At 65.3% G+C, this 222,989-nt stretch carries 219 protein-coding genes, 3 tRNA genes and 1 riboswitch (2 of these 223 running past the window's edge); of the genes, 108 read left to right on the top strand and 114 right to left on the bottom strand.

The window, feature by feature from the left end; all coding sequences use genetic code 11:
- The 3 genes from lspA to J7S20_RS12240 all read right to left on the bottom strand — a co-directional run.
- Positions 1 to 448: the 5' portion of a signal peptidase II gene (gene lspA, locus J7S20_RS12250; protein WP_284054507.1), read on the bottom strand. Its footprint begins 71 nt before the window's first position; the window shows 448 of its 519 coding nt (coding positions 1-448); it begins with the start codon at positions 446 to 448; its stop codon lies beyond the left edge, outside the window.
- Positions 445 to 3,402, bottom strand: a complete 2,958-nt coding sequence (gene ileS / locus J7S20_RS12245; protein ID WP_284054506.1) for an isoleucine--tRNA ligase — start codon at positions 3,400 to 3,402, stop codon at positions 445 to 447. Before ileS ends, lspA begins: the two co-directional genes overlap by 4 nt.
- Positions 3,403 to 3,580: 178 nt before the next feature.
- Positions 3,581 to 4,510: a bifunctional riboflavin kinase/FAD synthetase gene (locus J7S20_RS12240; RefSeq protein WP_284054505.1), complete on the bottom strand. Its 930-nt coding sequence runs from the start codon at positions 4,508 to 4,510 to the stop codon at positions 3,581 to 3,583.
- Between the two features lie 75 nt (positions 4,511 to 4,585).
- Between J7S20_RS12240 and J7S20_RS12235 the strand changes: the two genes are divergently transcribed.
- Positions 4,586 to 5,803, top strand: coding sequence for an NAD(P)/FAD-dependent oxidoreductase (locus tag J7S20_RS12235; RefSeq protein ID WP_284054504.1), 1,218 nt, complete (start codon positions 4,586 to 4,588; stop codon positions 5,801 to 5,803).
- Between the two features lie 16 nt (positions 5,804 to 5,819).
- Here the strand turns inward: J7S20_RS12235 and J7S20_RS12230 are convergent, their stop codons facing one another.
- Both J7S20_RS12230 and thyA read right to left on the bottom strand, forming a co-directional pair.
- The gene (locus J7S20_RS12230) at positions 5,820 to 6,296 is read right to left on the bottom strand and encodes a dihydrofolate reductase (RefSeq protein WP_284054503.1); all 477 of its coding nucleotides are present in this window, start codon (positions 6,294 to 6,296) and stop codon (positions 5,820 to 5,822) included.
- 9 nt (positions 6,297 to 6,305) lie between these two features.
- Complete coding sequence (gene thyA / locus J7S20_RS12225) at positions 6,306 to 7,235, bottom strand: thymidylate synthase (protein WP_284054502.1); 930 nt, start codon at positions 7,233 to 7,235, stop codon at positions 6,306 to 6,308.
- 85 nt (positions 7,236 to 7,320) lie between these two features.
- On the opposite strand from thyA, the gene J7S20_RS12220 reads away from it, so the two are divergent.
- Entirely contained in the window at positions 7,321 to 7,773 is a 453-nt protein-coding gene (locus tag J7S20_RS12220; protein WP_284054501.1) for a JAB domain-containing protein, read from the top strand.
- A gap of 21 nt (positions 7,774 to 7,794) precedes the next feature.
- On the opposite strand, the gene J7S20_RS12215 is transcribed toward J7S20_RS12220, so the two are convergent.
- From J7S20_RS12215 to J7S20_RS12200, 4 genes are all read right to left on the bottom strand, one after another.
- Complete coding sequence (locus J7S20_RS12215) at positions 7,795 to 8,529, bottom strand: class I SAM-dependent methyltransferase (protein ID WP_284054601.1); 735 nt, start codon at positions 8,527 to 8,529, stop codon at positions 7,795 to 7,797.
- A gap of 35 nt (positions 8,530 to 8,564) precedes the next feature.
- The gene (gene prfB / locus J7S20_RS12210; RefSeq protein WP_284054500.1) at positions 8,565 to 9,692 is read right to left on the bottom strand and encodes a peptide chain release factor 2; all 1,128 of its coding nucleotides are present in this window, start codon (positions 9,690 to 9,692) and stop codon (positions 8,565 to 8,567) included.
- A gap of 82 nt (positions 9,693 to 9,774) precedes the next feature.
- Positions 9,775 to 12,297 carry a penicillin-binding protein 1A gene (locus tag J7S20_RS12205; RefSeq protein WP_284054499.1) on the bottom strand — a complete coding sequence of 841 codons (2,523 nt, stop codon included), beginning with the start codon at positions 12,295 to 12,297 and terminating at the stop codon, positions 9,775 to 9,777.
- Positions 12,298 to 12,516: 219 nt separating this feature from the next.
- Positions 12,517 to 13,767 carry an N-acetylmuramoyl-L-alanine amidase gene (locus J7S20_RS12200; RefSeq protein ID WP_284054498.1) on the bottom strand — a complete coding sequence of 417 codons (1,251 nt, stop codon included), beginning with the start codon at positions 13,765 to 13,767 and terminating at the stop codon, positions 12,517 to 12,519.
- A 482-nt stretch (positions 13,768 to 14,249) separates the two neighbouring features.
- Between J7S20_RS12200 and J7S20_RS12195 the strand changes: the two genes are divergently transcribed.
- The 5 genes from J7S20_RS12195 (at position 14,250) to J7S20_RS12175 (ending at position 20,957) form a co-directional block, all read left to right on the top strand.
- Positions 14,250 to 16,880 (top strand): Rne/Rng family ribonuclease, encoded by a 2,631-nt coding sequence (locus J7S20_RS12195; RefSeq protein WP_284054497.1) that lies wholly within the window; start codon positions 14,250 to 14,252, stop codon positions 16,878 to 16,880.
- Between the two features lie 153 nt (positions 16,881 to 17,033).
- Positions 17,034 to 18,392: a M48 family metalloprotease gene (locus J7S20_RS12190; RefSeq protein ID WP_284054496.1), complete on the top strand. Its 1,359-nt coding sequence runs from the start codon at positions 17,034 to 17,036 to the stop codon at positions 18,390 to 18,392.
- A complete protein-coding gene (locus J7S20_RS12185) occupies positions 18,389 to 19,135 on the top strand; it encodes a DsbA family protein (protein WP_284054495.1) in 747 nt (248 codons plus the stop codon). Before J7S20_RS12190 ends, J7S20_RS12185 begins: the two co-directional genes overlap by 4 nt.
- Positions 19,136 to 19,198: 63 nt before the next feature.
- Positions 19,199 to 20,140 carry an ABC transporter ATP-binding protein gene (locus tag J7S20_RS12180; RefSeq protein ID WP_284054494.1) on the top strand — a complete coding sequence of 314 codons (942 nt, stop codon included), beginning with the start codon at positions 19,199 to 19,201 and terminating at the stop codon, positions 20,138 to 20,140.
- Between the two features lie 55 nt (positions 20,141 to 20,195).
- Positions 20,196 to 20,957 carry an ABC transporter permease gene (locus tag J7S20_RS12175; RefSeq protein ID WP_284054493.1) on the top strand — a complete coding sequence of 254 codons (762 nt, stop codon included), beginning with the start codon at positions 20,196 to 20,198 and terminating at the stop codon, positions 20,955 to 20,957.
- Here J7S20_RS12175 and J7S20_RS12170 read toward each other — a convergent pair.
- From J7S20_RS12170 to J7S20_RS12150, 5 genes are all read right to left on the bottom strand, one after another.
- Complete coding sequence (locus J7S20_RS12170; RefSeq protein WP_284054492.1) at positions 20,929 to 21,681, bottom strand: CPBP family intramembrane glutamic endopeptidase; 753 nt, start codon at positions 21,679 to 21,681, stop codon at positions 20,929 to 20,931. The genes J7S20_RS12175 and J7S20_RS12170 overlap by 29 nt on opposite strands.
- Positions 21,682 to 21,702: 21 nt before the next feature.
- A complete protein-coding gene (gene glpX / locus J7S20_RS12165) occupies positions 21,703 to 22,680 on the bottom strand; it encodes a class II fructose-bisphosphatase (protein WP_284054491.1) in 978 nt (325 codons plus the stop codon).
- Between the two features lie 108 nt (positions 22,681 to 22,788).
- Entirely contained in the window at positions 22,789 to 24,081 is a 1,293-nt protein-coding gene (locus tag J7S20_RS12160) for a homoserine dehydrogenase (protein ID WP_284054490.1), read from the bottom strand.
- Positions 24,082 to 24,231: 150 nt separating this feature from the next.
- Positions 24,232 to 25,185: an isopenicillin N synthase family dioxygenase gene (locus tag J7S20_RS12155; RefSeq protein WP_284054489.1), complete on the bottom strand. Its 954-nt coding sequence runs from the start codon at positions 25,183 to 25,185 to the stop codon at positions 24,232 to 24,234.
- Positions 25,186 to 25,253: 68 nt separating this feature from the next.
- Positions 25,254 to 25,763, bottom strand: a complete 510-nt coding sequence (locus J7S20_RS12150) for a hypothetical protein (RefSeq protein ID WP_284054488.1) — start codon at positions 25,761 to 25,763, stop codon at positions 25,254 to 25,256.
- 110 nt (positions 25,764 to 25,873) lie between these two features.
- Here J7S20_RS12150 and J7S20_RS12145 point away from each other — a divergent pair, with 110 nt between their 5' ends.
- The 3 genes from J7S20_RS12145 (at position 25,874) to J7S20_RS12135 (ending at position 28,033) form a co-directional block, all read left to right on the top strand.
- Positions 25,874 to 27,100 carry a multidrug effflux MFS transporter gene (locus J7S20_RS12145; RefSeq protein ID WP_284054487.1) on the top strand — a complete coding sequence of 409 codons (1,227 nt, stop codon included), beginning with the start codon at positions 25,874 to 25,876 and terminating at the stop codon, positions 27,098 to 27,100.
- 98 nt (positions 27,101 to 27,198) lie between these two features.
- Positions 27,199 to 27,540, top strand: a complete 342-nt coding sequence (locus J7S20_RS12140; RefSeq protein WP_284054486.1) for a DNA primase — start codon at positions 27,199 to 27,201, stop codon at positions 27,538 to 27,540.
- 175 nt (positions 27,541 to 27,715) lie between these two features.
- Positions 27,716 to 28,033 carry an MliC family protein gene (locus J7S20_RS12135; protein WP_284054485.1) on the top strand — a complete coding sequence of 106 codons (318 nt, stop codon included), beginning with the start codon at positions 27,716 to 27,718 and terminating at the stop codon, positions 28,031 to 28,033.
- Here the strand turns inward: J7S20_RS12135 and J7S20_RS12130 are convergent, their stop codons facing one another.
- Both J7S20_RS12130 and J7S20_RS12125 read right to left on the bottom strand, forming a co-directional pair.
- Positions 28,034 to 28,255: a hypothetical protein gene (locus J7S20_RS12130; protein WP_284054484.1), complete on the bottom strand. Its 222-nt coding sequence runs from the start codon at positions 28,253 to 28,255 to the stop codon at positions 28,034 to 28,036.
- A gap of 129 nt (positions 28,256 to 28,384) precedes the next feature.
- A complete protein-coding gene (locus tag J7S20_RS12125) occupies positions 28,385 to 28,795 on the bottom strand; it encodes a glycine zipper 2TM domain-containing protein (RefSeq protein ID WP_284054483.1) in 411 nt (136 codons plus the stop codon).
- 111 nt (positions 28,796 to 28,906) lie between these two features.
- Between J7S20_RS12125 and J7S20_RS12120 the strand changes: the two genes are divergently transcribed.
- On the top strand, positions 28,907 to 29,311 hold the full coding sequence (locus tag J7S20_RS12120) for an acyl-CoA thioesterase (protein ID WP_284054482.1): 405 nt from the start codon (positions 28,907 to 28,909) through the stop codon (positions 29,309 to 29,311).
- Positions 29,312 to 29,314: 3 nt separating this feature from the next.
- On the opposite strand, the gene ppc is transcribed toward J7S20_RS12120, so the two are convergent.
- Both ppc and J7S20_RS12110 read right to left on the bottom strand, forming a co-directional pair.
- Complete coding sequence (gene ppc, locus J7S20_RS12115) at positions 29,315 to 31,990, bottom strand: phosphoenolpyruvate carboxylase (RefSeq protein WP_284054481.1); 2,676 nt, start codon at positions 31,988 to 31,990, stop codon at positions 29,315 to 29,317.
- A 71-nt stretch (positions 31,991 to 32,061) separates the two neighbouring features.
- A complete protein-coding gene (locus tag J7S20_RS12110) occupies positions 32,062 to 32,454 on the bottom strand; it encodes a septal ring lytic transglycosylase RlpA family protein (protein ID WP_284054480.1) in 393 nt (130 codons plus the stop codon).
- A gap of 179 nt (positions 32,455 to 32,633) precedes the next feature.
- On the opposite strand from J7S20_RS12110, the gene J7S20_RS12105 reads away from it, so the two are divergent.
- Positions 32,634 to 33,779 carry a GNAT family N-acetyltransferase gene (locus J7S20_RS12105; protein WP_284054600.1) on the top strand — a complete coding sequence of 382 codons (1,146 nt, stop codon included), beginning with the start codon at positions 32,634 to 32,636 and terminating at the stop codon, positions 33,777 to 33,779.
- On the opposite strand, the gene J7S20_RS12100 is transcribed toward J7S20_RS12105, so the two are convergent.
- From J7S20_RS12100 to J7S20_RS12090, 3 genes are all read right to left on the bottom strand, one after another.
- Positions 33,776 to 35,341, bottom strand: coding sequence for a hypothetical protein (locus J7S20_RS12100; protein ID WP_284054479.1), 1,566 nt, complete (start codon positions 35,339 to 35,341; stop codon positions 33,776 to 33,778). The genes J7S20_RS12105 and J7S20_RS12100 overlap by 4 nt on opposite strands.
- Before the next feature lie 96 nt (positions 35,342 to 35,437).
- Complete coding sequence (locus J7S20_RS12095) at positions 35,438 to 35,638, bottom strand: phosphatase PAP2 family protein (protein WP_284054478.1); 201 nt, start codon at positions 35,636 to 35,638, stop codon at positions 35,438 to 35,440.
- 14 nt (positions 35,639 to 35,652) lie between these two features.
- Positions 35,653 to 37,467 carry a hypothetical protein gene (locus tag J7S20_RS12090; RefSeq protein ID WP_284054477.1) on the bottom strand — a complete coding sequence of 605 codons (1,815 nt, stop codon included), beginning with the start codon at positions 37,465 to 37,467 and terminating at the stop codon, positions 35,653 to 35,655.
- A 132-nt stretch (positions 37,468 to 37,599) separates the two neighbouring features.
- Between J7S20_RS12090 and J7S20_RS12085 the strand changes: the two genes are divergently transcribed.
- Positions 37,600 to 38,793, top strand: a complete 1,194-nt coding sequence (locus tag J7S20_RS12085; protein WP_284054476.1) for a glycosyltransferase family 2 protein — start codon at positions 37,600 to 37,602, stop codon at positions 38,791 to 38,793.
- A 4-nt stretch (positions 38,794 to 38,797) separates the two neighbouring features.
- On the opposite strand, the gene J7S20_RS12080 is transcribed toward J7S20_RS12085, so the two are convergent.
- The 5 genes from J7S20_RS12080 to J7S20_RS12060 are packed head-to-tail and all read right to left on the bottom strand — an operon-like array spanning position 38,798 to position 44,237.
- On the bottom strand, positions 38,798 to 40,015 hold the full coding sequence (locus J7S20_RS12080) for an argininosuccinate synthase (RefSeq protein WP_284054475.1): 1,218 nt from the start codon (positions 40,013 to 40,015) through the stop codon (positions 38,798 to 38,800).
- A gap of 39 nt (positions 40,016 to 40,054) precedes the next feature.
- The gene (locus tag J7S20_RS12075; RefSeq protein ID WP_284054474.1) at positions 40,055 to 41,392 is read right to left on the bottom strand and encodes an MATE family efflux transporter; all 1,338 of its coding nucleotides are present in this window, start codon (positions 41,390 to 41,392) and stop codon (positions 40,055 to 40,057) included.
- Positions 41,393 to 41,423: 31 nt separating this feature from the next.
- Entirely contained in the window at positions 41,424 to 42,695 is a 1,272-nt protein-coding gene (locus J7S20_RS12070) for a cyclopropane-fatty-acyl-phospholipid synthase family protein (RefSeq protein WP_284054473.1), read from the bottom strand.
- 49 nt (positions 42,696 to 42,744) lie between these two features.
- Positions 42,745 to 43,506 carry a molybdopterin-dependent oxidoreductase gene (locus J7S20_RS12065; RefSeq protein WP_284054472.1) on the bottom strand — a complete coding sequence of 254 codons (762 nt, stop codon included), beginning with the start codon at positions 43,504 to 43,506 and terminating at the stop codon, positions 42,745 to 42,747.
- Positions 43,503 to 44,237 (bottom strand): cytochrome b/b6 domain-containing protein, encoded by a 735-nt coding sequence (locus J7S20_RS12060; protein ID WP_284054471.1) that lies wholly within the window; start codon positions 44,235 to 44,237, stop codon positions 43,503 to 43,505. The genes J7S20_RS12065 and J7S20_RS12060 overlap by 4 nt, the downstream gene beginning before the upstream one ends.
- Before the next feature lie 88 nt (positions 44,238 to 44,325).
- Between J7S20_RS12060 and J7S20_RS12055 the strand changes: the two genes are divergently transcribed.
- Both J7S20_RS12055 and J7S20_RS12050 read left to right on the top strand, forming a co-directional pair.
- Positions 44,326 to 44,931, top strand: a complete 606-nt coding sequence (locus tag J7S20_RS12055) for a flavin reductase family protein (RefSeq protein WP_284054470.1) — start codon at positions 44,326 to 44,328, stop codon at positions 44,929 to 44,931.
- A gap of 7 nt (positions 44,932 to 44,938) precedes the next feature.
- Positions 44,939 to 46,201 (top strand): DUF2254 family protein, encoded by a 1,263-nt coding sequence (locus tag J7S20_RS12050; RefSeq protein ID WP_284054469.1) that lies wholly within the window; start codon positions 44,939 to 44,941, stop codon positions 46,199 to 46,201.
- On the opposite strand, the gene J7S20_RS12045 is transcribed toward J7S20_RS12050, so the two are convergent.
- Positions 46,192 to 46,947: a sulfite exporter TauE/SafE family protein gene (locus J7S20_RS12045; RefSeq protein ID WP_284054468.1), complete on the bottom strand. Its 756-nt coding sequence runs from the start codon at positions 46,945 to 46,947 to the stop codon at positions 46,192 to 46,194. The two genes, J7S20_RS12050 and J7S20_RS12045, sit on opposite strands and share 10 nt — an antisense overlap.
- Positions 46,948 to 47,057: 110 nt before the next feature.
- On the opposite strand from J7S20_RS12045, the gene J7S20_RS12040 reads away from it, so the two are divergent.
- The gene (locus J7S20_RS12040) at positions 47,058 to 47,465 is read left to right on the top strand and encodes a PAS domain-containing protein (protein ID WP_284054467.1); all 408 of its coding nucleotides are present in this window, start codon (positions 47,058 to 47,060) and stop codon (positions 47,463 to 47,465) included.
- A gap of 9 nt (positions 47,466 to 47,474) precedes the next feature.
- Here J7S20_RS12040 and rlmN read toward each other — a convergent pair whose 3' ends face one another.
- From rlmN to J7S20_RS12025, 3 genes are all read right to left on the bottom strand, one after another.
- Positions 47,475 to 48,659: a dual-specificity RNA methyltransferase RlmN gene (gene rlmN, locus J7S20_RS12035; protein ID WP_488578132.1), complete on the bottom strand. Its 1,185-nt coding sequence runs from the start codon at positions 48,657 to 48,659 to the stop codon at positions 47,475 to 47,477.
- 88 nt (positions 48,660 to 48,747) lie between these two features.
- Positions 48,748 to 49,248, bottom strand: coding sequence for a hypothetical protein (locus J7S20_RS12030; protein ID WP_284054465.1), 501 nt, complete (start codon positions 49,246 to 49,248; stop codon positions 48,748 to 48,750).
- Positions 49,245 to 49,889 (bottom strand): histidine phosphatase family protein, encoded by a 645-nt coding sequence (locus J7S20_RS12025; RefSeq protein WP_284054464.1) that lies wholly within the window; start codon positions 49,887 to 49,889, stop codon positions 49,245 to 49,247. Before J7S20_RS12025 ends, J7S20_RS12030 begins: the two co-directional genes overlap by 4 nt.
- A gap of 139 nt (positions 49,890 to 50,028) precedes the next feature.
- On the opposite strand from J7S20_RS12025, the gene J7S20_RS12020 reads away from it, so the two are divergent.
- From J7S20_RS12020 to J7S20_RS12010, 3 genes are all read left to right on the top strand, one after another.
- The gene (locus tag J7S20_RS12020) at positions 50,029 to 50,682 is read left to right on the top strand and encodes an outer membrane protein (protein ID WP_284054463.1); all 654 of its coding nucleotides are present in this window, start codon (positions 50,029 to 50,031) and stop codon (positions 50,680 to 50,682) included.
- 157 nt (positions 50,683 to 50,839) lie between these two features.
- Positions 50,840 to 51,949, top strand: a complete 1,110-nt coding sequence (dnaN, locus tag J7S20_RS12015; RefSeq protein ID WP_284054462.1) for a DNA polymerase III subunit beta — start codon at positions 50,840 to 50,842, stop codon at positions 51,947 to 51,949.
- A 70-nt stretch (positions 51,950 to 52,019) separates the two neighbouring features.
- Entirely contained in the window at positions 52,020 to 52,802 is a 783-nt protein-coding gene (locus tag J7S20_RS12010; RefSeq protein WP_284054461.1) for a Coq4 family protein, read from the top strand.
- A 262-nt stretch (positions 52,803 to 53,064) separates the two neighbouring features.
- Here the strand turns inward: J7S20_RS12010 and J7S20_RS12005 are convergent, their stop codons facing one another.
- On the bottom strand, positions 53,065 to 53,409 hold the full coding sequence (locus J7S20_RS12005) for a hypothetical protein (RefSeq protein WP_284054460.1): 345 nt from the start codon (positions 53,407 to 53,409) through the stop codon (positions 53,065 to 53,067).
- A 33-nt stretch (positions 53,410 to 53,442) separates the two neighbouring features.
- Between J7S20_RS12005 and recF the strand changes: the two genes are divergently transcribed.
- Both recF and J7S20_RS11995 read left to right on the top strand, forming a co-directional pair.
- Complete coding sequence (gene recF / locus J7S20_RS12000; RefSeq protein ID WP_284054459.1) at positions 53,443 to 54,510, top strand: DNA replication/repair protein RecF; 1,068 nt, start codon at positions 53,443 to 53,445, stop codon at positions 54,508 to 54,510.
- Between the two features lie 323 nt (positions 54,511 to 54,833).
- On the top strand, positions 54,834 to 56,159 hold the full coding sequence (locus J7S20_RS11995) for a DEAD/DEAH box helicase (RefSeq protein ID WP_284054458.1): 1,326 nt from the start codon (positions 54,834 to 54,836) through the stop codon (positions 56,157 to 56,159).
- Between the two features lie 60 nt (positions 56,160 to 56,219).
- On the opposite strand, the gene J7S20_RS11990 is transcribed toward J7S20_RS11995, so the two are convergent.
- Complete coding sequence (locus J7S20_RS11990) at positions 56,220 to 56,588, bottom strand: cupin domain-containing protein (protein WP_284054457.1); 369 nt, start codon at positions 56,586 to 56,588, stop codon at positions 56,220 to 56,222.
- A 101-nt stretch (positions 56,589 to 56,689) separates the two neighbouring features.
- Here J7S20_RS11990 and gyrB point away from each other — a divergent pair, with 101 nt between their 5' ends.
- On the top strand, positions 56,690 to 59,167 hold the full coding sequence (gene gyrB / locus J7S20_RS11985; protein ID WP_284054456.1) for a DNA topoisomerase (ATP-hydrolyzing) subunit B: 2,478 nt from the start codon (positions 56,690 to 56,692) through the stop codon (positions 59,165 to 59,167).
- A gap of 93 nt (positions 59,168 to 59,260) precedes the next feature.
- On the opposite strand, the gene J7S20_RS11980 is transcribed toward gyrB, so the two are convergent.
- On the bottom strand, positions 59,261 to 60,133 hold the full coding sequence (locus J7S20_RS11980) for an aldo/keto reductase (RefSeq protein WP_284054455.1): 873 nt from the start codon (positions 60,131 to 60,133) through the stop codon (positions 59,261 to 59,263).
- A gap of 68 nt (positions 60,134 to 60,201) precedes the next feature.
- Positions 60,202 to 60,615: a (R)-mandelonitrile lyase gene (locus tag J7S20_RS11975; protein ID WP_284054454.1), complete on the bottom strand. Its 414-nt coding sequence runs from the start codon at positions 60,613 to 60,615 to the stop codon at positions 60,202 to 60,204.
- Between the two features lie 183 nt (positions 60,616 to 60,798).
- Here J7S20_RS11975 and J7S20_RS11970 point away from each other — a divergent pair, with 183 nt between their 5' ends.
- A complete protein-coding gene (locus J7S20_RS11970; protein WP_284054453.1) occupies positions 60,799 to 61,695 on the top strand; it encodes a LysR family transcriptional regulator in 897 nt (298 codons plus the stop codon).
- 67 nt (positions 61,696 to 61,762) lie between these two features.
- Here the strand turns inward: J7S20_RS11970 and J7S20_RS11965 are convergent.
- Positions 61,763 to 61,850, bottom strand: a tRNA-Leu gene (locus J7S20_RS11965).
- A 128-nt stretch (positions 61,851 to 61,978) separates the two neighbouring features.
- On the opposite strand from J7S20_RS11965, the gene J7S20_RS11960 reads away from it, so the two are divergent.
- The 7 genes from J7S20_RS11960 (at position 61,979) to J7S20_RS11930 (ending at position 71,850) form a co-directional block, all read left to right on the top strand.
- Entirely contained in the window at positions 61,979 to 62,905 is a 927-nt protein-coding gene (locus J7S20_RS11960) for a complex I NDUFA9 subunit family protein (RefSeq protein WP_284054452.1), read from the top strand.
- A 60-nt stretch (positions 62,906 to 62,965) separates the two neighbouring features.
- Positions 62,966 to 63,778, top strand: a complete 813-nt coding sequence (locus J7S20_RS11955; RefSeq protein WP_284054451.1) for an undecaprenyl-diphosphate phosphatase — start codon at positions 62,966 to 62,968, stop codon at positions 63,776 to 63,778.
- A gap of 165 nt (positions 63,779 to 63,943) precedes the next feature.
- Complete coding sequence (locus J7S20_RS11950) at positions 63,944 to 65,383, top strand: NAD(P)-dependent oxidoreductase (RefSeq protein WP_284054450.1); 1,440 nt, start codon at positions 63,944 to 63,946, stop codon at positions 65,381 to 65,383.
- The gene (locus tag J7S20_RS11945) at positions 65,380 to 65,979 is read left to right on the top strand and encodes a DUF2059 domain-containing protein (RefSeq protein ID WP_284054449.1); all 600 of its coding nucleotides are present in this window, start codon (positions 65,380 to 65,382) and stop codon (positions 65,977 to 65,979) included. The genes J7S20_RS11950 and J7S20_RS11945 overlap by 4 nt, the downstream gene beginning before the upstream one ends.
- Positions 65,976 to 70,490 carry a glutamate synthase large subunit gene (gene gltB / locus J7S20_RS11940; protein WP_284054448.1) on the top strand — a complete coding sequence of 1,505 codons (4,515 nt, stop codon included), beginning with the start codon at positions 65,976 to 65,978 and terminating at the stop codon, positions 70,488 to 70,490. Before J7S20_RS11945 ends, gltB begins: the two co-directional genes overlap by 4 nt.
- A gap of 45 nt (positions 70,491 to 70,535) precedes the next feature.
- Positions 70,536 to 71,204 carry a glutathione S-transferase family protein gene (locus J7S20_RS11935; protein WP_284054447.1) on the top strand — a complete coding sequence of 223 codons (669 nt, stop codon included), beginning with the start codon at positions 70,536 to 70,538 and terminating at the stop codon, positions 71,202 to 71,204.
- A 19-nt stretch (positions 71,205 to 71,223) separates the two neighbouring features.
- A complete protein-coding gene (locus tag J7S20_RS11930) occupies positions 71,224 to 71,850 on the top strand; it encodes a YbhB/YbcL family Raf kinase inhibitor-like protein (protein WP_284054446.1) in 627 nt (208 codons plus the stop codon).
- Here the strand turns inward: J7S20_RS11930 and J7S20_RS11925 are convergent.
- From J7S20_RS11925 to J7S20_RS11910, 4 genes are all read right to left on the bottom strand, one after another.
- Positions 71,840 to 72,697: an SDR family oxidoreductase gene (locus J7S20_RS11925; RefSeq protein WP_284054445.1), complete on the bottom strand. Its 858-nt coding sequence runs from the start codon at positions 72,695 to 72,697 to the stop codon at positions 71,840 to 71,842. The two genes, J7S20_RS11930 and J7S20_RS11925, sit on opposite strands and share 11 nt — an antisense overlap.
- Positions 72,698 to 73,247: 550 nt before the next feature.
- Positions 73,248 to 74,273 (bottom strand): GGDEF domain-containing protein, encoded by a 1,026-nt coding sequence (locus tag J7S20_RS11920; RefSeq protein ID WP_284054444.1) that lies wholly within the window; start codon positions 74,271 to 74,273, stop codon positions 73,248 to 73,250.
- Between the two features lie 162 nt (positions 74,274 to 74,435).
- Positions 74,436 to 75,002 (bottom strand): peroxiredoxin, encoded by a 567-nt coding sequence (locus J7S20_RS11915; protein WP_430980940.1) that lies wholly within the window; start codon positions 75,000 to 75,002, stop codon positions 74,436 to 74,438.
- A 16-nt stretch (positions 75,003 to 75,018) separates the two neighbouring features.
- Entirely contained in the window at positions 75,019 to 76,059 is a 1,041-nt protein-coding gene (locus J7S20_RS11910) for a phospholipase A (RefSeq protein ID WP_284054443.1), read from the bottom strand.
- 130 nt (positions 76,060 to 76,189) lie between these two features.
- Here J7S20_RS11910 and hisN point away from each other — a divergent pair, with 130 nt between their 5' ends.
- Entirely contained in the window at positions 76,190 to 76,972 is a 783-nt protein-coding gene (gene hisN, locus J7S20_RS11905; protein WP_284054442.1) for a histidinol-phosphatase, read from the top strand.
- 4 nt (positions 76,973 to 76,976) lie between these two features.
- Here hisN and J7S20_RS11900 read toward each other — a convergent pair whose 3' ends face one another.
- Together J7S20_RS11900 and J7S20_RS11895 are read right to left on the bottom strand one after the other, a co-directional pair.
- Entirely contained in the window at positions 76,977 to 77,288 is a 312-nt protein-coding gene (locus tag J7S20_RS11900) for an HNH endonuclease (RefSeq protein ID WP_284054598.1), read from the bottom strand.
- 23 nt (positions 77,289 to 77,311) lie between these two features.
- Positions 77,312 to 78,364: a mannose-1-phosphate guanylyltransferase/mannose-6-phosphate isomerase gene (locus J7S20_RS11895; protein WP_284054441.1), complete on the bottom strand. Its 1,053-nt coding sequence runs from the start codon at positions 78,362 to 78,364 to the stop codon at positions 77,312 to 77,314.
- 158 nt (positions 78,365 to 78,522) lie between these two features.
- On the opposite strand from J7S20_RS11895, the gene J7S20_RS11890 reads away from it, so the two are divergent.
- The 6 genes from J7S20_RS11890 to J7S20_RS11865 all read left to right on the top strand — a co-directional run bounded on the left by J7S20_RS11890 (position 78,523) and on the right by J7S20_RS11865 (position 87,324).
- Entirely contained in the window at positions 78,523 to 79,911 is a 1,389-nt protein-coding gene (locus J7S20_RS11890; RefSeq protein WP_284054440.1) for a TIGR03013 family XrtA/PEP-CTERM system glycosyltransferase, read from the top strand.
- 8 nt (positions 79,912 to 79,919) lie between these two features.
- Positions 79,920 to 81,965, top strand: coding sequence for an XrtA/PEP-CTERM system histidine kinase PrsK (gene prsK / locus J7S20_RS11885; RefSeq protein ID WP_284054439.1), 2,046 nt, complete (start codon positions 79,920 to 79,922; stop codon positions 81,963 to 81,965).
- Entirely contained in the window at positions 81,962 to 83,314 is a 1,353-nt protein-coding gene (gene prsR / locus J7S20_RS11880) for a PEP-CTERM-box response regulator transcription factor (RefSeq protein ID WP_284054438.1), read from the top strand. The genes prsK and prsR overlap by 4 nt, the downstream gene beginning before the upstream one ends.
- Before the next feature lie 40 nt (positions 83,315 to 83,354).
- Positions 83,355 to 85,355, top strand: a complete 2,001-nt coding sequence (locus J7S20_RS11875) for a tetratricopeptide repeat protein (RefSeq protein ID WP_284054437.1) — start codon at positions 83,355 to 83,357, stop codon at positions 85,353 to 85,355.
- Positions 85,356 to 85,389: 34 nt separating this feature from the next.
- Positions 85,390 to 86,202, top strand: a complete 813-nt coding sequence (locus J7S20_RS11870; protein WP_284054436.1) for an ATP-binding protein — start codon at positions 85,390 to 85,392, stop codon at positions 86,200 to 86,202.
- A 108-nt stretch (positions 86,203 to 86,310) separates the two neighbouring features.
- Positions 86,311 to 87,324, top strand: a complete 1,014-nt coding sequence (locus tag J7S20_RS11865) for a sensor histidine kinase (RefSeq protein WP_284054435.1) — start codon at positions 86,311 to 86,313, stop codon at positions 87,322 to 87,324.
- A 4-nt stretch (positions 87,325 to 87,328) separates the two neighbouring features.
- Here J7S20_RS11865 and J7S20_RS11860 read toward each other — a convergent pair whose 3' ends face one another.
- Complete coding sequence (locus J7S20_RS11860; protein WP_284054434.1) at positions 87,329 to 89,113, bottom strand: ABC-F family ATP-binding cassette domain-containing protein; 1,785 nt, start codon at positions 89,111 to 89,113, stop codon at positions 87,329 to 87,331.
- Between the two features lie 100 nt (positions 89,114 to 89,213).
- Between J7S20_RS11860 and J7S20_RS11855 the strand changes: the two genes are divergently transcribed.
- The 3 genes from J7S20_RS11855 to J7S20_RS11845 all read left to right on the top strand — a co-directional run bounded on the left by J7S20_RS11855 (position 89,214) and on the right by J7S20_RS11845 (position 91,647).
- Positions 89,214 to 89,528, top strand: coding sequence for a hypothetical protein (locus tag J7S20_RS11855; protein ID WP_430980939.1), 315 nt, complete (start codon positions 89,214 to 89,216; stop codon positions 89,526 to 89,528).
- A gap of 34 nt (positions 89,529 to 89,562) precedes the next feature.
- Positions 89,563 to 90,243: a response regulator transcription factor gene (locus tag J7S20_RS11850; protein ID WP_284054432.1), complete on the top strand. Its 681-nt coding sequence runs from the start codon at positions 89,563 to 89,565 to the stop codon at positions 90,241 to 90,243.
- 99 nt (positions 90,244 to 90,342) lie between these two features.
- Positions 90,343 to 91,647: a sensor histidine kinase gene (locus J7S20_RS11845; RefSeq protein WP_430980945.1), complete on the top strand. Its 1,305-nt coding sequence runs from the start codon at positions 90,343 to 90,345 to the stop codon at positions 91,645 to 91,647.
- A 3-nt stretch (positions 91,648 to 91,650) separates the two neighbouring features.
- Here the strand turns inward: J7S20_RS11845 and J7S20_RS11840 are convergent, their stop codons facing one another.
- Complete coding sequence (locus J7S20_RS11840; RefSeq protein ID WP_284054430.1) at positions 91,651 to 92,649, bottom strand: LLM class flavin-dependent oxidoreductase; 999 nt, start codon at positions 92,647 to 92,649, stop codon at positions 91,651 to 91,653.
- A 40-nt stretch (positions 92,650 to 92,689) separates the two neighbouring features.
- Positions 92,690 to 95,083: a S8 family peptidase gene (locus tag J7S20_RS11835; RefSeq protein ID WP_284054429.1), complete on the bottom strand. Its 2,394-nt coding sequence runs from the start codon at positions 95,081 to 95,083 to the stop codon at positions 92,690 to 92,692.
- Positions 95,084 to 95,162: 79 nt separating this feature from the next.
- Here J7S20_RS11835 and J7S20_RS11830 point away from each other — a divergent pair, with 79 nt between their 5' ends.
- A complete protein-coding gene (locus tag J7S20_RS11830) occupies positions 95,163 to 95,843 on the top strand; it encodes a pyrimidine 5'-nucleotidase (RefSeq protein ID WP_284054428.1) in 681 nt (226 codons plus the stop codon).
- The gene (gene dapD / locus J7S20_RS11825; protein ID WP_284054427.1) at positions 95,828 to 96,655 is read left to right on the top strand and encodes a 2,3,4,5-tetrahydropyridine-2,6-dicarboxylate N-succinyltransferase; all 828 of its coding nucleotides are present in this window, start codon (positions 95,828 to 95,830) and stop codon (positions 96,653 to 96,655) included. The genes J7S20_RS11830 and dapD overlap by 16 nt, the downstream gene beginning before the upstream one ends.
- A 21-nt stretch (positions 96,656 to 96,676) precedes the next feature.
- Here the strand turns inward: dapD and J7S20_RS11820 are convergent, their stop codons facing one another.
- Both J7S20_RS11820 and J7S20_RS11815 read right to left on the bottom strand, forming a co-directional pair.
- On the bottom strand, positions 96,677 to 97,000 hold the full coding sequence (locus J7S20_RS11820) for a PilZ domain-containing protein (protein ID WP_284054426.1): 324 nt from the start codon (positions 96,998 to 97,000) through the stop codon (positions 96,677 to 96,679).
- A 66-nt stretch (positions 97,001 to 97,066) separates the two neighbouring features.
- A complete protein-coding gene (locus tag J7S20_RS11815; RefSeq protein WP_284054425.1) occupies positions 97,067 to 98,002 on the bottom strand; it encodes a ribose-phosphate pyrophosphokinase in 936 nt (311 codons plus the stop codon).
- A 103-nt stretch (positions 98,003 to 98,105) separates the two neighbouring features.
- Between J7S20_RS11815 and gltX the strand changes: the two genes are divergently transcribed.
- The 9 genes from gltX to J7S20_RS11770 all read left to right on the top strand — a co-directional run bounded on the left by gltX (position 98,106) and on the right by J7S20_RS11770 (position 106,021).
- Positions 98,106 to 99,431: a glutamate--tRNA ligase gene (gltX, locus tag J7S20_RS11810; protein WP_284054424.1), complete on the top strand. Its 1,326-nt coding sequence runs from the start codon at positions 98,106 to 98,108 to the stop codon at positions 99,429 to 99,431.
- A 125-nt stretch (positions 99,432 to 99,556) separates the two neighbouring features.
- The gene (locus tag J7S20_RS11805) at positions 99,557 to 100,243 is read left to right on the top strand and encodes an energy transducer TonB (protein WP_284054423.1); all 687 of its coding nucleotides are present in this window, start codon (positions 99,557 to 99,559) and stop codon (positions 100,241 to 100,243) included.
- Between the two features lie 102 nt (positions 100,244 to 100,345).
- Positions 100,346 to 101,848, top strand: coding sequence for a S10 family peptidase (locus J7S20_RS11800; protein WP_284054422.1), 1,503 nt, complete (start codon positions 100,346 to 100,348; stop codon positions 101,846 to 101,848).
- Between the two features lie 57 nt (positions 101,849 to 101,905).
- Positions 101,906 to 102,256 (top strand): hypothetical protein, encoded by a 351-nt coding sequence (locus J7S20_RS11795; RefSeq protein ID WP_284054421.1) that lies wholly within the window; start codon positions 101,906 to 101,908, stop codon positions 102,254 to 102,256.
- A gap of 14 nt (positions 102,257 to 102,270) precedes the next feature.
- Positions 102,271 to 103,242 carry a bifunctional diaminohydroxyphosphoribosylaminopyrimidine deaminase/5-amino-6-(5-phosphoribosylamino)uracil reductase RibD gene (ribD, locus tag J7S20_RS11790; RefSeq protein WP_284054597.1) on the top strand — a complete coding sequence of 324 codons (972 nt, stop codon included), beginning with the start codon at positions 102,271 to 102,273 and terminating at the stop codon, positions 103,240 to 103,242.
- Between the two features lie 3 nt (positions 103,243 to 103,245).
- Positions 103,246 to 103,854, top strand: a complete 609-nt coding sequence (locus J7S20_RS11785) for a riboflavin synthase (protein ID WP_284054420.1) — start codon at positions 103,246 to 103,248, stop codon at positions 103,852 to 103,854.
- Between the two features lie 48 nt (positions 103,855 to 103,902).
- The gene (gene ribB / locus J7S20_RS11780; RefSeq protein ID WP_284054419.1) at positions 103,903 to 105,195 is read left to right on the top strand and encodes a 3,4-dihydroxy-2-butanone-4-phosphate synthase; all 1,293 of its coding nucleotides are present in this window, start codon (positions 103,903 to 103,905) and stop codon (positions 105,193 to 105,195) included.
- The gene (gene ribH, locus J7S20_RS11775; protein ID WP_284054418.1) at positions 105,195 to 105,614 is read left to right on the top strand and encodes a 6,7-dimethyl-8-ribityllumazine synthase; all 420 of its coding nucleotides are present in this window, start codon (positions 105,195 to 105,197) and stop codon (positions 105,612 to 105,614) included. Before ribB ends, ribH begins: the two co-directional genes overlap by 1 nt.
- A 53-nt stretch (positions 105,615 to 105,667) precedes the next feature.
- A complete protein-coding gene (locus J7S20_RS11770) occupies positions 105,668 to 106,021 on the top strand; it encodes a YbaN family protein (RefSeq protein ID WP_284054417.1) in 354 nt (117 codons plus the stop codon).
- A gap of 3 nt (positions 106,022 to 106,024) precedes the next feature.
- Here J7S20_RS11770 and J7S20_RS11765 read toward each other — a convergent pair whose 3' ends face one another.
- Positions 106,025 to 107,113 carry an alkene reductase gene (locus tag J7S20_RS11765; protein ID WP_284054416.1) on the bottom strand — a complete coding sequence of 363 codons (1,089 nt, stop codon included), beginning with the start codon at positions 107,111 to 107,113 and terminating at the stop codon, positions 106,025 to 106,027.
- Between the two features lie 59 nt (positions 107,114 to 107,172).
- On the opposite strand from J7S20_RS11765, the gene J7S20_RS11760 reads away from it, so the two are divergent.
- The 6 genes from J7S20_RS11760 (at position 107,173) to J7S20_RS11735 (ending at position 112,429) form a co-directional block, all read left to right on the top strand.
- Positions 107,173 to 108,117, top strand: coding sequence for a DMT family transporter (locus tag J7S20_RS11760; protein ID WP_284054415.1), 945 nt, complete (start codon positions 107,173 to 107,175; stop codon positions 108,115 to 108,117).
- A 15-nt stretch (positions 108,118 to 108,132) separates the two neighbouring features.
- Positions 108,133 to 108,804, top strand: coding sequence for a COQ9 family protein (locus tag J7S20_RS11755; RefSeq protein ID WP_284054414.1), 672 nt, complete (start codon positions 108,133 to 108,135; stop codon positions 108,802 to 108,804).
- Positions 108,805 to 108,877: 73 nt separating this feature from the next.
- On the top strand, positions 108,878 to 109,141 hold the full coding sequence (locus J7S20_RS11750) for a FeoA family protein (protein ID WP_284054413.1): 264 nt from the start codon (positions 108,878 to 108,880) through the stop codon (positions 109,139 to 109,141).
- 27 nt (positions 109,142 to 109,168) lie between these two features.
- Positions 109,169 to 111,031 carry a ferrous iron transporter B gene (gene feoB / locus J7S20_RS11745; RefSeq protein WP_284054412.1) on the top strand — a complete coding sequence of 621 codons (1,863 nt, stop codon included), beginning with the start codon at positions 109,169 to 109,171 and terminating at the stop codon, positions 111,029 to 111,031.
- Positions 111,032 to 111,044: 13 nt separating this feature from the next.
- Complete coding sequence (ssb, locus tag J7S20_RS11740) at positions 111,045 to 111,587, top strand: single-stranded DNA-binding protein (protein ID WP_284054411.1); 543 nt, start codon at positions 111,045 to 111,047, stop codon at positions 111,585 to 111,587.
- Positions 111,588 to 111,649: 62 nt separating this feature from the next.
- Positions 111,650 to 112,429: a DUF1206 domain-containing protein gene (locus J7S20_RS11735; protein ID WP_284054410.1), complete on the top strand. Its 780-nt coding sequence runs from the start codon at positions 111,650 to 111,652 to the stop codon at positions 112,427 to 112,429.
- Positions 112,430 to 112,435: 6 nt separating this feature from the next.
- Here the strand turns inward: J7S20_RS11735 and metW are convergent, their stop codons facing one another.
- Complete coding sequence (gene metW, locus J7S20_RS11730) at positions 112,436 to 113,026, bottom strand: methionine biosynthesis protein MetW (RefSeq protein WP_284054409.1); 591 nt, start codon at positions 113,024 to 113,026, stop codon at positions 112,436 to 112,438.
- Entirely contained in the window at positions 113,023 to 114,156 is a 1,134-nt protein-coding gene (gene metX / locus J7S20_RS11725) for a homoserine O-acetyltransferase MetX (protein WP_284054408.1), read from the bottom strand. The genes metW and metX overlap by 4 nt, the downstream gene beginning before the upstream one ends.
- 185 nt (positions 114,157 to 114,341) lie before the next feature.
- Between metX and hisC the strand changes: the two genes are divergently transcribed.
- Together hisC and J7S20_RS11715 are read left to right on the top strand one after the other, a co-directional pair.
- The gene (gene hisC / locus J7S20_RS11720; RefSeq protein WP_284054407.1) at positions 114,342 to 115,436 is read left to right on the top strand and encodes a histidinol-phosphate transaminase; all 1,095 of its coding nucleotides are present in this window, start codon (positions 114,342 to 114,344) and stop codon (positions 115,434 to 115,436) included.
- The gene (locus J7S20_RS11715) at positions 115,436 to 116,344 is read left to right on the top strand and encodes a prephenate/arogenate dehydrogenase family protein (protein WP_284054406.1); all 909 of its coding nucleotides are present in this window, start codon (positions 115,436 to 115,438) and stop codon (positions 116,342 to 116,344) included. The genes hisC and J7S20_RS11715 overlap by 1 nt, the downstream gene beginning before the upstream one ends.
- 87 nt (positions 116,345 to 116,431) lie before the next feature.
- Here the strand turns inward: J7S20_RS11715 and J7S20_RS11710 are convergent, their stop codons facing one another.
- Genes J7S20_RS11710 through ftsE form a run of 4 tightly spaced genes read right to left on the bottom strand, consistent with a single transcriptional unit; the run spans position 116,432 to position 119,278 of the window.
- Positions 116,432 to 117,151, bottom strand: a complete 720-nt coding sequence (locus tag J7S20_RS11710) for a lysophospholipid acyltransferase family protein (protein ID WP_284054405.1) — start codon at positions 117,149 to 117,151, stop codon at positions 116,432 to 116,434.
- Positions 117,151 to 117,684: a YdcF family protein gene (locus J7S20_RS11705; RefSeq protein ID WP_284054404.1), complete on the bottom strand. Its 534-nt coding sequence runs from the start codon at positions 117,682 to 117,684 to the stop codon at positions 117,151 to 117,153. Before J7S20_RS11705 ends, J7S20_RS11710 begins: the two co-directional genes overlap by 1 nt.
- Positions 117,681 to 118,565: a cell division protein FtsX gene (locus J7S20_RS11700; RefSeq protein WP_284054403.1), complete on the bottom strand. Its 885-nt coding sequence runs from the start codon at positions 118,563 to 118,565 to the stop codon at positions 117,681 to 117,683. Before J7S20_RS11700 ends, J7S20_RS11705 begins: the two co-directional genes overlap by 4 nt.
- On the bottom strand, positions 118,565 to 119,278 hold the full coding sequence (gene ftsE, locus J7S20_RS11695) for a cell division ATP-binding protein FtsE (RefSeq protein ID WP_284054402.1): 714 nt from the start codon (positions 119,276 to 119,278) through the stop codon (positions 118,565 to 118,567). Before ftsE ends, J7S20_RS11700 begins: the two co-directional genes overlap by 1 nt.
- A 165-nt stretch (positions 119,279 to 119,443) precedes the next feature.
- Here ftsE and J7S20_RS11690 point away from each other — a divergent pair, with 165 nt between their 5' ends.
- The gene (locus J7S20_RS11690) at positions 119,444 to 120,277 is read left to right on the top strand and encodes a zinc-ribbon domain-containing protein (RefSeq protein WP_284054401.1); all 834 of its coding nucleotides are present in this window, start codon (positions 119,444 to 119,446) and stop codon (positions 120,275 to 120,277) included.
- A 118-nt stretch (positions 120,278 to 120,395) separates the two neighbouring features.
- Positions 120,396 to 120,482 (top strand) — tRNA-Leu (locus tag J7S20_RS11685).
- Positions 120,483 to 120,502: 20 nt separating this feature from the next.
- Here J7S20_RS11685 and J7S20_RS11680 read toward each other — a convergent pair.
- Positions 120,503 to 121,660 (bottom strand): phospholipase D-like domain-containing protein, encoded by a 1,158-nt coding sequence (locus tag J7S20_RS11680; protein ID WP_284054596.1) that lies wholly within the window; start codon positions 121,658 to 121,660, stop codon positions 120,503 to 120,505.
- 130 nt (positions 121,661 to 121,790) lie between these two features.
- Here J7S20_RS11680 and rpoZ point away from each other — a divergent pair, with 130 nt between their 5' ends.
- The gene (rpoZ, locus tag J7S20_RS11675; protein WP_284054400.1) at positions 121,791 to 122,135 is read left to right on the top strand and encodes a DNA-directed RNA polymerase subunit omega; all 345 of its coding nucleotides are present in this window, start codon (positions 121,791 to 121,793) and stop codon (positions 122,133 to 122,135) included.
- Positions 122,136 to 122,220: 85 nt separating this feature from the next.
- On the opposite strand, the gene J7S20_RS11670 is transcribed toward rpoZ, so the two are convergent.
- The 3 genes from J7S20_RS11670 to J7S20_RS11660 form a co-directional block, all read right to left on the bottom strand.
- Complete coding sequence (locus J7S20_RS11670; RefSeq protein ID WP_284054399.1) at positions 122,221 to 122,709, bottom strand: c-type cytochrome; 489 nt, start codon at positions 122,707 to 122,709, stop codon at positions 122,221 to 122,223.
- Between the two features lie 112 nt (positions 122,710 to 122,821).
- Positions 122,822 to 123,493: an RlmE family RNA methyltransferase gene (locus J7S20_RS11665; protein WP_284054398.1), complete on the bottom strand. Its 672-nt coding sequence runs from the start codon at positions 123,491 to 123,493 to the stop codon at positions 122,822 to 122,824.
- Positions 123,490 to 124,533 carry a Ppx/GppA phosphatase family protein gene (locus J7S20_RS11660; RefSeq protein ID WP_284054397.1) on the bottom strand — a complete coding sequence of 348 codons (1,044 nt, stop codon included), beginning with the start codon at positions 124,531 to 124,533 and terminating at the stop codon, positions 123,490 to 123,492. The genes J7S20_RS11665 and J7S20_RS11660 overlap by 4 nt, the downstream gene beginning before the upstream one ends.
- A gap of 171 nt (positions 124,534 to 124,704) precedes the next feature.
- Here J7S20_RS11660 and J7S20_RS11655 point away from each other — a divergent pair.
- A tRNA-Gln gene (locus J7S20_RS11655) sits at positions 124,705 to 124,778 on the top strand.
- 14 nt (positions 124,779 to 124,792) lie between these two features.
- Here J7S20_RS11655 and J7S20_RS11650 read toward each other — a convergent pair.
- Positions 124,793 to 125,335, bottom strand: a complete 543-nt coding sequence (locus J7S20_RS11650; protein ID WP_347709236.1) for a TlpA family protein disulfide reductase — start codon at positions 125,333 to 125,335, stop codon at positions 124,793 to 124,795.
- A 52-nt stretch (positions 125,336 to 125,387) separates the two neighbouring features.
- Between J7S20_RS11650 and argH the strand changes: the two genes are divergently transcribed.
- From argH to J7S20_RS11625, 5 genes are read left to right on the top strand one after another with little or no spacing between them, the layout of a single operon-like run.
- A complete protein-coding gene (gene argH, locus J7S20_RS11645; protein ID WP_284054595.1) occupies positions 125,388 to 126,764 on the top strand; it encodes an argininosuccinate lyase in 1,377 nt (458 codons plus the stop codon).
- Entirely contained in the window at positions 126,761 to 126,997 is a 237-nt protein-coding gene (locus tag J7S20_RS11640; protein WP_284054395.1) for a hypothetical protein, read from the top strand. The genes argH and J7S20_RS11640 overlap by 4 nt, the downstream gene beginning before the upstream one ends.
- Before the next feature lie 11 nt (positions 126,998 to 127,008).
- Positions 127,009 to 128,265, top strand: a complete 1,257-nt coding sequence (gene lysA / locus J7S20_RS11635; RefSeq protein ID WP_284054394.1) for a diaminopimelate decarboxylase — start codon at positions 127,009 to 127,011, stop codon at positions 128,263 to 128,265.
- Positions 128,266 to 128,270: 5 nt separating this feature from the next.
- A complete protein-coding gene (locus J7S20_RS11630) occupies positions 128,271 to 129,044 on the top strand; it encodes a precorrin-2 dehydrogenase/sirohydrochlorin ferrochelatase family protein (RefSeq protein WP_284054594.1) in 774 nt (257 codons plus the stop codon).
- Entirely contained in the window at positions 129,041 to 129,997 is a 957-nt protein-coding gene (locus J7S20_RS11625) for a CorA family divalent cation transporter (protein ID WP_284054393.1), read from the top strand. The genes J7S20_RS11630 and J7S20_RS11625 overlap by 4 nt, the downstream gene beginning before the upstream one ends.
- On the opposite strand, the gene J7S20_RS11620 is transcribed toward J7S20_RS11625, so the two are convergent.
- Genes J7S20_RS11620 through J7S20_RS11525 form a run of 20 tightly spaced genes read right to left on the bottom strand, consistent with a single transcriptional unit; the run spans position 129,969 to position 147,020 of the window.
- Positions 129,969 to 130,583 (bottom strand): response regulator, encoded by a 615-nt coding sequence (locus tag J7S20_RS11620; protein WP_284054392.1) that lies wholly within the window; start codon positions 130,581 to 130,583, stop codon positions 129,969 to 129,971. The two genes, J7S20_RS11625 and J7S20_RS11620, sit on opposite strands and share 29 nt — an antisense overlap.
- Before the next feature lie 56 nt (positions 130,584 to 130,639).
- Positions 130,640 to 131,185 carry an NADPH-dependent FMN reductase gene (locus J7S20_RS11615; RefSeq protein WP_284054391.1) on the bottom strand — a complete coding sequence of 182 codons (546 nt, stop codon included), beginning with the start codon at positions 131,183 to 131,185 and terminating at the stop codon, positions 130,640 to 130,642.
- A 49-nt stretch (positions 131,186 to 131,234) separates the two neighbouring features.
- Positions 131,235 to 131,633 (bottom strand): flagellar export chaperone FliS, encoded by a 399-nt coding sequence (locus tag J7S20_RS11610; protein WP_284054390.1) that lies wholly within the window; start codon positions 131,631 to 131,633, stop codon positions 131,235 to 131,237.
- A gap of 7 nt (positions 131,634 to 131,640) precedes the next feature.
- A complete protein-coding gene (gene fliD, locus J7S20_RS11605; RefSeq protein WP_284054389.1) occupies positions 131,641 to 133,065 on the bottom strand; it encodes a flagellar filament capping protein FliD in 1,425 nt (474 codons plus the stop codon).
- A 53-nt stretch (positions 133,066 to 133,118) separates the two neighbouring features.
- The gene (locus tag J7S20_RS11600; RefSeq protein ID WP_284054388.1) at positions 133,119 to 134,255 is read right to left on the bottom strand and encodes an EscU/YscU/HrcU family type III secretion system export apparatus switch protein; all 1,137 of its coding nucleotides are present in this window, start codon (positions 134,253 to 134,255) and stop codon (positions 133,119 to 133,121) included.
- Entirely contained in the window at positions 134,255 to 135,025 is a 771-nt protein-coding gene (fliR, locus tag J7S20_RS11595; protein WP_284054387.1) for a flagellar biosynthetic protein FliR, read from the bottom strand. The genes J7S20_RS11600 and fliR overlap by 1 nt, the downstream gene beginning before the upstream one ends.
- A gap of 2 nt (positions 135,026 to 135,027) precedes the next feature.
- Positions 135,028 to 135,297 carry a flagellar biosynthesis protein FliQ gene (gene fliQ, locus J7S20_RS11590; RefSeq protein WP_284054386.1) on the bottom strand — a complete coding sequence of 90 codons (270 nt, stop codon included), beginning with the start codon at positions 135,295 to 135,297 and terminating at the stop codon, positions 135,028 to 135,030.
- Positions 135,298 to 135,302: 5 nt separating this feature from the next.
- Positions 135,303 to 136,118: a flagellar type III secretion system pore protein FliP gene (fliP, locus tag J7S20_RS11585; RefSeq protein WP_284054385.1), complete on the bottom strand. Its 816-nt coding sequence runs from the start codon at positions 136,116 to 136,118 to the stop codon at positions 135,303 to 135,305.
- A gap of 1 nt (position 136,119) precedes the next feature.
- Positions 136,120 to 136,374: a flagellar biosynthetic protein FliO gene (locus J7S20_RS11580; protein WP_284054384.1), complete on the bottom strand. Its 255-nt coding sequence runs from the start codon at positions 136,372 to 136,374 to the stop codon at positions 136,120 to 136,122.
- Complete coding sequence (fliN, locus tag J7S20_RS11575) at positions 136,371 to 136,670, bottom strand: flagellar motor switch protein FliN (RefSeq protein ID WP_284054383.1); 300 nt, start codon at positions 136,668 to 136,670, stop codon at positions 136,371 to 136,373. The genes J7S20_RS11580 and fliN overlap by 4 nt, the downstream gene beginning before the upstream one ends.
- A complete protein-coding gene (locus J7S20_RS11570) occupies positions 136,667 to 137,617 on the bottom strand; it encodes a flagellar motor switch protein FliM (RefSeq protein ID WP_284054382.1) in 951 nt (316 codons plus the stop codon). Before J7S20_RS11570 ends, fliN begins: the two co-directional genes overlap by 4 nt.
- Positions 137,618 to 137,623: 6 nt before the next feature.
- Positions 137,624 to 138,250 carry a flagellar basal body-associated FliL family protein gene (locus J7S20_RS11565; RefSeq protein WP_284054381.1) on the bottom strand — a complete coding sequence of 209 codons (627 nt, stop codon included), beginning with the start codon at positions 138,248 to 138,250 and terminating at the stop codon, positions 137,624 to 137,626.
- Between the two features lie 14 nt (positions 138,251 to 138,264).
- Complete coding sequence (locus J7S20_RS11560) at positions 138,265 to 140,181, bottom strand: flagellar hook-length control protein FliK (protein ID WP_284054380.1); 1,917 nt, start codon at positions 140,179 to 140,181, stop codon at positions 138,265 to 138,267.
- A 33-nt stretch (positions 140,182 to 140,214) separates the two neighbouring features.
- Complete coding sequence (locus tag J7S20_RS11555) at positions 140,215 to 140,643, bottom strand: hypothetical protein (RefSeq protein WP_284054379.1); 429 nt, start codon at positions 140,641 to 140,643, stop codon at positions 140,215 to 140,217.
- Complete coding sequence (locus tag J7S20_RS11550; RefSeq protein ID WP_284054378.1) at positions 140,636 to 141,967, bottom strand: FliI/YscN family ATPase; 1,332 nt, start codon at positions 141,965 to 141,967, stop codon at positions 140,636 to 140,638. The genes J7S20_RS11555 and J7S20_RS11550 overlap by 8 nt, the downstream gene beginning before the upstream one ends.
- Positions 141,961 to 142,710, bottom strand: coding sequence for a FliH/SctL family protein (locus J7S20_RS11545; RefSeq protein WP_284054377.1), 750 nt, complete (start codon positions 142,708 to 142,710; stop codon positions 141,961 to 141,963). Before J7S20_RS11545 ends, J7S20_RS11550 begins: the two co-directional genes overlap by 7 nt.
- Positions 142,703 to 143,710 (bottom strand): flagellar motor switch protein FliG, encoded by a 1,008-nt coding sequence (gene fliG / locus J7S20_RS11540; protein WP_284054376.1) that lies wholly within the window; start codon positions 143,708 to 143,710, stop codon positions 142,703 to 142,705. Before fliG ends, J7S20_RS11545 begins: the two co-directional genes overlap by 8 nt.
- Complete coding sequence (gene fliF, locus J7S20_RS11535) at positions 143,707 to 145,398, bottom strand: flagellar basal-body MS-ring/collar protein FliF (RefSeq protein ID WP_347709235.1); 1,692 nt, start codon at positions 145,396 to 145,398, stop codon at positions 143,707 to 143,709. The genes fliG and fliF overlap by 4 nt, the downstream gene beginning before the upstream one ends.
- A gap of 3 nt (positions 145,399 to 145,401) precedes the next feature.
- Complete coding sequence (gene fliE / locus J7S20_RS11530; protein WP_284054375.1) at positions 145,402 to 145,773, bottom strand: flagellar hook-basal body complex protein FliE; 372 nt, start codon at positions 145,771 to 145,773, stop codon at positions 145,402 to 145,404.
- On the bottom strand, positions 145,770 to 147,020 hold the full coding sequence (locus tag J7S20_RS11525; protein WP_284054374.1) for a sigma-54 interaction domain-containing protein: 1,251 nt from the start codon (positions 147,018 to 147,020) through the stop codon (positions 145,770 to 145,772). The genes fliE and J7S20_RS11525 overlap by 4 nt, the downstream gene beginning before the upstream one ends.
- Before the next feature lie 280 nt (positions 147,021 to 147,300).
- Between J7S20_RS11525 and J7S20_RS11520 the strand changes: the two genes are divergently transcribed.
- Entirely contained in the window at positions 147,301 to 148,299 is a 999-nt protein-coding gene (locus J7S20_RS11520; RefSeq protein WP_284054373.1) for a flagellin N-terminal helical domain-containing protein, read from the top strand.
- 138 nt (positions 148,300 to 148,437) lie between these two features.
- Here J7S20_RS11520 and J7S20_RS11515 read toward each other — a convergent pair whose 3' ends face one another.
- From J7S20_RS11515 to J7S20_RS11475, 9 genes are all read right to left on the bottom strand, one after another.
- Positions 148,438 to 149,823, bottom strand: coding sequence for a M28 family metallopeptidase (locus tag J7S20_RS11515; RefSeq protein ID WP_284054372.1), 1,386 nt, complete (start codon positions 149,821 to 149,823; stop codon positions 148,438 to 148,440).
- 76 nt (positions 149,824 to 149,899) lie between these two features.
- Entirely contained in the window at positions 149,900 to 150,640 is a 741-nt protein-coding gene (locus J7S20_RS11510; RefSeq protein ID WP_430980944.1) for a FliA/WhiG family RNA polymerase sigma factor, read from the bottom strand.
- Between the two features lie 5 nt (positions 150,641 to 150,645).
- Positions 150,646 to 152,721 carry a flagellar biosynthesis protein FlhA gene (flhA, locus tag J7S20_RS11505; protein ID WP_284054370.1) on the bottom strand — a complete coding sequence of 692 codons (2,076 nt, stop codon included), beginning with the start codon at positions 152,719 to 152,721 and terminating at the stop codon, positions 150,646 to 150,648.
- A gap of 3 nt (positions 152,722 to 152,724) precedes the next feature.
- On the bottom strand, positions 152,725 to 153,669 hold the full coding sequence (locus J7S20_RS11500; RefSeq protein WP_284054369.1) for a lytic transglycosylase domain-containing protein: 945 nt from the start codon (positions 153,667 to 153,669) through the stop codon (positions 152,725 to 152,727).
- A gap of 82 nt (positions 153,670 to 153,751) precedes the next feature.
- On the bottom strand, positions 153,752 to 154,063 hold the full coding sequence (locus J7S20_RS11495) for a flagellar protein FlgN (protein WP_284054368.1): 312 nt from the start codon (positions 154,061 to 154,063) through the stop codon (positions 153,752 to 153,754).
- Positions 154,050 to 154,301, bottom strand: coding sequence for a flagellar biosynthesis anti-sigma factor FlgM (gene flgM, locus J7S20_RS11490; protein ID WP_284054367.1), 252 nt, complete (start codon positions 154,299 to 154,301; stop codon positions 154,050 to 154,052). The genes J7S20_RS11495 and flgM overlap by 14 nt, the downstream gene beginning before the upstream one ends.
- Positions 154,302 to 154,405: 104 nt before the next feature.
- Positions 154,406 to 154,948, bottom strand: coding sequence for a flagella basal body P-ring formation protein FlgA (locus J7S20_RS11485; RefSeq protein WP_284054366.1), 543 nt, complete (start codon positions 154,946 to 154,948; stop codon positions 154,406 to 154,408).
- 89 nt (positions 154,949 to 155,037) lie between these two features.
- Complete coding sequence (locus J7S20_RS11480; RefSeq protein WP_284054365.1) at positions 155,038 to 155,571, bottom strand: flagellar motor protein MotB; 534 nt, start codon at positions 155,569 to 155,571, stop codon at positions 155,038 to 155,040.
- Positions 155,568 to 156,236 (bottom strand): motility protein A, encoded by a 669-nt coding sequence (locus J7S20_RS11475; protein WP_284054364.1) that lies wholly within the window; start codon positions 156,234 to 156,236, stop codon positions 155,568 to 155,570. Before J7S20_RS11475 ends, J7S20_RS11480 begins: the two co-directional genes overlap by 4 nt.
- Positions 156,237 to 156,448: 212 nt before the next feature.
- On the opposite strand from J7S20_RS11475, the gene flgB reads away from it, so the two are divergent.
- The 13 genes from flgB (at position 156,449) to J7S20_RS11410 (ending at position 167,024) form a co-directional block, all read left to right on the top strand.
- A complete protein-coding gene (gene flgB, locus J7S20_RS11470) occupies positions 156,449 to 156,805 on the top strand; it encodes a flagellar basal body rod protein FlgB (RefSeq protein WP_284054363.1) in 357 nt (118 codons plus the stop codon).
- 2 nt (positions 156,806 to 156,807) lie between these two features.
- Complete coding sequence (gene flgC, locus J7S20_RS11465; RefSeq protein ID WP_284054362.1) at positions 156,808 to 157,215, top strand: flagellar basal body rod protein FlgC; 408 nt, start codon at positions 156,808 to 156,810, stop codon at positions 157,213 to 157,215.
- Between the two features lie 2 nt (positions 157,216 to 157,217).
- Entirely contained in the window at positions 157,218 to 157,904 is a 687-nt protein-coding gene (locus J7S20_RS11460) for a flagellar hook assembly protein FlgD (RefSeq protein ID WP_284054361.1), read from the top strand.
- A gap of 24 nt (positions 157,905 to 157,928) precedes the next feature.
- Entirely contained in the window at positions 157,929 to 159,191 is a 1,263-nt protein-coding gene (locus J7S20_RS11455) for a flagellar hook protein FlgE (protein ID WP_284054360.1), read from the top strand.
- A gap of 26 nt (positions 159,192 to 159,217) precedes the next feature.
- Positions 159,218 to 159,964, top strand: a complete 747-nt coding sequence (gene flgF / locus J7S20_RS11450; RefSeq protein ID WP_284054359.1) for a flagellar basal-body rod protein FlgF — start codon at positions 159,218 to 159,220, stop codon at positions 159,962 to 159,964.
- Between the two features lie 12 nt (positions 159,965 to 159,976).
- Positions 159,977 to 160,765, top strand: a complete 789-nt coding sequence (flgG, locus tag J7S20_RS11445; RefSeq protein WP_284054358.1) for a flagellar basal-body rod protein FlgG — start codon at positions 159,977 to 159,979, stop codon at positions 160,763 to 160,765.
- 1 nt (position 160,766) lies between these two features.
- On the top strand, positions 160,767 to 161,444 hold the full coding sequence (locus tag J7S20_RS11440; protein WP_284054592.1) for a flagellar basal body L-ring protein FlgH: 678 nt from the start codon (positions 160,767 to 160,769) through the stop codon (positions 161,442 to 161,444).
- A 19-nt stretch (positions 161,445 to 161,463) separates the two neighbouring features.
- Positions 161,464 to 162,558 (top strand): flagellar basal body P-ring protein FlgI, encoded by a 1,095-nt coding sequence (locus tag J7S20_RS11435; protein WP_284054357.1) that lies wholly within the window; start codon positions 161,464 to 161,466, stop codon positions 162,556 to 162,558.
- Positions 162,555 to 162,905: a rod-binding protein gene (locus J7S20_RS11430; RefSeq protein WP_284054356.1), complete on the top strand. Its 351-nt coding sequence runs from the start codon at positions 162,555 to 162,557 to the stop codon at positions 162,903 to 162,905. Before J7S20_RS11435 ends, J7S20_RS11430 begins: the two co-directional genes overlap by 4 nt.
- Complete coding sequence (gene flgK / locus J7S20_RS11425; protein ID WP_284054355.1) at positions 162,902 to 164,245, top strand: flagellar hook-associated protein FlgK; 1,344 nt, start codon at positions 162,902 to 162,904, stop codon at positions 164,243 to 164,245. Before J7S20_RS11430 ends, flgK begins: the two co-directional genes overlap by 4 nt.
- A 4-nt stretch (positions 164,246 to 164,249) precedes the next feature.
- Positions 164,250 to 165,140 carry a flagellar hook-associated protein FlgL gene (gene flgL / locus J7S20_RS11420; RefSeq protein WP_284054354.1) on the top strand — a complete coding sequence of 297 codons (891 nt, stop codon included), beginning with the start codon at positions 164,250 to 164,252 and terminating at the stop codon, positions 165,138 to 165,140.
- A 111-nt stretch (positions 165,141 to 165,251) separates the two neighbouring features.
- Positions 165,252 to 166,115 carry a flagellar motor stator protein MotA gene (motA, locus tag J7S20_RS11415; protein ID WP_284054353.1) on the top strand — a complete coding sequence of 288 codons (864 nt, stop codon included), beginning with the start codon at positions 165,252 to 165,254 and terminating at the stop codon, positions 166,113 to 166,115.
- 3 nt (positions 166,116 to 166,118) lie between these two features.
- Entirely contained in the window at positions 166,119 to 167,024 is a 906-nt protein-coding gene (locus J7S20_RS11410; protein ID WP_284054352.1) for a flagellar motor protein MotB, read from the top strand.
- 10 nt (positions 167,025 to 167,034) lie between these two features.
- Here J7S20_RS11410 and J7S20_RS11405 read toward each other — a convergent pair whose 3' ends face one another.
- The 6 genes from J7S20_RS11405 to J7S20_RS11380 form a co-directional block, all read right to left on the bottom strand.
- Entirely contained in the window at positions 167,035 to 169,749 is a 2,715-nt protein-coding gene (locus J7S20_RS11405) for a TonB-dependent receptor (protein ID WP_284054351.1), read from the bottom strand.
- Positions 169,750 to 169,856: 107 nt separating this feature from the next.
- Positions 169,857 to 170,909, bottom strand: a complete 1,053-nt coding sequence (locus tag J7S20_RS11400) for a CaiB/BaiF CoA transferase family protein (RefSeq protein WP_284054350.1) — start codon at positions 170,907 to 170,909, stop codon at positions 169,857 to 169,859.
- Positions 170,910 to 170,914: 5 nt separating this feature from the next.
- The gene (locus J7S20_RS11395) at positions 170,915 to 171,694 is read right to left on the bottom strand and encodes an SDR family NAD(P)-dependent oxidoreductase (protein WP_284054349.1); all 780 of its coding nucleotides are present in this window, start codon (positions 171,692 to 171,694) and stop codon (positions 170,915 to 170,917) included.
- Between the two features lie 23 nt (positions 171,695 to 171,717).
- Complete coding sequence (locus J7S20_RS11390; RefSeq protein ID WP_284054348.1) at positions 171,718 to 172,926, bottom strand: acyl-CoA dehydrogenase family protein; 1,209 nt, start codon at positions 172,924 to 172,926, stop codon at positions 171,718 to 171,720.
- 11 nt (positions 172,927 to 172,937) lie between these two features.
- Positions 172,938 to 174,026 carry an acyl-CoA dehydrogenase family protein gene (locus J7S20_RS11385; protein ID WP_284054347.1) on the bottom strand — a complete coding sequence of 363 codons (1,089 nt, stop codon included), beginning with the start codon at positions 174,024 to 174,026 and terminating at the stop codon, positions 172,938 to 172,940.
- Positions 174,023 to 175,579 carry an acyl-CoA synthetase gene (locus tag J7S20_RS11380; RefSeq protein ID WP_284054591.1) on the bottom strand — a complete coding sequence of 519 codons (1,557 nt, stop codon included), beginning with the start codon at positions 175,577 to 175,579 and terminating at the stop codon, positions 174,023 to 174,025. The genes J7S20_RS11385 and J7S20_RS11380 overlap by 4 nt, the downstream gene beginning before the upstream one ends.
- 123 nt (positions 175,580 to 175,702) lie before the next feature.
- Between J7S20_RS11380 and J7S20_RS11375 the strand changes: the two genes are divergently transcribed.
- The 3 genes from J7S20_RS11375 to J7S20_RS11365 are packed head-to-tail and all read left to right on the top strand — an operon-like array spanning position 175,703 to position 177,671.
- A complete protein-coding gene (locus tag J7S20_RS11375) occupies positions 175,703 to 176,323 on the top strand; it encodes a TetR/AcrR family transcriptional regulator (RefSeq protein WP_284054346.1) in 621 nt (206 codons plus the stop codon).
- Positions 176,320 to 177,102, top strand: a complete 783-nt coding sequence (locus J7S20_RS11370) for an alpha/beta fold hydrolase (protein ID WP_284054345.1) — start codon at positions 176,320 to 176,322, stop codon at positions 177,100 to 177,102. The genes J7S20_RS11375 and J7S20_RS11370 overlap by 4 nt, the downstream gene beginning before the upstream one ends.
- Entirely contained in the window at positions 177,102 to 177,671 is a 570-nt protein-coding gene (locus tag J7S20_RS11365) for a septal ring lytic transglycosylase RlpA family protein (RefSeq protein WP_284054344.1), read from the top strand. The genes J7S20_RS11370 and J7S20_RS11365 overlap by 1 nt, the downstream gene beginning before the upstream one ends.
- A gap of 7 nt (positions 177,672 to 177,678) precedes the next feature.
- Here J7S20_RS11365 and J7S20_RS11360 read toward each other — a convergent pair whose 3' ends face one another.
- From J7S20_RS11360 to J7S20_RS11345, 4 genes are read right to left on the bottom strand one after another with little or no spacing between them, the layout of a single operon-like run.
- Positions 177,679 to 178,956, bottom strand: coding sequence for a mechanosensitive ion channel family protein (locus J7S20_RS11360; RefSeq protein WP_284054343.1), 1,278 nt, complete (start codon positions 178,954 to 178,956; stop codon positions 177,679 to 177,681).
- Positions 178,953 to 180,191: a cystathionine beta-lyase gene (gene metC, locus J7S20_RS11355; RefSeq protein ID WP_284054342.1), complete on the bottom strand. Its 1,239-nt coding sequence runs from the start codon at positions 180,189 to 180,191 to the stop codon at positions 178,953 to 178,955. Before metC ends, J7S20_RS11360 begins: the two co-directional genes overlap by 4 nt.
- On the bottom strand, positions 180,146 to 180,985 hold the full coding sequence (sseA, locus tag J7S20_RS11350; protein WP_284054341.1) for a 3-mercaptopyruvate sulfurtransferase: 840 nt from the start codon (positions 180,983 to 180,985) through the stop codon (positions 180,146 to 180,148). Before sseA ends, metC begins: the two co-directional genes overlap by 46 nt.
- A 31-nt stretch (positions 180,986 to 181,016) precedes the next feature.
- Positions 181,017 to 182,558: a cryptochrome/photolyase family protein gene (locus J7S20_RS11345; RefSeq protein WP_284054340.1), complete on the bottom strand. Its 1,542-nt coding sequence runs from the start codon at positions 182,556 to 182,558 to the stop codon at positions 181,017 to 181,019.
- Positions 182,559 to 182,597: 39 nt separating this feature from the next.
- On the opposite strand from J7S20_RS11345, the gene queF reads away from it, so the two are divergent.
- The 3 genes from queF to J7S20_RS11330 all read left to right on the top strand — a co-directional run bounded on the left by queF (position 182,598) and on the right by J7S20_RS11330 (position 186,770).
- Positions 182,598 to 183,044: a preQ(1) synthase gene (queF, locus tag J7S20_RS11340; RefSeq protein ID WP_284054339.1), complete on the top strand. Its 447-nt coding sequence runs from the start codon at positions 182,598 to 182,600 to the stop codon at positions 183,042 to 183,044.
- A 134-nt stretch (positions 183,045 to 183,178) separates the two neighbouring features.
- Complete coding sequence (locus tag J7S20_RS11335; protein ID WP_284054338.1) at positions 183,179 to 185,452, top strand: glycosyltransferase family 4 protein; 2,274 nt, start codon at positions 183,179 to 183,181, stop codon at positions 185,450 to 185,452.
- A gap of 37 nt (positions 185,453 to 185,489) precedes the next feature.
- Positions 185,490 to 186,770, top strand: coding sequence for a glycoside hydrolase family 130 protein (locus tag J7S20_RS11330; RefSeq protein WP_284054337.1), 1,281 nt, complete (start codon positions 185,490 to 185,492; stop codon positions 186,768 to 186,770).
- Here the strand turns inward: J7S20_RS11330 and J7S20_RS11325 are convergent.
- Positions 186,757 to 188,727, bottom strand: a complete 1,971-nt coding sequence (locus J7S20_RS11325; protein ID WP_284054336.1) for an OPT family oligopeptide transporter — start codon at positions 188,725 to 188,727, stop codon at positions 186,757 to 186,759. The two genes, J7S20_RS11330 and J7S20_RS11325, sit on opposite strands and share 14 nt — an antisense overlap.
- Before the next feature lie 243 nt (positions 188,728 to 188,970).
- Between J7S20_RS11325 and dinB the strand changes: the two genes are divergently transcribed.
- Positions 188,971 to 190,065 carry a DNA polymerase IV gene (gene dinB, locus J7S20_RS11320; RefSeq protein ID WP_284054335.1) on the top strand — a complete coding sequence of 365 codons (1,095 nt, stop codon included), beginning with the start codon at positions 188,971 to 188,973 and terminating at the stop codon, positions 190,063 to 190,065.
- A gap of 34 nt (positions 190,066 to 190,099) precedes the next feature.
- Here the strand turns inward: dinB and J7S20_RS11315 are convergent, their stop codons facing one another.
- The 4 genes from J7S20_RS11315 to hflK all read right to left on the bottom strand — a co-directional run bounded on the left by J7S20_RS11315 (position 190,100) and on the right by hflK (position 195,375).
- Positions 190,100 to 191,704, bottom strand: coding sequence for a helicase HerA-like domain-containing protein (locus J7S20_RS11315; RefSeq protein ID WP_284054334.1), 1,605 nt, complete (start codon positions 191,702 to 191,704; stop codon positions 190,100 to 190,102).
- Positions 191,705 to 191,793: 89 nt separating this feature from the next.
- Complete coding sequence (locus J7S20_RS11310) at positions 191,794 to 193,317, bottom strand: Do family serine endopeptidase (protein WP_284054333.1); 1,524 nt, start codon at positions 193,315 to 193,317, stop codon at positions 191,794 to 191,796.
- 85 nt (positions 193,318 to 193,402) lie between these two features.
- On the bottom strand, positions 193,403 to 194,266 hold the full coding sequence (hflC, locus tag J7S20_RS11305) for a protease modulator HflC (RefSeq protein ID WP_284054332.1): 864 nt from the start codon (positions 194,264 to 194,266) through the stop codon (positions 193,403 to 193,405).
- Complete coding sequence (gene hflK, locus J7S20_RS11300) at positions 194,263 to 195,375, bottom strand: FtsH protease activity modulator HflK (protein ID WP_430980938.1); 1,113 nt, start codon at positions 195,373 to 195,375, stop codon at positions 194,263 to 194,265. Before hflK ends, hflC begins: the two co-directional genes overlap by 4 nt.
- A gap of 70 nt (positions 195,376 to 195,445) precedes the next feature.
- Between hflK and J7S20_RS11295 the strand changes: the two genes are divergently transcribed.
- Together J7S20_RS11295 and J7S20_RS11290 are read left to right on the top strand one after the other, a co-directional pair.
- Positions 195,446 to 196,411: an Mrp/NBP35 family ATP-binding protein gene (locus J7S20_RS11295; RefSeq protein WP_284054330.1), complete on the top strand. Its 966-nt coding sequence runs from the start codon at positions 195,446 to 195,448 to the stop codon at positions 196,409 to 196,411.
- Between the two features lie 3 nt (positions 196,412 to 196,414).
- Complete coding sequence (locus tag J7S20_RS11290) at positions 196,415 to 196,840, top strand: CoA-binding protein (RefSeq protein WP_284054329.1); 426 nt, start codon at positions 196,415 to 196,417, stop codon at positions 196,838 to 196,840.
- A 15-nt stretch (positions 196,841 to 196,855) separates the two neighbouring features.
- Here J7S20_RS11290 and J7S20_RS11285 read toward each other — a convergent pair whose 3' ends face one another.
- Positions 196,856 to 197,386, bottom strand: coding sequence for a sterol desaturase family protein (locus J7S20_RS11285; protein WP_284054328.1), 531 nt, complete (start codon positions 197,384 to 197,386; stop codon positions 196,856 to 196,858).
- 176 nt (positions 197,387 to 197,562) lie between these two features.
- On the opposite strand from J7S20_RS11285, the gene sucC reads away from it, so the two are divergent.
- The 7 genes from sucC to J7S20_RS11250 all read left to right on the top strand — a co-directional run bounded on the left by sucC (position 197,563) and on the right by J7S20_RS11250 (position 203,966).
- Positions 197,563 to 198,762 (top strand): ADP-forming succinate--CoA ligase subunit beta, encoded by a 1,200-nt coding sequence (gene sucC / locus J7S20_RS11280; RefSeq protein ID WP_284054327.1) that lies wholly within the window; start codon positions 197,563 to 197,565, stop codon positions 198,760 to 198,762.
- 218 nt (positions 198,763 to 198,980) lie between these two features.
- Positions 198,981 to 199,730: an electron transfer flavoprotein subunit beta/FixA family protein gene (locus J7S20_RS11275; RefSeq protein WP_284054326.1), complete on the top strand. Its 750-nt coding sequence runs from the start codon at positions 198,981 to 198,983 to the stop codon at positions 199,728 to 199,730.
- On the top strand, positions 199,727 to 200,656 hold the full coding sequence (locus J7S20_RS11270; protein ID WP_284054325.1) for an electron transfer flavoprotein subunit alpha/FixB family protein: 930 nt from the start codon (positions 199,727 to 199,729) through the stop codon (positions 200,654 to 200,656). The genes J7S20_RS11275 and J7S20_RS11270 overlap by 4 nt, the downstream gene beginning before the upstream one ends.
- A 184-nt stretch (positions 200,657 to 200,840) precedes the next feature.
- On the top strand, positions 200,841 to 202,280 hold the full coding sequence (locus J7S20_RS11265) for a S41 family peptidase (RefSeq protein ID WP_284054324.1): 1,440 nt from the start codon (positions 200,841 to 200,843) through the stop codon (positions 202,278 to 202,280).
- Between the two features lie 87 nt (positions 202,281 to 202,367).
- Positions 202,368 to 202,793 carry a GFA family protein gene (locus J7S20_RS11260; protein WP_284054323.1) on the top strand — a complete coding sequence of 142 codons (426 nt, stop codon included), beginning with the start codon at positions 202,368 to 202,370 and terminating at the stop codon, positions 202,791 to 202,793.
- 3 nt (positions 202,794 to 202,796) lie between these two features.
- On the top strand, positions 202,797 to 203,507 hold the full coding sequence (ung, locus tag J7S20_RS11255; RefSeq protein ID WP_284054322.1) for a uracil-DNA glycosylase: 711 nt from the start codon (positions 202,797 to 202,799) through the stop codon (positions 203,505 to 203,507).
- A 33-nt stretch (positions 203,508 to 203,540) separates the two neighbouring features.
- Positions 203,541 to 203,966, top strand: coding sequence for an ion channel (locus tag J7S20_RS11250; RefSeq protein ID WP_284054321.1), 426 nt, complete (start codon positions 203,541 to 203,543; stop codon positions 203,964 to 203,966).
- A 63-nt stretch (positions 203,967 to 204,029) separates the two neighbouring features.
- Here the strand turns inward: J7S20_RS11250 and J7S20_RS11245 are convergent, their stop codons facing one another.
- Both J7S20_RS11245 and J7S20_RS11240 read right to left on the bottom strand, forming a co-directional pair.
- Positions 204,030 to 204,674, bottom strand: coding sequence for a hypothetical protein (locus tag J7S20_RS11245; RefSeq protein ID WP_284054320.1), 645 nt, complete (start codon positions 204,672 to 204,674; stop codon positions 204,030 to 204,032).
- 68 nt (positions 204,675 to 204,742) lie between these two features.
- Entirely contained in the window at positions 204,743 to 205,249 is a 507-nt protein-coding gene (locus tag J7S20_RS11240; RefSeq protein ID WP_284054319.1) for a DUF3833 family protein, read from the bottom strand.
- 98 nt (positions 205,250 to 205,347) lie between these two features.
- Between J7S20_RS11240 and J7S20_RS11235 the strand changes: the two genes are divergently transcribed.
- From J7S20_RS11235 to J7S20_RS11225, 3 genes are all read left to right on the top strand, one after another.
- Positions 205,348 to 205,596 (top strand): type II toxin-antitoxin system ParD family antitoxin, encoded by a 249-nt coding sequence (locus J7S20_RS11235; protein WP_347709234.1) that lies wholly within the window; start codon positions 205,348 to 205,350, stop codon positions 205,594 to 205,596.
- Positions 205,597 to 205,802: 206 nt separating this feature from the next.
- The gene (locus J7S20_RS11230; protein WP_284054317.1) at positions 205,803 to 206,684 is read left to right on the top strand and encodes an SDH family Clp fold serine proteinase; all 882 of its coding nucleotides are present in this window, start codon (positions 205,803 to 205,805) and stop codon (positions 206,682 to 206,684) included.
- Between the two features lie 8 nt (positions 206,685 to 206,692).
- A complete protein-coding gene (locus J7S20_RS11225) occupies positions 206,693 to 206,878 on the top strand; it encodes a hypothetical protein (protein WP_284054316.1) in 186 nt (61 codons plus the stop codon).
- A 22-nt stretch (positions 206,879 to 206,900) separates the two neighbouring features.
- Here the strand turns inward: J7S20_RS11225 and J7S20_RS11220 are convergent, their stop codons facing one another.
- The 7 genes from J7S20_RS11220 to J7S20_RS11190 all read right to left on the bottom strand — a co-directional run bounded on the left by J7S20_RS11220 (position 206,901) and on the right by J7S20_RS11190 (position 213,535).
- Positions 206,901 to 207,305, bottom strand: coding sequence for a DUF1801 domain-containing protein (locus tag J7S20_RS11220; RefSeq protein WP_284054315.1), 405 nt, complete (start codon positions 207,303 to 207,305; stop codon positions 206,901 to 206,903).
- Between the two features lie 5 nt (positions 207,306 to 207,310).
- A complete protein-coding gene (gene thiC, locus J7S20_RS11215; protein WP_284054314.1) occupies positions 207,311 to 209,215 on the bottom strand; it encodes a phosphomethylpyrimidine synthase ThiC in 1,905 nt (634 codons plus the stop codon).
- A gap of 41 nt (positions 209,216 to 209,256) precedes the next feature.
- Positions 209,257 to 209,369: riboswitch (TPP riboswitch) on the bottom strand.
- Between the two features lie 38 nt (positions 209,370 to 209,407).
- The gene (locus tag J7S20_RS11210) at positions 209,408 to 210,256 is read right to left on the bottom strand and encodes a MipA/OmpV family protein (protein WP_284054313.1); all 849 of its coding nucleotides are present in this window, start codon (positions 210,254 to 210,256) and stop codon (positions 209,408 to 209,410) included.
- Positions 210,257 to 210,329: 73 nt separating this feature from the next.
- Positions 210,330 to 210,734 carry a DUF2141 domain-containing protein gene (locus J7S20_RS11205; protein ID WP_284054590.1) on the bottom strand — a complete coding sequence of 135 codons (405 nt, stop codon included), beginning with the start codon at positions 210,732 to 210,734 and terminating at the stop codon, positions 210,330 to 210,332.
- Positions 210,691 to 211,497: a sterol desaturase family protein gene (locus J7S20_RS11200; protein ID WP_284054312.1), complete on the bottom strand. Its 807-nt coding sequence runs from the start codon at positions 211,495 to 211,497 to the stop codon at positions 210,691 to 210,693. Before J7S20_RS11200 ends, J7S20_RS11205 begins: the two co-directional genes overlap by 44 nt.
- A gap of 107 nt (positions 211,498 to 211,604) precedes the next feature.
- A complete protein-coding gene (locus J7S20_RS11195; protein ID WP_284054311.1) occupies positions 211,605 to 213,101 on the bottom strand; it encodes a DHA2 family efflux MFS transporter permease subunit in 1,497 nt (498 codons plus the stop codon).
- Entirely contained in the window at positions 213,098 to 213,535 is a 438-nt protein-coding gene (locus J7S20_RS11190; protein WP_284054310.1) for a MarR family winged helix-turn-helix transcriptional regulator, read from the bottom strand. Before J7S20_RS11190 ends, J7S20_RS11195 begins: the two co-directional genes overlap by 4 nt.
- 97 nt (positions 213,536 to 213,632) lie before the next feature.
- Between J7S20_RS11190 and J7S20_RS11185 the strand changes: the two genes are divergently transcribed.
- The 5 genes from J7S20_RS11185 (at position 213,633) to J7S20_RS11165 (ending at position 218,732) form a co-directional block, all read left to right on the top strand.
- On the top strand, positions 213,633 to 214,400 hold the full coding sequence (locus tag J7S20_RS11185; RefSeq protein WP_284054309.1) for a hypothetical protein: 768 nt from the start codon (positions 213,633 to 213,635) through the stop codon (positions 214,398 to 214,400).
- A 153-nt stretch (positions 214,401 to 214,553) separates the two neighbouring features.
- The gene (gene crtY, locus J7S20_RS11180; RefSeq protein ID WP_284054308.1) at positions 214,554 to 215,717 is read left to right on the top strand and encodes a lycopene beta-cyclase CrtY; all 1,164 of its coding nucleotides are present in this window, start codon (positions 214,554 to 214,556) and stop codon (positions 215,715 to 215,717) included.
- Positions 215,714 to 217,192 carry a phytoene desaturase gene (locus J7S20_RS11175; RefSeq protein WP_284054307.1) on the top strand — a complete coding sequence of 493 codons (1,479 nt, stop codon included), beginning with the start codon at positions 215,714 to 215,716 and terminating at the stop codon, positions 217,190 to 217,192. Before crtY ends, J7S20_RS11175 begins: the two co-directional genes overlap by 4 nt.
- Positions 217,189 to 217,770, top strand: coding sequence for an LOG family protein (locus J7S20_RS11170; RefSeq protein WP_284054306.1), 582 nt, complete (start codon positions 217,189 to 217,191; stop codon positions 217,768 to 217,770). The genes J7S20_RS11175 and J7S20_RS11170 overlap by 4 nt, the downstream gene beginning before the upstream one ends.
- Positions 217,767 to 218,732 carry a phytoene/squalene synthase family protein gene (locus J7S20_RS11165; RefSeq protein WP_284054305.1) on the top strand — a complete coding sequence of 322 codons (966 nt, stop codon included), beginning with the start codon at positions 217,767 to 217,769 and terminating at the stop codon, positions 218,730 to 218,732. Before J7S20_RS11170 ends, J7S20_RS11165 begins: the two co-directional genes overlap by 4 nt.
- Positions 218,733 to 218,868: 136 nt before the next feature.
- On the opposite strand, the gene J7S20_RS11160 is transcribed toward J7S20_RS11165, so the two are convergent.
- Both J7S20_RS11160 and J7S20_RS11155 read right to left on the bottom strand, forming a co-directional pair.
- Positions 218,869 to 219,801 (bottom strand): PAS domain-containing protein, encoded by a 933-nt coding sequence (locus tag J7S20_RS11160; RefSeq protein WP_284054304.1) that lies wholly within the window; start codon positions 219,799 to 219,801, stop codon positions 218,869 to 218,871.
- Positions 219,802 to 220,044: 243 nt separating this feature from the next.
- Positions 220,045 to 220,281 (bottom strand): hypothetical protein, encoded by a 237-nt coding sequence (locus J7S20_RS11155; RefSeq protein ID WP_284054303.1) that lies wholly within the window; start codon positions 220,279 to 220,281, stop codon positions 220,045 to 220,047.
- A gap of 98 nt (positions 220,282 to 220,379) precedes the next feature.
- Here J7S20_RS11155 and J7S20_RS11150 point away from each other — a divergent pair, with 98 nt between their 5' ends.
- Together J7S20_RS11150 and dcp are read left to right on the top strand one after the other, a co-directional pair.
- Positions 220,380 to 222,197, top strand: coding sequence for an ABCB family ABC transporter ATP-binding protein/permease (locus J7S20_RS11150; protein WP_284054302.1), 1,818 nt, complete (start codon positions 220,380 to 220,382; stop codon positions 222,195 to 222,197).
- Between the two features lie 106 nt (positions 222,198 to 222,303).
- Positions 222,304 to 222,989, top strand: partial view of a peptidyl-dipeptidase Dcp gene (gene dcp, locus J7S20_RS11145; RefSeq protein ID WP_284054301.1) — the 5' end (the start) only. Its footprint extends 1,531 nt past the window's final position; 686 of the gene's 2,217 nt are visible here — the first part of the coding sequence; the start codon lies at positions 222,304 to 222,306; its stop codon lies off the right edge, out of view.

The following is a 222,989-nucleotide window of genomic DNA, read 5'->3' as shown; positions in this document are numbered from 1 at the left end:
AGAGCAGTAATACACCGATGGTAATCGCCGCATCGGCGACATTGAAGACCAGAAAGGGTCGCCAGGCGCCGAAATGCAGATCGGCGTAATCGACCACGAAGCCAAGGCGCACGCGATCGACGATATTGCCGAGCGCACCGCCGAGCACCAGGCCCAGCGCGAACAGGTCGGACCGGTTCTTCTCGCGCGCCATCCAATAGCCCACGCCTGCCGCGATCGCGACGGTCAGCGCGACGAGCGCCCAGCGCATCATATTGGTGTCGGCGCGCAGAAAGCCGAGCGAAACGCCGTAATTCTCGACATAGGCGAGGTTGAAGATCGGCAGCACATGCAGCACCGCGTCGCGATGGTCGATGCCCAGCGGGCCGGTGACGACATATTTCATCACCTGGTCGGCAACAAAGATCAGCAGCGCGACGATGGGACCCAGATAGCGGGGACGCTTCATCGGTTCAGAACCTTTTCGCAACGGCCGCACAATGCGCCGTCTTCGGGAACGTCGGGCAGGCAACGCCAGCAACGCCCGCATTTGTGATTGTCGGTGCGCGTTACCGCAACCTCCCCTTCGCCGTGATGAACGGTCGACGAGATGAAGATCTCCTGCAGATCATCGGCGGGCAGCGGCAGCTCGGGCACGGTGACCTCCGCCTCGTTGCTCGACCGGATGATCTTTTCGCGGCGCAGCGGCTCGATCGCCTCGGTCACGCGCTCGCGAAGCGCCCGGACATCGGACCAGTTGGTCGAGATCGCATCGTCGCCGGGCAGCGGCGGCAATTCGGGCCAGGTCAGGAAATGGACCGAATCGTCCTCGCTCGGGAAGCGCGCCTGCCACACTTCCTCGGCGGTGAAGCAGAGGATCGGGGCAGCGTACCGCACCAGCGCGTGGAACAGCGTGTCGAGCACCGTCCGGTACGCGCGCCGCTTGGGATCGTCGGCGGCGTCGCAATAGAGGCAGTCCTTGCGGATATCGAAGAAAAAGGCCGACAGGTCCTCGTTCATGAACTCGATCAGCGCGCGCGAATAGCGGTGGAACTGATAATTCTCGACCGCGGTACGCAGTTCGACATCGAGCGCGCCGAGCTTGTGGAGGATATAGAGCTCCAGCTCGGGCATATCGTCGACGGCGATCCGCTCTTCATCGCCAAAGCCCTCGAGCGCGCCGAGCATGTAGCGGAAGGTGTTGCGGAGCTTGCGATACGCGTCGCTCGTCCCCTTCAGCACCTCGTCGCCAATGCGGACGTCTTCGAAATAATCGGTGCTGGCGACCCATAGCCGCAGGATATCGGCGCCCGACTGGTCGATGATCTTCAGCGGATCGACGACATTGCCCAGGCTCTTCGACATCTTGCGCCCGTTCCTGTCGAGCGCGAAGCCGTGCGTCAGCACCGCGTCATAGGGCGCGCGCCCGCGCGTGCCCGCCGATTCGAGCAGCGACGACTGGAACCAGCCGCGATGCTGGTCCGACCCTTCGAGATAGAGGTCGGCGCGGACGCCCTCGCCGTAACGCTGTTCGATCACGAAGGCATGCGTGCTGCCCGAATCGAACCACACGTCGAGAATGTCGTTCACCGGCTCATAGTCGGCGAGATCGTACCGATCGCCGAGCAATGCCTGATGGTCGGCGGCAAACCACGCATCGGCGCCGCCCTCGCGGAACGCCTCGAGGATGCGGCCATTCACGCCCTCGTCGCGCAGATAATCGCCCGACTGGCGGTGGACGTAGAGCGGGATCGGCACGCCCCAGGCGCGCTGCCGGCTGATCACCCAGTCGGGGCGGCCCTCGACCATCGAACGGATGCGGTTCTTCGAGCGTTCGGGCACCCAGCGCGTCCGCTCGATCGAATCGAGCGCGGTGTCGCGCAGCGTCGCACCATTATGATTGACGGTGGCGCTCTTCGGCGTGGGGGCGTCCTCGTTGACATGCATGCCGGTCGCTTCGGCAATGTCCTCGCCCACCGCATGGCCTTCGCGCACGCGCTCGGGCAGCGGCTGGTCGAGCGGCGCGTCCATCGGGATGAACCATTGCGGCGTGCAGCGGAAAATGATCTTCGCCTTCGACCGCCAGCTATGCGGATAGCTGTGCAGGAAGTCGTCCGACCCCGATAGTAGCGCCCCCGCCTCGCGCAGGTCGCGGCAGATCGGCCCTTGCTCGAACTTGGCGCCGTTGCCGGACGCGTTGAACTTCGGATTGATGACCGAGCCGTCGCCGCCCAGCCACGCCCAGTCCTCGCGATAGCGCCCGTCGTCGGTGACCGCGAAAACCGGATCGATCCCGTTCGCCTTGCACAGCAGGAAGTCGTCCTCGCCATGGTCGGGCGCCATATGGACAAGCCCCGTACCCGCATCGGTCGTGACGAAATGCGACCCGTCGAGGAACGGCCGCGGCTTGGCGTAAAACTCGCCGCGTGCGTGCATCGGATGGCGAGCTTTCGCCCCGGCGAGGTCGGAGCCTTTAATACCACCAGTTCGCACGAGGTGAAGACCGGTGCGCTTCTCAAACGGCCCAACTAGAGCATCGGCAATGACCATTCGCTGATCTACGCGACCCTCAGGGATCGACATCGATGGTACAATGTCTTCAGCAGCACCGACACCGACCCGATAAATGCCGTAATCAATCTCCGCCCCATACGCCAAAGCCTGGTTGACCGGAATCGTCCACGGCGTCGTCGTCCAGATCACCGCATGGGCGCCGACCAGTTCCGGCGCGTTCGGCGCTTCCACAATCTCGAACGCCACGTCGATCTGGGTCGAGGTGATGTCCTCATATTCGACCTCGGCCTCGGCGAGCGCGGTCTTTTCGACCGGCGACCACATCACCGGCTTCGCGCCGCGATAGAGCTGGCCCCGCTCGGCGAATTTCAGCAGCTCGCCGGCGATGATCGCCTCGCTGTCGAACTTCATCGTAAGGTACGGATCGTCCCAGTCGCCCATGACGCCGAGCCGCTTGAACTGCTCGCGCTGCACATCGACCCACTTGGTCGCATAGGCACGGCATTCGCCGCGGAACTGAACGGGATCGACCTCATCCTTGTTCAGCTTCTTCTTGCGATACTGCTCCTCGACCTTCCATTCGATCGGCAGGCCGTGACAGTCCCAGCCGGGCACATAGGGCGTGTTCTTGCCGAGGAGCGACTGGCTGCGCGTCACAAGATCCTTCAGGATCTTGTTGAGCGCATGGCCCATGTGCAGGTCGCCATTGGCATAGGGCGGGCCGTCGTGGAGGATGAAGCGCTCCGCCTCCGCGCGCTGCTCGCGCAGCTTCTCGTACACGCCGATCCGCGCCCAGCGCTCGAGAATCGCCGGTTCCTTGGCGGCAAGCCCCGCCTTCATCGGAAAATCGGTCTTCGGCAGGAAGACGGTGTCGCGATAATCGCGCTTGGGTGAAGATGCGTCGTTCATGGAATTTGGGCGTTTAGCCGAGGTTGCGCGCCAGGGAAACAGGTGTGTGCGGGCGCGGCGCCTGCGCAAGGGAAAAAGATCAGATTGGTCCGCGCCGAGGCGCTGAGGCGCGGAGATACCGGCCGCGGCTTCGCATCCGGCACCGGCTCTGCGCTTCCGCGCCCCGGCGCGACCCGCCCTATGCCGACCGCAAGATTTCCCGCGCGCGCTGGCAATCCTCGGCCATCTGGCGCTTGAGCGCATCGAGATCGTCGAACTTCGCTTCCTCGCGCAGATATTCGATCAGCTCGACCTCGATTCGCTGGCCATAGAGATCGCCCGAAAAATCGAAGAAATAGGGCTCGAGCAGCTCGACCGGCGGCTCGAAACTGGGACGGATGCCGAGATTGGCCGCGCCGTCCAGCATGCTCCCGTCGGGCAGATGCCCCCGCACGGCATAGATGCCGAATTTCGGGCGCAAATAGGTGCCGAGGCGGATATTGGCGGTCGGATAGCCAAGCTCGCGACCCAGCTTCGCGCCCGGCTCGACCTCACCCTCGATCGCGAACGGCCGGGTGAGCAGTTCCGCCGCATCGCGCGGACGCCCCGCCTTCAGCAGGTCGCGAATGCGGCTCGACGATACGGTGTCGGCACTGTCGGCAACGGGCGAAACGGTCGCCACGCCGAAGCCCATTTCCTCGCCCAGCGCGCGCAATATCTCGACATTGCCGTCGCGCCCCTTGCCGAAGGTGAAATCTTCCCCCGTCACGACGCCCGCCGCGCCGATCAGCTCGGCCAGCCGCTGCCGCGCGAATTCGCGCGCGGGCAGCCCGGCAAGCGCGGCATCGAAATGGAAGACGAGCATCGCATCCGCCCCCGCCGCTCCGAACAGCCGCTGGCGCTGGTCGAGCGTGGTCAGGCGGAACGGCGGCGTATCGGGCCTGAAATACCGCACCGGATGCGGATCGAAGGTCGCGACGATCGCCGGCCGCCCCTCGTCCTTCGCCCAGCGAATCGCACGGCCGACCACCGCCTGGTGGCCGACATGGAATCCATCGAAATTGCCGAGCGCGACGACACCGCCGCGAAGTTCGGGCGGAACCGCCGAGCCGCCATCAAGCCGCTTCATGGATGGGGCCTATAGAGGCCGCGCGCCGCTCTGCCAAACCGGAACCTTTCGGGCATGCTTGCGCGTTTGGGCGCGATGACGATTCCGCTGACCGAACGCCACGATCTGCGCACCGGCAGCCCGGTATGGGGCGGTCATGCCCAGCCGCCGCCATCGGACCCGCTGCCGGACGACATCGTCGATATCGCCATCGTCGGCGCAGGGGTGATGGGCGCGATGCTGGCGGAACGGCTTTCCGAACGCGGGCGGTCGGTTGCGCTGGTCGACCGACGCCCGCCCGCCGCCGGCAGCACCGCCGCTTCGACCGCACTGATACTCTGGGCGATGGATGTCCCGCTGACGCACCTCGCGGCCGAAATCGGTGAACGCGAAGCCGCGCGACGATGGCGCCGGGTGTTCGCCGCGGTCGAACGCCTGCGCGAGAAACTGGCGGCGCTTCCGATCGGCGATACCGGCGAACGGCCCGCGGTCTATCTCGCCGGATCGCTGCTCGACGCCGACCAGTTGCGCGGCGAGGCCGAGCTGCGTCAGAAGCACGGCCTGCCCAGCGCGTGGCTCGCCGCCGAAGCGGTGGGCGAACGGTTCGGCATCGCACCGCGCGCCGCGCTCGTGTCGCGCGGATGCTGCCGCGTCGATCCGGTAAGGTTGACGCTCGCGCTGCTCGACCGCGCGCGGCGGTCTGGCGCCACGGTGACCTGGCCATGCGAGGCGACGGCGATCGATCAGCGGGACGACCATCTCGCCCTTTCCTGCGCAGGCGGTTCCCTGCGCGCGCGGCAGGTGATCCTTGCCAGCGGTTATGAGCGCGCGACCTGGTTCCTGCCGCCCGCTTTCTCGCTGCTGTCGAGCTATGCCGTCGCCACCGCGCCCGGCACCGCCCCGCTATGGCGCGAGGACGCGATGCTGTGGGAGGCAGCCGACCCCTATCTCTATGCGCGCACCGACGACGAAGGCCGCGTCATCGCCGGCGGCTGCGACGAGGATTTTGCTGCCGAAGGGCCGCGCGATGCCGCAATCGGGGCGAAGGGCGGGCAATTGTCCGAAATGCTGGGCGCAGTGCTCGGGCGCGATCCGGTGCCGGTGGAGCACCGCTGGGCGGCGATGTTCGGCAGTTCGCCCGACGGGCTTCCCGCCATCGGCCGCGCGCGCAACCATGACCGGCTGTGGCTGGCGAGCGGCTTTGGCGGGAACGGGGTCAGCTTCGCCGCGCTCGCCGCCGAACTGATCGCGGCGGAGATGGACGGAACGCCCGATCCCGATGCGGCGTGCTTCGATCCCTATCGTTTCGAATGAACTAAGCTGCCCGCCCTCAGCGCCGCTCAAGCGTCACGAAGCTGAACGCCGGGCGGTCGCCCTCGGCCACATGGTCCTCGCGCGCGGTCTCGCGCCAGTCGTCGCGGTGGAAGCCCGGTACCACCGCGTCGCCCGCCGGCTGCGCATGCACCTCGGTCAGCTCGATGCGGTCGGCGCGGTCGCGGTAGAGGGCGAAGATTTCCGCGCCGCCGATGACCGCGATCTCTCCCGCGCCCGCCACGGCAAGCGCCTCGTCCGGGGTATGCGCGACCTCGGCGCCCTCGGCCTGCCAGTCGCGGTCGCGCGTCAGGACGATGTGCCGCCGCCCTTTCAACAGGCGCGGAAAGCTCTCGAACGTCTTGCGCCCCATCACGAGCGGCTTGCCCATCGTCATCGCCTTGAACCGCTTCAGGTCGGCAGGAATGTGCCAGGGCAGGTTGCCATCGCTGCCGATCACGCCGTTATCGGCGCGCGCGAGGAAGAAGATAATCATGCGCCGCGCCTATACCGCGACCGGCGCGGCGATATGCGGGTGCGGGTCGTAATCATGGACCGCGAAATCCTCGATCGTGTAGTCGAAGATGGAGGGCGGGCGGCGCAGCAGTTCGAGCCTCGGCACGCTGCGAGGTTCGCGCCGCAACAGCTCGGTCACGAGATGTTCGTGGTTCAGATAGACATGCGCATCGCCCCCGCTCCACACCAGCTCGCCGGGTTCGAGGTCGCTCTGCTGCGCGAGCATCGCGGTCAGCAGCGCGGCGGAAAAGGCGTTGAACGGAAAGCCCAGGCCAAGGTCGCACGAGCGCTGCCACAACATGCACGACAGCCGCTTGCCCGCGACGTGGAACTGATAGGTCATGTGACAGGGCGGCAGCGCCATGCCGTCGAGCTGCGCCACGTTCCAGCCGGTGAACAGCAGCCGGCGAGAGGTCGGATTGTTGCGCAGTCCGTCGACCAGCGCCGCGATCTGGTTGATGCCGGGGCCGCGCCGGAACAGGCCGTCGCCGACGGGTTCATAGGTGTCCCAGTCGACCCATTGCTTGCCGTAGACGGGGCCGAGATCGCCCCACGCCGCGGCGAAATCGTCATCGTCCAGAATGCGCGACTCGAACGCGTCGCGGTCGACATCCTCGCCGGTTTCGCGGCGATACCGGTCAAGCGGCCAGTCGGTCCAGATATGTACCTTCTGCGCCACCAGCGCGCGAATATTGGTGTCGCCGGTCAGGAACCACAGCATCTCGCGCGCCGCCGTCTTCCACGCCACGCGCTTGGTCGTGAACAGCGGCACCGCGCCGTCCTTAAGCGGAAAGCGCATCGTCGGCCCGAACAGCGAGCGCGTGCCGACACCGGTGCGATCGCGGCGTTCGTCGCCCTGTTCCCAGACCCGGCGCAGCAGATCGAGATATTGATGTTCGAAATGACGCGCGTCGGCCATGCGGTTCCCCTTCGCCGATCGTCTTAACCGCGCTGCGCCCGCGCGAACAGATGCAGCACCAATCGAATCCGAATCGGATGAAACATTGTCCGAAGCGAACACGGTTCTTCGCGGCGGCCGCCCGGGGCAGTGGCATGATGGCGTCATGATGGCGAATGCCGACATAGCCCTGATTCCGCTGGGGAAAGCGGTGGGACCGATGTTCGGGAACCTCGCCGGGGAACGCAGCGAGGTGGCGGCCTTCGCCTATTTCGCGGACGGGCTTCGGCTGGTCGGTGCGCGCTATATCCGCGGCGGACTGGTCGACCGGGCGGAGGTGCCGCTGCGAACGGTCGCAAGCGATGCGCTGGCATTCGGCGCGAACGCGGTCGCCGTCGCGCACAACCATCCCAGCGGCAACGCGCAGCCGAGCCGCGGCGACATCGCCGCGACCCGAATGCTGGCGCGCGTCCTCCACCCGCTCGGGGTACGCGTCGTCGATCACTGGATCGTGACACGGGCGGAGATACGAAGCTTTTCCGCGCTGGGGCTGCTCTAGGACGACCCACGCCGTGCGTCGTCAGGTCGTCGAATGCCCCGTGGCGCCAGCACCCGCTTCCTCGTGCGCAGCAAGCCGGCAAGGGCGGATATCAGCCGGTTTCGGTCGCGGTCCCTTCGCCGTGAACACCGCCATATAGCCGCCCGCCGAAGGCATGTTCTCCATCCGCACGAGCGAATAGCCGACCGCATTGAATTCGCACTTCAGCAGCGCGGGCGGCGTGCCATGATCCTGTGTCGGGCGGTCGGCATCGACCACGATCACCTGCCCATCGGGGCGCAGCGACGGCCGGACGTGCCACAGAAATTCATAGGGCGATTTGATCTCGTGATACATGTGGACCATGAACACGCGGTCGAAACTGTTGTCGGGCAGTTTCGGGTCGGCCGGTTCGCCCAGCCGCACGCTGACATTGTCGAGCCGTTCGCGCGCGACGCGCTGCGCCAGTGCATCGCGCACGGCGGGAACGATATCTTCGGCCAGCACACGGCCTTTCGGCCCGACGCGCTTCGACAGGCGGATCGTGTAATAGCCTTCGCCCGCGCCGATATCGGCGACGGTCATGCCGGGTTTGATGCCCGACTTGTCCATCACGTCGCCGGCCTCGTTCAGCCGGTCGCGCGCCTCTTCGTTCGACCAGCGGCTCGACACGATATTGGCGACGGGACGGTCGGCCTTGGGAAAGGGGCCGGCGCTGTCATGCTGTTCGGGGACGTGCGGTGGGCCGCCATCGCATGCCGCAAGCGCAAGCAGCATCCCGGCGGGGATCAGCAATGCGCCACGGGCAAGTCTCAATCGACGTCCTCCACCTCGACCGTTTCGCCGGTCACCCGCTGCGATAGCGCAGCCGCCATGAACGGGTCCAGATCGCCGTCGAGCACGTCCGAGGGCGATGTCGATGTCATGCCGGTGCGAAGATCTTTCACCAGCTGATAGGGCTGGAGGACATAGGACCGGATCTGGTGGCCCCAGCCGATATCGGTCTTCGTCGCATTCTGCGCGTTCGCCGCGGCCTCGCGCTCGGCGAGTTCGCGTTCGTAAAGACGCGCGCGGAGCTGGTTATAGGCCTCGGCGCGGTTCTTGTGCTGCGAACGCTGGTTCTGGCACTGCACGACGATGCCGGTGGGCAGGTGGGTGATGCGCACCGCCGAATCGGTCGTGTTGATGTGCTGTCCGCCCGCACCCGATGCGCGATAGGTATCGATGCGCAGATCGGCGTCGTTGATCTCGACATCGATATTGTCGTCGATCACCGGATAGACCCAGACGCTCGAAAAGCTCGTATGGCGCCGCGCCGAGCTGTCATAGGGCGAAATACGCACCAGCCGGTGCACGCCGCTTTCGGTCTTGGCATAGCCATAGGCGTTCTCGCCCTTGAGGAGCAGCGTGGCCGACTTGATGCCCGCCTGTTCGCCGGCATGATAGTCGATCAGTTCGACCTTGTAGCCGCGCCGCTCCGCCCAGCGCGTGTACATGCGCTGGAGCATTTCGGCCCAGTCCTGGCTCTCGGTGCCGCCCGCGCCGGCATTGATCTCCATATAGGTATCGTTGCTGTCGGCCTCCCCGGCGAGCAGTGCCTGAATCTTGTCCTTTTCGGCCCGCCTGGCGAGCGCCTCCAGCGCGGCGGTGCCTTCGGCCGCCATCTCGTCATCGCCCTCCGCCTCGGCCATCTCGATCAGCTCGGCGGTGTCCTTCAGCTCGCTTTCGATATCGCGCGTCGCGGTGATCGCGGCATCGAGCCGCTGGCGCTCGCGCATCACCTCCTGCGCCTGTTTCGGGTCATCCCACAGCGACTGGTCCTCGACGCGCGCGTTGAGCTCGTCGAGGCGGCGGAGCGCCTTGTCCCAGTCGAGGAAGCGCCGCAACAGTGCCAGCGCCTCGTTGATCGTATCCGCATGAGCCTGCGCTTCGGCGCGCATGTCGCTTTCTCCAAATCACATTTTCGCGAGCAGGGTCCCCCGCCCGCACAATCGCGCCCGATATGGGGGCGGACGGCTGCTGCTAGTAGATGCCGCCCTCGCGCTGCAAGAAATCGCTGTCACCAGGCGTCTCCGCCTTTGGTTGCGCGGTGCGTTTCACCGGCTGCTTGTTCTGGTCGGTCTGTTCGTCGCTATGCGCGGTGCGGCGCCCCTCGGTCTCGGGCTTGAACGCTTCCCAGATCACCGGCGCCAGCGGATCGCCCGACGGCCAGGTTCCGAACACCGGCTTGCCCGTCCGCCGGTCGATGCGGACCATGCGGATGCCGGCGGGGGCGCGGAACTGCACCTTGGGCAATCCGTCGAGCGCCTTTTCGAGGAACTGCTTCATGATCGGCGCGGCGACGGTGGCGCCTTGCGCGTAATGTCCCATCGGCCGCGGTGTGTCGTAACCGACATAGACGCCGCCGATCATCTGCGGGCTGCCGCCCACGAACCAGGTGTCGGTCGGGCCGGAGGTCGTACCGGTCTTGCCCATGAGCGGCCGGTCGAGGCTGCGCAGCCGCACGCCGGTACCGCGCTTGATGACGCCTTCGGTAATATGGACCATCTGATAGGCGCTCATCGCATCGACGACCTGTTTCGACCGCACCACCGGGCGCGGCATCGCCTTGCCGTCCCAGTCGGGCGCGTTGCAACGATCGCAGGCGCGCCAATGCTCGGGCCAGATCACCTTGCCGTGCCGGTCCTGCACATAGTCGATCAGCGTCGGCTTCAGCTCGCGACCATGGTTCACGAGCATCGAATAGGCGTTGACCATCCGCTCGACCGTCGTCGTGCCGGCACCAAGCGAGTAGGAAAGATAGGGCGGCAGCTTCTTCGAACTCACTCCTAGCCGTTGGATCATGTCGACGACATGATCCATGCCGGTCTGCGCGGCGGCGCGCACCGTCATCAGGTTGCGCGACTGCTCGATGCCCCAGCGCATCGTCCGCGCGCCGCCGGCACGCTCGTTGGCGAAGTTGCGGAAGCATTTGCGGCCCAGCTTCGCGCCCTGTTCGACGCAAAAGGGTGCATCCATGATGATCGTCGCGGGCGTCATGCCCTGTTCCAGCGCGGCGGTATAGACGATCGGCTTGATCGTCGAACCCGGCTGGCGCTCGGCCTGCAAGGCGCGGTTGAACGCCTGGATGCGCGAATCGAACCCGCCCTGCATCGCCATGATCCTGCCCGAACTCGGGTCCTCGACGATCATGCCGCCCGAAATCTTGGGAATGCTTTCCAGCGCCCAGTCGCCGCCATCGGGCGAAACCGCGATCACGTCGCCGGGCTTCAGCGCGTCGAACGCCGCACCGCCCTTGCCGCGCACGGGCATCGTCGCATTGCCGCGCGGCAGATCGCCGGTCTTGCCATTGGCGAAGCCGATATTTGCGGTGCCGTCGGACTTGGAAATGACGATCGCCGCCTGCCAGTCGTCATAGTCGATGCCGATATTGGTGCCGAGCAACGCGCCGCGCCAGTCGCCATCGTCGCCGATATCGGCTTCGCGGATCGGGCCGGTCCAGCCGCGACCGCGCTCGAACCGGACCAGCTCGTCGCGCAGCGCCTGCTGTGCATAGCCCTGCAGCTTCGGGTCGAGCGAGGTACGCACCCACAGCCCGCCGGCATAGACGCTGTGCGGTCCGTCCTTGGCGGTTTCGCCGAATTTGTCGATCAGCTGGCGGCGCACCGCCTCGATGAAATATCCGCCGACGCGGTCGTAGCGCGAAATCCGCCGCCGGATCGTGCCGAGCGGCTGCGCCACCGCCTCGTCATGCTGCGCCTGGGTGATGAAGCCGTTTTTCAGCATCTCGCCCAGCACCCAATTACGCCGCGCCAGCGCACGGTCGGGGCTGCGGTCGGGGTCGTAATTGGCCGGCCCCTTGGGAAGGATCGCCAGATACGCCATCTGCGCGAGCGAAAGCTGTTTCAGGTCCTTGCCGAAATAGGCGCGGCTCGCCGCGGCGACGCCGTAAGCATTGCGACCGAGGAATATCTGGTTGAGGTACAGCTCCATGATCTGCTGCTTGGTCAGCGCATCCTCGATACGCCAGGCGAGGATCGCCTCCTTCGCCTTGCGGACATAGCTGACCTCGTTCGTCAGCAGCAGGTTCTTCGCCACCTGCTGGGTGATCGTCGACGCGCCGACCGGTCGTCCGTGATGCGTCAGGTTGGTCCACATCGCCGATGCGATACCGGGAAGGTCGACACCGTGATGCGAAAAGAAGGTGCGGTCTTCCGCCGCCATATAGGCGCGCACGAGCAGCGGCGGATATTCGTCATAGCTGAGCACGATGCGACGCTCGCGGGCATAGGAATGCACCGGCTCGCCATTGATCGCGCGGACCTGCGTCGGCAGCGGCGGTTCGTACCGCTTGAGCTGATCGACCGAGGGGAGGTCGCGCGCGAGGAAGAACCACAGCGCAAAGGCGCCGATCCCAGCAAGCAGCGCCAGCCAGGCAAGGATACGGAACCACCAGCGGTGGCGAATCTGCTGGAAACCGCCCCGCAATCCACCAATCTCGCGACGCAACCGGAAACTGACGGTCGAGGATTCACTTTCGGACATATCGAGCGGGGTCTACGGCCTGCGCGCGCAAACGGCAATGCCCGGCACAGTGCGAATTTTGGCCTGTGGCGAGAAGCAAGCAGGATGCGATGCCAAGGCACCGGAGCCGACGCGCGACGCGGCCATCGGCCAAAAGGCGCACCGCCCCGGCAGGGGTCACAAGCCGCAACAGGATTTCCCGCGCTTGCCGGTCCGTCTGTCGCTCAAGCGCCGAAACTGTCAGCGAGAGGCGTATTGCTTGGCGAAATGGATCTCGACCGCGTGGCGCACGCTCTCGGCGATCTTTTCGCGGCCGGCGGTCGAATTGAGGAACGCGGCGTCGTGCGGGTTCGAGATATAGCCGGTTTCGAACAGGATCGAGGGCATGTCGGGCGCCTTGAGCACCATCAGCGACGCCATGCGGTGGAAATTGTCCTTCGTCGCGATCAGCGGCTTCGCCTCGCGCCCCAGCAGCCGGGCGAATCCCGATGAGGCGTTCATCGTCTGGCGCTGCGTCAGGTCGATCAGGATCGAGGAAATATCGGCGGGTTCGTCGTCGAGATCGACCCCGGCGATAATGTCGGCCTTGTTCTCGCGCGCGGCGAGCCGGGCGGCTTCCTTGTCCGACGCCACTTCGGACAGCGTATAGGCGGTCGCCCCGGTCGCGTCGGGATTGGCCGCACTGTCGCAGTGAATCGAGATGAACAGATCGGCGCCCAGCTTGCGCGCGATCGCAAAGCGCTGACGCAGGACGAGGAAGCGGTCGTCCTCGCGCGTCAGCGCGACGCGGACGCGGTGCGATTTGAGCAGCTCGTCCTTGATCGCGAGCGCGGTCTTGAGCGTGATATCCTTCTCGCGCAGGCCATCGACGCCGATCGCGCCGGGATCGTGCCCGCCATGCCCCGCATCGATCACGACCAGCGGCCGGCTGGGATCGTCGCCATAGACATGCGGCAATGCCGCCGAACGGTGCACGGCGGGAACGGGCACCGAAACGCTGTATCCGCGGTCGCGACTGGAATGCCCGAAACTGAACGGCGGCAGGAAGCGCAACCTGCCTTGCGCCGCAGCACTCGCGAACCGGGCATCGTCGACGGTGCGCAGCGCCAGGGTGAGCGTATGGCCGTCGCTGCCGAAATCGCCTCGCGTGACGATCGCGGGGCGCGACAGGTCGAACACGACGCGCGCCGAATCCCCGCCATGCGACGCCTGGCGGACATCGGCCACCGGGCCGCCGACAACCGGCTTGCGCCCCGGGTCCGCGCCGCCGACATCGACCGCGATCCGGCGCGGGCTGTCGAGCATGAAGGCGCTGGCATCGCTGACCCGCCCGTCGAAGCGAATGACGATCCGGTCATTGTGCACGCGAATGTCCTGGATCGTCGACGCCCAGCCCGGCGTGCCGGTGAACCAGCCCGCGAGAATTGCCAGAAGAATGCCCACGCGTCCGATATGCCGCGTTGAAAGTGCGCCGGTCCAGCCAAAAAGCATGCTGAAGATTCCGCTTACCCAGTCCATGCACCATGTCTGGCAGCGGTCATTTCAAGGTGCGGTGAAGCGATGCGGTTAATGGCGCGTAAGCCATAATCGGCAAAGCGTTGCCGCCGGGCGGCAGGATGTTGCCGGTTTCGCGACAGTGTTGCCGCGCCGCGGCGCGGGTGCTAGGCAACGGGTACCGGCACCGCGAAATCGCGGAAGTCGCCGGCCAAATTTCCCCGCGCACCGCGAATTCCCGCGTGTGAGCGGTCATTCAGGTTGAAGCTGCATGTGGCAAGTTCCGTTCCGCCCGCACAATAGCGTTCCACAGTTCGGACGCGCGGCGGCGGAAGCGTCGGACCATCGGTCCGCTCGCGCCCCGGCAGCAGCAGCATTTCACGAGTTCAAGACCGCAGGCCGGAGGTTTTTCCGCCCTGCCCTTACTGTTGATCGCGCGCCGCCGGGGACTTTCGGCCGGCGCGCCCGGAGAATCATAAATGACCATGCGTATGTTGATCGACGCACGTCACCGGGAGGAAACCCGCGTGGCTGTCGTCAAGGGAAACCGAATCGAGGAGTTTGATTTCGAGTCCGCCGAGCGAAAGCAGCTCAAGGGCAATATCTATCTGGCGAAAGTAACCCGCGTCGAACCGTCGCTGCAGGCGGCGTTCGTCGATTATGGCGGCAACCGCCACGGCTTCCTCGCCTTCAGCGAAATCCACCCCGACTATTACCAGATCCCCAAGGAAGACCGCGACGCGCTGCTCGCCGAAGAGGCCGAACACGCCGCCGAGGAAGCCGCGCTGCGCGCCGAGGAAGAGGTCGACGAGGACGATGGCGACGGCGCCGTCGAACTGGTCGAACGCTCGCACGACGACGAGAATGAGGGCGACGAAGACGCCGAGGCTTCGGACGATTCGGAAGGCGACGCCAAGCGCGGCCGCGGACGCCGAAAGGGCAAGGGCGACAAGGAAAGCGCGGCCGAGGCGCTGCGCCAGCGCCGTATGTCGCTGCGCAAGCGCTACAAGATCCAGGACGTCATCCGCCGCCGTCAGGTGCTGCTCGTCCAGGTCGTGAAGGAAGAACGCGGCAACAAGGGCGCCGCGCTGACCACCTATCTGTCGCTCGCCGGCCGCTACTGCGTGCTGATGCCCAACACCGCGCATGGCGGCGGGATCAGCCGCAAGATCTCGAACGCGGGCGACCGCAAGCGGCTGAAGGGCATCATGGCGGAGCTGAAGCTGCCGCCGACGATGGGCTGCATCGTCCGCACCGCCGGGCTGCAGCGCACCAAGACCGAGATCAAGCGCGACTTCGATTATCTCGCGCGGCTGTGGGACGGGATTCGCGAACAGACGCTCAAATCGAGCGCACCCGCGCTGGTTTACGGCGACAGCGACCTCATCAAGCGGGCGATCCGCGACATCTACAACCGCGAGATCAGCGAGGTCGTGGTCGAGGGCGAGGAAGGCTATCGCCAGGCCAAGGACTTCATGAAGCTGCTGATGCCGAGCCATGCCCGGCGCGTGAAGCAATATTCGGACGCGGTGCCGCTGTTCCAGCGCCATCATGTCGAGGATCAGCTCGCGGCGATGTACCACCCCGTCGTCCAGCTCAAATCGGGCGGCTATCTGGTCATCAACCCGACCGAGGCGCTGGTGTCGATCGACATCAACTCGGGCCGGTCGACGCGCGAACATAATATCGAGCAGACCGCGACCGCGACCAATCTCGAGGCCGCGCACGAAATCGCGCGTCAGCTTCGCCTGCGCGACATGGCGGGCCTTGTCGTCATCGACTTCATCGACATGGATCACAATTCCAACGTCCGTAAGGTCGAAAAGGCGATGAAGGAGGCGCTCAAGAACGATCGTGCGCGCATCCAGGTCGGCCGCATCTCCGCCTTCGGGCTGATGGAGATGAGCCGCCAGCGACTGCGCACCGGCGTGCTCGAAGCGTCCACCGTCACCTGCCCGCATTGCGAAGGCACCGGGCTCGTCCGCACCGCATCCTCGGCCGGGCTTTCGGCGCTGCGCCTGCTCGACGACGAGGCGGCACGCGGTCGCGGGTCGCTGCTGACGCTGCGCTGCAGCCAGGAAGCCGCTTTCTACGTCCTCAACAAGAAGCGCGCCGACATTGCCGAGATCGAAGAGCGCTATGGCGTGTCGGTCGAGATCATGTCCGATGGCGAGGTCGAGGGCGCGCGGATGTCGGTAGAGGCATCCGGTCCGCCGCCGGCGCACGCTCCGCGCATCGAACCCCCGATCGAGGAGCCCGAAGAGGATTTCATCGAGGAAGACGAGGAAGAGCAGGAAGACACCGAATCGCGCGACGACGACAGCGAAGGCGAAGGCGAAGGCGAAGGCAATGGCCGCCGTCGTCGCCGGCGTCGGCGTGGACGACGCGGTCGCGGTCGCGATGCCGAACAGCGGCAGGACGACGATTCGGACGGCTCCGACTCCGACGAGGAGGAAGACAAGCAAACCGAGCAGCCGTCGGACGACGGCGAACAGGAAAAGCCGAAGCGTCGTCGGCGCGGTCGCCGCGGCGGTCGTCGCAATCGCGGCGATTCGGGCGAGGCGAAGAGCGACGAATCGCAGCAGGATAGCCAGGCAGAAGCCGAAGCGCCTGCCGAGGCTCCGGCCGAGCCCGCCGAAGCGGCGCCGGTAAGCGAACCCGCTCCCGAAGCCGAGGCCAAGCCGAAGCGGACACGCCGTCGGCCCAAGGCGCGCGCCGAAGAGGATAGCGCCAAGGCCGACACGACGCCGGAAAAGCCTGCGGAAGAGGCCGCCGCCGAACCTGCCGAAAAGCCCAAGCCAAAGCGTACCCGCCGCAAAAAGGCCGAAGCGCCCGCCGAGGACGCCCCCGCCAAGGAAGCGGAGTCGGATGGCGCCGAGGAAGCGCCCGCGCCGAAGCCGCGCCGTCGGCGCAAGGCTGCGCCCAAGGCGGAACCGGTCGAGCAGGATCTCGAACCGGCAGCGGAGACCGCGCCTGCGGACAAGGGCGGCGATGGCGCCACGACGGCCGATGCCGGCACGGGCGACAACGCCGCGGGCGAAGGTGACGCCGATGAGGGCGGCGATGCCAGCCCGCGTCGCGGCTGGTGGCAGCGCACCTTCGGCGGCTGATCGGGACATGGCGGACGCGCGACACATCTGTCCGCGCGTCCGCCGACCGGCTTCAGCCGAAGTTCAGCCGGACGCGGCCAGAGATGGGAAGTACCGGCGCAAGACCGGACGGGACGGACCTGACGGAGACGTGACCTGATCGACAAGCCGATCATGAAGCGACTTGCTGCGCTCATCGCGCTGTTCTGCCTGTTCGCGGTCCAGCCCGCCTATGCGCAGACCATTCTGCGCGACACCGAAACCGAAGCGCTGATGAAGGACATGACCCGTCCGATCATCGAGGCGGCGGGTCTGTCGCCAAAGAATGTCCAGATCATCGTGCTTCAGGACCCCAGCATCAACGCGTTCGTCGCGGGCGGGCAAGTGGTGTTCGTGCATTCGGGCCTGATCGACGCCGCCGACAATGCCAACGAGGTTCAGGGCGTCATCGCCCACGAACTCGGCCATATCGCCGGCGGACACGTTCCGCTAGCCGATCGCGGCATGAAGAGCGCAACCGGCGTGTCGATCGCCAGCCTGCTGCTCGGCGTAGCGGCGATCGCGGCCGGCGCGGGCGAAGCGGGCGCGGGCATCCTCGCCGCCGGGCAGCGCGCGGCGCTCGGCAAATATCTCGCATATAGCCGCACGCAGGAATCGTCGGCCGACGCGGCCGGCGCGCGCTACCTCAACACCGCCGGGATCAGCGGCAAGGGGATGCTCGACTTCTTCAAGAAGCTTCAGAATTACGAATATCGCCTCGGCATTCCGCAGGACAACAGCTTCGACCGCAGCCACCCGCTGACCGGCGAACGGATGGCGGCGCTGACGCAGACGCTCCATCAGTCGTCGGCATGGGGCAAGCCGACCCCACCCAAGCTCGAAGAGCGCTTCGAACTCGTTCAGGCCAAGCTGCGCGGCTATGTCAACGACATGAACGACGTGCTGGCGAAATATCCGGTGACCGACAATTCGCTGCCGGCGCATTATGCGCGCGCCTATGCCTATCACCGCGCCGGCTATCCCGACCGCGCGGAAGCGGAGGCGCAGGCGCTCGTCCAGTCGGAACCGAAAAATCCCTATTTCCTCGAACTGCAGGGACAGATCCTGTTCGAGGGCGGCCATCCCGAACAGGCGCTCGCACCGCTGCGCGAGGCGGTGAAATACAGCGATCATGCGCCGCTTATCGAAACGACGCTCGGCCAGGCGCTGGTTTCGACCGACAATCGCGACCATCTCGACGAGGCGAAGACCGTGCTTCGCGACGCGATCACGCGCGACGACGAAAATCCCTTCGCCTGGCTCCAGCTCGGCACCGTCTATGAACGCGAGGGCGACCGCGCGCGCACCGCGCTCGCCTCTGCCGAGCGCGCCAACCTGACCGGCGACCCGGTGCTGGCGCTCGTCAGCGCGAAGACCGCGATGGCCGGCCTCGACAAGGGGTCGCGCGACTGGCTCCGCGCGCAGGACATCATGATGGTATCGCAGACGCAGGTTCAGGAACTGAAAGACAAGGGCAAGCTACCCCGCCGATGATCGAAGCCCTTACGCGCACGCCGCTCCGCCTCGTCCTGCTCATCCTCGTCTCCGCGCTTGCCGGTGCGGCGGCGGTCGTCGCGGTCCAGGCGCTGTTTCCCGCCTCGCTGGGCAGCCGCGCCGAAATCGAGCAGGTCGTCCATGACTATGTCCTCGACAATCCCGAAATCCTGCCCGAGGCGATGGACCGGCTGCGCGACAAGCAGACCGCGCAGGTGATCGACGCCAATCGGCAGGCGATCGTCGATCCGTTCGGCAGCGCATGGCAGGGTGCCAAGAATCCCGACGTCAACGTGGTCGTCTATACCGACTATGCCTGCGTCTATTGCCGCGCGAGCCTGCCCGAGATCGCCGAGCTGGTGAAGAACGACCCCAAGGTGCGCATCGTCTATCGCGAGCTGCCGATCCTGACCGAGGAAAGCCGCACCGCCGCCGAATGGAGCCTCGCCGCCGCCGAACAGGGCAAGTTTCAGAAATTCCACAACACGCTGTTCGCTGCAGAGCGGGTGACGCGCGACGCGATCATGAACGCCGCGCGCACGGCCGGCCTCGACATGGACCGCGCGGCAAAGGTCGCCGGATCGGACCGGGTCGCGCAGCAGATCGACAAGAATCTCCAGCTTGCCGGGCAACTCGGCATGACGGGCACACCGTCCTGGGTGATCGGCGACCGCGTAACGTCGGGTGCGGTTCCCTATGATTCGCTCCAGTCGATGATCGACACCGCGCGCACGAAAAGCTGAACGCCTTCGTTGCCGAATAGGCGACGCGTTCCTACCTGTCGGTTTCGCGAAAAGGGGCACCCCGTGGAACCGATCCTCAGACTTTCCGGCGTCAGCAAGACCTATGACGGCGGCCATCAGGCATTGAAGTCGGTCGACCTCGACATTCGCCGGGGCGAAATCTTCGCGCTGCTCGGCCCGAACGGCGCGGGCAAGACGACGATGATCAGCATCGTATGCGGCATCGTGACGCCCAGCGGCGGGACGATCAGCGTCGATGGGCATGACGCGATCCGCGACTATCGCAAGGCGCGCCGGATGATCGGGCTCGTCCCGCAGGAACTGTCGGTCGACATGTTCGAAACGGTAATCGCCACCGCCCGCTTCAGCCGCCGCCTGTTCGGTCGCGCGCCCGACGAAGCCTATATCGAGCAGCTCCTCAAGGATCTGTCGCTATGGGACAAGCGCAAGTCGAAGATCATGGAGCTTTCGGGCGGCATGAAGCGGCGCGTGCTGATCGCCAAGGCGCTCTCTCACGAACCCGATATCCTGTTCCTCGACGAACCCACCGCCGGCGTCGATGTTTCGCTCCGCCGCGACATGTGGAAACTGATCGGGCGGCTGCGCGAACGCGGCGTTACGATCATCCTGACCACGCACTATATCGAAGAGGCCGAGGAAATGGCCGACCGCGTCGGCGTGATCGCGAAGGGCGAGCTGCTGCTGGTCGAGGAAAAGACCGCGCTGATGGCAAAGCTCGGCAAGCGCGAGATGGATATCCTCCTCGTCGAGCCGCTCAACGCGGTCCCCGACGCGCTGTCCGAATGGAACCTCTCGCTGGAGGACGAAGGCCATCGACTGCGCTACGCGTTCGACGCCACCGCCGAACATACCGGCATACCGTCGCTGCTGAGGAAGCTCGGCGATCTCGGCATTGCCTTCAAGGACCTCGAAACGTCGAAGAGCTCGCTCGAGGATATCTTCGTCGATCTTGTCTCGCACCGTGACGAGGAGCAGGCGGCATGATGAAAATCTATCGCAATCAATCTCCGGTTCGTCTCGAACGGACGGGGGCGTCGATATGAACGGTCACGGCGTCTGGGCGATCTACCGTTTTGAAATGGCGCGTGCGCTGCGTACGCTGTGGCAGTCGGTGGCGACGCCGGTCATCACCACCTCGCTTTATTTCGTCGTCTTCGGCGGCGCGATCGGCAGCCGCATGCAGAATGTCGGCGGCGTCGATTATGGCAGCTTCATCGTGCCCGGCCTCATCATGCTGACGCTCCTCACGCAGAGCATTTCGAACGCTTCGATCGGCATCTACTTCCCCAAATTCACCGGCACGATCTACGAATTGCTGTCGGCGCCGGTATCGGCGATGGAGATGGTGATCGGCTATGTCGGCGCGGCGGCGACCAAGTCGGTGGTGCTGGGTCTCATCATCCTCGCCACCTCGACATTGTTCGTGAACCTGCACATCGAACATCCGCTGGCGATGATCGCGTTCCTGCTGCTGACCGCGCTGACCTTCAGCCTGTTCGGCTTCATCATCGGCGTCTGGGCGCAAGGGTTCGAACAGCTTTCGATCGTCCCCGCGCTGCTCGTCACGCCGCTCACCTTTCTCGGCGGCGCCTTCTATTCGATCGACATGCTGCCGGAGCCGTGGCGCACGGTCAGCCTGTTCAATCCCGTGGTCTATCTGGTCAGCGGGTTCCGCTGGAGCTTCTTCGGCAAGGGTGATGTGTCGGTGGCGTGGAGCCTCGGCTTCATCGCGCTGTTCATGGCGCTGTGCCTCGCGCTGATCTCGTGGATCTTCAAAAGCGGCTATCGGCTGAAGAGCTGACGGGCCTTTTTGGCAGCCCCATCAACAACGGTCGCAGGACGAGCGCATTGAGATCGACGAGCGCGTGGAGCGCCATCGTCATGCCCAGGCTCGCGGTCAGCCAATAGATCGCGGTAAAGATCGCGCCCAGGACCATCGCGCCGAGCATCCCCGTCCAGCGCTGATAGCCATGCGCGAGCGCGAACAGCACCAGCGACAGCGCGAAGCCCGGCAGCGCATCACCGAGCAGGATCGCGCTCAGCAGCGGCAGCAACAGGCGGAAATACAGCTCCTCGGTAATCCCGGCCGTGATCGACAGCAAAAAGGTCCAGCGCAATTCTCCGCGGTGCCGCGGCAGGACCATGCCGACATCGCCCAGCATCCATGGCGCGCGTCCGCGCCGCCGGCGCCACCGTGCCACCAGCACACCGATCAGCGCGCCGCCGATCAGTCCGCCAGCCATCGTCCACAACATCACCGCGTCGCCGCGCCAGCCGCCGGGGACAACCGACAATCGGGCGGAGGCGACGGCGAACGATTGGGGCATGTAGCCGAGCGCCCCCAGTCGGCCGAGAAGCGCAAGCGAAATCAGCGTCGGAGCCGCGAACAGCAGCACCGCCTTCCACACCCAGAAACGGTACATCGCCGCACGGTCGCTGCGGTCGATGCCAAGGCGGATTGCCAGCCGCCCCTTCAGGAACAGCGTATAGGCGGCCAGCGCCAGTACGAGCAGCGCGGTGGCCATCGGTGCCGGAAACGCCGCCCGTCAGCGCGAGTGGCGGTGTTCGCCCTTGACCCAGCGCACGGTGCCAGAGCTGGCGCGCATCACGACGCTTTCGGTCGTCATCACGCCGCCGCGAAGCCGCTTGACGCCTTCGAGCAGCGACCCGTCGGTGACGCCCGTCGCGGCGAAGATGCAATCACCCTTGGCGAGATCTTCGAGGCTGTAGATCTGGTCGAGGTCGTCGATGCCCCATTTGCGCGCGCGCTGCCGCTCGTCCTCGTTGCGGAAGATCAGCCGGCCCTGGAACTGGCCGCCGACGCAGCGCAGCGCCGCCGCCGCGAGCACACCTTCGGGGGCGCCGCCCTGACCCATATAGATGTCGATCGTCGTGTCGGGATCGGTCGTCGCGATCACGCCGGCCACATCGCCATCGGGAATCAGCACGATACCGCAGCCGACCTCGCGCAGTTCGGCGATCAGCTTTTCATGGCGCGGGCGGTCGAGAACGCAGGCGATGATCTCGTTCGGCTCGACGCCCTTTTCCTTCGCCACCGCCTCGACATTCTGGCGCGCGCTCTTGTTGAGGTCGATCACCCCCTTCGAATAGCCGGGGCCGACCGCGATCTTTTCCATGTACACATCGGGCGCGTTGAGCAGGCAACCCTTTTCGGCGATCGCCAGCACCGCGAGCGCATTGGGACCGGCCTTTGCCGTGATCGTGGTGCCTTCGAGCGGGTCGAGCGCGATGTCGATCGACGGCGCATCGCCGTCGGTGATGCCGACCTTTTCACCGATATAAAGCATCGGCGCCTCGTCGCGCTCGCCCTCGCCGATCACCACGGTGCCGTCCATGTGGAGCGAATTGAGCGCCTCGCGCATCGCCTCCACCGCAGCGGCGTCGGCCGCCTTTTCATTGCCGCGCCCGATCAGCGAGGAAGCTGCGATCGCCGCCGCTTCGGTCACGCGGACCATTTCCAGGACGAGGACTCGGTCGAGATTCTTGCTGGCGCTAGACGGCATGGGTCGAACATTCCTCGCTTCTGTTGCTGGCTGGGGCGATACGGGAGCAGACTTCACTTGTCGAGCAATGCCCGGAAATTGCTACGGTTCCGCGAAGCCGACGCGCGATCAGTCGCCCAGGATATGCATCCACATCGGCGCGCCCTTCAGGTTCGACGACGCCGACAATTTTTCAAGCGCCTGCGCGACGCAGCGTTCGGGCCCCTCATGCGTGACGATGGCGACGAGCACGCTGCCGTCGGCCATTGCGCCGCGCTGCATCAGCGCCTCGATCGAAACACCGGCATCGCGCATCGCCGCGGCGATCTCCGCGAGCACGCCGACCTTGTCCGCAACGGTGAGGCGAACATAGGCGCGGCCGCGCCGTTCGCCGGTCGGTGCGGGCGGCTGTTTCGCCAGCACCGTTACGGGCATCGCATAGGGCGGGCCGAATTCGCCGCGCGCGATATCGATCAGATCGGCGACGACCGCGCTGGCGGTGGGACCGTCGCCCGCGCCCGCGCCTTCGAAGAACAGCCGGCCGACGAAATTGCCCTCCGCGACGACGGCATTGGTCGAACCCGATACATGCGCGAGCGGGTGGGCCATGGGCACGAGATAGGGATGGACGCGCTGGAACAACCCTTCGCCGTCTTCCTCTGCGATGCCGACCAGCCGGATGCGATAGCCGAGCGCCGCCGCCTCTGCGATGTCGGCGGCAACGACGTCGCGAATGCCGCCGATCGCGACATCGTCGAACGCGGGCTGCGTACCAAAGGCGATGCTGGACAGGATCGACAGCTTGTGCGCCGCATCGACACCGTCGATGTCGAAACTCGGATCGGCTTCGGCAAAGCCCTTTGCCTGCGCCTCGGCGAGGACCTCGGAGAAATCGCCGCCCTCGCTCTCCATCTTCGACAGGATGAAATTGCAGGTGCCGTTCATCACGCCGTACACGCGGTCGATGGCATTCGCCGCCGCGCCCTCGCGCAGTCCCTTCACCACCGGAATGCCGCCGGCGACCGCGGCTTCGAACTTCAGCGCGACGCCCGCGCTTTCCGCCGCTTGCGCCAGTTCGAACCCGTGATGCGCGATCATCGCCTTGTTGGCGGTCACGAAGCTCTTTTTCGCGTCCAGCGCCGCGCGAGCGAGCGCCAGCGCGGTTCCGTCCGCACCGCCGACCAGTTCAAGCACGACATCGGCATCGGCCTCCACCGCCAGCGCGGTCGGATCGTCGATCCATTTGAAGCGCGACAGGTCGACGTCGCGATCCTTCGACCGGTCGCGCGCCGTAACGGCGACCACCTCGATCGGCCGTCCGGCGCGCCGCGCAATCAGCTCGCCATTGGTATCGAGCAGGCGAATGACACCCGCCCCCACAGTTCCAAGGCCTGCAATCGCTACGCGCAGCGGTTCGGTCATCGCGGTCTCCTCATTTCGTTGCGGCCCGTTCCGCCATGCTGAACTCGTTTCAGCATGCACGGCGCGCCCACAGCAGCAGGCGATGCTCTAGCGGCACGAAGGACCCCGAAACAAGTTCAGGGTGACGAAGAAATGTTGCGGCCGGCCCGGTTATTTCTTGATGAGGCCGATCTCGACGAGCCGCTGATGCAAATATTGTTGCGCCGTGATCGGTTCGGGATAGCGGTTCGGATTTTCCTCGCTGACGCAGCCCGGCAGCGTCTCGATCAGGAAATCTGGCGCGGGATGGAGGAAGAACGGCATCGAATAGCGCGAATGCCCGCGGCGCTCGGCCGGCGGATTGACGACGCGGTGCGTGGTCGAGGGCAGGACATGGTTGGTCAGCCGCTGCAGCATGTCGCCGACATTGACGACCATCGCGCCTTGCGGAGGCTTCACCGGCAGCCAGCGACCGTCCTTGTCGAGCAGTTCGAGCCCCGCTTCCTCGGCGCCGAGCAGCAGCGTGATGAGGTTGATGTCCTCATGCGCGCCGGCGCGGACATTGGGCGCGTCCTCCTCGATCGGCGGATAGTGCAGCAGGCGCATCACCGAATTGCCGTCCTTCACCGCCGGATCGAACCAGTCGGGCTCCAGCCCCAGATGCCGCGCGATCGCGGAGAGCAGCCGGTCGCCCGCAGTATCGAACGCCGCGAACAGCTCGGTAAAGGTCTCGCGAAAGCCCTCGGGCCGGTCGGGCCAGATATTGGCGGGCATGTCGGGCTCGTATTTGTGCCCTTCCGGCAGCTCGCGTCCGACATGCCAGAATTCCTTCAGGTCGACATGTTCGGCGCCCTTGGCGATCTCGGTCTTGAACGGCGTATAGCCGCGCGCGCCGCCGCCACCCTCGACATGATAGCGGCGCTTTTCCTCCTCGGGCAGCGCGAAGAACCGCTCGGTGGTCTTCCAGGCACGGTCGATGAGCGCCTCGTCGATGCCGTGATCGGACACCATCGCGAAGCCGAACCGCTCGAACGATCCGCCGAGCGCTGCGGCAAAGGCTTCGGGATCGTCCTGCTGCTGCTTCATCGAGACGAGCGGGACTTCGGACAACGGTGTATCGAGCATGGTCTTTTCCGGCAAAAGCGTTTCAGATTGCCCTTGCCAATAGTCGCTTCGCCCGCATCCGAACAGGGTCAGTCTTCGATCGTGATGACGCCCGCCGTCCGGTCCTGTCCCGTCGGTGACAGTTCGAGCCGGAAATTGTCGCCATCGTCGGTCTTCCCGCTCAGCCCCGCGCCGCTGTCCTCCAGCGAATAGCCAGCATCGATCAGCTTCGGTTTCAGCCAGTCATGCACGACCTGCGGCGAGGCGGGGCTGTCGAAGCGCACATGCACGCGGTCGGGGCCGTTGCCACCGTCGCCGCTGTTCGCGTCGACGTTGAAGGCGGTAATCTTCGTACCCGGATAGAGTTTCACGCCGTTGAGATCGAAATTGTCCGCGTCGAGCCGGAATTTGGGCAGCTTGATCGATCCCTCGAACCCGGGAAGCTTGAACGATACGCGGCCATTTTCGTCCGCCGTCGCGGTCATGTTGCCGCCCTCTCCCTTGGCCGAAAAGGTGACATTGGTCGCATCGCCGTCCGAAGAGCCGTTGCAGGCCGCAAGCAGCAGCGCGAAGGGGACGACATAAAGCGATTGGCGCATCACCGGCTCCACTTGTGTGTTAATTACACAATACACTAACAAATCGGTGGATTCGGTCAAGCGATGCTTGGGTGACGCGGATAACGTTATCGGCCATGGTGCACCGCATCATGGAACCGCAGGCCCGCACCACGCTCGATCGCTCGCCGATCCGCTTTGCCGAGTTCGTCGCGTTGATCGCGGCGATGATGGCGCTGACGTCGCTCGGCATCGATTCGATGCTCCCTGCGCTGCCCGCGATCGGCGACAGCCTGGGCGTCGCCGATCCCAATCACCGGCAATATGTCATCACCGCGTTCCTGCTCGGCTTTTCAGTCGCGCAGCTCGCGCACGGCCCGCTTGCCGACCGGTTCGGGCGGCGACCGGTGCTGGCCGTGGCGTTGTTCGCCTATGCCGCGACCAATATCGTCGCCGCCTTTTCGGGAAGCTTCGCGCTGCTGTTGCTGGCGCGCGCAACCTCCGGCGCGGCGGTGGCGGCTGCCCGCGTCGTCACGATCGCGCTGGTCCGCGACTGTTTCGCCGGCCGTGCGATGGCGCGGGTGATGAGCCTCGCCTTCATCGTGTTCATGGTCGCGCCCGTGCTTGCCCCCACCTTCGGCCAGACGGTGCTGCTGGTGGGAAGCTGGCGGATCATCTTCGGCGGGATCGCGGCGGTCAGCGCGCTCGTGCTGGTCTGGTTCCTCGCGCGGATGCCCGAAACGCTTGCTTCCGAACACCGCATCCCGCTCGATCCGCGCCGGTTGCTGCGCGGCTATGGCATCGTGCTGCGCGATCGCTATGCCGTCGGCTATACGCTTGCCGCCGCATTGCTGTCGGGCGGACTGTTCGGCTTTATCGGATCGGTACAGCAGATCGTCTTCGACGTGTTTCGCCTGCCCAATCTGCTCGTCCTCATCTTCGCCGCGGTCGCGGGAACGATGGCGCTCGGCAGCTATTTCAACGCGCGCATCGTCATGCGCTTCGGCCAGCGCCTGATCTCGCATCTGGCGCTGTCCGCGCTCATCGCAATCGCCGGAATCCACCTGTTCGTGGCGCTGTCGGGATGGGAGAATATCGTCAGCTTCGCGATCCTTCAGGCGCTGATGATGGCGTGCTTCGGGCTCGCCACCTCCAATTTCTCGTCGATGGCGATGGAGAATATGGGTGAGATCGCCGGCACCGCATCCAGCCTGCAGGGCTTTGTCTCGACGATGGGCGGGGCGGTGATCGGCGCGTGGATCGGCCAGTCGTTCGACGGCACCACCGTGCCGCTCTATTCGGGCTTCTTGATATGCGGGCTGGTCGCCTTTGTGGTAATAATGATCGCCGAACGCGGCCGCATGTTCCAACCGGCCTGATGACGATTCGTCGCGGAAGGCGGGAACGCGAAGTGCGGCTTCGCCGTTCGGAAATGCGGCAGCCAATCGTCGCTGCCGACAGACAAGCGAGGATAGCTATGGGCGGACACAAGGTTCCCGAACGCGGCCCCAATGACGATGGGTATGACGATCGCGGCTATGACGAAAGCCAGCGCGCGGAAATCATCGAGACGACGCGCGGCGGCCGCAACGACGGCGTCGTGCAGACCGACCTCGATCCCGACATCCGCGACGCGGAGGAGGACGAGGAAGACGAAGACATGATCGAGATGACCGACAGCGACCTCGGCGAGGAAGACGAGGATGTCGATCAGGACCGTGCCGACCGCAAGGAAGACGAGGTGCAGGCCGAATTCGACGATGGCAGCATCGGCGAAGACGAACTGACCGACCGCGACGAAAGCGCGATCAATCCCTGACCGGGCGCTCCACCGCCCGCTCTTCGCGGCAGCGCCGGCGACCCTGCTGGCGCTGCTGCTGACCGGCTGCGGCGGTGCGCCCACGCCCGACAATCGGACGCCCGAGGCCGCCGCGACCGACATCGCCGCGACACCGCCGCGCGCCGAGCCCGGCAATTCGGGTGCCGATGGCGACGTGGCCGCAGCTACCAATGTCGCCGAACCGCCGCCTGCCGACAGCGCGCCCGGCAACAATGCCGGCCAGGCCGCGGCCGATATCATCACTGCGCGCTTCACCTGCATCGACGGATCGGCGCTGGTCGTGCGCTATGACAAGGGCGCCGACACCGCGACGGTCGTTCGCGGCGCAAAGCAGGTCGCGACGCTCGACCATCAGCGCTCGGGATCGGGAATCTATTATCGCAGCGGAGAATATGTGCTTCGCGGCAAGGGCGGGGAGATCAGCTTCTCGACGCCCGATCAGCCGCCGCTCCCCTGCACACAGACCGGCTGATCAGCCGATCAGGTTGGCGAGCATCTTCACTTCCTTGTCGTTGATCCGCGCGCCATCGACATCGGTCTGCTTGGCGTGCTCGGCCTTCTTGGCGGCCGGCGGGTGCGACGCCTTGGACGGCGCGAACCCGATCGTTGTCAGCGCAAAGAAGATGACGCCCACGGCCCAGAAGATCGCCGACCAGCGGCTGCGGAAAATCTGTGCGGGACGGCGTGGAAGCATGTCGCACGGTCTAAGCCGCAAAGCTCAACGCCCGGTTTCGCGCCATGGTAAACAAGGCGCGAGTAAATAAAATGGGCGCGACGCGATAATGTCCGGTGCGCCGCGCCCTCCCTTCCGGACCTCCGGCGATCAGCGGCAGACGACCTTGCCGCGATCGATCTCGCGACCGATCAGCCCGCCGGCACCTGCGCCGATGACGGTCGTCAGCAGCGTCGAATCGCCGCGCCCGAGCTGGTTGCCGAGCAGGCCGCCAAGCGCCGCGCCGACGATCAGGCCGGTGGTGCCGTCCGACCGGCGGCAATAATAGCGGCCGTCATATCCACGATAGACGCGCATATCGCGCCGCAAGCGGATCGGGCGATACCCGCTGCGATAATGGCGCTCGGCATAATAGCGTTCGGCATCGTGGGCGCGCTTGCCCCATGCCTTTGCATGCGGCGGCGGGCCATGGCGGTGATGATGGTGATGCTGCGCGGCGGCAGCGGGGATGGCGGGCAGCGACAGCGCAACGGCGGCTGCGCTCAGCATGGCAGTACGCATGGATACTCTCCTTCAACCGTTCCTGCGACTAGAACCGGCGCAGGTAAGGGGCGGTTGCATGAACCCAAAACAACGTTTCGTTCACGCAACTTTCGCGCTATTTTCAGCGACATGAGCCGATTCACCCAGACCATCACCGCCCGCGCCGAAGACATTGACGAGCTGGGCCATGTCAACAACGCGGTATGGGTGGCGTGGATTCAGCAGGTCGCGATCGCGCATTGGGATGCGGTCGCCGCGCCTGAACACAAGGCGCGCTATATCTGGGTCGTGACGCGGCACGAGATCGACTATCGCGGCAATGTTCGCGAGGGCGAAACGGTGACCGCCGAAACCTGGGTCGAGGAACCGCCCAGGGGCGCGCGATTCAACCGCCACATGCGATTCATCGGCGCGGACGGCAAGGTGAAGGTCGAAGCGGTGACGACCTGGGCGATCATCGACCGCGAGGCCGAACGCATCGTCCGTGTCCCGAAAGAGGTCGCGGCGCCGTTCCTTGCGGCAGCGGACGGATAGCCCTCAGCCGCTGTTGCGAAGTGCCGTCGCGATCGCGTTGATCGACAGTAGGATGCCCTCGCCGATGCGCGGATCCTCCTCGCCGCCGCGCAGCCGCTTGAGCAGTTCGATCTGCAACAGGTTGAGCGGCTCGATATAGGGCAGGCGCAGGAGAATCGACGCCTCGAGCTGCGGATGCCGCTCGAGCAGGCGCGTCTGCCGCGTCACCGTCAACAGCCCGTCATGCGTCTGCTGCCAGCCGTCGCGGATGCGGCCGAAGATGTGATCGCGCTTTGCCTCGTCCTCGACCAGCGTCGCATAGCGCGCGGCAATGCCCATGTCGGACTTTGCGAGCACCATCTCCATATTCTCGAGCGTCGCGGCGAACAGCGGCCAGCCTTCGGCCATCTCGCGCAGCAGCCCCTTGTCCTCGAACTGCTGGATCGCCTGGCCGACGCCGTACCAGCCCGGCAGCATCACACGCGCCTGCGCCCACGAAAACACCCAGGGAATCGCGCGCAGATCCTCGATCGCGTCCGATTTCTTGCGGCTGGCGGGGCGCGATCCGATCTTCAGACCAGAGATTTCGCTGATCGGCGTCATCTGGCGGAAGAAGCTGCGAAAACCCTCGGTGTCATAGACCAGCCCGCGATACGCCTTGAACGCGGTGTCGGAGAGCTGGTCCATCGCTCCCGCGAACCGCTCGTAATCCTTCTGCGACAGCTTCACCGGTTCCAGGCTGGCGAGCAGCGTCGCCGACGCCATCACTTCCAGATTGGTCTTGGCGCTTTCCGGCGTGCCGTATTTGGCTGCGATCACCTCGCCCTGCTCGGTAATGCGAATGCGGCCGTTGACGGTGCCCGGCGGCTGCGCGCGGATCGCGGAGAAGGCCGATCCGCCGCCGCGCCCCACCGCGCCGCCGCGACCGTGGAACAGCTGCATCGCGACTCCCGCTTCCTCGAACACCGGCGCCAGCGCGGTCGATCCGCGCGAAAGCTGCCAGGTAGAGGTCAGATAGCCGCCGTCCTTGTTCGAATCGGAATAGCCGATCATCACTTCCTGATAGCCGCGCTCCTTGTTGATCGCGGCGATTTCGGGAAGCGCGAAATAGGCGCGCATCACCTCGGGCGCAGCTTCCAGGTCGGCGACGGTTTCGAACAGCGGTACCGCCATGACATGCGCCTGCGGCGGTTCGCCCGGCACATAGAGCCCCGATTCCTTGAGCAGCAGGTTCACCTCGAGCAGGTCGGAAACCGAACATGCCATCGAGATGATATAGTTGTTGATACAGTTGCGCCCGTATTTCGAATGCGCATCGGCGGCGGCATGCAGGATCGCCAGTTCCTTCGCCGTTTCATCCGAATATTCGGCATAGGGGCTGGTCAGCGGGCGCGGGCTGGCCAGTTCGCGGCGCAGCAGCGCGACGCGCGCATCCTCGTCGAGCGCGGTATAATCATCCTCGACGCCGGCATGTTTCAGCAACTCGGACACGACGCGCTCATGCACCGCGGCATTCTGGCGCATGTCGAGCGTGGCGAGATGGAAGCCGAAGGTCTCGACCGCGCGGATCAGCCGGCCGAGCGCACCGCCCGACGACAGCGACTTGCCGCCCTGTTCGGCCAGCGCGCGGGCGAGCTTGACGAGATCGGCGCGAAATTCGTGCGGATCGGCATAGGCTTCCCCGGTCAGCGGTCCGGGGCGCGGCGGTTTCTTTCCGGCAAGCTTTTCGTGCGTCGCGGACACACGCGCATAGATGCCCGAGATCGCGCGGCGATACGGTTCGTCGACGCGACTTTCGGCCTCGTCGCCGCTCGCCTCGGCAAGGTCGAGCACGGCCTGATCGACATCGGTATGCTGCGTCGAAATCGACAGCTCGGCGCCCAGCGCATGGAGCGCTTCGAGATAATAGCCGAGCACCGTTTCCGCCGCGCGCGCGAGGGCGAAGCGCAGCGAATCGGCGGTGACGAACGGGTTGCCGTCGCGGTCGCCGCCGATCCAGCTTCCCGGGCGCACGAAGCTCGGCACGCGCTCGCCCAGCGCACGGTCCCAGCGTGCATAGAGCGCGGGCAGCGCGGGCAGGAACACGTCGCGCAAATAGCTGAGCGCGGTTTCGACCTCGTCGGCGACATAGAGCTTTTCGCGGCGCAGGACGCGGGTCTGCCACAACAGCGCGATCTGGCGCAGCAGCGCCTCTTCGATCTTGTCGCCGTCGGGCGTCTCCTCGAGCCCCTGATCCTTCATCGCCATCAGCTCGGCGATGCGGTTCTTGTGGTCGATCATGCTCTTGCGGCGAACCTCGGTCGGGTGCGCGGTCAGCACGGGAACGATCAGCCCGTGCGCAAGCAGGTCGAGCACCGCCTTCCGGTCGATCCCGTCGGCGTCGAGCCGCTTGAGCGCGTGCGACACATCGGCATCGGGTTCGGTCGCCACGCCCTGCCGGTCCTCGGCAAGGTTGGCGAGCATGGAAAACAGCATGAAGCCGCGCGTGAAATCGAGCGTCTCGTCCAGCGTCAGCCGGTCGAGTCCGGGATCGATAGCATCGGCGCCGGCAACGCCGCGATAGCGATCGACCGAGGTCGATCGGATATATTCGATGCGTTTGAAAAGATCCTCGCCACCATAGTCGCGGATGACGTCGCCGAGCATGCGTCCAAGGAAGCGGATGTCGGGATTGTTGGTGATCGAGGGATTGCTAGCCATGAAGAGCCTGCTGCACCGCGGCGCACCATCCGTCAACCGCAGCCGCGGTCGGACGCACTAAAGTTACGTTGTCAATCGTCGGACAATAACGTCAACTCGACATCGCCGCGTCCGCGCCGGGTCAGTCCGATTTCGTCCGCGGCGGCGCGCGACAGGTCGATCACACGCCCCGCGGCATAGGGGCCGCGATCGTTGATCGTGACGACTACGCTTTCGCCATTGGCCGGGTTGGTCACGCGGACCCTGCTGCCGAAGGGCAGCGTCCGGTGCGCCGCCGTCAGCGTGTCGGGATCGCATATATCTCCGCTCGCGGTACGCTGCCCGGCGATTTCGGTGCTGAAATAGCTCGCCTCGCCGCCGTCGATTTCGGTCCCGGCCATCGCCGCACCTTCTGCTGGCGCCGCATGGACGACGACGGGCGCGGCGGCACACAGACAAGTTGCCAGAACGAATGCGAACCGCATGGAAAGCCCCTCCCCATTTCGATGCGCGTGACCCTGTCCCGGCCTGGTCGCCAAGTCATTACCGCCGCCCCCGATTCGCGACATAAGGTGCCGTCCCGCCGATGAACCGCGTCTCTGATCCGACATGGACGCTGCGATGGCCTGCGGCACTTTCACCCGGCGAGCACCGATCCTACATGATGCGCGTGACTTCCCATCCGATCACCGCGCGAATCGCCGACGGCGTCTGTTCGATTCCCGCCGCCGACTGGGATGCCTGCGCGCCTGCGGGACACCCTTTCGTCAGCCATGCCTTTCTCTCGATGCTCGAACGATCGGGCTCGGCGGTCGCCGAAACGGGGTGGCAACCGCTGCCGATCGTGGTCGATGGCCCCGACGGCCGCCCGATTGCGATCGCGCCCGCCTATGCCAAGGGGCACAGCCAGGGCGAATATGTCTTCGACCATGGCTGGGCCGATGCGTGGGAACATGCCGGCGGGCGCTATTATCCCAAGCTTCAGGTCGCGGTGCCCTTTACCCCTGTGCCGGGGCCGCGCCTGCTGCTCCGCGACGACGATCACGCCGCCGCGCTGATCGCCGCGATCGAGGCGGTGACCGATCGGCACGGGCTGTCCTCGGCGCACGCGACCTTCGTCGCGCCTGAACAGGTCGCGCAGTTCGAAGCGGCGGGATGGCTGATCCGCCACGGCAACCAGTTCCACTGGACCAATCACGGCTATGGCAGCTTCGACGATTTCCTCGCCGCGCTCGCCAGCCGCAAGCGCAAGGCGATCCGCAAGGAACGCGCACGCGCGGTCGAGGGGCTGACGATCCGCCATCTGAGCGGCGACGACATCGAAGATGCGCATTGGGACGCCTTCTGGGAATTCTATCAGGATACCGGCCACCGCAAATGGGGCCGCCCCTATCTTACGCGCCCCTTCTTCTCGATGCTGGGAGAAGCGATGGGCGACCGGGTGCTGCTGATCCTTGCCGAGCGCGACGGACATCCCATCGCCGGCGCGCTGAACCTGATCGGCGACGACGCGCTCTACGGCCGCTATTGGGGCTGTGTCGAGGATGTGCCATTCCTCCATTTCGAGCTCTGCTATTATCAGGCGATCGACGCCGCCATCGCGCGCGGTCTGGCCCGTGTCGAAGCGGGCGCGCAGGGCGAACACAAGCTCGCGCGCGGCTATGTCCCCGTCACCACCTATTCGGCGCATTATATCCCCGATCCGGGGTTCCGCCGCGCGGTCGCCGATTTCATCGAACGCGAAAAGCTCGCGGTCGAAAACGATCAGGAGTTTTTGGGCGCGATGACGCCTTTCAAGCGCGGTGATTAGCGCTTGGGCTTCGCGTCATGGTCGATGCGCAGCACCATGCTCGTGCCGTCGCGCCAGACGGGCGTCATGCCCTTCAGCAGCGCGGGATCATAAGGCGGCGGCCCGATCAGCCACAGATAATCGAACGCATCGCGCGGAAAGGTGCGCAGCGCCCAGTCGATCGGCCGCCACATCTCGCCATGGCATTTGCGGTAGGTGACGAGTTCGGACGGATCGTGGTTGAACCCGCGCCCGGCGGCATAGCGCACCGTCAGCAGCTGCCCGCCCGCCATCGACCACTGGTCGTTCGAAAAGGCCAGCCGCCGCTCCAGCGCGAGGCCGGGCATGTGCTCGACGCGCGACATCTTCCAATAGTAACGGCACGTCGTCCCGACAAAGCTCAGCAGCCGCGCGCCCTTGGGCACATGGTCGAGCGCCGCCAGCTCGCGGGTATAGCGCTGGTCGTACAGATAAAAGCTCGCGGTCGTGGCACCGATGCGCACCAGGAAGAAGGCGAGCCCCAGCAGCGCGACCACATTCGCGCGGCGGATCGACAGGCCAGGCTTGGGCCGAAGCGCGATCAGCGCGATCCCGAACACGAACGGCGCCAGCCGCATATCGGCATAGGCCGATCCGAACACGATCCGCGGCAGCAGCAGATAAACCGCGAGCAGGAACAGCGCCGACAGCGTCAGGTTGCGCGAATACTGGATGTTGGGATCGCGCAACCCCTTGAACAGGATCAGATAGAACACCGCCAGGCTCGCCAGGTCGAACAGCTGCCACCGGTCGCGCAGCACCATGGTCACCCACAGCATCTTGGCGCGCCAGTTGAACCAGTCGAACGTCTGCCCGGTAACATGGTCGCCCGATCGCCACAGGATCATCAGCGCGGCGGGCGGCGCGAGCACCAGACAATGAACGCCGGCGCGAATCCAGGCGGTGATCCAACCCTTCCAGCCGCCGCCGCGCAGATCGTGCTGGCGGACCAGCTCGCCCGAAAAGGCGAGCACGCCCAGCGTTCCCCAGCCATAGGTGTGCGTCACCCAGATGATCGCCGAAATCGGCACGAACACGATCGCGCGCAGCCGCACCCGGTGCAGCCGGCCCATGCGCAGCCACAGCGCGAAGGCATTGAGCGCCAGCGCCATCGACAGCGCGAAATTGACGAAGCCGAAATGGAAGGGAAAGCTGTACACGATCGGCAGCGCGAACAGCGCGGTGGCGGGAATCCTCCCATGCACCTCGCGCGCGATCCACAGCAGGCCGATCGCGGTCAGCGCGGGGATCGTCATCACGATCAGCTTCACGCCTAGTTCGATGCCGAACAGCTTGCTCATCGGAATGATGAGCAGGTCGAACCCGAGATTGCCGATCAGCTGCCAGTGAAAATTGTACCATTCGTGCAGCCAGGGCGCGGTGTCCCATGATTCCTGCACGCGGTACCGGCCCATATGGCCGGGCAGGTCGACGAGCGGCGGAATGGTCGGCCAGATCAGCGGAACGACCGCGACCAGCGCCATCGCCACGACGAACCACCGTGTCTGCCACCAATGGGCCTGTCGATCGCGCAACCCCTGCATCCGCGATGCTGTAGTGCAGCAGCGTGCGTGCGTACAAGCGCTAGCACATCGCCATCCCCTGCGGTTCGGCGCATTTTTGGTCCAGCGGGAGCTGGCTCAGCCCAGTGCGAGCGCGGGCGCGTGCTCCCTCGCGCCGGAACGCGAGCGATAGAATGCCAGCAATCCCTGGTAACAGGCCAGCGTGACCGACGCGCCGACGATGCCGTCGACCGCATAATGCCAGCCCAGCGCCATCGAGAGCAGCAGGATGAGCGCGGCGGCGATCGCTACCGGCACGAAGATGCGGCGCGTCCGCACAGTACAATGGCTCGTCAGAAAGCTGTTTCTGCCATGTCTGCACGCTTACTCGCTCCAGCGCCTTCGCGGACGCGATAAAAGGCGAGTCCGGTATCGCGCAGTGGCAGCCTCTCTACCCAGCTTGGAACATTACCGCTCAGCAGTAAAGCGGCGAGGCTGTCGGGATAGGCATTGCGCACGTCGAGTTCGAGGAAATCGGTCGGGCAGATCGCGATATAACGGACATGCCAGCGCGCGACCATACGTTCCGCCTGTTTGGGTTGCGACAGGAAGAACTCGTACATCGCGCGGTTGCCCCGATTGTTGCGGTGATAGCCCGCCGCAACCGATGCGTGGTGCGACCCACCGATGATGTATGCGCCCATGTCGATCGGCGCCATCACTACGCCGGCCGGATAGCGGTCGAGTTGGTGCCAGACATCGCCCGATTTGCAGCCCTTGTTGACGAGATAAGTCGCCCGAATTTGCGGAGCAAACGCTTTTGCGGCGATGGCGGGCACCAACAGGTAAACCATACCGCACGACGCCAGCCAACTCGCTATGATCTGCGGCGTCCGCCCGCCGCGACGCGCGGCGAGGATCATCTGCGCCAGCAGCGGCGCGGCGACAGCGCTGCCGATATAGGCGCCGCGCACTTGATCGAACAGAACGAGATCGCTCATCGCGAGAATCGCAATCAGCGGTAATGCGACAATCCGTCGGCAAGGAAAGCGGTACAGGAACCAAATCGCGGCGATGGTCGAAGCCGCCATCATCCCGGCGGAGGGGATAGCGATGCCGAGCAGTTCCTGGTGGAACAGTCCCCGAGCCTCAAGCACATTGTCCATGAAGGCGTGGCGGACAAAAGGATCCATCGGACCGTAGGGGCCCGACAGACAAATGGGGTACAGCCCAACCAACACCAGGGCTGCAACGGCACCGAGCGCACTACCGGCGATAATGCGCGCCCGCCATCCCCTCAACCGCACACCCGCAAAACCAAGCAACAGCCAATAGCCGCCGACGGCCAGCGTGCTGGTGGTCGAAGCCGGGGTGAAAGTGTCGCACCACTGCGTCGTCCACAAAGTCGGCCGGGCAAAAGCGAGCAATAATCCTGTCACCGCGACCAGCATCGCACCGAAGCCGATGGCGCGCGCCTTCTCCTCACTGCCTCGCCACACCCACATGCCGAAGAGAGTCAACATAACAGCGGCGACTTGGGGTGCAGTTTCAAGCCCGATCCCCATACTGAGGGCCACTCCGGCTCCTGCTATCGCACCGCTGGCAAGTGACGACCGCCATGTGAGGGAAAGGACGATGCCTAAGGTGAGCACGATCTGGAGGGCGTGATGGTCGATTCTGCCTGGTAGGAACAGTGAGCCGGCTGGATATGCGATCGCCGCGACGATCAGCGCGACCGTTCCGGCCGCCGCCCCACCCAGCCGCCGGCCGATCCTAGCAGAAAGAAAGAGATAGATACCGAACAGCATACCGGGATAGGAAATCACGGCTAGCAATTCGGCGTGGTGAGTGCCGAGCAACGGCCGCGTCAAAACGATGATACCCGTCGGGACGATGTCGTTGATTCGCGACCAGTGCATAGGCGCACCCAGCGGGGGCGCCAGCCGATATTGCGTCCAGTCGTTGAACCCCTGCCCTGCCAGCCAGTCACGAATCTGTGCTAGCCGCATCATGTCGTCATTGTCCGGCAGGTTCAGAAAGGCCAGTTGAGGCCAGCCCCTGATTGTCCAGATCGTCATCAACAAGGCCGCGATGGCAAGCGCGGCGATGGCATCCCGCCAAAGGTTGCGCGGAACCAGGCCAGAAACGGTAACTTTTTCGTTGCGCATTTGCCCTCGCTCAAAAGGTCACCTGACCGCTAACCAAAAATGGTTAACCATCTTTTTAGGGCCTGTCCGATAGACCAGCTGGACCTACAATTACTTGCAAGGGGTCCCATGTCAGTCGCCCAAGTCCGTCGCATGCCCGAGCCAGGCCCCCGTGACGTTGAAAAAACTGCGGCGAATACGGTCGAATTATCGATCGTCATGCCCTGCCTGAATGAGGCGGAGACACTCGCACTATGCCTGCGCACCGCGCGCGCTTTTCTCGACAACAGCGGTGTTACTGGGGAAATCATCGTCGCCGACAATGGGTCGACTGATGGGTCGCAACAGATTGCGATCGCGTTCGGCGCGCGTATAGTGCATGTTGCAAATCGCGGCTATGGCGCGGCATTAATCGGTGGGATCGCGGCGGCGCGGGGGCGCTATATCGCGATGGGCGATGCTGATGACAGCTATGATTTCGGGGGGTTGATGCCCTTTGTCGAGGCGCTTCGCGATGGAGCAGAACTGGTGATGGGCAATCGCTTCCGGGGCGGTATCGCGCCCGGGGCCATGCCCGCACTGCACCGCTATTTGGGCAATCCGGTTTTGAGCTTTCTGGGCCGTATCTTTTTCGGAGTCGGCGTCGGCGATTTTCACTGCGGGCTGCGTGCATTCCGTCGCGAGGCGGTCGTTTCGCTCGGCTTGGCTTCCCCGGGGATGGAATTCGCCAGCGAGATGGTGGTCAAGGCGGCGTTGGAGAAGCTCGATATTCGCGAGGTACCGACGACGCTCAAGCCTGATGGCCGCAGTCGTCCGCCGCATCTCAGGACGTGGCACGACGGCTGGCGGCATTTACGTTTCCTTTTGATCTACGCGCCGAAATTCCTGCTGCTCTATCCTGGGCTCGCTCTCGCCTTTGCGGGCCTCGTGGGTGTGGCCGGGCTTATCCCAGGGGACGTGACACTCGGAGAAGTGCAATTTGGCGTGCACACAATGATTTTCTTCGGGATGGCGCTGCTGATGGGATCACAGCTCATCGGGCTATCGCTCCTCGCGCGCCGATATGGCACAATCGTTGGGCTATGGCCGGAAAGCGGTCTGATGCGCAGGGTGCGCGACTGGTTCACGGTCGAGCGCGCCTGTATTGGGGGCGGCCTGATGCTCGCTGCGGGTATCGGGGGCGCAATCGCGGCGACGACATTCTGGGCCCACACCGGATTTGGTGACCTGGACCCGCTCGCACTGATGCGACTTACGGTACCGTCGATGTTGCTCGGCTGCATCGGCCTTCAAACGGTGGTTACGGCCTTTTTCATCGGCCTGCTCGATCAAGGCAAGCGGGGTTGACGCCCTACCGGTCGCGGCGTCCCAGCAGGCGCAGCCGCAGCGCGTTGAGCTTGATGAAGCCCGCCGCGTCGCGCTGGTCATACGCGCCCTCGTCGTCCTCGAACGTCACGACCTTTTCGCTGTAGAGCGTGTTCGGCGACTTGCGGCCGATGATGTGGACGCCGCCCTTGTAGAGCTTCATCCGCACCGTGCCGTCGACCTTTTCCTGGCTGTGGTCGATCGCCGCCTGCAGCATCTCGCGCTCGGGCGCGTACCAGAATCCGTTATAGATCAGCTCGGCATAGCGCGGCATCAGCTCGTCCTTCAGGTGCGCCGCACCGCGGTCGAGCGTGATCTGTTCGATCGCGCGGTGTGCGGCGTGATAGATCGTGCCGCCGGGCGTCTCGTACATGCCCCGCGACTTCATGCCGACGAAGCGGTTCTCGACCAGATCGAGCCGGCCGATGCCGTGCTTGCGGCCGAGGTCGTTCAGCGCGGCGAGCAGCGTCGCCGGGCTCATCGCCTTGCCGTTCAGCGCGACGCCGTCGCCCTTTTCGAAATCGATCGTGATGACTTCGGGCTCGTCGGGCGCGTCCTCCGGATTCACCGTGCGCGAGAAGACGTAATCGGGAACTTCCTCCCACGGATCCTCCAGAACCTTGCCCTCGCTGCTGGTGTGGAGGAGGTTCGCATCGGTCGAGAACGGGCTTTCGCCGCGCTTGTCCTTGGGCACCTGAATCTGGTGCTTTTCGGCGAAGTCGATCAGCGCGGTGCGGCTGTTCAGATCCCATTCGCGCCACGGCGCGATGACCTTGATATCGGGGTTGAGCGCATAGGCCGACAGTTCGAAGCGAACCTGGTCGTTGCCCTTGCCTGTCGCGCCGTGCGCGACGGCGTCCGCGCCGACTTCCTCGGCGATCTCGATCAGCCGCTTGGAAATAAGCGGCCGCGCGATCGACGTGCCGAGCAGGTACAGCCCCTCGTACAGCGCGTTGGCGCGCATCATCGGGAAGACGAAGTCGCTGACGAATTCCTCGCGCAGATCGTCGATGAAGATATGTTCGGGCTTCACCCCCGCGGCTTCGGCCTTCCTGCGCGCAGGTTCGAGTTCCTCGCCCTGGCCGAGATCGGCGGTGAAGGTTACGACCTCGCAGCCATATTCGGTCTGCAGCCATTTCAGGATCACGCTCGTGTCGAGGCCACCCGAATAGGCGAGCACAACGCGGTTGATCTTGTCGGCCATCAGCAATCTCCAAACGGCAGGTAGGAACGGTGCCGCGCTCTATGCGCGTCGCGGGCTTTCCGCAATGCTTCGCGTGAGACCCGGCAGATAGGCGCCGAGCGCCAGCGCACGCCAGACATAGCTGGCAAGGAGCGCGATCCACACGCCCGTCGCACCCCATGGCCGCATCAGCAGGTCGGTGCCGATATAGAGCGCGGTCGCCGCCAGCGCGGCGTTGCGCAGCGCACGTCCGCGCGTCGCACCGATGAAGATGCCGTCGAACAGCCAGGCAGGCGCACCGATCAGCGGCACCAGCGCGGTCCACACGAGCAATGCGCCCGCCGCCGCGCGAACCTGTGCGTTATCGGTGATGACGGCGATCAGCGACGGACCCGCCAGCCAGATGCCCAGTGCGAAGCACAGCCCGGCAATCGCGGTGAACTCGCCGGTCAGGCGAAAGGCGCGCAGAAAATCGGGGCGCGAACGCTTGCCGATGGCGATGCCGATGCGCGATTCGGCGGTGAAGGCGAAACCGTCGAGCACGAAGGCGGAGACGCTGACGAACTGCATCAACACATGGTTGGCGGCAAGCGGCACGGTGCCGAGCCGCGCGCCGGCATTGGCGAACCAGGCAAAGGTGGCGAGCAGCGCGATCGTGCGGATCATGATGTCGGCATTGACCGCGAACAGCCGCCGCAGCGCCTCGCGGTCGATCAGCGCGCGACCCTGCGCGCGGATCGCGGAAAGCGCGCCCGGCCCCAGCACCGACAGCGCGATGCCGCTACCGATGACGAGCGCCGACCATTCGGCGATCGCGGTGCCATATCCGACGCCCGCCGCACCCATGCCGAAATGCCAGACGAACGCGATGTCGGCGACGATGTTGATGCAGTTCATCGCGACCTGCAGCACCAGCGCCGCCCGCGTCCGCCCCAGCCCCAGAAACCAGCCGACCAGCGCATAGACCGCCAGCCCCGCCGGCGCCCCGAAGAAGCGCGCTGAAACATAGCCCCTGGCTGCCGCGTCGAGCGCTTCGCCACCCGCCAGCACTGCGAAGGCGGCGGGAATGATCGCGATCTGCAGCGCGAACAGCAGCACCCCGATCAGCGTACCCAGCAACAGCCCGCGCACCAGCATCGCGCGCACTTCCGCCTCGTCGCCTGCGCCCTTGGCCTGCGCGGTCATGCCGGTCATCCCCATGCGCAGGAAGCCGAAGGTCCAGAACACGAAGTTGATGATCGTCGTGCCGAGCGCGACGCCGGCCAGCGCGGCGGCGTCGCCGGTGCGCCCGATCACCACGGTGTCGGCGATGCCGACCAGCGGCACCGTCGCCTGACCGAGCATGATCGGCCATGCCTGATCGAAGATCGAACGGCGGGTGAGGACGAGGTCGCTCATCCGCCGCGCCTAGCCGGATTGGCGGTGGGCGTCAGCCCTCGACCTTGATCGAGGCGTGCGCACCGCTGTCGGGCGACGCAGCGAGCTTGCGTTCGACCTCGAGCATGTAATCGCGCGTGATCGGCAGCGTGTCGCGCGATCGGGCGTACTGGACCTGAAAGTTGACCAGCCCGCCGTGCAGGAAGCTCGTCTCCGACCCTGCCAGATAGTAAAGCCACATGCGGTAGAAGCGCTCGTCATACATCTCGACGATGGCATCCTTCGCCGCGACGGTGCGCTTGTACCATTCGCGCAGCGTATAGGCGTAGTGTTTGCGCAGCACCTCGATATCGGTGACCATCAGCCGGTTGCCCTCGTTCGCGCTGATCATTTCCGACATCGCGGGGATATAGCCGCCGGGGAAGATGTATTTGGCGGTGAAATCGTCGGTCACGCCGGGGCCGCCCATCCGCCCGATCGTATGGACGAGCATCACGCCTTCGGGCGTCAGCAGTTCGTGGCACTTGCGGAAAAAGGTGCGGTATTGCGGCGGACCGACATGTTCGAACATGCCGACCGACACGATCCGGTCGAACTGCCCTTCCAGCTCGCGATAGTCGATCAGCTCGAAACGGACATGGCCATCGACGCCGGCCTGTTCGGCACGCCGCCGCGCGACCTTGACCTGTTCCTCGGACAGCGTGATGCCGCACACGTCGACACCGAATTTCTCGTGCAGATAGAGCGCCATCCCGCCCCAGCCACAGCCGATGTCGAGCACGCGCATCCCGGGTTCGAGCGCCAGCTTGGCGGCGATATGCGCCTTCTTGTCGAGCTGCGCCTGTTCGAGCGTCTCGCCGTCGGGATCGGTCCAGTACGCGCAGCTATATTGCCGGTCGGCGTCGAGGAAGAGGTCGTAGAGCCGATCCGAAAGATCGTAATGGTGCGCGACGTTCTTCTTCGACTGACGCGCCATGTTATATCGGTCGAGCCGGTGGATGATCCCGTTCCACACCCTGCGCGGCAGATTGGGGTCCAGACTGCCGTTATAATCTTCCCAGCGATTGTTCGCCTGGACGAGCATCAGCGCGTCGCGAATATCGCCCTGCTCGACGGTCAGCCGCCCCTCCATATAGGTTTCGGCAGCGCCAAGGCTGGGGTCGCGGACGATCTCGGCGAAAATCTTGCGATCGGCGAATTTCAGCGTGACCGGGGGCAGGTCCGGATCGGGCTTGCCGAAGCTGCGCTTTCGCCCGTTCGGATAGATGATGGTGAGTTCGCCGCGTTTGACGGCACGTTCAAAAAACCGGTCGATCAGAGCCATAAAGGTCCGTTACCGAACCAACGCACGAGTCGCCAAGCAAAAGTTTCAATCAGATACCGGCATACCAGTCATAGTCGGCGACATCTTCCCAATAGCCGCCCTGCCCGCGACCGATATCGTCGAGCGACGCTACGGCTTCGATGCGTTCGACATATTTGGCGTGCTTGTATCCCAGTTGCCGTTCGACGCGCAGCCGGACGGGGGCACCGTGCGGTACGCTCAGCACATGGTCGTTCATCGCCCAGGCGAGGATCGTCTGCGGATGAAACGCATCGACCAGATCGATCGACTCGTAATAGGGCGTGCCGCCAAACCGGTCGGCGCAGTGAAAGACGATGTAGCGCGCATCGTCGCGCAGCCCGGCATGGCGAAGCAGCGGGCCGAGCCGCGGGCCGGTCCACTTGCCGATCGCACTCCATCCCTCGACACAATCGTGGCGCGTGATCTGGCTGCGTGCCGGAAGCGAGCGCAACTGCGCCATCGACAGCGAAAGCGGTCGCGCGACGCGCCCGTCGATCTTTAGCCGCCAGGTGGAAAAATCCGCTGCGGCATGGGCGTTGTAGCTTTGCGTATTCGGATTGCGCGTGCCGTTGGAACGAAAGATCGGCGACATCTGGTCGGGCCGGAATTCGGGCGCCAGCGCGTCGCGGCTGGTAATCAGGCGTTGCAAGCCGCGGTTCCAGCCGTCGCCCTTGAAGATGAATTTGCGCACCGGGCCTTCGTTGCCCAGCTTGTCGCATCCCGTCAGCAGCCCGCCCGCGCCGACCGCCAGCCCGGTGAGCGCCGCGCGGCGGGTCAAAAACCTGCTCATGCCGCCTCTCCCCGATCCGCGTCCTCGACCTCCCAGCGCCCGGTAATCATCGAACGCAGCTCGTTCCACACGCCGGCAAGGATCACGAGCGCGAGATGGACGGTGACGAAACCGGCGATAAGCGCAGCGGCGATGAAATGGACCGAGCGCGCGGACTGCCGCCCGCCGAACAGGTCGATCAGCCACGGCCATGCCGCATCCATGCCCGGCGACATGGTAAGGCCGCTCAGGATCATCACCGGGATGAGGACGAAGATCACCGCGACATAGCTAAGCTTTTGCAGCGTGTTATACGCACCCGGACGGTCGGGGTCTGAGAAACGAAAGGCGAGATGCGCCTTGATGTCGGCCCATAGGTGGCGCGGCGCGACTTCCGCTCGCCGCAACCTCAGGTCGCGCTGGAAATGCCGGTTGATAAGGCTCGCCACCATGAAGAACAGCAACCCGAAGGCGAGCACCAGCGCAAAGGTCAGGTGCCAGCGCCTGGCAAGCGCGAGGTTGTAGCTCGACGGGATCGTCAGCCATCCGGGCCAATGCGGCAGGTCGATCCAGGGCGTATCGAAATTGGCGCCGTAATGGCCCCAGTACAGGTGCGGATGCGCGTTCAGGATCATCAGCCCGCTGCCGATCATGATGAAGATCGTGACCGCATTGACCCAGTGCCAGATGCGCGTCGCCAGCGTGTGGCGACAGATGCTGCGTCTGGGGGGATGGTCGCCGCTGTCGGCCATGGTCGTCTCCGATGGATCGTCGCCGTGATACCAGCGTTCTCACGCTTTCGCACTTGATAGCTACGAACGATGGGGCACAATCGACGCGATGGCTGAATTTCACTTCTACGAACCCGCGGGCGGGCACGGGCTCGCGCACGACCCGACCAATGCGATCATCGCGCCGCGGCCGATCGGCTGGGTGTCGACGCTCAGCGCAGAGGGCAAGCGCAACCTTGCGCCCTACAGCTTCTTCAACCTGTTCAATTATCGCCCGCCGATCATCGGCTTTTGCTCGGTCGGGTGGAAGGACAGCGTCGCCAATGTCGACGCCACGGGCGAGTTCGTGTGGAATCTCGCCACGCGCGACCTCGCAGAGGCGATGAACGCGACCTCGACCGATGACAAGATCGACGAGTTCGACAGCACCGCGCTCGACCCCGAACCGTCGCGACTGGTGAAGCCGCAGCGCGTCGGCGCCAGCCCGGTGCAGTTCGAATGCGTCAAATCGCAGATCGTCCGCCTGACCGATGCCAAGGGAGCCGAACTCGATTCCTGGCTCGTACTGGGAGAGGTCGTCGGCGTGCACATCGACACCGCGATGATCGAAAACGGCATCTATCAGACCGCCCGAGCCCGCCCGATCCTGCGCGGCGGAAGCTGGGGCGATTATTTCGAACCGGGCGAATTCTTCCAGATGCGGCGGCCCGGCTGATCCGCTGATGGCGTCGCATCCGCAATCGCCCAGACGGTGGATCGCGGCGCTGTTGTGGCGCAGCTATTGGGGCATGGCGACGGCGATGGTGGTCGCCAGCCTGCCGCTGGTCGCGCTGTTGCTGCGGCTCGATTCGACCGGTGCGTCGCAGGCGCTGACGCGGATCGGCTGGCCGTTCGATTTCTCCGCCCATACCGCCGAAACGCTGGCGAGCGCGCTCGCCACGATCTACGGCGCGCTGGTCACGCTCTATTTCTCGATCAGCCTGCTGGTGCTGACGCTGGCGGCCGGAAATCTGGGCGTGCGGCTGATCGACCGCTGGATTTCCAGGCGAACGACGCGAATCACGCTGGGGCTGCTCCTCGCCGGATTGAGCTGGGCGATCCTCGCGCTGCTCGCCGTCGATCCCGAACATGGTCAGGCCGCGCGGCTGACGATCACGACGCTCGCGCTGGCGACGGTGCCGCTCTTGTGCTGGCTGTCCTATGCGCTTCACGATCTTGGCCGCACCATCCATATCGACACCGCGATCACCGCGCTGGGCAAGGATGCCGCCGCCGACGCTCAGCCGTTCGACGACGCCGTCGAAACCGGCCGTGCGCCCGACTGGGACAAGGGTGTCGCGATCCGCGCGCGGCAGGAAGGCTATGTAGAGGTCGTCGCGCTGCCGCTGCTGACGCGGCTCGCGGCGAAAGGCGGCGGGTTGATCCGTATCGAGACCGAGGTCGGCGCGCATGTCATGGCAGGCGACCTGCTCGCCACCGCGATCGGCTGCGACCGGCATGCGTGCGACGATGCGGTAGAGGCGTTCGCGATCGGCGATTTCCGCAGCGCGTCGCAAGGCGCCGTCTTCTACGTCCGCCTGCTCGTCGAAATCGCGGCGCGGGCACTGTCGGCGGCGGTCAACGATTTCTACACCGCACGCGCCTGTGTCGATGCGCTGGGGCCGGTGATGGTCGCGCATGGCCGCCTGCCGCAGGGCGCGCTGTGGCTACACGACGACGATGGCGCGGAACGCGTACTGGTGAGGGGCGACCGGTTCCGGGGGTTGTTCGACGCCCCGCTCCACGCGCTGCGCCAGTCGGCGGCATCCTATCCCGCCGTCGCGACACGGCTGCTCGAGGTATATCGCCGCGTTCTCGCACGCGATCTCGAGCCGGCGGCGGCGGAACTGATTGCGCAGCATCTCGACATCCTGCGCGAACATGCGCTCGGCCATGCCGAAACCGCCACCGACCGCGATGCGATCCGCAACGCGGCTCAGGCGTAGGCGCGCCAGAAGAACATCACCGTCACCGCACCGGTCCACAGCAGCGTCCAGATGCGGATCGGCGTCGCGGGCACGCGCTTGCCGAGCGCGGCGGCGATCCATCCGCCTGCCAGCGCCCCGATCAGCATCGGAATGCACGCCCACCAGCGCACCATGCCGAACCCGATGAAGACGAACGCAGCGGCGGTGTTGGCGACCGCCAGCATCAGCGTGCGCACCGCGAACATCTCGCGCGGGCTCGCACCCGCCAGCAGGCCGTAGAGCGCGGTCGTCATCATCCCGATCCCGCCGCCGAAATAGCCGCCATAGATGCCGAGCAGCCCCTGCGCGACGAACAGGCTGCGCCGCCCGATCGTCACCCGGTCGTGCAGCCAGGCCGCGGCGCGCTTGCCGAACAGCAGGATCAGGAAGGCGAGCAGCAGCAGCCAGGGAATGATGACGTCGAACGTCTCGGTCGGAGTGATGACGAGCAGCAGGCTGCCGACCAGCGCACAGGCAAAGGTGATCGCCGCGAGCTGCACCGGACGCGCGGTTCCGATCGGGCCGAGTTCGTCGCGAAAGGTCAGCGCACTGGCCCCCGCTCCCGGCAACAGCGAGAAATTGGAAGTCGCATTGGCATAGGTCGCCGGCAGTCCCAGCCCGATCAGCGTCGGCATGGTCGCGAACGATCCGCCGCCCGCCAGCGCGTTCATCGCACCGCCGAGAAAGCCGCCGGCGGCAGCGATGAGCAATGAGGGCAGGTCCATGGCCGCCCCTTACGTGCTCCGCCGCGCAAAAGCGATAGCGGTCACCGCCGCATGCACCGCGCCTTAACCGTTCGCGATGCAATCTGCCGCGCAACCGAAGGAAGGCGCCGGTGCAACCGACCGAACCATTGCCGCTGAACCATAGCTGGCCGCTCATCGATCAGGCCGCCCGCCTCGCACCCGATAATGGCGTCGGCATCGGCCGATGGGCCTGCGACCTTGCCGACAACGCGCTCGACTGGTCGGACCAGGTATATGATATTTTCGGCCTGCCCCGCGGCGAGCGGATCAGCCGCGCCGATGCGGTGGCGCTTTACTGCGAGGATTCGCGCGATGCGATGGAACGGCTCCGCGCGCACGCCATACGGCACCGGCGCGGCTTCACCGTCGATGTGCGCATCCGTCCGGTCGGCAGCCCGCTGCGCTGGATGCGCCTGTCGGCCGCGCCGATCTGCCGGCACGGCCAGGTCGTCGCGCTGCACGGCCTGAAACAGGATGTGACGCGCGAATACCGATGATATGCGGGCTCAGCCCAGCGCGGCCTGCTTTTCTTCCGCCAGCCGGTCGAGTTCGGCGCGGCTCTTCTTCTCCGCCGCGGTCTTCAGCTGGCCGCACGCGGCGTCGATGTCGCGCCCGCGCGGGGTGCGGACGGGGGCCGAGATGCCGCCTTCGAACACGATGTTCGAAAAGCTCCTGATCCGCTCCGGCGTCGAACAGTCATAGGGCGCGCCCGGCCACGGGTTGAACGGGATCAGATTGACCTTCGCCGGCAGCCGGTACTTGCGGATCAGCCTGACGAGCTCGCGCGCATCCTCGTCGCTGTCATTCTTGTCCTTCAGCATCACATATTCGAACGTGATGCGCCGGGCATTGTTCGCGCCGGGATAGTCGGCGCACGCCTGCAGCAGTTCCTCGATGCCGTATTTGCGGTTGAGCGGCACGATCTCGTCGCGCACTTCCTTGCGCACCGCATGGAGCGACACCGCCAGGTTCACGCCGATCTCCTCGCCGCAGCGCGCCATCATCGGCACAACGCCGCTGGTCGACAGCGTGATGCGCCGCTTCGACAGGGCAAGCCCATCGCCGTCCATCACGACCTTCAGCGCGTCGCGCACCGAATCGAAATTATACAGCGGCTCGCCCATCCCCATCATCACGATGTTGGTGAGCATCCGCCCCTCGGGCGTCGACGGCCATTCGCCGAGCGAATCGCGCGCGAGCATCACCTGGCCGACGATCTCGCCGGGCGTCAGGTTGCGCACCAGCCGCATCGTGCCCGTGTGGCAGAACCGGCAGTTGAGCGTGCAGCCGACCTGGCTCGACACGCACAGCGTCCCGCGATCGGCATCGGGGATGAACACCATCTCGTAATCATGGCCGTCGGGCGATTTGAGCAGCCATTTGCGCGTCCCGTCGGTCGAAACCTGCGCCTCGACGATGTCGGGCCGGCCGATCACGAACCGCTCGGCAAGCCAGGGATGCTGCGCCTTGGCGATGTCGGTCATCTTGGCGAAATCGGTTGCGCCGCGATTGTAGATCCAGTGCCAGATCTGCTTCGAACGGAGCTTGGCCTGGCGCGGCTCCATCCCCGCACCCTCCAGCGCGGTGCGGATCGCGTCCTTCGACAGTCCGACCAGGTCGATACGCCCGTCTTCTCGCGCCGCGGGAGTGCGCGGCACGGGCACGGGATCGATATGCCCGGGAATGGGCATGGAAAGCGGCTCGCTTTTCTGCATGGCGCGCACATAGTCGATTCTGTGCGGCAATGCCAGTTCCAGCGCGATCCGGACGTTCGCGCCGCTATCGGCCGGGCGCGCGGGCAAGGCAGCCGACCGCGGCGGCGTCGATCGCCGTCGCGGCGCCTTTCAGCAGGTAGATGTCGGCGAAGGGCCGGCCGCTGCGCGACACGCTCTCCACGCTCATGCTGCGGCCCGATCGCATCGCGCCGACGATCGCGCGGTCGGTCTCGGCATCGGGCGCCCAGGCATCGCGGTCGCCCGCGATCAGTTCGAACCGGCGTTCGCCGACCGACAACGTGACCTTCGCATCGGGATTGCGGTTGCGGCTGAGATGGACGTTGATCTGGTCGCGAATGCCCTGCCCCGGCCAGGTCGCGATGCTGGCAAACGCTCCGGCTCGCCGGGCGCTGATCGGGCGCACCGGCTGCGCGATGGCGTAGCAATGGCGCGGCGAATCGTCGCGAAACGCACCCCAGCTTTCGAATATGCCGAGCGAATCGGCAGCCGTCGCGGGACCTGCCACCGCGACCGACAGCGCTGCCAGCAACAGCCTGCGGGTCATGCCGGTGCGCGCCCCGTGCCATGGTGAACGACGGATTCGGCACCGTTTTCGACCATCACCACCGATCCTTGCGGCAGCCCCGCTGCGACCGGCGCCTCGAATTCGGGATGCACGTCGCACCCCGTCATCACGCCGCGCAGCACGCGGCTGGAAATGCCGTGCATGATGACCAGCCGGTCGCCCCGATCGGCGTCGGTGTCGGCGAGCCAGCCCGACACGCGCCCCGCGATCTGGTGATATCGCTCGCCCCCCGGTGCGCAGACGAGCAACCCGGTCGCCGGGTCGATGATCGGGCCGACCTCCGCGGTCACCTCCGCATAATAGCGTCCGCCCCAGTCCCCCATGCCGATTTCGACCAGCCGTTCGTCGGTCCGTGCATCGTGCCAGTCGAGTTCGAGATGTTCGGCGATCACCGCCAGCGTCTGCAACGCACGCCCCGTCGGCGACGCCCATAAAGTGAGCGCAGGTCCGGTCCCCAGAATTTCGCGAAGCGCCGCCCCCATCTCTTCGGCCTGGGCAAAACCGGCGCGCGTCAGCGGAGTGTGCGCATGGTCGCCCTGCAACCGTCCGGCGGCGTTGAACACCGTTTCGCCGTGCCGTGCGATGAAGTCCCGGCCCTGCCGCTGCGCCTTGTTCGTCATCCTCCCGTTTTCAAGCCCCTGTGGCGCAAAAGCAACGGAAATCCGCGTTTATCTGGCGTTCATGCAACCTCTCGCGGGGGAGCCGCATTTTCGCCGTCCACCCGCAATGACGGGTAGTAACGAAGTCAAGGAGTTTAGTATGCGTTACGCTTTGATGGCCGCACTGATCGGTTCTTCCGCTTTTGCCGCCGCGCCCGCGGTGGCGCAGACCGCCAGCCCGACCTTCACCGGACCGCATGTCGGCGTTATCGCCGGCTATGACGCGCTGCGCCCCGGCAGCACGCAGGATATGCCGGGCGTCGATCAGACGTCGGACGGGTTCCAATATGGTGTCGAGGGTGGCTATGACGTCGCCGTCGGTCCGCGCGCCATTGTCGGCCTGGAAGGCGAGGTTTCGGATTCGACCGCGAACACCGATCCCTATGACGGCAATGCCCAGTTCGGTTATGGCAACGTCCAGGCGGGCCGCGACCTGTATGCGGGCGTCCGCGCCGGCTATCTCGTCAGCCCGCGCACGATGATCTATGCCAAGGGCGGCTACACCAATGCCCGTCTCGACCTGACGACGGACAACAACCAGCGCGTCAATGACGAGCATTTCAATCTCGACGGCTATCGCGTCGGTGCGGGCGTCGAACACGCCATCGGCACCAACGCCTATGCCAAGATCGAATATCGCTATTCGAACTATGGCGATGCCCGTCTGGAATATAATGACGGCACCAATACCAACAATTTCAGCGTCGACACCGACCGGCATCAGGTCGTCGCCGGCGTCGGCTTCCGCTTCTGATCGCAGCGTATCGGCGTTCAGAATCTGAACGGAAAGGGTCGGAGCCGCTTGCTCCGGCCCTTTTTCGCGTTAGAGATGCGCTAAAGGAATTCGGCTCTATACGAATCTGTCAGGGCCATAATGCGATTGGGCGGGGCCGCCCGGGGGTAGTTTGACGATGAAGGCGACGATCGAACGCGCAACTTTGCTCAAGGGGCTGAGCCATGTTCAGTCCGTGGTCGAGCGGCGCAACACCATCCCCATCCTGTCGAACGTGCTGATCGAGGCGTCGGACGCGTCGATTCGCCTCATGGCGACCGATCTCGACCTGCAGATCGACGAAACCGTTCCCGCCGCGATCGACCAGCCGGGTTCGACCACGGTATCCGCCCACACGCTGTTCGATATCGCCCGCAAGCTTCCCGAAGGGGCTCAGGTCGAACTGTCGGCGGCAGAGGGCAAGCTTCAGATCACCGCCGGACGCTATTCGTCGTCGTTGCCGACGCTGCCGCGCGACGATTTCCCGGTCATTGCAGAGGGCGATCTGCCGACCACCTTCGAACTGCCCGCCGAAACGCTGAAGCAGATCATCGATTCGACGCGCTTCGCGATCTCGACCGAAGAGACGCGCTATTATCTGAACGGCATCTTCCTGCACGTCTCCGACGACGACCAGCCGGTGCTGAAAGCGGCGGCGACCGATGGCCACCGCCTCGCCCGCGTCACCGTGCCGCGGCCCGACGGCGCGGAGCAGATGCCCGACGTGATCGTCCCGCGCAAATGCGTCGCCGAACTTCGCAAGCTGCTCGACGAGGTCGACGGATCGGTCGGCGTGTCGCTGTCGGGTTCGAAGATCCGCTTCGACCTCGGCCAGGCGATCCTGACCTCGAAGCTGATCGACGGCACCTTCCCCGATTACACCCGCGTCATTCCGACCGGGAACGACAAGCTGCTCAAGATCGACCCGCGCGCGTTCATGCAGGGCGTCGACCGCGTCTCGACGATCGCCACCGAAAAGACCCGCGCGGTCAAGATGGCGCTCGACCGTGACAAGATCACGCTCTCGGTGACGAGCCCCGAAAACGGCGCGGCGGCCGAGGAAGTGCCCGGCGAATATACCGCGCTGCCGTTCGAAATCGGCTTCAACAGCCGCTATCTGCTCGACATTCTCGGCCAGATCGAAGGCGATACGGTGGAGGTGCATCTCGCCGACGCATCGGCCCCGACGCTGATCCGCGAGAATGAAAAGTCGCCCGCGCTCTACGTCCTGATGCCGATGCGCGTCTGACGCGCGGGCGGTTATTGATTTTGAAAGCCCGCGCCACCATACTGACACCATTGTCAGTATGGAAAAGGCCATGGCAACGGTAATCGACGCACCGCACACCGCGCAGGACACGCCCGAGGAAAGCCCCGCGATCCAGACGAAGCGCGACTGGGCTTCGGCGTGGCGCGCGCTCAGGAAACTGCTGCGCAACGGCGACGACACGGTGCAGGTGTTCCGCATCATGCGTGCGCTCAACGGCGACACGTCGCAGAAAAATTATCGCAAGCTGCTCGATCGTCCCGGCGGCGGCGAACTCGCCTATGCGCGCGTCGAACTGTCGGAGCGTTTCAGTGACCGCGCCTGGCTCGATTCGATGCCCCAAGGATCGGTCGGCGCGCACTACCGCGCCTTTCTCGACAAGACCGGTTTCTCGGCGCAGGGGCTCGCCGATATCAGCTATGCCGACAATAGCGGCTGGCGCGAACTCAAGCATCCCTATGCCTGGTACGGGCGGCGCGAACGCGACATCCACGATATCTGGCACATCCTGACCGGCTATACTGCCGAGGAACATCTAGGCGAGGCGTGCCTCGTCGCCTTTTCCTTCGCGCAGACGCGCGGGCTCGGCTGGGCGTTCATCGCCGGCGGCGCCGCGCTCAAGAGCCTGCGCGAAACCGGCGAGCGCAAATTCGCCGCCGCCGTGCTCGAAGGCTATCGCCACGGCAAGCAGGCCAAGTGGCTATCGGGCGAGGATTATGAAAAGCTGATGTTCGAGCCGCTCGAGGCGGCACGCAAGCGCCTGAACATCGCAGAGCCGGTCAAATATCGCGCGGCCCAGCAACGCCTCGCCGAACAGGGACTGAAAGGCATCTAGCGCCGGCGGGGGGGCATCCCCGCCGTCATGCTGAACGCGTTTCAGCATCTACTGCGCAACAAGCGGCCCCCGCGCATACCGATTCGCATCCGCACCGCCATCCTCCTTGCAATGTAGGATTTCGCCTGCTCGACTGCGCGTTACCGCTGTTCCGGCGCGCTCTTTGAACGGTCGAAATCACCGCCAACGCGCCCCGACATCAAATTACTGTCGCACGCAACTTTCGCAAAGAATCAGCGCGAATTATGTGAAGCCAAGCCCGTTACTGCGCCAGCAGCGCGCTCGCCTTGGCCTGGCCCTCGTCGCGCACCGCCTTGGCCTTCGCCTTGCCTTCCTGGCGGAAGACCTTGGCCTGTTCCTTGAGCGATTCGGCCTGAAGCCGCATCCGGCGCCCCTCGAACGTGCCCGCCTGCCCGGCCTGCTGCTTCATCTGCTCGGCCTGCGCCTCCAGATCGGAAGCCTTGTTATCGGCTGCCGCCTCGATCGAATCGGCCTTCGCATCGGCAGCATCGACGATCTGGTCGGCCTGCTTTTCCTGCGGGGTTTTCTGGTGACAGGCGCCAAGCGCGGCGACCGCCAGTGCCAAGGGTATCAGTTTGCTACGCATTGCAGCCACCGTCCTAGCCGCTAGGGACAGGACATGGCAATCGCGCGCCTCTCCCTCAGCGATTTTCGCAACCACGCCGACGCCGTGCTCACCCCCGGTCCGGGCTTCGTCGTCCTCACCGGCGAGAATGGCGCGGGCAAGACCAATATCCTCGAGGCGGTATCGCTGCTCGCGCCGGGACGCGGTCTCCGCCGCGCACAGCTTTCCGCGATGGCGCGTCAGGGTGGCAACGGTGCCTTCGGCGTGGCCGCGCGGCTGGAGGGCGAAGTCGAGATCGGCACCGGCACGCGCCCCGACGCGCCCGACCGGCGGCTGGTTCGCGTCAACGGAGCCGGCGCCCCCGCCACGCAGCTTTCCGACTGGCTGACGGTGTTGTGGCTGACCCCGGCGATGGACCGCATCTTCGTCGAGGCCGCGGGCGAACGCCGCCGCTTCCTCGACCGCCTGACGCTCGCGCTGGTCCCCGGCCATGCGCAGCATTCGAGCCGCTACGAAGCCGCGATGCGCGCGCGCAACCGGCTGCTATCAGACAACGCACCCGCCGATCCCGAATGGCTGACTGCGATCGAGACGCAGATGGCCGAACACGGCGCCGCGATCGACACCGCCCGCCGCGACGCGGTGACCGCGCTGGCGGAGCGGCTGGCCGAGCAGCCCGAGGGGCCGTTCGCGCGCGCCGGCCTGTCGCTCGAAGGCTGGAGCGGCGAAGGCGACATGCTCGCGCGCGATCTCGCCGCCGGGCGCGCGCGCGACGCCGCCGCCGGGCGCACGCTCACCGGCCCGCACCGCACCGACCTCGCCGTGACGCATCTCGGCAAGGACCAGCCGGCAGCGCTATGTTCGACCGGCGAGCAGAAGGCGCTGCTCCTCGGCATCGTGCTCGAGCATGCCGAACTCGTCGCGGACCGAGTCGGCCGCAATCCGATCCTGCTGCTCGACGAGGTCGCCGCGCATCTCGACCCCCTCCGCCGCCGCGCGCTGTTCGACCGGCTGGCGGGACGCGGGCAGGTCTGGATGACGGGCACCGAGGCCGGCCTGTTCGACGGACTCCCGCCCGATGCGAGCCGGTATTCGCTGACCAATGGTTCGATCGACGGATAACGTCCCGATAAATGTCTTCGCCACCCCGGACTTGATCCGTGGGCCAGCACGAAACATTAGCCCATGCTCATGCAGCCGGTCGATGGATGCCGGATCAAGTCCGGCATGACGATTGTCGCAATCGCACGCAATTTCTTGACATTGCACCGCAACACGACCATCTGGCGGTCCAAGCGACGTGTCATGCAGCGTGATCGGGTCCCCGGACCTAGGCTCCGCGTCGTCTATTAGCTCAAGCTTCCCAAATCACGCGGGGTGCCATTCTTCCCCGCCCGCCATGCGCCAGAGATGCGCCTGGCGCTGCTGACCATTTCAGGAAATTCATGTCTTTTTCCAAACTCGGCCTCAACCGGTCGCTCGTCGATGCGCTCGCCCAGAAGGGCTATGATACGCCGACGCCGATCCAGGCCCAGTCGATTCCCGCGCTGCTCGAAGGCGACGACCTGCTCGGCATCGCGCAGACCGGCACCGGCAAGACCGCAGCGTTCATGCTGCCGTCGATCCAGCGGCTCGTCGCCGCGAACGAGCGCGTCAAGCCGATGCGCTGCCGCATGCTGATCCTCGCGCCGACGCGCGAACTCGCCAGCCAGATCGCGCAGTCGGCCAAGGAATATGGCCGCTATACCAAGCTGCGCGTTGCAACCGTGTTCGGCGGCGTGCCGATCGCGCGCAACCGCCGCGACCTCGGCTCGGGCGTCGACATCCTCGTCGCCACGCCGGGGCGTCTGCTCGACCTGATCGACCAGAAGTGCCTGGCGCTATCCGATGTCGAGATCCTCGTCCTCGACGAGGCCGACCAGATGCTCGACCTTGGCTTCATTCACGCGCTCAAGCGCATCATCCCGATGCTGCCCAAGGACCGGCAGAGCCTGTTCTTCTCGGCGACGATGCCCAAGGCGATCCGCGATCTCGCCGGTCAGTTCCTCACCGATCCGACCGAGGTGAGGGTCACGCCCGTCGCCTCGACCGCCGAGCGCGTCGAGCAATATGTCACCTTCGTAAACCAGAAGGAAAAGCAGGCGCTCCTCACGCTGTTCCTCGAAAATAACGAGATCGAGCGCGCGCTGATCTTCACCCGCACCAAGCACGGCGCCGACCGAGTCGTGAAGCTGCTCGCCGGCAACGGCATCGAAGCGGTCGCGATCCACGGCAACAAGAGCCAGCCGCAGCGCGAAAAGGCGCTCGGCGCATTCCGGTCGGGCCGGGTCAAGCTACTCGTCGCCACCGACATCGCCGCGCGCGGGATCGATGTGTCGGGTGTCAGCCATGTCATCAACTTCGAACTGCCCAACGTCGCCGAACAATATGTCCACCGCATCGGCCGCACCGCGCGCGCGGGCAATGACGGCATCGCCTTCGCCTTCTGCGCAGAGGATGAGCGCCCCTATCTGCGCGGCATCGAGAAGCTGACGCGGCAGAAGGTCGAGGTCGTACCGCTGCCCGACAATTTCCTCACCGAGGCCGAACGCATCAAGGAAACGCGCGTCGGCCCGGTTCCCGCCGAGCGTCCCGACCGCCCGCGCAAGCCTCGGCAGGACCGCGGTCCGCGCCGCCCGCGCAAGACGCACGACGCGAAGCCCGCGAACGCGCAGCGCAAGCGCCGCCCCGGTGGCGGCCAGCGCCGTCGCGGTAGCAAGTCGCAAGGCTGAGAGCGAATCGACTGACGGGCGCCGCCGTGTGCCCGTCACCACCCATTGCAGCCCTTCCGGTCAGTCGAGCCGTTCGAGGTCGCGCCGCGTCCGCTCCGATTCCTCGGTTCCGGTGTTGAGCGTGGTGGCGGGCTCGAACATCAGCACATGGCATTCGCCCCCCAGCGCCTCGGGCCGGTGCTCCACCCCCGCCGGCACGACGATCAGCTCGCCCGCATCCAGGTCGATATCGCCGTCGCGCAGCCCCATCCGCATGCGGCCGGAAACGACCAGGAACATCTCGTCCTCGTCGTCATGATGATGCCAGTCGAACGCGCCGCGAAACTTCGCGACCTTGACCTGCGCATCGTTCACATCGCCGAGAATACGCGGGTTCCAGGCGTCGTCGAACCGCGAAAAAGCATCGGCCAGATTGATCTTCTTTGGCATGGTGTTCCTTTTCTCCGGTAACGGCTTCGGCGGGTCGGCCGATATGGCTGCGGGGCCGTATTTTGCTTCCCCTTGGCGTGCGCAATTCCTATATGCTTGGCATGGCTACCGACCCCAAGCAGAATGAATATGGCGCGGAATCGATCAAGGTCCTGAAGGGCCTCGACGCGGTCCGCAAGCGTCCCGGCATGTATATCGGCGACACCGACGACGGTTCGGGTCTCCACCACATGGTGTTCGAGGTTTCTGACAATGCGATCGACGAGGCGCTTGCCGGGCATTGCGACCGCATCCTGATCGAACTGAACCCCGACGGCTCTGTCTCGGTCGAGGACAATGGCCGCGGCATTCCGACCGGCATCCACAAGGAAGAAGGCGTTTCGGCGGCCGAGGTCATCATGACCCAGCTCCATGCCGGCGGTAAGTTCGAGAACACCAACGACGGCAATGCCTACAAGGTGTCTGGCGGCCTTCACGGCGTCGGCGTGTCGGTAGTCAACGCGCTGTCCGAATATCTCGATCTGACGATCTGGCGCGACGGTGAGGAGCATTACATGCGCTTCCGCCTCGGCGAGGCAGAGGCGCCGCTGAAGGTCGTCGGCCCGGCCGAAGGGCGCAAGGGAACGCGCGTCACCTTCCTGCCCTCGCCCGACACGTTCAAGATCACCGAATTCGATTTCGACAAGCTCGAACATCGCTACCGCGAACTTGCCTTCCTCAATTCGGGCGTGCGGCTGGTGCTGCGCGACAGCCGGCACGAGGACGTGAAGGAAGTCGAACTCTTCTACGAGGGCGGAATCGCAGCGTTCGTCAAATATCTCGACCGCAACAAGACCGCGATCGTGCCCGAGCCGGTGGCTATCGTCGGCGACAAGGACGATATCGGCATCGACGTCGCGCTCGAATGGAACGACAGCTATTACGAGAACGTCCTGTGCTTCACCAACAACATCCCGCAACGTGACGGCGGCACGCATCTGGCGGCGTTCCGCGCAGCGCTGACGCGCACGATCAACGGCTATGCCGAACGCTCGGGCATGCTGAAGAAGGAAAAGGTCAGCCTGACCGGCGACGACATGCGTGAGGGGCTGACCGCGATCGTGTCGGTCAAGCTGCCCGACCCGAAGTTCAGTTCGCAGACCAAGGACAAGCTCGTCTCTTCCGAAGTGCGCCAGCCGCTCGAAAGCCTGATGGCCGACAAGCTCGCCGAATGGCTCGAGGAAAATCCGCAAAGCGCGAAGATCGTCATTCAGAAGATCATCGACGCCGCCGCGGCGCGCGAAGCGGCACGCAAGGCGCGCGACCTGACGCGGCGCAAGGGCGCGATGGACATTGCCAGCCTGCCCGGCAAGCTCGCCGACTGCCAGGAGCGTGATCCCGCCAAGTCCGAGCTTTTCCTCGTCGAGGGAGATTCCGCCGGAGGCTCTGCCAAGCAGGGCCGCGATCGGCATTTCCAGGCGATCCTCCCGTTGCGCGGCAAGATCCTTAATGTCGAGCGAGCGCGCTTCGACCGGATGCTGTCGTCGAAGGAGATCGGCACGCTGATCCAGGCGATGGGCACGAGCATCGGGCGCGAGGAATTCAACCTCGACAAGCTGCGCTATCACAAGATCGTCATCATGACCGACGCCGATGTCGACGGCGCCCACATCCGCACGCTGCTGCTCACCTTCTTCTATCGCCAGATGCCCGAGATCATCGAGCAGGGGCACCTCTATATCGCGCAGCCGCCGCTGTATAAGGCGATGCGCGGCCGGTCGGAGGTCTATCTGAAGGACGATGCCGCGATGGACGACTATCTCGTCGAAAACGGCGTCGGCGCGACCGTGCTCGAAACCGCGGGCGGCGCGCGCACGGGCGCGGACCTGCGCACCGTCGTCGACCATGCCCGGAGGATGCGCACGCTGATGCGCTATGTCCCGCGGCGTTACGATCCGGCGATCGTCGAAGTGCTGGCGATGGGCGGCGCGCTCGACCCGACGGCAACGCAACAGCAGCGCGCCGACCGGCTCGACTGGGTCGCCAAGCGGCTCGACATGACCGATGACGGCGCCCGCTGGTCGGCCCGCGTGACCGAAGATGGCGGCCTGCACTTCGAACGGCTGTGGCGCGGCGTCACCGATCATCACGTGATCGAGCCGGCCTTCCTCGCCTCTGCCGAGGCGCGCAAGCTGCACGGCCTCGCCTCGGGAGAAGCCGCGAGCTACGAGCATCTCGCCAAGCTGGTGCCGCTGCGCAATGCGTCGTCCGACGACGATGCGGCGGAAGGCGAAGACGAGGCGGTGGTCGCCGGCAAGGGCGAAACGCTGATCGCACGGCCGAGCGAACTGCTGGAGGCGGTGCTGGCGGCGGGGCGCAAGGGCTTGTCGATCCAGCGTTACAAGGGGCTTGGCGAGATGAACGCCGAACAGCTCTGGGAAACGACGCTCGACCCGCAGAACCGTTCGATGCTGAGGGTGGAAATCCAACAGGCCGACGTCGCCGACGAAATCTTCACCCGCCTGATGGGCGACGTCGTCGAGCCGCGCCGCGAATTCATCCAGGAAAACGCGCTGAGCGTCGCCAATCTCGACGTTTGAGCCAAGGTTCGTCGCGCGATATTGATCCCGTCGGGCCGTTGTCCGACGGGATCAATATGCCGATCGGCCAGACCGGTCGCTGGCGCTTGACGATCAATCGCTGCGGGCGTTCTCGCCGTAAACGGGGAATGCGCTGGCCTCGCCGTAATTATCGATAGGCGTGGCGGTCTTAAGCGCTTCCATATCGGCCTCGTCGATCACGAAATCGACCGACGCATTGCTGCGCATATGATCGGGCGACGCGGTCTTGGGTAGTGGAAGCAGCCCCAGTTGCAGGCAATAGCGGATGCAGAGCTGAGGCACGCTGACGCCGTATTTTCCGGCGATCGCGGCAAGCTCCTGATTGTTCAGCACCTCGCCATGACCGAATGGCGAATAGGCCTCGACCAGCACATCCTTGCTCTTCGTATAATCAATGAGCTTGAAAGGCGTGTTGGTGACATGCGCGAGGATCTGGTTGACCGCCGGCTTCACGCTTCCGTTCTCCAGGATATTGTCGAGATCGACCTGCTCGAAGTTCGAAACGCCGATGGCCCGGAGCTTGCCGGCCTGAAGCGCCTCCTCGAGCGCGCGCCACGCTTCGAGATTGCCTTCGAAGAAGTGCTCACCCTTCCGGAACTTGTCCCATGGTTGCGGACTATGAACGATCATCATGTCGATCACGTCCAGTCCCAGCGTCCTGAGCGAACCATCGATCGCATCGCGCGCTTGGCAAAGCGACTTGATCCCTGCGTCAAGCTTGGTGGTGACGAACAGCTCGTCGCGCGGAACGCCGCAATCACGAATACCTTCGCCGACGCCGCGTTCGTTGCCATAGGCCTGCGCCGTGTCGACATGGCGGTAACCGATGCGGATGGCATCACGCACCGCCTGTGCGGCTTTGTCGTCGTCGATCATCCACGTTCCGAGGCCGAGCTTCGGGATCGTGACGCCGCCGGACAGCGCATAGGTTTCTTCGAGAATCATCGCCTTAACCTTCGATTGGACGTTCGCAGATGAGGATATGATCTGATCCGCGCGATAGGCACCGCCGGTCAGTGCTTTTTCGGACCCTTGAGATATTCCTCGTCGCTGACCTTCTCCATCCACTCGACATTCCTGCCGTTCTCATCGGTTTCCTGGATCGCGATATGGGTCATCGCCTCGTGCGGGGTCGCGCCGTGCCAGTGCTTCTTGTCGGCCGGGCACCACAACATGTCACCTTCGTAAAATTCGTGGATCTCGCCATCTTCGAGCGCCGTCCAGCCGACACCCTCGGCCACGATCAGCGTCTGGCCGCGCGGATGCTTGTGCCAGGCGGTGCGTGCGCCAGGTTCGAAATGAACGATCGCACCCGTCACCTTGGACGGGTCTTCGCGCGAAAACTGCCCGGTAATCGTCGCCTTTCCGGTAAAATATTCCTCAGGCCCCTCGACGGTCTTCATATCCTTCTTGCGAGTGATTTCCACAGCTTGCTCCTTTCCTGCGTGTTCTGCTGCAACCGAAACACCACCGCCGAAGACAAGCGCGAACATGGTCATCACGATCATTGGGGTCGCATCCTCGGCTGCCGTTCACCAACCGATGTGGTGTGTGCAGTATCCGGGGATTAGAGGAGGTAATTCGCAAGAGCTTGTGAAAAGGATTCAGTAATGGTGCGCCGGACCGTCAATGACCTGCTCGCCTTTCGGTCGGTGGCGCAGGAACACAGCTTCACGCGGGCAGCGGCGCAGATGGGCCTATCTCCCTCAGCGCTCAGCCATGCGGTGCGAGGTCTGGAGGAGCGCGTCGGAGTCCGGCTGCTCACCCGGACGACACGCAGCGTGTCGCCCACGCAGGCGGGCGAAAGGCTGCTTGCCACCATCGCGCCCCGCTTCGACGAGATCGAAGCGGAGTTGAGCGCCATCGCCGAAATGCGCGATCGGCCGGCCGGCACGATCCGCATCACGACCGGCATTCATGCGGCAGAGACGATTCTTTGGCCGGCATTGGCCAAGTTCCTGCCCACCTTTCCCGATGTGCAGGTGGAAGTGAATGTCGACGCCGGGCTGGTGGACATCGCCGCTCGACAATTCGACGCGGGCATTCGGATGGGCGAGACGCTGGAACAGGACATGATCGCGGTGCCGATCGGGCCGGACATGCGCATGGCGGCTGTCGGGTCGCCAGGCTATTTCGCCGACCGCGATCCGCCACGAACGCCGCATGAGCTTTCGCGGCATAACTGCATCAACCTGCGCTTTCCCACGCTTGGCGGGCTTTACGCCTGGGAGTTCGAAAAGGCAGCGCGCGCACTCAACGTGCGTGTCGAAGGCCAGCTTATCGTCAATGAAATCGCGATGGCCCGTCAGGCGGCAATCGACGGATCGGGCATCGCATACCTCCCCGAAGACTATATCGCCGAGCCAGTCGCGTCGGGATACCTTATGCGTGTGCTCGAAGACTGGTGCCCGCCCTTTTCGGGCTATCACCTCTATTATCCCAGCCGCCGCCAGCAATCGCAGGCATTTGCGCTGCTCGTCGATGCCTTGTGCTTCACCGGCGCCTGAAGCCGTGCGATTCTCGTCACGGCTCGCGCGCCGATCCACGGGCCTGATGATTCGCGCTGTAGGAAAATGGTGCCCAGAAGAGGACTCGAACCTCCACGGCCACAAAGGCCGCCAGCACCTGAAGCTGGTGCGTCTACCAATTCCGCCATCTGGGCACGGGGTAGGCGGCGCGCTCTAGGGTAGCAGCGATGGTGTTGTCAATCCTGCTTTCGAAACTCCATGTCGGTGCTTGCCGTTTGTGCCTGCAACAGGCATTTGGCGGGGCGACAGCAAAGAGGCGACGATGAAGAACAAGCTGGTTACGATATTCGGCGGCGGCGGATTCCTGGGGCGCTATGTCGTGCAGGATCTGCTGGCAGCGGGCGCGCGCGTGCGCATCGCTCAGCGCGATCCGCGCGATGCATGGTATCTGAAGCCGCTCGGCGGGCTGGGACAAACGCAGTTCATCGCCGCAGACATCACGCGCCCCGAAACCGTGGAGCGCGCGGTTGCCGGTGCCGACGGCGTGGTCAACCTGGTCGGCATCCTGTCGGGCGACTTCGAGAAATATCATGTCGACGGTGCGCGAAACGTGGCCGAAGCCGCGGCCGCTTCGGGCGCCGAATCGCTGGTCCACATCTCGGCGATCGGCGCCGATGCCGATTCGCCTTCCGCCTATGGCCGTTCGAAGGCCGAGGGCGAAGCCGCGGTACGCAAGGCATTCGCCAATGCGACGATCCTACGCCCGTCGATCGTATTCGGGCGCGAGGACCAGTTCATCAACCGCTTCGCCCGCATGATTTCGTCGGCGCCGATCGTGCCGGTGCTGCGCGGCCCGACGCGGTTTCAGCCGATTTATGTCGCCGATGTCGCGGCCGCCGTCGTCAAGGCGCTTGGCGATCCGGAGGCTTATGGCGGACGCGTCTTCGAACTCGGCGGCCCCGACATTCTGACGATGGACGCGCTGATCCGCTGGATAGCGAAGACGATCGGCCGCGATCCGGCGATCGTCGATGTCCCTGACGGGCTTGGTTCGATGCTCGCCTCGCTGCCCGGAACGCCGATCACGCGCGACCAGTGGCAGATGCTGCTGCGTGACAATGTAGTGGCACAGGACACCGCCGGGGTAACCGAGCTCGGCATAACGCCGACGCCGCTTGCCACGGTAGCGCCGGGCTGGCTGGTCCAGTATCGCCGCCATGGACGGTTCGGCCGCAAAGAACACGCCTGAGCCACTTTTCCTTCTACCTAGCGCGAGCGGCCCGGCGTCTCCGGGCGCCGAGGGGACCGCATGACCGAACTTCTGACCATCATCCTGCTTGGTATCGTCGAGGGGGTGACCGAATTTCTGCCGGTTTCCTCGACCGGACACCTCATCCTTGCCGGCGCGCTACTCGGCTTTCAGGGCGAGGGATCGGGAACGTTCGAGATCGTGATCCAGCTCGGCGCGATCCTCGCGGTAATCGTGCTGTACTGGAAACGCTTCTGGGCGGTCGCGGTCGGGCTGCTCGGCCGCGAAGGCGATGCCATCCTGTTCACCCGCAACATCCTGCTCGCCTTTCTGCCATCGGCGGTCATCGGCGTGTTCGTGTACAAAGGCGTGAAGGCACTGCTGACGAGCCCGTCGGTCGGGCCGCTGGTCGTCTCGATCGCGCTGATCGTCGGCGGCATCGCGATCCTGGTGATCGAAAAACTGGTCAAGGAACCCGAAGCGCACGAGGTCGAGGCGATGACCTGGAAGACCGCGCTCGGCATCGGCATCGTTCAATGCCTCGCGATGATCCCGGGCGTCAGCCGGTCGGGCGCGACGATCATGGGCGCGCTGAGCCTGGGCGTCGATCGCAAGACCGCTGCCGAATTCAGCTTCTTCCTCGCAGTGCCGACGATGATCGCGGCTTCCGGATACGACCTGTTGAAGAGCCACGCATCGCTTGGCGAGAGCGGGTGGCTGGCCATCGCATTGGGATTTGTGGTCTCGTTCGTCGTCGCCATGCTCGTCATCCGTTGGTTCATGACCATCGTCACGCGCCACGGCTTCGCCCCCTTCGCCTGGTACCGTATCGCGATCGGCGGTGCCGCGCTGATATGGCTGCTGTCGATATAGGTCCGGTTCGGCCCATTAAATTTGCGGCGAGCCGCGCCGCCTGAGAAATTCCGCGCAATTATCTTGCGGAATAGGTAAGTTTTGCTGTCTCACTTGCAGCTTTTCCCGTGACTCTGGCGGCTGCGCGCGCTATGCGGCGCACCATCCAGCAGCAATGGGGACCTCATGGCGGACGCGACGCTCAAATTTGTCGGTACGGAGCAAGCCTATCCGGATAAGCGCGATCCGGGTGCGCGTGCAGGCGATTTCAAGGAGATTGCCGAGCGCTATGCCGTCGACAGGGCCGAGGAACAATCGGGGCGCTGCTCGCAGTGCGGCGTGCCCTATTGCTCGGTCCACTGTCCGCTGCACAACCATATCCCCGACTGGCTGCGCCTGACCGCAGAGGGCCGGTTGCGCGAAGCCTATGAGCTGTCCAACAGCACTTCGACCATGCCCGAGATCTGCGGCCGCATCTGCCCGCAGGATCGGCTGTGCGAGGGCAATTGCGTCATCGAGTTTTCCGGCCATGGTGCGGTCACCATCGGATCGGTCGAGAAGTTCATCACCGACACCGCCTGGGAAGAGGGCTGGGTCGAACCCGTCGTGCCCGGGCCCGAACGCAGCCAGTCGGTCGGTGTGATCGGCGCCGGGCCGGCCGGCCTGACGGCCGCCGAATATATGCGCGTTCTGGGATATGAGGTCCATGTCTATGACCGGCATGACCGCGCGGGCGGGCTGCTGACCTATGGCATCCCCGGCTTCAAGCTCGAAAAGGAAGTGGTGATGCGCCGCGTCCAGCGACTGAAGGACGGCGGCATCGTTTTCCACGAAAGTTTCGAGGTCGGCCGCGACGCGACGATGGACGAATTGCGCGACCGCCATGACGCGCTGCTTGTCGCCACGGGCGTGTACAAGCCCCGCGCCATCAAGGCGCCCGGCATCGGCAGCAACGGCGTTGTCGAGGCGCTCGACTTTCTGACGGCGTCGAATCGCAAGGGTTTTGGCGACACCGTCGCCGAATTCGAGGATGGCAGCCTGAACGCCGCCGGCAAGAATGTCGTCGTCATCGGCGGCGGCGACACGGCGATGGACTGCGTCCGCACCGCCGTCCGCCAGGGCGCGAAATCGGTGAAATGCCTCTATCGCCGCGACCGCGCCAACATGCCCGGATCGCAGCGCGAGGTCGGCAATGCCGAGGACGAAGGCGTCGAGTTCGTCTGGCTGTCGGCACCGCAGGCGTTCGACGCCGATGACCGGGTCACCGCCGTGCGCGCTACGCGGATGCGGCTGGGCGCCGCCGATGCGAGCGGTCGACGCGCGCCCGAACCCGAGCCCGACAGCGACTTCACCGTGCCCGCCGACCTGGTGGTAAAGGCGCTCGGTTTCGATGCCGAAGACCTGCCAAAGCTTTTCGGTGCACCCGATCTCGGCGTCACGCGCTGGGGTACGCTGCGCGTCGATAACAAGACGATGATGACGAGCATGGACGGCGTGTTCGCTGCCGGCGACATCGTCCGCGGGGCCAGTCTGGTCGTGTGGGCGATCCGCGACGGTCGCGATGTCGCCGACCACATGCACGCCTGGCTGAAGGCCAAGGCGACATCGGAGAGGAAAGCCGCATGACTATCGTGAAAACTCTTATGCCTGCGCTTGCGCTGATGGCGCCGCTGCCGCTCCACGCACAGACGGCTTCCGCCGACGCGCAGACGAGCGCCGCTGCCGCGGTCGATCCCGCGCGTCTTGCCGCCGCGCAGAAGCTGCTCGGCGAGATGATGCCGCCCGAGCGGCGTCAGGCCATGGTCGAGGGGATGCTGAGGCCGATGATGGCAAATATTCAGCGAGGCATCATGCAGAGTCCGCAGATCGACTCCGCGCTTCAGTCAAACCCTCAGGCGAAGCCGATCCTTCAGAACTATATGAAGGCCCAGATGGAGCAGGCGATCACGATGCTTCGCGAGAACATGCCAGGCATGGTCGACGCGATCGCGCATGCCTATGCGCGCCGCTTCGATGCCAAACAGCTCGCCGATCTGCGGAAGTTCTTCGCCACGCCGACCGGCAAGGCCTATCTGGAAAAGTCGATAACGATCATGAGCGATCCCGACGTCGCCGCGTGGCAGCAGAAACTGATGAAACAGTCGATGCAGCATGCCCAGCAGGACACCAAGGACCTCGTCGCCAAGCTGAAGGCGGCGAATTCGAAGAACGGTAGCCAATGAACGAAACCGAACGCCTCCGCCTTGCCCGTGAGGGCATGTATCGTCCCGAATTCGAATCCGATGCCTGCGGCGTCGGGCTCGTTGCCTCGACCGATGGGCGCGCCTCGCGCCGCGTCGTTTCCTCGGCGATCGACGCATTGCGCGCCGTGTGGCACCGCGGCGCAGTCGATGCCGATGGCAAGACCGGCGACGGCGCAGGGCTGCATGTCGATCTGCCGCACCGCTTTTTCGACGACGCGATCGATTCGTCGGGGCACAAGGTGCTGCCCAACCGCCTCGCGGTCGGCATGGTCTTCCTGCCGCGCACCGATCTTAATGCGCAGGAAAGCTGCCGCACGATCGTCGAATCGGAACTGATCGACGCGGGCTACACCATCTATGGCTGGCGCCAGGTGCCAGTCGACGTCTCGGTCATCGGCCGCAAGGCGCAGGAGACACGGCCCGAGATCGAGCAGATCATGATCGCCGGGCCGATGCCCGAGGAGATGGACTGCGCCGAGTTCGAAAAGGAGCTCTATCTCGTCCGCCGCCGGATCGAGAAGCGCGTTATCGCGGCCCAGATTTCGGGCTTCTACATCTGCTCGCTCAGCTGCCGCTCGATCATCTACAAGGGGCTGTTCCTCGCCGAGAGCCTGTCGGACTTCTACCCCGACCTCAACGACGAGCGGTTCGAGAGCCGCGTCGCGATTTTCCACCAGCGCTATTCGACCAACACCTTTCCGCAATGGTGGCTGGCGCAGCCGTTCCGCTGCCTCGCGCACAATGGCGAAGTCAATACGATCCGCGGCAACCGCAACTGGATGCTCAGCCACGAGATCAAGATGGCCTCGATCGCGTTCGGCGAGCATTCGGAGGACATCAAGCCGGTGATCCCGGCGAGCGCGTCCGACACCGCCGCTCTCGATGCGGTGTTCGAGGCAATCTGCCGCTCCGGCAAGGACGCGCCGACGACCAAGCTGATGCTGATTCCCGAGGCATGGGGCGGGCAGGACGACATGCCCGAGGCGCACCGCGCGATGTACCAGTATCTCGCCAGCGTCATGGAGCCGTGGGACGGGCCGGCGGCGCTCGCGATGACCGACGGCCGCTGGGCGGTTGCCGGGCTAGACCGCAACGCGCTGCGTCCGCTGCGCTATACACGCACCAATGACGGGCTGCTGATCGTCGGGTCGGAGACCGGCATGGTCGTCGTTCCCGAATCGAACGTGCTCGAAAAGGGTCGGCTCGGCCCGGGCCAGATGGTCGCGGTCGATCTCGACGAAGGCGCGGTGTTCCACGACCGCGAATTGAAGGACCGCATTGCCGGAGAGGCCGATTATGCCTCGATGATCGGCAACTTCCTGACCGTCGAAGACCTTCCCGAGGCGCCTTCCTACGCCACGGTGCGCTTCGACCGCGCTGAGCTGGCGCGGCGGCAGGTCGCGGCGGGACAGACGCTGGAGGATATGGAGCTGATCCTCTCGCCGATGGTCGAACAGGGCAAGGAAGCGGTCGGATCGATGGGCGACGACACGCCGCTCGCCGTCGTGTCGGACAAGCCCCGGCTGATCAGTCAGTTCTTCCGCCAGAATTTCAGCCAGGTCACCAACCCGCCGATCGACAGCCTGCGCGAGCGCCATGTGATGTCGCTCAACACGCGGTTCGGCAATCTCGACAATATCCTCGATTCGCACAAGCGACCGGGCAAGGTGCTGGTGCTCGATTCGCCAGTGCTGACCGGTGCCGAATGGGCACGGCTGAAGGCGCATTTCGAGGGACAGGCGGCCGAGATCGACTGCACGTTCGAAGCCGGCGCCGGGCACGAATCGCTGCGCGCGGCTATCCAGCGCATCCGCGCGCAGGCCGAACAGGCCGTGCGCGAGGGCCGTTCCGAACTGTTCCTGACCGACGAACATATCGGCCCCGACCGCGTCGCGATTCCTGGCGTGCTGAGCGCGGCTGCCGTTCACACGCATCTCGTGCGGCGTGGCCTTCGTTCCTATGCCTCGATCAACGTGCGCACCGCCGAATGCCTCGACACGCATTATTACGCCGTGCTGATCGGCGTCGGCGCGACGACTGTGAACGCCTATCTGACCGAAGCGGCGATCGTCGACCGGCATGAGCGTGGCCTGTTCGGCGACCTCTCGCTCGACGAATGTCTCAGGCGCCATCGCACCGCGATCGGTGACGGCCTTTTGAAGATCATGTCGAAAATGGGGATCGCGGTGATCTCCAGCTATCGCGGCGGCTATAATTTCGAAGCGGTCGGGCTCAGCCGCGCGCTGGTCAACGACCTGTTCCCGGGCATGCCGGCAAAGATTTCGGGCGAGGGTTATGCCTCGCTCTACGTCAACGCCAGCGACCGCCACGAAGCCGCGTTCGACAAGGCGGTGGCGACGCTGCCCATCGGCGGCTTCTATCGCCAGCGCTACGGCGGCGAGACGCATGCCTATTCGGCGCAGCTGATGCACCTGTTGCAGACTGCGGTCGGCACCGACAGCTATTCGAGCTATCTGCAATTTTCGCGCGGGGTGCGCGACCTGCCGCCCGTTTATCTCCGCGACCTGATGGAGTTCAATTTCCCCGACGAAGGCGTGCCGATCGACCAGGTCGAGGCGATCACCGAAATCCGCAAGCGCTTCGTCACGCCGGGCATGAGCCTGGGCGCGCTGAGCCCGGAAGCGCACGAGACGCTGGCGATCGCGATGAACCGGATCGGCGCCAAGGCGGTGTCGGGCGAAGGCGGCGAGGACAAGAGCCGCTACACGCCTTACGAAAATGGCGACAACGCCAATTCGGTCATCAAGCAGATCGCGAGCGGGCGCTTCGGCGTGACCGCCGAATATCTGAACGCGTGCGAGGAAATCGAGATCAAGGTCGCGCAGGGCGCCAAGCCCGGCGAGGGCGGCCAGCTTCCCGGGTTCAAGGTCACCGAATTCATCGCCAAGCTGCGCCACGCGACGCCGGGCGTGATGCTGATTTCGCCGCCGCCGCACCACGATATCTACTCGATCGAGGATCTTGCGCAGCTCATCTACGATCTGAAGCAGATCAACCCCAAGGCGCGGGTCTGCGTGAAGCTGGTATCGAGCGCCGGCATCGGCACCGTCGCGGCCGGCGTCGCGAAGGCGCATGCCGACGTCATCCTCGTCTCGGGCAATACCGGCGGCACCGGCGCCAGCCCGCAGACCAGCATCAAATATGCCGGCACGCCGTGGGAAATGGGGCTGAGCGAGGTCAACCAGACGCTGACGCTCAACAATCTGCGCGGTCGCGTGCGGTTGCGCACCGATGGCGGACTGAAGACGGGGCGCGACATCGTCATCGCCGCGATCCTCGGCGCCGAGGAATTCGGCATCGGCACGCTCAGCCTTGTCGCAATGGGCTGCATCATGGTGCGCCAATGCCATTCGAACACCTGCCCCGTCGGCGTATGCGTGCAGGACGAGCGGCTCCGCGCCAAGTTCACCGGGACGCCCGAAAAGGTCATCAACCTGATGACCTTCATCGCCGAAGAGGTCCGCGAAATCCTTGCCCGGTTGGGCTGCAAGAGCCTCGACGAGGTGATCGGCCGTACCGAGCTGCTGCGCCAGGTCAGCCGCGGCGCCGAGCATCTCGACGATCTCGACCTCAACCCGATCCTCGCCAAGGTCGATGCCGAAGATGCCGAACGGCGCTTCAGCCTCAACACCTTCCGCAACGAGGTACCCGACAGCCTCGATGCGCAGATGATAAAGGACGCAGCCGCCGTCTTCACGCGCGGCGAGAAGATGCAGCTGACCTATAGCGTGCGCAACACGCACCGCGCGGTCGGCACAAGGCTGTCGAGCGAGATCACGCGCAAGTTCGGAATGCAGAAGCTCGCCGACGGCCATGTTCAGGTCCGTCTGCGCGGGTCGGCGGGCCAATCGCTCGGCGCGTTCCTGTGCAAGGGCATCACGCTGGAGGTCTTCGGCGACGCCAACGACTATGTCGGCAAGGGGCTGTCCGGCGGTACGATCATCGTCCGCCCGGTGGTCAGTTCGCCGCTCGCCAGCCAGGACAATACGATCATCGGCAACACCGTGCTCTACGGCGCCACCGCCGGGCGGCTGTTCGCGGCCGGTCAGGCGGGCGAGCGCTTCGCCGTCCGCAATTCGGGCGCGCATGTCGTGGTCGAAGGCTGCGGCGCCAATGGCTGCGAATATATGACCGGGGGCTATGCCGTCGTGCTCGGCAAGGTCGGATCGAATTTCGGCGCGGGCATGACCGGCGGCATGGCGTTCGTGTACGACGCCGATGGCAGCTTCGAACGCCGCGCGAACCCGGACAATATCGTTTGGCAGCGATTGTCGTCGCTCCACTGGGAATCGGTGCTCAAGAACCTGATCAGCGACCATGCGCAGGCAACCGACAGCAAATGGGCGGCCGAACTGCTCGACGACTGGGACAAGGTGCGCGGGGCGTTCTGGCAGGTCGTGCCGAAAGAAATGCTCGGCCGGCTGCCGCATCCGCTCGACGATGCCGAAGCGGTCGTCGCCGCGGAATAGGCGAAGGCTTCCACAGGCGAGTCTGCGCCGCTAAAGCGGGATGCGATGTGGCAACTTCATCAATTCCCGCTCTGCCCCTTCTCGCGCAAGGTCCGGCTGCTGCTCGCTGAAAAGGGCGTCGGTTACGAACCGGTGCGCGAATTTCCGTGGGAACGGCGCGACGAGTTCCTCGACATCAATCCCGCCGGCCAGACGCCGGTGATGATCGGTGATCGCGGTACGCGGCTGATCGATTCGGTCGCGATCTGCGAATATTTCGAGGAGACGGTCGAAAAATCGGTGATGCTTGGCGGCACTGCCGCCGACCGCGCCGAAATCCGTCGGCTCGTCGCGTGGTTCGACACGCAATTCTACCGCGACATCACCGCCCCGCTGCTGCAGGAACGGATGGAAAAGCGCATCGTCCACCGCGCGGCGCCCGATGCCCGGTTGCTGCGCGAGGCGATGAAGGCCGCCGTCGCGCATCTCGACTATATCGATTATCTGCTCGATCACCGCTCGTGGCTCGGCGGATCGACGATGAGCCTTGCCGATCTGGCCGCCGCGGCCCAGATTTCGGTGGCCGATTATCTGGGCGGCATCGACTGGAAGAGTCACGAACAGGCCAAGCGCTGGTATATCGGCATGAAGAGCCGCCCGACGATGCGCCCGCTGCTCGCCGAGCGGATGGTGGGGATTACGCCGCCTGCGGATTACGAAAAGCTCGACCTGTAACAAGGGAGACCGGCAAACGATGCTCGAACATGTACCGCGCTGGCTGGGACAGGCGATCAAGGGCCTGCGCGCTGGTGCAGACCAGCTCGTCATCACCCGGCCCGAACTCGGCAGTTTCGACGCGATTCGCCTGGCCAGCCCAGCCTTTGCCAATGGTGCGCGGCTGCCCGAACGCTTCACCGCCGATGGCGAAGGCGTATCACCGCCGCTGTTCTGGACGGGGGTTCCAGAGGGTACCGAGCGGATCGCGCTGATCGTCGAGGATGCCGACGCCCCCGCGCCCAGACCGCTGGTCCACGCCGTGGTATGGAACCTGCCGGGCAGCGACGGCGAGCTGAAGGAAGGCGCGATCCGCGAGGACGGCGCGCAGGGCAACGATGAGCGGGACGTCGGCCGCAACAGCTATTTCGGCGAAGGCTGGCTGCCACCCGATCCGCCGACCGGACACGGCGTCCACACCTATGCCTTTCAGATCTTCGCGCTCGGCCAATGCCCCGATGCCGGTGCAAATCCCGGGCGGTCCGCGGTGGTCAAGGCGATGGCAGGTTGTGTGCTGGCGGCCGGCGTGCTGACCGGCACCTATTCGCGCGGCGAACGCGCGCCGGCCGGCACCACCAGCGCAAAGGCGGCCATACCTACCCGTTGACGACCATCCCGCCATTGGGGTGGAGCACCTGCCCCGACATGTAGCTGGCATCCTCGCAGGCGAGGAAAAGAAACGCCGGCGCGACCTCGTTCGGCTGGCCGGGACGGCCCATCGGCGTGCCTTCTCCGAAATGCTTCAGCTTTTCCCTGCTTGCGCCTCCGCTCGGGTTGAGCGGCGTCCAGATCGGTCCCGGCGCGACCGCGTTCACACGAATCCCGTCGTCGATCAGGTTTTCCGAAAGGCTGCGCGTGAACGCGGTAATCGCGCCCTTTGTCGAGGAATAATCGAGCAACTCCTTCGAACCCTTGTACATCGTCACCGATGTGCAGTTGACGATGGCCGCACCCTCTTTCAGATGCGGGCGCACCGCCTGCGTCAGAAAGAACATCGCGAAGATGTTGGTCTGAAAGGTGCGGCGAAGCTGCTCTTCGGTAATGTCGATGATGTCCTGATCGGGATGCTGTTCGCCGGCATTGTTGACGAGAATGTCGATACGGCCGAATTCGGCCATCACCTTCGCGGCGACCTCCTTGCAAAAGCCGTCCTCGCCCAGATCTCCGGCGAGAAGCAGCGCGCGGCGGCCTTCGTCGCGAACGATTTCCGCGGTCTTTTCGGCATCGTCATGTTCGCACAGATAGACGATCGCGACATCGGCGCCCTCGCGCGCATAGAGCGCGGCGACGGCACGGCCGATGCCGCTGTCGGCACCGGTGACGATGGCGACCTTGCCTTCCAGCCGGCCGGAGCCGCGATAGCGCGGCTCCCAGTCGGGCTTTTGGCTCAACCCGCTCTCATGGCCGGGCAGGCCGTCTTCGTGGATCATGTCGATGGTGTCGGGGTCGCTCATGTCGGTCCTCCTGCGAACGCGTTGGGATCGCTACGGAAAACCGATCGGGCGACAGTCCTGTTCCCGGTAACAGGGCCGGCGAACCGGCGAATGCGCCCGGCAGTGGCCGGGGCGCGGCAGGGCTCAGCCGATCAGTGGCGAGCCCTGCGTAGCACTGGCGAGGATCATGACGGCGGTCAGGCCGAACGATGCGAAGCCGATTACAAGCGAGCGGATCATGGCGTGTCTCCGAAGCTGGGTTGGCGTTGTTTCGATCAGGCGATCGGGATGACGGGGGTCGCAGCGGCGACGAGCAGCGCGGTGGCGAATACGGCGCCGGCAAAGGCGACGAGCGAACGCTGGGCGGTTTCGAACTGAGCAAACATTGGTGTATCTCCCTGGTCTGTTTCCATCGACCGGACCATCCGGCGTGGATGCCAGAGACATTGCATCAGGCGTGCCAGTTCTACATCATGCTGATATTGAACGACTTTTATTTTTAAGCTTGGTGGGTTCGGAATTTCACGCCAATTCCGTGTTGTAATTTTTCCGGCAAATTAGGAAAATTCACCTAGTCGAGGTGCAGGCAGTTCCGTCCCTCGAGCTTGGCCCGGTACAACAACTCGTCCGCGCGCTGAAAAACTTGCGCGAACGTCTCGCCGCTACCGATCTCGGTCAGGCCGGCCGAAACGGTGATTTCGCCAAGCGGTTCGTGCGTTTCACGCTGGCGATAGCGCTTTGCGGCGATCGCCTGCCGCGCGGATTCGATGATCTCTTTCGCCCGCGCGGAGCCAACACCGCTCAGAAGCACCGCAAACTCCTCGCCGCCATAGCGAGCGACGAGGTGTCCCGAACAGCTTTCGGCCAATTGCGCACCGATCGCGCGGAGCACCCGGTCGCCGACGGCGTGGCCGAACCGATCGTTGACGTCCTTGAAATGATCGACGTCGCAAACGGCGAGACAGGCGCTACTGTCGGTCGCGTCCAGTTCGGCGAATGCCTCTTCGAAGGCACGCCGGTTGGGCAACTCGGTCAGCGGATCGCGCCGCGCATTGTCCTGCGCCTCTTCCAGCTGCGAGCGCAGGTCGGCAGCTTCGCGGGTCGCCGCCTCCAGCCGGCCCTCGGCAATTTCGACCCGTTCAACCATGTTGGCGGCGATTTCGACGATATTGTCGACCGTGATCCGGCCCGTCTCCGCGCTGCTTTCACGCAGCGCCGCGGTACTCGCCTCGATATCCTTGCCGAAATCGGCCGTTTCGCTGCGCATCCGGTGAACCATATCCTCGAACCCGGCGACCTGCATCTGCGCCTGTGCAACGAGTTTTCGGCCCAGTTCGGCTCCGTTGCCCGCCCGCGTGCCGTCAATCTGGTGGCCAAGCGATTCGACTTCTTCGCGCGTCAGTCGGATGCCGCCGTCGGTCAGCCGTGCGACGGCCTTGGCCAGCGCTCCTTCGGGATCGCTCAGGACATGATATGCAAAGGTGTAATTCGCCGGATTGGGTTGCAGGCGCTGGTCGCGAAGGAACGCGCCGATCCGGTCGAACAGGTCTGCCGCCGGTTCCGCGCGATCATTGCTGGCCGGACGCCAAGCAAGCATTGCCACCCTTTCCCCAAGACAGTCCTGCGCGCCGCCTTGCGGATGCGCAGCTCCAGTTGAGCACCGGCTACCGCCAAACTGCTAAGATCGGGTGAGCGACTATTTCATTCTTTGGAAAGCATAAGCAGGGGGCGCACGGCCGAAACGAGGTGCGTCCGCCGGTTACCGCGGATGATCGGCGCGCCATTTGCGAACCGCGGCCAGCGTGCCCGTGATATGGCCTGCGGGGCTCATATCGGAATGCGCGTAGATGATCGTGCCATCGGGGGCGATGACATAGCTGGTCCGGTCGGTGACCGCACGTTCAACGCCTTCCGGCGTCTTGAATGTCTGGCCGAGCGAAACGTCGTAATCGGCGATTACTTTTGGCGAGGCGTTGGCCACGGCGAACTTGCCGGCGCAATGCGCGGTCGAGAATTTCTTCAACTGTGGCACCGAGTCCGCGGACATGCCGATCACCGTCGCTCCCGCCGCCTTGAACTTGTCGATCGACTGCGCGAACGCCTTGGCCTCGGCATTGCAGCCACCGGTGAATGCCGCCGGGAAGAAATACAGGACCACCGGCCCTTTCTTGAGCTGTTCGGCAAGATGGAGGTGGAACGACTTTCCGGCGATGGCACCGTCGGTCGTGAAATCAGGTGCGCGTGCGCCTTCGTTCAAGGCGGCGTAAGCCGGCGCGGCGAGCGGAAGGGCCAGTGCGGCGAGAAACAGCGGAAGGCGCATCGTCATTCTCCGGTAACGGCGATCAACGCGTCAACGCGATACCCAGACGGGCATGCGTGTCGGCGACACGGTAATCATCCAGCGCTTCACCATAGCCGGTGAATGCCTGTCCGAACAGGTAGAAGCCGGTTCCCGCCCCCAGATCGACGAGCGGATAGGATACGAACAGCTCACCGCTTCCCTTGCCGGTGACGGGGTTGCCACGCGCATGTAGCGCGACCTTCAACCCGTCTTCCTGCTCGATCGACGCGCCCAGGCCGGTATAGCCCCAATAATCGCCGATCCGTTCCTGGCGAGAGAGCTTGCCGACATAGAGCCACGCCTCGGGCGACAATTCGGCTTGCCAGTCGCCGCCGAGATCGAACCGCTTGGACGCGCGGATGAAAATCCGGTTCACATCGACCGAAGCGATCCCGCCGCGCCCGTTCGAATCGTGGCGATAACCTGCTGCGGCAACCAGATCGTCGCCGACGGCGCGCTCGTAATAGAGTTCGGGGCTGTAGATCGTCGCGCGAAACGGACCCGAGGGTTCGTCGACCGCCCAGAACATCGTCTGGGTATAGGCGAAGCGCACGCCGTCGAGCGCGCCCGTGCCTTCGAACGGCCGAAAGGCGAAGCTTATCTGCAACTTGCCGCCCGCATCGTTCAAACCGAACGCGCCATAGGTCGGCTCGTGCGGCGCGAACCGATCGAGAATGCCGGACGATGCGCCGGTTGACGACAACATGGTGGTTTCGGCGGCAGCGGCCGACCCGCGTGGAGGGGCTTTGGCAACAGCCTGCGCCGGCACGTAGCGCAGCTTCGCAAATCCGCCCGGCGCTATGGTGGGCGCTGCGCCCGGCGCCCTGTCGAGAGTAAGCCGCGTACCATCGGCTGCGGTGACCGTGATCCGCGCAGGCGGCGTTGCGGGCTCCGCCGCATCGCCTTCGTTGACGAAATAGATGTCGACGCCGTCGGCGGCAGCGGCGGCGCTTGCCGGTTGTTCGGGAACGACGCGCACCTGCGCGGCTACCGGCGAGGCGAATGCGAGCGCAGCGAGCGCAAAAGCGGCTTGCGGATTCATGCCAGCATGTCTGGCAATGCAATGTGACAATCGCCGGTCATTCTTCCCCCTTGCAGTCCATAACCCCGCCCCCTTCGGGTCGCCGCGAGCATAGCCAGCGCGTGTGCACTGCGATAGGGACACGGGAACCATGACGATAACCCCTTCCGACCGCGTCCTCGCCGAACAGCTCGCCGATGCCGCGCGCGCCGCGATCCGCCCCTATTTCCGCGCCGAACATGGGCTGGAGACCAAGGCCGACGACTCGCCCGTCACGCTCGCCGACAAGGCGGCCGAAGCAGCGATGCGCAGCCTGATCGTCGCCGAACGACCGCGCGACGCCATCGTCGGCGAAGAGGAAGGCGAGCGAGAGGGATCGAGCGGCCGGACCTGGGTTCTCGACCCGATCGACGGCACGCGCGCCTTTATCGCCGGGCGGCCGATCTTCGGCACGCTGATCGCACTGCTCGACGATGGATGGCCGGTCCTGGGGGTGATCGACCAGCCGATCCTGGACGAACGCTGGATCGGGATGGCGGGGCAAGGCACGACCTTCAACGGCAAGCCCGCGAAGAGCCGGGCGTGCCGCGAACTATCCCAGGCATTGCTGGCGACGACCTCTCCGGCGCTGTTCGGCGACGGCCAGCTTCACGCCTTCGAACATCTCGACGCCAAGGTACGCAGCACCGTGCTCGGCGGCGACTGTTACAACTATGCCTGCCTCGCGTCCGGCCATCTCGATATCGTCGTAGAGGCAGGGCTGAAACTCTATGACTTCGCCGCACTCGTGCCCGTGATCGAAGGCGCCGGCGGCCGGATGTGCGACTGGTCGGGCGACCCGCTGCACGCGGGGAGCAACGGAGAAGTGATCGCCGCGGGCGATGCGGCGCGGATCGATGACATCCTGGAGGCGCTCGCCTGCCGCGGGCATTGATGACCTAGCGCTTGCGCCGCGTCGGCGCGTGGAAATCGGGCGGCTTGTCGGCAATCCAGTCGAGGAAGCGAACGATCTCGGCATGATCGCGCAGCGCGGTCAGGTCGCCACCCCCGAACCGCTCGAGCTCGGCGTTGGTGAAGCTTGCATGGATCGTGCGGTGGCAGATCGGATGAACCGCTACCGTCCTCCGCCCGCCCCGGCTCTTCGGCACGCCATGGTGCCATTCGACACGCGCACCAAGCGGTCGCCGACAAAGCGCGCAACGTTCGGGCTCGGGCGCCGCGATTTGCAGACGATCGGCTTCGGCGAGCATCCGCTTGCGGCGGACGCGCCCGCTCATCTGTCCTTCATGGCCTCGATCAGCTTCTTGACCTCCTGCGAACGGCCGCGCGGCAGGACGAGGATATCGTCGCCGCTCGCCACCACGATAAGGTCGCGGACCCCGACCATCGCGATTCGCGCGCCGTCACTGCGAGCAAGGCAGTTCTCGGTATCGATCGCGATCACTTCTCCCGAACAGGCATTGCCGCCGGCATCATGTTCGCTCAGCGCATGGAGCGCGTCCCAGCTGCCGACATCGCTCCAGCCCATGCTGACCGGCACCACCGCCACGCGCTCCGCCCTTTCCATCACCGCATAATCGATCGAATCGGCGGGCGATGCGGCAAAGGCATCGGCATCGGGATAGATCCGCTTGCCCTCGCGCCTCGCCTTGTCCATCGCCTGCTGTGCAGCGACGACCATGTCCGGCTGATAGGTCGAAAGCGCGCCAAGATAGATATCGGCGCGAAACAGGAAAATGCCGCCGTTCCAGACATGATCGCCCGCTGCAAGCATCGCCTCCGCGCGCTCGCGGTCGGGCTTCTCGACGAATTGACGGACCTTACACACACCGGGCGCCAGTTCGTCGCCGACCGCGATATACCCATAGCCGGTTTCGGGCGATTCGGGCCCGATCCCGAAGGTGACCAGCCAACCCTGTTCGACGAGCGGCAACGCTTTGGCGATCGCCGCTCGAAAGGCATCAGCATCGGCAATGACATGGTCGGACGGCATGACGAGGATCGGCGTGCTGTCGCCCCCTGCCGCGATTGCCGCCAGCGCGATTGCGGGCGCGGTGTTGCGCCCCATCGGCTCGAGCACCAGCGCCTGCGCATCGGCCTCCACATCGCGCAACTGTGCCTCGATCGTATCGGCATGGCGCGCATTGGCGACGACAATGGGTCTCGCGAAACGCTCCGCATCGCCGGTCCGGCCCGCCGTCAGTTGCAGCATCGTCGCGTCGGCGGTCAGCGGCAGCAATTGCTTGGGTCGTTCGGGCCGGGACATCGGCCACAACCGCGTTCCGGTGCCGCCCGACAGAATGACAGGTGTAATGATAGACGACATCCCGGCTCCTTTGATACGAGCAGTTAGGGGCAGGCGATCGACCGCGTCAAACCAAGAATTGTCGGCCCTTCGCCCGCATTGTTCAGTATTTCTTTGCCAATTTTTGTCACAGCCGTTCCTGTGTCGGTGAATTTTACACCAGGGAAGGTCGCGGACGGATGATCAGGCTGTTCAAGCACTACGTCCCCAATGCCGTGCTGCTGCTCGGTCTGCTCGATATTACCCTGCTCGTCGCGGCGGCAGAGGCGGGCTGGGTGATCCGTGCGAGCCAGATCGGCATGCAGACCGAACCGATCTACACCCGCATTCCGCAGTTGCTGAGTTTTGCGGTAGCGCTCGAACTCGCGATGATCGCGGTCGGCGTGTACGGCGCCGACGCCCTGCAATCGCTGCGCTTCGCGACGGCGCGCCTGCTGGTTGCGGTGTCGCTCGGCACGACGTTTCTCAGCCTGATATTCTTCCTGGTACCCGCCCTTACCTTCTGGCGGTCGAACCTGCTCTACGCGATGGCGCTCGCATTCGTGCTGCTGGTGCTGCTGCGCATCCTGCTCGGCAAGACGCTGGGTAGCCAGGCCTTCAAACGTCGCGTCGTCGTGCTCGGCGCAGGGCCAAGGGCTGCGCGAATCAAGCAGTTGTCGCGGACGCCCGGCGCCGGGTTCGTCGTCGTCGGCTATGTCTCGATGAACGAGGCCAACCGCATCATCCCCGAAGCGATCGCGCGCGATGCGATCTATAACCTTGCCGACCATGTCGTCCTGCTCAACGCCTCCGAAGTCGTCCTCGCGCTCGAGGAACGCCGCAATGCGTTGCCGCTCAAGGACCTGTTGCGGGTCAAGACCACCGGCGTTCACGTCAACGAGATCTCGACCTTTCTCGAGCGCGAGACGGGGCGCGTCGACCTCGACAGCGTCAATCCGAGCTGGCTGATCTTTTCCGACGGGTTCTCGTCGAGCCGCATGTTGTCGAGCATGTTCAAGCGGCTGTTCGACGTCCTGGCCAGCCTGACGCTTCTGACGCTCGCACTGCCGTTGATCCTGCTGACGGCGCTGGTCGTCAAGATCGACAGCAAGGGACCTGCCTTCTACCGCCAGCGCCGCGTGGGGCTGTACAATGTCGGATTCGACATCATCAAGCTGCGCTCGATGCGGATCGACGCCGAAACGCCGGGCAAGGCGGTATGGGCCGAAAAGGACGATCCGCGCATCACCCGGGTGGGCCGGTTCATCCGCAAGACGCGCATCGACGAGCTGCCGCAGTGCTGGAGCGTGCTGAAGGGCGAGATGAGCTTTGTCGGCCCCCGTCCCGAGCGCCCGCAATTCGTCGACGATCTCGAACAGAAGCTGCCCTATTATGCCGAGCGGCACATGGTGAAGCCGGGAATTACCGGCTGGGCGCAGATCAACTATCCTTACGGCGCGTCGATCGAGGATTCGCGGCAGAAGCTCGAATATGACCTTTATTACGCGAAGAACTACTCGCCCTTTCTCGACCTGCTGATCCTGCTCCAGACGATCCGGGTCGTGCTGTTCCCCGAAGGCGCGCGCTGAGGCCCGTCATGGCCGCGACGCTGACCCTGTGGACACATGCTCTTGCGGCGCTGCTGTTCGCCGCGCTCGCGCTGTGGACGATCAGACGCGACGACGCGCTACCCGCACGGCTGACGCTCGGCGTGGCGTTGGCGGTGACGACGCTCTGGGCGCTGGGCGTGGCGGGAATCGGGCCGAACGAGGCGGCGACCGATCTGGTCGAGGGGCTGCGCAACCTGTCGTGGCTGACGTTTATCCTGATGCTCCATCGCCGCGGCGAAGGCGACCATCCTCTGCGTGCGCTGCGGCTCGTCTACGGCGTGGTCGCGCTGGTCTTTGTCGGCGGCATGATCTTGTCGCTCGCCGCGACCGGTGCTCCGGCGAGGATCGCGACGCCTACCACATCCGCCGCATTGCTGTTCAGGATGCTGGCCTGCGTCGCGTCGCTGGTGATCCTCCAGAATCTGTACGCCACCACCGCGCGCGCGACACGCGTGATCCTGTTGGGCATTGCCGTGATGTGGTGCGCCGACTGCCTGATATTCGCAGTCGCCTATCTGAGCGGCAACTGGCCCGCCGAACTCGGCGTCGCACGCGGGCTGGCGATGCTCGTCGCGGCCGCGATATTCGCCGTGGCGCTGCAGCATCGCGGCGACTGGACGGTGCGCGTATCACGCACCTTCACCTATCAGTCGCTGTCGGTCGTGGCGATCGGCCTCTATCTGGCCGTGCTCGCCGTGGCCACAAGCGCATTGGCCGCGGTCGGAGGCGCACATGCACGCATCCTGCAAACGGCATTCGTATTCGGATCGACCGCTGCGATACTGACGCTGGTATCAACACCCTGGCTTCGCGCCTGGGCGCGGGTGAAGCTTGCCAAGCACCTGTTCCGGCATCGCTACGATTATCGCGCGGAATGGGTCCGTTTCACCGACACGCTCGGCGATCCCGAAAGCGCGACGCCGCTCGGCGAGCGTATCGTCAAGGCCATCGCCGACCTGACCGAATCGCCTGCCGGATTGCTGCTCGTGCCCGATGGCGACCGACTGGGAATCGGTCCGGTGTGGAACTGGAATGCCGGCGAGCTGCCCGCCAAGGGCGCGGACGGCGCGCTTGCGGGGCATCTCGCCGCAACCGGACATATCATCGAACTCGATGCGGTGCGCGCGGGCCGGGGCAGAAGCGGCGACGAAGCGACCCCCGAATGGATGCGCAACCTGGCCGAAGCCTGGGTGCTGGTGCCGCTCATCCATTTCGGGCGGTTGACCGGCGCGATCCTGCTCGCGCGCCCGCCGATCGACCGTGCGCTCGATTGGGAGGATTTCGACCTGCTGCGCATCGCCGGACGGCAGGTCGCAAGCTATCTCGCCGAGGAGCGCGCGCAGGCGGCGCTGGGCGAAGCGCAGCGATTCGAGGAATTCAACCGGCGCTTCGCCTTCATCCTGCACGATATCAAGAACCTCGTCAGCCAGTTGACGCTCGTCGCGCGCAACGCCGAACGCCACGCCGACAATCCCGAATTCCGCGCCGACATGGTCGCCACGCTGACCGATTCGGCCGAGCGCATGAGCGCCCTGCTCGCGCGATTGTCGCAGCATGGCGGCAAGGTCGGGTCGCGCGAAGCGGTCGATGTCGCCGCGCTCGTCGAGCGCGTGGCTTCTGCGCGGCGCGCGCAGCACCCGGTCGTGGTCGTCGGCGCGCCCCAGGCAGTGGCGATCGCCGATCCGGTCCGGCTTGAACAATTGCTCGGCCATCTCGTCCAGAACGCGCTCGAGGCCAGCCCGGCGGAAAAGCCGGTGACGATCGCCGTGTCGCGCGCCGGCGGTGAGGTCGCCATCGACGTGATCGACGAGGGCTGCGGGATGTCCGCGGGCTTTATCCGCGACCGGCTGTTCCGGCCATTCGTATCCACCAAGGCGGGCGGTTTCGGCATCGGCGCGTTCGAATCGCTGCAGCTCGCGCAGGCAATGGACGGCACGCTCGACGTGGCCAGCCGCGAGGGTGAAGGCACGCGCTTTCGCCTGACGCTGCCCGTACCGGGCGCGGAGACTTCTGACATGGGGAGAGCGGCATGACCGCCGATACGAAGCCACGCCTTCTTATCGTCGAGGACGATCCGGGCCTGCAGCGCCAGCTCCGCTGGGCGTATGAAGGCTATGACATCTTCGTCGCTTCCGACCGCGCCTCGGCGATCGCGCAACTGCGCGCCGAAGAACCGCAGGTCGTGACGCTGGACCTTGGCCTGCCGCCCGATCCCGATGGCGTGTCGGAGGGCTTCGTCACGCTGGAGTCGATCCGCAGCCTTGCCCCTGACACCAAGATCATCGTCGCATCGGGTCACGGCGAACGCGAAAGCGCACTTCGCGCGATCGCCGCCGGTGCCTGGGACTTCTACATGAAACCCATCGATATCGACGCGCTGGGCCTGATCGTATCGCGCGCCTTCCACGTCCACGCACTGGAAGCGGAAAATCGTCGTCTCGCCGAACGCGTCGAGGGCACGACCGCGCTTGGCGGCATGATTACCGCCGCGCCCGAAATGCTGAAGGTCACGCGCACGGTCGAGCGCGTCGCCGATGCCGATGTGTCGGTGATGCTGCTCGGCGCCAGCGGGTCGGGCAAGGAACTGCTCGCGCGCGGGCTGCACGACGAAAGCCCGCGCAAGGACGGCGCGTTCGTTGCGATCAACTGTGCCGCCATTCCCGAAACGCTGCTCGAAAGCGAGCTGTTCGGCCATGAAAAGGGCGCCTTTACCGGCGCGGTGAAGACCACCGAGGGAAAGATCGAACAGGCGAGCGGGGGCACGCTGTTCCTCGACGAGGTCGGCGACATTCCGCTTGCGCTGCAGGTGAAGCTGCTGCGCTTTCTTCAGGAGCGCGTCATCGAACGGATCGGCGGACGCAAGGCGATTGCGGTCGATACGCGCATCGTCTGTGCGACGCATCAGGACATCGATGCGATGGTCGCCGACGGTCGCTTCCGGGAGGATCTCTACTACCGTCTTGCAGAAATCGTCGTGCGCATCCCCGCGCTTGCCGAGCGGCCGGGTGATGCCGTGCTGCTCGCGCGGCATTTCCTCAACAAATATGCCGAACGGATGAAGCGCCCGGTGAAGGGTTTCGCGCCCGACGCGCTGAGCGCGATCGACGGGCACGACTGGCCCGGCAATGTCCGCGAGCTGGAAAACCGTATCAAGCGCGCGGTCATCATGGCCGACGGCAAACTGGTCACCGCCGCCGACCTCGATTTCGAGGACGAAGGCGAACCGATCAACCTGAAGGCGATCCGCGAACGCGCCGACCGCAAGGCGATCCGCCACGCTCTCGCGCGGAGCGAAGGCAATATTTCCGGCACCGCGCGCCTGCTCGGCATCAGCCGCCCGACGCTCTACGACCTGATGAAGAATTATGACCTCCAGCCCTGAACCGGCTTTCCCCATCCGTCGCTTCGCGGGCGCATTTATCATGCTGGCGCTGCTGGTACTGACGACAATGCCGGGTGCGGCGCGTGCGGACGACATGGCGGCGCGCGACGCGCTGGCGCGCAGCCTGACCTATCTGAAGGCGGGAAATGCAAGCGCCGCGCGATCGCAGGCGTTCAAGGCGACGCAGGAGGCATCGAACTGGGGTCTTGCCCATGCCGTGCTCGCCCGCAGCCAGCTCGCGCTCGGCGAAGGTGTCGCGGCGGAGGGCGAGCTCGACCGCGCGATCAGCGCCGGATTCGACAAACGCCGCAGCTATCAGCTCTATGCCCATGCCTATCTGCTTCAAGGACAGACCGAGCAGGCGCTTGCCGCGCTCGACAAGGCCGATCCGCGCTATCTTCGCTATACGTTGCGTATCCGCGCGATGGCGCTTGCCGCGCAGGGAGATGTTGCCGGCGCGGAACGGGCATTTGCGCAGGCGCTGGCGATTGCGCCGCACGATGTGCGCATCTGGACCGATCTCGGCGAAATGCGGTTCGAAAACGGCAATCTGGCCGGCGCCATCGACGCCAGCCGCCGCGCCGTGGCGACGGACCGCGACGATGCCGAAGCGCTGGTGCTGCGCGGCAAGATGGTGCGCGAACAATTCGGCCTGGTCGCAGCCCTTCCCTGGTTCGAGGCGGCGCTGCGGCAGGATCCGTGGCGCCACGACGCGTTGATCGAATATGCCGCGACGCTGGGCGATGTCGGGCGCAACACCGACATGCTGGCGGCGGTCCGCAAGGCGATGCTGGCGCGCCCCGGAAGCCCGCAAGGCTATTATCTGCAGGCCGTACTCGCGGCCCGCGCGGGCAAATACGACCTTGCCCGGTCCATCCTGCAACGCGCGGGCGACGCGCTGTCCGACCTGCCCGGTGCGCTGCTGCTTCAAGGCGCGGTCCTTGTCGAAACGGGCAGCTATGGTCAGGCGACCGAGACTCTGCGCGAACTGGTCGCGCGGCAACCGATGAACCTTTCCGCACGCAAGTTGCTGGCGCTTGCCTATCTGCGTGCGGGATCGGCGAGCGATGCGCTCGACATCCTGAAACCCATGGCGCAGCGTGCCGACGCCGACGCCTATACGCTGACCCTGTCCGCACGCGCGTTCGAAGCAGCGGGCAACCGTGTGATGGCGGCGCATCTGCTCGACCGAGCGGCGATGCCCGCAACCGGCCAGTCGGACACGTTCGGCGCCGATGACAGCCTTGCCGTGCTGAGCGCCGATGCCGCGGAAACGCCGGAGGCGGCCGATACGGTGGTGCCGCTGGTTCGTGCGCTGCTCGACCATGGCGACACGCGAACCGCGCTCTCGCGCGCTCGCCAGGCGGCGCAGGATGCGCCGGGCGCACCCGAAGGACAGTTGCTTGTCGGTGACGTGCTGATGGCGATGAAGCGCTTTGGCGACGCCGCAAGCGCCTATGCCCGCGCAGCCGATCTGCGGTTCGACGAGTCGACGATGCTGCGCCTTGTCGAGGCACGCGACGCGGCGGGAGAAAGTGCGGCCGCGCGCGACGCGCTCGCGCTGTTCCTGTCGCAGAATCCGGAAAACAGCACCGCGCTTCGTCTCGCGGGCAAGTGGCAGCTTGCCGCAGGCGACGCCAATTCGGCGATCGTGACGCTGGAAGCGTTGCGGTCGCGCATCGGCGACCGCGATGCCGGTCTGTTGAGCGACCTCGCCTCGGCCTATGGCGCGGCCGGCGAGCATGATGCAGCGCGCCGCTACGCCGCCGCCGCCTATTCGCTCGCCCCCGCCAATCCGGCGGTCGCGGACGCCTATGGCTGGGCGATGTTCGAAGCGGGCGATGACGACGGCGCACGGCAGCTGATCGAAAAGGCGGTAGCAATCGCGCCCGATCATGCCGGGCTTCGCTGGCACCTCGGCCAGGTCTATGCCGCGCTGGACCGAAAGAAGGACGCGGTCGCCAATATCCGGCTGGCGCTGGCGAACCCCGGGTTCGGCGATCGCGATGCCGCGCAGGCGCTGCTGAAGCACCTCGCTTGAGCGCACGCGCCAGCGGGCTATACCGGCGCGCGTGATGACCGATCGAGAGCCACTCGCCCGTATTGCCGACGCGCTCGAGCGTATCGCGCCACCGCCGCCGCGCCCGGCCGACGCGACCGCGCATCCGGCCTATCTGTGGCATGGCGAGGCGTTGGTCGCGGCGCGCGCCTTTACGCCGCTGCCGCTCGATCTGCTTCAGGGGCTGGAAGCCCAGAAGGGCGCGCTGCACGACAATCTGGAACGGCTGGCGCGCGGAGTTGCGGCGCAGGACGCGCTGCTATGGGGGGCGCGTGGCACCGGCAAATCGGCGCTGGTCAAAAGCATCGTCGGCGCGCTGCAAGGCGAAGGCGCCGATATCGCGCTGGTCGAGGCGACGGGCAGGCTCGACACCTTGCCCGCGCTGTTCGCCGCAATCGCCCCGGTCGAGCGTGCCTTTGCCGTCTTCATCGACGATCTCGGCTTCGACGGCATCGGCGAGGCACGCGCGCTGCGTTCGCTGCTCGAAGGCGGCGCCGAGGCGCGGCCCGTCAATGCCCGGCTGATCGTCACCGCCAACCGCAGGCATCTGGTCCCGCGCGACATCGCCGAACAGGAAAGCGCGATCAATCCGCGCGACAGCATCGACGATCAGCTCGCGCTCGCCGACCGCTTCGGCCTCAGCCTCGGCTTTCACGCCATCGACCAGAACCAGTATCTCGCCATCGTCGAGGGCTATGCCAGCCGCTACGGGCTGGATTTCGATCCGGTCGAAGCGATCGGCTGGGCAACCCGACGCGGCAGCCGATCTGGCCGCGTGGCCTGGCAATATGTCGTCGATCTCGCCGGCCGGTCGGGCAAGGCGCTCTAGCGGCCCCGCCCGTCGGTTCGTCGCAAATCAGGCAGCGTCGGTTGAGCGACACAAGATTAACCGCGCAATTATCTTGACTTGCGCGGTCGTTGAGCCCCTGTACCGATCATGGCCCGATTAGGCGAACTCGACGTTCCGGACCGGCTGTCGCCCTTTGCTCCCGTCTGGATGTCGCAGATCGGTTTCGCGGTGATGTGCGCGGCTGCCGCCTATGTCGTGCGGATGCTGGTGGACACCGTTGCGCCCAGTTCGGGGCCGTTCTCACTAGGCTATGCCGCAGTGTTGGTCGCAACGCTGTTCGGGCGGTGGCAGAGCGGGCTGCTGACGGCCGGTATCACCAGCTTCTATGCCTGGTATTTCGCGCTGCCGGTGCACGGGTCGTTCGTCTTCGCCGACCCGACCGATCGCCCGCGCGCGGTGGTCAATACGCTCGCCTATCTGCTCGTCATCCTGCTGGCGGAGCGGTTTCGCGTCGCGACCCGCCACGCCGTCGAGGAACGCGACCGCCAGATCGAGGAGCGCGACCTGTTCCTCGCCGAGTTCGACCACCGGGTGAAGAACAATTTCGCCGTGGTCACCAGCATGCTCGACATGCAGCGTCGACGTGCGCGCGACGGCGCGACCGCCGATGCGCTGGGCAGCGCGCTCAACCGCGTCGAAAGCATCGCCCGTGCGCACCGTCATCTCTACCGCGGCCACAGCGCGCCGGGGTCGGTACAGATCGACAAATATCTGGGCGATCTGTGCGATGCGCTGCGCGAGGCGCTGCTGCTGCACGGCGCGGTCCAGCTTCGCTGCGAAACCGACGCAGCGGCAATGTCGCGCGACGAGGCGGTTTCGATCGGACTGCTCGTCAACGAACTCGTGACCAATGCGGCCAAACACGCCTTTGCCGGGCGCGAGCGAGGTGAGATTCGTGTCGCCTTTCGCACCATCGACGGCGGTTATGTGCTGGAAGTTGCCGATGACGGGGTCGGCCTGCCGAAGGAAATGCCGCAGCCGACCAGCGACGGTGGACTGGGCCAGCGGTTGATCGACGCCTTTGCGCGTCAGGCTGGCGGAACGCTGGCGACCGACAGCGGCCCCAATGGAACCACAGTGACGCTGACCGTCGCAGGCTGAGCGATCAGCCCAGCGCCTCGGCCTGTTCGGCAAGCTCGAGCCAGCGCAACTCCGCTGCCTCCTTTTCGTCGCGCGCAGTCTCGATCGCCTTGGTCAGCGCGGCGAAGCGACCGGGATCGCGGGTATAGAGCTGCGGATCGGCAAGCGCTTCCTCGTCGCGCGCGATGGCGGCATCGAGTTCTTCGATCCGCTTCGGCAACAGATCGTAATCGCGCTGATCCTTGTAGCTGAGCTTGGTCTGCTTCTGCTTCGGCGGCGCGGGCGAAGCGCCGCCACCCGATTTCGCCGTCGTCTTCTTTGCAGGGCGCGGCTTTCGCTTCGCCTCCCAATCGGCATAGCCGCCGGCGATGATATCGACATGGCCCGACCCGTCGAGCCCGAGCGTCATCGTGACGGTGCGGTCGAGAAAGTCACGGTCATGGCTGACGAGGAGGACCGTACCCTCGTAATCGGCGATCACTTCCTGAAGCAGATCGAGCGTTTCGAGATCGAGGTCGTTGGTCGGCTCGTCGAGCACCAGCAGGTTCGATTCGCGGGCGAATTCTCGCGCGAGCAGCAGGCGCGACCGTTCACCCCCCGACAGCGTGCCGATTTTCGCTTCGGCGAGGCCGGGTTCGAACAGAAAGTCCTTCAGATAGCCCTGGATATGCTTCTTCGCGCCGCGCACCTCGATCCAGTCGCCGCCATCGGCGAGCACGTTGCGCACGGTCTTGTCGGGCTGCATCAGGCTGCGCTGCTGGTCGATGATGACGCCGTCGAGCGTCTTCGCCTGCGTGACGCTGCCCTCATCGGGGGCGATTTCGCCGGTCAGCAGCTTGAGAAGCGTCGTCTTTCCCGCGCCGTTGGCGCCGACGATGCCGATCCGGTCGCCGCGCTGGATGCGCAGCGTGAAATCCTTGATGATCGTGCGGTCCTCGAAGCGTTTCGTAACGCCCTTGGCATCGATCACCACCTTGGTTTTGCTGTCGTCGCTCGCCACCGCAAGCTTGGCCGTGCCCTGTGGGCCGAGCATGGCCGCGCGCTGGGCGCGCATCTCCATCAGCTTTTCGAGCCGGCCCATGTTGCGCTTGCGCCGCGCGGTGACGCCGCGGTGCAGCCAATGTTCCTCCAGCTTCAGCTTGGCGTCGAGCTTTTGCGCGGCGCGCGCCTCTTCGGCATGGACCTGTTCGGTCCACGCCTCGAATCCGCCGAAGCCGACCTCGTTGCGCCGGATCGTGCCGCGGTCGAGCCACAGCGTCTGCCGCGTGAGGCGCGTCAGGAAGGTACGGTCGTGGCTGATGACGACGAACGCGCCCGAATATCGGCCGAGCCAGTCCTCGAGCCAGTCGATCGCGGCGATGTCGAGATGGTTGGTCGGCTCGTCGAGGAGCAGCACGTCGGGGGCCTGCGCCAACGCCCGCGCGATCGCGGCCCGGCGCCGTTCGCCGCCGCTGGCGGTCTTCGCCTCGCGCGACAGGTCGATGCCGAGCTGGTCGGCAATCGCTTCCGCCTCGTGCCGGGCGGGGGCATCGTCGCCCGACAGCACATAATCCATCAGCGTATCGTACCGCGCGACGGCCGGTTCCTGTTCGAGCAGCACGACGCGCGTGCCGGGGACGATGACGCGGCGACCTTCATCGGCCTCTATCTCGCCGGCGATCAGCCGCAGGAGCGTCGTCTTCCCCGCGCCGTTGCGCCCGATCAGCGCCAGACGGTCGCGCTGGCCGATATGGATGTCGAGTCCGCGGAACAGCCAGCCGCTGCCCTGAACCAGCCCAAGGCCTTCATAACTGAGTATCGGTGGCGCCATATCGCGCCCCGTTAGGCCGTCGCCCGCGCGCCCGCAAGTTAGTGGTTGATTACAGGTGCATTCACAGGCTGTTCAACGCGCGCCCTCTATGCCAGTCAGAATGCGAATGATTGTTCGATCCTGTCTGCTTGCAGGCCTGTTGGCCGCCACCGGGCTTGTTGCGCCCGACGCGAATGCCCAGCATCGCCGCAGCGACCAGAGCGCCGCCCTGGAGGCGCGCAGGGCCGGACGCATCCTGCCGCTGCGTGAAATCGAGCGGCGCGTCGTCCCGCACATGCCCAATTCGCAGTATCTCGGCTTCGACTTCGATTCGGCGACGGGCATTTACACGCTCAAGTTCCTGCGCGATGGAGAGGTGATCTGGGTGGACGTCGACGGCCGTTCGGGACGCATCATTCGCCGCACCGACCGATAAGCCTGCCAACTCACCCGCCGACAAGAGGATCAATATGCGCGTTCTGATCGTCGAGGACGAACCCAATCTAGGCCAACAGCTTCGCTCCACGCTGGAAGGCGCCGGCTATGCCGTCGATCTCGCCACCGATGGCGAGGACGGCCATTTCCTCGGCTCGACCGAGGAATATGACGCGATCGTGCTCGACCTCGGCCTGCCCGAAATCGACGGGCTGACGGTGCTCGACCGCTGGCGCAAGGAAGGCAAGTCGACGCCCGTCCTCGTGCTGACGGCGCGCGATAGCTGGTCGGACAAGGTCGCCGGGCTCGACGCCGGGGCCGACGATTATGTCGCCAAGCCGTTCCAGACCGAGGAACTGATCGCCCGGCTGCGCGCGCTGATCCGCCGTGCAAGCGGCAACGCATCGGCCGAACTCACCGCCGGCGACATCCGCCTCGACACGCGCTCGGGCAAGGTCACCAAGGGTGGCGAGCCGGTGAAGCTGACCGCACAGGAATACAAGCTGCTCAGCTATCTGATGCACCACAAGGGCAAGGTGGTCAGCCGCACCGAGCTGATCGAGCATATCTACGATCAGGATTTCGACCGCGATTCGAACACCATCGAGGTGTTCGTCACGCGCATCCGCAAGAAGCTCGGCGCCGACACCATCACTACGATCCGCGGGCTCGGCTACAGTCTGGAAGAACCGGACGAAGCGCAGACCGCGGAGTAACGCCCGCTCGTTCGCGCAAAGGAGAAGAACCGGCGCGTGGCCGAGGCAGAACCGCATCCCCGCCCCTATGTGCGCATCACCGGCTCGCTGAGCCGGCGGATGATCGTCATCGCGACGATCTGGATCCTGGTGCTGCTGGCGGGCGGTGGCTTCGCGCTCGACCGCGTGTTGACCAGCGCGGTGACGCGCAATTTCGACGACCAGCTCGAATATGTCCTCAATTCGCTGATCGTGTCGGCGGAGATCGATTCGAACGGCGATGTCATGTTCAACCGGACGCTGGGCGATCAGCGCTTTCTGGAACCCTATTCGGGCGCCTATTGGCAGATCAGCGGCAAGGGGCACGATCCCTTCCCCTCACGGTCGCTATGGGATCGGCTCCTGAAGGTTCGGCCCGACCATCACGGGACCGAGGTGCAGACCTATGACAGCCACGAATTCCGCGATCAGACGCTGCGCGTCGTCGAACGCGACGTAAAGCTGCCGGGATCGCCGACGCTGTGGCATTTTCAGGTCGCCCAGTCTCGCGCGATGCTCGACGCGCAGATCGACGCGCTGCGGCGCACGCTGGTACGCAGCTTCCTGCTGCTCGGACTGGGCCTGCTCGTGATGGCAGCGCTCCAGACCTGGTACGGACTGCTGCCACTCAAGCGACTGCGACTTGCCATCGCCGAGCTGCGCGCCGGTCATTCGCAGCGCATCGAGGGCGAAATGCCGGCCGAGGTCGCGCCGATGGTCGAGGAACTGAACGCGCTCGTCGCGCATAACGACCGCCAGGCCGAAGAGGCGCGCCGCCATGCCGGCAACCTCGCCCATGCGCTGAAGACGCCGCTGACCGTCATCATGAACGCCGCGACCGCGCAGTCGGACCCGCTGTCCGAAACCGTGATCCGCGAGGCGCGCACGATGCGCCGTCAGGTCGATCACCACCTCGCCCGCGCAAGGGCGGTCGGACGGCGCGGATCGGCGCACAGCCGCGCCGAGGTCTGGCCGTCGGTCGAGGCGGTCGAGCGCGCTGTGTCGCGGCTTTACCCCCATCTTCGTATCGATATCGACGGTCCGAAGGACCTCGCCGCGCATATCGAACGGCAGGACCTCGAGGAAATACTCGGGAACCTCGTCGAAAACGCCGCCAAATATGGCGGCGGCAGCGTGTTCGTGACGGTCGGAGCCGAAGCGGGCTTTGTCGAGATCATGATCGAGGATGACGGCCCCGGCATCGCCGAGGCGGACCGGCAAAAGCTGTTCGAACGCGGCGTGCGGCTCGACACCGGAAAGCCCGGCACGGGGCTTGGTCTGGCGATCGTGCGCGATGTCGTCGAAATCTATGACGGCACCGTCACGCTGGAGGAAAGCGAGGATCTGGGCGGATTGCTCGTGCGGCTGCGCCTCCCCGCGGCCTGATCGTCAGGCGGCGACCTTCAGCCCCTGCATGATGTCGCCCGCCATCGCCACCGACCGCCTGCGCGCCGCAGGATCGTACATCGCGCCGGTCAGCATCAGTTCGTCGGCGCCGGTGCGTTCGACAAAAGCAGCGATCTGCCGGGCGACGGTATCGGGACTGCCGACCGCCGAACACTCAAGGACATGGTCGAGGATCGCGCTACCCTGTGCACCGAGTTTTTCGCGATAGCCCTCCACCGGAGGCGGAAGCTGGACCGGCTGGCCGGTGCGGATCGCGACGAACGCCTGTTGTTGCGAGCTGGCGAGATATTCGGCCTCTTCGTCGCTTTCGGCGGCGAACACGTTGAAGCCCAGCATGACATGCGGCTTTTCAAGCTGCGCCGAGGGTTTGAAATCGCGGCGATAGATCGCGATCGCCTGATCGAGCGCGCCCGGCGCGAAGTGCGAGGCAAAGGCATAAGGCAACCCGAGCGCGGCGGCGAGCTGCGCGCCGAACAGGCTCGACCCCAATATCCAGATCGGCACCTCGGCGCCGCCGCCCGGCACCGCACGGATACCCGTCCGCCCGTCATCGGCGAAATAGGATTGAAGCTCGACGACGTCCTGCGGAAAGGCGTTGGCATCGCTGTCGAGCGTGCGCCGGAGCGCGCGCGCGACGCGCTGGTCCGATCCCGGCGCGCGGCCGAGACCGAGGTCGATGCGCCCCGGATACAGCGCGGCCAGCGTCCCGAACTGTTCGGCGATCACCAGCGGCGCGTGATTGGGCAGCATGATGCCGCCCGCGCCCACGCGGATGCGGCTCGTCTTGCCCGCAACATGGCCGATCACCACAGAGGTGGCGGCGCTGGCGATACCGGGCATGCCGTGATGTTCGGCGACCCAGTAGCGGGTATAGCCGGCATCCTCCGCCGTGCGCGCCAGATCGGCGGCGTCGGCAAGCGCGGTAGCGGCGTCACCGCCCTGAACGATGGGGACGAGGTCGAGCAGCGAATAAGCGGTCATGCCGGCTTAGGTGGGGCGACCGGTTTCGATTTGCTACCCCTTACCAGCCATAGGTGAAGCGCAGCGCAGCGCCGTAATCGTCGGGCAGTGCGCTGAAATTCCCGGGATTGCGCCGGTAGAACGGGTTGGTCGCGACATCCCCGCCGAGCAGCGGGCGGGTATAGGCGATTTCTGCGTCGACCTCGCGCCCCTGCGGCGCGAGATTGAGGCGCTGGTCGCTGAAGCTGGCGACGCTCTGGCTCGCATAGTCCCAATAGCTCGGCAGCATCAGGTCGAGGCCGCCGTGTTCGACGCGCAGCGGCTGTGCAATGCGCAGGCCGATATGGTCGCGCCGGTCGAACGCGCCGTCGCGGCCGATATCGACGGCATAGCCGCTGGTGCGGAGCGACCCGCTGCCCGCGATGCCGCCGTGCAGATGTGCGGTCGTCCATCCCTGCCGGGTCGAAGCGCCGAGCGACCAGCCGCCGCCGAGATCGGCGCGCGCGTTCAGGTCGACGAAGCGCGTGCTGGCCCCTGCACCGCCCAGTGCGCCGCCGAAACGCGCGCCGAGCAGCGTATTGCGCTCTTCGAGCTGGGTGAGCGTCAGCGCCGCGCTGACCGGCCCGAAGCGGCGATCGACGCCGATCGCGAACCGGTCATAGCCGAAGCGCTGATAACGGTTGCGCAGCGCACCGAATATCCGGTCGCCGCGCGTCAGCACGTCACCGCTTTCGGCAGCGACGCTGATACCCCAGGGGCCGAACCGGTTGCGAACCGCGGCGGAGCCCGCGATATCGACGTCGAAGCCGCTGCGCCGTGTCGGATCGCCCGCCACCAGAAACGCCGGATCGGTGCGCCCCGACAGCCGGGCGACGAGCGAGTCGCCGCCTTCCGACGCGGCAATCCCGAAACTGAGCCGATCGTCGAGCTTCGTCGTGACCGCAGCCGCCATCGCGCGTGCGGCCTGCGCGTCGGAAAATGGCATTGCCAGCCGCTCGACCCGCGTCTCGTTACGTCCTTCGAGCAATGTCACGGCCACCGCCGTCCGGCCGTTGGTCGCCGCAAGGTTGCGCCGATCGAAGCGCAGCGCGCCGACAAGTGTCCGTCCCGGCCCCGCGCGGTCGATCGTGCGAGCCAGTTCGACTGCATAGGCGCGGTCGAACCCGTCGAGCACGACCGCGCCTACCGTTCCCGTCGCAGCGTCGCCCATCGGCGCCGACAGGCTTGCCTCAACCCCGGTCGACACGGTCTGCTGGGTGCCGGCGACCGACATGCTGCCCTGCGGCGCGAATGCCTCCGTCAGGTCGAGGATGCCGCGGCCATAGACCGCATCGGTCCCGCTGGCCCCGGCATCGCGCGCCGTCGCCAGCAACAGATCGACCATCTGCTTGCCGGTAAGGTTGGGAAATGCCTGCGCGAGCAGCGCGACGGCACCCGAAATCTGCGGAGCGGAAAAAGACGTTCCCGACCACAGGCACACCTTGGTGTCGTCGCAGGGCGCGCGAACGTCTTCACCGACCGCGGCAAGGTAGAAGGATGCCGCAGCACCGGTGCCTGCCCGGTTGCTGAAACTGGAAATCCGGTCGCTTGCATCGACCGATCCGGCGATGATGATCTGCCCGCGCGACACCGAATTGTTGGTGGCGGGAGAGGTGAAGGGGTCGGGCACGTCGCCCTTGCTCGGGTCCTCGCCGTCATTGCCCGCGCTGATGACGATCACCGCGCCGCTCGCCGTTGCGCGGCTGATCGACTGGAGAAGCTGGTTGCTGGGCCGCGATCCGCCGAGCGAGAGGTTGATGACGCGCGCGCCGCCGCTGATCGCGGCATCGATTCCGGCAGCGATCGCACTGTCGTCGAAGCTGCACCCGCTGTCGGGCTGGTCGGGATTGGCGCTGGCACAGCTTCCCGGCGTATCGGCGCGCGCGATATAGAGGTTGGCGTCGAATGCGGCACCGTGCGTTCCCACGCCGTTATTGCGGCCTGCCACGACGAAGGCGACCGCGGTGCCATGTCCATCGACATCGTCGGTCGAGCTGCCGCCCGCCGTATTGCGCGAACCGACGACGCGATTCTCGAATTCCTCGCTCGCCGCATCGAGCCCGGTATCGACAACGCCCACGGTCACGCCCGTCCCCGTCGCGCCCTTTTGATAGGCGGCGAGCGCATTCATCGAAACGGGACCGATCGACGCGCGATATTCGGCGGTGTCGTAATTCGCCGTGGGCGTCGGAGTTGGTGCGGGTGCCGGTGTTGGCGTGGGGCTGGGCGTCGGCGACGGTGCGCTGATCGGTGGCGGCGTGGTTGCAACGCCGCCCCCACCGCCGCCGCTGCATGCCGCAGCCAGAACCAGACTGCCCAGTGCGGCCCCCTGCAAGAGGCGTCGCTTCATTCGCATTCCATTCGTGCCGATTTTCAGGATTCGGTCGGCATATTGTCCGATGTCAGCTTTACGCATGATTTACGTGCACCTTGTGCATTACCCGCGGCGCAATCGCTTGCCGCAACCGTCCAGCCTGCCTAAAGCCGCCCGCGACATGGATGCCGCTCTCTCGCATATCGACACCTGGATCTTCGATCTCGATAACACGCTGTATCCGGCAAGCGCGAATCTGTTCGCGCAGATCGACTCGCGGATGGGGCGCTTTATCGGCGACATGTTCGGCTGCGACCCCGACGAAGCGCGGCGCATCCAGAAGCAGTATTTCTTCGAACACGGCACCACGCTGGCGGGCCTGATGGCCGAACATGGTGTCGATCCGCACGAATTTCTCGCCTTTGTCCACGATGTCGAGATGGACGTGCTCGAGCATGACGCACCGCTGGCGGCGGCGATCGCGAAGCTGCCCGGCCGCAAGCTGGTCTTCACCAACGCCGACGCGCCCTATGCGACCAAGGTGCTCGACCGGCTCGGCCTCGGCACGCATTTCGAAGCGATCCACGACGTCCATGCGACAAGCTACCGCCCCAAGCCCGATCCGGATGCGTATCGCGGGCTGTGCGACGCCTATGCGCTGACGCCTGCATCGTCGCTGTTCGTCGAGGACATGGCGCGCAATCTGAAACCCGCCAAGGCGATCGGGATGACTACCGTCTGGATCGACAACGGGTCCGAACAGGCGGCCGACACCGATCGCGATTTCATCGATTTCACCGTTACCGACCTCGGCCGCTGGCTCGAGCAGATATTGGAGACACAACCATGTCCGACGCGTTGATTTCCGTCATCGAAACCGCCTGGGAAGACCGCGCCGCGATCGGTACCGGCACCGAAGGTGAGGTTCGCGAAACCGTTGCCGAAGCGCTCAACCTGCTCGACCGCGGCGAAGCCCGCGTCGCCGAACCCGACGGCAATGGCGGCTGGCGCGTCAATCAGTGGCTCAAAAAGGCGGTGCTGCTGTCGTTCCGCCTCAACGACATGGCGCTCATCCCCGGCGGGCCGGGCGGCGCGCACTGGTGGGACAAGGTTCCGTCCAAATTCACCGGCTGGGGCGAAGATGCCTTTCGCGAAGCCGGTTTCCGTGCGGTGCCGGGCGCGATCGTTCGCCACGGTGCGCATATCGGCAAGGGCGCCGTCCTGATGCCGAGCTTCGTCAATATCGGCGCCTATGTCGGTGAAGGCACGATGGTCGATACCTGGGCGACCGTCGGCAGTTGCGCGCAGATCGGCCGCAACGTCCACATCTCGGGCGGCGCGGGGATCGGCGGCGTGCTCGAACCGCTCCAGGCCGATCCGGTCATCATCGGCGACGGCGCCTTTATCGGCGCGCGCTCGGAAGTTGCCGAGGGCGTGCGCGTCGGCGAGGGCGCGGTGCTGTCGATGGGCGTCTATCTGGGCAAGTCGACCAAGGTCGTCGACCGGGGGACCGGCGAAATCCGCACCGGCGAAGTGCCCCCCTATGCGGTCGTCGTGCCGGGTACGCTGGGCGGCGGCGACGGCACGCCCTCGCTCTACTGCGCGGTCATCATCAAGCAGGTCGACGAACGCACGCGCTCGAAGACCAGCATCAACGAATTGCTGCGCGACTGAGCCCTTGCGCCGGGCAGCGGCCTAGCGCTGCTGTTCGGCAAAGGCCGTGATCTGGTCGAAAACCGCCGGATATAGCGGGTGCGCAAAGGCGAAGCCGTAAAGGAAGCCGTCGCGCCAGGCGACCTTCGCCTCCAGCCCGCTAAGGCCTGGGATCGTCAGCCACACGATGTCGCCCGCATGAAGGTCTAGTGCGGCATCGGCGCGAAAACCGGTCGTCGAAAGGTCGATCACATCGACGGTGAACCGCTGCGACCCTCTCCCGCGCATACTCGCCTGGAACCCCGCCTGCTTGCGCTGCGCGCGGCGCTGTTCGTGGCTGGTGGAGTCGTCGGGGCCTTGGTTCATGCCCTGCACCTTATTGCGGCGCGATCACCAACGCCATGGAAAACGCCGCAATCTTAATAACCTAAATCAATCGAACAGGCTGGAAACCGATGCTTCCTCGGCAATGCGGCGGATCGCTTCGGCAAGCAGCGGTGCGATCGTCAGGTGGCGGATATGATCGGCCTTGGCGATGACGTCGTGATTGCCGATCGAATCGGTGATGACCAGTTCCTGCAGCGCAGAACCTTCGACGCGCGCGACCGCGCCGCCCGACAGCACGCCGTGCGTACAATAGGCGACGACGCCCTCCGCCCCCGCCTCTTTCAGCGCGGCCGCGGCATTGCACAGCGTTCCGGCCGAATCGACGATATCGTCGATCAGGATGCAGAAACGGCCCGAGACGTCGCCGATGATGTTCATCACCTCCGACTCTCCGGGCTTCTCACGGCGCTTGTCGACAATCGCGAGCGGCGCGTTGTCGAGCCGCTTGGCGAGCGCGCGGGCACGAACCACGCCACCGACATCGGGCGAGACGACCATCAGATTCTTGTCCGAAAAGCGCGCCTTGATATCCTCCGACATCACCGGCGCACCGTAAAGATTGTCGGTCGGGATATCGAAAAAGCCCTGGATCTGCCCGGCGTGCAGATCGACCGACAGCACGCGGTCCGCCCCGGCGACGGTCAGTAGGTTGGCGACGAGCTTTGCCGAGATCGGGGTGCGCGGCCCCGGTTTACGGTCCTGCCGGGCATAGCCGAAATAGGGGAGGACCGCCGTGATGCGGCGCGCCGAAGCACGTTTGAGCGCATCGACGCAGATCAGCAATTCCATCAGATTGTCGTTGGCGGGGAACGAGGTCGACTGGACGATGAACACGTCTTCGCCGCGGACATTTTCGAGGATTTCGACAAAGATTTCCTCGTCGGCGAAGCGCCGCACATTGGCATTGGTCAGCGGTATTTCGAGGTAATCCGCAATCGCCTGCGACAGCGGAAGGTTCGAATTGCCGGCCATCAACTTCATGTGAAAATCCCCACGCCTCTGCCTGCGGCCTGCCTTACGCACGAAAGCGCGATCCGAAAAGGGGCGATTGCCGGGAATCGCCACGCGGCCTAGAGGAACGCGCATGACGGTCACCACGCGCTTCGCACCCAGCCCGACGGGCAAGCTGCATGTCGGCAATATCCGCACCGCGCTACATAATTGGATGTGGGCGAAAAAACAGGGCGGGCGCTTTTTGCTGCGCATCGACGACACCGACGAAGCGCGGTCGGAGGAACGCTTCGTCGAATCGATCCGCGCCGATCTCGGCTGGCTGGGAATGTCACCCGACGGCGAGCAGCGCCAGTCCGGCCATTTCGACCGCTATGAGCGCGTGTTCGAGCAGCTGCGCAGCGCGGGCCGCATCTATCCCTGCTACGAAACGCCGCAGGAACTCGACCTCAAGCGCAAGGTACTGCTGGGACGCGGCCTGCCGCCGATCTATGACCGCGCCGCGCTGAAGCTGAGCGAGGCCGACCGCCGCAAGCTGGCAAGCGATGGCAAACGCCCGCACTGGCGCTTTCGGCTAGACCACGACACGCCGATCGAATGGAGCGACCGGATTCGCGGCGACCAGCATTTCGACCCCGCGCTGCTAAGCGATCCGGTGATTCGCCGCGAGGATGAAAGCTGGCTCTATCTGCTGCCCTCGGTCATCGACGATATCGACATGGGCGTAACCGATGTCGTGCGCGGCGAGGATCATGTGTCGAACACCGCGGTCCAGATCCAGATGTTCGAAGCACTGGACGCCGCCCCCCCGGCCTTCGCCCATGAAGCGCTGCTGACCGGGGTCGAGGGCAAGCTGTCGAAACGGCTCGGTTCGCTGGGCGCCGAACATTTTCGCGAAGAAGGCATCGAGCCGCAGGCGCTGATCGCGCTGCTCGCGCGGATCGGAACGAGCGACCCGGTCGAGCCCGTTGCCGACCCCGCGCCGCTGATCGAGCGGTTCGACTTCGCGCATTTCGGTCGCGCCCCGGCGCGCTTCGACGAAGAAGAGCTGCGCATGCTCAACGCGAAGATCGTCCACCTGCTCGATTTCGACCGGGTGGCGGCAAGATTGCCCGACGGCATGACGGCCGAGGCTTGGGACGCGGTGCGCCCCAATCTGATGCGCGTCGAGGATGCCGATATCTGGTGGCGCGTGATCGAAGGGCCAGTCGATACAGGGCACGACCCCGCCGACCGCGATTTCCTGGCGCAGGCGGCAGAATTGGCAGCGAACATCGACTGGTCGGGCGATCCATGGCACACGCTGACCGGTGCGCTCAAACAGACGACCGGGCGCAAGGGCCGCGCGCTGTTCCTGCCGCTGCGCAAGGTGCTGACCGGGCACGATCATGGCCCGGACATGGCGGCGCTATTGCCGCTGATCGGCCGCGAACGGACGATCGCTCGCCTGCAACCCTGAACCGAACCGGCGCCTGGCCCAGGCTTTTGGTAAAAGCGCGCCATCTCAGGGTCTTTTGACATTGTTATGTTATGATGTAACTTAATGGAGCGGCCTTTATGCGCCGCAGGAGAGGGAGAATGCGAATGACCCCGACCATCCATCATAACACCGCCAACCGTTATACCGGGCCGCACGGGATCGACCCGCGCAGCGTTACCGCCGCGCTTGCCGTCAATGCGCTACTCGTCGCAGGGCTGATCTTCGCTGCGCCGGATATCCTGCCAAGCACGGCGCCGCCCGGGCCGATCGACACCTATCCGGTGCCACTGCCCACCGATCCGCCGCCGCTTCCCGAGCCGAAACCGATGCCGCGGCAGGCACGGCCACAACCGACGCATGAAGTCGTCGCGCCGGACCCGCTCGTTCCGACGACCAACGTCGACACTCCGCCGCTCGACCTGACAAAGATCATCCCGGCCGAACCGCCACCGCCGCCCGCCGGCACCGGCGACGGAAACAGCGCCAAGGCCGAACCCGCGCCCGTGGTCGTCGGCGCGCGCCCCGATCCGTCGCGACTTGCGCAGTTCCAGCCCGAATATCCCGCCTCCGAACGGCGGGCAGAGCGCGAGGGACAGGTGACCGTGCGCGTCCGCATCGCGCCCGATGGCAGGGTGACCGCAGTGCAGCGCGTCAGCGCGACGAGCGATGCCTTCTTCCAGGCGACGCGCAAACGTGCCCTGTCGATGTGGCGATTCAAGCCCGAAACGCGTGACGGCAAGCCCGTTGCGAGCTGGTACCAGATGTCGGTCCGCTTCGTGATGCAGGACTGACGCACATCAGGGTTGCGGCGGGATATGTTCGCCGCAGCCCTTGCGCCACCGGCAATTGCCGGTAGGTACGACGCTTTACCGTTACGCCCCGGGGGGATTTCGATGCGATACTGGATACGGGCGCTGCTCGCGGCGCTGCTGATCGGCGCGATGCCGGCCACCGCCTTTGCTCAGGCCGACAAGGGCGACGGCGACGCCAAGAAGGCAGAGGCCGGTTCGCAGCTTCCCCCGCTTCCAGACGACAAGACGGTCGATCAGAGCGCGAATATCGCGGGATCGGTGATCCGCTACAAGGCGACCGTCGGGTCGCTTCCGGTTCGCGACAAGGACGGCAAGAAAATCGCCGAGGTCGTCTTCACTGCCTATACCGTCCCCGGCAGCAGCCCGAGCCGCCCCGTCACCTTCGCCTTCAACGGCGGGCCGGGTGCGTCGTCGGTCTATCTCAACCTCGGCGCGATCGGGCCCAAGCGCGTCCGCTTCGGCGACGCGGGCGATGCGCCGTCCGATGCGCCGCTGCTGCAGGACAATCCGAACAGCTGGCTGAGCTTTACCGATCTGGTCTTCATCGATCCCGTCGGCACCGGCTTCAGCCGCAGCCTGGAAGACGAAAAGGCGACCAAGAAGGATTTCTACGCCAACGATCCCGACATCAAATATCTGTCGCGCATCGTCTATGACTGGCTGGTCAAGAACCGGCGGCTGCGCTCGCCCAAATATGTGATGGGCGAAAGCTATGGCGGTTACCGCGCGCCGCGCATCGCCTATGAATTGCAGACGCAGATGGGCGTGGGCGTTTCGGGCATCTTCATGGTGTCGCCCTATCTCGATCCGGCGTCGGTCAGCGGCGACAACGGGCTTTCGCCGCTGCCATGGATGATCGACCTGCCGTCGATGGCTGCCGCCAAGCTGGAGCGCGAAGGCAATCTGAGCGCGGCGACCATGGCACCGATCGAACATTATACGCAGACGCAGTTCGTCACCGACTATTTCGCCGGCCCCAAGGACAAGGCGGCGACCGCACGGCTCGTCAACAAGGTCACCGAGCTGACTGGGCTCGACCACGATCTGGTCTCCAAGCTGAACGGTCGCGTCGACATCGGCACGTTCCTGCGCGAAAGCCACCGCACCGAAAAGAAGATCGGCAGCGTCTATGACAGCAATGTCGCGGCGTTCGACCCCTTCCCCGGTTCGGCCGAGCGCAAGTCGAACGATCCGCTCCTCAATTCGATCATCGCGCCGACGACCAGCGCCATGGTCGATTTCGTGACGCGCGTCGTCGGATGGGACGTGAAGGACGCGCATTACAAAGCACTGTCCTATGCCGTGAACCAGGCCTGGGATCGCGGCACGCCCGACGACAAGCCGGTGCAGGACCTGCGCAAGGCGATCGCCAACGACCCGAAGATGGACGTGATGATCGCACATGGCTGGAACGACCTGTCGTGCCCCTTTTTCGGGTCGAAGCTGCTTGTCGAGCAGATGCCGAGCTACGGCGTCGACAAGCGCATCCACCTGGAGATCTTCCCGGGCGGGCACATGTTCTACACGCGCGACGACAGCGGTGCGGCGTTCCGCGCCGATGCCAGGGCGCTCTACAATCGCTGAGCAATACGACAGGCGGGGGCTGGCCGCGCCGCCCCCGCCATCCTATCTTTGACGGCAATGAACTTCTTTCGCCGTTTCTCGCCGCTGCGCGCCTTTCGCGACCTTCGCGCCTATCTGCAGCAGCGCCAGCCCTATGAGCTGGGCTTCATGTTCCTGTCCTTCATCATCACGGTGACGCTGATCGGCATGCTGATCCATGACAGCCGCGTGCAGGCGCCGCCCAAGGAACCCGAGATCATCTATGTGCAGAGCTGGCCGCTGAACCGCACCGATGCGCAGATCGCGGCAGCCGCAAAGGTGAATGATGCGAAGAAGAAGGCGGCGGCCGAAAAGCTTGCCAAGATGCGCGCCGAACGCCGCGCCGAATTCCAGCGGCTCGACAATCAGCTAGACGCCTGGGGCCTTTGACCGACGCGCGCTGGATGGGCGCCGCGCTGGCGCTGGCCGAACGCGGACGCGGGCGAACCGCGCCCAACCCAAATGTCGGCTGCGTGATCGTGAAGCCTGCCTCCGCGCAGGCGGGGGACCGCGTCGTCGGGCGCGGCTGGACCCAACCCGGCGGCCGCCCGCATGCCGAGGCGATGGCGCTCGAACAGGCGGGCGACGCGGCACGCGGAAGCACGGCCTATGTCACGCTGGAGCCTTGCGCGCACATGTCGCCGCGCGGCCCGGCATGTTCGACGCTGCTGGCCGAAGCGGGCGTGGAGCGCGTGGTGGTCGCGCTCGGCGACCCCGATCCGCGTACCGACGGCAGCGGCATCGAGCGGCTGCGCGCCGCCGGAATTACGGTCGATGTCGGTATCCGCGCCGAGGACGCGCGACGCAGCATGGCAGGCTTTCTGGCGCGGCAATCGTTCGGGCGTCCGCATGTTACGCTGAAGCTCGCGACGTCGCTCGACGGCTGTATCGCGCGTGCCGATGGCGAAAGCCGCTGGATCACCGGAGAAGCAGCGCGCGCGCACGCCCATCTCGAACGCGCGCGGCATGACGCCATTCTGGTCGGGCGCGGCACCTTCGACGCCGATGGTCCACGCCTCGATGTACGGCTAGCGGGCCTCGAAAACCGCTCACCGCGCCGCATATTGCTATCGGGTTCTGCGCGCGAACCCGATGGCTGGACCGTCATCGACGCGCCCGGGCGGATCGGCGATCTCGACGCCGTCGATTATCTGATGGTCGAAGGCGGGGCACAGACCGCCGCCGCCTTTCTTCGCGCCGACCTGGTCGATCGGCTGCTCCTCTACCGCGCGCCGATCCTGATCGCAGCCGGCATGCCCGCGCTGGGCGATATCGGGCTCGACCGGATAGCGGATGCGCATGGCCGCTGGCGGGGGATCGATTCGCGGGTGCTTGGCAGCGACCGGCTCGACGCCTATGAGCGCATCCGAGACTGACCCATGTTCACCGGAATCGTCACCGACATCGGCACCATCGAAGCCGCCAGCGAGCAGGGCGACCTGCGCGTCCGCATCGCGTGCGGCTACGACACCACGACCATCGATCTCGGCGCGTCGATCGCGTGTTCGGGCGTCTGCCTGACCGTTGTCGACAAGGGGCCGGGCTGGTTCGCGGTCGACGTGTCGCGGGAAACCGTTTCGCGCACCGCGCAGGGCCAGTGGACCGAGGGCAGGCGCCTCAACCTCGAACGCGCGCTCAAGGTTGGCGACGAACTCGGCGGGCATATCGTCACCGGCCATGTCGATGGCATCGGTGAGGTCGTCGAGGTGCGCGAGGAAGGCGGATCGCACCGCGTCACCATCGCCGCCGGGCCGGAAATCGCGCCCTATGTCGCGGCCAAGGGGTCGATCACCGTCGACGGTGTCTCGCTGACGGTCAATTCGGTCGAGGATGTCGCGGGCGGGGTCCGCTTCGGCCTCAACATCATCCCGCACACGGCGCAGGTCACGACCTTCGCCGACCTGCAGCAGGGCCAGGCGGTCAATCTCGAGATCGATGTGCTCGCCCGCTATCTCAAGCGCATGGAACAGCTAAACTTCACACGCTGATGTGATCTGCGCTTGTTTGCCGCTATCCTGATGTGATATGCGGCGCGCATGAGCACGCCCCTGATCGACAATGTCCGCCGTCTCGTCGCCGATGGCGAGGTTACCAAGGCCGGCCTCGCGCGCGCCGCAGGCCTACACGCAAATTCGCTGCGCCGACTCGACGAGGCGGACTGGAACCCCACCGCCGAGACACTGCGCAAGCTCGAGCGCTATCTGGTAAACGGCGGCGGCGCGGGCGTGATGGCAAGCGCGGAAGAGATCATCAACGAAGCGCGCAACGGCCGCATGTTCATCCTCGTCGACGATGAGGACCGCGAGAATGAGGGCGATCTCGTCATCCCGGCACAGATGGCGACGCCCGACGCGATCAACTTCATGGCGCGCCACGGCCGCGGGCTGATCTGCCTGTCGATGACCAAGCAGCGCGTCGAACAGCTCGGCCTCGACCTGATGAGCCGGTCGAACGGCACGCGGCACGAAACCGCCTTCACCGTCTCGATCGAGGCGAAGGAGGGCGTCACCACCGGCATTTCCGCCGCCGACCGGGCGCGCACGATCGCGGTCGCCACCGATTCGTCGAAGGGCCGCGACGACATCGTCACGCCGGGCCATGTCTTTCCGCTGATCGCGCGCGAAGGCGGCGTGCTGGTGCGCGCGGGCCATACCGAGGCGGCGGTCGATGTCGCACGGCTCGCCGGGCTCAACCCGTCGGGCGTGATCTGCGAGATCATGAAGGACGACGGCACCATGGCGCGGCTCGACGATCTGATCGGGTTCGCGCAGCTCCACAATCTCAAGATCGGCACGATCCGCGACCTGATCGAATATCGCCGCCGCTACGACCATCTCGTCGAGCGCCGCGCCGAGACGAGCTTCACCAGCGAATGGGGCGGCGAGTGGAAGGTCATCACCTTCTGGAACAAGGCCGCGCATACCGAACAGGTCGCGCTGGTGAAGGGCCATGTCGATCCCGAAAAGCCGACGCTGGTGCGCATGCACGCGCTGTCGCCGTTCAGCGACATTTTCGGTGAAGGCGGCGAACGCGGCGGCATGCTGCGCCGGTCGATGGAGATCATCGGCGAGGAAGGCGCCGGCGTCGTGGTCGTCATCAACAAGCCGCGCGCCGACCAGTTCACCATGGCGGTACAGGCCAAGGCGGGTACACTGAAAGGCTCCGACATGGAGGAACTGCGCGACTACGGCGTCGGCGCGATGATCCTGACCGAGCTTGGCGTCGAGGAAATGGAACTGCTCACCAACACGCACCACACGCTGGTGGGGCTGGACGGATACGGCCTGTCGATCGTAGGCGAGCGACCCATCGATTGCGGGACGAAATAATGGCCAACATCCTCATCGTAGAAGCGCGCTTCTACGACCATCTCAACGACCATCTGCTCGAAGGTGCGCGCGCCGTGCTCGACAAGGCGGGGCACGACCACGAAACGATCACCGTGCCCGGCGCGCTGGAGATCCCCGGCGCGGTGTCGTTCGCATCGCTCCACGGCCGTTATGACGCATTCGTCGCGCTGGGCGTCGTGATCCGCGGCGAAACCTATCATTTCGAGATCGTCGCGGGCGAAAGCGCACGCGGGCTGATGGCGCTGACGATGGACGGCGTCGCGATCGGCAACGGCATCCTGACCGTAGAGAACGAGGATCAGGCGCTGGTCCGCGCGCGGCCCGACCAGAAGGACAAGGGCGGCGAAGCGGCCAGGGCGGCGCTCGCCATGCTCGACCTCAAGAACCGGTTCGGCTGAGCCCGGTCCGTCGCCGCTGGCGCGACCGGCGGCGGCGTGGCAGAGCCGGCTTCGTGACGCGAACGCTCTATTTCCTCGGCGGCTGGGCCGCGCTTGCCCTCGGGACGCTCGGCATCTTCCTGCCGCTGCTCCCGACCGTACCGTTCGTGATTCTTGCCGCCTTCTGTTTTGCACGCTCGAGCCCGGCGCTCGAACGGCGACTGGTCGAGCATCCACGCTTCGGGCCGCACATCCTTGCATGGCGAAAGAACGGCGCGATTTCGCGGCGCGGCAAATGGGCGGCGACGATCGCGTTCGCGGTCAGCATCGCAGCGGCGCTGTTCTGGCTGAAATGGCCCTGGCTCCTGTTCCCGCTGGCGGCGATGCTCGCCAGCGGGACATGGATATGGACAAGGCCCGAGCCCTGACCGTTATTCGGCGGCTTCGGCGAGCACGGGATAGTCGAGATAACCCTCGGTCCCGCGGCTGTACCAGGTCGCCATCTCGTCCTTGTTGAGCGGCGCGCCGGTTTCGAACCGTTTGGGCAGGTCGGGATTGGCGAGGAAGGTGCGGCCGAACGCCACCGCATCGCACAGGCCTGCGTCGAGTTCCGCCTGCGCTTCCGTCTGGCCATAATCCTGATTGAGGACGAGCGGGCGATCGAACACCGGGCGGATCGCCGGCGAGATACGCGGCTGATCGGTGCGGCCGAACGTGCCCTCCGGCCCCGGTTCGCGCAGTTCGAGAAACGCGATCTTCTGTTCGGCGAGCCACTTCGCGGCGGGGACATAGACCGATTCGGGATCGCTGTCCTGCACCCCTTGCGTGTCGCCATTGGGCGAAAAGCGCACCGCGGTCCGGTCGGCGCCAACCTCGGCGATCAGCCGTTCGACGGCCTCGCGCAGCAAGCGGCCGCGATTTTCGGGGCTGCCGCCATAATCGTCGTCGCGGAAATTGGCGCCGTCGCGCAGGAACTGGTCGATCAGATAGCCATTGGCGGCGTGAAGCTGAACGCCGTCGAACCCGGCCGCCTTCGCATTGCGCGCGGCGTTCGAATAATCGTCGAGCACGCGGGCGATGTCGTCGAGCGTCGCGGCGCGCGCTTCGGCATAATCCTTCTTGCCGTCATAGGTGTGCGCCTGCCCCGGCGCGGTCGTCGCCGAGGACGACAGCGGCTGCGCGCCGCCCAGAAAGTCGGGATGGACCAGCCGCCCCATATGCCAGAGCTGCGCAAAGATGCGCCCGCCGGCGCGGTGGACCGCCTCGGTCACCGGCTTCCACGCCTCGGTCTGCTCGTCGGTCCAGAGGCCCGGCGCGAACGGCCAGCCAAGGCCTTCGCGGCTGATCCCCGTCGCTTCGGAGATAATGAGCCCGGCAGAGGCGCGCTGAGCGTAATATTCGGCCATGATGCCGGTCGGCACATGCTCGCGGGTCGCGCGGCCGCGCGTCAGCGGCGCCATCAGGATACGGTTGGGCGCTTCGACCGCGCCGAGGCGAATGGGATCGAACAGGCTGGGCATGGAGCTTCATTTCCTTCGTGCGTTGGCGTTGCAGGCCAGATAGGGCGGCAACCGGCCCCATGCACGAATCGTCGCCCGCAAAAAATTCTTCGCCCGTACAAAGCGGGCGCTTCCCCCTGCCTGCGCTTCTTGCCGTGGTCGGCGCCAATGTCGCGCTCGCCTTCGGCCCGTGGCTGGTGCGGCTCGCCGATGTCGGACCGGTATCGGCGGCATTCTGGCGACTGGTGCTTGCCGCCCCCGTGCTGGTCGCGGTGGCGACGATGGCGAGCGGCAGCCCCTTTCGCGCCGCGCGCGGCCTGTGGCCGATCGTCCTGCTTGCCGGTATCGCCTTTGCCGGCGACCTGGCGAGCTGGCACATCGGCATCCTGCGCACGACGCTCGCCAACGCCACGCTGTTCGGCAATTCGGCGAGCCTGATCTACCCGATCTACGGTTTTCTGGTGATGCGCGCCTGGCCGAACCGGACGCAGTTCACGGCGCTCATCCTGGCCGGGATCGGGGCCGCGCTGCTGCTCGGGCGGTCGGCCGAACTGTCGCCGCGCAATCTGGCGGGCGATCTGTTCTGCCTGCTCGCGGGTACGCTGTACGCGGTCTATTTCATCGCAATGGCCCGCGCGCGGCTGCGACTCGGTTCGGTTCAGGCGCTGGCGGTGTCGAGCGTGGTCAGCGTGGCGCCGCTGCTGCTGACGGCGCTGGTGCTGGGCGAAACCGTGGTACCGACCAACTGGACACCGGTGGTGACGCTGGCGATCACCAGCCAGCTTATCGGACAAGGGCTGATGATCTACGCGCTTGGCGAGCTGCCGCCGCTTGTCATCGGGATCGCGCTGCTGTTCCAGCCGCTGGTGTCGGGCACGATCGGCTGGATCGCCTATGACGAACGGCTGACGCTGCCCGATTTCATCGGCGGCGCGCTGGTCGCGGTTGCGCTTGTGCTCGTCCGGCGCGGGCCAAGAAAGCCGACACAGCTTGCGCAGCCCGGGGCATCGCCTAAATCGGACTAGAAGGAGAAAGCTGCCATGGCCGCCCAGACCGTGCCCGAAGACGCCACGCTAGACGAAATCCGCGCCGCGCTGGTTCCCGAACTGCCGGTCAATGCCGCGTTCGACGGCTGGACCCCGAAGGCGATCGAGGCGGCGGCGAACACGCTGGGCGTCGATCCCGACGTCGCGCGCCTCGCCTTTCCCGGAGGCGCGGTCGAGATGATCGATGCGTGGTTCGCGCATGTCGATGAGCAGATGGAAGCGGCGCTGCCCGCCGAAACGCTGAGCGAGATGAAGATTCGCGAGCGGATTACCGCGCTGGTCGAAAAGCGGCTCGAAATCCTCGCTCCCGAACGCGAGGCGCTGCGCCGCGCACTCGCCATACTCGCGATGCCGCATCATATCGCCAGGGCCGGCAGGCTCGGCTGGCGTTCGGCCGACCGGATGTGGCGGCGCGCCGGCGACACCGCGACCGATTACAACCACTATACCAAGCGCGGCATCCTCGCCGGCGTCTATGCCGCGACGATCACCGTGTTCCTCGACGACGAATCGGAGGATTGGGCCGATACGCGCGCATTCCTTGCCCGCCGGATCGAAGGAATCATGCGGTTCGAGAAGACCAAGGCGAAGTTTCTCGGCCAGACGCGCGACCGCCGCTTCAACCCGTCGCGGCTGATCGGCCGGCTGCGCTATCCGGTAGGATAATCCCGTATGGCCGGGGAAAGGACCGTCAATTAGTCCTTTTCTTCGGTCACAGTTATTGATACTCACTCTCATTATGAACGTAGCCGCTTCGATCGCTCCCCCGATTCGCCTGTCGCAACTGCCGCGCCACCGAGCGTCGAAGGTTGCCGCGGTCGATTGGGAGATGCTCGCAGCGCCCGAGGCGCGGCGGCTGCGCGAGCTGGGACTCGACGAAGGCGTCGGGATCGAGCTGCTCCATCAGGCGGCGTTCGGCCGCGGCCCCATCGCCTGTCGTATCGGCCGCATGACGATCGCGCTTCGCCGCCATGTCGCGGGGGCGATCCACGTTTTCCCCTGATCCCCTTGATTTTCTGACCCTGCCCGCATGACGCCCGCGCCCCTTGTCGCGCTGGTCGGCAACCCCAATGCCGGCAAGAGCGCCCTGTTCAACGCGCTGACCGGCGCGCGGCAGAAGGTCGGCAATTATCCCGGCGTCACCGTCGAGCGACATGCCGGACGGATGGCGCTGCCCGACGGGAGGCCGGTCGAACTGGTCGACCTTCCCGGCGCCTACAGCCTCGACCCGTCGAGCCCCGACGAACAGGTGACCCGCGACGTCGTCACCGGCGCGCAGGAGGGCGAGCGCCTGCCCGACGCAATCGTCGTCGTCGTCGATGCCGCGAACCTCGACAACCATCTGCGCTTCACGCTGCAACTTGTCGAACTCGGCCTGCCGGTAATCGTCGCGCTCAACATGATCGACCTCGCCAAGCGCGACGGCCTGACGCTCGACCCGGCGGTGCTCGAACGCGAGCTCGGCGTGCCCGTTATTCCCACCGTCGCGGTTCGCCGGCGCGGGCTCGACGAATTGAAGGAAGCGCTCGCCAAAACGGTGCAGTCGGGGGCAAAGTCCGTGCGTCCCGGCCACGGCGCGGTAAGCGACGATATCGCGACGCTGCAACGCCGCGCGCGCGCGCTGTCGGAGGCCGCCACCGTGTCGGAAACCGCGGTGCGCCGCTGGACGCACCGGATCGACGCGATCGCGCTCCATCCCGTTTTCGGTTCGGCACTGCTTCTGGCGCTGCTGTTCGTCATGTTCCAGGCGGTGTTCGCCTGGTCGGAAGCGCCGATCGGCTGGATCGAGGATGGCATGGCCTGGCTGGGCGGAGCCGTTGGCGGTGCCCTGCCCCCCGGATTTCTGCGCTCGCTGCTCGTCGACGGCGTGATTGCCGGTGTCGGCGCGGTGGTTGTGTTCCTGCCGCAGATCCTGATCCTGTTCGCCTTCATCCTCGTCCTCGAATCGAGCGGATATATGGTCCGCGCAGCCTTTCTGATGGACAGGCTGATGGCGGTTGCGGGCCTGTCGGGCCGCGCCTTCATCCCCCTTTTGTCGTCCTTCGCCTGCGCGGTGCCGGGGATCATGGCGACGCGCACGATCGATGACGACAAGGACCGGCTGACGACCATCCTGATCGCACCGCTGATGACCTGTTCGGCGCGGCTGCCGGTCTATTCGATCATCATCGGCGCGATGATCCCGGCGCGATCGGTGGGACCGGGTATCGGCCTGCAGGGACTGGTGCTGTTCGGCCTTTATGTCGCGGGCATCATCGGCGCTTTCGTCGCGGCGATCGTGCTCCGCCGAACGGTGACCAAGGGCGAATCCTCGGGCTTCATGATGGAGATGCCCAAATATCAGTGGCCGCGCCTGAACGACCTGGCGCTTGGGCTGTGGCAGCGCGCGCGCATCTTCCTGAAGCGCGCCGGCACGATCATCGCCTCGACCACGATCATCCTGTGGCTGCTGCTGAGCTTTCCCAAGCCGCCGGTCGGCAGCGATGTTTCGCCGGTCGATTATTCGATCGCCGGGCGGATCGGGCACCAGATCGAAAAGGTCGTCGCCCCGATCGGGTTCAACCGCGATATTTCGCTGGCGCTGCTTCCCGCGATGTCGGCACGCGAGGTGGCGGTATCGGCGATCGGCACCGTCTATGCCGTCGACAATCCCGATGGCGATGCGGGCGAGCGCGAAATCGTCACCAATCTGCGCCGCCGCTGGAGCCTGCCGACCGCGCTGGCCTTTCTGATGTGGTTCGTATTCGCGCCGCAATGCATTTCGACCATCGCGATCACGCGGCGCGAGACCAATAGTTGGAAATGGCCCGCCTTCATGGTTGGCTATCTGTTCGCACTCGCCTACATCGCTGCGGGGGCGACATATTGGCTCGCCGTGGCAATCGGATTGTAGGGAGAAGACACAGATGGCCGGCAGCGTGAACAAGGTGATCCTGATCGGCAATCTCGGCCGCGATCCCGAAAGCCGCACCTTCCAGAACGGCGGCAAGGTGGTGAATCTGCGCATCGCCACGTCCGAACAGTGGAAGGACCGCAACACCGGCGAGCGCCGCGAAAAGACCGAATGGCATTCGGTCGCGATCTTCAACGAAGGCCTCGCCAACATCGCCGAGCGCTATCTGCGCAAGGGATCGAAGGTCTATATCGAGGGGCAGCTCCAGACGCGGAAGTGGCAGGACCAGAACGGACAGGACCGCTATTCGACCGAGGTCGTGCTGCAGGGCTTCAACTCCGCGCTGACCATGCTCGACAGTCCCGGCGGCGGCCAGGGCGGCGGTTCCGGCAGCGGCGGCGGAGACTGGGGTTCGGGCGGCGGCTTTGGCGGCGGCGGACAGTCCGCGGGCCGCGGTGGCTCCTACAATGCCGGCGGTGACAAGTCGGGCGGCATGGGCGGCAGCGACTTTGGCGGTGGCTTCCCCGACGATCTCGACGACGACGTTCCGTTCTAGATCGGGAACCGACCGGCGTTTCGAACGCTCGCTCCTGACAGTATAACAACAGGAGCGGGTCCGTGGAGCGTATCGCACGACTGGAGCATCTCGCCCGTGCCGGGTATGTGGCGCGCGCAATCGTCTATTTCATGCTCGGCTATCTGACGCTGGCGACCGCGCAGACCGAGGGGACGACGACCGTACTCGACGATATCCATAACCTGCCAGCAGGTACCGTCGTGCTCGTCGCCACGGGAATCGGGCTGATCGGCTACGGCATCTTTCGCGCCTATGGGGCGATCCTCGACATCGAGGGAAACGGAACCGACTTCGAAGGGATCGGCAAGCGGATCGGCCATATCGCCAGCGGGATTGCGCACCTGATCCTCGCCTATCTCGCCATCAGGCTCGCCTTTGGCCATAGCAGCGCGGCAAGCGGCAATGGTGGCAACCAGGCCGCAAGCACCGTCATGTCGTTCACCGGCGGCCAGATCGTGCTGGGCCTCGTCGGCATCGGCTTTGCGCTGGCGGCTTTCGATCAGGCGGTCAGGGCGGTCACCGCCAAATTCATGTCGCTGCTCGAGGCGCGGACACCGCATTGGGCGGAAATCGTCGGCCGCATCGGCTTCGCCGCCAGGGCGGTCGTCTTTGCGGTGCTCGCGTGGAAGATCATCGGCGCGGCATGGAAGCGGCATGCCGACCAGATCGGCTTTCAGGCCGCGCTAGAGGCGCTGCGCGATATTTCCTGGCTCTATTATTCGGTCGCTGCCGGGCTTCTCGTCTTCGGGATATTCAGCCTGGTGATGGCGCGCTACCGCGCGATCCGCGATCATCACGTGATCGACCGGCTGTTGCGCTAGCCCGGCCTAGCGGCTGAGAAGGAATACGGCATGTTCGGCGAACAGATTGGCCGCGGCCGATCCGGTCTGCTTGTCGCCCGACAGGAACCATGACTTTTCGACGGTGATCCCGCGTTCGCCGAGCAGCGCGCGGAAGTCGTCTATCGTGACATGGTGGATGTTGGGCGTGTCGTACCAGCGTTCGGGCAGCAGCCGCGTCACCGGCATGCGCCCGCCCCACAACAGCGACAGCCGCACGCGCCAATGCGCGAAATTGGGAAAGGAGACGAAGGCGCGACGGCCGATCCGCAGCAAGTCGTCCAAGACGACTCTTGGCCGCGTGGACGTCTGCAATGTCTGGCTGAGGATCGCATAGTCGAAGCTCTGGTCGGGATAGTCGGCAAGATCGGTATCGGCATCGCCCTGTACCACCGACAGCCCGCGCGATACCGCCGCCGCGACATTGTCGGGATCGATCTCCAGCCCGCGCGCATCGACCCCGTGTTCGTCGCGCAGCACCGCCATCAGCGCACCGTCGCCGCACCCGATATCGAGGATGCGCGACCCCGCGGCCACGTTGCGCGCGATCACCGCAAGGTCCGGACGCAGCTCCGTCATCCGCCGGTCCTCAGAAAACCGTCTATGACGCGGTTGAGTTCGGGCGAATCGAGCAGGAACGCGTCATGGCCGAACGGGCTCGACAGCTCGACGAAGCTGACATGGCGACCCGCCGCGTTGAGCGCCTTCACGATCGTGCGCGATTCGCGCGTGGGATAGAGCCAGTCGCTGTCGAAGCTGACGACGCAGAAGCGCGCCTGCGTGTCGCGAAACGCGCCCGCCAGCATTCCGCCATGTTCCTCCGCCAAGTCGAAATAATCGAGCGCGCGGGTGATGTAGAGATAGCTGTTGGCGTCGAACCGGTCGCTGAACGAAAGCCCCTGGTGACGCAGATAGCTCTCGACCTGAAAATCGGCGTCGAAGCCGAACGACTTTGCCCCCGCTTCGCCGCCTTCCCGCGCCTGGAAGCGGCGCCCGAACTTCTCGGTCAGCCCCGCCTCCGACAAATAGGTGATGTGCGCCGCCATCCGCGCGACCGCCAGCCCGGCGCTGGGCGGATCGTTCGCCGCATAATAATCGCCGCCGCGCCATTTGGGATCGGCCATGATCGCCTGCCGCCCGACCTCGTGATAGGCGATGTTCTGCGCCGAATGCCGCGAGGTCGATGCGATCACCACGACCGCGCCGACACGGGTCGGAAAGGTCGCGGGCCAGCTCAGCGCCTGCATTCCGCCCATCGAGCCGCCGACCACCGCCTGCAATCGCCGGATGCCGAGATGGTCGAGCAGCATCGCCTGCGCGCGCACCATGTCGCGGATTGTGATGACGGGAAACGCCATGCCGAAAGGCTCGCCCGTCGCCGGATCGATCGTCGCCGGCCCCGACGAGCCCATGCAGCTGCCGATGACGTTCGAACAGATGATGAAGTGCCGCGCGGGATCGATCGGCTTGCCCGGCCCGATCATCCGCGTCCACCAGCCCGGCTTGCCGGTGATCGGGTGATCGGAGGCGACATGCTGGTCGCCGGTCAGCGCGTGGCAGATCAGGACGGCGTTGCTCGCATCCTCGTTAAGCGTGCCATAGGTTTCGTAGCCGATCTCGACCGGCGACAGCGACGCCCCGCTGTCGAGCGCGAGCGGCCCCGGCAAGGTGACATGGCGGCGGAGGCCGAAACGCGGGTCGGACGACATGGCAATCGCGTTAGGCGGAGGCGGGGCTGGGTTCAAGCGACTTGCCGCGCCGTCATCCTTACGAAAGTCAGGATCCAGACCCCGAAGCGGTCAGGGCTCTGGATCCCGGATCAAGTCCGGGATGACAGAAGTGGGTGCGGCACGCAGCCTTGCCATCGGCGCGCGGTTGCGCCATCCCGCCGCGCATGACTGCACCACAGCCCAAGCCCTGGATCATGGACATCGCCCCCTATGTGCCGGGGCGTTCGCAGACCGATGACGGCCGCAAGGTCGCCAAGCTGTCGTCCAACGAAAACCCGCTCGGCACATCGCCGAAGGCGCGCGAAGCGTTCGACGGCGCCGACCGCAGCCTCGAACGCTATCCCGATGCCGGTGCCGCCGAGCTGCGCGAGGCGCTGGCGGACAAGCATGGTCTCGACCCCGCGCGGATCATCTACGGCACCGGGTCGGACGAGGTGCTCCACCTCGCCGCCGGCGCGTTCGCCGGGCCGGGCGACGAAATCGTCTTCGTCAAATACGGCTTCGCGGTGTACGAGATCGCTGCGCGCCGCGTCGGCGCGACGCCGGTGGTGGCGCCCGACAAGGACTATGCCACCGATGTCGACGCCATCCTCGCCGCCGTTACCGAACGCACGCGCGTCGTCTTCGTCGCCAATCCGAACAATCCCACGGGCACCTTCACGCCGCGCGAGGAAATCGCGCGGCTGCATGCGAGCCTGCCCAAATCGGTGCTGCTGGTCCTCGACCATGCCTATTCGGAATATCTGACGGCGGAAGAGGACGATCACGGCCTGAAACTGGCGATGACCGAGCCCAATGTCCTCGTCACGCGCACCTTTTCCAAGATCTACGGTCTCGCCGCCGAACGGATCGGCTGGGGCTATGCCAGTGCCGACATCATCGGCGCGATGCACCGCATCCGTGCGCCGTTCAACGTCACCACCGCCGGCCAGCAGGCGGCGATCGCGGCGCTTGGCGACGACGATTTCACCGATGCCAGCCGCGAACATAACCGCAAATGGCTCGGCTGGTTCACCGAGCAGGTCGAGGCGATGGGCAATGCCGGGCTGCGCGCGATACCGTCCAAGGCCAATTTCCTGCTCGTCCTGTTCGAGGGCGAGGTGAGCGCCGAAACCGCGTACAAGGGACTGATGGACAAAGGGTACATCACCCGCTGGCTGCCCGGACAGGGACTTGGCGAAGGCCTGCGCATCTCGATCGGCACCGAGGACGAAGTCCGCGGCGTGGCGGCGGCGCTGCGCGAGATCGTGACCGGCTGATGCTGCCTTTCGCCCGCGTCACGATGATCGGGCTGGGGCTGATCGGATCGTCGATCGCGCGCGGCATCCGCGCCGAAATGCCGAGCGTCGAGGTGACCGGCTATGACGCCGAGCCACAAGTACGCGAGCGTGCGGTCGAGATCGGGCTGTGCGACGATATTGCCGACAGCGCGGGCGCGGCTGTGATCGACGCCGACCTCGTTATCCTGTGCGTACCCGTGGGCGCGATGGGAGCAGCGGCCGCCGAGTTCGCCGACGACCTGCCCGCCGACGCGATCGTCAGCGATGTCGGGTCATGCAAGGAAAGCGTGGCGGCCGCGCTCGCAGCGGCGCTGCCGAACGCCACCATCGTTCCCGCACATCCCGTCGCGGGCACCGAGCGTAGCGGCCCCGATGCCGGCTTCGCCACGCTGTTCCACGGCCGGTGGTGCATTCTGACGCCCGCCGACGACACACCCGAACTCGCCGTCGAGCGCGTCGCCGAATTCTGGCGCAGGCTCGGCGCCGATGTCGAACGGATGGAACCCGCGCATCACGACCGCGTGCTCGCCGTCACCAGCCACCTGCCCCATCTGATCGCCTATACGATCGTCGGAACCGCGTCCGACCTCGAGGAAGTGACCGAAAGCGAGGTCATCAAATATTCGGCCGGCGGCTTTCGCGATTTCACGCGCATCGCCGCGTCCGACCCTACAATGTGGCGCGATGTGTTCCTGTCCAATCGCGAGGCGGTGCTCGACATGCTGCAACGCTTTTCGGAGGATTTGAGCGCGCTTCAACGCGCGATCCGCTGGGGCAAGGGCGACGAGCTGTTCGAGCTGTTCAGCCGCACCCGCGCGATCCGTCGGTCGATCGTCGAACAGGGCCAGGACGACGCGCGCGAAGATTTCGGCCGCACGCACGACTGAAGCGGCCGATATACAAGCGCACGACCGGCGCCACTTGCGCTCACCCTAAGCCTGTCGAAGGGTGGGCACCACCCGGCTTCGACAAGCTCAACCTGAGCGTGGTTCCGTCAGGTTACCAACGCTTTCGCGCTCCAGCGCGTTGATCGCTCGGTGGACACGGTCCTCGATCTCCTTGCGCGGCAAGCCCGCCGGGATGGACTCGCCGAAGCGCAGCGTCACCGTTCCCGCACGCTTTGGCCCCTGTCTCGGCAGCAGCAGCCCGGTATCGACCGCAACCGGCACCACCGGCAGGTCGAGCGCACGGTAAAGACCCGCAAAGCCCGGACGCAGCGGTGGTGTCTCACCTGCGCGCACGCGCGTTCCTTCTGGAAAGATCAGCACCGACCGCCCCTCGGCAACGGCTTCGCGCCCCTCGCGCATCATCGCACGCAACGCCTTGGCCGATGCCGACCGGTCGACGGCGATCGCGCCGTAGCGCCGCGCGGCCCAGCCCCAGACCGGAATCCGCGTCAGTTCGCGCTTCATCACGATCACCGGCGACCCGACACGGCGCGCAAGCTCCAGCGTTTCGAACATCGCCTGATGCTTTGCGGCATACAGGACGGGCGTTTCCGCGGGTCGCCCCTCGACGCGGACGGTGATGCCAAGCAGCCAGCGGGCGCACCATGCCTGCACGCCCGCCCACCAGTTCGCATAGCCGCGCAGTGCATCGCGGCCGAACAGGCCTGCGACGGGTGCGCACAGCACGATCGGAACCGACAGTCCGTAGAAGACGAGCGCGAACAGGATCGAGCGCAGCCACGCCATCAATCGATCCCCAGCCACAGCGCCGCGCGGCGGACGAGAAACTTGTTATATTCGCCGAATAGAAAAGTCAGGCTGGGGCTCGACGGAACAGGGTCGCCGATCACCTCGACATCGGGGCCGAGCGCATGGGTCAGTTCCATCCGCGCGCGCGGCATGTGCCAGCTCGACGTGACCAGCCGAACGCTGTGATAGCCATGTTCGCGCACCCAGCGCGCGGTTTCGTCGCCGTTCGAGCGCGTATCGACCGCCTCGCGCCCCAGATCGACGCAGCAGGCGAACAAGCCCGGCGACACATGATATTCGACGGCGAGTTCGATCGGTCGCACTTCGCGCGCGACGCCGCTGATGAGCATGCGTTTCGCCGCGTGACGCTGCATCAGCGTCAGGCCGCGATCGATCCGTCCCGGCCCGCCGGTCGGCACCACGATGGCGTCGGTATGCCCGCCCTCGCGCGGATGGCCGAGCGCGACCATGAAGATCGCGAAGCCGAGCAGCCACGACACGAGCAGAAACGCGAAGACCCTGCGGATCACAGCCGGCTCCGCAGGGCGCGCAACACCGACAGGCGCGCCGCGACCATTGCCAGCAGCGCGAAGAGGAACGGGAGCAGTGCGAGCAACGCCCAGTCCTCCGGCGCGAGCGCACTTCCGTTCAATATCTGCGAGCCGAGCACCGCGAGCTGCGCCTGAAGCAGCCATGCGATCACGATCGCCGCGATCGCGCCGATCAGGCCGCCGGTCAGCGTGTCGATCGCGATGCGGCGCTGAAACAGCCGCGCCACCTGTACGTCTGTCGATCCAAGCATGTGCAATATGTCGATGGTCGAACGGTGCCCATCAAGCCCCGCGCGCGCAGCAAGCAGCACGACCGCGCCCGTCGCAAGCGCCATCAGCAGCACCAGCGCGGCGGCGAGCATCGCCAGCGTAGTGACGAAACGGCGGACAGGCGCAAGCCAGCTGGCATTGCGATCGACCCGCGTCTGGGTCGATGCAGCCGCGGCGATCGCCTCCACGCGCCCGACCGCGGCATCGCTCGCATTGCGCAGATCGATATCGATCATCGCCGGCATCGGGACACCGGCATCGAGCCCGGCATCGCCCAGCCATGGGCGCAGCAGTTCGGCGAGCCGTGCCCTGTCGACCTCTGCCGCGCGCGCGACATCGGGGTCGGTGCGCAGTTTCGTCAGGATCGCCTCTACCGCAGCATCTCGCCTGGCGGCATCGGCCTCCACGACCTGCACCGTCAGCCGCCCGGCGAGATCGGCGTCGAGCGAGCGCGCCGAACGCGCTGCGCCCAGCCCGAACGCGGCGGCAAGCACGGTCAGGAACACCATGATCGCCATGATCGCGATCATCGTGCGCTGACGCCGGCCTTCGTCGAGCAGCCGGTGCGAGGGGGACTGGCGGCGCGCCATTACTCGCTATCGTCCGGTGCGCGCGGCGGAAAACGCAGCGACCCGGTCGGATCGCTCAGCCGGCCATTGTCGATCCGCATCATCTGCGCATTGGGAATGCGATTGAGCAGGTGAAAATCGTGCGTCGCAACGACGACGGTGGTGCCGAGCCGGTTGAGCGAGCCGAACAGATGGAGCAGCCGTTCGGCCATGTCGGGATCAACGTTGCCCGTGGGCTCGTCAGCCACGAGGATTTCGGGCCGCGCGATGATCGCGCGCGCGATCGCGATCCGCTGCTGCTCCCCGCCCGATAGCGTAGGCGGCTTGGCATTCGCACGCTCGGCGAGGCCGACCCAGGCGAGCATCTCACGAACCGGCCCCTCGATATCGCTCTCCGGAATGCCCGCCACGCGCAGCGGCAGCGCGATATTGTCATAGGCGGACAAGTGCGGGACGAGCCGGAAATCCTGGAACACGACGCCGATACGCCGGCGAAATCCGGGAAGCCGCTTGCGCGGCAGCGTCACCGCATCCTCGCCGAACAGCCGGATGATGCCGCGGCTGGGGCGCTGCGCGAGGTAGAGCAGCTTCAAAAGCGAAGTCTTGCCCGCGCCCGATGCCCCGGTCAGAAAATAAAACGCACCCGCCGTCAGCGTGAAACTGACGTCCGACAGCGTTTCGGGACCGGTGCCATAGCGCAACCCGACATTCTCGAACTGTACGATATTCGCCATCGCGGCGTGCCGTCCGCTCCCATGACCTGCCCCTTGTCGATTCCATCGCATGTCCGGTGCCCCCGCTCAAGCAAATGAAGCGCGACTCTTGCCAAGCGACTCGTGGACATGCTTAGATTCGTCAGCCGTTATTGCGTTATTCCGCCTGCGTAGGAAATCGATCCGATGCTCCTCGAATGCACCGAGTGCCATACCCGCTATCTCGTACCCGATACCGCGATCGGGGCGAAGGGGCGCACCGTCCGTTGCGCCAGTTGCAAGCATAGCTGGTTCCAGGCCCCTCCGATGGTTTCGACCAAGGCTGCCCAACAGGTCGAGCAGACCGCTCCGCAGTCGGCCGCCGAGCCCGAACCAGCGCCCGCTCCGACAGAGAAAGCCACCGCGCCCGAGGCCGAGCAAAAGGCTGTCGTCGAACCGGCGAAGAAACCTGCCGACGAAGCCAAGACCGCGCCTGCGCCGCCTGCCAAAAAGCCGATCCGCACCTTCGTTGACGGCGATCTGGGCCCGCGACCGGCGGCCACGCGGTCCGGCTATGATCCGTTCCGGCAGGAACCGCTGCTCAAACCGCGCCGCAATCCGGCGAAGCGCTGGACCGCCGCTGCCGCCGTTGCCGGCCTGTCGATGCTGATCGGTTCGGGCGCGATCCTGTATTCGGGCGCACCCGGCATCGCGTCGCAGCTCGGCCTGCCGATCGGCGCGGCAGAGACGCCGCTGCGCTTCGCCAGCAACAAGATCGACCGCGGGCAATTGTCGAGCGGGAACGAACTGTTCGCGGTGTCGGGCAAGATCGAAAACCCGACCGACGACAACCAGCACGTCCCCGATATCCGCGCCGAGTTGCGCGATGCGCAGGGCCGCATCGTCTATAGCTGGATGATCGCGCCGCCCAGCCGGTCGCTCGGGCCCAACCGCACGCTCGAGTTCAACAGCGCGAAGCTCGACGTGCCGGCAAGTTCGAAGACGCTGGAGCTGAGTTTCGCCGGCGACGACGAGAGCTGATCGGAAAATTCGCGCGCAATCGGCGGCAAGGCCGTTTCGGCCATTGCCACGTGCCGATCGCTTTGCTAGGGGCACGCGCCTGCCAGGCGCCGGTGCTTCATCCGGCGGACATATCAGTGCGGTCGTGGCGGAATTGGTAGACGCGCAACGTTGAGGTCGTTGTGGCCGAAAGGCCGTGGAAGTTCGAGTCTTCTCGACCGCACCAGATAGTTGGGCAAGGCAGCCCTATTCATCCCCGAAATTGAGGCCCCGCGTCACGCGGTAGTCGAGGATCGCCATCACGAAATAGGCGACCGCCTGTTTGATCCGGCGCCACGGCGTCGAAAGCTCGCGATAGCAATCTGGCGTCATGTGCAGCGAATCCGCGACCTCGCCATCGACATAGGCGCGAACGTGCGCGGCGAAATCGGCATCCTCTATCCGCAGCATCAGTTCCAGGTTCAGATACATCGAGCGCACGTCGAAATTGGCCGACCCGATATGGACGACGTCGTCGATCACGAACAGCTTCGTATGCAGCTTGGTCGGCTGATATTCGTAGATGTCGACCGATTTGCGCAACAGCCCGGCATAGGTGAAGCGCGATGCCCAGATCGCCGCGCCGTGATCGGTCTTTGCCGGCAAAACCAACCGCACCCGACCGCGCATCCCGGCCTTGTCGAGCCGACGCAACATCCCCGGACCCGGCGCGAAATAGGCGGCGATCAGGTCAATGTTGCGCGCGCCCTCCATGTCGCGCTTGACGATCCGTGCCCAGGGCGAGAGCCGCTGCGTCGGCCCGCCGAGCAACCAGCGCGTCTGCCCCGTCTTTTCGCTCCAGTGCTTGAGCATCCGCCGCAAGCTGCGCAGCGGCGCACGCGGACGCCGCGCCCAGCGGACGAGCATGTCGTAATAACCGCCGAGCCGCGCGCAGCTCTCGCCCTCGACGAGCAAGCCTAGGTCGCGCCACGCCTGCTGCTCGGATACGCCGAAATAGCTGTCCTCGATATTGAACCCGCCGATGATCGCGCGGGCGTCATCGGCAATGGCGAGCTTCTGGTGGTTGCGCAGCAGATAGCGCCGCCCCAGCCGGGGCACGAAACGACATACCTCCGCCCCCGCCGCCTCGAGCGGCGCGAAGAAGCGGTGGTCGGTCGCGCGCTCGCTCCCCAGCCCATCGACGAGCAGCGACACGCGGACGCCGCGGTTCGTCGCGTCGATCAGCGCCTGGCGAACCCGCTCTCCAGCCGAATCATCGACATAGATGTAATAGAGCATGCGCAGGCTGTGGGTCGCGCCGGCGATAAGGCCGAGCAGCGCCGCCAGCCGCCGCGGTCCGGTATCGAGCATCGTCAGCCGGTCGCCATCGACGGTGAAACTCGGCTGTTCGGGGGGCTGGTCCATGGCCGGGTTCTGCAAGCAGGAGCCGCCATAGGCAAGCGTGTCGAAGGCGCGCGATTTCCTTGACATTCGGCACATCGGTCCTTAAATCCACGGCCTTTCCGGACACCGTTACCAACGAAGGAAGCGTTTCATGGCGCGCGTTACCGTCGAGGATTGCGTCGACAAGGTTCCCAACCGTTTCGATCTCGTGCTGTTTGCGGCGCAGCGCGCCCGGCAGATTTCGGGCGGCGCCGAGCTGACGCTCGATCGCGACCGTGACAAGAACCCGGTCGTCGCTCTGCGCGAAATCGCAGAGGAGACGGTGAAGCCGAAGCATCTCGAGGAAGCGGTCGTTTCCGGCATGCAACGCGTCCAGATCGACGACGAGGAAGCGCCCGACGAAATCGGTTCGCTGTCCGCCTCGGCGGAGGCGCTACGCCTCACCGCCGCCGCGCCGCCGCGCAACACCAGCGTCGGCGCCGATTACGACGGCTGATCGCGACGATATACAGATACGAAAAAGCCCCGGCCGGTTCCGGGGCTTTTTTGTGTCCGCCGTCCGCCTGTAGGGGCGCTGGCAGTCAACGCCCGAGATCGTGCTGGATATAGGCGATCACCGACCATGCCTGTTTGCGCGTGAGCGCCTGTCCAAATGCCGGCATTGCGGTGCCGAATTGCTGGCCGCCCTCGGCAATCGTCCAATAAAGATAACCGTCCTGACGGCTCAATGGCATCCGCGCCGACCAGGCGAGATCGGCAGGCGGCGGGTTCAGCGTGCGCGCGAGTGGGCCGTCGCCACGCCCCTCTGCGCCATGGCAAGAGGCGCAATCGGCTTGGTACACCTGCCTGCCCGCTGAAAGCGTGGCGGAATCGATCGGCAACGGATTGCGCAGGTCGGCGAACTTGGCCGGGATGCCGTTCATCATCGCTTCGTGATGTCGCGCCATGCTGGGATGCCCCATGCCGCGCCCCATTCCCTGACCCATCATCTGAGCCGACAGCGCGCTGCCGCCAAACAGGATCGTAGCGCCAGCGAACGCAATCGCGGCGCTCAAAGAACGAGTCATCATCGGTCGCGCCCCATATTTCCGACAAGCAAAGCCTAGGAAACAAACCGGCGCGCGATCGATACGTGAACTTCCCTAACGGCTGCGCCGATTGCCGGCGTCGGCAATCGCACTATCAGGCCTCTTCGCCACCCTTGAATCCCTGTGCGACGACATACCATTCGACCGACCCCTTGCGACTGGCGGGCGGCTTTGCATGTTTGACGGTGGTGAAGGCGCGCTTCATTTCCGCGACAAGCTGAGCATCGGCACCGCCCGCGAACACCTTTGCGACAAACGCGCCGCCGGGTTCGAGAACGTCACAGGCAAAGGCGAAGGCCGCTTCGATCAGCGCCATCGTCCGCAACGCGTCGGTCTGCTGATGGCCGACGGTATTCGCCGCCATGTCCGACAGGATCAGATCGGGTCTGCCGCCCAGCGCGTCGGTCAGCGCATCGGGGGCGGCATCGGCCATGAAGTCCATTTGCAGGATCGTCGCGCCGTCGATCGGATCGACGGGCAGCAGGTCGATGCCGACGATTGCTGCCTGCGGAATCTGCTTGCGCACCACCTGCGTCCAGCCGCCCGGCGCGATGCCCAGATCGACGACGCGTTTCGCGCCTTTCAGCAGCTTGAACTTCTCATCGAGCTCGATCAGCTTGTACGCGGCGCGGCTGCGATAGCCTTCGGCCTTGGCGCGTTTGACATAAGGATCGTTGAGCTGCCGCTCCAGCCAGCGCGTCGATTGCGCGCTGCGCCCGCGCGCCGTGCGCACCCGCTTGCGGCCACCGCCGCCGCCCCTGCTCATCGCGCGCTCCCATCCATCAGACGCCGTAAAATCCCCTCGCGGATGCCGCGATCGGCGATGCCGATGCGTTCGGCAGGCCAGAGGTCGAGAATCGTTTCCAGGATCGCGCATCCGGCAACGACCAGATCGGCGCGCTCCGCCCCGACGCACGGCACCTGCGAGCGCCGCGCCATATCCATGTCGGCAAGTTCCGAGCTGACCTTGCGCATCGCATCGGCGCGCACGATCAGGCCGTCGATCCGCGAACGATCATAGCTGTCGAGCCCGAGATGCACGCTTGCCAGCGTCGTCACCGTTCCGCTGGTACCGAGCAGGCGAAGCCCGTCGGCACGATTGGGAAGTCGCCGCGCGAACGGCGCCATGCTTTTGGCGACCAGCGCGCGCATCCGGCCATAATGTTCCGCCGATCCGTCGGCGGTGTCGAACCCGCGGCTATGCTCGGTCAACGACACCACGCCCCAGGGCGCGCTGTGCCAGTCGAGCACCTCCGGCACCGGCTTGCCGGCGTCGATCAGTACGAGTTCGGTCGATCCGCCGCCGATGTCGAACACCAGCGCCGGTCCGTCGCCGGGTTCGAGCAGCGCGTGGCACCCGAGCACGGCGAGCCGCGCCTCTTCCTCGGCAGTGATGATGTCGAGCGCGATCCCGGTTTCGCGGTAGACGCGCTGGATGAAGGCGCTGCCATTGCTCGCGCGGCGGCATGCCTCGGTCGCGACCGAGCGCGCCAGCGTGACGTTGCGGCGGCGCAGCTTGTCGGCGCAGATGCGAAGTGCTGCGATGGTGCGTTCGATCGCCTCGTCGCTCAGTCGGCCGCTCGACGCCAGCCCCTCGCCCAGCCGGACGATGCGCGAAAAGGCGTCGACGACGGTAAAGCCCGCGCCCTGCGGCCGGGCGATCAGCAGGCGACAATTATTGGTACCAAGGTCGAGCGCCGCGAAATGGCGCGCCGACGGCCACCGCCCTCGCGGTGGAGATGATGGTGCCGATCTGGCGGGCCGTTTGGACCGCCGGTACGGCACCTGCGCGGGATGATCCCCCATGCCGTCACTCACTTATGTTCTATCCGTCACGGCCGAAATGGCCGCTCGGTGCTTGGGCGCGAACCTAGCGCAGGCAGTGAACCACGGCAAGCGAGAGCGGATGCGCCACAGCGACCCGCCCGATTACCCCCTTGACCGGCCGAAACCCGAAGGTTATCTGCGCCGCCTCTTTGCCCCGTCGTCTAATGGCAAGACTACGGACTCTGACTCCGTCAATCGTGGTTCGAATCCACGCGGGGCATCCAGCCTTTCCGCCAGATCAGTTCTTCGCTTCGGCGATCAGGTCGTGCGCCTGTTGCGAGGCCCAGTCGAACTTGCCCGTCACGCGCCAGACTTCCTTGCCTTGGGCGTCGTAGAGGATCGTCGTCGGCAGATTGGCGGCATAGGCCGCGCTCAGCGACAGATTGGGGTCGAGATAGGGCTTCAGCGTCGCATAATCGGCCTTGGCGAACCACGGATCGACGCGGTCGGCGCCGTCGAGATCCTGGCTGACGGGCAGCACGGTCAGCTTGCCCTTCATATCGGTCGCGAGCGCATCGAGCGTCGGCATCTCCGCGATGCACGGCGCGCACCACGTCGCCCACAGATTGACGAGCACCGGCTTGCCCTTGAAATCGGCGATCGAAACCTGCTTGCCGTCGGGCGCGGTGAACGGAGCATCGGGCGGCGCTTCGCCGGCATGGCTGCGATCGATTTCACCCGCCTGCGCCTGCGCATCGGACGAAGTTTCGTTTGCCGGCGAAGTCGCGACGTTTGCTTGCTCCGGCCCGGGCGATTGCTTATCGCAGCCAGCGATTGCCACGAGGGCGACAAGGAGAAACGCGATTCCGGAGCGCATGTCAGGATCCAATGCCATGTGGGGCGGGCGCTTCGCCGAAGGCCCGTCTGCCGTCATGCGCGAGATAAATGCCTCGATCCCGTTCGACAAGCGACTCTGGCAACAGGACATTGCGGGGTCGAAGGCGCATGTCGCGATGCTCGCGGCGCAAGGGATCGTCTCCGCCGAGGATGCACGGACGATCGACGCCGGACTGGATGCAGTTGCCGCCGACTATGCGCGCGATGGCGTTCCGGAAAATCTGGCGCTCGAAGACATCCATATGGTCACCGAGAATGCGCTCGCCGAAAAGATCGGTGCGGTCGCCGGACGGCTGCACACCGCACGCTCGCGCAACGATCAGGTGGCGACCGATTTCAAGCTGTGGGTCCGCGACGCGATCGACGAGGTCGATGCCGGGCTCGCCGCGCTCCAGAAGGCGCTGCTCGACCGGGCGCACGACCATGCCGACAGCGTCATGCCGGGCTTTACCCATCTGCAATCGGCGCAGCCGGTGACGCTGGGCCATCATCTGATGGCCTATTACGAAATGATCGCGCGCGACCGCGGCCGCTTTGCCGACGCGCGTGCACGCCTCAACTGGTGCCCGCTGGGCGCCGCCGCGCTGGCGGGCACGGGCTTTCCGATCGACCGGGAGGCGACGGCGCAGGCGCTCGGTTTCGACGAGCCGACGCGCAACTCGCTCGATTCGGTGTCCGACCGCGATTTCGCGCTCGAATATCTGACCGCCGCGACGCAGTGTGCGCTCCACCTGTCGCGACTTGCCGAGGAATTCGTCATCTGGGCGTCGCAGCCCTTCGGCTTTGTCGCGCTCAGCGACCAATGGTCGACGGGCAGCTCGATCATGCCGCAGAAGCGCAACCCCGATGCGGCGGAGCTGGTGCGCGGCCATGCCGGGCGCATCGCCGGGTGCATGACGTCGCTGATGATGACGATGAAGGGGCTGCCGCTCGCCTATTCGAAGGACATGCAGGACGACAAGCCGCCGGTGTTCGAGGCGCATGACCTGATCGGGCTCGCGATCGCCGCGATGACCGGCATGGTCGAAAGCGCGAGCTTTCGCACCGACCGGATGCGCGCGCTCGCCGAAAGCGGGTTCGCCACCGCCACCGATCTTGCCGACTGGCTGGTACGCGAAGCGGGCCTTCCCTTCCGCGAGGCGCATCATGTCACCGGGCGCGTCGTTGCGCTTGCCGAGCAGGAGGGCGTAACGCTCGATCGACTGACGCTCGATCAGCTGAAATCGGTCGATACGCGGATCGACGAACGCGTGTTCGAGGTGTTGAGCGTGGACGCCTCGGTCGCGAGCCGCATGAGCTTCGGCGGGACCGCGCCCGAACGCGTTCGCGCCGCAATCGCCGAAGCACGAAAGAACCAGGAGCCGCACCGATGAAAGCGCTTCTTGCGATCATCCCGCTTGCGCTGCTCGCCGCGTGCGGTGCCAAGAACGAGCTGGAACCGCCCAAACAGGCATCGTTGCCGCCCAAACCCTATGGCGCCGCCGACAAGCCCACCGCCGACCAATTGCTGACGCCCGACGCGCAGGCACGCCCCGAGCGCAGCGACGAACTGCTCAAGGAATCGAAGGAGCGCAAGCCCGACCCCTTCGACCTTCCTCCCAATTAAGGGACCATCCGATGGATCATTTTACCCTGCGCGACGGGCAGCTTTATGCCGAAGACGTCCCGCTGGCGCGCATTGCCGCGGAGGTCGGAACGCCGGCCTATGTCTATAGCCGCGCAACGCTGGAGCGCCATGCGCGCGTATTTCGCGAAGGTCTGTCGGGTATCGAACGCCTGCACCTGGCCTTTGCGATCAAGGCCAACCCCAACCTCGCGGTGCTGCGCGTCCTCGCCGATGCCGGGTACGGCGCCGATGTCGTTTCCGGCGGCGAAATGGCCCGCGCGCTGGCAGCGGGCGTGCCGGCGGAAGGCATCGTCTTTTCGGGCGTCGGCAAATCGCGGCAGGAACTGGAACGCGCGCTCGATGCCGGTATCGGACAGTTCAACCTTGAACATGAACCCGAAGGCATGGCGCTCGCCACGCTCGCCGCTGCGCGCGGAATCACCGCCCCGGCGGTGCTGCGCGTCAATCCCGATGTCGATGCGGGCACGCACGCCAAGATCTCGACCGGCCGCGCCGAAAACAAGTTCGGCGTTCCGATCAGCGAAGCGCGCGCGATGTTCGGTCGGCTCGCCACCCAGCCGGGGATGAAGCTGCGCGGCGTGGCGATCCATATCGGCAGCCAGCTCGGCGATCTCGCGCCGCTCGAGGCCGCCTATACGCGCGTCGGCGAACTGATCGCCGAGCTGCGCGGCGACGGGCACGACATCACCCATGTCGATCTGGGCGGCGGGCTGGGCGTGCCCTATCGCCCGGGCGACGTGATGCCCAGCCCGGCCGAATTCGGTGCGATGGCGGCGCGCGTCACCAGAGGCTGGAATGTCGAGCTGATGTTCGAGCCCGGCCGCGTGATCGCGGGCAATGCGGGCGTGCTGCTGACGCAGGTCCTGTGGGTGAAACCCGGCGTCCTCCACCCCTATGTCATCGTCGATGCGGCGATGAACGACCTTGCCCGCCCCGCGCTCTATGACGCCTATCACGCGTTCGAAGCGGTAGCGCCCAACGGCCGGCGGATGACCGCGAATATCGCCGGACCGGTCTGCGAAACAGGCGACACCTTCGCCATGGGGCGCGAGATCGACGCGGTCGAGCCCTGCGATCTGGGCATTTTCCGCACCGCCGGCGCATATGGCGCGACGATGGCGAGCACCTATAACAGCCGCGCTCTGGTGCCGGAGGTTCTGGTCGATGGCGATCGCTACGCCGTCGTCGCCGACCGTATCCAGCCGGAGACGATCATGGCCGCCGAACGCGTGCCGGACTGGCTCTGATGACGATGACCGGCCTGCCCGTGCTGCTGAATCTGGCGGGACGGCCGGTGATCCTCTTGGGCGAAGGTCCGCCCGCCGATGCCAAGCGCCGCCTTCTCGAACGCGCCGGTGCCGCCGTTACCAACGACGAACGCGCGACCGCGGCACTCGCCATCGTCGCGGTCGAGGACGACCAAGAGGCGCAGGCGGCGATCGAGCGGCTCCGCCTGCGCGGAATTCTGGTCAACGCCGTCGATCGCCCGGCGTTATGCGACTTCACGCTTCCCGCCATCGTCGACCGCGATCCGGTGCTGGTTGCGATTTCCACCGGCGGGGTTTCGGCGGGGCTGGCGGCAGCGCTTCGTCAGCGGCTCGAGGCGATCCTGCCCGCAGGACTGGGCGAGCTTGCGCTGACGCTGAAATCGGCGCGGGACCGGATACGCACGCGCTGGCCCGAATCCGGCGACCGCCGGCGCGCGATCGGAGCTGCGCTTGCCAGCGGCGGCATCCTCGACCCGCTGGCGGCGCACGGAGCCGATTCGGTTGCCCGTTGGTTGGACGGCGATGACGATGGTGCAAAAGACAGGCTGGTGAGGATCATGCTGCGATCCGACGATCCCGACGAACTGACGCTGCGCGAAGCACGCTGGCTGGCGCAAGCCGACCGCGTCTTTCACGCCCCCGAAGCGCCGCTGGCGATCCTCGACCGCGCACGCGCCGATGCCGAACGGATTGCGACCAACGACGTGCCGGCTTCACCCGGACCGGGATTGTCGGTGATCGTCGGGTACGCGGCATGACCGGTTTCGCCTTTGCCGTCCGCGACGGCCATGCGCAGCCGATCAATATCGACCAGGCCGTCTCGGCACAGGGCGAGCTGATTTGGGTCCACCTTCCCTCGGCCGATGACGAAGCCGCCGACTGGCTGCACGACAAGGGCGGGCTGTCCTACAACATCGCCGACATGCTGACCGCCGCCGAAACGCGCCCGCGCTGCGACGCGGCACCGGGTGGCGGCGTGTTCATCAACATGCGCGGGCTGACGAGCGACCGGATGGAACCGTCGGACCTGCTCGCCTCGATCCGCATCTATGCGCATGAAGGCGCTGTCTTTTCGGTGACGCGCAAACAGGTGAACGGCGTCGATGCCGTGCGTGCGCGGATCGGCGAGGGCAAAATCCGCGACCCCGGAGACCTGATCGCCGCCTTCGCCGCGGCGATCACCGAGGAGCTCGATCCCGTCGTCGCCGATCTCGGCGATTCGCTCGACGACGCCGAGGAACGGATCGACGCCGACCGCGTGTTCGAACTGCGCCGGCGGGTCAATCATGTCCGCGTCCAGGCAATCGGCTATCGCCGCTTCCTCAACCCGCAACGCGGCGCATTGGAAAAGCTGGCCACGCTCGATGTCGACTGGCTGCGCGACGACGACCGGCTACACCTGTCGGCAGCCGCCGACCGCGCCGCACGGATGGCCGAGGAACTGGAAAGCATCCGCGAACGGTCTGCGCTGATCCACGAAACGCTGACCGACCTGCGCGCCGAACAGCTCGATCAGCGCTCGCTGCTAATCGCGGTGGTTGCGCTGGTGTTCCTGCCGCTGACCTTCATCACCGGCCTGTTGGGCATGAATGTCGCGGGCATTCCCTATGCGCATCAGCCATGGGCGTTCGATGGCGTGGTTATCGTGTGCGCCGCGCTGGCGCTGGCGATCAGCGCCTATTTCATCCGGCGGCACTGGTTCCGAGGCTGAGCCGTTCGACCTCCGCATTGAGCTGGCGCAGCGACCGCGCAAGCCGTTTGCGGTCGGCAATCGCGGCGGCGAGTTCGTCGCGCGCCTCGCCCAGTTCGATCGCACGCGCCGCCACCCGCGCGTCGAGGGTTGCGGTAAACCGTTTGAGGTCGTTGAGGCGTCCGGTGAAATCGAGCGCGCGCTCGATCCGCGCGACCAGCACCTCAAGCGCCAGCGGCTTGACCAGATAGTCGTCCGCCCCTGCCCTCAACGCTTCCACCGGGCCGTTCGGATCGTCGCGACCGCTAACGATAATGACCGGCAGATCAGTGGTTTCGCGCGCCGACCGCAACTCGCGAAGCACCTGGATACCCGACAGGCCCGGCATCATCAGATCAAGCAGCACGAGGTCGAACCCGCGCCCGGCGATCAGGTCGAGCGCCTGCGCGCCATTGTCGCACAATACCGGCAGATACCCCCGGTCGCCGAGGCGCTGCCCCATGCCGTTAAGGTCGGTGCGGCTGTCATCGACGATCAGGATATTGCGCACGCCGCGCTTGCGACGCGGCGCATCCCCGGCACGGCCCTGTTCTCTATCCCCTTGCATGACGGGACGAGACCCTAAGCCAAAGCCGTCACAAAACGGTTAAGCGCGCTGGCGAACTATGCCCGTGCGCGGTCGAGAAAGTACAGGATCTGACCGACCATCAGCCGCAGCTGGCTGTCACAGGCGGCGATCGCATCGCCCGGTTGCCCGGTGTTGGCGGCGATCCCGATCGGCGTCGGCCAGCCGCGCAGCGCATGGACGATGGTGCGCAACGCCTGCAACGTCGATACCGCCGCCTGCCAGCCGCCCGCCGTCGCGATCAGCCCGACCGGCATGCCGTCGAAATAGACGCGGTCGTCGCGCCGCATCAGTTCGACATGGTCGAGCGCGTTCTTGACCAGCCCCGACAACGACCCGTGATAGCCGGGCGATCCGATGATGAGCCCGTCGGCGCTGCGCAGCACGTCAAGAAAATGCCGGATCTGGTCGTTGGAGAGCGCGTCTTCGGGTTCGAAATTGGGAAAGGCGATGGCGTCGCCGGTCATAAGCGTCGTGCGCGCGCCCTTTTCGGCGGCGACGGCGAGAGCGGCTTCCAGCATGTTGCCGGTGGCCGATTGCGGGCGCAGCGTCCCGCCGATGGCGACGATATGCGGTTGCTTCATGGCCGAGAGCGCTAGCGCAATGGCACCGCAAGCGCCACCGCCAACACGACTATTTGGCGACCGACGACCAGGCTTCGGCGATTTCGGTCAGGCTGTCGGCAGCGGCGAGGAAGGGCGCGGGATCGCTTCCGATGCTCGCCTCCACCACCGCTTCGCGAATGCCGCGATAGAAGCGCGCAAGCGTGTGCGAGACATCGCCGCCGCGGTCGAAATCGAGGCCCGATTCAAGCGCGAACAGGATCGCGGTGGCGCGTGTGACGCGTTCGCCCTTCAACTTGTAGTCGCGGTTTTCGACCGCCCAGGCAACGCTGCGCAGTGCCGCGACCGCTTCTTCATACAGCAGTCCGACAAGCTGTTGCGGATTGGCTCCGCCGGTGCGCGACGCGAGATCGACAGAGCGATAGGTCGCGGCGGGATCGCCGGAAAATACGGTTGCGTATCGCGGCATCACGCGATCAGCCCTTCGAATTCCAGGCGGCGATCTGCTGCGTCAGGAAGGTCTGGGTCGATTTATACGCCGCCACCTTGGCGTCCATGCTCGCGAATTGCTGGGTCAGGCGCGTGCGCATCGCATCGGCGTCGGCGCTCGCCTTGTCCTGCTGCGCGGTGATGTCGCTTTGCGCCTTGGTATAGCGGGCGGCACTTGCGCCCAGGCCGTAAATCACGCTTGTCGAACGATCGGCGACCGAACGCAGCGCGGCCGACAGGCCGTCTCCGGTAGAGAGCAGCCCCGGAGAAAACATCTTTTCGACCGCGTCGGCATGGTTGGTCAGCGCATCGCTCAGCTGCGCAGCATCGACCTTCAGCGTGCCGTCGCGATTGGTCGCCGCGCCGATTTCAGCAAGCGTCTGCGGCCCGCCCGAACCATCGTTGACGAGATTGGTCAGCGTCATCTTCGACAGCGAATCGAGGAGGTTGCGCGCAGCGGAATCGCCGCTGAGCGTACCCGTTTTGGGGTCGGTCTCCTGCTTCACCATGCCGACGAGCTGATTATAGGTGTCGACATAATCATTGACGGCGTTGCGCAGCGCATCGGTCGCCGGGGCACTGGCGAGCGAAACCGTCGTCCCCGGCTTTGCCGCGACAAGGTCGAGCTGGACGCCGTTGTAGAGATCGCTGATCGAGTTGCTCGACCGCTGGAGCGTCACGCCATCAGCCTTCACAATCGCGTCCTGCGCGACATTGCCGATCGTCGTCCCGCTGGCGCCGGGGCCGATATCGAGCGCGGACAGACCCGGGGCGGTACTGTCTTCGGTCGCCTTCAGCGTGAATGCTTGATCGGCGCCGGTCTTTCCCTTCAGCACCAGCCGCGCGCCGCTGCTGTCGGACAGCACCGTCGCGGTGACACCGGCCTGCGCGGCGTTGATCGCGCTGGCAATGCCGTTGAGGCTGGAATTGGTGTCGTCGATCGTGATGTTGACCGGCGTTCCCGAACCGGCCGTGAAGCTGGTCATCGAACCGCTGCTGACGGTCGCGGTACCGAAGGTCAGCGTCAGCGTCCCCTTGCCGACCGCGGCTGTCGGGTCGGCAATGACGCCGGTATTCGCGGTCTGCGCGGCGGCGAGCTGCTGCACCTCGATCGAGCCGCTGAAGCCATAGAGCTTCGCGCCCGAAAGCGCGCTTGCCTTGACGATCCCGGTGTCGCTCGATGTCGGCTGGCTCTGAAGCGTTCCGCCCTTGGTCAGCGCCTCCAGCGCCGAGGCGAAATCGGATACCGCGTTCTTGATCTTCGAAATGCCCGAAATCTGGGCGTCGAGCGTCTTTGCGCGCTTGTCGAGCGTATCGTTCTTGGCCGAAAATTGCGCATCGACGAGGCTCTTGACCAGTGCCGTCGTATCGATGCCGGATCCGCCCCCCAGCGTGCTGACAATCGAGTCCACGATATCGTCCTCTTGTTCCCCTGCGTCGAAGAACGACCGTAGTTCGCGTCGCTTTAGCGGTTCTGCTCCAGCGCGTTGCCGTTTTCGTCGAACCGCGCCGTGGTCGGCACGTCGACGGGCGGTTGTCCCCTGGACGCCTGATCGTTGACGTTGAACACGAAGGCGAGAACGACGGCGATCGCCTGATACAGATCGTCGCGGATTTCCTGTCCCTCGCGGCTGGTGAAATAGACCGCACGCGCCAGCATCGGATATTCGAGCGTCGGCACCTCGAACTCCTTCGCGAGCTCGCGGATCGCAAGCGCGGTTTCGCCGCGCCCCTTGGCGACGACGACCGGCACCTGATCGCTGCCCGAGCTATAGCGTAGCGCGACCGAGAAGTGCGTCGGGTTGGTGAGCACGACATGCGCCTCTGCCACCGCCTTGCGGAACGAGCGTTTCAGAATTTCGCGCTGCTTGCCACGCTGCGCCTGTTTGGCTTCGGGCGAACCTTCATTTTCCTTGTGCTCGTCCTTCACCTCCTGCTTGCTCATCTTGAGCTTGCTCGACCGGCGGAAGATGGCGATGGGCAGGTCGATCGCGGCGATCAGCACCAGTCCGCCCGACATCGCGAAGAGAAGCGCGATGAAGTCACCGCCCAGCGCGGATACCGCGCCTTCGACGTCCGAGGAGACGAGGCCCATCGCATGATGCGCGGTGGACCAGAGCATGGTGAAGCCGATCGAACCGAGCAGCACAACCTTCAGGAGTGATTTGCCGAGTTCGATCCATCCTTGCGGCCCGAAAATCTTCTTGATGCCCGAGCCCGGATTGAGCCGTGAGGGTTTGGGCGCGAGCAGTTTTCCGTTGAAGCTAACGCCGCTGAGCACCGCCTGTCCGGCGATCGCGACGACAACCGACACCGCCGCCAGCACCCCGAGCGAGGGCAGCAACCGCCACCCCGCCGATGCAAGCGGCCGGAGCGGTTCGAAATCGACCACGTCGCCACGGTCGAAGGTGAAACAGGCCGTCATCACCGATTTGCATGCGGTAATCAGCGAGGGTCCGAGCATCGCCAGCCAGCCGCAACCGACCAGCACCGCAACCGCTGTCGCAAAGTCCTTGGATCGTAATATGTCACCGTCATCGCGCGCCTTTTTGAGGCGCTTTGGTGTCGGTGCTTCCGTCTTTTCGCCGGCGCTTTCGGACATCAGCCGAGCACCAGATGCCGCGTCGCCTCAAGCCCTTCGCGGATTATGACGAGCATGTAGTCGCCCATCGCCGGCATGGCGACGAGCAGCGCGATGACGCCGACGAACAGGCTGGCGGGAAGGCCCACCGCGAACAGGTTGAGCGCAGGCGCGGACCGCGACAGCATCCCGACGACGATATTGAGGCACAGCAGCAGAAAGCCGACCGGCAGCGCGAGCAGCAGACCGGCGAGAAAGGCATAGCCGCCGAAAATGACGATATTCTCGAACTGGCTCGGCGCGAGCCAGGCGCCCGGCGGGAGCAGCGTGTAGCTGCGCACGACAAGTTCGACGAGCACCAGATGGCCGTTCACCGACAGGAACAGCAGCGTCAGCAGGATCGACAGGAAGTTGCCGAGCGCGGGCGTCGACGTGCCGTGCTGCGGATCGACGGTGGTGGCAAAGCCGATGCCCATCGAAATGCCGATCGCCTCGCTCGCCACCATCGGCGCGGCGAATGCGATCTGGAGGATGAAGCCGAGCGCGAGGCCGATCAGCACCTCGCCCGCCACCGACAGGAAGGTCGCGAGCGCAAAGACCTGATCGGGCGGCTGGATATGCGCGGTGTTCATCGCCAGGATCGCGATCGATCCCGACAGCGCGATACGCACCGGCAAGGGCACCGAAACCGCGCCGAACACGGGCGCCGCCACGAACGCGGCGCCGATCCGCACCATCGTGAAGATCAGCGCCCAGAGCTGCGGCTCGATCGAGAGGCCGAAGCCGAGCATCGCTACCGCACGAGATCGGGAATGCGTTCGAAGATCGACAGCGTGAAATCGCTCAGCAGGCCGATCATCATGGCGCCGAATATCGCGAGCGATATGGCGACGACGATGAGCTTCGGAATGAAGGACAGCGTCTGTTCGTTGATCGAGGTCGCCGCCTGCACCATGCCGACGATCAGGCCGGTCAGCAGCGCCGGAATCAGCACCGGCGCCGAGACGAGCGCGAGCACCCACAAGGCCTGACGGCCGATGGTGAGGAAATAATCGGCGTCCATCTCCGCTAGCTCACGAAGCTGTTGGCGAGGCTGCCCATCGTCAGCGCCCAGCCGTCGACGAGAACGAACAGCAGGAGCTTGAACGGCAGCGATATGATCGTCGGAGACAGCATCATCATACCCAGCGACATGAGGACCGTCGCGACGACGAGATCGATGATGATGAACGGCAGGAAGATCAGGAACCCGATCTGGAACGCGGTCTTGAGCTCGCTCGTGACGAATGCGGGCAGCAGCACGGCATAGGGCACATCGGCGGTAGAGGCGTAGGGACCGCTCTTGGCCATGCCGGCGAACATGGTGATGTCCTTGTTGCGCGTCTGCTTTATCATGAAGTCGTGAAGCGGCGCGCCGCCGGCCTTTATCATCTGGGTCGCGTTGATCTGGCCGTCGGAATAGGGCTGGATCGCCTGCTGGTTGATCTTCGAAATCGTCGGCGACATCACGAACAGGCTGAGGAACAGCGCCAGCCCGACAAGCACCTGATTGGGCGGAGTCTGCTGAAGCCCCAGCGCCTGACGCAGCACCGCGAGCACGATGATGATCCGCGTGAAGCTGGTCATCATCAGCAGGATGCCGGGCAGGATCGACAGCAGCCCCATGATGATGAGGATCTGCAGCGACAGTGCGAGCGGCGCATCGCCGCCCTGGTTGCTGCCGAGATCGCCCAGCGCACGGTCGAGCGCGCCGCCGACGCCTTGTGCCGGATCGGCAGGCGCTGCGGGCGCGGTCTGGGCAAGCGCGGGATGCGCGATCAGGACCGCGAAGAGGATTGCGATCAGAAGGGGCAGAAAGCGCCGGGGGGAAAGCGCGTGCGACATGCTAGCGGTCGGCCTTGTCGATCAGGGTGACGCCGCCGCGCGCGACGGACAGGAGCAGGCGGCGACCTTCGAACTCGACCACGGCAAGGCGGGTACCCGCCGACACCATCATCGTTTCCTTGACCTGGATCATCTTTTCGCCCTGCTGGCCGGGCATCCGCGCCTCGAGCTTGCGCCATGCCCACAGACACGCGATCAACAGGCCGCAGACGAGCGGCAGCAGTACGACAAGCTTCAGGACATAGGCCCACATCATGCGCGGGCGATCCGCTTTTCGGGGCTGACCAGCTCGGTCATGCGGATGCCGAAACGGTCGCCGACGGTGACGACTTCGCCGCGCCCGATCAGCGTGCCGTTGACGAACAGGTCGAGCAGTTCGTTGGCCTGACGATCGAGCTCGATGACGCTCGATTCACCGAGCGCCAGCAGCTCGCGCAGCGTCAGGTGCGTCGAACCGATCTCGACGGTCAGCTTGACCTCGACATCCTGCAGCAGCCGGAAATTGGCCGCCACGGCACCGTCGGCCGGAACGCCTCCAGTCATCTCGTTCATTGGAAGTCCTCTTCGTCGAAATGTTCGATTTCCTGGATGCGGATCGCGGCGTGGCCGTTGGCGGTGCCCACGGTGCCGGTTCCGAACCGGTTATTGGCGACCATCACCGGCACGTTCGGGCCGAAATGGATGGGGATTACGTCGCCTTCCTTCAGGTCCATCAGCTTGCCGAGCGTGATCTTCGGTTCGGCCAGTACGGAGCGGACCTCGAACTTCACGCCCATCGCCACGCGCGTCAGCCCGTGATTCCATTTCGGATCGGGCTCGGCGCTGCGGCCGTGAACCTTGGCATTCAAGGACGCGCCGTGCGGCTTCAGCGCCGCGACCGGATAGATCAGATCGACAAAGGACGGCTTGCCGCCTTCCGACGCCAGGCCGAACCGGGTGACGACCATCGGATCATCGCCGTCGAGTGCCGACAGCAGCGCCGGATTGATTTCGACATTGGTCGCTTCGAAGGTCAGCTTGGTGACCGGCTCCCACGCGCGTTGCAGCGGGTCGATCACCATCCGCGCAAGGCGCTGGACCATCGCTTCAGCCGCCGGCGAGAATTCGTTGGGCAGCGTGCTCGGCGTATCGCCGTTGCCGCCGAAGAACAGATCGAGCAGCTCGAGCACCGAACGACCGTCGATGACGAACAGCGCCTGGCCGCCGGTCGGAGCGATCGCCAGCGGCAGCCATGCGGTCAGCCCCTGTTCGCGTTCGGCGCAGTAATCGGAAAATCGTTGTACGCTGACCGGCTCCGCCCAGCCGCGAACGGCGCGGCGCAGCAGCGGCTCGAACACGCCGCGCAGCGACTTGGCGAGCCGCGCCGACAGATGCTGGAGCGTATGGAGGTCGCCGAACGGATTCAGGTTCGCCTCACCGAGTACGGGCGTGTGTCCGGACTCGGCTCTGGGGCGCTTTCGCCGTTCGGGCGCCTCGGTTGGTGAATCAGCGTTAACCATGCACGGTCACTGAACAACAAAATTGGTAAAGTAGACGTTACTAACGCCGCCAAAGCCTTCTTTTTCTTTCAGCGTGTCGTTGATCGCCTTCTTCAGCCGCTGCTGAAGCTGGCGCTTGCCCTCGACCGTGAAAACCTGATCCTCGCTGGTCTGGCCAAGCGACATCAGGATCGCCGAACGCACGGCAATTTCATGCGTTTTCAGATTGTCGATGACGCGGTCGTCATAAGGCGTCGAGATCGCGACACCGACCTGGATGAAATGGACGCTGTCCTGCAGGTTGGAGGTGAACTCCTTGTCCATCGCGTAATAATTGGAGGCATAGCGGTCGCCACCGCTGCCGGCGGGCGTGGCCATGCCGTGCCCGGTGCCCTCACCACCGCCTTCGCCGCCCGCTTCGCCTTCGCCGCCTGCGGACGCGCGCTTTTCCTCGGACTTGGGCACGAGCTGCGGCGTATCGGGCACCGCCGCGTGCGGAGCCGCCGACAACATACCCGACTGCGCGGCATAGATGCCCGCCCCCGCACCGCCGCCGGCGAGCACCAGCACGCCAGCGATCAGGCCGATCATCTTCAGCCCCTTCTTTTTCTTCTTCGGCTCCGCCGTGTCCTTCGCGTTGTCGCTATCCGCCATGATACTGGTTCCCTTTAGGCAATACGGTTGTCGTTCGGTTCGGGTGACGCGCCGTCAGGCCGGGCGAGGCGGTTGTGCCGACCCGGCTGCTGTTGCGGCGCCTCGTGGTTCGATTGCTGGCTGTGGCCCGACGTGCCGGCATCGACGGTGGTCTGTCCCAGCTTCACGCCGCGCGCATCGGCGAGTTCGGTCAGGCGCGGCGCGGCATCGGCGATGACGGTGCGCGCCGCTGCTTCGTGCGCGGTGAAATGGACATGGAGCTTGTCGCCGTCGCGGCGTACGGCGATATCGACGGTGCCGAGCGCGTCGGGCGCAAGCCGGATCTTCGCATCCTGCCCGCCATTTTCGGTCTTCAGCGCCTCGATCCGGTCGATCATGTGTTGCAGGCCCTGGTCCTGACGCAGGTCGAGCGGCGGTTGCTGCCCCGAATTGGCGGCGGCGGTAACCGCGCTCGCCGGGTCGGTGGCCGCGCTGTGATGCGCCCCCAGAACCGCACTGAGCTTCGCATCGTCGCCACCGCTGCCGGGTGCGGCGATACGGACCGTCTGCCGCTGGTCGGCGCTGGCGCGCATTGCCTCGGCAAAGGCGTACGGAAGCGCCGGGGAAGCGGATGCAACAACTGACGGAGGCGCTGAAACCGAACGAAGCGCCAGCGGCGGGACCGCAGCGTTCTGCCGGTCGTCGGCCACCCGATGCGATGGCGCAGCATGGCGCGGGTCAGGAGCCACCGAATGGGGATTGGCGGATGGTGCGAGTCGCGCCTGGTGGTCGGTAGAATGCACCGCACCCGCCAAGACGGCTGGCATATCAGCCTTCGCCGAAACCGACCGGGCATCGGTGGCCGCGGCTGGCTGTCGAGTGCCAGAGCCGTCGGAACGCGGTTCGCGAACGGGTGGCGGCGCGGTTTCCTCTGCAGATTTCGCGACGATCTTTGCAGCTCCTGCCGGATCGACGGTCGGGCCAGTTGCGGCGGAGGGCTGACGCACTGAATCCTCGGGCGCTATCGCATCGGCATGTCTGGCGGCCCGAACCACATCCGCTCGCGACACAGACTGCCCGGTTGCGAGTGGCGCATGTGAAGATTTCGACGGTGACGTAGCATCGCTTACCGGCGTCAGCGCCGGGGCTGGGACAGACCGGGAAGCACGCTCTGGCGTCTGTCCATGCGGGTCCGGTCGAAGTGGTTTTGCGCTTGGCTTCCCTTTCGAGTTTCGCGCGGCATGCGCCGGTTCGTCGCCGTTGACCGACATCGGTTCGTGATGGATGCGGTGCGCAGCAACGTCGAGCGTCTGCACCGCCCCACGGCCCTGCTTGGCTGAAGTACTTTTTGGAACAGGATCGCTTTCAACGTCCGATGTATCGGGATGCGATGACGCGGCCGGCTTCGCGGCGGCTTCGCTCTTCGGCGACTGTGTCGATTGGTCCGAAACGGGCCGTGCATCGCGACTGGAATCGCTCGAAGCCTCGGGTGCCGGTTCAACGGCATCTTCGGTGTGCGCATGCAGCCGAGCGGCGATGGGGGCGACGCCAATCGCCGTCGTCGCTTTCAGCCGCGTTACGGCATTTGCCGGCGCCCCCTTGGGGCCATCAGCGGCTGCCGCGGGTACCGGCAACCAGCCGAACGCGATGTTTTGCGCATCATCCGAATGAATATGATGGCGGGTGCCGTCGTCGAGCGGGTCGGTGGGCGCATCGGCCTGTGTCGACACGGCTTCCGGCAACACGATGCCGCTCCCGGCAATATCTTGCCGTTTGTCAGCGATGATGGCCGGCTTCCCGCCGGGGTTCGTTGCCGCGCTATCTGGCGAGGCGGCACCCTTGCCGGGCAGCGCGAGCGCAAGCGAAAAGCCGCGCGCCGACATGGCGCTGGCACCCGCGGGCAGCGACGCGCCTGCAACCTTCGATAGGCCCGACATCGCAATCTGGATCATTCGCGCATCCCGTCGTTTCGTTCGACGGTTCAATCAGCAAGGATCGTGCCGTTTCTTCCGCGCTTCACCGGGAAGCGCTTCGAGCGCACGGCGCGCGCGATCGGCGGCGGCGTCTTGCGCGCGTTCGATCAGCTTTTCGATGGCGCTCTGGTCGCGCCACGCTTCCTGTGTGCGCTCGCGTGCCAGGTCGAGGCCGCGCTCGGCCATCTGGAGCCGGTGGCTGGCGGCCTGGGCGGACTGGCTCAACCGGTCGCGATAATGCGCCGCCGCGATCAGGCTCGTCGCCTCTGTCGGCGTCGAGGCCGGTGCGACCGACGCGCTGAGCTGCGCGATCCGGTCGCGCAGCTTTTCCTCATTGGCGACACGTTCGGCCGCGCGCATCTCGTCCATGCGGACGAGGTCTAGCTGGAGCGAGCGGACACGGTGAAGCCGGTCGAGACGCTTCTTCGCGCGATCAGCCATCACCGAAAACGCCGGTCAGCTCTGCAATGGCTTCGGGGAGCGGCACGACAGCGTCAGCGTCCTGCTTGATATATTCCATCACCGCCGGATGACAGGCGAGCGCGGCGTCGATCGCGGGATCGGCCCCGGCCTTGTACGCGCCCATCAGAATGAGGTCGCGATTTTCCTCATAGGTCGCGAGGTGCCGGCGCAGCACGCGCGCGGCGGCGACATGGTCCTTTGCGGCGATGTCGGTCATCACGCGGCTGACCGACGGGCCGAGATCGATCGCCGGATAGACGCCCTGTTCGGCCAGATGGCGCGACAGGACGATGTGGCCGTCGAGGATCGAACGCGCCGAATCGACGACAGGATCGTTGCCGTCATCGCCATCGGCGAGCACGGTATAGATCGCGGTAATCGAACCGCCCGACGATACGCATGTACCCGCACGCTCGATCAGGCTCGGCAGCATCGCGATGGCGGACGGCGGATAGCCGCGCGCCGACGCGGGTTCGCCGAGCGCGAGCCCGATCTCCCGCCCCGCATGGGCGACGCGCGTCAGGCTGTCCATGATGAGCAGCACCTTCTTGCCCTCGGCGCGGAAGGATTCGGCGATCGCGGTCGCGCGCAGCGCCCCGCGAATGCGCAGAACGGGAGAATGGTTGGCGGGCACGGCAACGACGACCGAGCGCTTGCGCGCTTCGCCCGAAATCTTGGTCTCGAGAAAATCCGCGACCTCGCGGCTGCGCTCACCGATCAGGCCGACGACGACGACATCGGCTTCGGCGGCGCGCACGATCATGCCGAGCAGCACCGATTTGCCGACGCCCGAACCGGCCATGATGCCGACACGCTGCCCCTGACCGATGGTCAGCAGGCCGTTGATCGCGCGCACGCCGACATCCATCGGCTTCAAGACACGGCCACGATCGAGCGGATTCTGCATCTGCCCGGCAAGCGGCCAGTGCCCCGCGCCGCGGATCGTGCCGAGCCCGTCGATGGGCTTGCCGGAACCATCGACGACGCGGCCGAGCAGCGCAGAGCCGACCTCCGCCTCTCCCGGCGGACCAACCGGTCGCACCGGCGAGTTGGGAAGAAGTGCGGCCGGGCCGCCCAGATTCATCAACAGCGTGCGGCCGGCGCGAAAGCCGATCACCTCCGCCTCCACGCGCTGCCCGCCGGTGCCGTCGATCGCGCAGACCGTCCCCACCGGCAGCGAAAGGCCCACCGCTTCCATCAACATGCCGTCATAGGAGGCGAGCCGGCCCGAAATCTTGGGCTGCGGCCGGAAGTCATGGTTTCCCAGCGCGCCCAGATAATCGTCCGCAAAGCGACTCAGCATGCCGGCGGCACCGCCACGCGGTCGAGCGCCGCGCCAAGCTGTTCGAGCCACAGATCGGGCCCGTCCTCGACGACGGTCGATGCCGATTCGAGCGCGAAGCTGCCCCGCGCGATGTTCGAATCGCCGACCGGGAATACGGTCTTCGGGAGCGCACCTTCGACCAGCGGAACGTCGTCGGGATGAAGCCGCAGCATCGCCGATTCGGCGCTGTCGGCAAGAAGTTCGGCGGCGGCTTCGATCCTGCGCGTGAGCAATTCGCCCTCGACGCCGACCTCGCCAACGATGCGCGTGACCAGATGCACGACCGCCTGGCGCAGATGGCGTGCAAAGGTATCGCGGTCGAAATGGCTGCGCTCGCCAAGCGCTGCGCGCAGTTCCATCAGCAATTGCTGGTCGCGGTCGTTGGCGGTGGCCATTTCGGCAAATGCCTGGGCGCGCCCTTCGGCAATGCCCGCTTCCTTCGCCGCGGCCACCGGATCGGTGAACTGACCCGCGGCATCGTCCTGCGAAACGTCCGGGTTGAACGGGTCCCAGCCCTGGGTCGGGTTCTGCTTGCGATCTGCGGGCGCAAAATGCTGTGGTCCGGCGGCTTCCGGCGAAAAGTGCTTCGGTGCCGGAGCCCGGTCGCGCGCGCTGGCGCCGATATCGTGCGGGGCGAAGTCTGGCAGGACGCCGAAGGCGCGCTGCAGCGCGTCGCCGGCGCTGTCGTGACGGCTGGCAAAGCCCGGCGCGAAATCAGACATAGTCGTCGTCGCCTCCGCCCATGATGATGGTGCCGTCCTTGGCGAGGCCGCGGGCGCTGGCGATGATGACCTTCTGCGCGTCGAGCACCTCTGTCAGGCGCATCGGGCCACGCGCTTCCATCTCGTCGCGGATGCCGTCGGCGGCGCGGCTCGACATGCAGCCGAGGAAGCGTTCTCGCGCCTCTTCGTCGACGCCCTTCAGCGCACGGACCAGCGTATCGGTCTCGATATTGCGGATGAGGATGCCGAGATTCTTGTCGTCGAGTTCGAGCAGATTGTCGAACACGAACATCGCCTCCTCGATCGCCTTGGCCGCCTCGCGGTCGATCTTGGCAAGCTTGGGCATGACGCGCGCTTCGGTGGCCTTGCGCGCGCTCGACAGGATCTTGGCGGCGTCGCGCGTGCCGCCAAGCTGCACGCCGGCGGGTGTCTGCGCGTTGCCGATGCGCCGCGACAGCATCGATTTCAGTGTCTCGATCGCCTCGGGCGTGATCGGGCCGAGGCGCGCGACGCGGTGAAGAATCTGCGGCTGCATCGCATCGGGCAGGATTTCGAGAACCTGTGCCGCCACCGCCGGGTCGAGATTGGCGATCAGGACGGCCGCGATCTGCGGATGTTCGTCCTCGATCAGCGATGCGATATCGGCGGGTTCGAGCCAGTCGAGCAGGTCGATCTCGCATGCCGCCTCGGGCGGGGTGATGCGCGCCAGCACGCTTTCGGCCTTTTCGGGGCCGAGCGCGCGGGTCATCATCGTCTGGATCTTGGGCCGCGGGTCGAAGCCGATCGCGGTCCGCTCGACCGCGCGCCCGACGAAATCGTCGAGCACCGCCTCGACATCGGTTTCGCTGACATCGGCAACGGCGAACATCGCCTTGCCGAGCTCGCGAACCTCTTCGGGGTCGAGCTTCTGGAGGATCTGGGCGGCTTCTTCCTCGCCGACCAGCATCATCAGCACGGCGGCGCGTTCGACACCGCTGAAGGTACGGGCGGGCGCGTTCATCCCTTTGCTTCCGCCTGGATCATGTCGCGCACGGCAAGTGCGGCGCGGGCAGGATTGTCGCGGGTGAAGCCGCGGACCAGTCCGACCCGGTCGTCATAGCTGCGGGCAGAAGCGAGCATGTCGATGCTGACAGGTTGTTCGCCGGGCGTCTCGCGCTCGACATTGGCCTTGCCGCCGGCCATCGGCAGCGCCGGGCGCGATGCCTCGTCGCGCTTCTTGAGCAGTGCCTTCGACAACGGACGCACGCCGAGCAGCAGCACGAGCAGCGCGATGACGAGCGCGGTAACGTTGCGCAGGACCATCGGCAGCCATTCGGCGTCGTACCAGGCGGGCTTGTCGACCTCGGTCGCGCTCGGGGAGAATTTGCGGCTGATGACGGTCACCTGGTCGCCGCGCGACTGGTCGTAACCGACCGCTGCGCGAACAAGGTCGGTAATCTGCTGGATTTCCGCCTTGGTCCGCGGCTTGCCGCCCTCCGGGTCGCGCAGCAGCACGGCGACCGACAGGCGCTTGATATCGCCGGGCATGGCGCGGGTAACCGAGATTTCCTTGCCGCGTTCATAGGTGCGGGCGAAATCCTCGCTGGTCTTCTGAACGCCATTGGCATCGGTCGCGGTCGTGCCCGCGCCGATGGCTGCCGCAGGCGCCGCCTGTTGCTGGCTCGCCGGTTTCGCGGTCGCGGGCGCGGGCGGGGTGTTCGACAGTGCGCCGGGGATGCCGCCGGGAGAATCGGCCGCATCGGCCTTTCCGGTCCAGTTGCCCTGTTCGGCACGCAGAAGACCGTCCTTGTCATAGGATTCGCGCGTCGCCTGATTTTCGTCGAGATCGACATCAGCCTGAATCTCGGCCGAGAAGTTTCCCGCACCGACGAGCGGCGTCAGCAGCTTGGTAAGCTGCTGACGATATTTGTCCTCGATACGCGCCTGATAGGCGATACGCGCATCGCCCGCCGCCGCGGCGCTGTCGTCGCCGTCGGACTGGCTGAGCAGCGTGCCCATCTGATCGACGATGGTGACGGCATCGGGCTTCATCCCCGGCACCGAAGAGGCGACGAGGTTGATGATCGAGCGCACCTGCGCGTCGCTGAGCGCTCGGCCCGGCTGCAACCGCAGAATGACCGACGCCGACGGTGCGTCGTTGTCGCGCACGAAGACGGTCGATTCGGGCACCGCGAGGTGGACGCGCGCATCGGCGACCGCATCGATCTCTTCGATCGATTTGGCGATTTCGCTCTCGCGCGCCTGGCGAAGCCGCTCGCCCTCGACCGCGCGGCTGACGCCCATCGGAAGGTCGTCGAGAATCTGGTATCCGCCCGGCGCCGCCTTGGGCAGGTCCTGCGACGCGAGCAGCATGCGCGCCTTGTGATATTCGTCCTGCGCGACGGTGATCGACCCGGCATTGTCGAAATGGCTGTCAATACCGGCGGTCTCGAGCGCCTGGCTGACCGCTGCCTTGTCCGAATCGGGCAGGTTGGCGAACAGGATGCGCTGCGACGGCGTGCGGAGCGAAAGATAGGCGAGCCCCGCCGCGATGACGAGGCCGATCATGAAGATCAGCGGCAGGCTGCGCTTCACCGCGGGCTGCGAGACGAAGCCGCCGATCTGCTTCAGCGGATTGGCCATTCCCAGTGCGGTTCCGGGGCCGTTTTCGGGAGCTGGCCCGGCGGCGGGTGCGAGTTGCTGTTCCATCGATTAGACCGGCATGCTCATGATGTCCTTATATGCGGACAGAAGCTTGTTCCTGACCTGCAACGTCGCCTCGAACCCGACCGACGCCTTCTGGCGGGCGAGCATGACCTTGGCGATGTCGACGGTTTCGCCGCGCTCATAGGCGGCAGACAATTCGCCGGCCTTGGCCTGGCTGTCGTTGACGTTTTTCAGCGCGCCTTCAAACGCATCGGTGAAGCTCGCCGCGCCGGTCGCCGGCTTGGCGGCCTCGGTACCCGAGACCCCGGTGCTGCTGTTCGCGCGTTGCAGCGCGGCATTGCGTTCGAGGATTTGCGAGCGCAGCGCCATCACGCGGTCGACGCCCATCGCGCCGGCGCTTCCCACCGGACTGGTCATGCCGACACCGCCCGGGCGATATCCTCACCCTGTTCGCGTGCCTTGGCGAGGCGGTAGCGCAGCGTGCGCTCTGAAATTCCCAGCCGCTTCGCGGTCTCGACCCGGCTGCCGCCACACGCCGCGAGCGTTTCGCGGATCGCCTGGAATTCGGACAGCTGGACGATGTTCGAAAGCTTCGCCGGTTGTTCGGGCTGGGCCGGACGCGATGCGCGGTCGAAAATGATGTCGGGCGCCTCGATCCGTTCGTCACCGGCGAGCAGCAGGGCGCGCTGGATGACGTTTTCAAGCTCGCGGACATTGCCGGGCCAGTCATGCTTTTGCAGAAGGTCGAGCGCTGCGGGCGAAAGCCACGGCAGCGTCTCGCGCCTGGCGCCGTGGCGCACCACCATCGCCGCGGCGAGCGCGGCTACGTCGCCCGGACGCTCGCACAGCGGACGCGTGGTCAGCGGAAAGACGCTCAGTCGGTAGTAGAGGTCGGCGCGGAAGCGGCCTTCCGCCACCTCGGCCTGAAGATCGCGGTTGGCGCAGGCGATGACGCGGACATTGACGGGCACCGCCTCAGTGCTGCCGATCGGAACGACCTCGCGCTCCTGCAACGCGCGGAGCAGCTTGGCCTGAAGCTGGATCGGCATTTCGGCGATCTCGTCGAGCAGCAACGTACCGCCGTCGGCGGCGCGGAAAAACCCTTCGCCGCCCGACGAAGCGCCGGTGAAAGCGCCCTTCTGGTGGCCGAACAGCAGCGCTTCGAGCATCGTTTCGGGAAGCGCCGCGCAGTTGATCGCGACGAACGGAGCATCCTTGCGCGGAGAGCCATTGTGGATCGCGCGGGCCAACACTTCCTTGCCGGTGCCGGTCGGGCCGTTGATGAGAACCGTGATGTCGGCGCCGGCCACCCGCTCTGCAAGCGACAGCAGCGCGAGGCTTTCGGGGTCGGCGGCAACGGGTGCGCCGGGGCTGCTGAGCAGCGCGCTGGCCATGCCGTTGGCGATGGCGGCGTCCTCTGCCGGATAGGCGAGGCGTGCCGGCTTGCCATCGGCAAATGGCGAGGCGCTGGCCCGTTCGGCGTGCGAAAGGATCAGCGTGCGCGCCGCTACCGGCGGCTGTTCACCCTCTGCGATCAGAAACAGATCGCCCGAAACGGGCTTGCGATCGTCGAGCGACGCGGCTTCGAAGCCCTGCGCACGGAGCGCGGACACGAGCGTGTAATGGCTCTCGAGAACTGCGGCTGACGGAAAGATCGCTGGCATTCGGTGTCCCCCTTACGGAGGCAAGGAATGCCCGGGCCGTGGTAAACAAGCCGTAAACTATGCCGTACACGCACGATTTTTTTGCCGAATAATACCCGCGCCCGCCCCCGCGTAGAGCGCGCACGTGCCTTTAGGTGCGGAATTTGCGTCTTTTTTTCGACCAGCGACAAAATTGCTTAATCGTGGGCGCAAGCGGTCGTTTCACCATCTGGCTACTCGGGCTCCCGCATCGCTTGGGGGGAACGCGCAGGAAGCCGAAGGTAGAACGGAGACACGCAAAATGACTGTTATCGGAACCAATATCGGCGCCGTTCGCGCCGCCAACGCCTCGACTACGGCGAATCTTTCGCTGCAGACGAGCATGGAGCGCCTGTCGACCGGCAAGCGCATCAACTCGGCCAAGGACGACGCGGCCGGCCTCGCCATCTCAACATCGATGACCTCGCAGATCCGCGGTATGAGCCAGGCGGTTCGCAACGCCAATGACGGCATCTCGATGGCGCAGACCGCCGAAGGTTCGCTCGGCGAAGTCACCAACATGCTGCAGCGTATCCGCGAACTTGCTGTGCAATCCGCCTCAGGCACTTACGGGAGCGATGATCGAGCCAACCTGCAGACCGAAGTTACCCAGCTCCGGGATCAGATCAGCAGCGTACTGTCGAATACGAAGTTCAACGGTGTGGCGCTATTCGATACAAGCAATGGTGGTACCGGCGTCACAACCAAGATTCAGGTCGGAGCCAACAGTGGTGAAACGGTAGATTTGACCGTCGGAAATCTTGATACGACTGCTCTGACAAAGGGCTACAAGCAAGTGGCGGCAGCGGACGACCCCGCTCACGTGGTTACGGCTGCCGACGTCGCAGTTGGGGGGTCGGCGGACGGGATCACCGCTTGGACAGTTGATGATATCGGCACCTCCGTCGCGATCACCGCCGCCAAAAGTAAGATTGCCGTCGCGGACGATACGAAAACGGGAATCTCGGTTACGACGTCGACGGACGCCAGCAATGCCATCTTGTTTTCCGATGCAATGCTGACCACCGTTAATACGGTCCGGGCTGGCTTAGGCGCGACCCAAAACCGCCTTCAGTCCGCGGCAAACAACCTGACGTCGAACGTCACAAACCTGACCGATGCGCGCAGCCGTATCGAGGATGCCGACTTCTCGACCGAAACAACCAACCTCGCCAAGGCGCAGATCCTGTCGCAGGCTTCGACCGCGATGCTCGCCCAGGCGAACCAGAGCCAGCAGGGCGTGCTGCAGCTCCTGCGCTAAGTCGCATATATCCGGCCCCGCCGCCTCCCCCCGATATGGGCGGCGGATCCGGGCCAGCGCTTCCCGCAAGGGGTGCGTGAGGGAGCCCCGGCGGTACCAACCGCCGGGGCTTTCGGCTTTTTGGAACGCGGCGGCGCGTTACTCCTTCGGCCGGCCGCCCGGATTCCATTCGGGTTCGAAGTCGCTGTCGGCAAGCCAGCGCGCGGGGCCGATCAGCGACTGGATCGCCTTCGCCATGAAGCCGATGTCGAGATTGCCGATCGTGTCCTTGGGCGAATGATAGGTCGGCACCACCGCCCAGCCCGAAATCGTGTGCGCAACGACGCCTTTCAGCGCGAGCGAATAATTGTCCGAGCGCTGGAAGAAATGCTGCTCGGGATAGGGGTCCTTCGTTACCAGCGCACCGTGCGCGGCGAGCGCCGGCCCCAGGTTCGACCGGCCGAACCCGGTCATCATCATCGTACCGTCGGGCAGTTTCGGATCCTGCGCGCCGATCATCTCCACCTCGATATTGGCAATGATGTCGTCGAGCGGCACCGGCGGGTGCGCGCCGAAATATTTCGAGCCGAACCCGCCGATTTCCTCGCTGCCATAGGCGACGAACAGGATGCCGCGGCGGTGCTGCTTGCCCGCGGCCAGCGCGTGCGCCAGTTCGAGAACCGCCGTCGTTCCCGACGCATCGTCGTTCGCACCCGGCATCATCGTTCCGTCGGGCCGCATCCCCAGATGGTCGAGATGCGCCGAAAACAGGATCACGCCCGCCTGCGGATCGCTTCCCGGCAGATATCCGACCGCATTGGTCGTGACCTTCGTGTCGCGCACCAGGCCGGGAAGGCTGAACGCGACCGCCTGACCGCCGGCGGCGGCCAGCGCCTTCATCGCCTCGGCCGGGACGGTCACCAGCGACGTCGCCTGCTCGGGCTCGGCACCTTCGAGATAGGAGGGCATCCGCGCGCGACCGCCAAACCGCTCCGACAGGCGCTTCGTCTGTTCATCCGCCTTGACGATCACCAGCCGCGCGCCCTTGGCGCTGGCGGCGCGATAGGCATCGAAGGCGCTGATATTGTCGCTGTCGATCGCGATGATGTCGGTATCGGGAAGCGCAGCGAGGTCGTCGCCCGAAAACACCGCCAGCGTGCCCGTCGCCTCGCGGCCATCGCCGATCAGCAGCGCGGCGCCATCAACCGGCTTGCCCGCCACGCCAAGCTGCGCAGCACCGTCAAGGCCGAGCCGCACGATCTTCGCCTGCTGGACATATCGGTCCATGCCCGGCGCATGATGGAGACCATAGCCTTCGAATTGCGAGGCGACATAGGCGGCGGCAACCGCCTCGTCATGCGTGGCGCTGCCGCGTCCGCGAAGCTCGGGACCGGCGAGGAACCGCTCGTGCGCGGCAATCCATTGCGGCTTCACCACCCAGTCCTTCGCCGGCGCGGCGGTTGCGACGGGCGCGCTTTGCGCGAACGCCGGTACGCCGGGACTGACCATAACCGCAGCCACGGCGAGAAAAATCGCTTTGTTCATCAGGAAATGCCCCCGGTATCCGATCCTGACCGGACCCTAGGGCTATTGCGGGCGTTCGCAAGCCTGTCCTGACGGTTCAGCCGAACCGGCGTTGCAGGCCCCGCTTCAGCCGGTCATGCGCCGACTTCTTGATCTGGCACACGCGCGCGGCGCCGACGCCGATCACCTGGCCGATCTCTTCGAGGTTGAGTTCCTCGACATAATACAGCTGGATCACCTGCGCCTCGCGCTCGGGCAGGGCGCCGATCGCATCGACCAGCGCGTCGCGGATATCGGCATCGGCGAGCTGTTCGAACGCGTCGGGCGCATCGTCCATGAACCACGGCCCCTCATCGGTATAGACGTCCTCTATCGGATCGAAGCGGAGCGGCTCGGCACTGGCATATTCGATGCGCAGCTTCTCGGTCGTAACGCCAAGCTTTGCGGCAACCTCTTCATCGGTCGGAACGCGATCGAGATCGCGCGAGAGCTGTTCAACGGTCCTGGCATAGACGCGTTTGCGCTGCATCGCGCCGCGCGTCAGCGTCGCCTGACGGCGCAATTCGTCGATCATCGCACCCCTGAGCCGCGTCGAGAGATATTGTTCGAACGTCACCTGCCCGCGATCTTCGAAGGTCGCGACCGCTTCGACCAGCGCGACGAGGCCGATCTGAATCAGATCCTCGACCTCGACGATGCCGCTCATCGACCCGTGGATGTGCCACGCGATCCGGCGCACCAGCGGCAGATGCTCGCGCGCCATGGCATCGGCATCGCGGTGGCTGTGCCCGGCGCGGTCATAGGTATAGGCGTCCGCCGCGGTGAATTTGGCGTGCATCATGTTCATGCCGGCAACGCCTCCGGAGCGCCGACCACGGCGACGACCTCAACCGGCTTTTCCTCGGGCACCTCGAAAAAACTCATGACGGGTGTGTCGGGCAGGCAGGTCTTGACGAGCTTGCGGATCGCGAGGCGGATCGACGGCTGGACGACCAGCGCGAAGGGCTTCGCCTCGTTGATGAGCGGTTGCGCGGCATTTTGCAGCGCATCGACGATGCGGCGGCCGAGATCGGGTTCGATCGTGTGGCTGCGCGATGCGTCCGAACGGACCGCCTGGCCGAGCAGCGCCTCGAGCTGCCCTTCGAGCGTCATCACGCGCAGCGGTTCGCGCACGCCGCACAGTTTCTGGATGATGAGCGGGCCGAGTTCGGGCCGGATCAGCTCGATGATCTCGTCGGCATCGGCGGTCTTTTGCGCAGCGACGGCAATCGCAGCGGCAATGCGGCGGAATTCCTTGAGCGGAATATTCTCGGTGAGCAGCCCGCGCAGGATCTGGGTCAGCGTCGTGAGCGGAAGCGGTTGCGGAGACAGCGCCGCGACCAGATTTCCGGCACGCTCCTTGAGTTCGTCGAGCAGCGACTGGACCTCATCCTGGCCGAGCAGATCGGATGCGTTCTGGATGAGCAGCTGGTTGAGGTGGGTCGCCATCACCGTGCCGGGATCGACGACCAGATAGCCCTGCCCCGTCGCGGCGTCGGCATCGGCCTTGCTGATCCACACGGCGTCGAGGCCGAAGGTCGGGTCCTTGGCGGGCTTGCCCGACAGATGGCCGGCGGCCTGACCGGTGTCGAGCGCGAGCATCTCATCGGGCGAAACGCTGTCTTCGCCGGCGACGACGCCGCCGATCGACACGCGGTACGCATAGGGTGGCAGGTTGATGTCGTCGCGCACGCGCACCTGCGGCACGACGAAGCCGAGTTCCTTCGAAAGCTGGCGCCGGACGCCGGTAATGCGGCCCATCAGCGACGCGCCCTTGCGCTCATCGACCAGCGGCACGAGGCCATAGCCGATATCGATCACGACCTGCATGTTGTCGGTCACCTCGTCCCAGCCGATCTGCGACGGATCGGCGGGCGGCGCTTCGGGTTCGGGCGGCGGCGGCAGGCTGGCCTTCTTGCGCATCTTGTAAGCGGCGAAACCGGCTGCACAGGCGGCCGGAAGGATGACCAGCGTCGGCATGCCGGGAAGGACGGCGAGCAGCCCGAGGATCGCGGCGACCGGCGTCCAGGTCTTGTGGCTGCCGAACTGGCCGGAGATCTGACCGGCAAGGTCGTCGTCCGACTTCACACGGGTGACGATGGCGGCAGCGGCGATCGACAGCATCAGCGAAGGCAGCTGCGCAACGAGCGCGTCGCCGATCGCGAGCATCACATAATTGTGCGCAGCATCGCCGATCGACAGGCCGTGGCTGACCGTGCCCAGGATAAGCCCGCCGATGATGTTGACGCCGAGGATCAGGAGACCCGCGACCGCATCGCCCTTCACGAATTTCGACGAACCGTCCATCGCGCCGTAGAAATCGGCTTCGGTCGCGACATCGACGCGGCGCGTGCGCGCTTCGTCGGGGGTGATGAGACCGGCATTGAGGTCGGCGTCGATCGCCATCTGCTTGCCGGGCAGCGCGTCGAGGGTGAAGCGCGCCGACACTTCGGACACGCGACCTGCGCCCTTGGTGACGACGATCATGTTGATGATCATCAGGATCGCGAAGACGAAGATGCCGACGACATAGTCGCCGCCGATCAGGAAGGTTCCGAATGCCTCGATGACATGGCCGGCCGCGGCCTCGCCCTCATGCCCGTGGACGAGCACGACGCGCGTCGAGGCGACGTTCAGACCCAGCCGGAACAGCGTGGCGAACAGCAGCACCGTCGGAAAGGCGGAAAAGTCGAGCGGCTTGTGCGCGTTCAACGCCACCATCAGCACGGCCAGACTTATCATGATGTTCATGATGAAGAACGCGTCGAGCATGAAGGCCGGGATCGGCACGACCATCAGGACGACGAGCAACAGGATGGCGATCGGCAGGGCGCCGCCACGGATCATCGCGGGAATATCGCCACGCGGAAGGAACGGCATCGATTACGCTCCGAGACTTGCAAGCATGAGATAGGCGAGACGCGCGGTTTCGGGCGTCGGGCGAAAGGCGCGGGCAGAGGCGATCGCCGAAGACGCTTCGAGCGAGCGCGCGCTGCCGAGATTGCCGTAACTGGCATTGAACATCGCGGGTTCGGGCCGGGGGCTGTCGCTCGCGCCGCCCGCCATCCGGTCGAAGGCGTTGGCGAGCCACTGGCGGTCACCGTCGATCGCCCCGCGCCCGAGCACGACTTCGAGTTGCGGCGCCTGTCCGCCGAACGAACCGGCTCCGTCGAGCGAGTCCGACGCAAGCCCGGTCGCGCCGACCGAAGCCGCACCATTGTCGAGCTTGGCGGCAAAGCGCTGGTAGATTTCGCCGAGCGAACGCGGCTGTCCGCTGCCGTCGTAGAACACGTTGCGATTGGCGCGTGCGGCGGCCGGAAACATCGCCGCACCGCTGCGGCCGGGATTGGCTTCCATCGCGCCCAGAAACGAACGCGCGCCGCCCAGCCCCAGGAAGTGCGCCATATAAAGATCGGTGCCCGTCGCCGCGCGGCCAAGGCTGCTTTCGAGCGCGACCTTGTTGTCGGCGGCATGTTCGGCGGCCATCAGCGCAGCGGTCTGCGGATCGTTGCGCATGTCGAGGATCGACTGGCGCATATTGGGATCGGAGACATAGAAGCGTCCGCCCGCGCCCTGCTGGATGGCGTCCGCCGCCCAGCCGAGACCGTGCTCGGCGCCGTGCTGCTTCATCACCTGCAGCCAGCTCTGTTCGATGAACTGATACAGCCCGGTCGCGCTGGAGGTCGGCGCGTGCGCATCGGCACGCATTCCGCTTTCCACCTGCGCCTGGCCGAGCAGATAGTCGAAATCCATACCGGTCTTGCGGCTCGCGACCGCAATCGCGCGCTGTACCGGTGTTCCGGCGGGAATGATGGGATTTACGCTCATCCGGCCTTGCTCATATTGCCCCTTACAGGGGCTCATTCAGCAAGGACCGTGCCAGTTGTTCCAGTGAGAGTAGTTGTGCCGTTCAGGCGACGTGATAGGTCGCGCCATAGGCACCGGCGGCGGCGCCACCGGTAATATTTTGCAGGCGGCGGCGAACATTTGCCGCCATCAGATTGACGTAGATCCGCGCGGTTTCGTTGAGGCGGTTGGCCTCTTCGGCAAGCTGACGCAACTCGGTCGTCGGCGGCGCTTCGTCGTCATTGGCGATCGTCTGGATATGGCCGAGCTTGGCGGCAGTCGCCGCTTCAAGCGCCTTGATGTCGTTCGCCTTCAGCGCCGCGATTTCGGCGTGGAGGTTTTCGATCACCTGCACCAGGGCATCACGACGCGTCATTGGACGTCCAATCCTTGCGCATGGCGAGCATGCGGTTGGCCACCGCCTTCGCGTCGATGCGGTAGCTGCCCTGCTGCACCTGTGCGCGCAGCGTGGCTACCCGACCGGCATCGACCGGCGGCGATTTGGCGAAGCTGCGCGACGTTGCCGCGAGCCCGCTCGTATCGCGCTGCGCGGCGGCGTTCGCCGGTCGCTGCGCACGTGCTGCGGGCGCGACCGGAGACGAAATCCGATCCACCGAGCTTCGGGGCTTTGCGCCGATAGGTTCCACCATGTCTGCAGCCTTTTGCTAATGCCGACATTGTGAACAACGACCCCATCGCGGATTCCTTTAGAGAAAATTTATTCGGCCCAGCCGGGCAGCGTCACACGGCCGGGTTCGACGGCGATCGCCTGGATCGGCGGCTTGCCCTGTTCGACCCGAACCTGAAGCCGCTCGCCCGCTGCCGCATCGCCCATCGCGATGCCGTCGCGGGTGATCTTGAACCCGTCCGACCCCGCCTCGATCGTCACCGGATCGTTGCGCTTGATGATCTTGACCGGCTTGGCAGCCGGCACCCGCGCCGCAGATGTCGTGCCGACCGCGGCAGGCGCGGGCGCCGGCCTGGCGACGTTCACGGGGACGAAAATTCGCCAGACAGGCGACATGCAGCGCACGATCACGGCATCGTGAAAGCTGCCGCGCCAGTCGAGCTGCGGCATCGCGCAGGCGGCAAGTTTCAGCCGCTTGTCGATCGCCGTGCGCGCGCCGCCCTCCTCGCCGATCGCCTTGCCGGTGAACTGCGCCACGGCAGTGTCGAGCAGCGCGGTGTCCTGAAACTGTGCGGTCTGCGCCGCAGCAGGTGCGGCAGCGAGCAGCATTGCGGGCAGGATTGCACGAAACATGCGGGTCTCCATCATACTAAATTTCTCGGGCGACATGCAGCAAGAGCCATGCCGGAATGGCCGGCAAACCGGCATTGCCGGGCGGCAAATCATTGCCGCTGCCCGGCATAGCCAAGCGAAAGCGTGACCGAGCGCCCCTTCGGCTCCGCACCCTCTGGCGCGATGACGAGCTGGTCGGGCCGCACGGCACCGCTTTTCAACAACGCAACCGCAACGAACCGGGCGCGGTCATTCGCAAGGATCGCCGCGCTGCCGGTCGCGCCATCGACGTCGACCGCGCTTCCGTCGGTACTGCCGGCAAGACGGATCGCCGTGCGTGGATCGGCGGCCGCGCCGCGTGCCCAGGCGATGACTGCAGGCGCAACCGCAGCGCCCGTAGCGGCACCGGGCGCGAACCCCGCGACGCGCGAAATATCGACCGCCATCGGTGCGGGACCCGCCGATTGCTGCGCAACAAAGCCGGCCCTCAGGCCATCGGCGAGCGCAGTGCCGTCGACTTGCCGATTGGCCTGCAAGAACGCGAAAAAGCCGACCAGCAGCAGGCCGAGATCGGCGAGGGTGGTGAGCCAGACCGGGCGCGCGGAACGCGGCGCTTCGAACCGGTCGACTGCCGCCGGGGTCACGCCACCGCCTCGCGCAGGCGCGGGCGTTCGCGTCGCGCCAGTTCGATGAGCGGCGCTTCGAGGCGCGATCGCTCGAACGCCTCGATTCGCGCGAGCCGCCGCAACCGCGCGGCAATCGGGCTGGCGATCAGGCTGGCGATCACCGCGCCGTACAGCGTGGTGAGCAGCGCCACGGCCATCGCACCGCCGATCCGGGTCGGGTCGGTCATGACCATGAACATGCGCACCAGGCCGATCAGCGTGCCGACCATTCCCATCGCGGGCGCAATCTCGGCGATGCCAGACCAGACTTCGACGGCGGCGAGGTGCCGCTCGCTGCGCGCAAGCGCGCGTTCTCCGATGAGGCGGCGCACCGTTTCAGGCCCAGCGCCATCGACGATGTCGGTTACCGCCTCGGCGACATCGCCGTCGCGGATCACCGAGCGATTGAGCGCCACGATGCCATGTTTTCGCGCGATGCGATCGAGCGCGGCGATCTGATCGAGCGTGGTATCGGCCTTCCACGGCCTGCGCGCGAGCACCGCAAGCGCGGCAAAGGCGCGGGCCAGGTCGGCCCGCGGCGTGCGGATGACAAGCGCGAGCAGCGTGCCGCCGACAACGATGGCAAGCGCCACCGGATCGACAAAGGGCGCCAGCGCGCCGATCGGAAGTACGGATGTATCCATGCGCGCCGCACTGCAAGCACCGCGCCAATTTCACACCGCATCCAACCCGCACTCACCGGCGGCAAAAGCGGTGCAGCCGGTTGCCGGTCGGCGGCAAGATCTTGCCGCCTGCCGCCCCCCACCCCCGATTTGCGTGGCTTTCGCCCTCGATTGCGAAACTGGCACGGGCATTGCTTCTCACGATCACGCAATTTCGCGTTTGGAGGCCACACATGGCGGACAACTCACTTTTCGGCGTGCACGGAGCAGCGCTCATGGTGCGTTCGAAGCGCATGGGCGTACTCGCGTCGAACATCGCCAACGCCTCGACCCCGGGATTCAAGGCGAAGGACATCGATTTCAAACAGGCGCTCGATGCGGTCGAGCAGCCGGGGATGAGTTCGCCCACGCGGGCGATCGACGATGCGACCAAATACCGGGTGCCGTTGCAGGCGTCGCTCGACGGCAACACCGTCGATCTGTCGACCGAGCAGACCGCCTTCGCCGAAAACGCCGTCGCCTACCAGACGACACTGTCTTTCCTGAACGGGCGGATCTCCACGATCACCCGCGCACTGAGGGGTGAATGATCATGGCGCAGCCGATGAGCATCTTCGACGTCGCCGGTCGGGCAATGTCCGCACAGATGGTCCGCATGAACACGACCGCGTCGAACCTCGCCAATGTCGGTGGCGTCGCGACGACGCCGGACCAGGCGTACAAGACGATGAAGCCGGTGTTCCGCACGCATTACGATGCGGCGTCGGGCATGGCGACGGTCGACGTCGAAAAGGTCGTGAGCGCGGGCGAAGAACCGACCAAGCGCTACGATCCGGGCAACCCGCTCGCCGATGCCAGTGGCAATGTTTACGAAAACGCGGTCGACCAGACCCGCGAGCTCGTCGACATGATGGAAGCGGCGCGCAGCTATCAAAACAATGTCGAGGTGATGCAGACCGCCAAGTCGCTGATCGTCGACACCCTCAAGCTGGGACGCTGATCATGGCGACTTCGTTCGACACCGCGCTTTCAAATTCGGGCATCGGCCGCACCAATGCGACGACGCAGGCGCTGGCCAATGCGACGGGCAAATCGACGCTCGACCAGAGCGATTTCCTGTCGCTGATGACCGCGCAGCTCAAGAACCAGGACCCGTTCAACCCGGTCGACAACACGCAGATGGTGTCGCAGATGGCGCAATTCTCTTCGCTGGCCAGCCAGGAGGAGACCAATTCGACGCTGAAGGCGATCGCCGCGAAGCTCGGCGCGACCAGCTCGAGCGATGCGCTCGCCTGGGTCGGCAAGAATGTGCTGACAGAAGGCGACACCGCCTATCCGCTCGCCAATGGCGGGATGCAGGCTGGCATCGAACTCGACGGCGACGCAACCGATGTCACGGTCACCGTGCAGAACGCCAATGGCCAGTTGCTGCGCACCGAATCGCTCGGCCCCCAGTCGAAGGGCACCGTCAATTTCATGTGGGACGGCACCACCGATACCGGCGAGGCCGCCGGGTCCGGACCGTTCACGATTTCCGCGCACGCCGTCAACGGAACCGATGACGTCGTCAGCCGCACGCTCGTGTGGGCGCCCGTCACATCGGTTCAGATGACCAATGACGGCGACCCCGTCCTCACCGTGCCCGGCGTCGGGCAGATCCCAGCATCCGCCGTCCGCAGCGTCGGCTGACCTTTTCGAACAGGAGTAACGCGCATGTCCTTCTATACCTCGCTCAGCGGCCTCAAGGCGGCCCAGAACGATATGTCGACGATCTCGCACAACCTTGCGAACGTCTCGACCAACGGATTCAAGAAGAGCCGGACCGAATTCGCCGACGTCATCGCGTCGAGCTTGTCGGTCAGCCCGACCCAGATGATCGGTTCGGGCGTCGTTACCAAGGCGATCCGCCAGCAGTTCGGCCAGGGCACGCTCAACCAGTCGGGTTCTTCGCTCGACCTCGCGATCGCCGGTGACGGCTTCTTCGCGGTCAAGCCGAACATGGACGGCTCTCAGGTCAACTTCACCCGCAACGGCGGTTTCCTGGTCGACGCCGATCGCTATGTCGTCGATGCGCAGGGCGCGCACTTGCAGGTCTATCCGGTCGACGGCAGCGGATCGGTGGTCGCCACCGGGCTCGATCAGGCGGTGAGCCTGCGCCTGCCGCAGACGAGCGGCACCCCGCAGCCGACGCAGAATGTCGCGCTGGGCGTGAACCTCAATTCGAGCAGCGCGGTGCCGAGCACGCCGTTCGACCGCTTCAACACCGACTCGTTCAACCAGTCGACGTCGAGCACGATCTACGATGCCGACGGCAACGCGCTGACGATGACCAACTATTTCGTCCGCAAGACCGCGGCCGCCGGCACGCCGCCGACGAGCACATGGGAAGTCCACAGCTATGTCGGCGATCAGGAACTGCAGCCGGCAAGCGGATCGGGTCCGATCACCGCGACGTTCGATGGAACCGGCGCGATGACTTCTCCGACATCGGCAACGGCATTCGCGCCGTTCACGCCGGGCGCCAGCTCGACACAGATGCAGCTCAGCCTCGACCTCGCGTCGTCGACGCAGCTCAGCTCTCCGTTCAACGTCGTGACGCGCAGCCAGGACGGCAAGGCCGTCGGCCAGCTTCAGGGCGTGACCGTCGACAGCGAAGGGCTGGTCAGCGCCAGCTTCTCGAACGGCGAGACGCAAGCGATCGGCAAGGTTCTGCTCGCCAACTTCTCGAATCCGTCGGGCCTGCGCCAGCTTGGCAACAGCTCGTGGTCGTCCTCGGGCATCTCGGGCGCGCCGATCGTCGGCGAGGCCGGACAGGACGGTTTCGGATCGATGATGTCGAGCATGGTCGAAGGATCGAACGTCGACATTACCGAGGAACTGGTCGGCCTGATCGCCGCGCAGCGGAACTTCCAGGCCAACGCCAAGGCGCTCGATACCTCGAGCAAGATCTCCCAGGCGATCTTCAACATCCAGTAACGGGCTGAATTGGGGGGAACCGCACGATGGACCGGCTGATCTATACCGCGATGTCCGGCATGCGCAGTCAGATGACGACGCAGGCGGCGATCGCGAACAATATCGCCAACGCGAAAACGATCGGCTTTCGTGCGGACCGCGTCGGTTTCGACCGGATGATGATCGACGGCGAAGGGTTCGACACGCGGCAGGATACCAGTGCCGGCGTGATCGACATGGACCGCAGCGCCGGCACGATCGAACAGACCGGTCGTCCACTCGACGTCGCCGTTACGTCGGACAGCTGGATCACCGTCCAGGCGACCGACGGCAAGGAAGCCTATACCCGTCGCGGCGATCTTTCGATCGCGCCGACGGGCGTGTTGGAAACCGGCGACGGTTTCCCGGTGATGGGTTCGGGGGGACCCATCACCGTGCCTCCCGCCCAAAGGGTGATGATCGCCGAAGACGGCACGCTGTCGATCATTCCGCTGGGCGCCGAACCTGGTGCCGCGCCGCAGAAGATCGACCAGATCAAGCTGGCGAGCGCGACGGGCACCGATACGGTGAAGGGCACCGACAACCTGCTGCATGTCCGCGGCGGCGGCGTGTTGCCGCAGGATATGGAGGGCAAGGTCGCCAGCGGCGCGCTCGAACAGTCGAACGTCGACATGACCCAGGCACTGGTCGACATGATCGAGAACCAGCGCGCCTATGAGGTCCAGGCTAACCTCCTCAAAGAAGCCAAGAAAATGGACGAAGGCGGCGCATCGATCATGCGCATGCCGAGCTGAAGGAACTGACCGATGAGCAATGCGGCAATGCATATCGCGCGCACCGGGCTCGACGCCCAGGACATGCGCATGCGGGTGATCTCGAACAACCTCGCCAACGTCAACACGACCGGGTTCAAGAAGGACCGTGCGGCGTTCGAGACGCTGGCCTATCAGACGGTAACCGCGCCGGGCGCGGCGAGCACGTCGCAATCGAAATACGCGACCGGCCTTAACCTCGGCACCGGGGTGCGGGTGCAGGGCACCGCGCATATCGATACGCAGGGGTCGCTGCAGACCACTGGCAATTCGCTCGACATGGCGCTCGACGGCGACGGCTATTTCCAGGTGCAGATGCCGGGCGGAACGCTCGGCTATACCCGCGCCGGCAATTTCTCGCGCTCGCCCGAAGGACTGCTCGTCACCTCCGAAGGCTATCAGGTCATGCCGGGCATCACCGTGCCCGAGGGCGCGACCTCGATCACCGTCGGGTCGGACGGCACCGTATCGGCGACCGTGGCCGGCCAGACCGAGCCGAGCGAGCTAGGCCAGATTCAGGTTGCCAGCTTCCCCAATCCGGCCGGACTTCAGGCGACCGGCGACAACTACATGATCGAAACCGCCGCCTCGGGCGCGGTCAATCTGGGTGTCGCGGGCCAGGACGGGCGCGGCCAGATCCGCCAGGGCATGCTCGAAGGGTCGAACGTCAATGTCGTCGAGGAGCTGGTCGACATGATCGAGACGCAGCGCGCCTATGAGGTCAATTCGAAGATGATCAAGGCGACCGACGAGATGCTCCAATATGCGAACCAGAATGTCTGATATGCGCACCATCAACCATATCGTCGTCGCGCTCACCGCAGGGTCGCTTCTCGCGCTCGGCGCTACGCCCGCCTGCGCACGCGACCATGAAGAGAATCCCCGCTACGCAGCGACGGTCCCGCCGCCGCCGGCACCGCCGCCCGCGAACGGATCGATCTTTCAGGCGTCGCAGGGCTATGCCGGCCTGTACGAGGGAAGCCGCGCGCATGCGGTCGGCGATCCGCTGACGATCGTGCTGGTCGAACATACCAGCGCGACCAAGTCGGCGGGCTCGAACCTCGACAGCAAGGGCGGGTTTTCGATCCTGCCGCCATCGACCGGCCCGCTGTCGGTATTCAACTCGAGCGACGCCGCCGCCAGCGGCACGCGCGGGTTCAAGGGTACGGGCACGGCTGGCCAGTCGAATGCGCTGAGCGGCGAGATTACCGTAACGGTGTACGCAACCTATCCCAATGGAACCATGCTGGTTCAGGGCCGCAAGCGCCTTACGCTCAATCGCGGCGACGAATGGGTCGAGATTCGCGGGATCGTCCGGTCGGCCGATATCAGCGCCGACAACCGCGTCGCTTCGACCCGCGTGGCCGATGCGCAGATTTCCTACACCGGCAAGGGCGACGTCGCCCGCGCCAGCCGTCAGGGCTGGCTGAGCCGCTTCTTCCAGATCATCAGCCCCTTCTAAGCGCCGGAGCACAGACGACATGATCCGCTTTCTCATCGCTGTCCTCGCCGCCCTGACGATCGCACAGCCGGCCATGGCCGAACGCGTCAAGGATCTCGGCTCGTTCCAGGGCATCCGGTCGAACCAGCTCGTCGGCTACGGCATCGTCGTTGGCCTGCCGGGCACGGGCGACGACAATCTGGAATATACCGTGCAGTCGATGAAGGGCGTCACCTCGCGCTTCGGCCTGCAATTGCCGGCCGGGGTCAATCCGGGGCTGAAAAATGCCGCGGCGGTGATGATCACCGCCGACCTGCCCGCCTTTGCCAAGCCGGGGCAGAAGATCGACGTGACCGTCGCCGCGCTGGGCAAGGCCAAGTCGCTGCGCGGCGGCAGCCTGATCCTGACGCCGCTGCAGGGTGCCGACGGTCAGATCTACGCGATGGCGCAGGGCAACCTGGCCGTCGGGGGCATGGGCGCGAACGGCGCCGACGGCTCTTCCATCGTGGTTAACGTGCCGTCCACCGGTCGCATTCCGGAAGGCGCGACGGTCGAGCGTGCGGTCGATACCGGGTTCGCCACGACGCCCACGCTGACCTTCAACCTGTCCGAATCGGATTTCACCACCGCGCAACGCGTCGCCACCGCAATCAACGGCCGTTTCGGCCAGGGTATCGCCAGCGCGATCGACGGCGTGTCGGTGCGCGTCGCCGCGCCGCAGGGCGCGGGGCTGCGGTCGACGCTGATGAGCGAAATCGAGAATATCGAGGTCGAACCTGCAGAGGCCGCTGCCCGCGTGATCGTCAATGCACGCACCGGAACGGTTGTCATCAACTCCGCCGTCCGGGTCGCACCTGCTGCTGTCACGCACGGCAAGCTGACGGTGCGGATCGACGAGCAGCCGCGCGTCAGCCAGCCGGCCCCGTTCAGCAAGGGCAAGACGACGGTCGTGCAGGACAGCGCGGTCAGCACCGAAGAGGAACGCCACCCGATGTTCCTGCTCGCGCCCGGCCCGAAGCTGGCCGACATCGTCAAGGCGGTGAACGCCATCGGCGCGTCGCCCAGCGACCTGGTCGCGATCCTCGAAGCCCTGAAGGAAGCCGGCGCGCTGAAGGCCGACTTGATCGTGCTGTGACCCAGCCGGTTTCGCCCACCTCGCCGCTCAGGCTTGATGGCGTCGCGTCGGACACGCGCCGGACGAACACGCACGCCAATCTCGATCAGGCGGGCCAGCAGTTCGAAGCGATCTTCGTCAACATGATGCTGAAGTCGATGCGCAGCGCGAACCTTGCCGAAAGCCTGTTCGACAACAAGGCGACCGAGCAGTTCCGCGACATGCAGGATCAGCAATTCGCCAAATCGATGGCCGCGCACACCCCGCTGGGCATCGGCAAGGCGATGACCGACTTCCTCGCCAAGGCGCAGAGCGCGTCGGATACGTCCGATGCCAGCGCCTCGGCCAAGCAGGATGACGCGAAATGAGCGATCTGCTGTCGATCGGCGCCAGCGGCGTCCGGGCCTATCAGTCGGCGATGACGACGGTTTCCGAAAACATCGCCAATGTCGGCACCACCGGCTATGCCCGTCGTTCGACCGATCTGAGCGAGATCAGCGCAGCCGAAAGCTTCCGCACGCGTTCGGTGCTGAGCGGACAGGGCGTGTCGATCAACGGCATATCGCGCGCCGCCGACCCGTTCCGTTCGGCTGAGGTCCGCTCGGCACAATCGGATCTGTCGCGCACCAGCACCGGCGTCGCCACGCTGGAACGGATCGACAGTTCGCTGACCGATTATCAGCTTTCCGACCGGCTGACCGCCTTCTTCGCCGCGGCCAAGAGCGTTGCCGCCGATCCTTCGGCGACGGGACCGCGCGCGGCGATGCTCGAAAGCGCGCAGGGCGTCGCCAGCGCCTTTGCCGGCAGCGGGCGCGCGCTCGATGCCGCCGCGAACGAGATCGACACGCATGCGAAGCAGTCGCTCGACCAGCTCAACCAGCTCACCGGCGCGCTCGCCAAGGTCAATTCCTCGCTCGGCAGGACCGCCGCGGACAATAGCGGCCATGCGCAGCTGCTCGACGAACGCGACCGCATTCTCGAATCGATGAGCAAGATCACCGATATCAGCGTCGATATCGACACGGCGGGCCGCGCATCGGTGCGCGGCGGCGGCAGCGCGGGTCCGATGCTCGTGCAGGGCGATATCGCGTCGACGGTAAGCTACTCTCGCAACGCCACGGGGGCCGTGTCGCTCGCCGTATCGCGCCTCGGCACGACCTCGGCGCTGACGCCAACCGGGGGCGAACTTGCCGGCATAGTCGACGGCGCCCAGCGCATCGCGGCGGCGAGCGAACAGCTCGACACGATCGCGAAGGATTTCGTCGACGGCATCAATGCGGTGCAGGCGGGCGGCAACGATCTGTCGGGCAATCCCGGTGCCGCGATGTTCGCCATGTCGGGCGGCGCATCGACGATGACGATGCCGATGACCGATCCCGGCGCGATTGCCGCAGCCGGTCCGTCGGGCGGCGCGCGCGACAATTCGAACGTGGCCAATCTCGACGCCTTTCGCACTTCGGGCAATATCGAGAACCGGATCACCGACCTCGTCACCGACAACGCCTCCGCGCTGTCGGGCCGACGCGCCGTCTCCGACGTTCAGACCGCCATCAAGGACAAGGCGACGGCCGCACGCGATTCGGTCGCCGGCGTCAATCTCGACGAGGAAGCGGTCGACCTTCTGCGCTTTCAGCAAGCCTATCAGGCGTCCAGCCGCGTGATCCAGGTCGCGCGCGAATCGCTGCAGTCGCTGCTCAACATCGGATAAGCCCATGCGGATCACCACCAGCCAGTTCTTCAACCGATCGGTAGGCCAGCTCGCCACGCTCAACGGCCAGGCCGACAAGCTGCAGTCGCAGATCGCGACGGGCAAGCGGCTGACGGGCGCCGCCGACGATACCATCGCCTATCAACGGCTGGCGGGCATCAAGCGCGCCACGGCGGACGACGCGGCATACACATCGAACATCGATTTCGCGCAGAGCCTGCTCGATCAGTCCGATTCGACGCTCAGCAGCATCACCACGCAGCTGCAGCGGGCCAATGAATATGCGGTGCAGGCGGCGAACGGAACGCTGTCGCCCAGCGACCGCGAAAGCATCGCCGTCTCGCTCGACGGGATACTCGATCACCTGCTCTCGCTCGCCAATACGAAGGATACGAGAGGGCAGCCGCTGTTCGGCGGCACATCGGGCGACACCGCCTTTGCGAGGGCCGCCGACGGCACGGTCAGCTATGTCGGTGCCGGCGACACCTCCTCAATCCCGATCGGCGCCGACACGAATATCCAGGTCGGGACCGACGGCGCGAAGATCTTCGGTGGCAACGGGTCGACGCCCGATATGTTCGCGACGATCAAGGGACTCGCCGACGCCTTGCGCTCAGGCGGCGACACCAGCAGCGCGATGGACGATATCCAGGCGTCGCTCAACAAGATCACGACCGCACAGGCATCGATCGGCGCGCGGGGCGCGCGGCTCGATCTCGAGAAATCGCGGCTGACCGATCTCGCCGCATCGCGCGACGTGACGCGATCGCAACTCGAAGATACCGACGTCACCACCGCGATCACCGAGCTTCAGAAGACGCTGACCGCGCTTCAGGCGACGCAGGCGAGCTTCACCAAGCTCGAGGGCCTTTCGCTGTTCGATTATCTGCGGTGATTACCGTTTTGATAACCAAGTTCGGCGAAACATTGCTGAAAGTTCGCGCGAACCGGTCGTTACTGGTTCTGGCCGAGTAAGTTTTCACGCGCGGGGGGAATTGGCGAACACATGTTTCCAGTAATCGGCCTTGTTGTCCTGCTCGTCATGGTCTTTGGCGGCTTCGTCTTCACCGGCGGCGCGCTCGGCCCGGTGATGGAAGCCATTCCGCACGAAATGATCATCATCGGCGGCGCGGCCGTCGGCGCGCTAATCATCGGCAATTCGATGAAGGAGCTGAAGGCGCTGGGCGGCGGCTTCGTGAAGGTGCTGAAAGGCCCCAAATACAAGAAGCAGGACTATCTCGACACGATCTTCCTCGTGTCGAAGCTGATGAAGATGCTGCGCACCGATGGTCCGATCGCGCTGGAACCGCATGTCGAGGACCCGCAATCCTCGGCGATATTTTCCGAATATCCGCGCCTGCTCGCCGATCACACGCTCATCAACCTGATCGCCGACACGCTGCGTCTCGTCGTCGTGTCGTCGGGCACGCTCGACGTGCATGCGGTCGAAGAGGTGATGGATAACGCCATCAAGACCCACCATCATGAGGTTGAAGGGCCGCAGGTCACGCTGCAATCGCTGTCCGACGCACTGCCCGCGCTCGGCATCGTCGCCGCGGTGCTTGGCGTCGTGAAGACGATGGGTTCGATCGACAAGCCGCCGTCGATCCTGGGCGGCATGATCGGTTCGGCGCTTGTCGGCACCTTCATGGGCGTGCTGCTCGCCTATGGAATCGTCGGGCCGCTCGCATCGCGCCTGAAACAGGTGATCGACGCCGACGCAGCGATCTATCATGTGGTGAAGCAGATCATCATCGCCTCGCTCCACGGCCATCCGCAGCCGCTGGTCATCGAAGCAGCGCGGTCGGGGATCGCCCATTCGAACCAGCCCAATTTCGGCGAGGTCTTCGACGGACTGCGTGGGCGCTGAGCCATGGCCGCGCGCGCTCCCCACGGCTCGAACCAGCCGCCCAAGATCATCGTCAAGAAAATCTATGTCGAAGGGCATGGGGGCCATCACGGCGGCGCCTGGAAGGTCGCCTATGCCGACTTCGTGACCGCGATGATGGCGTTTTTCCTGCTATTGTGGCTGCTCGGCGCGACGACCGAGAAGCAGCGCAAGTCGCTCGCCGATTATTTTGCGCCGACGCTGGTCGAACTCAAGCAGAACAGCGCCGGGTCGAACGGGCTGTTCGGCGGCGAATCGATCATCGACAAGGACAATTATCCGCACAAGGCGGCGCAAACCGGCACGCGCTCTATGACGATCCCGACCGATGCCAATGGCGGCGAAGATGTGGGCACCGGACAAAAGGGCTCGCTCAAGAGCAAGGAAGCGCTCGCCGCCGAGGACCGGGATAATTTCCGCAAACTGCGCGCCGAACTTCGCAAGCGCATGGACGCATCGCCGCGCCTCGCCAAGCTGGCCGACCATGTCCACTTCGTCGCCACACGCGACGGGATGCGGATCGACCTGCTCGACGACGCCAACTATTCGATGTTCGCGCTGGGTACGACGACCCTGGTGCCCGAGGCGTCTAAACTGATCGGACTGATCGGCGAAACCGTCGGGCCGATGCACAATCCGATCATGATCCGCGGCCATACCGACAGCCTGGGCTATGGCGACACGAAACAGATGAACAACTGGATGCTGTCGAGCGGGCGTGCCGAGGCGACACGCCGCAAGCTCGCAGATAGCGGCATCCCCAACGATCGCTTCGAACGGATCGAAGGCGTTGCCGACCGCGAGCCGATGGTTGCCGACAACCCCGCCGATCCGCGCAATCGCCGCGTGGCGATAACGCTGCTCTATCGCCGCGGCCATTTCGGCGACTGAGGACGCGCGGTCAGAAGAATATCTTGCGAACGCTGATCCGCACGGTGCGACCCAGCGGATCGACATAGCCCGGCTGATAGCTGATCGGAACGGTGCCCGCGGGCGTCGTCACATGCTGGCGCGAATCGAATATGTTGTCGACCGACAGCGAAACGCGCGTGCCGCGCAACCAGCGATGGTCGCGAACCAGCGAGCGCTGCTGACCGAGATTGGCGAAGAGCCGGAAGCTGACCGTCGCGAGATCGGAAAAGCGCAGCGAATCTCCGCCCGAGGGGCCACCATCTACCGTGGTCGCGCTTTGCCAGTCGGCCTTTGCCCGAATACCGAAGCCATTCTTGAAATAGCCGGCGCGTGCCTGCACCTCGTGCCGGGACTGGCCGCCGCTATTGCCGGTCGCGGACCCGTTGAGCAGGTCGAGCGGCGCCACGCCGTCGCGGATGAACACCTTGTCGACCAGATGAATGGTGTGAAAGACGCTGAAATCGATCCGCCCGCCGCGACGCCCGCGCCAGCCGCCACGACCCCGGCCACCTCTCCGGTCCTGCATAGCGTCCTGCCGCTGAGCCCCGCCGCCATTGTTCGCCTTGGCCCCATCGCCATCTTGCCCCGCCGCATTGTCGCCGCGCGAGTTCCGCCGCCGATCGGGCGGCGGCCGACGTTCTTCGGGCTGGAGGCGCTTGCGGAAATCGATGCCCCAGCGGAATTGCTGTCGCCGCGATTCCTGAAAGTTGATCGGACGGCGGTCGACCTGGATCAGTCGGCCAGAGGCATCGCGGAAGAACCGGTCGGGAAACGCCGCTTCCACCGCCACCGTCGGCGACGGAAAGCCCGCGATCGGATCGTCGATCTGCTCACGGACATATTCGGTCGAGATGCGCAGATCGGGATTGTTGTCGAGCGGCTTCAGGTCGAGCCCCACCTTCAGCACATGCCGGTTGTCGGCGCGCAGTGCCGGATTGCCGCCCGACACCGCCACGATATCGACCGTCTGACCCGTCACATAATCGAAGATGCGCGAGTTCGGTGTGGAGATCACCGGATCGTTGAGCTGGCTCGCCGATGGCGCGCCCTGTTCCTGCGTATAGCTGACGATCAGCCGCACCGGATCGACCGGTTCCCAGTGAAAGCCGCCGCCGACCGAGGTCAGCGTGCCGAAATCGGAAAGCTCGGCAATCTGCGCATTGGCGTTGAGCGACAGGTTGCCGATGGCGGAAAGGACGTCGCGCCGCCTGCTCGCGATGGGCAGATCGACATTGACCTGCGCATTGGCGCGGTCGCGGCCGATGCGGCGCGACTGGAAGATGCCCCCAATCGTCGATTCGCTCGACAGGTCGCTGGTTTCGAACTCGGCCTTGAACGAGGTCGAGACCTCTCCCGCCGGCAGCGAAAAAGGCGATCCGTTGACAAGCGTGTCGATCGCGCCCGTGCTCGAAACCGACCGCGCACGGTCGCTCAGAACCGGCGGCGCTAACAGGTTGAACGGATTGGCGCCCGGATCGCCCGCCAGCAGCGCCGCCTGTAACAGGCTCGTATCAAGCCCCGTCTCGGTCCGCGTATCGGTGACTTCGCGGTCGTAATTGCCCGTGGCCGACCATTGCCAACCCGAAAAATGTCCGTTCAGCGTGACGCCACCATGCGCGGTGAAATCGCGCGTGTCGCGGTTGAGCGGATCGGCCGGCCGCGCATAGCGATAGAGCGTCACGTCGTTGGCGAAGGGGGAGAAGGGATTGCTTCCTGGCAGGTCGAGCGCGAAGCCCGGCAGCCCTTGCAGCGCCTGGCTGTTCTGTTGCTCCAGCCGGATATTGCCCGTCGCCGAAACATCGCCGATCGGGCGCGTCAGCACGGCGTTCAGGCTGTAGCGCTGGGTCGAGGGGCGTAGCGTGCGATACCGTGTCGTGTCGGTACTGTTCGTCGTCCCCGCCGTCGCCGCGAAATCGCCGAGCGATGGTCGCACAGTGCCGACCGGAACGCCGGCCGAGGTTACCGGCCGCCCGACCTGCGCGCTGAGCGCGGGATCGATCTCGCCGCCGCCGGCGCCGACAATATTGCCGTACAGGTCATGGGGCGCATTCGTGGCAGCCGCGATGATGTCGCGCTCGCTTTCGAGCAGTTTGTTGGTCCGCTCCGCCTCCAGATCGACGTTCAGCCGCTGATCGCCGTTGATCGCGACGTAATTGGCCTCCGCCTCGCCATCGCTCCACCCGCCGGCGGTCGCCACCTTGCCGTCGAGGTCGGCGGTATAGGCGCGAAAATGGTCGCGCAGGACAAAGTTCACCACGCGCTGATCGGCGCGATAGCCATATTTCAGCGCGACCTCTTCGGGCAGGATGTCGACACGCTCGATCGCCTCGGTCGGCAGGTCGCGAATTTCGCGAAAGCTGGAAATGCGCTGGCCGTTGAGGAGTACGACGGGCCGACCGCTGCTCCGCCCCCGGCCGCTCGACGTCAGCGGCGACAGCGCGTCGAGCAGTTCGGAAACCGATGCCGCGCCATAGGACTGGATATCGCCCTGATCGAGCTGCTCTTCGGGCGGAATATCGCCGATAACCGCGCCGCGCTGCCGTTCTCCGGTGACGACGATTTCGGTGCCCGTATCAGTGCCGGTCGCGCTGCCATTCGCCTGCTGCCCGTCCTGCCGTGGCTGCGGGTCGGTCTGCTGCGCGGCAAGCGCGGCCTGCGATGTCGCGGCGAGCAGCGCGGCCGCCAGAACAGGGAAACGAGTCATTCACTGGGCTTTCCGACGTTGCGCACAGGCCGGCGGCGCGGCCGGCGACTCTTGCCTAAACCCCTTTTGTCGCAAAAGTTTCGCAGCCGCGAAAAAAGCGAATCGACCTAGTCGGTTCGTGATTTCGATAGCGATGGCGCGCGCGCGGGTGTGCGCGAAAAGCGCGGCGCGGGCGCAGGCTGCACGGCGCCGCCGACTTCGATGAAGGTTTCGCGCGCGACGTTATGGCCGTGCCCGGGCGCCTCGCCCATCGCCAGCACCGGCGCGAAACATATATCGCTCCCTTCGAAGTCGGCGGCCCATTCGTCGCGCGTTCGGGTGGCGAAGATGGCATCCAGCCGCTCTCGACAGCGCGGCCATGTCTTCGGGTTCATCTGCTGCGCGAAATCGGGGTCGCTCGTCAGGCCAAGCCGCTCAAGCAGCTCGGCATGGAATTGCGGCTCGATCGCGCCGATCGCGACATATTCGCCGTCGCTGCACCGGTAGCAGCCATAGAAATACGCCCCGCCATCGAGCAGATTTGCGCCGCGTTCGTCATGCCACAGCCCGCGATGCCTTAGGCCCCATATCTGCGCGGTCAGCAGCGCGCTGCCGTCGGTCATCGCGCAGTCGATCACCTGCCCCGCGCCGCCCGTCCGCGCATGGAGGATGCCCGATACCATCCCGAACGCGAGCATCATCGCGCCGCCGCCATAATCGCCGACCAGGTTCATCGGCGGCACCGGGCGTCCGTCCGCCGGCCCCACCCCGCCAAGCACGCCCGACAGCGCGATATAATTGATGTCGTGCCCGGCAGTCTGCGCCAGCGGCCCCGTCTGCCCCCATCCGGTCATCCGGCCAATCACCAGCTTCGGATTGCGCTCGAGCAGCACATCGGGACCCAGCTCCAGCCGTTCGAGGACACCGGGGCGGAACCCCTCGATCAACCCGTCGGCATCGGCGACGAGATCGAGCACGCGCTCGCGCCCCTCTTCGGTCTTCAGGTCGGCATGGGCGATCGTGCGCGACCGCAGCACCGGATCGCGCGGATCGTGCGGCTGGCCGGGGCGTTCGACGCGAATCACCTCGGCACCGTGATCGGCGAGCATCATCCCGCAGAACGGGCCGGGCCCGATGCTCGCCAGCTCGACGATACGGACGCCGAACAGGACCCCGGTCACGGTGCTCAGCGCGGCGCCATGCGGATCGCGCCGTCGAGGCGCACATCCTCACCGTTGAAATAGTCGTTCTCGACCATCGCGAGTGCGAGCCGGGCATATTCCTCCGGCTTGCCGAGCCGCTTGGGGAAAGGCACCGAGGCGGCGAGCGCGTCCTTCACCTGTTGCGGCGCGCCCTGCATCAGCGGCGTATCGAAAATGCCCGGCAGGATCGTGTTGACGCGGATGCCCTCGTTCATCAGGTCGCGCGCGATCGGCAGCGTCATGCCGACGACGCCGCCCTTCGACGCCGAATACGCCGCCTGGCCGATCTGGCCATCCTCGGCGGCGACGCTCGCCGTCATCACGATCGCCCCGCGAGCACCATCCTCCCCCGGATCAAGCGTCAGCATGCCGGCGGCCGATTTCGCGACGCAGCGGAACGTCCCGACAAGGTTGATCTGGATGAGCCAGTTGAACGCCTCGAGCGCGAAATGCTTGATCGAGCCGTCCTCCTTCGACCGGCTGGCGGTCTTCATCGCGTTGCCCGTGCCCGCGCAGCAGACGAGGACGCTCTCCTGCCCATGCGCCTCGCGCGCCTTGGCGAACCCGGCATCGACGCTCTCGTCGGAGGTCACGTTCACCTCGCAGAACACGCCGCCGATTTCCTTCGCGACCGCTTCGCCCTTTTCCGTCTGCAGGTCGAAGATCGCGACCTTCGCGCCCCGTTCGGCGAGCGCGCGCGCCGTCGCCGCCCCAAGCCCCGATGCGCCGCCGGTAACGACCGCTGCCTTGCCCTTCACGTCCATGTTGCTCTCCTGATTGTTGGTGGTCAGCCGCCCGCCGGCAGGTCCTTGAAGGCGACATCCTTGTCGGTGCGGATTTCGCCGGGCAGGCCCAGCACGCGCTCGGCGATGATGTTCTTGAGGATTTCGTCGGTGCCGCCGGCGATCCGCAGGCCCGGCGCCCACATCACCGCGTCGTGAAACGCCCCCTTCATCGGCGCGAGATCGGGATCGTCGATGATGCCGAACTGCCCCTCCGCCTCGATCGCGGCGTTGCCGATCTGCTGGAGCTGGTTGGCGGCGATGATCTTGCCGATCGAGCTTTCCGGCCCCGGCGTCTGCCCGCGCGACAGCGCGGTGATCGCACGCATCCGCGTATTGCGCAGCCCCTCGGCCAGGACCCACCAGTCCGCGAGCCGCTCGCGAAAGGCGCGGTCGTGAAGCAGCGGCCCGTCGCTCCCGGGAAGCTCACGCGCGAGTTTCAGGATATCGGCAGGCCCGACGCCGGTTGCCCCACCGACCGCCAGCCGCTCGTTCATCAGCGTGAACAGCGCGACCTTCCACCCGCCATCGACCGGCCCCAGCCGCTGCGCATCGGGCACGCGCACGTCGGAGAAATAGACCTCGTTGAAATCGGATTTTCCCGACATCTGGTGGATGGGGCGGATGTCGATGCCGGGCGACTTGAGATCGATCCAGAACATCGTCAGCCCCTTGTGCTTGGGAACCTCGGTGTTCGTGCGGACGAGAACGATGCCGTAATCCGAATAGTGCGCGCCCGAGGTCCAGACCTTCTGCCCGTTGACGATCCAGTCGTCGCCGTCGCGAACCGCGCGCGTGCGGATCGCCGCGACGTCGGACCCGCCCGCGGGTTCGGAAAAGAGCTGCGACCAGATTTCGTCGCCGCGCACCGCGGGGCGGACGAAACGCTGTTTGGTCGCATCGTCGGCAAAGCCCATCACCGTCGGCACGCACATGCCGAGCCCGATGGTGAAATAGCCCGCCTGTACCGACGGAAACTTCGCCTCTTCCTGCCCGAAGATGACCGACTGGATCGGCGTGCCGCCGCCCCCGCCCCATTCCTTGGGCCAGGTGATGCAGGCATAGCCCGCCTCGGTCTTGCGCGCCTGCCACGCCCTGGCGCGCGTCAGCGGGTCGGGGAAGCGCTCACGCTCATGCGCCGCGACATTGTTCTCGAGCCAGGTACGCGCCTTGGCCCGGTATTCCGCCTCCTCCGGCGTATCTTCGAAATCCATTTCGGCTCCCCTCAGGCGGCGTTGCGCGTTTCGAGCTGCCCGACCAGCCGCTCGCGCCATTCGGCGGGCGCGCCGGCGACGAGCGCGAGCTGGCGCGACCGGCGGTAGAACAGGTGGCAATCATATTCCCAGGTGAAGCCTACGCCGCCATGCGTCTGGATATTCTCCTTGGCCGCGAACCAGAACGCCTCCGACGCCGCGACGCGCGCGATCGCTGCCGCCAGCGGAAGCTCCGCCGCGCCCGAATTGAGCGCCCATGCGCCGTAATAGGCGTTCGATCGCGCCACCTCGTTCTTCACATATATGTCGGCGAGCTTGTGCTTGATCGCCTGATAGCCCGCGATCACCCGGCCGAAGGCGTGGCGCTGAAGCGCATAGTCCTTCGCCATTTCGAGACAGCGATCGGCGCCGCCGAGCTGTTCGAAGGCGAGCAGCACCGCCGCGCGGTCGAACACCGCCTGCATCGCGGTGTGCCCACCCTCGTCGCCGAGCCGCTCGGCGGGCGCATCGGTGAAGGTCAGCTTTGCCGCACTGCGCGTCGGATCGAGCGTGGACAGCGCCTCCGCCACGACGCCCTCTCCGCGTTCGACCAGATACAGCCCGTCATCGGCAAGCGCGACGATCAAGTCGGCGACATCGCCGTCGGTGACCGGAATCTTGGTGCCGGTGAGTTTCCCGCCAGTCACCCGCGTCTTCACCGCGCCGACCGGCCCCGGCCCTTCGGAGGTGGCGAACGCGCCGATGACCTCCCCCGCCGCGATCTTCGGCAACCACTTCGCCTGCTGCGCCTCCGATCCGAACCGCATCAGCGCCTCGGCAACGAAATAGACGGTCGAGGCGAACGGGATCGGCGCACAGGCGCGGCCCAGTTCCTCCGCGATGGCGCACAGTTCGACATGGCCGAGGCCCAGCCCGCCATGCGCTTCGGGGATTGCCGCGCCCAGCCAGCCCTGCGCCGCGACCTCGCGCCACAGTTCGGCGTCATAGGCATGATCGCCCTCAAGTACCGCACGCACCCGGTCGGCCCCGCATTTCGCGGCGAGGAACTTGCGCGCCTCTTCCTTCAGGAATTTCTGCTCGTCGGAATAATCGAAGTTCACGCGTTCTCCCTCCGCCGATGCGCGGCGCGATATTCGTCGCGCAGCAGCCGCTTGTAGAGTTTGCCCGTGGCGTGGCGCGGCAGCTCGGCCCGGAAATCGATTCGGCGCGGCGTCTTCACATGGCTGAGATTGGCGCGGCAGAAATCGGTAAGCTCGGCGGCGAGCTCGGGCCCGGCATCGGTCATGTCGATCGGCTGGACGACGGCGACGACTTCCTCGCCCATCTCGTCGTGCGGCGCCCCGATCACCGCGACATCGGCGACCCTCTCATGCGTCACCAGCAAATTCTCGATCTCGGCCGGATAGATGTTCACCCCGCCCGAAATGATCATGAAGCTCTTGCGGTCGGTGAGGTAGAGATAGCCCTCTTCGTCGAGCCAGCCGACATCGCCCAGCGTCGTCCAGCCCTGTTCGTGGGTGATCGAGGCGGTCTTTTCGGGGTCGTTGTGATATTCGAACGCCCCGCCGCCGGCGAAATAGACGAGCCCCTCCTGCCGCGGCGACAGTTCCTCCCCATCGTCGCCGACGATTTTCGTCTGCGAGATCAGATTGCGCCCGACCGATCCCGGATGCGTCAGCCATTCGGCCGAGGAAATCGCGCAGAAACCGTTACCTTCGGTTCCGGCATAATATTCGCCGATGATCGGCCCCCACCAGTCGATCATCGCCTGCTTGACCGGAATCGGACACGGCGCAGCGGCGTGCCATGCCGATTTGAGCGAGGAAAGATCGTATTTCGTTCGTACGTCCTCGGGCAGCTTGAGCATACGGATGAAATGGGTCGGCACCCACTGCGCATGCGTGACGCGGTATTTTTCAATCGCGGCGAGCGCCGCTTCGGCATCGAAATGCTCCATCACGACAACCGTCCCGCCGAGCTGCTGGACCGCCATCGACCAGCGCAGCGGCGCGGCATGATAGAGCGGCGCAGGCGACAGATAGACCATGTCGGGCGTGAAGCCGTAGAGCGCCTGCCCCAGCGGCACGAGGACACTGGTGTTCTGGCCGAGCGGTTCGTCGGACAGCGGGTGCTTCACCCCCTTGGGGCGACCGGTCGTGCCCGACGAATAGAGCATGATCCCGCCCGGCGATGCATCGCCGATCGCCGTGTCGGGCTGTGCGTCGCGCGCTTCTTCATAGCTGTCATAGCCCGCGACGGTGCCGTCGCACATCAGCAGCCGGCAATCGGGCAGCCGTTCGGCAAGCGCCGTCGCGCATTCGGCGACGCCCGTCGAGGCGATCAGCACGCGGCATTCGCCGTCGCGGACGATATATTCGGCCTCGGCGACGCTCAGCTTGGACGACAGGCAGGTGCAATAGGCACCGGTCCGCTCGATCGCCCAGACGATCTCGAGATAGCGGGCGCTGTTGTCCATCATCAGCGCGACTCCGTCGCCGCGCTTCACCCCCAGCGAACGCAGCAGATGCGCACCCTGATTGGCGCGGGCGTCGAGCCCGCCATAGGTCACCGTCTCGCCCGAACCCGCCATGATATATGCCGGCTTGTCGGGGTGCTCGCGCGCATGCGCGATGGGGTGGAGCAGGTCGGTCATGCCGCGTGACGGCCGCCCGATTCGCGCCGGTATCTGCTGGCCCTGGTCGCCATCACCCACTCCCGCTGCCGCGCCTGTTTGACGACGCGTGATTTTGGCGTAACTTTCGTTATGGCCAAGCGCATGTCAAGCGAAGCTGTCGCGCCGCACCGGCGAAGCCGCGCGCCCCGCGCCGACGAACTGGCGCCCGAAGACTGGCTGGAGGCGGGGTTGCGCCTGCTGCGGCGCGGCGGCCTCAAAACGCTGAAACTCCGCGCGCTTGCGCTCGAACTGGGCGTATCGACGGGGAGTTTCTATCATCATTTCCGCGACTTCGACGCCTATCAGGCGCGGCTCGCATCCTTCTTTTCGGGGCCACGCATCGACGCGCTGCTCGCCGCGATGCATGCGCGCGAGGCTGACCCCGTCGCGCGTATCCGCGCGCTCGCCGTGCATGTCGAACGGCGCAACCTTTCGCAGCTCGCGCTGGCGATGCGCGCCTGGGCCGAAAGCGACGCCAATGCGGCAGAGGCGGTGCGCAGCCACGACGCCAAGGTGATGGCATTTCTCGCTCAATGCCTGGAGGATGCAGGCTTCGATGTCGGCGAGGCCCGGCTTCGCAGCCATGCCATATTGTCGGTCGGGCTCGGGCTGGTTCACTACCCCCATCCCACCAGCCCCGACCAGTTGCGCGATGCGGTGATCGACCTGTTGTGCCGAGCGTCGTCGGAAACAAGCCGGCCGTCCCGCGTTACACAAGCATGACAGGGCGGATTTCCGCAGGCATCGAACGCAAGGTCGCGATCCTTTCGCGGGTCGCCGACGAAACGCGCCTGCTCGTCCGCTCCTTTTTCGGTCCCTCGCCGGTAGCGCTCGATTCGCTGCCGCGCGGCGAAGGTGGCGGACATTGTCTGGTGCTGCCGGGCTTCATGGCCTGCGACACATCGATGCTCCCGCTGCGGCAGGGCCTCAACTTCATGGGATATCGCACGCACCGCTGGAAACAGGGCCGCAATCGCGGCGTCGATGCGCAGACGCTCGAGCGGATCGATGCGCGAATCCGCTATCTTCAGCGCAAGCACGAGGCACCGATCGTCCTGATCGGCTGGAGCCTGGGCGGCATCATCGCGCGCGAATACGCCAAATATGCCCCCGAACGCGTCGGCGCGGTGATTACGCTAGGCAGCCCGCTTGCCGGCGATCTGCGGCAGCTTCCGATTGCGCGCATCTATGAAATGATCGCCGGCCACCGCGTCGATCAGCCGCCGGTGGAATGTTCGCTCACCGCCAAGCCGCCCGTGCCGACGGTCGCGCTCTATTCGCGGCGCGACGAGGTCGTTCCTTTCGCCCATGCCTTTTGCGGAGAAGCGGCTGCCGACCACAATATCGAGGTCGATTGCCTGCATCTCGGCTATCCGTCGGACGCCAGGGTGATGCGCGTGATCGATGACGCCATCCGCTGTTACTGCCCGGAAGCGGCGCCCCGCCCGGCGCCCGTTCCGGACCCGGCCCGTTCGCCCCTGGTATCGACCCAAATCGCCTGATGACCGATACCGCCCTACCGACCCGCCGGGCGCGGCTGCGCGCCTTTGTGCGCCTGAAAATGGAGCGCAAGCTGCTCCTCACGCTGATCGCCGTACTGGTGCTCTCGATCGCGCTCGCCGGCGCTGTCTGGCTGGCGTCGCCACAGCGCGAATGGGTGCGGCTAGGCGCCGGAAAGGCCGGTGTCGACCCGAATATCGCCGCGGCGCCCGCACCCGTCCCGCAGGCAACGCCGACCCCCTGGCAGACCGCGCGCGCCGCGATCCGCAAGCTCGGTCGCGATCTGGGCTTCGGCCATGCCAGCTATTACGGACCGGGCCTCGCGGGCGGACAGACCGCTAGCGGAGAGCGTTTCGACCCGCGCAAGCTGACCGCCGCGCACCGCACGCTGCCGCTGGGCAGCCGCGTACGTGTGACAAACACCCGGACGGGGCGCAGCGTGGTCGTGCGGATCAACGACCGCGGGCCCTTCATCGCCGGTCGTGTCATCGACCTGTCGACGGCGGCGGCAAGGCGGATCGGAATGCTCGCAAGCGGCACCGCGCGGGTGCGGATGCAGTTGCTCGTCTGATCTGGGCCTATTCGCCCGGCTGCGCCCAGCTTTTCACGTGAACGTCGCGCTGCGGGAACGGGATTTCGACATCGTTTTCCTTGAACAGCCGCCACAGCCGGTTGAGCACGTCCGATTTCACATTGCCCACGCCGCCCTCGGGATCGTTGATCCAGACGAGGATTTCGTGGTCGACCGAACTGTCGCCGAACCCTTCGAGCCAGACATTGGGCTTTGGGCTCTTCAGCACGCGCGGCGATTCCTTGGCAGCGCGAAGCATCAGTTCCTGCGCCAGCGCCAGATCCGAATTGTACGATACGCCGACGGGAATGCGGACGCGGACGTTACGGTCCGAATAGGACCAGTTCTCCACCTCCTGCGTCATCAGATTCTCGTTCGGAATCAGATGTTCCTTACCGTCGCGCGTAATGACCGACACCGCGCGCACGCCGATCTTGTTGACCCAGCCGAAGCTGTCGCCGACCACGATGACATCGCCGGGCTTGATCGACCGATCCATCAGCAGAATGATGCCCGCGATCAGGTTGCCGACCGTCTTTTGCAGACCGAAACCGACGGCAAGGCCCAGCGCGCCGGAGAAGACCGCAAAGGTCGTCAGGTCGATCTGCAGAAAATCGATGCCGAAGAAGAACGCCGCGACGAGGATCGCGATACCGGCAAGCTTCTGCGCGAGCAGCTTCTGCGCGGGATCGAATCCTCTGGCCTGCTGGATCGAATGTCCGATCACCCGATTGGCGAGGCGCACCGCCGCGAACAGCGCGACGGCGACGACCATGATCGTGGTCAGCGAGAGCAGCGAATAGCGCCGTTTGCCGAAAGAAAAGCCGATCCGTTCGAGGACGTTCGAGACGACGTCCAGCCCGCCGACCGCATTCGACAGGATGATGACGAACAGGACCGCGGCGACCGTCCATGCCGCCCAGCGCGGCAGGTTCAGCCCGCGCAGAATTTCGACCACCAGCAGTGCGACCGCCGACCCGAGGGCAAAGCCGAATCCGATCGAGGACAGGTCGTTCCACGGCCATAGCGACGCGAGGATCGAGAGCAGGATCGCGGCGACGCCGTGCCGGACGATCTTGGTCATCCGGTCGGCCAGCCCCTCGACATGGCCGCCGACGCGCCGATCCCAGAACTCGGTCAGTCTGGGGCCGAGTGTCCGGCCGGCAAGCCACCCGACGACAAGCGCCGCCGCCGCCAGCACGAAGGCGATGCCGGCTTCCACCAGTTCGATCGTGTTGGGCAGCGTTATCCCGCGCACCGCCAGCCAGGTGGCCAGATCCTTCATGCCGCCGCGCGGAACCGGGCCAGCCCGGCCTCCAGATCGGCAATCAGGTCGTCGGTATCCTCAAGCCCGATCTGCAAGCGGACAAGCGGCCCCTCCGCCTGCCACGGGACGGCCTTGCGCAGACGTTCGGGATCGGCCGGTATCGCGAGGCTTTCGAAGCCGCCCCAGCTGAATCCGATACCGAACAGGTCGAGCCCGTCGATAAGCGCCGCGCGCGCCTCTTCACCTCCGCCCTTCAGCACCACGCCGAACAGGCCCGATGCGCCGGCAAAGTCGCGGTGGAAAAATTCGCTGCCGGGGCAGTCGGGCAGCGCTGGGTGGAGCACGCGCGCAACCTCGGGCTGGTCGCGCAGCCATTCGGCGATGCGGAGCGCGCTTTCGCCATGCTGTTTAAGCCGCACCCCCATTGTCCGCAGTCCGCGCGAGCCAAGCCAGGCATCGTCGGGGCTGACCGTCTGGCCGAGCTGGAAGCTCGTCGATCGCAGCGCGTGCCAATGCTCCTTCGTCGTCGTCACCGACCCCATCAGCACGTCCGAATGGCCGACGACATATTTGGTGCAGGCGAGGATCGACATGTCGATGCCCATCTCGATCGCCGGAAACAGCAGCGGTGTCGCCCAGGTATTGTCGAGCAGCGTAACGAGTCCCCGCTCCTTCGCCACCGCCACGATGGCGGGCACATCCTGCACCTCGAACGTCAGGCTGCCCGGGCTTTCGAGGAAGATCGCACGCGTATCATCGCCGATCAGGTCGGCAATGCCCGCGCCGACCATCGGGTCATATGCCCGCGTCTTGATGCCGAAGCGCTTGAGCATACCGTTCGACAGCGCCGTGGTCGGTTCATAGGCGCTGTCGGGCAGCAACAGTTCGTCACCGGGAGACAGGACCGAAAGCAGCGCGGCGGCGATCGCGGCAACGCCGGAGGGATAGAGGAAGGTCGCCTCCGCTCCCGGTTCGAGTTCGGTCAGCGCATCGGCAAGCGACCATTGTGTCGGCGTGCCGCGGCGGCCGTAGAACAGGCGGTGGTGCGTATCACGCACGGCATTGGCGCGCATCGAGGCGACATCGTCGTACAGCACCGTCGATGCCCGCCACACCGGCGGGCTGACGATGCCGCGCGTCCATTCCTTGCGGCGGCCGGCGAGCACGAGTTGCGTCGCCTTGGCCTTCGATCGGTCGTTCGATCCGCTCACTTGTCCCCCGTTTCCTTGGGCGTATCGGCGCGCGCGCCCCATTCGGCCCAGCTTCCATCATATAACGCCGCATCGTGGCCCAGAAGATGAGCCGCGAAGAGCGGCACCGCCGCGGTAATCCCCGAACCGCAGGTCGTCACCATCGCCCGCGCCGGGTCGATGCCGCGCGCCGCGAACGCCTGACGCAACGCATCGCCGCGTTTCCAGGTGCCGTCGGCGTTCAGCAGTTCCGCAAACGGCAGGTTTCGCGCCCCGGGAATATGGCCCGACGCCATATCCGCACGCGGTTCGGGATCGGAACCCGAAAAACGGCCCGCCGACCGCGCATCGACCACCTGCTCGGCGCCCGTCGCGATATTGGCGAGCATATCGTCCCTGCTCCGCACGCTCCCCCTGTCGAGGCGCGCGGCAAAAGACCCCTGCGCCACCTCGCCATTTCCTTTCTCGACCGGACGATCCTCCGCAAGCCATTTGCCAAAACCGCCGTCGAGTATCGCGACATCCGGCGCACCGAAAATGCGCAGCATCCACCAGGCGCGCGCCGCGCTCCTAAGCGGAGAATTGTCATAGACGACGATCCGGTCGCCATCGTTCACGCCCAGCGCCGCCATGCGATCGGCCATGAAGCGTTCCGACGGCAGCATCGACGGGCGCGGGTCTTCATGATCGTTCAGCGTGGCGAGATCGAGGAAGCGCGCACCGGGAATATGACGGGCGTCGAATTCGGCTCGCGCGTCACGGCCATGATCGGGCAGGAAATAGCTGGCATCGAGGATGCGAAGGTCGTCCGCACCAAGCTCCGCCGCCAGCCATTCGGTCGTTACCAGATAGTCCACGTCTCGGTCCCTTGCCTGCTCGTGCCCAAGGTTAGGCCGCTCCTGTGCCCGCGTCGAGATCATCGAGGAAATTGCGGGCCTTGGCGCGCAGGGCGAGCTTGTCTTCCTTCGCCATCCTTTCCCAGCTGCGATAAGGCATGGCGAGCCGGCGATTGTCCTTCAGCCGGTCGTGGTTGCGCGCCAGAAAGTCCCAATAAAGCGCGTTGAACGGACAGGCATTCTCGCCGGTCCGGTCCTTCACATCGTACCGGCACGAGCCGCAATAATCGGACATCTTGTTGATATAGCTGCCGGATGACGCATAGGGCTTCGACGCGAGCAGCCCGCCATCGCCGAACTGGCTCATGCCCAGCGTATTGGGCAGCTCCACCCATTCATAGGCATCGGCATAGACTTCCAGATACCATTGATGCACCTGCGCCGGGTCGGCACCGATCAGCAATGCAAAGTTGCCGGTTACCATCAGCCGCTGGATGTGATGGGCATAGGCATTGTCGAGCGTCTGTCCGATCGCCTGCGCCAGACAGTGCATATCGGTGTCGCCGGTCCAGTAGAAGCCGGGAAGGTCGCGGTTCGCCTCAAGGAAATTGCGCGTCGCGTAGTCCGGCCCCTCACGCCAATAGATTCCGCGCACATATTCGCGCCAGCCGATGATCTGGCGGATAAAGCCCTCGGCGGCGTTGAGCGGCACGTCGCCGTCGCGGTACTTCGCCTCGACCTTGCGGCAAAGGTCGAGCGGGTCGAGCAGCCCGGCATTGATATAGGCCGACAGGTGCGCGTGCCACAGCACCGGTTCGTCGGTGAGCATCGCGTCCTGATAATCGCCGAATCTCGCCAAGGCTTCGTCGAGGAAACGCCGCTGCGCGCGGAGCGCTTCCTCATGCGTGACCGCAAAGTCGAACCCGTCGAGCGTACCGGGATGATCGGCAAAACGCTCTGCGACCAGATCGAGCACGTCGTTCGTGATGTCGTCGGGGCGGAAGCTGATCCGTTTGGGCGTCAGAAGATCCGTCTGGGCGGGCTTGCGGTTCTCGCTGTCGTAATTCCACTTGCCGCCCTCCGGTTTGCCGCCGTCCATCAACAGCCCGGTCTTGCGGCGCATCTCACGGTAGAAAAATTCCATGCGCAGCTGCTTGCGGCCTTCGGCCCAGTCATCGAATTCGCCGTGGCTGCACAGGAACCGCGTATCGGCGCGGATTTCGACGTCCGCGTCGAACCGGTCGGCCCAGCTGTCGAGCATCGCCGCGACGCGCCATTCGCCCGCCTCGGTCACAACGATCCGGTCGGGGCGGTGCCGCTCGACGCCGCGCGCGACCTCCGCAGTGAAGCTTCGCTGATTGTCCTCGTCGTCGAGCGTCACATAATCGACCGTCCAGCCGCGCCCACGCAGCCGCTCGGCATGGTGGCGCATCGCCGAGAGGATGAAGGCGACCTTCTTCTTGTGGTGGCGGACATAGGTCGTTTCCTCGGCGACCTCCATCATCAGGATGATGCTGTCGTCCGGGTCGGCATCCTCGAGCGACGAGATGTCGAGGCAAAGCTGGTCGCCCAAAATCGGGATGAGTGTCGTCATGCGTTCCAATTCGCTCCTTGCGTGCCTACATCCCGACGCATGACCCCCAAGCATCTCGGCCAGACAAGCCCGCTTCCCGCTACGCCAGACGAAGCGGAGCTCGACTATGTTCCCAATCCGCGGCCCGGAAAGCCCTATCTGGTGCGCTTCACCGCACCCGAATTCACCTCGCTATGCCCGGTGACCGGCCAGCCCGATTTCGCGCACCTCGTCATCGATTACGCGCCGCGCGAAAGCATCGTCGAATCGAAATCGCTCAAGCTGTTCCTCGGCAGTTTCCGCAACCATGCGGCGTTTCACGAGGATTGCACCGTCGGCATCGGGCAGCGTTTGTTCGACGAAATGGCCCCGCACTGGCTGAGGATCGGCGGATACTGGTATCCGCGCGGCGGAATTCCGATCGACGTCTTCTGGCAATCGGGCGCGCCGCCCGAAGGGCTTTGGCTACCCGATCAGGATGTTCCCGGATATCGCGGCCGCGGCTGACCGCATAAATCGCTGCAATCGCCGCGAATCTTTTCGTTGCACTGCAACAAAACTGAAACCAATATCTTTGTGAGCGGTTTCAGCAACCTGCGTGGCGAGTCGCCGTGCTTTGTTGCATTCGCGAAAGGAACGGAATGGCGCAGCGGTCGGAAGGGACGTCGCGAATCGATCACATTGCGCTGATCGGCAATTTCCTGCCGCGCAAATGCGGTATTGCGACCTATACGACCGACACCTATCAGGCACTGCGCGACCGCTTCCCGGACATGCGGGTCGATGTCTATGCGATGGACGATCATCCCGGCCGTTACGACTATCCCGACGCGGTGACCGACGCGATTCCCGAGCGGGACCGCGACGCCTATATCCGCGCCGCCGCCGAAATCACCGCGAGCGGGGCGCAGGCGGTCTGGGTGCAGCATGAATACGGCATTTTCGGCGGCGCGGCCGGCGAGTTCCTGATCGCGCTCCTCGACCGGCTGACGGTGCCGGTGGTCGTCACGCTCCACACCGTCCTCGAAGAGCCGAGCGCCGACGAACGCCGCGTGATGGAAGCGCTGCTCCAGCGCGCGGCGCGCGTTATCGTGATGGCGGAAAAGGGGCGCGATATCCTGCAGCGCGTCTATAGCGCCGATACGCGCCGGATCGCGATGATCCCGCACGGCGTTCCCGATCGCCCGCTGGTATCTCCCGACAGCCTGAAACCGCGCTTCGGCTGGCAGGGCCGCAAGGTGATCCTGACCTTCGGCCTGCTCGCGCCGAACAAGGGCATCGAAACGATGATCGAAGCGATGCCCGCGATCGTCGCGGCGCATCCCGACGCGCTCTATGTCGTGCTCGGGGCGACGCATCCCAATCTCGTCGCGCACGAAGGCGAAGCCTATCGCGAACGTCTGCAGGCGCTCGCCGCCGAACGCGGGCTGGCCGACAATATCCGGTTCGTCGACGCCTTCGTCGAACTCGACGACCTGCTCGATTATCTGCAGGCTGCGGACGTCTATGCCACACCCTATGGCAACCCGGCGCAGATCACGTCGGGCACGCTTTCCTACGCGGTGGGGGTCGGCAAGGCGGTGGTATCGACGCCTTATATCCATGCCACCGAAATACTGGCCGACGATCACGGCGTTCTGGTCGATTTCAACGACAGCGCCGGTTTTGCCCGGGCCATCAACCGGCTGCTCGGCGACGATGCGGCGCGCGAGGCGCTGTCGCAGCGCGTCTATCAGCGCGGCCGGACGATGCTCTGGTCGCGGCTCGCCGAGGCGGGACGTAACGTGATCGAAGACGCGATTGCGGACCGTCCGCCGCGTATCCGCCGCGTCGAACCGCGCTTCGTCGTATTGCCGCCCGACCTGAGCGCCGTCGAGCGGATGAGCGATGCCACGGGCATGCTCCAGCATTCGATCTTTGCGGTACCCGACAGGCACCATGGCTATTGCATCGACGACAATGCCCGCGCGCTGATCCTGATCGACCGCATTCCCGACTGCGACGACGCGACGCGCGAACGCTGGACCAGCATCTATGCCGCGTTTCTGCAGCATGCGTGGAATCCCGACACGCGGCGCTTCCGCAACTTCATGAATTTCGACCGTAGCTGGTGCGAGGATGAAGGGTCGGAGGATTCGAACGGTCGCGCGGTCTGGGCGCTTGGCGTCACCGCGGCCGAAGCGAAATTTCCCAAATACCGCGACTGGGCGATCAATCTGTTCGACACGACCGCGGGCATCGCGCGCGATTTCGGCAGCCCGCGCGCCGCCGCATTTGCAATGCTGGGCGCAGCGGCGGTGCTCGGCGCCCAACCCGGTCATGCACTGGCAAGCGACCTGCTGAACCAATGGGGCGACCAGCTTACCCATCTGCTCGACGCGGCGCGGCGACCCGAATGGCAATGGTTCGAAATCGTCCTCGCCTATGACAATGCGCGGCTGCCCGAGGCGCTGATTCGCGGCGGGCTGGCGCTCGGGCGTGACGACTTCCTGCGCACGGGCCTGGAAACGCTCGACTGGATCATCGCGCGCCAGACGAGCCCCGAAGGCCGGTTCCGCGCAATCGGCACCGACAGTTTCGGTCGCGAATATGCCGATCCGCTGCCCTTCGACCAGCAACCGCTGGAGGCGCAGGCGACGATCGACGCGTGCGCCGCGGCGTTCGAAGCGACCAACGAGCGACGCTGGGTCGCCGAGGCGAAAAAGGCCTATGGCTGGTATATCGGGATTAACGACCTCGACCTGCCGCTCGCCACGCCGCGCGACGGCGGGTGCTATGACGGGCTGATGCCGACGGGGCTGAATCGCAACCAGGGGGCTGAATCGATCTTGGCGCTGCAACTCGCCTCATGCTCGATTTCGGCTCTTTCCAAAGCGGGCGAAAGCGTGAAGAATCGCGACCGCGCCGTCGCCTGATCCCGGCTACGGCAAAGGGGAGTTCCGGGGCGCGAGCATGGACGATATCGTTACCCATTCGCTGCGGCTTCACGCCGACCCATCGCGCGTCGTGGTGCGGCCGTTCCATATCGGCTGGCAATCGAACGGCGGCGCGCAGAGTCGCAGCGAACGGCTGGTACGCGAGGTGCTCGACCTGTCGCCGCAAGATGCGCGCGCGCAACTCGACGCCGTGCTGAAGGATTTCGAGGCGCGCCACTGGCAGACACGCCGCGTCTTCATGACCCGCTATGACGAGATCGAGGCGCAGCTGAAGCTCGACGGCGCCGCGATCAGCGATGAGAAGCGCCAGCTGATCGGCGCCTATTTCTGTCACGAATACAGCTATGCCGCCGCTGCTCTGATGAACCCCAGCGCGGTGCCGCATTTCGACCAGACCGGCATGGCGGAAGGGTGCACGCGCGTCATCCTGTCGATGCGGGCGGTCGGCGAAGGGCATATCTCGTCGGTTGCGTTTCGTGAGGGGATCATCACCGCGAAGAACCAGCTTCGCCTGGCGCCCGAGCCGCCCTTCGCGACCGCGGCGGACGCAGCCGAGGAAGAGCTTCAGGCGCCCGAAGGCCCCGTCACGGTGCACCGGCACCGCGATTCGACGCTGTCGGGCACGGTCATCTTTCCCATCACCAAGGCGCAGTCGAACGGGCTGGAGGATCTGCGCCTCGTGCAGTTCACGCACCGCGACGGGTCGATCGAGTGGCTGGGCACCTATACCGCCTATAACGGCTCGGTGATCCAGTCGGAGATGATGCGCACGCGCGACTTCCGCGCCTTCGACCTTGTCCCGATGACCGGCAGCGCGGCGCGCAACAAGGGCATGGCGCTGTTCCCGCGCCGCATCGGCGACCATTACATGATGATCGGGCGGCAGGACGGCGAGAATCTGTTCCTCATCAAATCCGATTCGCTGACGCACTGGGACGAGGGCACCAAGCTGCTCGAGCCCAGATATCCGTGGGAATTCGTCCAGATCGGCAATTGCGGTCCGCCGATCGAGCTCGACGAGGGCTGGCTGCTGCTCACCCACGGCGTCGGCGCGATGCGCAAATATTCGATCGGCGCGGTGCTGCTCGACAAGGACGATCCGTCAAAGGTTCTGGGGCGCACCAACCGGCCGATCCTCGCCGCGAAGGATCAGGACCGCGAAGGCTATGTCCCCAATGTCGTCTATAGCTGCGGCGCGCTGCGCCACGGCGGCAGCATCTTCATTCCTTACGGCATCGCCGACAGTTCGATCGCCTTCGCATTCGCGCGGATCGATGCGCTGCTCAGGATGATGTGACGAGTCGCCGCGTGCGACGATAGAGGAAGGTCAGCAGCGCGAAGAACAATATCATGCCGATAGCGAGCGCCGGCCCTTCGAATCCGCCGCCGACCAGCGCCAATGGGCTGTCGGTGCCCGAACCCGCCACGATCCCGGCGAACACCACGCCCCACAGGCTTTCACCGACGATCATTCCGGTCGCGGTCAGCACGCCCATCCGTTCGGCAAATTCGGGGTCGGCGCGCCCTGCCGCCCAGCGGTCATAGAACCAGCCGATCAGCGCGCCGACCGAAACGGGCACGATCAGGCTCATCGGCAGATAGACGCCGATGCCCACCGCCAGCGGGGGAAGCCGCATCCGCCCCATCATGCCGAGGACTTCGTCGAGGATCACGAAGATCACGCCCGCGACAGCGCCCCAGGCGATCATCGCCCAGTTGAGGTCACCGCCCAGCACACCCTTGGCCAGCGCCGATATGAGCGCGGCCTGCGGCGCCGGAAGCGCGTTGGGACCTGCGCCCGGCGCACCGGCGAACCCGAAAGCGCTGTTGAGCAGATCGAGCACCGGCGGGATGATGAGCGAGCCGAACACCACGCCGATCACCAGCGCCACCTGCTGCTTCCACGGCGTCGCACCGACGAGCTGACCGGTCTTGAGGTCCTGCAGATTGTCGTTCGAAATCGTCGCGACACCGAAGACGACGCCGGTGACGATCAGTGCATAGGCGACGAGCGCGGCGACCGTGTCGGGCGCCTGGTCGCGGCCGAACAACCCGACCAGCATCAGCGCCGCCGCCACGACCGACAGAATACCGATGCCCGACACCGGCGAGTTCGACGCCCCGATCAGCCCGGCCATATAGCCGGTGACCGCGGCGATCAGCAGCCCGATCACCGCGACGAAGACGACCGCGCCTGCGATCAGCGATACTTCCGACCCGGCGAGCGGCCCCGATCCGATCACCTCATACAGCAGCAAGGCGATGGCAACGAGCATGACGATCGATCCCAGCCCGACTGCGGCGATGGGCATATCGCGCTCCTCGACCGCGAGCGCTTCGCCAGCATGCCGCGCGCGGCTCGCCACCATGGCCGATCGGATGCCGCCGATGACCGGCCCGGCGATACGGAGCAACGTCCAGATCGCCGCAACGCCGATCACGCCCGCGCCGAAGAAGCGGATGTCATCGCCGAAAATCTGCCCCGCCCATGCTTCGGGTCCGCCGGGAAGCGGGTGCTGTGCAGTGAGCATCGGCAGCAGGATTCCCGAGCTGACGATCACGCCGACGAACATCGCCAGCCCCACCGATATGCCGACCAGATGCCCGACGCCGAGCAGCGCGAACGACAGGGTGAAACCGCCGCCCGTCGCGCCGCCGCCGACGCGAAACCATGTTGCCGCCTCGCCCGCGACCAGCCGCGTTTGCGTCAGGATCGCGTACCCCGCGCTGGCGATCGCGTTCCACAACAGCACCGACAAGCCCTTGGCGCTTTCGGCCGCACCCTCGCGCGATTCGGAGCCGACCTTGAGCACTTCGGCCGCCGCCTTGCCCTCAGGATAGGGAAGCTCGGTATCGACGACGAGTGCGCGGCGCAGCGGCACCGAGAACAGCACACCCAGGATGCCCCCGGTGCCGGTGATCGCCGCGGTCGTCCAATAGGGAAAGCCCTGCCACCAGCCGATCATGACGAGGCCGGGCAGCACGAAGATGATCGCGGCGAGCGTTCCCGCCGCCGACGCGACCGTCTGGACGATATTGTTCTCGTAGATCGTCGAGTCCTTGAACCCGCGCAGGATCGCCATCGAGATGACGGCAGCGGGAATCGACGTCGCAAAGGTCAGTCCGACCTTCAGCCCCAGATAGACGTTCGCCGCGGTGAACAGCAGCGTGATGATCCCGCCGAGCAGAATACCTCGCAGCGTCAGTTCGAGCGCCGGCCGTTCGGCGGCCCGTGTTGCGGCGGTATCGGTCATCGGTGCGGCCCCTTGTCATGTCCCGGCACCTCTGCCGGGTGCGCCGCGACGTCATGGCATGAAAGCGCGGCGCCACGACAGCGCTTTTTCGGGCGCGCAGGGCTGCTGCGCCTACCCTGATCTTGTCGAAGCGTCCGTACCGGCCGTCGCTCGGCCGATGCTTCGACAGGCTCCGCATGCGCGTAATCTATGGGAAGCAGCGCTGGTGCCGGGGCGTCAAATATGGAACATAAGGGGCACGTTATGGCCGATGATGCGCCCCCTGTCCGCAAGATCATCCATGTCGATATGGATGCGTTCTTCGCGAGCGTCGAACAGCGCGACAATCCCGACCTTCGCGGCAAGCCGGTCGCGGTGGGTGGCAGCTCGCGGCGCGGCGTCGTCGCGGCCGCAAGCTATGAAGCACGCAAGTTCGGGGTGAAATCGGCAATGCCCTCGGTAACGGCGGCGCGGCGTTGCCCCGACCTGATTTTCGTCAAATCGCGCTTCGACGTGTACCGTCAGGTGTCGCAGCAGATCCGCGCGATCTTTGCCGACTATACCGACCTGATCGAACCGCTGTCGCTCGACGAGGCCTATCTCGACGTCACCGTCGACCGCCACGGCCTCGGCTCCGCCAAAGCGATCGCCGAGGCGATCCGTGCGCGTATCAAGGAAGAGACGCAGCTAACCGCATCGGCAGGCGTGTCCTACAACAAATTCATCGCCAAGCTGGCATCCGATCAGAACAAGCCCGATGGATTGTGCGTCATCCCGCCGGCAAAAGGCGCGAGCTTCGTCGCCAGCCTGCCGATCAGGCGCTTTCACGGCGTCGGACCCGTCACTGCGGCGAAGATGGAACGGCTCGGCATCCACAGCGGCGCCGATCTCGCCGCCAAGCCGCTTTCCTTCCTGCAGGCGCATTTCCGGTCGAGCGCGGACTATCTCTACGGCGCCGCGCGCGGTGAGGATCACCGCCCGGTGCGCGTCGACCGCCCGCGAAAATCGGTCGGCGCAGAGCGGACCTTCGGCGACGATCTCCGCGACCGCACGGCACTCCATGACGCGCTGGGCCGGGTAGCGGACGCGGCGTGGGAGCGCGTCGCCCGCAGCGAGGCAAAAGGCCGCACGGTCACGCTGAAGGTACGCCTCGCCGATTTCACCACATTGACGCGCGCGCAGACCTTTTCCCGCGAGGTCGCCGGCCGCGACGAATTTCTCGAGGCTGGAAAGCAGATGCTCGAGGAATTTCTGCCGACCGAGAAGGGCATTCGGCTGCTCGGCCTGACGCTGTCGAAGATCCAGCGCGAAGACGAGGGCGGTGAGGAGGACGCGGTACAGCCGAGCCTGCCGCTCTGAGCCTTCGTCAGAAGGGCGGGATGCCGATTGAACCCTATCCCCGGAACAGCCCGCCGAGCACGCCGCGAACGATACCGCGTACCGCATTCGCGCCAACGCCGCGCGACGAGCCGAAAATCTGTTTCGCGACCTCGTTGGCGACCGACCTGCCGATCGCCGACGATGCCGACCGCGTCGCTGAGCGCTTTACCTGCCCCCAGGGCGAATTGCGCTCTTCGCGGTCGGCGGCAATCCGCGCGCGCTCGGCTTCCTTGGCGGCGCGCGCCTCCTCCTTCGCCTTTTCCGCTGCCGCCTTTGTGGCATCGGCTTCGGCTTTCTCCGCAGCAGCCGCGGCGACGGCTTCCCTGGCCTTGGCCGCGAGCAGTTCCTCGGCCGACTCGCGGTCGACGACCTGATCGTATTTGGCACCGATCGCGTCGGTCTGGACAAGCACACCACGCTCGACCGGGGTCACCGGGCCAACGCGCGAGCGCGGCGGCTTGATGAGCGTGCGCGCGACCGGCGACGGCGCGCCGTCGGACTGAAGCAGCGAGACCAGCGCCTCGCCGACCTTCAATTCGGTAATCGCGGTTTCGACATCGACGCCCGGATTGGCGCGGAAGGTTTCGGCGGCGGCGCGGATCGCCTTCTGCTCCTTCGGGGTATAGGCACGCAGCGCATGTTGAACGCGGTTGCCGAGCTGCCCCGACACCTCGTCGGGCACATCGACCGGGTTCTGCGTGACGAAATAGACGCCGACGCCCTTCGACCGGATCAACCGCACGACCTGTTCGATCTTTTCGGTCAGCGCCTTGGGCGCATCGTCGAACAGCAGATGCGCCTCGTCGAAGAAGAAGACCAGCACTGGCTTGTCGGGATCGCCGACCTCGGGAAGCGTCTCGAACATTTCCGACAGCATCCACAGCAGGAAAGTCCCATAGAGCCGGGGTGAGGCCATCAGCTTGTCGGCGGCGAGTACGTTGACGATCCCGCGACCGCGATCGTCGGTCGCGATCATGTCATGGATGTCGAGCGCGGGTTCGCCGAAGAAATGCTCGGCCCCCTGGCTGCGCAATTGCAGCAACGACCGCTGGATCGCGCCGACACTCGCCTTCGAAACATTGCCGTATCTTGCCGACAGGTCGGCGGCATTTTCGGCGCACCAGCCGAGCATGGACTGCAGATCGTCGAGATCGAGCAGGAGCATGCCCTGTTCGTCGGCGACGTGGAACGCGATCGTCAGCACGCCTTCCTGCGTGTCGTTGAGGTCCATCAGCCGCGACAGCAGCAACGGCCCCATTTCGGATATCGTCGCGCGAACCGGATGGCCCTGCTCGCCGAACAGATCCCAGAACTGGACCGGGCTTTCGCCATAGGCCCAATCGGCATAGCCGATCTCCGCGGCGCGCCGCGCGAACGGTTCATGCGTCTTCGCGGCGGGCGACCCAGCCATTGCAAGACCGGACAGGTCGCCTTTCACATCGGCACAGAACACCGGGACGCCCGCTCGCGAAAAGCTTTCGGCCATGCCCTGCAACGTCACCGTCTTGCCGGTGCCGGTCGCGCCCGCGATCAGGCCGTGGCGATTGGCGCGCTTGAGCACCAGTTCCTGCCGCTCATTTCCCGCCGTCCCGATAAACATGCTCGCCATATCGCCCATAGCAAATCGCTCCCGCCACCAAGGGTGACGAGAGCGATAGCGTGTGATCGGCCATTGGTCAGCAGGGCATGATAGCCCTGCCGCCGGCGTTACTCCTCGCCGATGGCGACGGGCATGTAGCGCGTCTGGTGGAAGCGCTGGAAATAGACGAGCAGCAGCAACTGGTTGCGGCCCGCCTTCTTGGCGCGCTCGATCGCCTGACCGAGTTCGGCCGCACTCGATACCGGCTGACGATTGGCGGAGACGATGACGTCACCGCGGCTCAAGCCCTTCTGCGCTGCATCGCTCGACGGATCGGTGCCGAGGATGACGAGACCCTTGATATCGGCCGGCGCACCGATCTGCCGCGCGATCTGCGGCGTCAACGGCTGTACCGCAACACCGATCGACGATGCCGGATTGGCTTCGTCCTGACCGGGCTGGTCGGGCATCGCATTCTGGCTGTCGTCGCTGTTGAACGCCTGCAGCTCATCCTCGGGCGGGCGCTGCTTCAGCGTCGCGCGAACCGTCATGCGCTTGCCGTCGCGGATCAGTTCGATCGGCACAGTCTGGCCGGGCCGGACGTTGGCGACGAGGTAGCTGAGCGTCTGATCGGGGGTCACGTCCTGCCCGTCGACCTTCACGATCACGTCGCCCTGCTTGATGCCGGCCTGCGCCGCGGCACCGCCGTCCTGCACCGACGCGATCAGTTCGCCGCGATTGCGCGGGAGACCCAGCGCGTCGGCCATGTCGTCGGTCATCGGCTGGATGCCGACGCCCAGATAGCCGCGCTTCACCGAATCGCCCTTCATCAGCGTGTCGATGATCGGCTTCGCCTCGGTCGCGGGAATCGCGAAGCCGATGCCGACATTGCCACCCGACGGCGACAGGATCTGCGAATTGATGCCGATGACATTGCCGTGCATGTCGAACATCGGGCCGCCCGAATTGCCCTTGTTGATCGCGGCATCGGTCTGGATGAAGCGATCGTACGCGCCGGAGCCGGTCACCCGGTGCACCGCCGAGATGATGCCCGCCGTCACCGTCGAACCGATGCCGAAGGGCTGGCCGATGGCGAGCACCCAGTCACCGACGCGCGCCGTGTCGGAATTGCCGAATTTCACGAACGGCAGATTGTTGCCGTCGATCTTCAGCACCGCGAGGTCGGACGCGGCGTCGTTGCCGATCAGCTTTGCCTTGTATTCCTTGCCGTTGGTCAGCTTGACCTGGATCGACTGAACGACCGCATTCTTGCTGCCGGCGGCAATGACGTGATTGTTCGTGACGATATAGCCGTCGGGCGAAATCAGGAAGCCGGAGCCGAGCGACTCAGCCTCTCGCGTCACCGAATCGCCGCCCCCGCCGGGATTGCCGAACATCTGGCCGAACGGCGTGCCGGCAAACGGATTGGCGCTGACCTTCACCTTTTGTGTGGTCGAAATATTGACCACCGCCGGCTGCAGCTTCTCGACCATATCGGCAAAGCTGCCCGGTGCGCCCGCCTGCGGAACGGCAGAGGAAATCACGCTCTTGTCGTTTTGCGCGGTCTGGGCGCCGGCGGGCTGTTGCAGTGTCATCGTGGCGGCGGCGCCGCCGAGAAGCAGGGCGGTGGTAATGGCGTATGCGTAACGCACGGATGGTCTTCCTCTCTTCATTCGGGCCGAATGGCCCGCCTTCTGCCGCATAGCGGCTGAACGGCGATTGAATATGAACGGATCGTCAGCGACCCGGGCGTTCGAATTCCTTCAGATATCCGTTGTTCGGCGACATGATGATCGACGTGCTGCCGTTGGGCGTCGTCCCGTCCACGCCGAAGGTGTGGCGATAGGACTGCATCGCGCGCCAGAAATCATAGAATTGTGCATCCTTGCCGAACGCCTGCGCATAGATCTTCGCAGCCTGGGCATCGGCGTCGGCGCGGATGATCTGCGCCTGTTTCAACCCCTGTGCGCGAATCGTCAGCGCTTCCTGCTGGCGAGCGGTCGCCATGCGCTTCAGCGCGCTTTCCAGCGGGCTGCCGTCGGGCAGGTCGGCATGCTTGATGCGCACATCGACGATCTGCACGCCATATTGCCGCGCGACATTGTTCAGGCCGATCTGGATATTGTCCATCACCTGCCCGCGCTCCGGGCTGAGCAGCGCAGCAAATTCGCGCTTGCCGAGTTCGTTGCGCAGTGCAGAACCGAGGATCGGCTTCAGCGCATTGGCAACCGCCTCCTCGGTACCAGCAGTCACCACCATGCGCAGCGGATCGACGACGCGGAAGCGGGCAAAGGCATCGACCTCCAGCCGAAGCTGGTCGGTCGAGAGCACGGGTTGGTTGTCGAGTTCGAGATCAAGCACGCGCTTGTCGACGCGGACGATATGTTCGGCGAACGGCAGGCGGAAGATGATGCCCGCACCCGTCCGCCCGAACGGCCGGTTCGGCTGATAGCGATTGACCGTCGCCACCGGCTTCTGGAACCGCAGGATCACCGCCTGCTGCGTTTCGGGAATGATCGCGAAGCTGCTCGCACCGATAATCACGATCACCAGCGCGACGATCGCCAGCACCATCGGGTTGCGCCACAATGACCTGTTCATTGGCCCTGCCCCCCTTTCGATCCGTTGCTCGTCACCTGCGGCTCCCCGGCGCGCTTCGCGGCCTGCGGGATCGGCAGATAGGGGGTGACATTGTCAGGCTCGACGATCGTCTTGTCAGTATTGGCGAGCACCTTTTCCATCGTTTCATAATAAAGCCGTCGCTTGGTCACTTCGGGCGCCAGGCGATACTGTTCGTAGATCTTGTCGAATTCGGCAGCCTCACCCTGCGCGCTCGCCAGCACCTGCTGGGCATAGGCGCGCGCCTGGTTGAGATTGGCCTGCGCCTCCTGTTGCGCCGCGGTCACCGCCTTGAAGGCGTCGTCGACCTGCGCCGGCGGGCTGGAATTCTTGATCGCGACATCCTGTACCGTAACGCCGGCATTATAGCTGTTGAGAAGCTGCTGCATGCGCTGCTGGACGCGCTCGGCAATCGCCGAACGGCCGGCGCCGATCGCTTCGTCGAGCGTCACTTCGGCGACGATCTCGCGCATCGCGCTCTCGGCCACGGCACGCACTGTTTCCTGCGGATTGGCGATCTGGAACAGATAATCCTGCGGGCTGCTGACCTTCCACAATACCTGATAGCTGAGATCGACGATATTCTGGTCGCCGGTCAGCATCAGGTTGGGCGTGTTGCCCTCAGGGAAATTTTCGGTGCGGATCTTCTGCACGTCGACCTTGCTCACCGAATTGATCGGCGCGGGCAGCGTGAACTGGATGCCCGGGTTCAGCGTCCCCGAATAGCGGCCAAAAAAGGTGACGACGCCCTTTTGCTGCGGGCCGATCGAGTGGAAACTCGTGAGCAGCAGCCACAAAAGCACGATCACCCCGGCGCCGATCAGCCACAGGCGCGGCCCGCCGGGCGCCTGGAAGCCGCCGGGGCCGCCAAAGCCCCCACCGCCGCCACCGCTGCCGCGCGCACGCTTCAGAAATTCGTCGAGCGAAGAGACATTGCCCCGGCCGCGTTTTCCCTGCGGCGGATATTGCCACGGATTGCGCGGCCCCCCGTCGCCATCGGAGCCGCCATTGCCGCCGCCGCTGCCCCAGGGCCCCTTGCCTTCGTTCATCAGCGCGCCGGCGCGCGCAAACCACCCGGTGAATATTCCCATGGGGCCTTTATAAGAACGTGCGCGCCGATTTACAGTGGCAAGACACGATTGCAGCCCTATCTGCGTGTCCATGACCGAAATCACCGACCTCCAGACCGCCCTCGCCCCCGTCGCCGCAGGCCGCGCAACCGCGCGGATCAACGGCGCGCGCGCCGACATCATCCTCGACGTTACCGGGCTCGCTCCGCAGGCGCGCGACGCACTGGAAGCCGATGTCCGCTCAGCAGCGCTGGCGGCCGCAGGGGTGGAGGATGTGCGAATCGCGCAGACCGCCAGCCGGCGCCAACGCCGCCTGATTGCAGTCGCCAGCGGCAAGGGCGGCGTCGGCAAGTCGACGGTTTCGGCGAATCTTGCCGTTGCCCTGGCGGCGAAGGGGCGCAAGGTCGGGCTGGTCGATGCCGATATTTACGGGCCGTCTCAGCCCAAGCTGATGGGGTCCGAGGCAGCTAAGCCCGAAGCGCGCGAGAAGACGCTGATACCCGTCGACACGCCTTATGGCGTGCGGATGCTGTCGATGGGACAGCTCGTCAGCGCGGATCAGGCGCTTGCGTGGCGCGGGCCGATGGCGACCAGCGCGCTCGGCCAGCTTGTCGATGCCGACTGGGGCGATGCCGACACGCTGATCCTCGACCTTCCCCCCGGCACCGGCGATGTGCAGCTGACCATGGTGCAGAAGCACAAGCCGGCGGGCGCCGTGATCGTCTCGACGCCGCAGGACCTTGCGCTGATCGATGCGCGGCGCGCGGTGAACCTGTTCGAAAAGACGGGCGTGCCGATCATCGGCATCGTGGAGAATATGGCGGGTTATGCATGCCCCGAATGCGGCGCGGTGTCCGATCCGTTCGGCCGGGGCGGTGCGGAGGCGGCTGCGAAGGATATCGGCGTGCCGCTGCTAGGTCGCGTGCCGCTCGACATCGCCATTCGCGAGCAATCCGACGCCGGTACGCCGCCGGCCGCGGGGAACGGCGAACAGGCCGCGGCGTTCCACCGCATAGCGGACGCACTTTCCGACTGGATCGAATCGCAGGGAGACTGACCAATGCCGCTGACTCGCGACGAGGATATCAAGGCGCTGCTCGAAGACACGCGGGTGATCGCAATGGTCGGCGCATCCGACCGCCCCGAGCGCGCATCGAACGGCGTGATGAAGTTCCTTCAAGGGCAGGGATATCGCGTGATCCCGGTCAACCCGCAGATCACCGGCGAACATATTCACGGCGAGTTCGTGTTTCGCGACCTGTCGCAGATCGAAAAGGTCGACATGGTCGATATCTTCCGCAACTCGGATGCCGCCGGCGAAGTGGTCGATCAGGCGATCGCCGCCGGGGCGAAGGCGGTATGGATGCAGCTCGGCGTCATCAACGTGGCTGCCGCCGAGCGGGCCGAGGCGGCAGGGCTGAAGGTCGTGATGGACCGCTGTCCCAAGATCGAGATTCCCCGGCTCGGCGTCGGCAAGGTCGGATAGGCGACCGCAGCGGCGTTACGCGACCTCGCGGTCCTTAGCCTTTGCGTCCGCCCCCCTTGCCGCGCGAACGCCGCGATTGCCGCGCCGGTGGAGTTCGGCCTTCAGCGCTTCGGGCCTGGGCGCCCAAAGGAACCCGAAACTGACCGTGCCGTGCTTGGTTTCGACCGCATGATGCAGCCGGTGCGCCTGGATGATGCGCTTCATATAGGCGGAGCGCGGCATGTAGCGGTGACCGACGCGCTTGTGGACGATGACGTCGTGAAAGCCGAAATAGATCGCGCCATATGCCGCGACGCCCGCGCCGATCCACGTCGCGCCCGGCCACCAGCCAAGCTGGACGCCGCCCAGCAGCAGGATGATCGAGGGCACGGCGAAGATCACGGCGTACAGGTCATTCAATTCCCAATTGCCGACCCGCGCCCGGTGATGGCTCTTGTGTAGGAACCAGCCCGGCCCATGCATCACCCAGCGGTGCATGACATAGGCAAAGCCTTCCATGAAAAGCACGGTGGCGACAAACAGCAGGATCGCGGCCCATATCGGCATATCGCCTATATAGTGTGTTGCCGGGCAAAGGCGAAGCGCCATCGCGACCGCCGGATCAGCGATATTATTGCAAGTGCTTCGCATTCGCTGTGCATAGGCTTTGGGGTGGATTCGCGCGCGCAGCTGTGCTTTAGCGCACCGCACAATTTCCCGACTCCGAAAGGCTAGGCCCGCCCATGAACATTCACGAATATCAGGCAAAGGAACTGCTCGCGAAATTCGGCGTCCCCGTCCCAGCAGGCTATGCGGCGATGAGCGTGGACGAAGCCGTGGAAGCGTCGAAAAAGCTTCCCGGGCCGCTTTATGTCGTGAAGGCACAGATTCATGCCGGCGGTCGCGGCAAGGGCAAGTTCAAGGAACTCGGCCCCGACGCCAAGGGCGGCGTCCGCCTCGCCAAGACCGAGGAAGAGGTCCGGGCAGCGGCCAAGGACATGCTCGGCAACACGCTCGTCACGGTCCAGACGGGCGAGGCCGGCAAGCAGGTCAACCGCCTGTACGTCACCGACGGTGTCGACATCGCCAAGGAATTCTATCTCGCGGTGCTCGTCGACCGCGCAACCGGCCGTGTCGCGATGGTGGCATCGACCGAGGGCGGCATGGACATCGAGGATGTTGCGCACAACAGCCCCGAAAAGATCCACACGATGGACATCGACCCGGCGACGGGCTTCATGCCGCATCACGGCCGTGCCGTCGCAGCGGCGCTGGGCCTGAGCGGCGATCTCGCCAAGCAGGCGCAGAAGACCGCGGCCAAGCTGTACGAGGCGTTCCTCGGCACCGACGCCAGCCAGATCGAGATCAACCCGCTCGCCGTCACCGAGGACGACAAGCTGATGGTACTCGACGCCAAGGTCGGTTTCGACTCGAACGCGATGTTCCGCCACAAGGACCTCGCCGAACTGCGCGACGAGACCGAAGAGGACCCGATGGAGCTCGAGGCGTCGAAGCACGACCTCGCCTACATCAAGCTCGACGGCGATATCGGCTGCATGGTCAACGGCGCCGGCCTCGCCATGGCGACGATGGACATCATCAAGCTGAACGGCATGTTCCCGGCCAACTTCCTCGACGTCGGCGGCGGCGCGAACAAGGAAAAGGTCACCGCGGCGTTCAAAATCATCCTGAGCGACCCGGCAGTGAAGGGCATCCTCGTCAACATCTTCGGCGGGATCATGCGCTGCGACATCATTGCCGAGGGCATCGTCGCGGCGGCGAAGGAAGTGAACCTTTCGGTTCCGCTGGTCGTCCGCCTCGAAGGGACCAATGTCGACAAGGGCAAGGAAATCCTCGAAAATTCGGGCCTGCCGATCGTGTCGGCCGACGATCTGGGCGACGCGGCCCGCAAGATTGTCGGTGAGGTCAAGCAGGCGGCCTGACGCCGCCCGCGCGACAGCCTTTGGCGATTTGCGGGGCCGGGACGGATACGTCGCGGCCCCGTTTTCGTTGGGATGTGCAATAGGTCCGACGGCGCGCCCGGCCCCTGCCGCTACGGCAAGGCCGAATCGCCATACCGGTCTTGCGAAAAACGCGTAAAACCGCCATGTACGGCCCAACCGAAAGCCGTAATCAAGCGGACAAAACGGAAAGGACGCAAATGAAAGTGCTGGTGCCGGTCAAGCGCGTGCTTGACTATAACGTCAAACCCCGCGTGAAGGCGGACGGGTCGGGCGTCGATCTTGCCAACGTCAAGATGAGCATGAACCCGTTCGACGAGATCGCGGTCGAGGAAGCCATCCGCCTTAAGGAGAAGGGCCCGGTCGAAGAGATCGTGGTCGTCTCGATCGGCGAGCAGAAATGCCAGGAGACGCTGCGGACCGCGCTCGCAATGGGTGCCGACCGCGCGATCCTGATCACCACCGACGAACGCGTCGAGCCGCTGGGCGTCGCCAAGCTGCTGCAGAAGGTGGTCGAAGCCGAATCGCCCGAGCTGGTCATCCTCGGCAAGCAGGCGATTGACGACGACAACAACCAGACCGGTCAGATGCTCGCGGCGCTGCTCGGCTGGGCGCAGGGCACCTTCGCTTCCAAGGTAGAGCTGGGCGACGGCAAGGCGACCGTCACGCGTGAGATCGACGGCGGTCTCGAAACCGACGAGCTGACGCTGCCCGCCATCGTTACCACCGATCTGCGCCTCAACGAGCCGCGCTACGCGTCGCTGCCCAACATCATGAAGGCGAAGTCGAAGCCGATGGATACGAAGACCGTCGCCGATTACGGCGTCGACGTATCGCCGCGCCTGACCGTGACCAACGTTTCCGAGCCGCCCAAGCGGCAGGCGGGCGAAAAGGTCGCCGACGTGGATGAACTGGTTGCCAAGCTGAAGGCGATGGGAGTTCCGGCATGAAGACGCTCGTTTGGGTCGAACACGACAACAAGGAATTGAAGGACGCGACGCTCGCTGCGGTGACCGCGGCGTCGAAACTCGGCGAGGTGCATCTGCTCGTGGCCGGATCGGGCTGCGATTCGGTCGCGCAGGCAGCGGCCAAGATCGAGGGCGTGGGCAAGGTCCATGTCGCCGACGACGCGGCCTATGCGCATGCGCTTGCCGAGAATGTCGCGCCGCTGATCGTCGATCTGATGGGCCATCACGACGCGTTCGTCGCGCCCGCCACGACGACCGGCAAGAACATCGCTCCGCGCGTCGCGGCACTGCTCGACGTGATGCAGATTTCGGACATCCTCTCGGTCGAGGGCGAAGACAGCTTCACCCGGCCGATCTATGCCGGCAACGCAATCGCCACCGTCAAGACGAGCGACGAGAAGCTCGTCGTCACCGTGCGCGGCACCGCGTTCGACAAGGCGTCCGCCGAGGGCGGGTCCGCCGAGATCGAGCAGGTTTCCGGCGCGGGCGACAAGGGCATCTCGAGCTTCGTCAAGGCGGACATCGCCGAAAGCGAGCGGCCCGAGCTGACCAGCGCATCGATCGTCGTATCGGGCGGCCGCGCGCTGCAGAACAGCGAGAATTTCCACAACATCATCGAACCGCTTGCCGACAAGCTCGGCGCCGCGGTCGGTGCGAGCCGCGCGGCGGTGGACGCGGGCTATGTCCCCAACGACTATCAGGTCGGCCAGACCGGCAAGATCGTCGCACCGGAAATCTATATCGCGATCGGCATTTCGGGCGCGATCCAGCACCTTGCCGGCATGAAGGATTCGAAGACCATCATCGCCATCAACAAGGATGAGGATGCGCCGATCTTCCAGGTCGCCGATTACGGCCTGGTCGCCGACCTCTACAAGGCGGTGCCGGAGCTGACCGAAAAGCTCTGACGACGCTGTATCTGCCGATTGAACGGGGTGGCGCGGGAAGACCGCGCCGCCCCGTTTCATATGGGCGCGGCCTGCATCCCCACAGACCACCGATCCGTACTTGCAGCACCGCGCCACCCCGCGTGACTTGCCGAGGCGGGATTAGCGGTTAAGCTGTTCGAAATTCTTGGGGACTCGAATGTATATGCGTAATCGCGTCGTAGCCGGCCTGGCCCTTGTGGCATTGTTGTCGGGATGCGGCGGCGGGGGATCGGGTGGAACAGTTTCCACCCCGCCGACATCGGGAAGCGGCGGCGGATCAGGCACGGCATCGGCCGGCGGGACATGTTCGCTGCTGTCGCGCCAGCAATGGGCCTTTGACCAGCTCGACGAATGGTATCTGTTTCCCGATACGCTGCCGAACAATCTCGACCCCGCGTCCTATTCGACGGTTCAGGACTATATTGACGCGCTGACGGCAAATGCCCGTGCGCAGGGCAAGGATCGCCACTTCACCTATCTGACCTCGATTGCCGAGGAAGACGCCTATTACAATTCGGGCCAGACGGCGGGCTTCGGTTTTCGGATCACGCTTGCGCCCGACAACAGCAAGCTGCTGATCGCAGAAGCGTTCGAGGGCGCCCCCGCGCTGAAGGCCGGTATCGACCGCGGCACCGCGATCACGGCGATCGGAACGAGCGAGAACAACCTGCAAACCGTCTCCGAACTGATCGCGAGCGGCGGCGGCGATGCACTCAACAATGCGCTGGGGCCATCGACCGCGGGTACGACCCGCTATTTCCGCATCACCGATGCCAGCGGCACGCGGGTCGTCAGTGTGACCAAGGCCGATTACGACATCGAACCGGTGTCGAGCCGCTACGGCGCACAGATATTGAGCGATGGTGGCCAGCAATATGGCTATATCAACCTGCGGACCTTTATTTCGACCGCCGATCCGGCACTGCGCGACGCCTTTGCGAAGTTCCGCGCGGCGGGGGTCGACAAGGTCATCGTCGACCTGCGCTACAATGGTGGCGGACTGGTTTCGGTCGCCGAGCTGATGGGCAATCTGCTGGGCGGGGATCATTCGACATCCGACGTGTTCGATCACATGACCTTCCGTCCGTCCAAGGCCTCGGAAAACACGACCGCGTATTTCGCGCCGCAACCGCAATCGATCGGCGCCACGCGCATCGCGTTCATCGGCACGCGCGGAACCGCGTCGGCCAGCGAGCTCGTCGTCAACGCCTTCATCCCCTATCTGCACACCGCCGACGGGCTGATCGGCACCAACACCTATGGCAAGCCGGTCGGACAGATCGCGGTCGATCGCAGCGAATGCGACGATCGCTTCCGGATTATCGCGTTCGGGCTGCACAACGCCAACAATCAGGGCGGTTATTTTGACGGGCTCGCGGGGACGGTGGAGGCGAGCTGCCAGGCGGATGACGATCTTTCGAGGCCGATGGGCGATCCGCAAGAAGCCTCGACCCGCGCCGCGCTCGATTTTCTCGAGGGCAAGAGCTGTACGCAGATCACCGCCGCCGGTGCGCAGACGACGCAGGCCGTGCAGCAGCGCCGCAAGCTGCTCCAGCCGGCTGTGCCCAGCACGCCGCAGCGCGAGGTACCGGGGCTTTACTGATCTTCGCGTTGCAACTCGGCTTGCTCTGGTCGCGGTCGATGGGCTGTGTCACCATCGGCCGGTCCACAAGGTTGGAGGGATAGCGCGATGGGCGGAACGAAGCTGAATGGGCGGTGCCTGTGCGGTGCGGTGACAGTGACAGCCTCCCCGCCCGGCCCCGAGCTTGATGCGTGCCACTGCACGATGTGCAGGCGCTGGGGCGGCATCGCATTTCTTTCGACGCGGGGCGTGGCCGAGCCCGCCTTCACCGGCACCGAACATATCCGCCGCTACGCCTCGTCCGACTGGGCCGAGCGCGCCTTTTGCGACCGGTGCGGGACGCATCTGTTCTTTCACTACAAACCGCACGACACCTATTCCTTTCCGGTCGGTCTGTTCGACGACGCGCCGGATGCGGCGATGGCCGAAGAGATATTCATCGACGAAAAGCCCGATTACTATGCGTTCGAAGGCGATCGTGAGCGGCTGACCGGGGCGCAGGTGATTGCCAAATATGCGCCCGGCAAGGGCTGATCGATGGCCGATGCGGTAAAGCTGCACGAGAGCTGGCGCGAACCGCTCTCCGATCAATTCGAGCAGCCCTATATGGCCGATCTGAAACGCTTCCTGCTCGCCGAGCGGGCGGCGGGGAAGCGCATCTTTCCGGCGGGCGGCGAATGGTTCGGCGCACTCGACCTCACACCGCTCGAACAGGTGCGCGTCGTGATCCTGGGGCAGGACCCCTATCACGGGCCGGGCCAGGCGCATGGCCTGTGCTTTTCGGTTCGGCCGGGCGTGCGGACGCCGCCAAGCCTCGTCAACATATACAAGGAGCTGCGCGACGATCTGGGGATCGCGCCGGCACGGCACGGGCATCTGGAACATTGGGCGCGGCAGGGGGTGCTTTTGCTCAACAGCGTGCTGACGGTCGAGATGGCGAAGGCGGCGTCGCACCGGGGGCGCGGCTGGGAACGCTTCACCGATGCCGTCGTCCGGCAGGTCGCGGCGAAGGAGGCGCCGGTGGTGTTCCTGCTCTGGGGATCGCATGCGCAGAAAAAGGCCGATTTCATCGCCTCGGTCGAACGCGGTGGGCGGCATCTGGTGCTGAAGGCGCCGCACCCGTCGCCGCTGTCGGCGCACACCGGCTTTTTCGGCTGCCGTCATTTCTCCAAAGCCAATGCGTTTCTGGAAGAGCGGGGACGCGGGAGCATCGACTGGGCGCTGCCCGAAATTGCCGCGGCGGATTGACCGCGGGGCGCTGGACGGGAAAGATCGACCGGCATGATCGCGCAACTTGCCATCGCCACCGCCATGGTGCTGCTGACCGTGGCGATCCACGGCGGCGGGATCATCGCGCTGGTGCGGCTGATGCGACTGGAGGCGGCGGAAGAGCGCAGCAGCCATATCATGCACGCGTCGTGGCGCGGGTTCCTGTTCGTGCTGACGCTGGTGCTCGGCCTGTTCGCGCTGCACGGTATCGAGATCTGGCTATATGCGCTGCTGTACCTGCTGGGCGGCGCGCTGGGCGATCTGGAACACGCGGTGTATTTCTCCACCATCACCTATGCGACGATCGGTTATGACGATCAGGGGCTGGCGCAGGCGTGGCGGCTGGTGGCGGCGATCGAGGGGATCAACGGGGTGATCCTGCTCGGCTGGTCGACGGCGTTCTTCGTGACGGTGGTCGGACGACTGGGACGGCGATAGCGCAGCGGCCGGTGCTGCGAGCGGCGTAGCCGGAAGTTAGCGAAGTTAACGGTACGTCCCCCCTCAATACCCCTTCTCGCGGCGGTCGCGGGCGCGAGCTTCGGCCTCTGCGCGTTCCTCGTCGGGGCGGACGAAGCGGACGGTGGGAAAGATCAGCGGGGTATCGGGGCGGGCATGGCCGAACCACGACGCCCAGGCATGGTCGCCGAGCGCGTTGAGCGAGCGGGCGAGGCCGAGCGCGGGCTGATCGGGATGGCGTTCTGCCGCGACGGAGTCGCGCCACGCGCCGTAGCGCACGGGATCGCGGTAGCGGAGCAGGAACATGGCGAGGCGTTCGTCATAATAGCGCCGCTCGCCGATCTGCTCGCCCTGGTAGAAGACGGGTCGCACGACGCCGTGGATGGCGCGCGAAAGCGCCGCGTCGGACAGCCGCGACACGGCATATTCGAGCGCATTTTCCCAGGCGCAGCGAAAGCTCTGCGCATCGGTCCGCGCGCGCAGATTATATGCGGCGGCGGTGGACATGCCGACCGCGCGGCACGCGGAATCGACACAGCCCGACGCGGCGAGCGCCTCGATGAACTCGCGCTGCTTGTCGGGGGTCCAGCCATCGTGGCGCTGGCGGGTGGGAACGGGTTCGAAGTCGGCGTCGAAGGATTCGTCCTCGACCGCCGGTTCGGGCGGGATGGGATTTCTGCCGTGGGTCATCGGGCAGTATGGAACATAAAAAGAACGGGTAGGAAAGTTCTTTTGCTTTGGGGGCGCGCCCGCAAGGGTCAGTCGGTCTTGCGGATGTCCTCGTCGAGGACGGCGACGGTGAGGCCGAGTTTGGTCACGGTCATGATGTTGTGCGCGGAGCGGCCGTCGGGGGCGAGCGTCAGCCATTGCTGCGTCGGCAGGCCGCCCTTCATGGTGAAGGACAGGTGGAGGCGGTTGCCCTCAACCTCGCCGGTGACGGGGCCGCTGGCATCGGTGAGCGTGCCCGAATAGCGGCCGGGGCCGGTGCGGCGGATGCGCCACTGGCGGTGCTTTGCGGGCTTGTCGCCCTCCTCCACCGTCTGATCGAGGACCAGCGTGTCGCCCTCCACCCGGCCGGTGCCGTGGACGAGCGTGGATTCGGTGCCCGAAAGGATTTTCTTGAGCCGCCCGGTGCCGAGCGTGGGCCCGGCGAAGAAGGCAAACACGTCGAAGCGCGGCTGCGGCGCGGGTTGCGCGATCGGCGGCGCGCCGACGCACCCGGCGAGGAGGAGCGGCGCGAGGATGGCGGGGGTCAGGCGGGGCATAGTTGGGGGAACGCGCCGGCGGCGGGCAGGTTCAGCACGGTATCGCGCGGAAGATGACAAATGTTGCGCGAATTCGTATATTGGTGCGCATGGCACAGATGAACGTCTCGATCCCTGATCAGCTCAAGGGCTGGGTGGAATCCCGGGTCGCCGAGGGGCGCTACAGCAGCACCAGCGACTATGTCCGCGATCTGGTCCGGCGCGACCAGGAGGCCGAAGAAGCGCGGCGGCGGCTGCAGGCGGCGATCGACGAGGGCCGTGCTTCGGGCGTGAGCGAGCGCGATCCGTTCGAGTATCTCGACGAGCTGCGCGCCGGGGTACGGGAGCAAGGATGCGGCTTGAGCTGAGCCGCAAGGCTCAGGCCGACCTCGGCGCGAGGATACTGTCGATCATGGCGGCGATGACCAATCCGGCGGGGCAGCTTCAAAATCGGGATCGTCGCTGAATCGCCATGACTCGGCCGCTGCCGGCAAATTTACAGCCAGAAATTTAACGCTAGCAATGTAGGATAATCTGATTCATCTATCGACTTAAGCAGACGGGGGAGCACTGCATGGCATCAACGATGCCTCTTTTGGATAGGGTGATACTTGATACCGTTGGGGAGGCCGAAGCGCAGGTTGAGACCGCGCTGGATTGCGATGTCTTGTATTACTATGGCGAACTGCGGACCAGCAACTTCACCTTTTTTCGCGATTCGATAGAGCGACTTGCTGAAAGGGCTGACAAGCGGGACGCGTTAGGCCTTTGCCTTACAACGCCCGGTGGCCAAGCCGAAGCTGTTGAACGAATGGTCGAAGTTATCAGACATCATTACAACAGTTTTTATGCGCTTGTGCCGAATACTGCCATGTCAGCCGGAACTATTTTCTGCATGGCTGCAGATAAAATATACATGGACTATTCGTCGGCTCTTGGTCCCATAGACCCCCAAGTTCCTGACCGTGAAAATCGCGTGTTGGTACCTGCGTTAGGGTATCTCGATAAAGTTGAAGAACTTATTCAGAAGAGTAATAGCGACACGATTTCTCCGGCAGAATTCCAAATGCTTCAAAGCTTAGATTTAGCGATGCTCCGATTTTACGAACAAGCGAAAGAGCTCTCGATAAATCTATTAAAGAAGTGGCTTGCAGAGTATAAATTTAAGAACTGGACTCATCATCGAACAACGAATCCCGGCACGCCTGTCACTCAGGATGAACGGCTCGTTCGAGCTGAGGAAATCGCTACTAAGCTCTCAGATAACAACCTCTGGCATTCGCACGGACGCATGATTGGGATGGGAACGCTCCGATCAGAAATGCGATTAGAGGTCGAGGATTTTAGCGACGACAGCGAACTCCATGCCCACGTCCGGCGTTATGCTGACACATTGACCGGCTATATCGAACGTCACGGCCAAGCTTTCACAATTTTTAACCGCATTCTGCAATGAGGTGCCCCATGATGATCGATCAAGCACTTAAGGCAGCGTTGAAAGACACGCCAAAGGGTGAAAACTTTGATTCGCAGCTCCAACTGAATAAGAAATTTCAGAATCGAATGGAGCGTGCTGGCGTCGTGACCCGCAAACAGTCGTTCAGCATTCCGTTGATGGAGCGTATCGTAGGATCTAGCGACCGTCGCTGACGGATAATGCGCATTGGAGGGCCTAAAAGTCCTCCCGCGATGACCTCGCGACCGCGTACCCCGCTGCAATCAACGCCCCCAGCGCCGCCTCGTCTAACCCCCCGCCCAACCGCAGCTTGACGTGGCGCATACGCTTGCCGGCGCCTTCGAGCAGGCCGGCGGGATCGGGGAGCGAGGCGCCGTGGAAGAAGCCGATCGCGGCGTGGGCGCGGTAGGCGGCGACATAGGCGAAGGCGGCCTGGCCGACACAGGCGGTGGGGCAGCGGTCGTGGATGACTTCGCGCACGTCTTCGCCGCACGCGCGCATCCGCTCGAACCACGGACGCAGAATCTGGCGGAGCGGATCGGTGGTGTCGAACCACGCCGCGACCGCCGGATCGCGCCGTACCGCTCCGGTGAGCAGGAACGGCGCGTCAGCGGCGGGCATGGCGGTCAGTCCTCGGCGGGGATGTAGAGGTCGCCGCCCTGGCGGTATTTCTCTGCCATCTGTTCCATGCCGGCTTCGGCATTTTCGGGGGTTTCGCTTGTGGCAGCGGCCCCTGCACCATTCCCGTTCCGGGGAGGATTTGCGGCGAGGAAGCTGTCGGCGCCCTGGTTCTGCTTGGCGGCGAAGTCGCGCACTTCCTGCGTGATCTTCATGCTGCAGAATTTGGGGCCGCACATGCTGCAGAAATGCGCGGTCTTGGCGCCTTCGGCGGGGAGCGTCTGGTCGTGATACTGCTCCGCCGTGTCGGGATCAAGCGACAGGTTGAACTGGTCGCGCCAGCGAAATTCGAACCGCGCGCGGCTGAGCGCATCGTCGCGGAGCTTGGCGGCGGGGTGGCCCTTGGCAAGGTCGGCGGCGTGGGCGGCGAGCTTGTAGGTCACCACGCCGACCTTCACATCGTCGCGGTCGGGCAGGCCGAGATGCTCCTTGGGCGTGACGTAGCAGAGCATCGCGGTGCCGTACCAGCCGATCTGCGCCGCGCCGATCGCGCTGGTGATATGGTCGTAGCCCGGCGCGATGTCGGTGGTGAGCGGCCCGAGCGTGTAGAAGGGCGCCTCTCCGCAGGCCTCGAGCTGCTTGTCCATATTCTCCTTGATCTTGTGCATCGGCACATGGCCGGGGCCTTCGATCATGACCTGGACGTCGTGTTCCCACGCCTTGTGGGTGAGTTCGCCCAGCGTGTAGAGTTCGGCGAACTGCGCCTCGTCATTGGCATCGGCGATCGAGCCGGGGCGCAGGCCGTCGCCAAGGCTGAAGGCGATGTCGTACGCCTTCATGATCTCGCAAATGTCCTCGAACCGTTCGTAGAGAAAGCTCTCCTTGTGGTGGGCGAGGCACCATTTCGCCATGATCGAGCCGCCGCGGCTGACGATGCCGGTGACGCGCTTTGCTGTCATCGGCACATAGGGCAGGCGGACGCCGGCATGGATGGTGAAATAGTCGACGCCCTGCTCCGCCTGCTCGATCAGCGTGTCGCGGAAGATTTCCCAGGTCAGGTCCTCGGCGATGCCGCCGACCTTCTCGAGCGCCTGATAGATCGGGACGGTGCCGATGGGGACGGGCGAGTTCCGGAGAATCCATTCGCGCGTGTCGTGGATGTTGCGACCGGTCGACAGGTCCATGACGGTGTCGGCGCCCCAGCGGATCGACCAGACCATCTTGTCAACCTCGTTCGCGACATCGCTGGCGACGGCGGAGTTGCCGATATTGGCGTTGATCTTGACGAGGAAGTTGCGGCCGATCGCCATCGGCTCGCTTTCGGGGTGGTTGATGTTGTTGGGGATGATCGCGCGGCCGCGGGCGACCTCGTCACGGACGAATTCGGGGGTGACGTGATCGGGGATGGCGGCGCCGAAGCTCTCTCCGTCGCGGGTGGCGGCTTCGCGGGCAGCGATGCGTCCAAGATTTTCGCGGACGGCGACATATTCCATCTCGGGCGTGATGATGCCGCGCCTGGCATAGTGCATCTGCGACACGTTGGCGCCGGGCTTGGCACGCAAGGGGCGCTTCACGACGTTGGGGAATTGCGGGACGCCGCCCGAGCGATCGGGACCGGTGAGGCCGTTATCCTCCGGCTTGATCTCGCGCGCGTCGTAGGATTCGACATCGCCGCGCCCCTCGATCCACGGGCGGCGGAGCTGCGGCAGGCCGGCGGAGATGTCGATGTTCGCTTTCGGATCGGTATAGGGTCCCGAGGTGTCGTAGACGCGAAGCGGCGGCTCTCCGCAGCCGGGTTCGAGGTCGATCTCGCGCATCGCCACGCGGTGCTCGCCGACATGGATTTTCCGCGAGCCGCGGATCGGGCCGGTGGTCACCTTCATGCGTTCGATGGGGGAATCGATATCGGCCATGGGTCGCTCCAAATGCTGTGTCGGAGCGAGGGCCGGAATTCTTTGGAAAACCGCTCCCTCCCTCCGCCGGTTTCAACCGGATCAGGTTCTGCGGGTCGCGGGCCGAATGTGCCCGCCTCTCAACCGCATGCGTGCGGTCCCCCGGGGATGTTGGTCGCGACTCTAACGGCTATCGAGCGCGAGCGATAGGGGTCAGAAAGTGTAGGCGAGGCCCAGCCCCGCAATCCACTGGTCGCGGTTGCCGACATCGGCGACGATCGGGCTGTCGGCATATTTGCCGAGGATGCGCGTATAGCCGATGCCCCCGCCGATGCCGAGGCCGTGGGTCAGATCGCCGGTGATGCTCTGCAGCCCGTAGATGCCGAGCGAATAGCTCTGAAAGCCGCTGCCGGAGACGTGATAGGGACGCAGACCGCTCGCCGCGCTGCCCGCCGGGGTGACGTCGTAATAATAGCTGCCATAGCCCTTGCCGACATAATCGGCGGAGGCGCTGATGCCGACGAGATTATAGCGCGACAGCGGCGTGAAATAGCTGATCTGCGGGCTGATCGTATAGCTTTTATGTGCATTGCCGACATCGGTCGTGACGGCGACGCGCGCGGTCAGCGTGTCATAATCGCTGGTGACGACGCCGGTACGCGATATGCCGGCAAAACCGCCGACTTCATAGGCGGTGTTGAGCTTGCCGAGCGCGGCGACCTGCGGCGTGTGGATGTCGCCGGTGCGGTTGAGGCGGATGCCCGCGACCGGCCCCGCCTCGAACGAGGTGCCGACGCCGCCGCTATCGGGGACGAGATCGACGTAAAGCTGCGTACCGCGCGTCCAGAAGCTGATCCCCGACACCTGGCCGATGGCGATGCCGACCGGATAGAGGCGGTTGTCGTCCGCGCCTTCGTAATCGGGCAGCGACCCCACGCCAGCGCCGATTGTGACGCGGTCGCCCGACATGTCGGGCGGAGGAGGCGCCTCGGTCGTTTGCGCCCAGGCGGCGGTTGGCGTGCAGGACAGGCAAAGGCCGATAGCGGCAAGATAGGTCTTCAAGCGTGGCTTCCCCCGAAAAAGGTTCAGCAACTTCAAACGCTCGTCCGCGACCGCCGGTTCCTCTGGCCGTTCGTCAGAGGATGTAGCGCATCCGCACCTGCTGCGTCTCGGTCGGCCCCGACACGTCGAACCGGGCCGCATCGAAACGCGGCGGGCCGAAGCGGATCGCGGGGTTGCGCGAAAAGCCGAAGCCTTCGCGCGGGATACCGGCAAAGGTATCGAGTTTTGCGTTGCCGTTTTCGTCGTGGATCACCGACACGGCATAGGCCCCCGGCGACAAGGCGGTGAAGCGAACCTCTCGCTCGGTCGCGGGCACCGACCGCGTGATCGCGGCGGCATCGCCCTTGCAATCGGGGAAATGGTCGGCATCGGCGGTGAGGCAGAGGCGAATCTGGCCCTTGTCCGAGCGCAGACCGGTGACATCGACGGTCAGATCAGTGACCGGAGCCGCCCCCGGCAACAGGCTGACCACGATCAGCGCCGCGCCCAGCCTGCGCAGAAAGCGGTGCGCGGGGCCGGCCTGCGAAACTTCCCAGGCCGCCGTCCGTGCCGCAGAGGCGATCCCAGAAGCGGAAATAAAGGCCATAATTGCATCCATAGCGTTCGTGATGCCGCTGGTGGTGGCTGGCGGTAATCACCCAGCGCCCCAATGGCCCGTCCCAGATGAACCGGGGGAAAACCTCCCACCCCATATGGTTGGTAACACCCATAACGGTCATGATGGTCAGCACAATGCCGAGCGCGGCGACATGGATCGGAATCGCGAAGACCAGAAGCGGAATGACGATGGCACCGGTCAGCGCCTCGATCGGGTGAAACGCCATCGCCGCCCAGGCGGTCGGCGGGCGGCTGGCATGATGGACGGCATGCGCGATGCGAAACAACCTTGGCCAGTGCATCCAGCGATGCGTCCAGTAGAACCAGGTGTCGTGCGCGGCGAGGTAGAGCAGCACCGACAGCGGCAGATACCACAGCGGATAGGCATGGATGTCGGTATAGATCGCCGTCCACCCCCTGTTCTGCCAGCCCCAGGCGACGATGCCGGCGGGAATGCCATAGATCGCCGCCGAATACAGGCTCCAGCGAATCTCCTTCACGATCTGACGATCGAGACCGGTGTAAAGGCCCGGACGCGTCAGCCGCGTCGCCAGCGCGAACCCGCCGCTCGACAGCAGGTAACGGATGCCGACGATCAGCGTCATGGCAAGCGCGGACAGGGCGATGGCGAGGAACGCGGTCATTGCAGGCAATCTACCGCGTGGATGCGACAAAGGCGAGCGGCGCGTCCGCTTCGCCGTCGCTCTTGTCGTCATCCCGGATCAAGTCCGGGACGACGGAAGGAAGATAGTCAATTGCCCGCCTGCTCGCGGCCCGAAACCTCCGCACCGGCGTCGGCGGGCAGACGCCAGTAGAACGCCATGCCGATCAGCGAGACGAGCGCCACGATCGCGAAGGCGGGGGAAATGTCGGCGGCGGTCAGCTCGGTGCTGCCGCGCCACAGCATGGCCTGATGCACCAGAACGGCGGCAAGGCCGACGCCAATGCTCTGCGCCATCTGCTGAAACATCGTGGCGAGGCTGGAGGCGCGGCTCATCTGCGGCGCGTCGATATCGGCATAGGCCATCGCGTTGAGTGCGGTGAAATGGAGCGAGCGGAAGAAGCCGCCGACGAGCAGCACGCCGAGGATCACCCAATGCGGCGTGCCCGCGCGGAACAGCGCATAGGCCGCAGACATAGCGGCGACGATGACCGCATTGCCGAGCAGGATGGGTCGGAAGCCGAACCACGCGATGATCGGCCGTGCGACGACCTTCATCACCAGCGCGCCGAGCGCGCCGGCAAAGGTCAGCGATCCGGCCGCGAACGCCGACAGGCCGAAGCCGAGCTGGAGCAGCAGCGCGAGCAGAAACGGGCTGGCGCCGATCACCAGCCGCGAGAACATCCCCCCGACGGTGCCCGCGGCATAGGTCTGCACGCGCAGCAGCGACAGATCGAGGATCGGGTTGTCGACGCGGCGTTCGTGGCGGACGAACAACGCCAGGCTGGCGACGCCGCCGATCAGCATCGCAGCGACGAGCCATGTCGGGAGCGCGCCGCGGCCGAGATTGTCGAAGCCATAGACGATACCCGCAAGCCCGAGCCCGGTGAGCGCGAAGCCCGTCCAGTCGAGCTTTCCGGGGCGTTCCTCGCGAACGTCGGGAAGGAAGATCGTGACGAGGATCGCGCCTAATATCCCCATCGGAATATTGATGAAGAAGATCCAGCGCCATGAAAAGAAGGTGACGATGAACCCGCCGACCGGCGGCCCGAGGATCGGACCGAGCAGCGCGGGCATCGTCAGCCAGGTCATCGCCTGGACGAGTTCGGACTTGGGCACGCTGCGCAGAAGGACCAGCCGACCGACGGGGAGCATCATCGCGCCCGCCATCCCCTGCAGCATGCGCGCGGCGATCAGCATCGGCAGGTTCTGCGCGAGCCCGCACAACAGCGAGCTTAGCGCGAAGCCGATGATCGCGGTGCGGAAGACGCGCTTCGGCCCGAACCGGTCGGCGACCCAGGCGGAGATCGGCAGGAAGATCGCGGCGGCGAGGAGGTAGGATGTGATCGCGAGGTTGAGCGTCACCGCACTTTCGCCGAGCGCACGCGCCATCTGCGGCAGCGCATTGGCGATGATCGTCGAATCGAGCGTCTGCATGAACAGCGCGGTGCCGATAATCATCGGCAACAAAGGCCCGCGATGCGTGTCCGTATCGAAGCCGGTTTCGGGCGGCGCCATCGCGGCTTCGGACAGCGCCCCGCTTTCGGTCGCCGCCGGTTCGGGCTCGGTGCGCGCGTCGAGGCTCATGGCTGCACCTCGACGAGCGCGGCGATGGCGGGCAGCGCCGCCGCGATCGCGTCGCGCGCATCCGGGTCGAGCGCCGCCAGCCGGTCGCGCAGCCAGCCGGTGCGCGAATCACGGATCGAGGCGAGCGCAGCGCGCCCCGCCGCGGTGAGCGCGAGCCCGACGCGGCGCTGGTCGCCGCACGCGCTCGGCTGGCGTTCGATCCAGCCGGCGGCTTCGAGCCGCTTCACGTGCGCGCTCATCGTCGGGCGACGGATCATCTCCATATCGGCAAGTTCGGAAACGCCGATGCCGGGGCGACGATAGATGATGCTGAGGAGCTGCCAGTCGACCTCCGAAATCCCCACCCGCTGCGCCTCGCGCCGGAGGTGACGCGCAAGGCGAAGCACCGCGGGACGCAGCGCTTCGGCGAGCGAGGTGGTGTCGGGGGCTGGCATCGACGGTATTTAGTTAGGCTCTCTAACTATGCAAGGGCGGTGCTTGGTATGTCTGGACAGATCAGATATCGCTTCAAATTAGAGGGCGAGGGGGCACATGAATAAGCATCTTGCGTTGGCAATAATTGTCGCGACCGGTCTTTTACCCGGATCGCTCGCCATTGGCGCCACGCCTCGCTGCTCGTTTCCGCACGGTGACAAGACGAGCGTCAATGAGATGATTGCTTCGATTAAGCGGACCAAAGCGGTATGCGCGTTGCCGTGGCGTGCCTTGAAGTCCGCAGTTCAAGATCCCGCGGCGATCAAACAGCTACAGGCAGCTTACGATGCCATAATCGCGAAGTATCCTGACCACGTGCAGGGAGCCACCGCGCGCCGGTCTGAAGTCGATGCGGCGGCAGGTCATCCGGAAAAGATGCTTGCGATAGCGGATGCTAATGTCAAACTTCATCCCGAAGATAAGACTTTGTCGAATATGTCGTGCTTCGCTCGCGGCCGATACGGCTTCGATGTGGCGAACGCTATGCCATACTGTAATGCCGCCGTCGCTAATGGACGGCCGGGATATGCGCTCGTGAACCGGGGCCGTGTTGAGCTCGAAACTGGGCAAAACGAGGCCGCATTTGCAGACTTCAACGAAGCCATGGGCGACAAGAATTTTCAGAAGCATTTCATGTTGGTGGACGCTGTCTATGGTCGTGGGATCGCTCGATTGCGGCTAGGCGACGAGGGAGGCTCAAAGGATATTAAAGCCGCGATCCACGCCCGTCCCACCATCGTCAAGGATTTCGAGGATGGAGGCGTCTATCAGCCTGACGATTCAGACGTTTCTGCGTCAAAGCGGAAACGATCAAGCTCGCGATAGTGTTTTGAAGCTCGGCACAGCCTTCTGGGTCTGACATATGCGGCGTCACGATTTCCGTGGCCGCCATGCGACGAACCGAGTCCCCCGGCCGGGTGAAATGCTGGGGTGCGGGGCTTCCGCAGCGGGGGCGCTTGGGCTAGGCGCGGGGCAATCATGGCTTCCTCCATTTCCTGTGACATCGCGATCGTCGGCGGCGGGCTTTCGGGCGCGCTGATCGCGCTGGCGCTGGCGAAGAAAAAGCCCGACGCCACGATCCGCCTGATCGAAGCAGGACGGCATATCGGCGGCAATCACCTGTGGTCGTTCTTCGCGAGCGACATCGACGATGCCGACCGCTGGCTGGTCGCGCCGCTGATCAGCCATGGCTGGACCGGTTACGATGTCGCGTTCCCTGCGCATCATCGCACGCTGAAACAGGGATATTATTCGATCGATTCGACGCGGCTCGACCAGGTGGTGCGCAAGACGCTGCCGCGCGGCACGGTGATGCTCCGGCGCAAGGTGGTCGGCGCCAGCGCGCGCACCGTCGTCCTGTCCGACGGCGACCGGGTGGAGGCGAAGGGCGTGATCGATTGCCGCGGACCGGGCGACCTGTCGCTGCTCGATTGCGGGTGGCAGAAATTCCTCGGCCAGGAATTCACGCTTGCCGAGCCGCACGATGCCAAGCGGCCGATGGTGATGGACGCGACCGTCGAGCAGATCGACGGCTATCGCTTCGTCTATGCGTTGCCCTTTGCCGCGACGCGGATGTTCATCGAGGACACCTATTATTCGGACACTTCCGATATCGACCGCAAGGCACTGAACCGGCGCATCCTGAACTATGCGAACGCGCGCGGCTGGCAGATCGACGAATCGGTGCGCACCGAAGCGGGCGCACTGCCGGTCGCGATGGGCGGCGATTTCGAAGCCTATTGGCGCTCGGGCGGCAACCGCATCGCCAAGGCGGGGATGCGCGCCGGGCTGTTCCACCCGCTGACCGGATATTCGCTGCCCGACGCAGTGCGCACCGCGGTGCTGGTCGCGGGGTTTTCGGACTATTCGGGCGGTACGCTGCACGACATGTTGCACGGCCATGCGAAAATGGCGTGGAAGCGCGGCCAATATTATCGCATGTTGACGCGCATGCTGTTCCGGGCCGCCGAACCACAAGAGAGATACCGCGTCCTCGAACGCTTCTACCGCCTCGATCCCGGGCTGATCGCGCGCTTCTATGCCGCGCGCTCCACGCTGGCCGATCGTGCGCGCGTGCTGATCGGCAAGCCGCCGGTGCCGATCGGGCGCGCCATCGCCGCGATCACCGAGAAACGCCCATGAGGAACGCCGTCGTCATCGGCGCCGGATTCGGCGGGCTCGCGCTTGCCATCCGGCTGCAATCGGCGGGCGTCGATACCACGCTGATCGAGGCGCGCGACCGGCCGGGCGGGCGCGCCTATGTGTGGCAACGCGACGGCTTTACCTTCGACGCCGGGCCGACCGTCATCACCGCACCCGAAGCGCTCGAGGAATTATGGGCGCTGTCGGGCAACGACATGAAACGCGACGTGACGCTGGAGCCGGTGTCGCCCTTTTACCGCCTCAACTGGCCCGACGGGACCAATTTCGACTATTCGGCCGACGATGCGACGCTGAAACAGGAAATCGCCAAGCTCAACCCGCGCGACATCGCGGGCTATGGCCGATTCCTCGACTATTCGGCGGGCGTGTACCGCGAAGGATATGAAAAGCTCGGCCAGGTCGCGTTTCTCGACTTCGCCTCGATGGTCAAGGCAGCACCGCAGCTTGCCAAATACGAAGCGTGGCGATCGGTCTATTCGGTCGTGTCGAAATTCGTGTCGAACGAAAAGCTGCGCCAGGCGCTGAGCTTTCACACGCTGCTGGTCGGCGGCAACCCGATGACGACGAGCGCGATCTATGCGCTGATCCACAAGCTCGAACGCGACGGCGGCGTCTGGTTCGCGCGCGGCGGAACCAACAAGCTGGTCGCCGGCATGGTCGCGCTGTTCGAACGGCTGGGCGGAACGATGCGGCTGGACGATCCGGTGGTCGAAATCGCGACGCTGGGCGACCGCGCGACCGGTGTGACGACGGCAAGCGGCTTTTCGGTTCAGGCCGATGCGGTGGCATGCAACAGCGACATCATCCACAGCTATCGCGACCTGCTGAGCGGATCGCGCAGCGCGCAGCGAACGCTGAAACGGCTTGAGAAGAAACGCTTTTCCCCCTCGCTGTTCGTCGTCCATTTCGGGGTGAAGGGGACATGGCCCGGCATCCCGCACCACATGATCCTGTTTGGCCCCCGCTATAAGGGCCTGCTGTCCGACATCTACGATCACGGCGTGGTGAGCGAGGACCTGTCGCTTTACCTCCACCATCCGACGATCACCGATCCCGACATGGCGCCGGAGGGGCATTCGACCTTCTATGCGCTCGCACCCGTACCGCATATGGGCAAGTCGCCCGTCGATTGGGAGCGGGTCGGCCCGGTCGTCGAGAAGCGCATCCTCGACGAAGTCGGCCGCCGGCTGATTCCCGACATCCACGACCGTATCGTGACGAAGTTCTCCTATATGCCCAGCGACTTCGCCCACGACCTGAACGCGCATCTGGGCAGCGCCTTCTCGCTGGAGCCGATCCTGACCCAAAGCGCCTATTTCCGCGTCCACAACCGCGACGACCATATCCCCAACCTGTATTTCGTCGGCGCAGGGACGCATCCCGGCGCCGGCATCCCCGGCGTCGTCGGCAGCGCCAAGGCGACCGCGCAGCTGATGCTGGGGAGTGAGGCATGAAGCGGCTGGCGGTTTATTGCGGATCGGCGACGCCCGCCGATCCGGTCTATATCGAGGCGGCGCGCAACCTCGGACGGTCGCTTGCGGAACGCGGCATCGGCGTCGTTTACGGCGGTGGCAAGCTGGGGCTGATGGGCGCGGTCGCCGACAGCGCGCTGGACGCGGGCGGCGAGGTGATCGGCGTGATCCCGCAGGCGCTGGTCGATGCAGAGGTCGCGCACCGGAACCTGTCCGAGCTGCACGTCGTCGAGACGATGCATGAGAGGAAGGCGCGCTTTACCGAGCTGGCCGACGGGTTCGTCACCATTCCCGGCGGGACCGGCACGATGGACGAGCTGTGGGAGGCGATGAGCTGGTCGCAGCTCGGCTATCACAGCGATCCGGTCGGCCTGCTCAACATTGCGGGCTATTACGACCATCTGATCCGGTTCGTCGAAAAGATGGGCGAGGTCGGATTCCTGCGGCCGCAGCACCAGAATATCCTGATCGTCGCGAACGAACTCGACACGCTGCTCGACCGGATGGCGAAGTACGAGCCGCATGTGCCGATCACGCGGATGACGCGCGCCGACCTGTGAGCGCGGCTGGGGGGCATCCGAGCCGTGCGGCGATCGTCGCGACGGCGCAGGAGACGATCGCGCGCGGGTCGAAAAGCTTCGCCGCCGCGAGCCGCCTTTTCGACCGCAAGACGCGCGAGCGGGCATGGCTGCTTTATGCCTGGTGCCGCGCGTGCGACGATATCGCCGATGCGCAGGAACTGGGCCACGGCGCGGTGAAGGTCGTCAATGGCCCGGCGCGCATCGCCGCGATCCGCGAGGCGACCGAAGAGGCGCTGGCCGGACGCTGGGTCGGCGACGCGGCGTTCGACGGGCTGCGCATCCTGCTGACGGAAGTGGCGATCCCGCGAACGTTCATCGACGATCTGATCGCTGGCTTCGCGATGGATGCCGAGGACTGGCGACCGCGCAGCGAAGCCGACCTGCTAACCTATTGCTATCATGTCGCGGGCGTCGTCGGCTGCATGATGGCGGTGGTGATGGGCGTGTCGCCCGATGACGAGGAAACGCTCGACCGCGCCTGCGACCTTGGCCTAGCTTTCCAGCTCGCCAATATCGCGCGCGACATCGAGGAGGACGACCGCGCCGACCGCTGTTACCTCCCGCTCGAATGGCTTGCCGAGATGGATATTCCGCCGGGCGAGCATATGAAGCCGCCGTTCCGTTCGCGACTGGTCGTGCTGGCGCGCAGGCTGACCGACCTTGCCGAAATCTATGCCGACAGCGCGCGCGCAGGTGCCGCCAAACTGCCCTTCCGGTCGGCCTGGGCGGTACTCGCCGCCGCCGGAATCTATGGAGGGATCGCCCGCAAGGTCGCAGCGGCGGGCGAGCATGCCTGGGATCACCGCACCACGACGCGCCCGGCCGAAAAGCTGGCGGCAACCGCACGCGCCGCCGTCGATGCCGCGCGCCTGAAACAGCAATCGCAACCCGCGCCGCGGCCGGGCGATCTGTGGACCCGGCCGAAAATAACGTCTGCGTAACATTAACCGCATCGGGTAAGAACCGGGAAAGGTCCGCGGGCGCACCAGCAGGCTCCCCCCAAGATCCGAGGGCGCGCGCACCGCGTGCGTCCTCGGCATCGGCCAGGACATGCAGTCGGGCAGGTCCTCGCCGGCGCTAGTGCGCGGTAGCGATTTCGGGCACCGGCAGGCGGACCTGAACGCGCAGCAGATCGCCCTCCTCGGTAAAGGCCACGCTGCCGCCATTGGCTTGCAGCATTCGTTCAATCAGACCATGCCCCTGCCCGCCCGGTCGCCGTTCGGCGATACGGGTTGGCTCGACCCAGTCGAGACACAGCTCGCCATCGCCGTGACGCGCATCGACCTGAACCTTGAGGCCGTTTTTCATCGCGCCATATTTCAGGCTGTTGGTGCACAGCTCGCCGAAAACGAGCGCCAGCGCCTGCATGGCGCCATCGGACATGATGATTTCGGGAAGCGTACCGAACTCGATCAGCGATTGTTCGGCATAGACCTTCATCAGCTCGGGGATGACCTCGCGCAGATTCTTGTTGTCGGCCCGTTCGAGCAGCATCGCCTGAAGGTTCGCCAGCTGGCCGAGTTTTTCCGCCACCGCCGTGGCAAAACCCTGCACTTCGGGCTTGTTCCGCGCGCTGAGCATCAGCAGCCCGGCGGCAACCGTCAGCGAATTTTTCAGCCGGTGGCGCATTTCGGTCGAAATCGCGTCGGCGCGGTCGCGTTCGGCGACTTCGGCCGTGGCATCGCGCGCGATGGAAACGAGATATTGCACCGTACCGTCGTCGTCGCGAACCGGTGCGACGGTGACGTCCCACCAGCCGGGGCGCCCCTTGATATTGTATCGAAACGCCTCGAACCGTTCGCGCTCGCCCAAGCGGGCCTGGTCGATGGCATGTTCGACCTTCGGCCGGGCCTCTTCGGGCCACAATTCGATCCAGCGCCGACCGACAAGCTCTTCGGGATCGCTGAGCTCCATCGATTCGGCGCCCTGACGGTTCACATATTGGATGACGCCGTCGAGGCTCAGGATCTTTACGCAGTCATGCGTCTGATCCAGCACCGTGGCCAGCATATGGGTCTGGTCGTCGGGTGTGCCGACCGATCCGGAAATCGAAATGGGGTTACTCCTCGGTACGCTACCCGACATCTTTCGCACCGATAGCATCAAGGTGCAATTGATACGCATCAATCGATCTGTCTGCGTAACGGCCCGCAGCAGATCGCGACGCGGGGCGGCAACCAATATTGCGCCCATATGAAAAACCCCGCCGGAAGGGCGGGGTCTTGTACCGATGGTACGTTGGTGGACCGGCGGTCAGCCTTCGTCGGGCGCGCCGGCGTTTCGATTGTCGACCATATGGACGACCTTGCGCTGGCAACTTGCCTCGATCACCGGATAAAACAGGTCGGTATTGCGGCGTAACGCGCCGGGAATCGCCGCCTGGCATGCGGCAGCGGTCGAATAATGCGCCTCTTCGACGCGCGCCTGCTGGCACATCGCGCCCGAATCGGCGCACCCCATGATCGCGATGACGAATGTCAGCGGTTCCATTTCATCCTCCAGTCAAGGCGTAAATCGACGAACCGCCGGACAGGTTCCGACGAAATCGTTGCATCGCGGTGGCGCACGACCCAAATGCGGTACCGCCAATGCCCCCCGACACATCTTCTCCCGGCGACGTAGAGCGCCCGCTTTTCGCGACCATCCGGCGATTTCTGCCCTATCTGTGGCCGGCCGATTCGCGCGCGCTGAAAATCCGCATCGTCGGCGCGATGCTGTTCGTGATCGCGTCGAAGCTGGTGCAGGTATACGGCGCGCCGTTCGCGTTGCAGGGCGCGGTCGACCGGATGGCGTCGGGTCCTCGCGACGCGGTGACGCTCGTCGTGCTGCTGGTGATCGGCTATGCCGCCGCACGCTTCGGCACGGTGCTGTTCAACAATTTGCGCAACGTGGTGTTCGAACGTGTCGGACAGGAAGCGACGCGCAACCTGGCAGCCAACGTCTTTCGCCATCTGCACGCGCTGAGCCTGCGCTTTCACCTCGAGCGGCGCACGGGCGCGGTCACCCGCGTCATCGAGCGCGGCACCAAGAGCATCGATACGATGCTGTATTTCCTGCTGTTCAACATCGCACCGACGATCCTCGAACTCGCGCTCGTCATCGGTATCTTCTGGACGCGGTTCGGGCTGTGGCTGGTCGCGGCGACGCTGGTGATGGTCGTGGTCTATATCGCCGCGACGCGCGCGATCACCGACTGGCGGACCAAGCTGCGCGAGCAGATGAACGAACTCGACACCGGCGCCGTCGCGCACGCCGTCGATTCGCTGCTCAATTTCGAAACGGTCAAATATTTCAACGCCGAGGAGCGCGAGGCGCGCCGGTACAACCGCGCGATGTCGGCCTATGCCGATGCCGCGGTGAAGAGCGAGAACAGCCTCGCTTTCCTCAACATCGCGCAGTCGCTGATCACCAACACGATGATGGGCGGCGGCATGGCGATCGTCGTCTATGGCTGGGCGAGCGGACGGTTCAGCCCTGGCGACGTGGTGCTGGTATCGACGCTGCTGTCGCAGCTGTTCCGCCCGCTCGACCTGCTCGGCATGGTCTATCGCACCGTGCGCCAGGGAGTGATCGACATGGGCGCGATGTTCGACCTGGTCGATACGCCGGCCGATGTGACCGACGCCGGGGACGCCGCGCCGCTCGACGTGGCCAAGGGCCATGTCCGCTTCGAAGGCGTTCGCTTCGGCTATGGCGACGACCGCGAGATACTGAAAGGCATCGACCTCGACGTCGCACCCGGATCGACGCTTGCAGTGGTCGGGCCATCGGGCGCGGGCAAATCGACGCTCGCGCGGCTCCTGTTCCGCTTTTACGACGTCACCGGCGGACGCATCACCATCGACGGCCAGGATATCGCGCAGGTCACGCAGCAATCGCTGCGCGCCGCGATCGGCATCGTTCCGCAGGACACGGTGCTGTTCAACGAAACCATAGGCTACAACATCGCCTATGGTCGCGAGGGCGCGGGGACGGACGACATCCACCGCGCCGCGCGGGGTGCCGCGATCGCCGATTTCATCGCGACGCTGCCCGAGCGATATGAAACGCGGGTCGGCGAGCGCGGACTGAAACTTTCGGGCGGCGAAAAACAGCGCGTCGCGATTGCGCGCACGCTGCTCAAGGACCCGCCGATCCTGATCCTCGACGAGGCGACGAGCGCGCTCGACAGCCGCACCGAGGCCGAAATCCAGACGACGCTGGAAGCGATCGAGCGCGGGCGTACGACGATCGTCATCGCGCACCGGCTGTCGACGGTGGTCCATGCCGACCAGATCGTCGTGCTCGACGCAGGCCGCGTCGCCGAGCGCGGCACGCACACCGAATTGCTGCGCCGCCAAGGGTTGTACGCCGAGATGTGGAACCGCCAGCAGGCCGAACGCGACCTCGGGGTGGCGGCGGAATGAGGCGCGCGGCCCGTCGCTCCAATCTAACCCTTCATCCCGGCGACAGCTTCGGTATGATATCAGCTGAAACCAAATTCAAAGCGTTCGCTTTCCCCAAGGAGACACGATGCACCTCAAGCCGATTTTCGCCACAGCCGCGCTTGCGCTGGCGACCAGCGCGATGACCCCGACCATCGCAAGCGCGCAGGCCGCGACGCAGGCGCACACCAACCCGCTGATGACGCAGAGCACGCTGCCGTTCCACGCGCCGCGCTTCGACGAGATCAAGGACAGCGACTATCTGCCCGCCATCGAGAAAGGCATGGCCCAGCACCTTGCCGAGGTGCAGAAGATCGCCAACAACCCGGCGGCGCCGACCTTCGACAACACCATCGTCGCGATGGAGAAATCGGGCCAGCTGCTCAACCGCGCGACCAACACCTTTTTCAACATCGTGTCGGCGAACAGCAACGACACGCTGTTCAAGGTACAGAGCGACATCGCGCCCAAGCTTGCCGCGCATAGCGATGCGATCTACCTCAACGACAAGCTGTGGAAGCGTGTCGATGCGCTGTGGCAGAAGCGCGACACGCTGGGCCTGAACCCCGAACAGGCGCAGCTGCTGAAAGTCTATCACCAGCAGTTCGTCCATGCCGGCGCGCAGCTTTCGCCCGCCGACAAGGCGACGCTGAAGACGCTCAACAAGCGGCTTTCCACGCTCGAGACCGATTTCCAGCAGAAGCTGATCGCCGCCGCCAAGGACGGCGCGCTGGTCGTCGACAGCAAGGACCAGCTTGCCGGGTTGAGCGACGA

This window comes from Stakelama marina, from assembly GCF_018122655.1.
Lineage (GTDB): Bacteria > Pseudomonadota > Alphaproteobacteria > Sphingomonadales > Sphingomonadaceae > Sphingomonas > Sphingomonas marina.
The sequence above is the reverse complement of the archived record's forward strand: the minus strand, read 5'-3'. Positions and strand labels throughout refer to the sequence as shown.

Coding starts and splice junctions, on each gene's coding strand:
- J7S20_RS11795 (WP_284054421.1), top strand. CDS start 101,906: ATGAACTTCTTTCGCCGTTTCTCGCCGCTGCGCGCCTTTCGCGACCTT.
- motA (WP_284054353.1), top strand. CDS start 165,252: ATGTTTCCAGTAATCGGCCTTGTTGTCCTGCTCGTCATGGTCTTTGGC.
- J7S20_RS11390 (WP_284054348.1), bottom strand. CDS start 172,926: ATGGATTTCGAAGATACGCCGGAGGAGGCGGAATACCGGGCCAAGGCG.
- J7S20_RS11915 (WP_430980940.1), bottom strand. CDS start 75,002: ATGACGATGCGCCTTCCGCTGTTTCTCGCCGCACTGGCCCTTCCGCTC.
- J7S20_RS11315 (WP_284054334.1), bottom strand. CDS start 191,704: ATGGGCGATATGGCGAGCATGTTTATCGGGACGGCGGGAAATGAGCGG.
- J7S20_RS12140 (WP_284054486.1), top strand. CDS start 27,199: ATGGGCGGACACAAGGTTCCCGAACGCGGCCCCAATGACGATGGGTAT.
- gltB (WP_284054448.1), top strand. CDS start 65,976: ATGAACGAAACCGAACGCCTCCGCCTTGCCCGTGAGGGCATGTATCGT.
- J7S20_RS11700 (WP_284054403.1), bottom strand. CDS start 118,565: ATGGCGCGCCGCCAGTCCCCCTCGCACCGGCTGCTCGACGAAGGCCGG.
- J7S20_RS11335 (WP_284054338.1), top strand. CDS start 183,179: ATGGCGCAGCGGTCGGAAGGGACGTCGCGAATCGATCACATTGCGCTG.
- J7S20_RS11410 (WP_284054352.1), top strand. CDS start 166,119: ATGGCCGCGCGCGCTCCCCACGGCTCGAACCAGCCGCCCAAGATCATC.
- gltX (WP_284054424.1), top strand. CDS start 98,106: ATGACGGTCACCACGCGCTTCGCACCCAGCCCGACGGGCAAGCTGCAT.
- J7S20_RS11895 (WP_284054441.1), bottom strand. CDS start 78,364: ATGTCGTCTATCATTACACCTGTCATTCTGTCGGGCGGCACCGGAACG.
- ileS (WP_284054506.1), bottom strand. CDS start 3,402: ATGAACGACGCATCTTCACCCAAGCGCGATTATCGCGACACCGTCTTC.
- J7S20_RS11220 (WP_284054315.1), bottom strand. CDS start 207,305: ATGCCCGCCGCTGACGCGCCGTTCCTGCTCACCGGAGCGGTACGGCGC.
- fliG (WP_284054376.1), bottom strand. CDS start 143,710: ATGAACGCGCCCGCCCGTACCTTCAGCGGTGTCGAACGCGCCGCCGTG.
- J7S20_RS12045 (WP_284054468.1), bottom strand. CDS start 46,947: ATGGACCTGCCCTCATTGCTCATCGCTGCCGCCGGCGGCTTTCTCGGC.
- J7S20_RS11375 (WP_284054346.1), top strand. CDS start 175,703: ATGTCAAGCGAAGCTGTCGCGCCGCACCGGCGAAGCCGCGCGCCCCGC.
- J7S20_RS11190 (WP_284054310.1), bottom strand. CDS start 213,535: ATGCCAGCCCCCGACACCACCTCGCTCGCCGAAGCGCTGCGTCCCGCG.
- prsK (WP_284054439.1), top strand. CDS start 79,920: ATGGCCGCGACGCTGACCCTGTGGACACATGCTCTTGCGGCGCTGCTG.
- J7S20_RS11990 (WP_284054457.1), bottom strand. CDS start 56,588: ATGCCAAAGAAGATCAATCTGGCCGATGCTTTTTCGCGGTTCGACGAC.
- J7S20_RS11235 (WP_347709234.1), top strand. CDS start 205,348: ATGAACGTCTCGATCCCTGATCAGCTCAAGGGCTGGGTGGAATCCCGG.
- fliR (WP_284054387.1), bottom strand. CDS start 135,025: ATGCTCGGCTTCGGCCTCTCGATCGAGCCGCAGCTCTGGGCGCTGATC.
- J7S20_RS11570 (WP_284054382.1), bottom strand. CDS start 137,617: ATGGTTAACGCTGATTCACCAACCGAGGCGCCCGAACGGCGAAAGCGC.
- J7S20_RS11610 (WP_284054390.1), bottom strand. CDS start 131,633: ATGCCGCGATACGCAACCGTATTTTCCGGCGATCCCGCCGCGACCTAT.
- prfB (WP_284054500.1), bottom strand. CDS start 9,692: ATGCGCGCCGAAGCGCAGGCTCATGCGGATACGATCAACGAGGCGCTG.
- J7S20_RS11760 (WP_284054415.1), top strand. CDS start 107,173: ATGCACGAATCGTCGCCCGCAAAAAATTCTTCGCCCGTACAAAGCGGG.
- J7S20_RS11565 (WP_284054381.1), bottom strand. CDS start 138,250: ATGGCGGATAGCGACAACGCGAAGGACACGGCGGAGCCGAAGAAGAAA.
- J7S20_RS11560 (WP_284054380.1), bottom strand. CDS start 140,181: ATGATCCAGATTGCGATGTCGGGCCTATCGAAGGTTGCAGGCGCGTCG.
- J7S20_RS11345 (WP_284054340.1), bottom strand. CDS start 182,558: ATGACGACACTCATCCCGATTTTGGGCGACCAGCTTTGCCTCGACATC.
- J7S20_RS11890 (WP_284054440.1), top strand. CDS start 78,523: ATGATCAGGCTGTTCAAGCACTACGTCCCCAATGCCGTGCTGCTGCTC.
- metC (WP_284054342.1), bottom strand. CDS start 180,191: ATGGGGCGCGCGCGCCGATACGCCCAAGGAAACGGGGGACAAGTGAGC.
- J7S20_RS11870 (WP_284054436.1), top strand. CDS start 85,390: ATGACCGATCGAGAGCCACTCGCCCGTATTGCCGACGCGCTCGAGCGT.
- J7S20_RS11580 (WP_284054384.1), bottom strand. CDS start 136,374: ATGATGTGGGCCTATGTCCTGAAGCTTGTCGTACTGCTGCCGCTCGTC.
- J7S20_RS12120 (WP_284054482.1), top strand. CDS start 28,907: ATGAGCCGATTCACCCAGACCATCACCGCCCGCGCCGAAGACATTGAC.
- J7S20_RS12205 (WP_284054499.1), bottom strand. CDS start 12,297: ATGTCCGAAAGTGAATCCTCGACCGTCAGTTTCCGGTTGCGTCGCGAG.
- metX (WP_284054408.1), bottom strand. CDS start 114,156: ATGTCGTCCGACCCGCGTTTCGGCCTCCGCCGCCATGTCACCTTGCCG.
- argH (WP_284054595.1), top strand. CDS start 125,388: ATGTGGGGCGGGCGCTTCGCCGAAGGCCCGTCTGCCGTCATGCGCGAG.
- rlmN (WP_488578132.1), bottom strand. CDS start 48,659: ATGCCCATTCCCGGGCATATCGATCCCGTGCCCGTGCCGCGCACTCCC.
- J7S20_RS11500 (WP_284054369.1), bottom strand. CDS start 153,669: ATGAGCGTAAATCCCATCATTCCCGCCGGAACACCGGTACAGCGCGCG.
- J7S20_RS11900 (WP_284054598.1), bottom strand. CDS start 77,288: ATGCTCGCCGAAGCCGATCGTCTGCAAATCGCGGCGCCCGAGCCCGAA.
- J7S20_RS11995 (WP_284054458.1), top strand. CDS start 54,834: ATGTCTTTTTCCAAACTCGGCCTCAACCGGTCGCTCGTCGATGCGCTC.
- J7S20_RS12145 (WP_284054487.1), top strand. CDS start 25,874: ATGGAACCGCAGGCCCGCACCACGCTCGATCGCTCGCCGATCCGCTTT.
- J7S20_RS11395 (WP_284054349.1), bottom strand. CDS start 171,694: ATGGACGTGAAGGGCAAGGCAGCGGTCGTTACCGGCGGCGCATCGGGG.
- J7S20_RS12085 (WP_284054476.1), top strand. CDS start 37,600: ATGCCCGAGCCAGGCCCCCGTGACGTTGAAAAAACTGCGGCGAATACG.
- J7S20_RS12155 (WP_284054489.1), bottom strand. CDS start 25,185: ATGCTCGATACACCGTTGTCCGAAGTCCCGCTCGTCTCGATGAAGCAG.
- J7S20_RS11615 (WP_284054391.1), bottom strand. CDS start 131,185: ATGAAGCAACCGCATATCGTCGCCATCGGCGGGACGCTGCGCCCGCAA.
- J7S20_RS12230 (WP_284054503.1), bottom strand. CDS start 6,296: ATGATTATCTTCTTCCTCGCGCGCGCCGATAACGGCGTGATCGGCAGC.
- flgK (WP_284054355.1), top strand. CDS start 162,902: ATGAGCGATCTGCTGTCGATCGGCGCCAGCGGCGTCCGGGCCTATCAG.
- J7S20_RS12105 (WP_284054600.1), top strand. CDS start 32,634: ATGCGCGTGACTTCCCATCCGATCACCGCGCGAATCGCCGACGGCGTC.
- J7S20_RS12215 (WP_284054601.1), bottom strand. CDS start 8,529: ATGCTGCTTGCGCTTGCGGCATGCGATGGCGGCCCACCGCACGTCCCC.
- J7S20_RS11970 (WP_284054453.1), top strand. CDS start 60,799: ATGGTGCGCCGGACCGTCAATGACCTGCTCGCCTTTCGGTCGGTGGCG.
- J7S20_RS11290 (WP_284054329.1), top strand. CDS start 196,415: ATGCCGCTGACTCGCGACGAGGATATCAAGGCGCTGCTCGAAGACACG.
- J7S20_RS12170 (WP_284054492.1), bottom strand. CDS start 21,681: ATGGCCACCGCGCTGCTCGTACTGGCGCTGGCCGCCTATACGCTGTTC.
- prsR (WP_284054438.1), top strand. CDS start 81,962: ATGACCGCCGATACGAAGCCACGCCTTCTTATCGTCGAGGACGATCCG.
- J7S20_RS12185 (WP_284054495.1), top strand. CDS start 18,389: ATGATCGAAGCCCTTACGCGCACGCCGCTCCGCCTCGTCCTGCTCATC.
- J7S20_RS12070 (WP_284054473.1), bottom strand. CDS start 42,695: ATGGCTCTGATCGACCGGTTTTTTGAACGTGCCGTCAAACGCGGCGAA.
- J7S20_RS11765 (WP_284054416.1), bottom strand. CDS start 107,113: ATGCCCAGCCTGTTCGATCCCATTCGCCTCGGCGCGGTCGAAGCGCCC.
- J7S20_RS12080 (WP_284054475.1), bottom strand. CDS start 40,015: ATGGCCGACAAGATCAACCGCGTTGTGCTCGCCTATTCGGGTGGCCTC.
- ftsE (WP_284054402.1), bottom strand. CDS start 119,278: ATGGCGAATATCGTACAGTTCGAGAATGTCGGGTTGCGCTATGGCACC.
- dinB (WP_284054335.1), top strand. CDS start 188,971: ATGGCCGATGATGCGCCCCCTGTCCGCAAGATCATCCATGTCGATATG.
- J7S20_RS11805 (WP_284054423.1), top strand. CDS start 99,557: ATGACCCCGACCATCCATCATAACACCGCCAACCGTTATACCGGGCCG.
- recF (WP_284054459.1), top strand. CDS start 53,443: ATGGCAATCGCGCGCCTCTCCCTCAGCGATTTTCGCAACCACGCCGAC.
- hisC (WP_284054407.1), top strand. CDS start 114,342: ATGACTGCACCACAGCCCAAGCCCTGGATCATGGACATCGCCCCCTAT.
- J7S20_RS11330 (WP_284054337.1), top strand. CDS start 185,490: ATGGACGATATCGTTACCCATTCGCTGCGGCTTCACGCCGACCCATCG.
- J7S20_RS11195 (WP_284054311.1), bottom strand. CDS start 213,101: ATGAGCCTCGACGCGCGCACCGAGCCCGAACCGGCGGCGACCGAAAGC.
- J7S20_RS12240 (WP_284054505.1), bottom strand. CDS start 4,510: ATGAAGCGGCTTGATGGCGGCTCGGCGGTTCCGCCCGAACTTCGCGGC.
- J7S20_RS11755 (WP_284054414.1), top strand. CDS start 108,133: ATGGCCGCCCAGACCGTGCCCGAAGACGCCACGCTAGACGAAATCCGC.
- flgB (WP_284054363.1), top strand. CDS start 156,449: ATGGCGGACAACTCACTTTTCGGCGTGCACGGAGCAGCGCTCATGGTG.
- J7S20_RS11855 (WP_430980939.1), top strand. CDS start 89,214: ATGCGAATGATTGTTCGATCCTGTCTGCTTGCAGGCCTGTTGGCCGCC.
- J7S20_RS12175 (WP_284054493.1), top strand. CDS start 20,196: ATGAACGGTCACGGCGTCTGGGCGATCTACCGTTTTGAAATGGCGCGT.
- J7S20_RS11510 (WP_430980944.1), bottom strand. CDS start 150,640: ATGCACGCCAAATTCACCGCGGCGGACGCCTATACCTATGACCGCGCC.
- J7S20_RS11325 (WP_284054336.1), bottom strand. CDS start 188,727: ATGACCGATACCGCCGCAACACGGGCCGCCGAACGGCCGGCGCTCGAA.
- J7S20_RS11265 (WP_284054324.1), top strand. CDS start 200,841: ATGCGTAATCGCGTCGTAGCCGGCCTGGCCCTTGTGGCATTGTTGTCG.
- J7S20_RS11860 (WP_284054434.1), bottom strand. CDS start 89,113: ATGGCGCCACCGATACTCAGTTATGAAGGCCTTGGGCTGGTTCAGGGC.
- J7S20_RS11845 (WP_430980945.1), top strand. CDS start 90,343: ATGATCGTCATCGCGACGATCTGGATCCTGGTGCTGCTGGCGGGCGGT.
- J7S20_RS11925 (WP_284054445.1), bottom strand. CDS start 72,697: ATGAGCGACCCCGACACCATCGACATGATCCACGAAGACGGCCTGCCC.
- J7S20_RS12050 (WP_284054469.1), top strand. CDS start 44,939: ATGGCGTCGCATCCGCAATCGCCCAGACGGTGGATCGCGGCGCTGTTG.
- J7S20_RS11640 (WP_284054395.1), top strand. CDS start 126,761: ATGAAAGCGCTTCTTGCGATCATCCCGCTTGCGCTGCTCGCCGCGTGC.
- J7S20_RS11460 (WP_284054361.1), top strand. CDS start 157,218: ATGGCGACTTCGTTCGACACCGCGCTTTCAAATTCGGGCATCGGCCGC.
- dnaN (WP_284054462.1), top strand. CDS start 50,840: ATGAAGGCGACGATCGAACGCGCAACTTTGCTCAAGGGGCTGAGCCAT.
- J7S20_RS12125 (WP_284054483.1), bottom strand. CDS start 28,795: ATGCGTACTGCCATGCTGAGCGCAGCCGCCGTTGCGCTGTCGCTGCCC.
- J7S20_RS11485 (WP_284054366.1), bottom strand. CDS start 154,948: ATGTTTCGTGCAATCCTGCCCGCAATGCTGCTCGCTGCCGCACCTGCT.
- fliF (WP_347709235.1), bottom strand. CDS start 145,398: ATGGAACAGCAACTCGCACCCGCCGCCGGGCCAGCTCCCGAAAACGGC.
- flgL (WP_284054354.1), top strand. CDS start 164,250: ATGCGGATCACCACCAGCCAGTTCTTCAACCGATCGGTAGGCCAGCTC.
- fliN (WP_284054383.1), bottom strand. CDS start 136,670: ATGAACGAGATGACTGGAGGCGTTCCGGCCGACGGTGCCGTGGCGGCC.
- J7S20_RS12065 (WP_284054472.1), bottom strand. CDS start 43,506: ATGAGCAGGTTTTTGACCCGCCGCGCGGCGCTCACCGGGCTGGCGGTC.
- J7S20_RS11550 (WP_284054378.1), bottom strand. CDS start 141,967: ATGCTGAGTCGCTTTGCGGACGATTATCTGGGCGCGCTGGGAAACCAT.
- J7S20_RS12060 (WP_284054471.1), bottom strand. CDS start 44,237: ATGGCCGACAGCGGCGACCATCCCCCCAGACGCAGCATCTGTCGCCAC.
- sucC (WP_284054327.1), top strand. CDS start 197,563: ATGAACATTCACGAATATCAGGCAAAGGAACTGCTCGCGAAATTCGGC.
- J7S20_RS12235 (WP_284054504.1), top strand. CDS start 4,586: ATGACGATTCCGCTGACCGAACGCCACGATCTGCGCACCGGCAGCCCG.
- J7S20_RS11475 (WP_284054364.1), bottom strand. CDS start 156,236: ATGGATACATCCGTACTTCCGATCGGCGCGCTGGCGCCCTTTGTCGAT.
- J7S20_RS11275 (WP_284054326.1), top strand. CDS start 198,981: ATGAAAGTGCTGGTGCCGGTCAAGCGCGTGCTTGACTATAACGTCAAA.
- J7S20_RS11200 (WP_284054312.1), bottom strand. CDS start 211,497: ATGACCGCGTTCCTCGCCATCGCCCTGTCCGCGCTTGCCATGACGCTG.
- ribH (WP_284054418.1), top strand. CDS start 105,195: ATGGCCAACATCCTCATCGTAGAAGCGCGCTTCTACGACCATCTCAAC.
- thiC (WP_284054314.1), bottom strand. CDS start 209,215: ATGGCCGATATCGATTCCCCCATCGAACGCATGAAGGTGACCACCGGC.
- J7S20_RS11830 (WP_284054428.1), top strand. CDS start 95,163: ATGGATGCCGCTCTCTCGCATATCGACACCTGGATCTTCGATCTCGAT.
- fliP (WP_284054385.1), bottom strand. CDS start 136,118: ATGTCGCACGCGCTTTCCCCCCGGCGCTTTCTGCCCCTTCTGATCGCA.
- J7S20_RS11820 (WP_284054426.1), bottom strand. CDS start 97,000: ATGAACCAAGGCCCCGACGACTCCACCAGCCACGAACAGCGCCGCGCG.
- J7S20_RS11555 (WP_284054379.1), bottom strand. CDS start 140,643: ATGGCTGATCGCGCGAAGAAGCGTCTCGACCGGCTTCACCGTGTCCGC.
- J7S20_RS11785 (WP_284054420.1), top strand. CDS start 103,246: ATGTTCACCGGAATCGTCACCGACATCGGCACCATCGAAGCCGCCAGC.
- J7S20_RS11365 (WP_284054344.1), top strand. CDS start 177,102: ATGACCGATACCGCCCTACCGACCCGCCGGGCGCGGCTGCGCGCCTTT.
- J7S20_RS12195 (WP_284054497.1), top strand. CDS start 14,250: ATGACCATGCGTATGTTGATCGACGCACGTCACCGGGAGGAAACCCGC.
- J7S20_RS11175 (WP_284054307.1), top strand. CDS start 215,714: ATGAGGAACGCCGTCGTCATCGGCGCCGGATTCGGCGGGCTCGCGCTT.
- J7S20_RS11380 (WP_284054591.1), bottom strand. CDS start 175,579: ATGACCGACCTGCTCCACCCCATCGCGCATGCGCGCGAGCACCCCGAC.
- fliE (WP_284054375.1), bottom strand. CDS start 145,773: ATGACCAGTCCGGTGGGAAGCGCCGGCGCGATGGGCGTCGACCGCGTG.
- J7S20_RS11295 (WP_284054330.1), top strand. CDS start 195,446: ATGACCGAAATCACCGACCTCCAGACCGCCCTCGCCCCCGTCGCCGCA.
- flhA (WP_284054370.1), bottom strand. CDS start 152,721: ATGCCGTTCCTTCCGCGTGGCGATATTCCCGCGATGATCCGTGGCGGC.
- J7S20_RS11455 (WP_284054360.1), top strand. CDS start 157,929: ATGTCCTTCTATACCTCGCTCAGCGGCCTCAAGGCGGCCCAGAACGAT.
- J7S20_RS11690 (WP_284054401.1), top strand. CDS start 119,444: ATGCTCCTCGAATGCACCGAGTGCCATACCCGCTATCTCGTACCCGAT.
- dapD (WP_284054427.1), top strand. CDS start 95,828: ATGTCCGACGCGTTGATTTCCGTCATCGAAACCGCCTGGGAAGACCGC.
- ribD (WP_284054597.1), top strand. CDS start 102,271: ATGGGCGCCGCGCTGGCGCTGGCCGAACGCGGACGCGGGCGAACCGCG.
- J7S20_RS12010 (WP_284054461.1), top strand. CDS start 52,020: ATGGCAACGGTAATCGACGCACCGCACACCGCGCAGGACACGCCCGAG.
- glpX (WP_284054491.1), bottom strand. CDS start 22,680: ATGCCGTCTAGCGCCAGCAAGAATCTCGACCGAGTCCTCGTCCTGGAA.
- ribB (WP_284054419.1), top strand. CDS start 103,903: ATGAGCACGCCCCTGATCGACAATGTCCGCCGTCTCGTCGCCGATGGC.
- ppc (WP_284054481.1), bottom strand. CDS start 31,990: ATGGCTAGCAATCCCTCGATCACCAACAATCCCGACATCCGCTTCCTT.
- J7S20_RS11270 (WP_284054325.1), top strand. CDS start 199,727: ATGAAGACGCTCGTTTGGGTCGAACACGACAACAAGGAATTGAAGGAC.
- crtY (WP_284054308.1), top strand. CDS start 214,554: ATGGCTTCCTCCATTTCCTGTGACATCGCGATCGTCGGCGGCGGGCTT.
- feoB (WP_284054412.1), top strand. CDS start 109,169: ATGACGCCCGCGCCCCTTGTCGCGCTGGTCGGCAACCCCAATGCCGGC.
- flgF (WP_284054359.1), top strand. CDS start 159,218: ATGGACCGGCTGATCTATACCGCGATGTCCGGCATGCGCAGTCAGATG.
- J7S20_RS11630 (WP_284054594.1), top strand. CDS start 128,271: ATGACCGGCCTGCCCGTGCTGCTGAATCTGGCGGGACGGCCGGTGATC.
- J7S20_RS12025 (WP_284054464.1), bottom strand. CDS start 49,889: ATGACGAACAAGGCGCAGCGGCAGGGCCGGGACTTCATCGCACGGCAC.
- J7S20_RS11875 (WP_284054437.1), top strand. CDS start 83,355: ATGCTGGCGCTGCTGGTACTGACGACAATGCCGGGTGCGGCGCGTGCG.
- J7S20_RS11920 (WP_284054444.1), bottom strand. CDS start 74,273: ATGCTTGCTTGGCGTCCGGCCAGCAATGATCGCGCGGAACCGGCGGCA.
- J7S20_RS11955 (WP_284054451.1), top strand. CDS start 62,966: ATGACCGAACTTCTGACCATCATCCTGCTTGGTATCGTCGAGGGGGTG.
- hflC (WP_284054332.1), bottom strand. CDS start 194,266: ATGAACAGGTCATTGTGGCGCAACCCGATGGTGCTGGCGATCGTCGCG.
- flgC (WP_284054362.1), top strand. CDS start 156,808: ATGGCGCAGCCGATGAGCATCTTCGACGTCGCCGGTCGGGCAATGTCC.
- J7S20_RS11185 (WP_284054309.1), top strand. CDS start 213,633: ATGAATAAGCATCTTGCGTTGGCAATAATTGTCGCGACCGGTCTTTTA.
- J7S20_RS11620 (WP_284054392.1), bottom strand. CDS start 130,583: ATGCAAGGGGATAGAGAACAGGGCCGTGCCGGGGATGCGCCGCGTCGC.
- J7S20_RS12100 (WP_284054479.1), bottom strand. CDS start 35,341: ATGCAGGGGTTGCGCGATCGACAGGCCCATTGGTGGCAGACACGGTGG.
- fliQ (WP_284054386.1), bottom strand. CDS start 135,297: ATGGACGCCGATTATTTCCTCACCATCGGCCGTCAGGCCTTGTGGGTG.
- J7S20_RS12200 (WP_284054498.1), bottom strand. CDS start 13,767: ATGCTTTTTGGCTGGACCGGCGCACTTTCAACGCGGCATATCGGACGC.
- J7S20_RS11285 (WP_284054328.1), bottom strand. CDS start 197,386: ATGCCGATATGGGCCGCGATCCTGCTGTTTGTCGCCACCGTGCTTTTC.
- J7S20_RS11950 (WP_284054450.1), top strand. CDS start 63,944: ATGGCGGACGCGACGCTCAAATTTGTCGGTACGGAGCAAGCCTATCCG.
- J7S20_RS12020 (WP_284054463.1), top strand. CDS start 50,029: ATGCGTTACGCTTTGATGGCCGCACTGATCGGTTCTTCCGCTTTTGCC.
- ssb (WP_284054411.1), top strand. CDS start 111,045: ATGGCCGGCAGCGTGAACAAGGTGATCCTGATCGGCAATCTCGGCCGC.
- gyrB (WP_284054456.1), top strand. CDS start 56,690: ATGGCTACCGACCCCAAGCAGAATGAATATGGCGCGGAATCGATCAAG.
- hflK (WP_430980938.1), bottom strand. CDS start 195,375: ATGGGAATATTCACCGGGTGGTTTGCGCGCGCCGGCGCGCTGATGAAC.
- J7S20_RS11250 (WP_284054321.1), top strand. CDS start 203,541: ATGATCGCGCAACTTGCCATCGCCACCGCCATGGTGCTGCTGACCGTG.
- J7S20_RS12030 (WP_284054465.1), bottom strand. CDS start 49,248: ATGACCCGCAGGCTGTTGCTGGCAGCGCTGTCGGTCGCGGTGGCAGGT.
- J7S20_RS11440 (WP_284054592.1), top strand. CDS start 160,767: ATGCGCACCATCAACCATATCGTCGTCGCGCTCACCGCAGGGTCGCTT.
- J7S20_RS11840 (WP_284054430.1), bottom strand. CDS start 92,649: ATGACCGCTTATTCGCTGCTCGACCTCGTCCCCATCGTTCAGGGCGGT.
- J7S20_RS11665 (WP_284054398.1), bottom strand. CDS start 123,493: ATGAGCAGGGGCGGCGGCGGTGGCCGCAAGCGGGTGCGCACGGCGCGC.
- J7S20_RS11660 (WP_284054397.1), bottom strand. CDS start 124,533: ATGGGGGATCATCCCGCGCAGGTGCCGTACCGGCGGTCCAAACGGCCC.
- rpoZ (WP_284054400.1), top strand. CDS start 121,791: ATGGCGCGCGTTACCGTCGAGGATTGCGTCGACAAGGTTCCCAACCGT.
- flgG (WP_284054358.1), top strand. CDS start 159,977: ATGAGCAATGCGGCAATGCATATCGCGCGCACCGGGCTCGACGCCCAG.
- J7S20_RS12005 (WP_284054460.1), bottom strand. CDS start 53,409: ATGCGTAGCAAACTGATACCCTTGGCACTGGCGGTCGCCGCGCTTGGC.
- ung (WP_284054322.1), top strand. CDS start 202,797: ATGGCCGATGCGGTAAAGCTGCACGAGAGCTGGCGCGAACCGCTCTCC.
- thyA (WP_284054502.1), bottom strand. CDS start 7,235: ATGGCCGACGCGCGTCATTTCGAACATCAATATCTCGATCTGCTGCGC.
- hisN (WP_284054442.1), top strand. CDS start 76,190: ATGACGATAACCCCTTCCGACCGCGTCCTCGCCGAACAGCTCGCCGAT.
- J7S20_RS11170 (WP_284054306.1), top strand. CDS start 217,189: ATGAAGCGGCTGGCGGTTTATTGCGGATCGGCGACGCCCGCCGATCCG.
- metW (WP_284054409.1), bottom strand. CDS start 113,026: ATGACGGAGCTGCGTCCGGACCTTGCGGTGATCGCGCGCAACGTGGCC.
- queF (WP_284054339.1), top strand. CDS start 182,598: ATGACCCCCAAGCATCTCGGCCAGACAAGCCCGCTTCCCGCTACGCCA.
- J7S20_RS11160 (WP_284054304.1), bottom strand. CDS start 219,801: ATGCTGGCCACGGTGCTGGATCAGACGCATGACTGCGTAAAGATCCTG.
- J7S20_RS11155 (WP_284054303.1), bottom strand. CDS start 220,281: ATGGAACCGCTGACATTCGTCATCGCGATCATGGGGTGCGCCGATTCG.
- J7S20_RS11960 (WP_284054452.1), top strand. CDS start 61,979: ATGAAGAACAAGCTGGTTACGATATTCGGCGGCGGCGGATTCCTGGGG.
- J7S20_RS11980 (WP_284054455.1), bottom strand. CDS start 60,133: ATGATTCTCGAAGAAACCTATGCGCTGTCCGGCGGCGTCACGATCCCG.
- J7S20_RS11150 (WP_284054302.1), top strand. CDS start 220,380: ATGCCCCCCGACACATCTTCTCCCGGCGACGTAGAGCGCCCGCTTTTC.
- J7S20_RS11515 (WP_284054372.1), bottom strand. CDS start 149,823: ATGAACAAAGCGATTTTTCTCGCCGTGGCTGCGGTTATGGTCAGTCCC.
- J7S20_RS11520 (WP_284054373.1), top strand. CDS start 147,301: ATGACTGTTATCGGAACCAATATCGGCGCCGTTCGCGCCGCCAACGCC.
- J7S20_RS12110 (WP_284054480.1), bottom strand. CDS start 32,454: ATGCGGTTCGCATTCGTTCTGGCAACTTGTCTGTGTGCCGCCGCGCCC.
- J7S20_RS11525 (WP_284054374.1), bottom strand. CDS start 147,020: ATGCCAGCGATCTTTCCGTCAGCCGCAGTTCTCGAGAGCCATTACACG.
- J7S20_RS11835 (WP_284054429.1), bottom strand. CDS start 95,083: ATGCGTAAAGCTGACATCGGACAATATGCCGACCGAATCCTGAAAATC.
- J7S20_RS11710 (WP_284054405.1), bottom strand. CDS start 117,151: ATGGCGTGGCTGCGCTCGATCCTGTTCGCGCTCGTCTTCTACGGACTG.
- J7S20_RS12190 (WP_284054496.1), top strand. CDS start 17,034: ATGAAGCGACTTGCTGCGCTCATCGCGCTGTTCTGCCTGTTCGCGGTC.
- J7S20_RS11405 (WP_284054351.1), bottom strand. CDS start 169,749: ATGACTCGTTTCCCTGTTCTGGCGGCCGCGCTGCTCGCCGCGACATCG.
- J7S20_RS11360 (WP_284054343.1), bottom strand. CDS start 178,956: ATGAAGGATCTGGCCACCTGGCTGGCGGTGCGCGGGATAACGCTGCCC.
- J7S20_RS11750 (WP_284054413.1), top strand. CDS start 108,878: ATGAACGTAGCCGCTTCGATCGCTCCCCCGATTCGCCTGTCGCAACTG.
- J7S20_RS11370 (WP_284054345.1), top strand. CDS start 176,320: ATGACAGGGCGGATTTCCGCAGGCATCGAACGCAAGGTCGCGATCCTT.
- J7S20_RS11815 (WP_284054425.1), bottom strand. CDS start 98,002: ATGAAGTTGATGGCCGGCAATTCGAACCTTCCGCTGTCGCAGGCGATT.
- J7S20_RS11225 (WP_284054316.1), top strand. CDS start 206,693: ATGATGATCGATCAAGCACTTAAGGCAGCGTTGAAAGACACGCCAAAG.
- J7S20_RS11245 (WP_284054320.1), bottom strand. CDS start 204,674: ATGACCCACGGCAGAAATCCCATCCCGCCCGAACCGGCGGTCGAGGAC.
- J7S20_RS11435 (WP_284054357.1), top strand. CDS start 161,464: ATGATCCGCTTTCTCATCGCTGTCCTCGCCGCCCTGACGATCGCACAG.
- J7S20_RS11600 (WP_284054388.1), bottom strand. CDS start 134,255: ATGTCCGAAAGCGCCGGCGAAAAGACGGAAGCACCGACACCAAAGCGC.
- lysA (WP_284054394.1), top strand. CDS start 127,009: ATGGATCATTTTACCCTGCGCGACGGGCAGCTTTATGCCGAAGACGTC.
- J7S20_RS12055 (WP_284054470.1), top strand. CDS start 44,326: ATGGCTGAATTTCACTTCTACGAACCCGCGGGCGGGCACGGGCTCGCG.
- J7S20_RS11800 (WP_284054422.1), top strand. CDS start 100,346: ATGCGATACTGGATACGGGCGCTGCTCGCGGCGCTGCTGATCGGCGCG.
- J7S20_RS11945 (WP_284054449.1), top strand. CDS start 65,380: ATGACTATCGTGAAAACTCTTATGCCTGCGCTTGCGCTGATGGCGCCG.
- J7S20_RS12090 (WP_284054477.1), bottom strand. CDS start 37,467: ATGCGCAACGAAAAAGTTACCGTTTCTGGCCTGGTTCCGCGCAACCTT.
- J7S20_RS11240 (WP_284054319.1), bottom strand. CDS start 205,249: ATGCCCCGCCTGACCCCCGCCATCCTCGCGCCGCTCCTCCTCGCCGGG.
- J7S20_RS11930 (WP_284054446.1), top strand. CDS start 71,224: ATGCTCGAACATGTACCGCGCTGGCTGGGACAGGCGATCAAGGGCCTG.
- J7S20_RS11680 (WP_284054596.1), bottom strand. CDS start 121,660: ATGGACCAGCCCCCCGAACAGCCGAGTTTCACCGTCGATGGCGACCGG.
- J7S20_RS11935 (WP_284054447.1), top strand. CDS start 70,536: ATGTGGCAACTTCATCAATTCCCGCTCTGCCCCTTCTCGCGCAAGGTC.
- J7S20_RS11850 (WP_284054432.1), top strand. CDS start 89,563: ATGCGCGTTCTGATCGTCGAGGACGAACCCAATCTAGGCCAACAGCTT.
- J7S20_RS11715 (WP_284054406.1), top strand. CDS start 115,436: ATGCTGCCTTTCGCCCGCGTCACGATGATCGGGCTGGGGCTGATCGGA.
- J7S20_RS11865 (WP_284054435.1), top strand. CDS start 86,311: ATGGCCCGATTAGGCGAACTCGACGTTCCGGACCGGCTGTCGCCCTTT.
- J7S20_RS11545 (WP_284054377.1), bottom strand. CDS start 142,710: ATGTCTGATTTCGCGCCGGGCTTTGCCAGCCGTCACGACAGCGCCGGC.
- J7S20_RS11495 (WP_284054368.1), bottom strand. CDS start 154,063: ATGACGCGTCGTGATGCCCTGGTGCAGGTGATCGAAAACCTCCACGCC.
- J7S20_RS11625 (WP_284054393.1), top strand. CDS start 129,041: ATGACCGGTTTCGCCTTTGCCGTCCGCGACGGCCATGCGCAGCCGATC.
- J7S20_RS11260 (WP_284054323.1), top strand. CDS start 202,368: ATGGGCGGAACGAAGCTGAATGGGCGGTGCCTGTGCGGTGCGGTGACA.
- J7S20_RS11910 (WP_284054443.1), bottom strand. CDS start 76,059: ATGAATCCGCAAGCCGCTTTTGCGCTCGCTGCGCTCGCATTCGCCTCG.
- J7S20_RS12150 (WP_284054488.1), bottom strand. CDS start 25,763: ATGCGCCAATCGCTTTATGTCGTCCCCTTCGCGCTGCTGCTTGCGGCC.
- J7S20_RS12130 (WP_284054484.1), bottom strand. CDS start 28,255: ATGCTTCCACGCCGTCCCGCACAGATTTTCCGCAGCCGCTGGTCGGCG.
- J7S20_RS11230 (WP_284054317.1), top strand. CDS start 205,803: ATGGCATCAACGATGCCTCTTTTGGATAGGGTGATACTTGATACCGTT.
- J7S20_RS12075 (WP_284054474.1), bottom strand. CDS start 41,392: ATGAGCGACCTCGTCCTCACCCGCCGTTCGATCTTCGATCAGGCATGG.
- J7S20_RS11670 (WP_284054399.1), bottom strand. CDS start 122,709: ATGATGACTCGTTCTTTGAGCGCCGCGATTGCGTTCGCTGGCGCTACG.
- J7S20_RS12160 (WP_284054490.1), bottom strand. CDS start 24,081: ATGACCGAACCGCTGCGCGTAGCGATTGCAGGCCTTGGAACTGTGGGG.